The 230,686-nt window shown below is 69.4% G+C and carries 200 protein-coding genes and 8 pseudogenes (1 of these 208 only partly in view); 99 read left to right on the top strand and 109 right to left on the bottom strand.

The features are described 5' to 3' along the window. Together OG241_RS16425 and OG241_RS16420 are read left to right on the top strand one after the other, a co-directional pair. On the top strand, nt 1–729 hold the 3' portion of the coding sequence (locus tag OG241_RS16425; protein ID WP_319291129.1) for a hypothetical protein. Its footprint begins 375 nt before the window's first position; only the last 729 of its 1,104 coding nucleotides appear in the window; its start codon lies beyond the left edge, outside the window; its stop codon occupies nt 727–729. A gap of 16 nt (nt 730–745) precedes the next feature. Further along, nucleotides 746–1,291 carry an ester cyclase gene (locus OG241_RS16420; protein ID WP_405816139.1) on the top strand — a complete coding sequence of 182 codons (546 nt, stop codon included), beginning with the start codon at nt 746–748 and terminating at the stop codon, nt 1,289–1,291. A gap of 296 nt (nt 1,292–1,587) precedes the next feature. Here OG241_RS16420 and OG241_RS16415 read toward each other — a convergent pair whose 3' ends face one another. Further along, entirely contained in the window at nt 1,588–2,337 is a 750-nt protein-coding gene (locus OG241_RS16415) for an NADPH-dependent F420 reductase (RefSeq protein WP_405826254.1), read from the bottom strand. A gap of 133 nt (nt 2,338–2,470) precedes the next feature. Between OG241_RS16415 and OG241_RS16410 the strand changes: the two genes are divergently transcribed. The 7 genes from OG241_RS16410 (at nt 2,471) to OG241_RS16380 (ending at nt 8,511) form a co-directional block, all read left to right on the top strand. After that, on the top strand, nt 2,471–3,076 hold the full coding sequence (locus OG241_RS16410) for a TetR family transcriptional regulator (RefSeq protein ID WP_405816138.1): 606 nt from the start codon (nt 2,471–2,473) through the stop codon (nt 3,074–3,076). A 586-nt stretch (nt 3,077–3,662) separates the two neighbouring features. Beyond that, nucleotides 3,663–4,256, top strand: a complete 594-nt coding sequence (locus tag OG241_RS16405; protein ID WP_405816137.1) for a TetR/AcrR family transcriptional regulator — start codon at nt 3,663–3,665, stop codon at nt 4,254–4,256. A gap of 140 nt (nt 4,257–4,396) precedes the next feature. After that, nucleotides 4,397–4,954: an NADPH-dependent F420 reductase gene (locus OG241_RS16400; RefSeq protein ID WP_405816136.1), complete on the top strand. Its 558-nt coding sequence runs from the start codon at nt 4,397–4,399 to the stop codon at nt 4,952–4,954. A gap of 28 nt (nt 4,955–4,982) precedes the next feature. Next, complete coding sequence (locus OG241_RS16395; RefSeq protein ID WP_405816134.1) at nt 4,983–5,135, top strand: hypothetical protein; 153 nt, start codon at nt 4,983–4,985, stop codon at nt 5,133–5,135. Between the two features lie 337 nt (nt 5,136–5,472). Then, nucleotides 5,473–6,810, top strand: coding sequence for an NtaA/DmoA family FMN-dependent monooxygenase (locus OG241_RS16390; RefSeq protein ID WP_405816133.1), 1,338 nt, complete (start codon nt 5,473–5,475; stop codon nt 6,808–6,810). Next, nucleotides 6,810–7,325, top strand: coding sequence for a flavin reductase family protein (locus tag OG241_RS16385; RefSeq protein WP_361708750.1), 516 nt, complete (start codon nt 6,810–6,812; stop codon nt 7,323–7,325). Before OG241_RS16390 ends, OG241_RS16385 begins: the two co-directional genes overlap by 1 nt. 175 nt (nt 7,326–7,500) lie before the next feature. Continuing rightward, on the top strand, nt 7,501–8,511 hold the full coding sequence (locus tag OG241_RS16380; protein ID WP_405816132.1) for an LLM class flavin-dependent oxidoreductase: 1,011 nt from the start codon (nt 7,501–7,503) through the stop codon (nt 8,509–8,511). A gap of 195 nt (nt 8,512–8,706) precedes the next feature. On the opposite strand, the gene OG241_RS16375 is transcribed toward OG241_RS16380, so the two are convergent. Both OG241_RS16375 and OG241_RS16370 read right to left on the bottom strand, forming a co-directional pair. Continuing rightward, on the bottom strand, nt 8,707–9,021 hold the full coding sequence (locus tag OG241_RS16375; RefSeq protein WP_405816131.1) for a helix-turn-helix domain-containing protein: 315 nt from the start codon (nt 9,019–9,021) through the stop codon (nt 8,707–8,709). Then, nucleotides 8,928–9,794 carry an AraC family transcriptional regulator ligand-binding domain-containing protein gene (locus OG241_RS16370; RefSeq protein ID WP_405816129.1) on the bottom strand — a complete coding sequence of 289 codons (867 nt, stop codon included), beginning with the start codon at nt 9,792–9,794 and terminating at the stop codon, nt 8,928–8,930. The genes OG241_RS16375 and OG241_RS16370 overlap by 94 nt, the downstream gene beginning before the upstream one ends. Before the next feature lie 587 nt (nt 9,795–10,381). On the opposite strand from OG241_RS16370, the gene OG241_RS16365 reads away from it, so the two are divergent. From OG241_RS16365 to OG241_RS16325, 9 genes are all read left to right on the top strand, one after another. Next, complete coding sequence (locus OG241_RS16365; protein ID WP_405816128.1) at nt 10,382–11,017, top strand: riboflavin kinase; 636 nt, start codon at nt 10,382–10,384, stop codon at nt 11,015–11,017. Between the two features lie 136 nt (nt 11,018–11,153). Further along, on the top strand, nt 11,154–11,441 hold the full coding sequence (locus OG241_RS16360) for a hypothetical protein (RefSeq protein ID WP_319291102.1): 288 nt from the start codon (nt 11,154–11,156) through the stop codon (nt 11,439–11,441). Between the two features lie 371 nt (nt 11,442–11,812). Beyond that, entirely contained in the window at nt 11,813–12,997 is a 1,185-nt protein-coding gene (locus OG241_RS16355; protein WP_405816127.1) for an LLM class flavin-dependent oxidoreductase, read from the top strand. A gap of 77 nt (nt 12,998–13,074) precedes the next feature. Beyond that, nucleotides 13,075–13,602 carry a cupin domain-containing protein gene (locus OG241_RS16350; protein ID WP_405816125.1) on the top strand — a complete coding sequence of 176 codons (528 nt, stop codon included), beginning with the start codon at nt 13,075–13,077 and terminating at the stop codon, nt 13,600–13,602. After that, nucleotides 13,599–14,558, top strand: coding sequence for an oxaloacetate decarboxylase (locus tag OG241_RS16345; RefSeq protein ID WP_405816124.1), 960 nt, complete (start codon nt 13,599–13,601; stop codon nt 14,556–14,558). Before OG241_RS16350 ends, OG241_RS16345 begins: the two co-directional genes overlap by 4 nt. 143 nt (nt 14,559–14,701) lie before the next feature. Further along, nucleotides 14,702–15,472 carry an SDR family NAD(P)-dependent oxidoreductase gene (locus OG241_RS16340; protein ID WP_405816122.1) on the top strand — a complete coding sequence of 257 codons (771 nt, stop codon included), beginning with the start codon at nt 14,702–14,704 and terminating at the stop codon, nt 15,470–15,472. Nucleotides 15,473–15,542: 70 nt separating this feature from the next. After that, on the top strand, nt 15,543–16,475 hold the full coding sequence (locus tag OG241_RS16335) for an SDR family NAD(P)-dependent oxidoreductase (protein WP_405816121.1): 933 nt from the start codon (nt 15,543–15,545) through the stop codon (nt 16,473–16,475). Between the two features lie 5 nt (nt 16,476–16,480). Then, nucleotides 16,481–17,023: a flavin reductase family protein gene (locus tag OG241_RS16330; protein ID WP_361708725.1), complete on the top strand. Its 543-nt coding sequence runs from the start codon at nt 16,481–16,483 to the stop codon at nt 17,021–17,023. Between the two features lie 80 nt (nt 17,024–17,103). Then, nucleotides 17,104–17,430, top strand: coding sequence for an SDR family NAD(P)-dependent oxidoreductase (locus OG241_RS16325; RefSeq protein ID WP_319291084.1), 327 nt, complete (start codon nt 17,104–17,106; stop codon nt 17,428–17,430). Between the two features lie 203 nt (nt 17,431–17,633). Here the strand turns inward: OG241_RS16325 and OG241_RS16320 are convergent, their stop codons facing one another. Both OG241_RS16320 and OG241_RS16315 read right to left on the bottom strand, forming a co-directional pair. Next, on the bottom strand, nt 17,634–18,350 hold the full coding sequence (locus tag OG241_RS16320) for an NAD(P)-binding domain-containing protein (RefSeq protein WP_319291082.1): 717 nt from the start codon (nt 18,348–18,350) through the stop codon (nt 17,634–17,636). Nucleotides 18,351–19,076: 726 nt separating this feature from the next. Continuing rightward, on the bottom strand, nt 19,077–19,730 hold the full coding sequence (locus OG241_RS16315) for a helix-turn-helix domain-containing protein (RefSeq protein WP_361708720.1): 654 nt from the start codon (nt 19,728–19,730) through the stop codon (nt 19,077–19,079). A gap of 133 nt (nt 19,731–19,863) precedes the next feature. Here OG241_RS16315 and OG241_RS16310 point away from each other — a divergent pair, with 133 nt between their 5' ends. After that, nucleotides 19,864–20,616, top strand: coding sequence for an NADPH-dependent F420 reductase (locus tag OG241_RS16310; protein WP_405816119.1), 753 nt, complete (start codon nt 19,864–19,866; stop codon nt 20,614–20,616). Between the two features lie 309 nt (nt 20,617–20,925). Next, nucleotides 20,926–21,864: an alpha/beta fold hydrolase gene (locus OG241_RS16305; protein WP_405816118.1), complete on the top strand. Its 939-nt coding sequence runs from the start codon at nt 20,926–20,928 to the stop codon at nt 21,862–21,864. A gap of 546 nt (nt 21,865–22,410) precedes the next feature. Here the strand turns inward: OG241_RS16305 and OG241_RS16300 are convergent. The 5 genes from OG241_RS16300 to OG241_RS16280 form a co-directional block, all read right to left on the bottom strand. Further along, a complete protein-coding gene (locus OG241_RS16300; RefSeq protein WP_405816117.1) occupies nt 22,411–23,481 on the bottom strand; it encodes a Gfo/Idh/MocA family protein in 1,071 nt (356 codons plus the stop codon). Between the two features lie 65 nt (nt 23,482–23,546). Continuing rightward, nucleotides 23,547–24,278 carry an NADPH-dependent F420 reductase gene (locus OG241_RS16295; RefSeq protein ID WP_405826252.1) on the bottom strand — a complete coding sequence of 244 codons (732 nt, stop codon included), beginning with the start codon at nt 24,276–24,278 and terminating at the stop codon, nt 23,547–23,549. A gap of 240 nt (nt 24,279–24,518) precedes the next feature. Further along, nucleotides 24,519–25,256: an NAD(P)-binding domain-containing protein gene (locus OG241_RS16290; RefSeq protein ID WP_319291072.1), complete on the bottom strand. Its 738-nt coding sequence runs from the start codon at nt 25,254–25,256 to the stop codon at nt 24,519–24,521. A 106-nt stretch (nt 25,257–25,362) separates the two neighbouring features. Beyond that, a complete protein-coding gene (locus OG241_RS16285; RefSeq protein ID WP_319291070.1) occupies nt 25,363–25,956 on the bottom strand; it encodes a helix-turn-helix domain-containing protein in 594 nt (197 codons plus the stop codon). 244 nt (nt 25,957–26,200) lie between these two features. After that, nucleotides 26,201–27,037, bottom strand: a complete 837-nt coding sequence (locus tag OG241_RS16280) for a helix-turn-helix transcriptional regulator (protein ID WP_319291067.1) — start codon at nt 27,035–27,037, stop codon at nt 26,201–26,203. Between the two features lie 144 nt (nt 27,038–27,181). Between OG241_RS16280 and OG241_RS16275 the strand changes: the two genes are divergently transcribed. Beyond that, nucleotides 27,182–27,340: a hypothetical protein gene (locus OG241_RS16275; protein ID WP_319291065.1), complete on the top strand. Its 159-nt coding sequence runs from the start codon at nt 27,182–27,184 to the stop codon at nt 27,338–27,340. 201 nt (nt 27,341–27,541) lie between these two features. Here OG241_RS16275 and OG241_RS16270 read toward each other — a convergent pair whose 3' ends face one another. Continuing rightward, nucleotides 27,542–28,291, bottom strand: a complete 750-nt coding sequence (locus OG241_RS16270; RefSeq protein ID WP_405816116.1) for an SDR family oxidoreductase — start codon at nt 28,289–28,291, stop codon at nt 27,542–27,544. Nucleotides 28,292–28,414: 123 nt separating this feature from the next. Between OG241_RS16270 and OG241_RS16265 the strand changes: the two are divergent. The 3 genes and pseudogenes from OG241_RS16265 to OG241_RS16255 all read left to right on the top strand — a co-directional run. After that, nucleotides 28,415–28,663 (top strand): annotated as a pseudogene (locus OG241_RS16265) (DUF6233 domain-containing protein); the annotation flags it as partial. A gap of 3 nt (nt 28,664–28,666) precedes the next feature. Then, nucleotides 28,667–28,800, top strand: a pseudogene (locus OG241_RS16260) (IS5/IS1182 family transposase); the annotation flags it as partial. Nucleotides 28,801–29,010: 210 nt separating this feature from the next. Then, nucleotides 29,011–29,403 carry a nuclear transport factor 2 family protein gene (locus OG241_RS16255; protein WP_405816114.1) on the top strand — a complete coding sequence of 131 codons (393 nt, stop codon included), beginning with the start codon at nt 29,011–29,013 and terminating at the stop codon, nt 29,401–29,403. A gap of 338 nt (nt 29,404–29,741) precedes the next feature. Here OG241_RS16255 and OG241_RS16250 read toward each other — a convergent pair whose 3' ends face one another. The 7 genes from OG241_RS16250 to OG241_RS16220 form a co-directional block, all read right to left on the bottom strand. Continuing rightward, nucleotides 29,742–31,316 carry an ISL3 family transposase gene (locus tag OG241_RS16250; protein ID WP_405816113.1) on the bottom strand — a complete coding sequence of 525 codons (1,575 nt, stop codon included), beginning with the start codon at nt 31,314–31,316 and terminating at the stop codon, nt 29,742–29,744. Nucleotides 31,317–31,451: 135 nt separating this feature from the next. Further along, a complete protein-coding gene (locus OG241_RS16245; RefSeq protein WP_405826250.1) occupies nt 31,452–32,180 on the bottom strand; it encodes an NADPH-dependent F420 reductase in 729 nt (242 codons plus the stop codon). Between the two features lie 858 nt (nt 32,181–33,038). Beyond that, a complete protein-coding gene (locus OG241_RS16240) occupies nt 33,039–33,878 on the bottom strand; it encodes a helix-turn-helix transcriptional regulator (protein WP_405816111.1) in 840 nt (279 codons plus the stop codon). A gap of 346 nt (nt 33,879–34,224) precedes the next feature. Then, nucleotides 34,225–34,974, bottom strand: coding sequence for an SDR family oxidoreductase (locus OG241_RS16235; RefSeq protein WP_405816110.1), 750 nt, complete (start codon nt 34,972–34,974; stop codon nt 34,225–34,227). A gap of 510 nt (nt 34,975–35,484) precedes the next feature. Then, nucleotides 35,485–36,459, bottom strand: a complete 975-nt coding sequence (locus OG241_RS16230; RefSeq protein WP_405816108.1) for an Lrp/AsnC family transcriptional regulator — start codon at nt 36,457–36,459, stop codon at nt 35,485–35,487. A gap of 201 nt (nt 36,460–36,660) precedes the next feature. Next, on the bottom strand, nt 36,661–38,298 hold the full coding sequence (locus tag OG241_RS16225) for an MFS transporter (RefSeq protein ID WP_405816106.1): 1,638 nt from the start codon (nt 38,296–38,298) through the stop codon (nt 36,661–36,663). A 383-nt stretch (nt 38,299–38,681) separates the two neighbouring features. Next, nucleotides 38,682–39,842, bottom strand: coding sequence for an XdhC/CoxI family protein (locus tag OG241_RS16220; RefSeq protein ID WP_319291044.1), 1,161 nt, complete (start codon nt 39,840–39,842; stop codon nt 38,682–38,684). A 166-nt stretch (nt 39,843–40,008) separates the two neighbouring features. Here OG241_RS16220 and OG241_RS16215 point away from each other — a divergent pair, with 166 nt between their 5' ends. Then, on the top strand, nt 40,009–40,362 hold the full coding sequence (locus OG241_RS16215) for a hypothetical protein (protein WP_319291042.1): 354 nt from the start codon (nt 40,009–40,011) through the stop codon (nt 40,360–40,362). Between the two features lie 41 nt (nt 40,363–40,403). On the opposite strand, the gene OG241_RS16210 is transcribed toward OG241_RS16215, so the two are convergent. The 9 genes from OG241_RS16210 to OG241_RS16170 all read right to left on the bottom strand — a co-directional run bounded on the left by OG241_RS16210 (nt 40,404) and on the right by OG241_RS16170 (nt 51,374). Next, complete coding sequence (locus OG241_RS16210; protein ID WP_319291039.1) at nt 40,404–41,417, bottom strand: amidohydrolase family protein; 1,014 nt, start codon at nt 41,415–41,417, stop codon at nt 40,404–40,406. 46 nt (nt 41,418–41,463) lie between these two features. After that, nucleotides 41,464–43,638, bottom strand: coding sequence for a xanthine dehydrogenase family protein molybdopterin-binding subunit (locus OG241_RS16205; RefSeq protein WP_405816104.1), 2,175 nt, complete (start codon nt 43,636–43,638; stop codon nt 41,464–41,466). Beyond that, on the bottom strand, nt 43,635–44,636 hold the full coding sequence (locus OG241_RS16200; protein WP_405816102.1) for an FAD binding domain-containing protein: 1,002 nt from the start codon (nt 44,634–44,636) through the stop codon (nt 43,635–43,637). The genes OG241_RS16205 and OG241_RS16200 overlap by 4 nt, the downstream gene beginning before the upstream one ends. A 3-nt stretch (nt 44,637–44,639) precedes the next feature. Continuing rightward, nucleotides 44,640–45,158, bottom strand: coding sequence for a (2Fe-2S)-binding protein (locus tag OG241_RS16195; protein ID WP_319291033.1), 519 nt, complete (start codon nt 45,156–45,158; stop codon nt 44,640–44,642). A gap of 445 nt (nt 45,159–45,603) precedes the next feature. Then, nucleotides 45,604–46,293 (bottom strand): TetR/AcrR family transcriptional regulator, encoded by a 690-nt coding sequence (locus OG241_RS16190; RefSeq protein ID WP_319291031.1) that lies wholly within the window; start codon nt 46,291–46,293, stop codon nt 45,604–45,606. Between the two features lie 143 nt (nt 46,294–46,436). Beyond that, on the bottom strand, nt 46,437–47,195 hold the full coding sequence (locus OG241_RS16185) for an SDR family oxidoreductase (RefSeq protein ID WP_405816101.1): 759 nt from the start codon (nt 47,193–47,195) through the stop codon (nt 46,437–46,439). Further along, nucleotides 47,192–47,980, bottom strand: coding sequence for an enoyl-CoA hydratase/isomerase family protein (locus OG241_RS16180; protein ID WP_405816100.1), 789 nt, complete (start codon nt 47,978–47,980; stop codon nt 47,192–47,194). The genes OG241_RS16185 and OG241_RS16180 overlap by 4 nt, the downstream gene beginning before the upstream one ends. Beyond that, nucleotides 47,977–49,620, bottom strand: coding sequence for an AMP-binding protein (locus tag OG241_RS16175; protein WP_405816099.1), 1,644 nt, complete (start codon nt 49,618–49,620; stop codon nt 47,977–47,979). The genes OG241_RS16180 and OG241_RS16175 overlap by 4 nt, the downstream gene beginning before the upstream one ends. Beyond that, on the bottom strand, nt 49,617–51,374 hold the full coding sequence (locus tag OG241_RS16170; protein ID WP_405816097.1) for a CocE/NonD family hydrolase: 1,758 nt from the start codon (nt 51,372–51,374) through the stop codon (nt 49,617–49,619). The genes OG241_RS16175 and OG241_RS16170 overlap by 4 nt, the downstream gene beginning before the upstream one ends. Nucleotides 51,375–52,462: 1,088 nt before the next feature. On the opposite strand from OG241_RS16170, the gene OG241_RS16165 reads away from it, so the two are divergent. After that, nucleotides 52,463–54,028 carry a long-chain-fatty-acid--CoA ligase gene (locus tag OG241_RS16165; RefSeq protein WP_405816095.1) on the top strand — a complete coding sequence of 522 codons (1,566 nt, stop codon included), beginning with the start codon at nt 52,463–52,465 and terminating at the stop codon, nt 54,026–54,028. A 642-nt stretch (nt 54,029–54,670) separates the two neighbouring features. Here the strand turns inward: OG241_RS16165 and OG241_RS16160 are convergent. The 6 genes from OG241_RS16160 to OG241_RS16135 all read right to left on the bottom strand — a co-directional run bounded on the left by OG241_RS16160 (nt 54,671) and on the right by OG241_RS16135 (nt 60,952). Further along, entirely contained in the window at nt 54,671–55,021 is a 351-nt protein-coding gene (locus OG241_RS16160; RefSeq protein ID WP_405816093.1) for a DoxX family protein, read from the bottom strand. Nucleotides 55,022–55,315: 294 nt separating this feature from the next. After that, nucleotides 55,316–56,833 carry a carboxylesterase/lipase family protein gene (locus tag OG241_RS16155; protein WP_405816091.1) on the bottom strand — a complete coding sequence of 506 codons (1,518 nt, stop codon included), beginning with the start codon at nt 56,831–56,833 and terminating at the stop codon, nt 55,316–55,318. Between the two features lie 193 nt (nt 56,834–57,026). After that, the gene (locus OG241_RS16150; protein WP_405826248.1) at nt 57,027–57,617 is read right to left on the bottom strand and encodes a TetR/AcrR family transcriptional regulator; all 591 of its coding nucleotides are present in this window, start codon (nt 57,615–57,617) and stop codon (nt 57,027–57,029) included. Between the two features lie 52 nt (nt 57,618–57,669). Next, nucleotides 57,670–58,758, bottom strand: coding sequence for an SMP-30/gluconolactonase/LRE family protein (locus OG241_RS16145; RefSeq protein WP_405816090.1), 1,089 nt, complete (start codon nt 58,756–58,758; stop codon nt 57,670–57,672). Nucleotides 58,759–58,899: 141 nt separating this feature from the next. Continuing rightward, nucleotides 58,900–59,715: an oxidoreductase gene (locus tag OG241_RS16140; protein WP_405816089.1), complete on the bottom strand. Its 816-nt coding sequence runs from the start codon at nt 59,713–59,715 to the stop codon at nt 58,900–58,902. A gap of 403 nt (nt 59,716–60,118) precedes the next feature. After that, nucleotides 60,119–60,952, bottom strand: a complete 834-nt coding sequence (locus OG241_RS16135) for an enoyl-CoA hydratase/isomerase family protein (RefSeq protein ID WP_405816088.1) — start codon at nt 60,950–60,952, stop codon at nt 60,119–60,121. A gap of 551 nt (nt 60,953–61,503) precedes the next feature. On the opposite strand from OG241_RS16135, the gene OG241_RS16130 reads away from it, so the two are divergent. From OG241_RS16130 to OG241_RS16060, 15 genes and pseudogenes are all read left to right on the top strand, one after another. Further along, the gene (locus OG241_RS16130; protein ID WP_405816087.1) at nt 61,504–64,266 is read left to right on the top strand and encodes an AAA family ATPase; all 2,763 of its coding nucleotides are present in this window, start codon (nt 61,504–61,506) and stop codon (nt 64,264–64,266) included. A 315-nt stretch (nt 64,267–64,581) separates the two neighbouring features. Continuing rightward, entirely contained in the window at nt 64,582–65,538 is a 957-nt protein-coding gene (locus tag OG241_RS16125; protein WP_405826246.1) for an NADP-dependent oxidoreductase, read from the top strand. A 386-nt stretch (nt 65,539–65,924) separates the two neighbouring features. Further along, on the top strand, nt 65,925–66,515 hold the full coding sequence (locus OG241_RS16120) for a TetR/AcrR family transcriptional regulator (protein WP_405816086.1): 591 nt from the start codon (nt 65,925–65,927) through the stop codon (nt 66,513–66,515). Between the two features lie 640 nt (nt 66,516–67,155). Then, nucleotides 67,156–67,437, top strand: coding sequence for a hypothetical protein (locus OG241_RS16115; protein ID WP_405816085.1), 282 nt, complete (start codon nt 67,156–67,158; stop codon nt 67,435–67,437). Nucleotides 67,438–67,635: 198 nt separating this feature from the next. Then, nucleotides 67,636–68,220, top strand: coding sequence for a hypothetical protein (locus OG241_RS16110; RefSeq protein WP_405816083.1), 585 nt, complete (start codon nt 67,636–67,638; stop codon nt 68,218–68,220). Between the two features lie 748 nt (nt 68,221–68,968). Then, entirely contained in the window at nt 68,969–69,928 is a 960-nt protein-coding gene (locus OG241_RS16105) for a GlxA family transcriptional regulator (protein ID WP_405816082.1), read from the top strand. A gap of 471 nt (nt 69,929–70,399) precedes the next feature. After that, the gene (locus OG241_RS16100) at nt 70,400–71,218 is read left to right on the top strand and encodes an oxidoreductase (protein ID WP_405816081.1); all 819 of its coding nucleotides are present in this window, start codon (nt 70,400–70,402) and stop codon (nt 71,216–71,218) included. Between the two features lie 104 nt (nt 71,219–71,322). Further along, nucleotides 71,323–71,635: pseudogene (locus OG241_RS16095) on the top strand (TetR/AcrR family transcriptional regulator); the annotation flags it as partial. Nucleotides 71,636–71,803: 168 nt separating this feature from the next. Next, on the top strand, nt 71,804–73,336 hold the full coding sequence (locus OG241_RS16090) for an MFS transporter (protein ID WP_405816080.1): 1,533 nt from the start codon (nt 71,804–71,806) through the stop codon (nt 73,334–73,336). A 215-nt stretch (nt 73,337–73,551) separates the two neighbouring features. Further along, a pseudogene (locus OG241_RS16085) lies at nt 73,552–74,032 on the top strand (ADP-ribosylglycohydrolase family protein); the annotation flags it as partial. Nucleotides 74,033–74,370: 338 nt separating this feature from the next. After that, entirely contained in the window at nt 74,371–75,186 is an 816-nt protein-coding gene (locus tag OG241_RS16080; RefSeq protein ID WP_405816079.1) for an oxidoreductase, read from the top strand. A gap of 246 nt (nt 75,187–75,432) precedes the next feature. Continuing rightward, complete coding sequence (locus tag OG241_RS16075) at nt 75,433–76,350, top strand: alpha/beta hydrolase (protein ID WP_405816078.1); 918 nt, start codon at nt 75,433–75,435, stop codon at nt 76,348–76,350. A gap of 558 nt (nt 76,351–76,908) precedes the next feature. Then, complete coding sequence (locus OG241_RS16070; protein ID WP_405816077.1) at nt 76,909–77,742, top strand: alpha/beta hydrolase fold domain-containing protein; 834 nt, start codon at nt 76,909–76,911, stop codon at nt 77,740–77,742. Nucleotides 77,743–77,979: 237 nt separating this feature from the next. Next, nucleotides 77,980–78,957, top strand: coding sequence for an NADPH:quinone reductase (locus tag OG241_RS16065; RefSeq protein ID WP_405826244.1), 978 nt, complete (start codon nt 77,980–77,982; stop codon nt 78,955–78,957). 89 nt (nt 78,958–79,046) lie between these two features. Then, nucleotides 79,047–80,003, top strand: coding sequence for an alpha/beta hydrolase (locus OG241_RS16060; protein ID WP_405816075.1), 957 nt, complete (start codon nt 79,047–79,049; stop codon nt 80,001–80,003). Nucleotides 80,004–80,674: 671 nt separating this feature from the next. Here OG241_RS16060 and OG241_RS16055 read toward each other — a convergent pair. The 12 genes from OG241_RS16055 to OG241_RS16000 all read right to left on the bottom strand — a co-directional run bounded on the left by OG241_RS16055 (nt 80,675) and on the right by OG241_RS16000 (nt 91,902). Continuing rightward, complete coding sequence (locus OG241_RS16055; RefSeq protein WP_405816073.1) at nt 80,675–82,126, bottom strand: DHA2 family efflux MFS transporter permease subunit; 1,452 nt, start codon at nt 82,124–82,126, stop codon at nt 80,675–80,677. A 136-nt stretch (nt 82,127–82,262) separates the two neighbouring features. After that, nucleotides 82,263–82,961 carry an SDR family oxidoreductase gene (locus tag OG241_RS16050; RefSeq protein ID WP_405816072.1) on the bottom strand — a complete coding sequence of 233 codons (699 nt, stop codon included), beginning with the start codon at nt 82,959–82,961 and terminating at the stop codon, nt 82,263–82,265. 254 nt (nt 82,962–83,215) lie between these two features. Beyond that, complete coding sequence (locus OG241_RS16045; RefSeq protein ID WP_405816070.1) at nt 83,216–84,232, bottom strand: NADP-dependent oxidoreductase; 1,017 nt, start codon at nt 84,230–84,232, stop codon at nt 83,216–83,218. 138 nt (nt 84,233–84,370) lie between these two features. Further along, the gene (locus OG241_RS16040) at nt 84,371–84,781 is read right to left on the bottom strand and encodes a hypothetical protein (protein WP_405816069.1); all 411 of its coding nucleotides are present in this window, start codon (nt 84,779–84,781) and stop codon (nt 84,371–84,373) included. Between the two features lie 403 nt (nt 84,782–85,184). Then, on the bottom strand, nt 85,185–86,015 hold the full coding sequence (locus tag OG241_RS16035) for an enoyl-CoA hydratase/isomerase family protein (RefSeq protein ID WP_405816068.1): 831 nt from the start codon (nt 86,013–86,015) through the stop codon (nt 85,185–85,187). A gap of 116 nt (nt 86,016–86,131) precedes the next feature. Further along, nucleotides 86,132–86,287: a hypothetical protein gene (locus tag OG241_RS16030; RefSeq protein WP_405816066.1), complete on the bottom strand. Its 156-nt coding sequence runs from the start codon at nt 86,285–86,287 to the stop codon at nt 86,132–86,134. Nucleotides 86,288–87,335: 1,048 nt separating this feature from the next. Further along, entirely contained in the window at nt 87,336–87,764 is a 429-nt protein-coding gene (locus tag OG241_RS16025; protein WP_405826243.1) for an ester cyclase, read from the bottom strand. A 563-nt stretch (nt 87,765–88,327) separates the two neighbouring features. Beyond that, nucleotides 88,328–89,302 carry an enoyl-CoA hydratase/isomerase family protein gene (locus OG241_RS16020; RefSeq protein ID WP_405816067.1) on the bottom strand — a complete coding sequence of 325 codons (975 nt, stop codon included), beginning with the start codon at nt 89,300–89,302 and terminating at the stop codon, nt 88,328–88,330. A gap of 161 nt (nt 89,303–89,463) precedes the next feature. Beyond that, a complete protein-coding gene (locus OG241_RS16015) occupies nt 89,464–89,619 on the bottom strand; it encodes a hypothetical protein (RefSeq protein ID WP_405816066.1) in 156 nt (51 codons plus the stop codon). Between the two features lie 85 nt (nt 89,620–89,704). Continuing rightward, nucleotides 89,705–89,851 carry a hypothetical protein gene (locus tag OG241_RS16010; protein WP_405816065.1) on the bottom strand — a complete coding sequence of 49 codons (147 nt, stop codon included), beginning with the start codon at nt 89,849–89,851 and terminating at the stop codon, nt 89,705–89,707. Continuing rightward, a complete protein-coding gene (locus OG241_RS16005) occupies nt 89,848–90,303 on the bottom strand; it encodes a GNAT family N-acetyltransferase (protein WP_405816064.1) in 456 nt (151 codons plus the stop codon). Before OG241_RS16005 ends, OG241_RS16010 begins: the two co-directional genes overlap by 4 nt. Nucleotides 90,304–90,636: 333 nt before the next feature. Beyond that, nucleotides 90,637–91,902: a tyrosine-type recombinase/integrase gene (locus OG241_RS16000; RefSeq protein WP_405816063.1), complete on the bottom strand. Its 1,266-nt coding sequence runs from the start codon at nt 91,900–91,902 to the stop codon at nt 90,637–90,639. A 251-nt stretch (nt 91,903–92,153) separates the two neighbouring features. Between OG241_RS16000 and OG241_RS15995 the strand changes: the two genes are divergently transcribed. Beyond that, entirely contained in the window at nt 92,154–92,363 is a 210-nt protein-coding gene (locus OG241_RS15995) for a helix-turn-helix domain-containing protein (RefSeq protein ID WP_405816062.1), read from the top strand. Between the two features lie 917 nt (nt 92,364–93,280). On the opposite strand, the gene OG241_RS15990 is transcribed toward OG241_RS15995, so the two are convergent. Further along, nucleotides 93,281–93,811 (bottom strand): PadR family transcriptional regulator, encoded by a 531-nt coding sequence (locus tag OG241_RS15990; protein ID WP_405816061.1) that lies wholly within the window; start codon nt 93,809–93,811, stop codon nt 93,281–93,283. A gap of 170 nt (nt 93,812–93,981) precedes the next feature. On the opposite strand from OG241_RS15990, the gene OG241_RS15985 reads away from it, so the two are divergent. Further along, complete coding sequence (locus tag OG241_RS15985) at nt 93,982–95,466, top strand: FAD-dependent monooxygenase (protein ID WP_405816059.1); 1,485 nt, start codon at nt 93,982–93,984, stop codon at nt 95,464–95,466. A gap of 157 nt (nt 95,467–95,623) precedes the next feature. Here the strand turns inward: OG241_RS15985 and OG241_RS15980 are convergent, their stop codons facing one another. Then, nucleotides 95,624–97,267, bottom strand: a complete 1,644-nt coding sequence (locus tag OG241_RS15980) for an FAD-dependent monooxygenase (RefSeq protein WP_405816058.1) — start codon at nt 97,265–97,267, stop codon at nt 95,624–95,626. A gap of 166 nt (nt 97,268–97,433) precedes the next feature. Here OG241_RS15980 and OG241_RS15975 point away from each other — a divergent pair, with 166 nt between their 5' ends. Next, nucleotides 97,434–98,492, top strand: coding sequence for a methyltransferase (locus OG241_RS15975; RefSeq protein WP_405816057.1), 1,059 nt, complete (start codon nt 97,434–97,436; stop codon nt 98,490–98,492). Nucleotides 98,493–98,678: 186 nt separating this feature from the next. Here OG241_RS15975 and OG241_RS15970 read toward each other — a convergent pair whose 3' ends face one another. The 6 genes and pseudogenes from OG241_RS15970 to OG241_RS15945 form a co-directional block, all read right to left on the bottom strand. After that, entirely contained in the window at nt 98,679–99,179 is a 501-nt protein-coding gene (locus tag OG241_RS15970; protein WP_405816056.1) for an FkbM family methyltransferase, read from the bottom strand. Between the two features lie 13 nt (nt 99,180–99,192). Beyond that, nucleotides 99,193–99,483: pseudogene (locus OG241_RS15965) on the bottom strand (FkbM family methyltransferase); the annotation flags it as partial. Between the two features lie 89 nt (nt 99,484–99,572). Further along, nucleotides 99,573–100,148, bottom strand: coding sequence for an NAD-dependent epimerase/dehydratase family protein (locus OG241_RS15960; RefSeq protein WP_405816055.1), 576 nt, complete (start codon nt 100,146–100,148; stop codon nt 99,573–99,575). Nucleotides 100,149–100,487: 339 nt separating this feature from the next. Beyond that, nucleotides 100,488–101,591: a Gfo/Idh/MocA family protein gene (locus tag OG241_RS15955; RefSeq protein ID WP_405816053.1), complete on the bottom strand. Its 1,104-nt coding sequence runs from the start codon at nt 101,589–101,591 to the stop codon at nt 100,488–100,490. Between the two features lie 44 nt (nt 101,592–101,635). After that, complete coding sequence (locus OG241_RS15950) at nt 101,636–102,916, bottom strand: DUF6365 family protein (protein ID WP_405816052.1); 1,281 nt, start codon at nt 102,914–102,916, stop codon at nt 101,636–101,638. Nucleotides 102,917–103,031: 115 nt separating this feature from the next. After that, nucleotides 103,032–104,591: an MFS transporter gene (locus tag OG241_RS15945; protein ID WP_405816051.1), complete on the bottom strand. Its 1,560-nt coding sequence runs from the start codon at nt 104,589–104,591 to the stop codon at nt 103,032–103,034. Between the two features lie 55 nt (nt 104,592–104,646). Between OG241_RS15945 and OG241_RS15940 the strand changes: the two genes are divergently transcribed. Beyond that, on the top strand, nt 104,647–105,084 hold the full coding sequence (locus OG241_RS15940) for an ATP-binding protein (protein WP_405816050.1): 438 nt from the start codon (nt 104,647–104,649) through the stop codon (nt 105,082–105,084). Between the two features lie 55 nt (nt 105,085–105,139). Here the strand turns inward: OG241_RS15940 and OG241_RS15935 are convergent, their stop codons facing one another. Then, a complete protein-coding gene (locus OG241_RS15935; RefSeq protein WP_405816049.1) occupies nt 105,140–106,606 on the bottom strand; it encodes a BTAD domain-containing putative transcriptional regulator in 1,467 nt (488 codons plus the stop codon). Nucleotides 106,607–107,058: 452 nt separating this feature from the next. Here OG241_RS15935 and OG241_RS15930 point away from each other — a divergent pair, with 452 nt between their 5' ends. Both OG241_RS15930 and OG241_RS15925 read left to right on the top strand, forming a co-directional pair. After that, nucleotides 107,059–108,153 (top strand): glycoside hydrolase family 19 protein, encoded by a 1,095-nt coding sequence (locus OG241_RS15930; protein ID WP_405826241.1) that lies wholly within the window; start codon nt 107,059–107,061, stop codon nt 108,151–108,153. 202 nt (nt 108,154–108,355) lie between these two features. Then, nucleotides 108,356–109,768, top strand: coding sequence for a ricin-type beta-trefoil lectin domain protein (locus OG241_RS15925; RefSeq protein ID WP_405816047.1), 1,413 nt, complete (start codon nt 108,356–108,358; stop codon nt 109,766–109,768). Nucleotides 109,769–110,017: 249 nt separating this feature from the next. On the opposite strand, the gene OG241_RS15920 is transcribed toward OG241_RS15925, so the two are convergent. Next, complete coding sequence (locus OG241_RS15920) at nt 110,018–110,956, bottom strand: helix-turn-helix transcriptional regulator (protein WP_405816046.1); 939 nt, start codon at nt 110,954–110,956, stop codon at nt 110,018–110,020. Nucleotides 110,957–111,197: 241 nt separating this feature from the next. On the opposite strand from OG241_RS15920, the gene OG241_RS15915 reads away from it, so the two are divergent. From OG241_RS15915 to OG241_RS15895, 5 genes are all read left to right on the top strand, one after another. After that, nucleotides 111,198–112,241 carry a zinc-binding dehydrogenase gene (locus tag OG241_RS15915; RefSeq protein WP_405816045.1) on the top strand — a complete coding sequence of 348 codons (1,044 nt, stop codon included), beginning with the start codon at nt 111,198–111,200 and terminating at the stop codon, nt 112,239–112,241. A gap of 74 nt (nt 112,242–112,315) precedes the next feature. Continuing rightward, nucleotides 112,316–112,957, top strand: a complete 642-nt coding sequence (locus OG241_RS15910; RefSeq protein ID WP_405816044.1) for a (2Fe-2S)-binding protein — start codon at nt 112,316–112,318, stop codon at nt 112,955–112,957. A gap of 3 nt (nt 112,958–112,960) precedes the next feature. After that, nucleotides 112,961–113,941, top strand: a complete 981-nt coding sequence (locus OG241_RS15905; protein WP_405816043.1) for an FAD binding domain-containing protein — start codon at nt 112,961–112,963, stop codon at nt 113,939–113,941. Next, complete coding sequence (locus OG241_RS15900) at nt 113,938–116,133, top strand: xanthine dehydrogenase family protein molybdopterin-binding subunit (protein ID WP_405816042.1); 2,196 nt, start codon at nt 113,938–113,940, stop codon at nt 116,131–116,133. Before OG241_RS15905 ends, OG241_RS15900 begins: the two co-directional genes overlap by 4 nt. Nucleotides 116,134–116,304: 171 nt before the next feature. Further along, a complete protein-coding gene (locus OG241_RS15895) occupies nt 116,305–117,477 on the top strand; it encodes an XdhC family protein (RefSeq protein ID WP_405816041.1) in 1,173 nt (390 codons plus the stop codon). Between the two features lie 43 nt (nt 117,478–117,520). Here the strand turns inward: OG241_RS15895 and OG241_RS15890 are convergent, their stop codons facing one another. The 3 genes from OG241_RS15890 to OG241_RS15880 all read right to left on the bottom strand — a co-directional run bounded on the left by OG241_RS15890 (nt 117,521) and on the right by OG241_RS15880 (nt 119,216). Then, on the bottom strand, nt 117,521–118,090 hold the full coding sequence (locus tag OG241_RS15890) for a Fic/DOC family protein (protein ID WP_405816040.1): 570 nt from the start codon (nt 118,088–118,090) through the stop codon (nt 117,521–117,523). Continuing rightward, nucleotides 118,087–118,437, bottom strand: coding sequence for a type II toxin-antitoxin system Phd/YefM family antitoxin (locus OG241_RS15885; protein WP_405816039.1), 351 nt, complete (start codon nt 118,435–118,437; stop codon nt 118,087–118,089). Before OG241_RS15885 ends, OG241_RS15890 begins: the two co-directional genes overlap by 4 nt. Before the next feature lie 104 nt (nt 118,438–118,541). Continuing rightward, entirely contained in the window at nt 118,542–119,216 is a 675-nt protein-coding gene (locus OG241_RS15880; protein ID WP_405816037.1) for an SDR family oxidoreductase, read from the bottom strand. A gap of 111 nt (nt 119,217–119,327) precedes the next feature. Here OG241_RS15880 and OG241_RS15875 point away from each other — a divergent pair, with 111 nt between their 5' ends. After that, nucleotides 119,328–119,900, top strand: a complete 573-nt coding sequence (locus OG241_RS15875; RefSeq protein ID WP_405816036.1) for a TetR/AcrR family transcriptional regulator — start codon at nt 119,328–119,330, stop codon at nt 119,898–119,900. Nucleotides 119,901–119,925: 25 nt separating this feature from the next. On the opposite strand, the gene OG241_RS15870 is transcribed toward OG241_RS15875, so the two are convergent. Continuing rightward, nucleotides 119,926–120,393: a winged helix-turn-helix transcriptional regulator gene (locus tag OG241_RS15870; RefSeq protein WP_405816035.1), complete on the bottom strand. Its 468-nt coding sequence runs from the start codon at nt 120,391–120,393 to the stop codon at nt 119,926–119,928. Between the two features lie 97 nt (nt 120,394–120,490). Here OG241_RS15870 and OG241_RS15865 point away from each other — a divergent pair, with 97 nt between their 5' ends. Beyond that, nucleotides 120,491–120,985 carry a PaaI family thioesterase gene (locus OG241_RS15865; protein ID WP_405816034.1) on the top strand — a complete coding sequence of 165 codons (495 nt, stop codon included), beginning with the start codon at nt 120,491–120,493 and terminating at the stop codon, nt 120,983–120,985. 205 nt (nt 120,986–121,190) lie between these two features. Here OG241_RS15865 and OG241_RS15860 read toward each other — a convergent pair whose 3' ends face one another. From OG241_RS15860 to OG241_RS15850, 3 genes are read right to left on the bottom strand one after another with little or no spacing between them, the layout of a single operon-like run. Further along, nucleotides 121,191–122,354, bottom strand: coding sequence for an oxygenase MpaB family protein (locus OG241_RS15860; RefSeq protein WP_405816033.1), 1,164 nt, complete (start codon nt 122,352–122,354; stop codon nt 121,191–121,193). A 57-nt stretch (nt 122,355–122,411) separates the two neighbouring features. Then, a complete protein-coding gene (locus OG241_RS15855) occupies nt 122,412–123,467 on the bottom strand; it encodes a polyprenyl synthetase family protein (protein ID WP_405816032.1) in 1,056 nt (351 codons plus the stop codon). Beyond that, nucleotides 123,457–123,753, bottom strand: coding sequence for a polyprenyl synthetase (locus OG241_RS15850; protein ID WP_405816031.1), 297 nt, complete (start codon nt 123,751–123,753; stop codon nt 123,457–123,459). Before OG241_RS15850 ends, OG241_RS15855 begins: the two co-directional genes overlap by 11 nt. 519 nt (nt 123,754–124,272) lie before the next feature. Here OG241_RS15850 and OG241_RS15845 point away from each other — a divergent pair. Together OG241_RS15845 and OG241_RS15840 are read left to right on the top strand one after the other, a co-directional pair. Further along, nucleotides 124,273–125,844: a PfkB family carbohydrate kinase gene (locus OG241_RS15845; RefSeq protein WP_405816030.1), complete on the top strand. Its 1,572-nt coding sequence runs from the start codon at nt 124,273–124,275 to the stop codon at nt 125,842–125,844. Further along, nucleotides 125,834–127,420 (top strand): PfkB family carbohydrate kinase, encoded by a 1,587-nt coding sequence (locus OG241_RS15840; protein WP_405816028.1) that lies wholly within the window; start codon nt 125,834–125,836, stop codon nt 127,418–127,420. Before OG241_RS15845 ends, OG241_RS15840 begins: the two co-directional genes overlap by 11 nt. Nucleotides 127,421–127,612: 192 nt before the next feature. On the opposite strand, the gene OG241_RS15835 is transcribed toward OG241_RS15840, so the two are convergent. The 3 genes from OG241_RS15835 to OG241_RS15825 form a co-directional block, all read right to left on the bottom strand. Beyond that, the gene (locus OG241_RS15835; RefSeq protein WP_405816027.1) at nt 127,613–129,553 is read right to left on the bottom strand and encodes a DNA/RNA helicase domain-containing protein; all 1,941 of its coding nucleotides are present in this window, start codon (nt 129,551–129,553) and stop codon (nt 127,613–127,615) included. Nucleotides 129,554–129,811: 258 nt separating this feature from the next. Beyond that, entirely contained in the window at nt 129,812–130,036 is a 225-nt protein-coding gene (locus OG241_RS15830) for a DUF397 domain-containing protein (RefSeq protein WP_405816026.1), read from the bottom strand. Further along, entirely contained in the window at nt 130,033–130,902 is an 870-nt protein-coding gene (locus OG241_RS15825) for a helix-turn-helix domain-containing protein (protein ID WP_405816025.1), read from the bottom strand. Before OG241_RS15825 ends, OG241_RS15830 begins: the two co-directional genes overlap by 4 nt. Nucleotides 130,903–131,231: 329 nt before the next feature. Between OG241_RS15825 and OG241_RS15820 the strand changes: the two genes are divergently transcribed. Both OG241_RS15820 and OG241_RS15815 read left to right on the top strand, forming a co-directional pair. After that, the gene (locus tag OG241_RS15820; RefSeq protein ID WP_405816023.1) at nt 131,232–131,585 is read left to right on the top strand and encodes an ATP-binding protein; all 354 of its coding nucleotides are present in this window, start codon (nt 131,232–131,234) and stop codon (nt 131,583–131,585) included. Between the two features lie 260 nt (nt 131,586–131,845). Next, nucleotides 131,846–132,148 carry an NIPSNAP family protein gene (locus OG241_RS15815; RefSeq protein ID WP_405816022.1) on the top strand — a complete coding sequence of 101 codons (303 nt, stop codon included), beginning with the start codon at nt 131,846–131,848 and terminating at the stop codon, nt 132,146–132,148. On the opposite strand, the gene OG241_RS15810 is transcribed toward OG241_RS15815, so the two are convergent. From OG241_RS15810 to OG241_RS15780, 7 genes and pseudogenes are all read right to left on the bottom strand, one after another. After that, nucleotides 132,149–135,655, bottom strand: a complete 3,507-nt coding sequence (locus tag OG241_RS15810; protein ID WP_405816021.1) for an eIF2A-related protein — start codon at nt 135,653–135,655, stop codon at nt 132,149–132,151. Between the two features lie 281 nt (nt 135,656–135,936). Then, a complete protein-coding gene (locus tag OG241_RS15805) occupies nt 135,937–136,200 on the bottom strand; it encodes a Txe/YoeB family addiction module toxin (protein WP_405816020.1) in 264 nt (87 codons plus the stop codon). After that, nucleotides 136,197–136,469 (bottom strand): type II toxin-antitoxin system Phd/YefM family antitoxin, encoded by a 273-nt coding sequence (locus OG241_RS15800; RefSeq protein ID WP_405816019.1) that lies wholly within the window; start codon nt 136,467–136,469, stop codon nt 136,197–136,199. The genes OG241_RS15805 and OG241_RS15800 overlap by 4 nt, the downstream gene beginning before the upstream one ends. A gap of 27 nt (nt 136,470–136,496) precedes the next feature. Then, a complete protein-coding gene (locus tag OG241_RS15795; RefSeq protein WP_405816018.1) occupies nt 136,497–136,655 on the bottom strand; it encodes a hypothetical protein in 159 nt (52 codons plus the stop codon). Next, on the bottom strand, nt 136,652–136,822 hold the full coding sequence (locus OG241_RS15790) for a hypothetical protein (RefSeq protein WP_405816017.1): 171 nt from the start codon (nt 136,820–136,822) through the stop codon (nt 136,652–136,654). Before OG241_RS15790 ends, OG241_RS15795 begins: the two co-directional genes overlap by 4 nt. 231 nt (nt 136,823–137,053) lie before the next feature. Continuing rightward, a pseudogene (locus OG241_RS15785) lies at nt 137,054–137,732 on the bottom strand (MFS transporter); the annotation flags it as partial. Nucleotides 137,733–137,745: 13 nt separating this feature from the next. Continuing rightward, the gene (locus OG241_RS15780) at nt 137,746–140,760 is read right to left on the bottom strand and encodes an AAA family ATPase (protein ID WP_405816016.1); all 3,015 of its coding nucleotides are present in this window, start codon (nt 140,758–140,760) and stop codon (nt 137,746–137,748) included. Between the two features lie 284 nt (nt 140,761–141,044). Between OG241_RS15780 and OG241_RS15775 the strand changes: the two genes are divergently transcribed. The 3 genes from OG241_RS15775 (at nt 141,045) to OG241_RS15765 (ending at nt 144,693) form a co-directional block, all read left to right on the top strand. Next, a complete protein-coding gene (locus OG241_RS15775; RefSeq protein WP_006375242.1) occupies nt 141,045–141,647 on the top strand; it encodes a response regulator transcription factor in 603 nt (200 codons plus the stop codon). Between the two features lie 239 nt (nt 141,648–141,886). Continuing rightward, nucleotides 141,887–142,582, top strand: coding sequence for a DUF4255 domain-containing protein (locus tag OG241_RS15770; protein ID WP_405816014.1), 696 nt, complete (start codon nt 141,887–141,889; stop codon nt 142,580–142,582). Further along, nucleotides 142,579–144,693, top strand: a complete 2,115-nt coding sequence (locus OG241_RS15765) for an ATP-binding protein (RefSeq protein ID WP_405816013.1) — start codon at nt 142,579–142,581, stop codon at nt 144,691–144,693. The genes OG241_RS15770 and OG241_RS15765 overlap by 4 nt, the downstream gene beginning before the upstream one ends. 75 nt (nt 144,694–144,768) lie before the next feature. Here the strand turns inward: OG241_RS15765 and OG241_RS15760 are convergent, their stop codons facing one another. Next, a complete protein-coding gene (locus tag OG241_RS15760) occupies nt 144,769–146,211 on the bottom strand; it encodes a hydrolase (RefSeq protein WP_405816012.1) in 1,443 nt (480 codons plus the stop codon). A 339-nt stretch (nt 146,212–146,550) separates the two neighbouring features. Between OG241_RS15760 and OG241_RS15755 the strand changes: the two genes are divergently transcribed. The 4 genes from OG241_RS15755 (at nt 146,551) to OG241_RS15740 (ending at nt 149,299) form a co-directional block, all read left to right on the top strand. After that, a complete protein-coding gene (locus OG241_RS15755; RefSeq protein WP_405816011.1) occupies nt 146,551–148,137 on the top strand; it encodes a phage tail sheath subtilisin-like domain-containing protein in 1,587 nt (528 codons plus the stop codon). Between the two features lie 75 nt (nt 148,138–148,212). Then, nucleotides 148,213–148,656 (top strand): phage tail protein, encoded by a 444-nt coding sequence (locus OG241_RS15750; RefSeq protein WP_405816010.1) that lies wholly within the window; start codon nt 148,213–148,215, stop codon nt 148,654–148,656. After that, nucleotides 148,656–149,144 carry a hypothetical protein gene (locus tag OG241_RS15745; protein WP_405816009.1) on the top strand — a complete coding sequence of 163 codons (489 nt, stop codon included), beginning with the start codon at nt 148,656–148,658 and terminating at the stop codon, nt 149,142–149,144. Before OG241_RS15750 ends, OG241_RS15745 begins: the two co-directional genes overlap by 1 nt. After that, nucleotides 149,141–149,299, top strand: coding sequence for a DUF6760 family protein (locus OG241_RS15740; RefSeq protein WP_319096300.1), 159 nt, complete (start codon nt 149,141–149,143; stop codon nt 149,297–149,299). The genes OG241_RS15745 and OG241_RS15740 overlap by 4 nt, the downstream gene beginning before the upstream one ends. Before the next feature lie 462 nt (nt 149,300–149,761). Here OG241_RS15740 and OG241_RS15735 read toward each other — a convergent pair whose 3' ends face one another. After that, complete coding sequence (locus OG241_RS15735; protein WP_405816007.1) at nt 149,762–150,541, bottom strand: hypothetical protein; 780 nt, start codon at nt 150,539–150,541, stop codon at nt 149,762–149,764. A gap of 1,009 nt (nt 150,542–151,550) precedes the next feature. Here OG241_RS15735 and OG241_RS15730 point away from each other — a divergent pair. The 8 genes from OG241_RS15730 (at nt 151,551) to OG241_RS15695 (ending at nt 160,674) form a co-directional block, all read left to right on the top strand. Further along, nucleotides 151,551–152,972, top strand: coding sequence for a hypothetical protein (locus OG241_RS15730; protein WP_405816006.1), 1,422 nt, complete (start codon nt 151,551–151,553; stop codon nt 152,970–152,972). A gap of 47 nt (nt 152,973–153,019) precedes the next feature. Further along, entirely contained in the window at nt 153,020–153,448 is a 429-nt protein-coding gene (locus OG241_RS15725; RefSeq protein ID WP_405816005.1) for a phage tail protein, read from the top strand. A 31-nt stretch (nt 153,449–153,479) separates the two neighbouring features. Further along, nucleotides 153,480–154,214, top strand: coding sequence for a LysM peptidoglycan-binding domain-containing protein (locus OG241_RS15720; protein ID WP_405816004.1), 735 nt, complete (start codon nt 153,480–153,482; stop codon nt 154,212–154,214). Beyond that, nucleotides 154,214–156,118, top strand: coding sequence for a VgrG-related protein (locus OG241_RS15715; RefSeq protein ID WP_405816003.1), 1,905 nt, complete (start codon nt 154,214–154,216; stop codon nt 156,116–156,118). The genes OG241_RS15720 and OG241_RS15715 overlap by 1 nt, the downstream gene beginning before the upstream one ends. A 59-nt stretch (nt 156,119–156,177) precedes the next feature. After that, complete coding sequence (locus OG241_RS15710; RefSeq protein ID WP_334592957.1) at nt 156,178–156,621, top strand: GPW/gp25 family protein; 444 nt, start codon at nt 156,178–156,180, stop codon at nt 156,619–156,621. Between the two features lie 6 nt (nt 156,622–156,627). Next, nucleotides 156,628–158,589: a putative baseplate assembly protein gene (locus OG241_RS15705; protein ID WP_405816002.1), complete on the top strand. Its 1,962-nt coding sequence runs from the start codon at nt 156,628–156,630 to the stop codon at nt 158,587–158,589. A 76-nt stretch (nt 158,590–158,665) separates the two neighbouring features. Continuing rightward, nucleotides 158,666–159,223 (top strand): phage tail protein, encoded by a 558-nt coding sequence (locus OG241_RS15700; protein ID WP_405816000.1) that lies wholly within the window; start codon nt 158,666–158,668, stop codon nt 159,221–159,223. Further along, nucleotides 159,220–160,674, top strand: a complete 1,455-nt coding sequence (locus tag OG241_RS15695) for an NADase-type glycan-binding domain-containing protein (protein WP_405815998.1) — start codon at nt 159,220–159,222, stop codon at nt 160,672–160,674. The genes OG241_RS15700 and OG241_RS15695 overlap by 4 nt, the downstream gene beginning before the upstream one ends. Before the next feature lie 38 nt (nt 160,675–160,712). On the opposite strand, the gene OG241_RS15690 is transcribed toward OG241_RS15695, so the two are convergent. Further along, nucleotides 160,713–161,051, bottom strand: coding sequence for a MazG-like family protein (locus tag OG241_RS15690; protein WP_405815997.1), 339 nt, complete (start codon nt 161,049–161,051; stop codon nt 160,713–160,715). 36 nt (nt 161,052–161,087) lie between these two features. Beyond that, nucleotides 161,088–161,642, bottom strand: coding sequence for a DoxX family membrane protein (locus OG241_RS15685; protein WP_405815995.1), 555 nt, complete (start codon nt 161,640–161,642; stop codon nt 161,088–161,090). 101 nt (nt 161,643–161,743) lie between these two features. Here OG241_RS15685 and OG241_RS15680 point away from each other — a divergent pair, with 101 nt between their 5' ends. Both OG241_RS15680 and OG241_RS15675 read left to right on the top strand, forming a co-directional pair. Continuing rightward, nucleotides 161,744–162,067, top strand: coding sequence for a nuclear transport factor 2 family protein (locus OG241_RS15680; protein ID WP_405815993.1), 324 nt, complete (start codon nt 161,744–161,746; stop codon nt 162,065–162,067). A gap of 64 nt (nt 162,068–162,131) precedes the next feature. Further along, nucleotides 162,132–163,175, top strand: a complete 1,044-nt coding sequence (locus tag OG241_RS15675; RefSeq protein ID WP_405815992.1) for an aldo/keto reductase — start codon at nt 162,132–162,134, stop codon at nt 163,173–163,175. A 39-nt stretch (nt 163,176–163,214) separates the two neighbouring features. On the opposite strand, the gene OG241_RS15670 is transcribed toward OG241_RS15675, so the two are convergent. The 4 genes from OG241_RS15670 to OG241_RS15655 form a co-directional block, all read right to left on the bottom strand. Next, complete coding sequence (locus OG241_RS15670) at nt 163,215–163,904, bottom strand: ABC transporter ATP-binding protein (protein WP_405815990.1); 690 nt, start codon at nt 163,902–163,904, stop codon at nt 163,215–163,217. Nucleotides 163,905–163,996: 92 nt separating this feature from the next. Then, nucleotides 163,997–165,502 carry an ABC transporter permease gene (locus OG241_RS15665; protein ID WP_405815988.1) on the bottom strand — a complete coding sequence of 502 codons (1,506 nt, stop codon included), beginning with the start codon at nt 165,500–165,502 and terminating at the stop codon, nt 163,997–163,999. 476 nt (nt 165,503–165,978) lie between these two features. Beyond that, nucleotides 165,979–166,755: an SDR family oxidoreductase gene (locus OG241_RS15660; protein ID WP_405815987.1), complete on the bottom strand. Its 777-nt coding sequence runs from the start codon at nt 166,753–166,755 to the stop codon at nt 165,979–165,981. Then, nucleotides 166,755–167,756 carry a Gfo/Idh/MocA family protein gene (locus OG241_RS15655; protein ID WP_405815986.1) on the bottom strand — a complete coding sequence of 334 codons (1,002 nt, stop codon included), beginning with the start codon at nt 167,754–167,756 and terminating at the stop codon, nt 166,755–166,757. Before OG241_RS15655 ends, OG241_RS15660 begins: the two co-directional genes overlap by 1 nt. A gap of 177 nt (nt 167,757–167,933) precedes the next feature. On the opposite strand from OG241_RS15655, the gene OG241_RS15650 reads away from it, so the two are divergent. After that, on the top strand, nt 167,934–169,217 hold the full coding sequence (locus tag OG241_RS15650) for a multidrug effflux MFS transporter (RefSeq protein WP_405815985.1): 1,284 nt from the start codon (nt 167,934–167,936) through the stop codon (nt 169,215–169,217). Between the two features lie 54 nt (nt 169,218–169,271). Here OG241_RS15650 and OG241_RS15645 read toward each other — a convergent pair whose 3' ends face one another. Genes OG241_RS15645 through OG241_RS15630 form a run of 4 tightly spaced genes read right to left on the bottom strand, consistent with a single transcriptional unit; the run spans nt 169,272 to nt 173,177 of the window. Then, nucleotides 169,272–170,009, bottom strand: a complete 738-nt coding sequence (locus tag OG241_RS15645; RefSeq protein WP_405815984.1) for a class I SAM-dependent methyltransferase — start codon at nt 170,007–170,009, stop codon at nt 169,272–169,274. 45 nt (nt 170,010–170,054) lie between these two features. Further along, on the bottom strand, nt 170,055–170,909 hold the full coding sequence (locus tag OG241_RS15640) for a hypothetical protein (protein ID WP_405815982.1): 855 nt from the start codon (nt 170,907–170,909) through the stop codon (nt 170,055–170,057). A 19-nt stretch (nt 170,910–170,928) separates the two neighbouring features. Next, nucleotides 170,929–172,764 carry a GMC family oxidoreductase gene (locus tag OG241_RS15635; protein WP_405815981.1) on the bottom strand — a complete coding sequence of 612 codons (1,836 nt, stop codon included), beginning with the start codon at nt 172,762–172,764 and terminating at the stop codon, nt 170,929–170,931. 8 nt (nt 172,765–172,772) lie between these two features. Continuing rightward, entirely contained in the window at nt 172,773–173,177 is a 405-nt protein-coding gene (locus OG241_RS15630; RefSeq protein ID WP_405815980.1) for a hypothetical protein, read from the bottom strand. Between the two features lie 216 nt (nt 173,178–173,393). On the opposite strand from OG241_RS15630, the gene OG241_RS15625 reads away from it, so the two are divergent. Together OG241_RS15625 and OG241_RS15620 are read left to right on the top strand one after the other, a co-directional pair. After that, nucleotides 173,394–174,395, top strand: a complete 1,002-nt coding sequence (locus OG241_RS15625) for a small ribosomal subunit Rsm22 family protein (protein WP_405815979.1) — start codon at nt 173,394–173,396, stop codon at nt 174,393–174,395. Between the two features lie 186 nt (nt 174,396–174,581). Then, nucleotides 174,582–175,799: a GNAT family N-acetyltransferase gene (locus tag OG241_RS15620; protein ID WP_405826239.1), complete on the top strand. Its 1,218-nt coding sequence runs from the start codon at nt 174,582–174,584 to the stop codon at nt 175,797–175,799. A gap of 137 nt (nt 175,800–175,936) precedes the next feature. Here OG241_RS15620 and OG241_RS15615 read toward each other — a convergent pair whose 3' ends face one another. From OG241_RS15615 to OG241_RS15605, 3 genes are all read right to left on the bottom strand, one after another. After that, nucleotides 175,937–177,460 (bottom strand): WD40 repeat domain-containing protein, encoded by a 1,524-nt coding sequence (locus tag OG241_RS15615; protein WP_405815978.1) that lies wholly within the window; start codon nt 177,458–177,460, stop codon nt 175,937–175,939. A gap of 106 nt (nt 177,461–177,566) precedes the next feature. Then, on the bottom strand, nt 177,567–177,989 hold the full coding sequence (locus OG241_RS15610; RefSeq protein WP_405815977.1) for a cytidine deaminase: 423 nt from the start codon (nt 177,987–177,989) through the stop codon (nt 177,567–177,569). A 110-nt stretch (nt 177,990–178,099) separates the two neighbouring features. After that, nucleotides 178,100–178,336, bottom strand: coding sequence for a DUF6243 family protein (locus OG241_RS15605; RefSeq protein ID WP_405815976.1), 237 nt, complete (start codon nt 178,334–178,336; stop codon nt 178,100–178,102). Nucleotides 178,337–178,456: 120 nt separating this feature from the next. Between OG241_RS15605 and OG241_RS15600 the strand changes: the two genes are divergently transcribed. Further along, the gene (locus OG241_RS15600) at nt 178,457–179,098 is read left to right on the top strand and encodes a TetR/AcrR family transcriptional regulator (protein ID WP_405815975.1); all 642 of its coding nucleotides are present in this window, start codon (nt 178,457–178,459) and stop codon (nt 179,096–179,098) included. Nucleotides 179,099–179,263: 165 nt separating this feature from the next. Beyond that, a complete protein-coding gene (locus OG241_RS15595) occupies nt 179,264–180,013 on the top strand; it encodes a bifunctional DNA primase/polymerase (RefSeq protein WP_405815974.1) in 750 nt (249 codons plus the stop codon). Nucleotides 180,014–180,046: 33 nt separating this feature from the next. Here the strand turns inward: OG241_RS15595 and OG241_RS15590 are convergent, their stop codons facing one another. The 4 genes from OG241_RS15590 to efeO all read right to left on the bottom strand — a co-directional run bounded on the left by OG241_RS15590 (nt 180,047) and on the right by efeO (nt 184,402). Continuing rightward, nucleotides 180,047–180,985: a hypothetical protein gene (locus tag OG241_RS15590; RefSeq protein ID WP_405826237.1), complete on the bottom strand. Its 939-nt coding sequence runs from the start codon at nt 180,983–180,985 to the stop codon at nt 180,047–180,049. Nucleotides 180,986–181,055: 70 nt separating this feature from the next. Continuing rightward, nucleotides 181,056–181,940, bottom strand: a complete 885-nt coding sequence (efeU, locus tag OG241_RS15585) for an iron uptake transporter permease EfeU (protein ID WP_405815973.1) — start codon at nt 181,938–181,940, stop codon at nt 181,056–181,058. A gap of 6 nt (nt 181,941–181,946) precedes the next feature. Next, nucleotides 181,947–183,248 carry an iron uptake transporter deferrochelatase/peroxidase subunit gene (gene efeB / locus OG241_RS15580; RefSeq protein ID WP_405815972.1) on the bottom strand — a complete coding sequence of 434 codons (1,302 nt, stop codon included), beginning with the start codon at nt 183,246–183,248 and terminating at the stop codon, nt 181,947–181,949. Nucleotides 183,249–183,262: 14 nt separating this feature from the next. Continuing rightward, nucleotides 183,263–184,402, bottom strand: a complete 1,140-nt coding sequence (efeO, locus tag OG241_RS15575) for an iron uptake system protein EfeO (protein WP_405815971.1) — start codon at nt 184,400–184,402, stop codon at nt 183,263–183,265. Nucleotides 184,403–184,750: 348 nt separating this feature from the next. Here efeO and OG241_RS15570 point away from each other — a divergent pair, with 348 nt between their 5' ends. Next, nucleotides 184,751–185,395, top strand: a complete 645-nt coding sequence (locus OG241_RS15570) for a PhzF family phenazine biosynthesis protein (protein ID WP_405815970.1) — start codon at nt 184,751–184,753, stop codon at nt 185,393–185,395. 83 nt (nt 185,396–185,478) lie between these two features. Here OG241_RS15570 and map read toward each other — a convergent pair whose 3' ends face one another. Further along, the gene (map, locus tag OG241_RS15565) at nt 185,479–186,336 is read right to left on the bottom strand and encodes a type I methionyl aminopeptidase (RefSeq protein ID WP_405815968.1); all 858 of its coding nucleotides are present in this window, start codon (nt 186,334–186,336) and stop codon (nt 185,479–185,481) included. A 60-nt stretch (nt 186,337–186,396) separates the two neighbouring features. Between map and OG241_RS15560 the strand changes: the two genes are divergently transcribed. Next, entirely contained in the window at nt 186,397–186,627 is a 231-nt protein-coding gene (locus OG241_RS15560; RefSeq protein WP_405826235.1) for a hypothetical protein, read from the top strand. A 69-nt stretch (nt 186,628–186,696) separates the two neighbouring features. On the opposite strand, the gene OG241_RS15555 is transcribed toward OG241_RS15560, so the two are convergent. Together OG241_RS15555 and OG241_RS15550 are read right to left on the bottom strand one after the other, a co-directional pair. Next, the gene (locus OG241_RS15555; RefSeq protein WP_405815967.1) at nt 186,697–187,974 is read right to left on the bottom strand and encodes an MFS transporter; all 1,278 of its coding nucleotides are present in this window, start codon (nt 187,972–187,974) and stop codon (nt 186,697–186,699) included. Between the two features lie 217 nt (nt 187,975–188,191). After that, on the bottom strand, nt 188,192–188,794 hold the full coding sequence (locus OG241_RS15550; protein WP_405815966.1) for a hypothetical protein: 603 nt from the start codon (nt 188,792–188,794) through the stop codon (nt 188,192–188,194). A gap of 130 nt (nt 188,795–188,924) precedes the next feature. Between OG241_RS15550 and OG241_RS15545 the strand changes: the two genes are divergently transcribed. The 3 genes from OG241_RS15545 to OG241_RS15535 are packed head-to-tail and all read left to right on the top strand — an operon-like array spanning nt 188,925 to nt 191,021. Beyond that, nucleotides 188,925–190,004, top strand: coding sequence for an exo-alpha-sialidase (locus OG241_RS15545; protein WP_405815965.1), 1,080 nt, complete (start codon nt 188,925–188,927; stop codon nt 190,002–190,004). Nucleotides 190,005–190,042: 38 nt separating this feature from the next. Beyond that, nucleotides 190,043–190,780, top strand: coding sequence for an NADPH-dependent F420 reductase (gene npdG / locus OG241_RS15540; RefSeq protein WP_405815964.1), 738 nt, complete (start codon nt 190,043–190,045; stop codon nt 190,778–190,780). A 4-nt stretch (nt 190,781–190,784) separates the two neighbouring features. Next, nucleotides 190,785–191,021: a hypothetical protein gene (locus OG241_RS15535; RefSeq protein ID WP_405815962.1), complete on the top strand. Its 237-nt coding sequence runs from the start codon at nt 190,785–190,787 to the stop codon at nt 191,019–191,021. Here the strand turns inward: OG241_RS15535 and OG241_RS15530 are convergent. Further along, nucleotides 191,014–191,808, bottom strand: coding sequence for a site-2 protease family protein (locus OG241_RS15530; RefSeq protein WP_405815960.1), 795 nt, complete (start codon nt 191,806–191,808; stop codon nt 191,014–191,016). The two genes, OG241_RS15535 and OG241_RS15530, sit on opposite strands and share 8 nt — an antisense overlap. A gap of 230 nt (nt 191,809–192,038) precedes the next feature. Here OG241_RS15530 and OG241_RS15525 point away from each other — a divergent pair, with 230 nt between their 5' ends. Beyond that, the gene (locus OG241_RS15525; RefSeq protein ID WP_405815959.1) at nt 192,039–195,464 is read left to right on the top strand and encodes an AfsR/SARP family transcriptional regulator; all 3,426 of its coding nucleotides are present in this window, start codon (nt 192,039–192,041) and stop codon (nt 195,462–195,464) included. 16 nt (nt 195,465–195,480) lie between these two features. On the opposite strand, the gene OG241_RS15520 is transcribed toward OG241_RS15525, so the two are convergent. Together OG241_RS15520 and OG241_RS15515 are read right to left on the bottom strand one after the other, a co-directional pair. Next, nucleotides 195,481–196,308, bottom strand: a complete 828-nt coding sequence (locus OG241_RS15520; protein WP_405815957.1) for an ABC transporter permease — start codon at nt 196,306–196,308, stop codon at nt 195,481–195,483. Further along, nucleotides 196,305–197,339: an ATP-binding cassette domain-containing protein gene (locus tag OG241_RS15515; protein WP_405815956.1), complete on the bottom strand. Its 1,035-nt coding sequence runs from the start codon at nt 197,337–197,339 to the stop codon at nt 196,305–196,307. Before OG241_RS15515 ends, OG241_RS15520 begins: the two co-directional genes overlap by 4 nt. 154 nt (nt 197,340–197,493) lie before the next feature. Here OG241_RS15515 and OG241_RS15510 point away from each other — a divergent pair, with 154 nt between their 5' ends. Beyond that, nucleotides 197,494–201,180 (top strand): LamG-like jellyroll fold domain-containing protein, encoded by a 3,687-nt coding sequence (locus tag OG241_RS15510; protein ID WP_405815954.1) that lies wholly within the window; start codon nt 197,494–197,496, stop codon nt 201,178–201,180. A gap of 144 nt (nt 201,181–201,324) precedes the next feature. Here the strand turns inward: OG241_RS15510 and panB are convergent, their stop codons facing one another. Further along, nucleotides 201,325–202,212, bottom strand: a complete 888-nt coding sequence (gene panB, locus OG241_RS15505; RefSeq protein ID WP_405815952.1) for a 3-methyl-2-oxobutanoate hydroxymethyltransferase — start codon at nt 202,210–202,212, stop codon at nt 201,325–201,327. A gap of 245 nt (nt 202,213–202,457) precedes the next feature. Here panB and OG241_RS15500 point away from each other — a divergent pair, with 245 nt between their 5' ends. The 4 genes from OG241_RS15500 to OG241_RS15485 all read left to right on the top strand — a co-directional run bounded on the left by OG241_RS15500 (nt 202,458) and on the right by OG241_RS15485 (nt 207,521). After that, nucleotides 202,458–204,056, top strand: a complete 1,599-nt coding sequence (locus OG241_RS15500; protein WP_405815951.1) for an MFS transporter — start codon at nt 202,458–202,460, stop codon at nt 204,054–204,056. A gap of 115 nt (nt 204,057–204,171) precedes the next feature. Next, nucleotides 204,172–204,864, top strand: coding sequence for a TetR/AcrR family transcriptional regulator (locus tag OG241_RS15495; RefSeq protein WP_405815949.1), 693 nt, complete (start codon nt 204,172–204,174; stop codon nt 204,862–204,864). 299 nt (nt 204,865–205,163) lie between these two features. Further along, nucleotides 205,164–206,132, top strand: coding sequence for an endonuclease/exonuclease/phosphatase family protein (locus tag OG241_RS15490; RefSeq protein WP_405826233.1), 969 nt, complete (start codon nt 205,164–205,166; stop codon nt 206,130–206,132). 120 nt (nt 206,133–206,252) lie between these two features. Further along, nucleotides 206,253–207,521 carry an MFS transporter gene (locus OG241_RS15485; RefSeq protein WP_405815948.1) on the top strand — a complete coding sequence of 423 codons (1,269 nt, stop codon included), beginning with the start codon at nt 206,253–206,255 and terminating at the stop codon, nt 207,519–207,521. 78 nt (nt 207,522–207,599) lie between these two features. Here OG241_RS15485 and OG241_RS15480 read toward each other — a convergent pair whose 3' ends face one another. Next, nucleotides 207,600–208,250, bottom strand: a complete 651-nt coding sequence (locus OG241_RS15480) for a tetratricopeptide repeat protein (RefSeq protein WP_405815947.1) — start codon at nt 208,248–208,250, stop codon at nt 207,600–207,602. Nucleotides 208,251–208,373: 123 nt separating this feature from the next. Next, nucleotides 208,374–209,873, bottom strand: coding sequence for an arabinofuranosidase catalytic domain-containing protein (locus OG241_RS15475; protein WP_405815946.1), 1,500 nt, complete (start codon nt 209,871–209,873; stop codon nt 208,374–208,376). Nucleotides 209,874–210,446: 573 nt separating this feature from the next. Between OG241_RS15475 and OG241_RS15470 the strand changes: the two genes are divergently transcribed. Further along, nucleotides 210,447–210,779 carry an ankyrin repeat domain-containing protein gene (locus OG241_RS15470; protein WP_405815944.1) on the top strand — a complete coding sequence of 111 codons (333 nt, stop codon included), beginning with the start codon at nt 210,447–210,449 and terminating at the stop codon, nt 210,777–210,779. A 1,262-nt stretch (nt 210,780–212,041) separates the two neighbouring features. Here the strand turns inward: OG241_RS15470 and OG241_RS15465 are convergent. After that, a pseudogene (locus OG241_RS15465) lies at nt 212,042–212,284 on the bottom strand (transcriptional regulator); the annotation flags it as partial. Nucleotides 212,285–212,557: 273 nt separating this feature from the next. Between OG241_RS15465 and OG241_RS15460 the strand changes: the two are divergent. From OG241_RS15460 to OG241_RS15450, 3 genes and pseudogenes are all read left to right on the top strand, one after another. Continuing rightward, nucleotides 212,558–212,791: pseudogene (locus tag OG241_RS15460) on the top strand (transposase family protein); the annotation flags it as partial. A gap of 70 nt (nt 212,792–212,861) precedes the next feature. Further along, on the top strand, nt 212,862–213,887 hold the full coding sequence (locus OG241_RS15455; protein WP_405815943.1) for a transposase: 1,026 nt from the start codon (nt 212,862–212,864) through the stop codon (nt 213,885–213,887). A gap of 41 nt (nt 213,888–213,928) precedes the next feature. Beyond that, nucleotides 213,929–214,432 carry a hypothetical protein gene (locus tag OG241_RS15450; protein ID WP_405815941.1) on the top strand — a complete coding sequence of 168 codons (504 nt, stop codon included), beginning with the start codon at nt 213,929–213,931 and terminating at the stop codon, nt 214,430–214,432. On the opposite strand, the gene OG241_RS15445 is transcribed toward OG241_RS15450, so the two are convergent. Beyond that, a protein-coding gene (locus tag OG241_RS15445) for an IS3 family transposase (protein WP_405812709.1) occupies nt 214,375–215,555 on the bottom strand; the annotation gives its coding sequence in 2 pieces (ribosomal slippage) (nt 214,375–215,291 and nt 215,291–215,555; 1,182 coding nt in all). The two genes, OG241_RS15450 and OG241_RS15445, sit on opposite strands and share 58 nt — an antisense overlap. Nucleotides 215,556–216,057: 502 nt before the next feature. On the opposite strand from OG241_RS15445, the gene OG241_RS15440 reads away from it, so the two are divergent. Beyond that, nucleotides 216,058–216,864: a hypothetical protein gene (locus OG241_RS15440; protein WP_405815940.1), complete on the top strand. Its 807-nt coding sequence runs from the start codon at nt 216,058–216,060 to the stop codon at nt 216,862–216,864. A 305-nt stretch (nt 216,865–217,169) separates the two neighbouring features. Here the strand turns inward: OG241_RS15440 and OG241_RS15435 are convergent, their stop codons facing one another. Then, nucleotides 217,170–218,924, bottom strand: coding sequence for an NAD+ synthase (locus OG241_RS15435; protein WP_405815939.1), 1,755 nt, complete (start codon nt 218,922–218,924; stop codon nt 217,170–217,172). 233 nt (nt 218,925–219,157) lie between these two features. Between OG241_RS15435 and OG241_RS15430 the strand changes: the two genes are divergently transcribed. Continuing rightward, entirely contained in the window at nt 219,158–219,553 is a 396-nt protein-coding gene (locus OG241_RS15430; RefSeq protein ID WP_405815937.1) for a hypothetical protein, read from the top strand. 96 nt (nt 219,554–219,649) lie between these two features. On the opposite strand, the gene OG241_RS15425 is transcribed toward OG241_RS15430, so the two are convergent. The 3 genes from OG241_RS15425 to OG241_RS15415 form a co-directional block, all read right to left on the bottom strand. Then, on the bottom strand, nt 219,650–221,596 hold the full coding sequence (locus OG241_RS15425) for a protease pro-enzyme activation domain-containing protein (RefSeq protein WP_405815935.1): 1,947 nt from the start codon (nt 221,594–221,596) through the stop codon (nt 219,650–219,652). 182 nt (nt 221,597–221,778) lie between these two features. Then, entirely contained in the window at nt 221,779–222,399 is a 621-nt protein-coding gene (locus OG241_RS15420) for a DUF305 domain-containing protein (protein ID WP_405815933.1), read from the bottom strand. Next, nucleotides 222,396–223,073: a DUF3105 domain-containing protein gene (locus tag OG241_RS15415; protein ID WP_405815931.1), complete on the bottom strand. Its 678-nt coding sequence runs from the start codon at nt 223,071–223,073 to the stop codon at nt 222,396–222,398. Before OG241_RS15415 ends, OG241_RS15420 begins: the two co-directional genes overlap by 4 nt. A 328-nt stretch (nt 223,074–223,401) precedes the next feature. Here OG241_RS15415 and OG241_RS15410 point away from each other — a divergent pair, with 328 nt between their 5' ends. Beyond that, entirely contained in the window at nt 223,402–224,763 is a 1,362-nt protein-coding gene (locus OG241_RS15410) for a glutamine synthetase family protein (RefSeq protein WP_006382314.1), read from the top strand. An 87-nt stretch (nt 224,764–224,850) separates the two neighbouring features. Here OG241_RS15410 and OG241_RS15405 read toward each other — a convergent pair whose 3' ends face one another. Beyond that, complete coding sequence (locus tag OG241_RS15405) at nt 224,851–225,294, bottom strand: VOC family protein (RefSeq protein WP_405815929.1); 444 nt, start codon at nt 225,292–225,294, stop codon at nt 224,851–224,853. Between the two features lie 189 nt (nt 225,295–225,483). On the opposite strand from OG241_RS15405, the gene OG241_RS15400 reads away from it, so the two are divergent. Then, entirely contained in the window at nt 225,484–228,486 is a 3,003-nt protein-coding gene (locus OG241_RS15400) for a bifunctional [glutamine synthetase] adenylyltransferase/[glutamine synthetase]-adenylyl-L-tyrosine phosphorylase (protein ID WP_405815928.1), read from the top strand. 58 nt (nt 228,487–228,544) lie between these two features. Here OG241_RS15400 and OG241_RS15395 read toward each other — a convergent pair whose 3' ends face one another. Further along, on the bottom strand, nt 228,545–229,426 hold the full coding sequence (locus OG241_RS15395; RefSeq protein WP_405815926.1) for a phosphatase PAP2 family protein: 882 nt from the start codon (nt 229,424–229,426) through the stop codon (nt 228,545–228,547). Between the two features lie 182 nt (nt 229,427–229,608). After that, nucleotides 229,609–230,643: a LacI family DNA-binding transcriptional regulator gene (locus OG241_RS15390; protein WP_405815925.1), complete on the bottom strand. Its 1,035-nt coding sequence runs from the start codon at nt 230,641–230,643 to the stop codon at nt 229,609–229,611. Nucleotides 230,644–230,686 lie beyond the last annotated feature (43 nt).

The following is a 230,686-nucleotide window of genomic DNA, read 5'->3' as shown; positions in this document are numbered from 1 at the left end:
GCCCTCATCCGTCGCACCCCCGCCCTACTGCGCAGCCTGCTGACCACGGAGCACGGCACCGTCCTGGGTCACCTCGCCCGGCTCGGCATCGAGCCGGAAGACGTGGACTACCTGATGTTCGACCACCTGCACACCCAGGACCTGCGACGCTGGGTCGGCACCACCGGCCCCCAGCCGGACCTCGGCGGCACGGTGAAACCGGCATTCCCGAACGCCAAGGTCATCGTGCAGCGCCGCGAACTGCTCGCCATGTCCCAGCTGCACCCGCTCCAACAGCCCTGGTACCAGCCGGAGACCTACCGAGACGTCCGCCCCGACGCCTTCCTCGCCGTCGACGGCAGCCTCGTGCTCGGTCCCGGCGTCGCCGTGGTCGACACCCCCGGCCACGTCCTCGGCAACCAGACCCTCGTACTGAACACCTCCACCGGCATCTGGGCCAGCAGCGAGAACGCCATCGCCGCCGAGTGCCTGACCCCCGAGCACTCCCGGATGCCGGGCATCGCCCGCTGGGCCCGCGCCTGGCAGCAGGAGATCGTGCTCAACGCCAACACCATCGAGACCACCGCCGACCAGTACAACTCCCTGGTCATCGAGAAGACCCTGGTCGACCGCTCCCAGAACGACCCCCGGTTCCTGCAGTTCTTCCCCTCCAGCGAACTGACCCCCTCCTGGGCCAACCCCGGCACCACACCGACCTTCACCCACAAGGCCATTCACCACACGGCCTGACCGACCAGGAAGCCGCATGCTCACTGACGAGATCCGCAAGGCCCGCCACAAGCTCGTTCTCGACCACTTCCAGGACGAGGTCCGTCAAGACTGGGACGACGTCCTGTCGACGTTCCCGCACCCGCACTACGAGCTGATCCCGACCATGCAGGTCCACGACGGCGACACGGCCGTGTGCGGCTACTACCGCGACAGCCGGGTCGCCTTTCCCGACCAGGACCACGAGATCATCGCCTTCCGCCACAGCGACGACGCCGTGATCGCCGAGTTCTGGCTGCTGGGCACCCACCGGGGCCCACTCGGCGCCATACCGCCCACCGGCAGCCGCTTCCGGGTGCGCATGACCGCGTACTTCCTCTTCGACACCGACGAGAACCTGGTCTGCGAGCGCATCTACTTCGACAGCCTGACCATGCTCAAGCAACTCATCGGCGGCTTGAACATGAGGAACCCCAAGAACTGGCTCCTGGCAGCACGGTGCCTCAAGGGCCTCCTCGCCATGTCAGGCCACAAGCCCCACCCCACGCTCGTCAACACCACACCTCCTGCCTTCGCCGACTGACGACGTCGAGCAACGAACGTCGAACAACGGGCAGCAACCCGCCACACCAAGGACCCGCCCGGGGGCTTCGGCAAGACCACGCTCGCGGAGATGTCTGGGCCGAAGAGGACCCCGGCCGTGTGACGGCCGGGGTCCTCTGCCTCGTGCAGGTGTCGGCTCAGCCGCAGTAGTCGCGGTCGGGGCGGCGGCCGCAGGCGTCTGTCTCCCCGCCGGCGGAACGGAACCACCGCGGTGGGTCGGTGTGCGGACCCGGTCAGGAGTTCCGGTTCCACCTCCTCTTCCGCGATGCTCTCCACTCACCTCCAGTCGGCGATCGAGAAGCTGTCGCCCGCGGGTCGGACAACCGTGGCGGTCAGTTCCCTCACGCGGTCGGCAGGTACCGGAACGCCCGGGGCCTGGAAGACCCATTCCATCGTCTTGTCCAGGCTCACGTCCTTGGGTACTTCCCCGAAGTAGGGCTTGCAGTAGACGGGTGTGCCTGGTTCGCTGCGCCAGCTGTCGGCGAGCGTGCCGATGTCCACCGCGTCGTAGCCGAGGAGGTCGAGCAACTCCACGACCTCCGCCTTGGCGGCGGCATCGTCGCCGGCGATCGGCATGGCACTGCGGTCCGGCGCACCCGAGGGGCGGGCCAGGCTGAGCAGCTGGCTGACGACGATGTTGCTGGCCGCCTTGACCACACGGGAGTCGGCCAGGTGGCGCTGCACCAGCTCGCTGCTCGTCAGCTCGTTCGCGTCCAGCTCGGCGATGCGGCCGTCGCGCACCGGGTAATAGTTCAGCGTGTCGATCACGATCTTGCCCGCCAGCGGCTGGGCCGGGATCTGCTCGTAGGCGCTCAGTGGGATGGACACCACTACCAGGTCCCCGGCCTCGGCGGCCTCGGTGGGAGTGGCCGCCCGGGCGCGGGGGCCGAGTTCGGCGACGAGACCGGCGAGGGACTCGGGGCCGCGGGAGTTGCTCAGGACGACGTCCAGGCCTGCGGCGACAGCGAGGCGGGCCAAGGTGCCGCCGGCGTTGCCACTGCCGATGAAGGCGAGTGTCTTGTTCATGGTGCTCTGTTCTCCCATGGGATGAGGAAATGCCGGAGTGGCCACAGCCACGAACCGTAACCGGACCGGCTGGTCATGTTGACTACCGTACCACCTAACCGGACCGTCCGGTCATGTTGCATAGGGTGGACCCATGAGCACTGAAGAAGAAGCCGTTGCGGCGCCGCCCGCGCGACGGATGAGAGCCGACGCGGTGCGGACGCGCAAGGCGCTGTTGAAGGCTGCCGCGGAGGTGTTCGCCGAGCACGGCGCGGAAGCGTCCATTGCGCAGATCGCGGCACGGGCGGGGATCGGAAAGGGAACCGTCTTCCGGCATTTCCCCACCAAGGAGGACCTGTTCGCCGCGATCATCAGCGCCACGGTCCCGCAAGTGATGACCGTGCTGGCCAACCCCGGCAAGGGCAGCCTCTGTTCCTCCCTGGCCGGCCAGATACGAGGCAGGCCGCCCGTCATCCAGGCTCGCACGGACGCGGCTGGCGATATCGACTGGCTGGCGCAGATCGACTCCACGATCGCCCGCGCCCGCCAGCACGCCGCTGCGGCGGGGCGAAAAGGGGAGACCCACAGGCTGGACGAACCGGACGATCGCACCCTCGGCCGATCCAGCGGAGGACTGACCACCAAAATCCCCCTGGCCGGCGACGGCCGTGGCCAGCCCCTCGCGATCCTGCCTCCACCTGACCAACGCCACGACACTGTGCATGCGCGTCAGCATGCAATCACGGGACAGCACACCTAGAGCTCCTCCGCGAGCGGCCGGAAGGCCCCGTCTCCGCGAACCTTGCCGTCCTCCGTCCTTGCCGTGCCCCGTTGCGGCCGCGATCCGCCTGTATGACGGCCAGTTCGCGATCGAGTTGCCGCTGCCGATGTAGACCTTGCAGACCACCCCGCCGGTGCACTAGCCGGCCGCGAACGGTCCCTGCACCGGCTGCTCCGCAAGAGGGGAGTCACGGGCCGCCTCATCGCCCTGTACGAGGAATGAAGTGGGCGTTCTTCGTGTGCTCGCCGCGATGGGTGGAGTGACCTGTCACTGTCGGGGCCGTTCGCCGCCATGAACGGCGGCCCTCACGCCCGGCGGGCCGCGTCGCGCCTGCGCACGCGCACGCCGGCGTCCGTCCGGCCAGGCAATGCGGTGCATCCCGGGACGCTCTGGCCTGCTCCCGGCCGGGCCTTTCCGGCGGATAGCGCTTCGGTCATGCCGTGCGGCACTGGCGGAGTCGTAGCGCCGGATTTGACCGGATGCTGCCTCCGTTTTACAGTAGAATCCACTCGGAGATGACCTCCGTTTTTCCGGGCCGAGGCTCGCGAGAGATCAAGGAGGACGCATGAGCGCCAGTGGACAGCAGGGCCGCAAGCCCCGCGTGGACGTCCAGCGCAATCGTGCGGCCCTCCTGGAAGCGGCCCAGCGCCACTTCTTGAGGTACGGGGTCGACACGTCTCTCGAGGCGGTGGCCAAGGAGGCGGGCGTCGGGCCAGGAACGCTGTACCGGCACTTTCCCACCCGTGCGGCACTGCTCGCGGCCGTGCTGCAGACGCGCTCTGAGGAGCTGGTGTCCCGCCAGGCGGACATCGCCCGGCTCGGCGACGCCGGCAAGGCCCTGGAGCAGTGGCTGCGGGCGATGGAGGAGTATTTCAGCGCCTTCAGCGGATTGCCGGAACCGCTCATGGCTGCGGCCAGGGCCCAGGAGCCGGACAACCCGCTCACTCACCCCTGCAGCACTCTCATCGCCGCCACCGAGGGGTACGCGAAGTCCGCGCAGGCCGCAGGTTACGTGCGGCCGTCGGTGCAGGGGTTCGACCTGTTCCTCGCGGCCTGCTCGGTCGCCTGGATCAAGGGCACCGGCGCCACCGAGGAATCGCTCGACCGGTTGCAGGCGCTCGTCGCCGACGGATACCGCGAGCCGAACGACCGCAGATAGCGGTCGGCACCGCGCGCCGGGCCTGCCGGAACACCCTGCCCCGGCACCCCGCTGGTTTCCGGCGGGAGCCGGCCATCCGACCATGCCGCCAGCACATCACGCCGCCTTCAGGGGTGACGCAACCTGTCAAAGAATAAATCATGAAAATTACCGTTTTCGGCGATGAAGCCATCGGCGGAAATCTGGCCCGCAAGCTGAGCCTGGCCGGTCATCACGTCCAGGTGGCCGATGCTCGCGGCCCCGAGGCTGTCGCGGCCGAGGTCCTGGAGGCAGGCACCCGCGCGGTGGCCCTGGACGAGTCGGTCCAGGGCAGGGACGCGATCCTCCTGTCGATCCCGTTCGAGGTGGCGGGGAAGCCGGCGGACCTGTTCGTGAACGTCCCCGCCGAGACCGTGGTCATCGACACCTCGAACCACTACCCACACCTCAACGAGCGGATCGAGGCGGTGGAGGACGGCGGCAAGGTGGAGAGCGTGTGCACCTCCGAGCTGCTTGGTCGACCCGTCGGCAAGGCGTGGAACGCCGCGCTGGCCGAGACCCAGCGCACCCGTGGTGTCCCTGCGGGCACTCCGGGCCGCATCGCCATCCCGGTGGCCGGCGACTTCGAGGAGGCGAGGAAGGTGGCCATGAGCCTGGTCGACGACGCCGGCTTCGACCCCTACGACGCCGGCGTCGTGGCCGACTCGTGGCGTCTGTAGCCGATGGGCCCCGCCTACTGTGCCGAGCTTGACCCTAGACCAGTTTCCCGCCGCTCTGGCCGCGGCCGACCGCGTGAAGGACGCCGCCGTCCGCGATAGCGTGAATGGGCCTTCGCCGACCTTCCGGCCAACCCCCACCCTTGACGACGTCGTCGAGATGAACCGCGCCGCCCACCGCTGACACCTCGCCCCACCACACGGCGGCACTCGCAAGGGGCCGCGGCATCGCAGACACGACAGGGACGTGAACAACTCCCGCGCGTGAACCGGTGTCGCGACCCCGCGCAGTTGCACCTGTGAGGCCGCCCGCCGGTCGCACAGGCGCAGCCGCCCGGAAGTGCGGACCGCACTCGGCACGTACACCGGCCTCTCGGCACACGGAATATACCGCCCCTCGCGCCCATACTCCGGCGCCTCCCGCGCCGCCCTTTTGCAATTCGGAGACAGCCTCCGTATCATCGGGAGGGTAATCGGAGGTACCCTCCGTTTTCTCTTGCCTGTTTGTTGGAGGCGTTCCCATGACCCGCTCGCAGATGCTTTTGGCCATGCAGTTCACCAGCGGCTACGGATCCGAGCCCGGGGCGTGGCGGCTGCCCGGGGCCAACCTGTCCAGTTACACGGACATGGACCAGTTCGTGCGCTACGCGCAGGCCGCCGAGCGCGGCAAGATCCAGCTGCTGTTCATCGCGGACACCCCGGTCCTGGACGTGGACCTTGAGCGGGAGAACCCGCACCACCCCATCGACGCTGTCCTCGTTCTGACCGCCATTGCGCGGGAGACGGAGCGGATCGGTCTGGTCGCCACCGGCTCCACCACCTTCAACGAGCCCTATAACCTCGCCCGCCAGTTCAAGTCTCTCGACGTGATCAGCCACGGCCGGGCCGGCTGGAACGTGGTCACCACCTCGCACCCGGAGGCTGCGGCGAACTTCGGCTCCCCGGTCCCGCCTCGTACGGAGAAGTACGAGCGCGCCCACGAGTTCGTCCAGATCGTGCAGGCGCTGTGGGGCAGCTGGGAGCGGGACGCCTGGGTCCTCGACGTCGAGGGCAAGCGGTTCGCCGACATGGGCAAGATCCAGCCGGTCAACCTGCAGGGCCGCCACGTCGCCTCCCGCGGCCCGCTGCCCATCCCGCCGTCCGAGCAGGGCCAGCCGGTCATCTTCCAGGCGGGCGGCGGCGGTTACGGCCTGGAGTTGGCGGGCCGGTACGCCGACGGCGTCTACGCCAACCCGATGACGATCAGCGACGCCATCGCCCAGCGAGGTGCCCTGCGGGACGCCGCCAAGCGTGCCGGGCGCGACCCGGACGAGGTGAAGATGTTCGCCGGCTTCATGCCGACCATCGCCGCCTCCCGCGAGGCCGCCCTTCAGCGGCGCCGCTTCCTGGACGAGTCCGTCGACCTGCGCCAACGCGTCGGCTACCTGGGCGCGATGATCGGCGTGCCGCTCAGTCACGAGCAGCTCGACCAGCCGCTGACCGCGCGCCAGTTGGCTGATGCCGTACCGAGTCCGCATGATGCGCGCTCCGCCCGTGCCCTTGAGGTGGCGCGGGAGGGCTGGAGTCTGCGGGACGTCCTGGCGCATGGCGTCATTGACTACCACCCGGTCGTCGCCGGCACCGCCACGGACGTGGCTGCTCACATGCAGGAGTGGTTCGAAGCGGGCGCCTGCGATGGCTTCTCCCTGGCCATCGACGGCTACCACGACGGCGTCGACGCCTTCGTCGATCAGGTCGTCCCCCTCCTGCAGGAACGCGGCCTGTTCCACGACGACTACGAAGGCGCCACCCTGCGTGACCACCTCGGAGCCCGCGACCAGTACGGCCTGGACCCCCGCATCACGGAAACGGCCCGGTAATGCCCATCAACACCCAGCGCCCCCACACCGGCAGCGTGAGTGCGCAGGCGTTCCGCAACGCGATGGCCACCATCGCCTCCCCCGTCTCCGTGGTCACCGCGATGGACGGGCAGCGCCCGCACGGCACCACAGTCAGCGCCTTCGCCTCCTTGTCCCTGACACCCCCGATGGTCCTTGTGTCCCTGGACAACCACTCCCAACTCCTGGCGATCATCCGCCGCACCGGACGCCTCGGCCTCAACATCCTCGGCACCCACCAGACCGGACTCGCCGCCACCTTCGCTCGCTCGGACCAGGGCAAGTTCGACGACGTCATCTGGTCGCCCAGCGAGAACCTGCCCCGCCTGCCCGACGCGGCGGCGTGGATCGCCGCCGAGGTCGACGAGTACGTCACGGCCGGCGACCACACCGTCCTGCTCGCCCACGTCCACGCCGCGGAATCCGGCGAGGAAGGCCCACAGCCCCTCACCTACCACCAGCGTTCCTTCGGCACGCACACACCACTGGCCGCCTGACGCCCAGTTCGGCCGGTCACAAATACGTGAACACCGTGCGGGTCGTTCCCCAAACGCCGAGGCGCATCGACCGGCACGTCCACGCACTTCCCTCTCGAGGCGGACTGCGCTCTCCGGGTCCAAGGGCAGATCCGCCCGACCCTGCAACCGAACCGGCAGCAAGGACCGAAAGACCATGAAACTCTCCCTCATCGAGCTCGCCACCATCGCCCCCGGCAGCGACAAGACCCAGGCCCTCAAGGACTCGGTCGACGCCGCGAAGCAGGCGGAGGACCTCGGCTACCACCGCATCTGGTACGCCGAGCACCACGACTCCGCCAGCACCGCCTCCTCGGCGCCGGAGATCCTCATCGCCCTGGCGGCGGGCGCCACCTCCCGCATCCGGGTCGGCTCCGGCGCGGTGCTGCTCAACCACTACAGCCCCTACAAGGTCGCCGAATCCTTCCTGCAGCTCGAAGCCCTCACGCCAGGCCGCATCGACCTCGGCCTCGGCCGCGCCACCGCAGGCCCCGTGGTCGACCTCGCCCTGCGCCGCGACCGTGACGTACCGCCCGCCGACGACTTCACACAGCAGGTCCAGGAAGTACTCGCCCACTTCGACGGCCGCTTCCCCGCCGGCCACCCCTTCGCGCGCCTGAACACGGCCACCGGCGTCGCCTCCCGGCCCGAGGTGTGGATCCTCGGCTCCTCGGGCAACAGCGCCCGCATGGCCGGAGAGCTCGGTCTCGGCTACGCCTTCGCGGGCTTCATCAACCCCGACGGCGCGGGCCGCGCCCTGCTCCGCCACGCAGCGTTCGCCCAGTCCGCAGCCCGCAGGTCGGCCGGAGGCCGCGGCATCCTGTCCGTCGGCGCCGTGGTCGCCGACACCGACGCCGAAGCGCAACGGCTGAACTGGTCCAGGACCGCCTTGATGGCCCGCCTGGGCCGCCAGGGCGCCGCGGCCCAGATCCCCACGGTCGAGGAGGCCGAACGGGAACTCAGCCAGGTACAGAAGGACACCCCCACCGTCATCACGGACGGCCGCTGGCCCCGCGAACTCGCCGGCAGCCCGGAGACCGTACGCGATCAGCTCGAGCAGATGACCAAGGCCGCCGGCGTCGACGAGGTGATGGTCCAGGACATCATCGCCGACCCCGCGGCCCGGGCCCACTCCCGCGCTCTGCTGGCCCAGGCCATGGGTATCTGAGGCGTCATCCACTCTGCGAGAGGCGTCCTTGTCGCCGAGCTCGATGACTGGAACGAGGCGCTTGCCGTCAGTACTACGGGGATGGCTCGAACGAAGTCAGCGCGCGAGCCGCGTGGAGTGCTGATGTGACGTCGTCGGGCAGCCAGGAGCCCGGCCCTACCAGCGGCTTACCGCTTTTGTCAGAGTGCACAACGCTTACCCGGACGCGTCGCCGCGCGGCAATCCAAGAACCTGCTCCGAGGAAAGACTGTAGTTCTTGCCTCCGTAGCGAGAAGCCTCTCTGAACGCCGTCGGAGGCATGCCCCTCCACCGTTTGAAGGCCATCGTGAAGCTCGCCGGATCTGTGTAGCCCAGCTTGCGAGATATTTCTGATACAGAGTGATCTGTATTCGATAGCAGATCGCAGGCCAGTTCACTCAAAGTCTCGTCTCGTACTCGGGCGAAGTCCTTGCCCGTGAGTTCAAGCTTGCGTTGCAAGGTACGTGGGGAGACTCGCAGCGTCGCGGCCACATTTGCCAATGTGCGGTTAATATTGGGGCGGCCCTTATGGCTTTGGTGACGGTGTGGGGCCAGTCTCCAGTCGCCCTGAACGTGTCGATGATCTGCGTATCCGCTCTGACCCATGCCTCGTGCTGGAAGGCGTTGCCGAAGGGGAGCTCGTCTGTTGATATCGCAGGGTCCCACCGCAGCCGCAACGCCGGGGCGCCGCAGTCGATGTTGCAGGAGACGTACGTCGAGACCTCAGGCGAGACTTCTGCCAGAGGGACTTCGACCTGGGTGTAAGGGAAAGTGTCGCCGTACAGCCACGCGAGAGATCGAGTGGCGGCGTAGAGATCGCGGTAGACGCTGAACGGGATCAACTCTTCAGGGGCGTCTGGATAGGTGAACTCGATTCCCGCCACCGCCCCTTCTGGCGCCCGGAGAGGCGTAATCTCCAGGAGCCCAGGCGCGTTATCGGTTGCGCTGGCTGCTGCCGCCCACGCGGCAACTGTCGGCGCGGTCGCCAGAGCCATTCCACGCACGCTGTATGTGCTCGTCGTGTACGCGCGCGCGGCTCGCACCCAAAGGTCGACGCGATCTCTGGTGAGAGCGACGAACTGAAGCTGGAAGGTCAGCTCCTTCCTTGCAGGAATAGTGCTTCCTGGCCGGTTCAGCGCGTTGGGGGCGATCTCCGCATTCGCGAGCGCAGTTCGCCAGTCGAGATTCGCTTCCTCGAGCAGCTGGCGCAGTATGTGAACACTGAAGTTCGGCACGCGCAAGTTCTGATACGAGCTCAGCTTCATCGCTGCACCCTTTCGCCGCCGACGTACGGAGGCGGTCCGGCGTGTGCAGGAACCCCCCGAGGAAGCCGCGTCCAACCGCCGCGGCGGGCAACCGGCCGGCCAAGGGGTCGCGGAGAAGCAGCCACGGATGTCGTTCCGGCACAGGGCGTGCTCGATCGGCAGTCGCGAGGAACGGTCGCAGAACGCATCTCTCTCCTCGTCATTGAGGCGATGGGGTGCCGCTCCGGAAGCGCTGCGGCGGCTGGAGCGCCGCCAGGCATCTGAAGTAACGCCAGCAGCCTCGCATCTCGCGCCACCGACCGGCAAGGAGAGGCACTTTGGCGCGTTTTCCCGGGGCAATGACATCTCTTGCCGTGATGGCCCGGCGCTGCCCCCTCTTAGCGTCATACGTCCACGGAGGTCAGCGGAGAAGCCGTTGCCTCAGATCAAAGGGGAACCCGGTGAGCACTCCCAACCCGCGAAGTCGTCCTCAGCAGATGACCCCCCTGACCCCAAGCAGTATCGACTCGTCGTCGCAGGGCCGACCGAGTCCGGCGGAGACGACTTCCTCGACTTTCGACGCGGGCCCGACTGGGGATCTACCTGCGATGGCGGTCGCCGGCCCCGTACCCGCGCAGGTCGGACGCTCGCGAGGGGACCGGCTCTGTGAGTTCAACCGCAGTACCGCCGAGTTCGACGTCCCCGGCGGGTCCGCAGGCGCGTTCCACCGGGCCGTCGAAGGCAGCCACGGCAAAGAGAACTTCGGTGCCCCGCCGCCCAAGGTCGCCTGGGCAGGGTGCAAGGGATCCGTCTTCGGTGTGAGCAGCTTCCCCGTTAAGCCACAGCACCAGGTTGTCACCGGCGTCGTCCAACGCGGTGATGCCCGCGGACGACTGCTGGGTTTCCCCACCGCCAACCTCCCCATGACGACCAGCGCTCGCCTCGACGGCGTCTGGTCCGCCGTAGTTGTCACGGAGGATGACAGCCGACACTGGCCCGCTGCGGTCTCTATCGGACGGAGAACCACCTTCTACGGCCGCCATGGCCAACTACTCCTCGAAGCCCATCTTCTCGACGTGGAGATCGAGCTGTACGACCGGGAAATCTCGGTCCATCTCGTGGGCCGCCTCCGCTCGCAACGCCGGTTTCATGACGTCGAGGACCTGGTGGGGCAGTTGGCGAGAGACATTGAGGATGTCCGCAACTGGGCGGCATCAGTCTCGCTGGAAGCGGGCGCACAATGACCCGGCGGCCGCCGCCTCGGTGGGCCATTCTGCGCGTAGCGGCCGCTGTGGAGGCGCAGCGTCGCGCCGGGCGCGCACGGATCGACGTCGGTGTGCTCGCACGGCGAGTCGGACTCAGCCGAAGCATGACGTCGGCTTGCCTCTTCGCGGCATCCTCAGGGCGCTCCACGCCAGCCTCCCCACGCCGTGCGGTCGGCGTGCCGAAGCCGAGCTGACGACGCTTTTCGGGTCGGGAACGGGGCTCGGGGACGGCCGACAGACGAGCCAGGGCAAGGCCGCGCTCATCACGGGAGTCGAGCATGCCCGCCTGTTCATCGACGAAGGCGCGAAGGCGATCCTCATGAGCCTCGCCGAGGAGGCGGGCCCGGCACGCGCGAAGGAGCTGGGCGAAACACTTCCTTCCTCGCCCCACCAACGCTGCTGACGCCGCGTCACGAGTGTCGGCCGTCGAGGGCGGGACGGCAATTTTCGGTCCAATCACCGTACTGGTGAACAACGCCGCGCTCTCCGTGTCGAACGCCTCGCACCAGGCCGATGGCCGCCCGCGCCGCTCCACCGCCGCTACGCGGACCTGTCGACCACGACACCGAGATGATCTCCAGCGCCGCACATCCTGTCCGAGCCACTCAGAGACGAGTACGCACACAGGTGGCGCGATTTCCCGCTCTGATGGCGCACTTGACCGTGACGATGTGCCCCCGGACCAGACCTACCGTCGTGCCACGAGAGGTGCCAGGCGTGGCCGTCGGCCCCGTCTTCCCTGCCAGGACGCACCACGACGAAGTGGAGATAACCATGACTGCTGTCGCACCCCCGGAGACGAAGCTCGACCACACCGTCGAGCGCAACAAGCGCCCCATCCTCGACGGCCCGAACAAGTTCAAGGTCGCGATCTTCGGCGCGAACGTCTCCACCGGTCAGGGTGGTCTGAGCTTCGCCGACGACATGATCAAGCTCGGTGGCTGGGACGAGATCAAGGGCCTCGCGCAGAAGGCCGACCGCTACGGCGTCGACGCGTTCGTTCCGATCGCCCGCTGGCAGGGCCTGTCCGGCCCGGACCGCCCCTGGGGCCGCCAGTTCGAGACGTTCACCTGGGCGGCCGGCCTGGCCGAGGCCACGGAGAACATCGGCATCTTCACCACCTGCCACGTCCCGTTCTTCCACCCGCTGATGGCCGCCAAGATGGCCGCCACGGTCGACCACATCAGCGGTGGCCGCTTCGGCCTGAACGCGACCGCCGGGTACTTCGAGCCTGAGTTCCGGATGTTCGGCGTGGACTTGCCCCCGCACGACGAGCGCTACGAGGTCGCCGAGGAGTGGATGACCGTCGTCGAGCGCCTGTGGAAGACCGAGGGCGACGACTACGAGTTCGACTTCCAGGGCAAGTACTACAACCTGGGGGGCGCGCAGTCCTACCCCCAGCCGGTCCAGACCCCCGGCCCCCTGGTGATGAGCGCGGGCGCCAGCCCTGCCGGCCAGCGGTTCGCGTTCAACCACGCCAACATCCTCTTCGCACAGATCCCCAGCGTGGACGCCGCGAAGCCGATCGTGAGCAAGCTGCGCGCCAACGCCGACGCGGCCTACCGCGATGACCTGGCGCTGTGGGCGGGCGTCCACATCGTGTGCAAGGACACCGAGAAGGAAGCCTGGGACTACGTCCGCTACGTCGAGGACAAGGGTGACTGGGAGAGCGCCGTGCGCTACCAGCAGATCTGCATGACGGGCGACGCCCGCAGCATGGACTGGGATGTCTACAAGCAGAACAACGACCCCCGCCAGGACGAGTCCGTCCGCATCTTCCTGCGCGCCGGCCTGACCCCGCTGGTCGGCACCCCCGAGATGATCGCCGACGGTCTGCAAAAGCTCTACGCCGCCGGCATCACGGGCATCTGCACCGGGATGGTCGATTACGACGAGGGCCTGGACCGCATGGACCAGCAGATCTTCCCCCTGATGCGGGAGATCGGCCTACGCGCCTGACAGCCCACCCCTGGCCTGGCGCCGAGGCGCCAGGCCGCGGCCCCCCTTCCCTGTCCTTCGCAAAGGAGCGCAGAGACATGAGCACGTTCCCCGACCCCAAGAAGTTCCGCCTGGTCGTCGCCGGCCGGAACGAGGCGGGCGAGGCAGACTTCCTCACCCCGGGCCCTGCCGCCGAGTTCGACTTCCCCGGCGTGTCCGCCGGCGCCTTCTACTGGACCGTCGAAGGTGGCCACAGCAAGACCTCCTTCGGGGCGCCACCCACCAAGGTCTCCCTGGCCGGGCCGAACGGGTCCACGTTCGGCGTCAGCAGCTTCCCGGCGCACTCGTCGGGCGAGGTCGACGCCTCGATCCTCGACGAGAGCATGTCCGCGACCGAGGACGACGGCGACGCCGGGATGCACGCCAGCGACACCATCGACTACGAGGTCGTCATCTCCGGCAAGGTCGACCTGGTGCTCCCGGGCGGCAAGAAGCGCACCCTCGTGCCCGGCGACCTGCTCGTCATGGCCGGCGTGCCCCACGCCTGGAAGAACCCCTACGACGAGGACTGCGTGTACATCGTCGTCACCATCGGCTTCAACACCGCCGAGGGGGCCGCAGCATGAGCCTGACCTCTCCCGGAAAGGCGCTGCGCGCGGTCTTCGAGAGCGAGAAGACCGAGCTGCTGCCGCTCGGCTCGGTCCCGTTCCACGCCCAGATGGCGCAGCACGCGGGCTTCGGCGCGTTCCAGCTCTCCGGCGGCGCGTCGGCCTGGTGGCAGGGCGTCTCCGACGTCGGCTGGCTCACCATGACCGAGGTCGTCGACCTCGCGCGCCGCACGGTACGCGCTGCCGACATCCCGATCTACTGCGACGGCGACACCGGCTACGGTGCGCCCCTCAACGTGCAGCGCACGGTGCTCGAGTTCATCGACGCCGGTGTCGCGGGCATCCACATCGAGGACCAGCGCGAGCCGAAGAAGTCGGGCGGTGTCGCCGGCGTCGAGCTCGTCTCCGACGCCGAGGCGATCGGCCGGCTGAACGCCGCGTGCGACGCGCGTGACAAGCGCGACGAGGACTTCGTCATCGTCGCGCGCACCGACGGGTACGGGTCGGCCGGCGGCGGCCTCGAGGAGGCGATCCGCCGCGCCCAGCTCTACAAGGCCGAGACCGGCGCCGACGTCATCTTCTACGAGGGTTTCCACACGTGGGAGCAGGCTGAGATCGCCCTCAAGGAGACGCCTGGCCCCGCGTACGTCGTCGGTGTCCCGCTGATCGGGACCAGGACGGTCGCCGAGATGACGGCGATGAGGCAGGCGGTGCAGTCGCTGCCCGTCTTCCTGCCCGGGGTCCGTGAGGTCTACCACTTCATGGTCGACGCCATCGAGAGCGGCGAGGCGACGGGCTTCCCCGAGTACTTCCGGAAGGTGACCGGCGACGCCGGGACGAAGTACGACATCGGCTGGGGTGCCATGTTCGGCCGCCCCTCCTCCGAGGAGGTGCGTCGCGTCGAGGAGAAATACCTCCCGAAGGACGCGCAGCGCGACTACGAGAGCAGCGCGCACGCAGGAGAGACGTACTGACGATCCACCCCCGTGGGCTGCCGGGGCCGCACCGGCTCCTCGCAACCCACGGATCGCGCGACCGGGACCCCTGTCTCCGGTTGGGCGGACCCTGGCGGCGCCCACCGCGTCGCCGCAGCCGATCTGACAAAGGAGTCTGATTCATGGCGAGCTCGATGAAGGGCAAGGCCGGTCTGGTGACCGCCGCGGGATCTGGGATCGGGCAGGCAGCCGCGGTCGCCCTGGCGCAGGCCGGCGCCTGCGTGATGGTCTCGGACATCGATGAGACGGCCGGTGCCGAGACGGTCGCGAAGATCGAGAAGGAGGGCGGCACCGCGGCGTTCCTGCGCTGCGACGTCAGCGACGAGGCGCAGGTCGAGGCACTCGTCGGCGCGACGGTGTCCGCCTTCGGGAATCTGGACTTCGCGTTCAACAACGCGGGCACCAACGGTGTCTTCGCGCCGATCGGCGACATGGACAGCGCGGTCTGGGACCGCGTGATGAAGGTCAGCCTCTACAGCCTCTTCTACTGCCTGAAGCACGAGGTACGCGCGATGGAGAAGAGCGGGGGCGGGGCGATCGTCAACACCGCCTCCGGCGCCGGGCTGATCGGCATCGCCCACAACGCGCCCTACACCGCGGCCAAGTTCGGTGTGGTCGGCATGACCCGGAACGTCGCCATGGACTACGCGCCCAAGGGCATCCGGGTCAACGCACTGGCCCCCGGTTCCACCGCCACCCCGATGATGATGAACGCCTTTGAGCAGAACCCCGGCGAGGAGTTCAGGAACAGCATCCTGGCGGGCATCCCGATGGGGGTGCTGGCCGAGCCGGAGGACCAAGCCGACGCCGTCGTGTGGCTCTGCTCCGACCGGGCGCGGATGGTCACGGGCGTGACGCTGCCGGTCGACGGCGGCTACCTCGCGGGCAAGTAGACGGCCCGCTGCGGGGCCGCAGGAGCGGCCCCGCCCAGACACAGCAGAACTCCTCAGGAGCAGCAGGGACATGACTGCACAAAACCTCGACTTCGGCGGCCGAGTCGCGCTCGTCACCGGCGCCGGCCAGGGCATGGGTCGCGCGCACGCCAAGATGCTCGCCTCGCGCGGCGCGCGCGTCGTCGTGAACGACCTCAACGCGGACAACGCAACATCGGCCGTCGCCGAGATCACCGCTGACGGCGGAACCGCCGTGGTCGACACCAACAACGTCGTCACCGGCGCGGAGGCCATCGTGCAGACCGCGATCGGCGCCTACGGCCGGCTCGACATCGTCGTGAACAACGCGGGCATCAACGTGTTCGGCGCGTTCTGGGAGATGGACCGCGACACGTGGTGGCGCGTCTTCGACGTCACGGTCAAGGGCGTCGTCGAGGTGTCGCGCACCGCGATGCCGCACCTCATCGCCTCGGGCACGGGGCGCCTGATCAACATCTCCTCCAACGGCCTCATGGGTGTGCCGCTCGACTCGGCCTACTCCGCGGCCAAGGCCGCGGTGTGGGGCCTGAGTATCGGTCTCGCGGCCGAGGCGCGCGAGGTCGGTGTGCAGGTCACGACGCTCATGCCCGTGGCCTGGACACCGATGACGCAGGACGCGTTTCCCAACCCCGTGGTGCAGGCGGCCATGAAGGAGAACGTGCCGCCGGAGGCGGTGTCGGCCTTCGTGACCTACATCGCCCACCAGGACACCACGACGTACGCCGACACGTTCGAGATCGCGGGTGTCACGGCGGGCCGTGTGGCCATCGCGGGCATGGAGCGCGTCGATGCTGCGGCGGCCACGCCTGAGGCGTGGGTCGAGCAGGCCGAGGCCCTGACGAAGGACGGCGAGATGCGCGTGTTCCACAACGCGAGCGAGTCGTTCCGCGACCAGATGGTGCACCTCGCTCCCGAGCTGGACTCGGTGCTGCCCCAGGACGCCGCGAACGTGGAGAGGGTGTGAGCCCGGTGACCGTCATAGATCAGGAGGCCGGATCGGTGAGCAAGGTCCGCGAGATCGTTGGGGACCCCCGAGCCGTGCGCGACGCGTTCGCGCAGTTCCCGTCGGGCGTGGCCGTGCTCGCGGCCGACGTCGGCGGCGAGAAGCACGCGCTCGTGGCGTCCTCGTTCATGGTCGGCGTTTCCCTGGAGCCGTGCCTGGGCGCGGTCGCGGTGCAGAAGTCGTCCGAGACCTGGGACCGGATCAAGCAGGCGGGCACGCTCGGCGTCTCCGTCTTCGGCAAGGGGCAGGGTCACCTGACCCGCAAGCTGGCCGGCAGGGACCGTGCGGCGCGCTTCGACGAGGTCCCGATAGAGGTCGGGGCCGGAGGTGCCGTCTTCCTCGAGGACGCGGCGCTGTGGCTCGAGTGCTCGATCCACGACGTCACCGAGGCCGGTGACCACTGGATGGCGCTGCTCGAGGTCAACAAGCTCGGGGTCGGCGAGACCGAGCCCCTGGTGTGGCACGGCGCGCGGTTCCGCGAGCTCGTCGCGCTCGAGCAGGCGTTGTGACGCCCACATCCTGACGGCGCGGGGACCGGCAGCACGACCCGGCGACCGTGCGAGGACGCACGGCAGACACGAGGAGAGCCATGGGCATCCGGGACGGCAAGGTCGCCATCATCACCGGCGGTGCGAAGGGAATGGGGGAGGCCCACGTCAGGAGGTTCGTCGAGGAGGGCGCGAAGGTTGTCGTCGCCGACCTGGACGTCGCGAGTGGCGAGAAGCTCGCGATCGGGCTGGGCGAAGGCGGCGTTGGCCACCGTCGACGTCCTGGTCAACAACGCCGGGCGGGTGAGCAGTTGCTGGCGCTGCTCGACGGGAAGGGCCTCGGTGACATCACGGTGGAGGGCGAGGCGTCATTGCTGGACACACTGTTGTCGGTGGTCGAGAGGCTGATCCCAGGTTTGCGATCGTGATTCCGTAGGTGGCACAGGCGCGCAGTGGGGGCCGCGCCAGTCGACTCCGGATGCGGCCCCGTCAGCATGTGGAGCAGGGGGTGTTGAGCGACAGGTGACACGGCCTGACGGCGACGGTCATGATGCGCCCGGACATCTCGGTCCAACCTCAGCGTTCCGCATCAAGTGCCTCAATGCTCCCTGGGTGGACTACCCAGACTCTCTTAGAACTTACGTTCGGCAACCTTCGCCCGGTGGGCTGTCTCCAGTACGGCGCGCAGCTGGTCGGCCGGGAGCGGCGCTGCGGAGGCCTGGAGTATGCGGTCGTCCGGCACACCGGGGTCGGCGCAATAGATGCGGGTGTAGGCGCCGGCCTCGGGCTCGAAGCGCCAGCTCTCGTCGAGCGTTCCGGCGTCGACGGTGTCGAAGCCAAGTCGGCCGATCAGTTCGGTTGCCCGGGCCTTCGCGTCGAGGTCCTTGCCGGCGATGGGCAGCGCGCTGCGGTCCGGGGCTCCGGCGGGCCGGGCGAGCAGCGGGATGTGGTGGGCGAGGATGTTGTTGAAGGCTTTGACCAGCAGGGCGTCCGGCAGGAGCCGCTGGGCCCATTCGGTCGTGGTTACCTCTTCGGCGTCGAGTTCGGCGATGCGGCCGTCGCGATGGGGGTAGTAGTTGCCGGTGTCCAGTACGGTTCGGCCCCGCAGGAGGCCATCAGGCAGCGAGCTGTACGCGGCCAGCGGGATGGTGAGCAGGACCATCTCCCCGGCGCCGGCGGCCTGCTCGACGGTGCCTGCGTCGGCTCGTGGCCCCAGCTCCGCGACAAGGTCCGTCAGGCTCTGCGGGCCGCGCGAGTTGGCGATCACGACGTCGATATCCGCCGCCACCGCCAGTCGCGCGACCGCGGCCCCGATGTTTCCGCTGCCGATGATTCCCAGAGTTGGCATCGCTTCTCCATAGTTGTAGTGGGGCATGATGAGGGAAAACGGAGGATGCATCCGCATCCCTGTCGACAATACGGAGGCGGTATCCGTATTGTCAAAGAGGTGTGACCGGGCGGGCTGGAGGGGGCACCGACCGGTCACTCGCGTCCGCTCACCCTTCTCTACGATGACCGCTTCTTCCAGTCCCCGCCGCTTCGAAGGGGCCGATTCGTCGGCGTCCCAATGATCAACGCCCCTTCGATGGAGGGCTCGGTGAGGCCGAGCCGCGGGTTAGGCGCGTGACCAATGGGACACTGTCTCCGCCGCGTTGCACGACTGCGTCTGGCCGCTGGAGATGATCGCCCAGCTCTTCGAGTACAACGCGACCCGCCCGGGACTCGTCCAGGTCTTCGCGGTACTGGCCGGCGACAGCGTCACTGAGGACCACCCGGGCGCTGCACACCATCATGCTCATCCGGATGCGGTTGGGCCCGGCGAGGAAGACGTACGTCTCCCGCCGAGTCGCCGAAGGCAGACCTCACGCGACGCACCACGCTGCCTCAAGCGAGCCATCTGCCGACAGCTCTTCAAAATCCTCGAACGCTCCGACCGAAACACCGGAACGAAACCCAAGGATCTCCCTCAAGCGGCTTAAAGCTATGCAGCAGCCCCGAGGGAGCCGACTGATCACCGACTCAGACCATAAAGACGCCGTGTGAGGATCGGCCTCGGGGAGCATCGTCGTCGCCCCTACCGGATCGTCGGCAGCAAGGAGTTGTGGACGAGTGCCGGGGGTAGAGGCCCGGTGCCGGTGGCGCACATGCCGTCGAAGGTGAGCCGCAGGTAGCGCTGCCAGGCCGTCGGATCGGCAGCCAGCAAGGGTGCGGCGGTGTAGTACACGCCGCAGATCAGCAGCATCACGTCCTGTCCGTTCAGGTCCGCGCGGAGTGAGCCGTCGCGTTGCGCCCGCCGCGCCAGTGACCCGGCTGTGGCGATCAGCTGCTCCTGTCCGGCCTGGATCTCCGGGTGCCGGACATCCGACACCATGCGTAGGGCCTCCGCGAGCGCCCGGTTGTTTGCGTAGATATCGACGCCCGCGCTCATGAACTGCAGCAGGGCGGTGTCGGCGTCGGCCTGCTCGGCCTGCTGGCGGCCCACTGTCACCAGCCCGTCGATTTCCTCGCTGATGATCGCGGCGAACAGGTCCTCCTTGGTGGGGAAATGCCGGAAGACGGTTCCCTTTCCGATACCGGCCCGTGCCGCGATCTGCGCAGTGGACGCTTCCGCGCCGTGCTCGGCGAACACCTCCGCGGCAGCCTTCAGCAGCGCCTTGCGCGTCCGTACCGCGTCGGCTCTCATCCGTCGCGCGGGCGGCGCTGCAACGGCTTCTTCTTCAGTGTTCATGGGTCCACTCTACGCAACATGACCGGACGGTCCGGTTGGGTGGTACGGTAGTTAAAGTGACCAGCCGGTCCGGTTACGGTTCGTGGCTGTGGCCACTCCGGCATTTCCGCATCCCATAGGAGAACAGAGCACCATGAGCAAGACACTCGGCTTCATCGGCAGTGGCACCATCGGCGGCATCTTGGCCCGCCTTGCTGTCGCCGCAGGCCTGGACGTCGTCCTGAGCAACTCCCGCGGCCCCGAGTCCCTCGCCGGTCTCGTCGCCGAACTCGGCCCCCGCGCCCGGGCGGCCACTCCCACCGAGGCCGCCGAGGCCGGGGACCTGGTGGTGGTGTCCATCCCGCTGGGCGCCTACGAGAAGATCCCGGCCCAGCCGCTGGCGGGCAAGATCGTGATCGACACGCTGAACTATTACCCGGAGCGCGACGGCCGCATCGCCGAGCTGGACGCGAACGAGCTCACGAGCAGCGAGCTGGTACAGCGCCACCTGGCCGACTCCCGTGTGGTCAAGGCGGCCAGCAACATCGTCTCCAGCCAGCTGCTCAGCCTGGCCCGCCCCTCGGGTGCGCCGGACCGCAGTGCCATGCCCATCGCCGGCGACGATGCCGCCGCCAAGGCGGAGGTCGTGGAGTTGCTCGACCTCCTCGGCTACGACGCGGTGGACATCGGCACGCTCGCCGACAGCTGGCGCAGCGAACCACTCACGCCCGTCTACGGCAAGCCCTACTACGGCGAAGTGCCCAAGGACGTGAGCTTGGACAAGACGATGGAATGGATCTTCCAGACCCCGGGCATTCCGACACCTGCCGACCGCGTCAGGGAACTGACCGCCACGGTTGATCGGGGCCCTGCGGGCGGCAGCTCCTCGGTCGACGCCTGGACCTGAGTGCAGAGCATCGCGGAAGGAGAGGTGGAACCGGAACTCCTGACCGGGTCCGCACACCGACCCACCGTGGTGGTTCCGGCCGCCGGCGGGGAGACAGACGCCTGCGGCCGCCGCCCCGGCTCCAACTGCTGCGGCTGAGCCGGCACCTGCACGAGGCAGAGGGACCCCGGCCCGCAACCCGTCACCGACCTCCCACGGCTTCCGCCGCGGCTGGTCACACCCCCCAGAAAACACGGGATTACGTACATCTCCACCGTGCCACAACACGATCTTCCTGCAAGGACCCCTAAAAAAGGACGTAACACCGCCATGAACGCTTTCACCACCGCCGCAGCCGTCGGGTCGGAGGAGCCGCTCAGCCCCGGCTACGACACGGCGACCAAGGACGACGCCGAGTTCAACAAGCTCTTCCGGCACGGCTTCACCACCATCGACGACGTGCAAATGCACTACGTCATCGGCGGCGACGGCCCGCAGGTCATGGTGCTGCTGCACGGCTGGCCGCAGAGCTGGTACGAGTACCGCCCGATCATGCCCTCACTGCTGCCCGGCCGCACCGTCATCGCCATCGACCTGCCGGGCCTGGGCGACTCGACCGGAAACCCGCCCTCCATGACCAAGACGGTCCTGGCCACCTACGTCCACAAGCTCCTCAACCACCTCGGCCACCACGAGAACGTACAGGTCGTCGCCCACGACCACGGCCTCAACGTCGCCTACTCACTGGCCGCCCAGTACCGCGACCAGGTGGCGGGCCTGTTCCTCATGGACGCCGCCCTCGTCGGCAAGAACCTGAAGTTCGCCACCCTCGAATCGATGTTCTGGCACTTCTCCTTCTTCCTGCAGAATCCGCTCGCCGAGGAACTGGTCACCGGCCGGGTCGGAACCTTCCTCACCTACTTCTTCCAGAGTGTGAAGACCGCCGGCGAGAACGTCTCCGACGACGAACTCGCCGAGTTCGTCCGGGTGTACTCCCGCCCCCAGGTCCTGCACGCCGGCTTCGGGCTCTACCGGACCCTGACCCAGGACGAGGCCGACAACACCAAACTCCAGGACACCCCGCTGACCATCCCGGTCCACCTGATCACCCAGGCCGGCCTCGCCGACGCGTTCCTGCCGCCCCTCCAGGACGCCGCCCCCCACGCCACCTCCGCCGTCGTCCCCGGGGCCGGACACTTCCTCCTCCACGAAGCACCCGACCGCGTCCTGGCCGAGATCAACGCCTTCTACCCCACCTCCACCCCCTGACCAAAAAGCACCACACGACCACATGACGTCCAAACCATCCAACGCCAGAACTCGCGCGGTCCCTGAACGGCGACCTCGAAAGCCAGCACACCGAGGCCAACGTCAACGGCGCCTGACGACGTCTCAGCCGGATCACACCTGCCGGCATCCGCGTACGAGTGGATCCGCACCCCGGTCGGGGAACACGTCGAGGTGCAGTCCGCGAGCGGTGGAACGGGCGTGGCGACCGCGCTCGTCGGCGGCGCACGATCCTGCCGGTCCGGCACGGTGAGCTGTCCGGTCCGTCCCTGGGTGTCACGCTGGAGGCGTGGGGTCCGGCGGGCGGGCCGGTCCGTGGGCAGACCGCCGAGCTGGTGATCACGCGACCGATGCCGTCCATGCCGCTGCACTTCTGGAACGACGCAGGTGGCAGCCGTCACCACGACGCCTACTTCCCGCCTACCCGGGAGTGCGGCGGCACGGGCGCTTGCCCGCACATAGTCCACGCCGGGAGCGACGCTGCCGCGAGTGCCCGCCGCGTGGCAAAGCCCCTTCCGAGGACTCCGGTCAGGCGTGCTCCGCCGTGCGCTCGATCCGGTCGAGGAGTCGGTGGTGTCGGGCTGCGTGGGCGAAGTCGGGCACCTCGGAGCCGCCCTCCGTCAGGTCGCGCTGGATCTGGGCGTAGGCGGCGCCGACGTTGTATGCGGGGGTACCGCGCAGCCCTTGGAGCGCGGGGTCGAAGTACCGCTCGGGTACGGTGAGGCGGCTGAGCTCGGCGTCGGATCCGTGCGCCCCGGCGATGCTGAACTCGCCGACCTGGAGGTGTCCGGTGTCGCCGGTGATGACCAGGTCACCGTCCGTTCCGTTGATCTCCCAGTGGAAGTTGGTGCCCCGGGACTGGCCGCCCCGGTAGTGCACGGAGGCCACCGCGCCGGAGGCGAGCACGCCGCCGAACACCACCTGGTCGGCGACGTTCGGCCGGAAGACCCGGCTGGTCTGCGGGTCCCTGACTTCTCGGTGGCGAGTGGCGGTGACAGTGGTGACCTTCCCGACATCGCCGAGCACCATGGTCAGTGCGTCCAGGGTGTGCCCGAACGGGATGGTCAGCATGGTGGCGCCGTTGGCGCGGTCCAGTAGGTAGGCACCGTCCTCGGAGAAGACAGCTCCCCAACTCCCGCCGGACGCTACCAGGCTGGTCGAGAGCACCTCGCCGACATATCCGTCGGCGACCAGGTCGCGCAGATAGCGCACAACGGGGGCGGACCGTGCCTGCAGCCCGGTGAAGGTGCGCAGTTTGCGTTCGGCAGCGGCGGTCGCCAGCTCCTCGGCCTCCGCGGTGCCGTTGCCCAGTGGCCACTCGGAGAGCACCATCTTCCCTGCGGCCAGGGCGGATTGGGTGATCTCCCGATGGTGCGGCACCTTCACGGTGACCACCACCAGGTCGACCCCGTCGGCCGCCGCCAGCTCTCCGGCCGTCCCGAAAAACTGCGCGACTCCGTACTTCTCCGAAGCCTGCCACGCGGACTCGGCGCTGCTCGCCGAAAGTGCGCGCAGTTCGAAGCCGTCCAGCTGTTGCAGCGCGGGAAGGTGGGCCTGAGAAGCCCAGCCGCGCCTGGCGGAAAGACCAACGATACCCACGCCAATGGGCGTCTGGTGGGGGGATGACAAGGTGAGACTCCTACACAGAGCGGCCCCGTCCCTGCTCACATGCAGATTGCGCGGTTCAGGCGGACAAGGTATTCCGCGTCTGGTTGCACGCCGGCCCCGAAGCGTTCCTGGACCACGGCGAACCCGAGGTCGCGCCGCTTCGGTGATCGCGCCGGGTCCGCCGTCGCCAGTGCGTCCGGCAGCTCCTGACGGGTGAGATCCGTGCAGTAGGCGGGCGTGCCGGGCTGCTGCCGCCAGGATTCCGCGAGCGGCCCCGCGTCAAAGGCGTCGAACCCGGTGTCCTCGACGAGTGCCATGGCCAGGTCACGCTCTCGCGGACTGTCGGCCGCGACGGGGAGCGCGATGCGGTCCCCGCTTCCGGCCGGCTTGTTCCTGTACGCGAACGACTCGGCTCCGATCGAGTTCCACGCCTTGACGATGGGCCGGCCCAGCTGCTTCGCGGCCCACACGCTCTCCGCCTGGCCGGCCTCGATCGCCGCGATTGGGTTGTCCCGATGCGGGATGTAGTTCGACGTGTCGATGACCACCGTGTCAGCCGGCACCTTGGCGATCAGCGGTGCTACCTGCGGAATGCGGTCGAAGGGAATGGAGAGGATCACGGCGTCGACGTCCACTACGGCTTCCGCCGCGGTCACCGCGCGTCCGCCCGAGGCCAGCACGTCCGCCTCGATCGTCTCCGGGCCGCGCGAATTGGCCGCCTTTACCTCGTGCCCGGCCGCGCTCAACCGCCTAGTCAACGTCTTGCCGATGTTCCCGGTGCCGAGAATGCCGATCTTAATAATGAAACTCCTTGTCCGAACGGAACCCCGGTGTCGGTGATCGAGGTTCCGGGGCTTGGTCCCTGCGGCGCGACCGGGACTGCGGCCGACCGCGGACACGCTGGTGTAGGTGAGTGATGGCGGCCGTGCCGAAGTGAGCCCCGCTCTTCGTGTTCGTCTTGTGTTTTCGCGGGCTGTCGGCGCTGCCGCTCTCGTGCCGTTGCGTGTACGAGAGCCGCGTGGGGTGTCTTAGCGGTGGGCGGCGCGGTTCATCTCGACGACGTCGTCGACGGTGGGGTTGGCGCCGAGGGTGGCGATGCGTTCCGGGAGGCTGTCGCGGATGGCCGCGTCCTTGGTGCGGTCGGCTGCGGCCAGGGCCGCCGGCAGTTCGTCGAGGGTCAGTTCGGTGCAGTAGGCGGGGCCGTTGGGCTGCTGGCGCCAGGAGTCGGCCAGGGTGCCGGCGTCGTAGGGGTCGAAGCCGGTGTCGTCCACGAGCTGCATGGCCACGCGCCGCGCCTCCTCGCTGTCACCGGCGACGGGGATGGCGAGGCGGCCGGGGGTTCCGGCCGGAACACCCTTGGTCCGCTGGGTCTCTGCCAGGGCGGCGTTCCACGCCTTGATGACGGGGCGGCCGAGCAGCTCGGCGGTGTACGCGCTCTCCACCTGGCCGTTGTCCACCGCCTCGATCGGCTCGCTGAGCATGCCGGGGTAGTAGTTCGCGGTGTCGATGACCACCGTCTCGGCAGGCACCGATGCGAACAGGTCCGCCAGCTGGCCCGCCACCCCGAACGGGATCGACAGGACGATGACGTCCCGGCCCTGGACGGCGTCGGCGAGATCCGCCGCGCGGGCCCCGGACTCCAGCACCTCCGCACGGACGGCCTCGGGGCCGCGGGCGTCGGCCACCTGGACGTCGTGACCGGCCGTGCTGAGCTTGGCAGCGAGGTTCCCGCCGATGGCACCGGCGCCTATGACAGTAATTTTCATGATTTGTTCCTTCGGGGGTTGTGCCGCCCCTGAGGGCAGCGCGAGGTGATGGCCGTGCGGTGGTGCCGCCTGGCGTTGCAGGGGCCGGGGCGGGGTGGCCGGCGGTTTACGCCTGGGTGTCCCGCTGGCGGTAGCCGCTCGCGATGAGCGTGCGGAGCCGGTCGAGCCACTCCTCCTCGGTGCCGGTGCCCTTGATCCAGGCAACGGAACAGGCCGCGAGGAACAGGTCGTGCCCCCGCACCGAGGCGCGCACGCGCCCCGCGAGCTGCGCGGCTCGCACGTACTGATCGGTTGCGGAGATGAGGATGTCGCAGGGAATCGTGAGCGGGTTGTCCGGCTCCTGCGCCCGGGCCGCGGCCATGAGCGGGTCCGGCAGGCCGCTGAAGGCGCTGAAGTACTCCTCCATCGCCCGCAGCCACTGCTCCAGCGCCTCGGCGGGGTCGCCGAGCTGCTCGATGTCCGCCTGGCGGGCCACCAGTTCCTCGGAGCGTGTCTGCAGCACGGCCGCCAGCAGCGCCTCCCGGGTGGGGAAGTGCCGGTACAGCGTGCCGGGCCCCACCCCCGCCTCCTTGGCCACCGCCTCGAGCGAGGTGCCGACCCCGTGCTGCAGGAAGTGACGCTGCGCGGTCTCCAGAAGGGCCGCGCGGTTGCGCTGAACGTCCGCGCGGGGCTTGCGTCCCCGCTGTTCGACGGCACTCATACGCCCTCCTGCCTGCCGTGATCTGGCGGCCGCATCAAAGCGGATGCCGCCTCCGTATGCACTCGAGCGTAAAGCGGAGGCAGCGTCCGGTCAAATGGGCGGCCTGAGCGCGGAGCCCGGACACCGCAGGGGGCCGACATATCTGGCCGTGGAGAGCGGGGCAGAAGCCGTGCGGCTGCATTCCCAAGGTGCCCTTGTCCGGCCCCTCCCGCGCCGAGCCCGGCCCGGTCCCCGGTCCAGGGCGTCAGGGGGTGAGCTGTTGGTGTCCGATGACGGAGAGCAGTTCGAGTTTGCTGTGGCTCTCCGTGCCGGGGCGGGTGGTCAGGACCACCAGGGTCTGGGCGCGGTTTTCGGTGTACAGGAGCTGGGCGTCGACGTCGATGCGGCCGAGTTCGGGATGGAGGATGGTCTTGCAGTCGCCGTAGCGGGCGACCTCCTGGAGTTCCCACATGCGGACGAACTCGGGGCTGTGTTCCTGGAGTTCGGCGAGGATCCGGGCGGCTCGGGGGGTGTCGCTGCCGGCTGTGAGCGCGGCCCGCAGGCGTGCTGCCTGGGCGCGGCCGTGCTGTTCGTGGGTCTCCTCGGGATACACCAGTCGTTCGGCCGGGTCCATGAACCAGCGGTAGTAGCCGCTACTGGCCAGACCGGTGTGGCGGGTCTGGTCGCCGAGCAGTGCGACGGCCAAGGGGTTCATCGCGAGGGTGTCGACCAGGTCGGTCGTTACCAGGGCCGGGGAGTCGTCCAGGCGGTCCAGGACCCGCAGCAGCGTGGGGCTGACGTGTTCGGAGCGGTGGAAGCGGGCCGGGGCGTTGTGGCCGATGAGGACGAAGAGGTGATCGCTTTCGTCCAGGGTCAGCCGCAATGCCCGGGCGAGGGCGGTGGTGATCTGGACGGAGGGCTGCGGCGAGCGCTGCTGTTCCAGGCGGGCGTAGTAGTCGGTGGACATGCCGGCGAGCTGCGCGACCTCCTCGCGGCGCAGCCCCTGCGTACGCCTGCGCGGCCCCTCGACCAGCCCGACGTCGCGGGGCCGTAGCGTCTCGCGCCGGTGACGCAGGAATGCCGCCAGTTCCTTCTTGTCCATGCCGCCATCCTCGCCGGATCCCGCCCGGCTATCCAGAGACCGCCGATCCATGGCTGAGCCCTCCTCTTCTGCCCGCGCGAAGCCGCTCGTACGGCCGACGCGAGGGCGCTCGCGGCGAGACGACCCGCTGGTCACCTGACCTGCGTGACCCGCTGGGAAATTCGCCGGCTGTCGGCGGTGCGCCGCAGGCCGTTGGCCTGGAAGCCGGCCCGCGGCGCCGGTCCTCCGTCGAGGACGCCCGACGCTTCGGACCGGCGGGCCTCGCCGCTCGCCCTGGCCGACACGGCGATGTCCGTCGTGTGAGGGGCGCTCGACGTGCCGTCGGCACTCAGGACGGAGCCGGTCGCCTCCCGTGCGACGACCGGGGCGAAGCCGAAGTCACTTCCTTACCGTTCCGCGTCTTCGGTGAGGGCCTCCCCGAGGCGGGTCCAGCTCGCGTTCGCCCATGATGTAGCCCACCAGGACCCGCCCGCGTGCTGTTGTTCCGCGTCTGCCACAGGTCGGTCAGCTGCCGCTGATCATGGCGAGGACATCGTCGTAGGTGCCGGTGGCCACCGCGTCGCGGATGAACCTGGCGCGCTCGACGACGATCTCCTTCGCGTCGGGCTTCTCGCGCAGCAGGTCGAGGGCCTCGGTGAGGAAGTCGTCCAACGGCATGGATTGCTCGTTGTCCTGCTGGCCCATCAGGGGCGTGCGCACGGCGGGCGGGACCACCTCGATCACCTGGACGCCGGCATCAGCACCGGCGAGCTGGATGCGCAGGCTCTCGGAGAACGAATGCAGCGCGGCCTTCGTCGCACTGTAGGTCGGGGTGAACGGGAGCGGTACGAACGCCAGCGCCGAGGTGACGTTCACGACGACCGCGTCGGGCTTGCCCATCAGCTGCGGCAGGAAGGCGTACGTCATCCGGATCGGGCCGAGCAGATTGGTCGCGACGTGATCCTCGGCGACCTGGAGTCCGGCCGGGTCGAGGACGCTCTCCAGCACCTGAATGCCGGCGTTGTTGACCAGGACGTTCAGCCCCGGGTGGCTCGCCGCCACGGTCTTGCGGGCATGGGCGATCGAGTCGGGGTCCGCGACATCGAGGACGAGCCCGTCGATACCCGGGTGCTCGGCCGTGATCTCGTCCAGCAGCTCCTTGCGGCGGCCGGCGACGATCACCTTGTTGCCGGCCTCGTGCAGCCGCAGAGCCAGGCCGAGGCCGATGCCCGAGGTGCCGCCGGTGATCAGGATCGTGTTGCCGGTCAGTTTCATGAGGGTCCCGCTCCTTCGGTACGGCGGGCCGGTGAGCGCCCGCAGCCTCGACCGTAGGGGCGCCCGCGCAGGGGCGGGAGAGGACGGTTTATCCATGGATCGGTGGTCTCTGCCTCGTGAAGCGAACGCCGGCCGTCGGGCTGGGTCCTGCAGAAGCTGGACGGCGGTCGCGGCCCCGGCCGCGGCGTCGTCCGCGCCGTCGACTGCGAGGAAGCACCCGCCGGGGCGCCGCTGCTGCCCCTGGACCAGGCACTGGACGCCGCAGAGCACCCCGGTACCCGGCTGTGCCCCCTGTGCAGCCCATGCTCGACGTCCCATACGAGCTGGTTAAGCACGTCTCGTAGCTCATCCACGCCCGGCCGCGCCTACTGAAGCGCCGGCGCCACCGTCCGTACCCCTTACTACGGCCACCGTGAACTTCGGGAGCACTACCAGCAGTACAACCGCGATCACGCCCGTCTCCGCGCTCCAGCCCACGCGCCTTCGCCCACCTCGAGTCCTGGCGACTCGATGGTGGCCGGCCGGGGAGGATCGTCGGTCCATGGATATGTGATCCTCTCCCGCCCCCGCCGATACACCCCCATAGTCGAGACTGCCGGGCGCGCCCGGCCCCTGCGAAGGAGAGCATCGCAGATGCCAACGGCGCCGACGACCCGGTGCCGGCCATGCTGAGCGGCGCCAATGCCTGATCCAGCAACGCACAAAATGGAGAGCCGAACGTGAAACCCACGAATGAAGACACCGTCGAAATCAGCAGGGCCGTGGCGCTGTGGGCGCACATCATGGACGACCACGAACTGGACCGTCTCGGCGAATGCCTCACCGACGACGCGGTGTGGGACGGCAGCGTCTTCGGCGGTGACCCGGTCGTCGGGCTGGACGCGATCGCGGCCTTCATGAACGCCCCCGGACATGCGAAAGCGCACCACACGACGAACATCGTCGTGTCGGAAGGCCCGGGCGACGAGGTGCGGGCCCGATCCAAGGGTCTGAGCCTGCTGGAGGGTGGCGGTGTCGCCAGCGTCGTCTACGCCGACGACCTGCGACGCACCGATGACGGCTGGCGCATTTCCCGGCGGGTCATCCATCTCACGTGGCCACATCGCTTCTAGGAGGCCGCGGAGTATCGCCGTTTCCGGGGCTGGGCTTGAGGCCGTCGGCGCGGTGGCCGTCACTGGTGGGACTGGTGAGGCGCCTGTTGCCCAGCGTCACACCTGTGGCAGTTGACTGTCTTTCAGGAGATCAGAAGGCGGGTACCAAGCGCTGGGTCTCATAACCGGCCGCCGGGGGTGGCGGCGTTTGTCGCGGAGCAGCTGGAGACGGGGGCGGGACACGAGGGTCTCTCACGGGTCACCGCGTCGGCCCCCGTCCTGTCGGGGGACGGGGTTTTCTGGCCCTGGCAAGATTTTCGTGAAGCGGGGCCGTGCCACCGTGCGCCGGTGACGCTCCGTCACGGGTAGCGGCGTCGGAGGTGGGCCATCAGGACGACGCGGTGGCGCAGGAGCGGAACGCCGGCGCGGCCGGCCATGATCCGTTTCTGGAGCTTCAGGTCCGTGATCCGGCCTTCGTTGACGCCGGAGTTGAACGGGGTGGTGATCCCCTGCACGACTGCCGGCTGGTCTTCGCGGATGGCGTTGGCCAGGCTCGACAGGGCAGACAGGCCAGTGGCCGTGAGTTGGTCGAGCCAGGCCGGCAGCGGGGCGGCGTCGCGGGCGTCGAGCATGGCCGCGAACTGCCGTACTAGAGTGTGGGTTTGGTCGAGCTCCGGGCAGTGTTCAAGCAGCCGACGGAGTGCCTCGGTGGCGTCCAGGCCGCGTCGGGGGGGTGTGGTGGTGATCCAGCGGGTGACCTGGCGGGGCGAGGGTGGCCGCTCGCGCGGTGTGTCGATCGGCAGGCCGCGGCGTAGCGGCGCGATGGCCATCTTGACCCGCTGGTAGTGACCGCGGTAGCCCTTGGCGGCAATCTCCTGGTGCAGCACGGTCGCGGTGTGCTCGCCTTCCTCCCACCGCTGCCTCAGATACTCCAGATACGGATCGAGGCTTGTGGAGGGGCGGGGCGGAGTGCGCCGTACGCATTCCTGCCAGCAGGCAGCGCGTGCATACTTGGCCACAGTGCGGCGGTTCAGGCCGAGCTCGCGGGCTATCGCGCTGAGACTGCGGGCCGTGCCGCTGTATCCCTGGACGGTCTCGAACAGTCGCTTCGCGTGACGGCGGGCGGGAGTATCGGCCGCCTCACACGGTTCGTCCGGCGGCGGTGGGACCGGTTCGGCTTCAGGTACTGCGGCGGCCAGGCAGCCGCGGTGGGCCGCGGCGATGTCCGAGACCCGCCTCGACAGCCCCTGCCACAGATGAAAACGGTCGCTGACCTGCACCGCGTCCGGGGCTCCCTCGGTGATGCCCTGCCGGTAGACCAGCGAACCGTCCCGGCACACCACCTCGACGCCGGGATGCACACGCAGCCAGGAGGCCAGCTGCTCGGCATCACGCCCGGCCCACAACTCGATCGGCAGCCGCGTATCCGCGTCCACGAGCAGCGTGCCGTAGACGTCCGCGTACAACGCGAAGTCATCCACACCCAGCACCCGCGGTGTCGCGACCGACGGAAGTCCCATACGCATCAACTGGAACAGCACACTCGTCCGCGACAACGGCACCTTCAGGATGCGCAGGAGCCGGGCGCCGCCACGGCCGGCAAGCAGCACCCCAGCCATCTCCACCAGATGCTGCAGCAGCGGACTACGACGCCGATAGCGCACCGTCAGCCCCTCCACCTGCTCGGCAAACGTCCGCCGACCGCAGTCCGCACCGTCGCAGAACAACCGCCGCACCGACAGTCCGATCAGCACCGGGCGGCCACCGACAGCGACGTCGGCCAAGGTGCGGACATATCGGCTGTGCACCCGCGCCGACGCGCGACTGCAGTCCGGACACGCCACGGCCAACTCGCGGGTACGGGCGACGATGCGGACCACGCCGTCCTCCGACCACACCCGTTCCACCAATACCGCATCCAGATGCGGAGCCACGGTTCGTACGAGGTCATCACACTCGCTGACACTGCCGCTACCCGTGACGGAGCGTCACCGGCGCACGGTGGCACGGCCCCGCTTCACGAAAATCTTGCCAGGGCCACGTTCAGGTGTACGCCGACACGTCCCTCCTCACATGGAAATTGCGCGGTTCAGGCGGACAAGGTATTCCGCGTCTGGTTGCACGCCGGGTCCGAAGCGTTCTCGGATGACGGCGAGTTCTAGGTCGCGCCACTTCGGTGATCGCGCCGCGTCGGCCGCCGCCAGTGCGTCCGGCAGCTCCTGACGGGTGAGATCCGTGCAGTAGGCGGGTGTGCCGGGCTGCTGCCGCCACGATTGTGCGAGCGGCCCCGCGTCAAAGGCGTCGAACCCGGTGTCCTCGACGAGTGCCATGGCCAGGTCACGCTCTCGAGGACTGTCGGCCGCGACGGGGAGCGAGATGCGGTCCGCACTTCCCGTCGGCTTGTTCCTGTGCGCGAACGACTCGGCTCCGATCGAGTTCCACGCCTTGACGATGGGCCGGCCCAGCTGCTTCGCGGCCCACACGCTCTCGGCCTGGCCGGCCTCGATCGCCGCGATTCCGTTGTCCCGACGCGGGAAGTAGTTCGAGGTATCGATGACCACCGTGTCAGCCGGCACCTTGGCGATCAGTGGTGCGACTTGCGGAATGCGGTCGAAGGGAATGGAGAGGATTACGGCGTCGACGTCCACTACGGCTTGCGCCGCGGTCACCGCGCGTCCGCCCGAGGCCAGCACGTCCGCCTCGATCGTCTCCGGGCCGCGCGAGTTGGCCGCCTTTACCTCGTGCCCGGCCGCGCTCAACCGCCTGGTCAACGTCTTGCCGATGTTCCCGGTGCCGATAATGCCGATCTTAATAATGAAACTCCTTGTCCGAACGGAACCCCGGTGTCGGTGATCGAGGTTCCGGGGCTTGGTCCCAGCGGTGCGACCGGGACTGCGGCCGACCGCGGGCGCGGTAGTGTAAGTGGGTGATGGCGACCTTGCCGAAGTGAGCGCACCTCGTCGTGTGTATTCGTGGGGTGCCGGCGTTGCCGCTTTCGTGCCGTCGCGTGCGCGAGAGTCGCGTCGGGTGACTCAGCGGTGGGCGGTGCGGTTCATCCCGACGACGTCCTCCAGGGTGGCCGTGGCCGGGAGGGCGGCGAGGCGTTCCGGGACGCTGTCGCGCATGCCCGCGGCCTTGACGCGGTCGGCCGCGGGTAGCTCGGTGAGGGTCAGTTGGGCGTAGTAGGCGGGGCTATTCGGCTGCCGGCGTCAGAGGTCGGCCAGTGTGCGGGTGTCGAAGGGGCCGAAGCCGGTGTCGTCCACGAGCCGCGCGGCCGGACGTTCCAGCCAGAATCTGGGTGCGCTCAGAAGGGCCGCGCGGTTGCGCTAGACGTCCGCGCAGGGCTTGCGTCCCCGCTGTTCACCGGCGCTCATGCACCCTCCTGCCTGCCGTGATCCAGCGGTCGCATCCGGTCAAACCGGCGGCGCGACCACGGAGTTCGGACAGCCCAGGGGGCCTCTGTCTGGCAGCAGCGCGCAGGACAAGAGCCGTGCGGAAGTGGGTGCGCGGGGTGCCGCGCCGCCGGTCCCGACGACTTCCGGTGGCCTGGACCGTGACCCACGTGCATCACCAGTGCCCCTGACCGGATTCGGCACACAGGTCTCCACTTTGGTGGCCCCCAGCGCCGAGCCCGGCCCGTCCCCCGGCCCAGGACGTCAGGAAGTGAGCTGCTGGTGCCCTATGACGGAGAGCAGTTCGAGTTTGCTGTGGCTCTCCGTGCCGGGGCGAGTGGTCAGCACCACCAGAGTCTGGGCGCGGTTCTCGGTGAACAGGAGCTGGGCATCGACGTCGATGCGGCCGAGTTCGGGATGGAGGATGGTCTTGCAATCCTCGTAGCTCTGCGCGACCTCCTGAAGTTCCCACATGCGGACGAACTCGGGGCTGCGTTCCTGGAGTTCGGCGAGGATCCGGGCGGCCCGGGGAGTGTCGCTGCCGGCGGTCAGCGCGGCCCGCAGGCGAGCCACATGGGCGCGGCCGTGGTGTTCGTGGACCTCCTCGGGATACACCAGACGTTCGGCCGGGTCCATGAACCAGCGGTAGTAGCCGCTACTGGCCAGACCGGTGTGGCGCATCTGGTCGCCGAGCAGGGCGATGGCCAAGGGGTTCATCGCGAGGGTGTCGAGCAGGTCGGTCTGCACCAGGGTTGGGGAGTCGTCAAGGCGGTCCAGGACCCGCAGCAGCGTCGGGCTGACATGCTCCGAGCGATGGAAACGGGCTGGTGCATTGTGGCCGATGAGGACGAAGAGGTGGTCGCGCTCGTCCAGGGTCAGCCGCAGCGCCCGGGCCAGGGCGGTGGTGATCTGAACGGAGGGCTGCGGGGCCCGCTGCTGTTCCAGGCGGGCGTAGTAGTCGGTGGACATGCCGGCGAGCTGGGCGACCTCCTCGCGCCGCAGGCCCCGGGTACGCCTGCGCGGCCCCTCCACCAGCCCGACGTCACCCGGGCGCAGTGCCTCACGCCGGTGGCGCAGGAATTCCGCCAGTTCCTTCTTGTCCATGCCCACCATCCTCGCCGCATCCCGCCCGGCTATCCAGAGACCGCCGATCCATGGCTGAGCCCTCCCCTGCCCTCCCATCCGCGCGAAGCCGCCCACACGGCCGATGCGAGGGCGCGTGCAGCGAGACGACCCGATGGTCACCTGCCCCTGCGTGACCCGCTGGGAAATTCGCCGGCTGTCGGCGGTACGCCGCAGGCCGTCGGCATGGAAGACGGCCTGCGGCGACGGTCTCCGTCGAGAACACCTGACGCTTTGCCCGGGCCTCGTCGCCCGGCCTGGCCGATACGACGAGGTTCCTCGTGTGACGGCGCTCGCGTGCTGTTGTTCCGCGGCTGCCGCAGGTCGGTCAGCTGCCGCTGATCATGGCGAGGACGTCGTCGTAGGTGCCGGTGGCCACCGCGTCGCGGATGAACCTGGCGGGCTCGACGACGATCTCCTTCGCGTCGGGCGTCTCGCGCAGCAGGTCGAGGGCCTGGGTGAGGAAGTCGTCCAACGGCATGGAATGTTCGTTGTCCTGCTGGCCCATCAGGGTCGTGCGCACGCCCGGCGGGACCACCTCGATCACCTGGACGCCGGCGTCGGCACCGGCGAGCTGGATGCGCAGGCTCTCGGAGAAGGAGTGCAGCGCGGCCTTGGTCGCGCTGTAGGTCGGGGTGCTCGGGAACGGAACGAACGCCAGCGCCGAGGTGACATTCACGACGACCGCGTCGTCCTTGCCCGCGAGCAGGGGCAGGAAGGCGTACGTCATCCGGATCGTGCCGAGCAGATTGGTCGCGACGTGATCCTCGGCGACCGTGAGTCCTGCCGGGTCGAGGAGGTTCTCCCGCAGCATGATGCCCGCGTTGTTGACCAGGACGTTCAACCCCGGGTGGCTCGCCGCCACGGTCTCACGGGCCCGGGCGATCGAGTCGGGATCGGCGACGTCGAGGACGAGCGCGTCGATGCCCGGGTGCTCGGCGGTGATCTCGTCGAGGAGTTCCTTGCGGCGGCCGGCGACGATCACCTTGTTGCCGGCCTCGTGCAGGCGCAGGGCCAGACCGAGGCCGATGCCCGAGGTGCCGCCGGTGATCAGGATCGTGTTGCCAGTCATCTTCATGGGGGTCTTGCTCCTTCGGTACGGCGAGCCGCTGAGCGCCCGCAGCCTCGACCGTAGGGGCGCCCGCGCAGGGGCGGGAGAGGACGGTTTATCCATGGATCGGCGGTCTCTGGCTGGGCCGGAGAAGACGCCAGAGCCGGTCAGCGCCTCCAGACCGGGCGCAGGGAGCCGCCGGTAGGAAACCCCGGTGGCCGGGATCACAGCCTGTGCGGTAACGGCGGATCCGTCGTTGAACCGCAGCACCCGCGCGGGACCCGGACGGGTGCAGCGCCCGCGAGCTTCTGCGGCAGCGCTGCGCCCGCTTGACGCTGGTGGTCGCCGATGAGAATGCGGTCGTGAGTCTTCTGGACAGCAACGCGCGCTGCCGGGCCGGCTGCCCTGTACCCCGACTCGGCGAGACGAAGAGTTAACGAGCGCGTCCGTCGACGGTGCAGCACCAGCCACGGGTCGCTCCGTCGGTCCGTACGCAAGGGTCCATGCGATCTCAGTCGCCTGGTGGCCGTTCGGCGGTCAGCGGCTCGGCTCGTAGGTGAGTTGCTTGACATGCCGCAGGGTCAGGGCTGTTTCCACGGCTTGCACGCCGTCGAGGCCGCCGATCTTCTCGCTCAGGTATGTGTAGAGCTCGCTCGTGCTTGAGGTGGCGACGGTGGCGAGGAGGTTGGCCTGGCCGGTGGTGGCGCCGGCGAAGCGGACCTCGTGGTGTTCTGCCAGTTTCCGTCCGGCGGCGTCGAGTGCGGAGGGGGCGACGCTGAGCCAGAGCATCGCGCTGATGCCGTGTCCGAGGGATTCGCGGTCATGCTGCACTTTGAAGTAGAGGATGCCCGTGGAGCGCAGACGCTCCAGGCGTCGCTTGACAGCGGACTCCGACTGGCCGGTGCTGGTCTGCAGCTCGCTGAAGGTCGCCCGGCCGTCGCGCCGCAGCACGGCGAGCAGCGCCTCGTCCGCTCCTTCGAGAGCGATGGGGGCGGCTATCGGCTCGCTGTACGGGAGACGCAGTGCCGCCTCCTGGCCGGGTTCGAGTGCTTGAGTCTTGTCGAGCCAGCCGAGGGGACCGCCGTAGAAGGTGTGCAGCAGGCAGTGGGCGCTGACCGAAATGACCTGAGGCGTGCGTTGCAGGCGGTCGAAGAGCAGTTCGTCGCGGGCCTGTCGGCTGCGGGGTTCCATGGCACACAGCACTTCGGTGCCGCCGGAGATGAGATCGACGTGCGAGGTGTCGGGGCGCCGGGCCAGCGCGTTGGCGAGTTGTTCGGCCACGTCGGGAGTGCAGCGCAGCCGGACGATCCAGCTCTGGCGGCCCAGCAGGCTCTCGTCGGTCATGCCGACGATCCTGAGTCCGGCGGTGGTGCGCAGTTTGCGGAAGCGGCGGGCGACGGTCTGGTCGGACACTCCGAGGATCTCGGCGATACGGCTGAACGGTGCCCGCCCGTCCACCTGGAGCGCGTGCAGCAGCTTCAGATCGAGCGCGTCGGGCGAAGGGGACTGCATCGATGGCTCCTGTTTCGAGCGGGTGATGTTCACGTCATGTCGTACGACAGCGCTGTGTGGCCTGGGACCGGGAGGGTCCGGTCCCAGGCCACTGAGCGGCGCCGTGCCCGTCCCCACGGACGGCGCCTGTACCGGCTCGGCGGCTGTCCGCTCCTGAGCCGTGCCGGTACGTCTGGTGTCACCTCGGTGCGGGGCCGACGCTCAGGAGGGGCGGCTGCCGGTGGCCGGCAGCGTCCCAGCGTCGGCGGTGGGCAGGTCGGGGCTGCGAGGCCCTTGGACGGAGGCCGCCGGGCTTGCGGCCGGTGGGGCCGACTGCTGCGGCCTGCGCAGCAGGACGAATCCCACGGCGGCTGCCAGCAGGGTCAGGACGGCCGCGACGACCAGACAGAGATGAAGACCGTCGATGAACGCCTGCGACAGGGCGCCGAGGACACGCGGGGTGTCCGCGCCCAGGGGAAGCCGGCCGACCGCACTCAGTCCGTCGGCGTCCGCGGCCTCGGTGACGCGCCGGACCGTCGCCCCGCCCAGCCCCGCGTCGGTGAGGTGTCCGGGCAGCGCGTCCACGGCCCGAGAGGACAGCAGCGCGCCAAGGACAGCGGGGCCGAGGGCGGCGCCGAGCTGACGGAAGGCGTTGTTGGCGGCAGCGGCCATACCGGCCTGGTGGAACGGCACTGAACTGACGGCGGTGGCGGTCATCGGGGTCAGGACGAAGGACACGCCCAGGCCGAGCAGGGCCAGCCGCCAGGCCAGTGAACCGAACGAGGTGTCGGCGCCGATCGTGGTCAGCGACAGCAGCGCGACCGCCGCGACCAGCAGGCCGCCGGGAATCAGCACCCGAGGAGACACGCGGTGCACCAGGCGCCCCATGGGGACACCGAGGACCAGCGGAACTATGCACACCATCAGCAGCCGCCAGGCCGATTCGAGGGTGCTGAGCTGCTGGACCATGCCGAAGTAGAGGCTGAGGGCGAAGAAGAACCCGATGAGCCCGAGGAAGCTGATCATGGCGATCAGCGCGGTAGCGGTGAAGGAGGGGCTGCGGAACAGTGTCAGGTCCAGCATCGGGCTGGAGCTGTGCCGCTCCACCAGCACGAAAGCGACCGATGCGACAACGGCAATGAACAGGGCAAGCATCACCTTGGTGTCGGTGAAGGAGTTGGCGCCGCCCTCGATGATCCCGTAGACCAGAGCGGTGATCGCCAGCGCGGAGGTGAGCTGGCCGGGCCAGTCCAGTCGGCGCGTGCCTGGGGCACGGGAGTCGGTGAGCAGCTTCGTCGAGACGACCAGCGCGAGCAGCGAGGCGGGGACGGGCAGCGCGTAGAGCCAGCGCCACGCGAAGTGGTCGAGGATCACGCCCGCGATGACGGGGCCGAATGCGAGGGCGGCTATCAGGGAGGTCGCCCACACGCCGATGAACCTCCCGCGCTCGCGCGGGTCGGGAACGGCGTGGCTGATCAGGGCCAGGGTCGTGGGCAACAACGCGGCCGCACCCAGACCGGCGAAGACCTGCCCGGCCCAGACGACCTCGACCGACTGGGCGCACAGCGCGATCAGGGCACCCAGACCGCTGAAGGCCAGGCCCGCCTGGAACACCTTCTTACGGCCATGTACGTCACCGAAGACGCCCGCGGTGAGGATGAGCGCGGCCATGGGCAGCACGAACGCGACGCTCACCCAGGACAGCTGCGAGGTCGATGTGTCCAGTGCCCGCTGAATGGCGGGCAGGCTCGCCGAGACGGTGGTCACCGGCAGATAGGCGACGAACACGCCGACGCAGGCCATGACGAGTGTGGGCACCCGCCGGTCCTGCGGCGCGTTCGCCGTGGTCGTGACGTTCACGAAAGACTCTCTCCCTCAAGCGCCGGGCGCTGTGATCGGCCGGCTTCCGCCGCAACGTTCCGGCTTGCCGGGGAGCCGAGGCCAGCCACGGCCGCCGGATCCCGGAAATCCGACATCCGGGCCTTCGGTCCGGAGGAAGTCCGACCCTGCAACGAACCTCCGGACAACAGCTCCCTCCGCTGCACTGCGAAGACGGCGCCGACCAGCGGTGCCCGACGGGAGTGAGCAGTCGCATCACCCGGCCTGCCCCAAGGTCTGACGGAGTGGCGGGTGCAGTCGTCCCGGCCGCGCTGGCATTCGGGCCCGGGGACGGCGCCGGCAAAGGCAAAGGTCGTCATGATCACTCCTAATGGGGGAGGGGCCGTCCCGGAGGGCGCGCCAGGTCACGGCGTCAGTAGCGGGTTGAGTGCACGACGCTCGTCGACTGCCTGGTGACCCGGCCGATGGATCGGGCCCGTGCCCAGGGTCAGGGACAGGCCAGTGCCCTGGTTGGCGTGGGCGATGATCTCCGCGGTGATGGAGATCGCCGTCTCCTCAGGCGTGCGCGCGCTGAGGTCGAGGCCGATCGGGGAGCGCAGCCGAGCCAGTCGGTCCTGCGCGACGCCCGCCTCGCGCAGGAGACGCAAGCGTTCGTCGTGCGTCCGACGGGATCCCATCGCGCCCACGTAGGCGACGGGCAGATCGAGTGCCTGCCGCAGCAGGGGGATGTCGAACTTGGCGTCGTGGGTGAGGACGCAGACGGCGGTCCTCTCGTCCACCTCGGTGCGTTCCAGATAGCGGTGGGGCCAGTCGACGACGACTTCGTCCGCGTGCGGGAAGCGGGCGGGGGTGGCGAAGACGGGGCGGGCGTCGCACACGGTGACCCGGTATCCGAGGAAGCGGCCGGCCTGGCTGAGTGCGCTGGCGAAGTCGACCGCGCCGAAGATCAGCATGCGGGGGCGGGTCGCGGCCACGTGGACGAGGACGGACAGCCGGTCGGGGCAGGTGTCCGCGTCCCCGCCGAGCGAGACGAGCGCGGTGCGTCCCGCCCGCAGCTGGGCTGTGGCCCGGTCCGCCACCGCCTGACCCGTCGGCCCTGCGGCCAGCGACCCGTCGGCGGTCCAGTTGTCACCGAGAACGCTCAGGGTGGCGCCGATGAGTGCGTCGGGCCCGTCGACGACCTGGGCCACGGCGGCGGGTCGGCCCCCGGCAACCTCGGCGAGGGCCGCGCCGAGATGCGGCCGGGTCGCGGGGTCGAAGCGCTGGACGAGGACGTCGAGTTCGCCGCCGCAGGTCAGGCCGACGGCGAAGGCATCGTCGTCGGAGTAGCCGAACCAGGCGCGCCGGGGTGGACCCTGGTCGTGGAGGACCTGTCGGCACAGTTCGTAGACGGATCCCTCGACGCAGCCACCGGAGATGCTGCCGACCGCGTTGCCGTCCTCATCCACCGCGACCGACGTACCGACGGGCAGGGGCGCGCTGCCGGTGACGTCGACGACGGTGGCCAGGGCGAAGGGGCGTGCCTCGCGGCACCAGCGGTGCAGTGTGTCCGCGATGTTCAGCATGGGTCGTTCTCCGGGTTCGCCGTGGGGAGGGAGGGGAGGGTTGCCGCCACGCGGGGACGCTGAGCGCATACGCGGGGCGAACCTGGTAGGTCCGGCGGTCGGACGGGGACCGACGACTGGCAAGGCCGGTGGCATTGAAGACCGCCTGGGGGACGCGGCCTGCGCCGTGCAGAACCACACCCGTTCAAGCCCCGGATGCGCATTTCTGGTGATCCCGGTCGGCCTACATCACGTGCTCGATCCGGATGGGCAGCTGGTTCTGTCGCTGTCCGGTGGCGTGGAAGACCCCGTTCGCGACAGCGGCTGCCGCGCCGATCATCGTGACTTCGCCGAGGCCCTTCACCCCGATGTCGTTGAGGAGCAGGTCGGGCTCGTCGATGAAGTCGAAGTCGATCTCCTGGATGTCGGCGTTGACCGCGACGGGATACTCCTGCAGCGTGGTGTTGAGGAATCCGCCGAAGCGCCCGTCGACCTCGCTCGACTCCCGGAGCGCCTGGCTGATGCCCCGAGAGCAGGCTAGTGCCCTCCAAAGTCCTTGAGAGTGTGAGAGAGCGCGAATGATCAGGCTCCTGACAAGCCAAGGAGCGCGTCGGCGTTGCCATGGGCGATCCGCGCCCGATCGGCGGGAGAAACCGGCAAGCTGTTGAGGAACGCCGTGGCCTCGTCATTGGGGCTGTACGGATAATCGACCGAGAAAAGGATGCGATCCGCACCGAAAGCGGTCAGGGCGGCAAGGAACGCGGATTGGTCGAAGAAACCACTGGTCGTGATCCATACCTGATCCAAGATGGTCTGCGATACGTCCCGCTTCAGCCCGATCGCCGTTCCCGGTCCGAACATCGCATCGACGCGCTGGAGCATCATCGGCAGCAGCTCGCCCATATGGCCGATGATCAGCTTCAGATCCGGATTTCGGTCGAGTGCACCCGACACGGCCAGGCGCAGAATGTGAAGCCCCGTTTCCGCATGCCAGCCGAAACCGGCATTGGACAAGATGAACGCGGTAAAGTCCGGCAGTCCCTGGAAATAGATGTCGCGCACCACACGTGGCGCGGGTCCGGGATGAATATAGAGGGGGGCGCCGATGGCCTCGGCACGCGACAGGATCGGAGCGAAGCGCGGGTGGTCGAGGAACAGTCCGTCGGTGGTCCCGTTGATCGAGGCGCCACGGAAGCCCAATCGGGTCACGCACCGTTCCAGTTCGTCCGCGGCCGCCTCGGGATCCTTCATGGGGAGGTGCGCGAACGCCGCGAACCGATCCGGTTGCCGTTCGGCGACCTGGGCCAGTCGGTCGTTATAGTCGCGCGCAAGGCTCACACCCTCCTCGCCGGCCAGCATCTCGGCGCCCGGGCCCACGGCCGACAGCACCTGCATGGTAATTCCGGCTTCGTCCATCGAGCCGATGCGTTCCTGCTGCGTATCGTCCAGGGCCCGGTCGAGCGCACTCGCCGCCTCGTCTGCATCAGAGGGCGCCCATCCGGCCGGGACCCATCCGGATGCAGCAACGTCCGCAGCGGAAATCCTCTGCGTCAGATCAGTGAAAAGGACATGTTCCTCTAGAGCAACGATGCGCATGATCTTGTTCTCCGTCCAATTGGAATGTGAGTGCGTCCCGGTCGGCCTACATCACGTGCTCGATCCGGATGGGCAGCTGGTTCTGTCGCTGTCCGGTGGCGTGGAAGACCGCGTTCGCGACAGCGGCTGCCGCGCCGATCATCGTGACTTCGCCGAGGCCCTTCACCCCGATGTCGTTGAGGAGCAGGTCGGGCTCGTCGATGAAGTCGAAGTCGATCTCCTGTATGTCGGCGTTGACCGCGACGGGGTACTCCTCCAGCGTGGTGTTGAGGAATCCGCCGAAGCGCCCGTCGACCTCGCTCGACTCCCGGAGCGCCTGGCTGATGCCCCAGACCACGCCTCCGCGGACCTGACTGGCCGCGGTGACCGGGCTGGCGACCCGGCCGCAGTCGGCCACGCAGAGCGCTCTGGGCACGCTGATGCGCCGTGTCGTGGCCTCGATGCGGACCTCGACGAAGTGAGCGGTCCAGCTGAAGGCGGTGAAGTCGGGGAAGACCGGACCCGCGGCGGAGAACAGGCCGGCCCGTGAACGGTCGAGCATCTCGGGGGGCTGGCCCGGTCCCACGGAGGTCACCTCCACCTCCGGCGACCCGCCTCCGGTGGCTCGAACCGCGGCTGCCACATCCACGGTCCCGGTGTCGCCCGTGCCGAGGTGCCTGCGCAGCTCGCGCAGTGCCTTGTGCACCGCGGGCAACGCGGTCGCGGTGCCCCACGCACCGGCGGTGAGATGCTGCGGCGCGAAGCGCGTGTCACCGACTTGTACGACGACGTCCTGCACGGGGACACCGAGGTCCTCCGCGACCAGGAGAGCGATGGCCGAGCGGATGCCCTGCCCCATCTCGTGGCCGTCGACACTGACGGTCACCCGGCCGTCGGCCGCCGCGGACATACGGGCCACGGCCGGAGCGACCAGCACCGGGTGGGCGCCGACAGCGACGCCCAGGCCCACGAACGATCCATCGGCGGCACGCATCGACCCCGGCCGCGGATCGCGTTTGCCCCATCCGAACCGTTCCGCACCCCGCGTCAGACACTGCGCCAGGTGGCGGGAGGAGAAGGGTAGACCGGTGACCGGGTCCGTGGCGGTGTCGTTGGCCAGCCGCAGCTCGACGGGGTCCTGGCCGGTGGCGTAGGCCAGTGCGTCGATGGCCGATTCGAACGCGAAGCTGGCCGGGCCCTCCATCGGAGCCCTCATGAATCCCGGCGTCTGGACATCAGTTTGAACCAGGCGCTGATGTCCCCCGAAGTGGGGTACGGCGTACAGCCTCGACGTCATCTCCGTGAACATGGCGGGGTACAGGTCGTGGCGGGACGTCTGGTGCTCCGCGTCGTGGAGGGCGGCCAGGAGCCGTCCCGACGGGTCGGCGCCGAGCCGGATGCGATGACGGCTGACCGGCCGGAAGCTGCCGGCGTGGAACGTCTGCGGGCGCGGAACGACCAGCTTGACCGGACGCATCAGCCGGCGTGCGGCGAGCGCCAGTGGTCCGATGTGCGGCTGCAGTGCGTTGCGGGATCCGAAGCCGCCCCCGATGTAGGGCGAGATGACTTCGACGTCGGCCGGATCGAGGTTCAGCTGCGTGGCGACTCCGTGGCGCAGTGCGCCGGCGTTCTGGGTGCCCTCGTGCACCACGAGCCTGTCGCCCTGCCATTCCACGACTGAGCTGATCAGTTCCATCGGGACCTGGTGCTGAGCGGGGTGCAGGTAGGTCTCGTCGATCTGTACCGGGCTCGCAGCGTACGCGCTCTCGGCGTCGCCCACCTTGACGTCGGGAAACCAGGGCAGGGCTTCTTCCTGGAGGACGGAGGTGGCGCCTTCGTCATCGAGTCCGACGGCGAACGGCTCGGTCTCGTAGCGTGCCCGGACGAGTTCCGCCGCCTCGGTGGCGGCGACCAGGGTGTCGGCGACGACCAACGCGATCGGCTGTCCCCGGTAGGCGACAACATCGCTGAGCAGCGGCTGCAGGCTCTGGAAGGCGAAGCCTCCGCCCATCAGGAATCCGGGGCCACGCAGTTCGTCCTCGTCGAACCGGGTCAGGACCAGACGGACACCGGGGACCGCCTCGGCCGCGGCGGTGTCGATGGCCACGGTGCGGCCCCTGCCGATCGTGGCCACGGCGAACATGGCGTACGCCAGGTCGGCCGGGACGCGGTCGGCACCGTAGCGTGCGCTGCCGGTGACCTTTTCGTGGGCGTCGACGCGGCGCAGGTCTGGGGTCTTCATCGGGCGGCTCGCTTCCCGGCGGTGAGCAGTGCGTCGGTGACGGTGCGGATGCCCAGCTCCACTCGGAACGCGCCGGTGCGAGGAGGGCGGGCCGCGGCGAAGGCGACTTCCCCCGCGCGGCGGGCGGTTTCCCTGGTGAGGTGTTCGCCGGTCAGTGAGCGTTCCGCTGCCGTCGCCCGCCAGGGGCGCGTGGCGACGCCTCCCAGACCGATCCGGCAGTCCGTGACCATTCCCTGTGCGTCCAGCGTCACGGCGGTGGCGGCCGAGGTGAGGGCGAAGGCGTAGGACTCCCGGTCACGGATCTTGTGATACGTGGAGCCACGACCGGCGTGTGTCGCGGGAACGCGGATCCGCAGGATCAACTCATCGGGAGCCAGGGTGTGTTCGAGCAGGGGGTTGTCTCCCGGTTCGACGTGCAGTTCGGCGAGGGGCAGCGTCCGCTCGCCTGCCGGGCCGACCACGTCGAGTTCGGCGTCGAACGCGATCAGGGCTACGGCCCAGTCGCCCGGGTAGGTGGCGATGCAGGTGTCGCTGGTGCCCAGCAGCGCGTGGGTACGGTCGAGTCCGTCGAGAGCCGCACAGCCGCTGCCGGGGTTCCTCTTGTTGCAGGGGAACTCCGCTCCGCCGCGGAAGTAGCCGCATCGCGTGCGTTGCAGCAGGTTCCCGCCGACCGTCGCCATGTTGCGCAGTTGCTGGGACGCCGCCCGCCACAGGGATTCCGACAGCGCCGGATAGTCGCGGCGTACGACGGGATGGTCAGCGACCTCGGCCATTTTCACTCCCGCACCGAACGACAGTTCGTCCTCACCCGTACTGATCTCGGTCAGCTCGGCGAGACGGTGAATGTCGATGACGGCCGGCGGCGCCTCGATGCCGAGCTTCATCAGGTCGTACAGGGTCGTGCCACCAGCCAGGATCCTCGTGCCCGGCTCGGCGGCGGCCAGGGCATCGACGGCCCCGGCGACGCTGTCGGGCACCACATAGGCGAAGGAGCGCACCGTCTACACCTCGCTCTGCTGGGCCTGGTCGGCCACCCGGCGGATGGCGGCGGTGATCCCGACATACGCGCCGCACCGGCACAGGTTGCCACTCATGTACTCACGGATGTCGCCGTCGGTCCCGGTGTGGCCTTCGGCCAGGCAAGCCAGGCCGGACATCACCTGCCCAGGTGTGCAGTAGCCGCACTGCAGGGCGTCGCAGTCGACGAACGCCTGCTGCAACGGGTGCAGCGTGCCGTCGGGAGCCGCGACGCCCTCGATGGTCATCACGTCCCGTCCCGCGACCTGGACCGCCGGAGTCAGACAGGAGACGACGCGACGGCCGTCGATGTGCACCGTGCAAGCGCCGCACTGCCCCTGATCGCACCCCTTCTTGGTTCCGGTCAGCACGAGACGCTCGCGCAGCACGTCAAGCAGAGACTCACGAGGATCCAGAGCGAGGCACACCTCCTCGCCGTTGACGGTGAAGGCCGTCTCGACAAGGCCAGTCGGCGGCCTCGTGGTCGTCGATGTCTTCTCCATAGGGGGCTCGCTCCTTCGTTGCGGCGGGCGGGTGAGCGCCTGCGGCCTCGACCGTAGAAGCGCCCGCGCAGGAGCGGGAGGGGAAGGTTTATCCATGGATCGGCGGTCTCTGCCTGGCGGAGAGGTCCCACTCAGCGGATCCGGTGTCGCTCGGCGTCGCGACATCCAAGGCCGGCCCTGGACGCGCCCACGCGGGCTTTCCCTCCTGAATCAGGGAACTGAACGGTCCAGCCGCTCTGGGGCCGAAGCCCGTCGGACAACCCGCACAGACGCACATCCGCCAGGCCGTTCCTGGTCGGCGTCGGTGAAGAGTCCCTCCACGGTCGACCGCCGCATGCCGGGCCGTCCGCGACGTGACAGCGCAACGTGCCGGCGATGCGCGTTCTGGATATGGGGGTGGTGCCTGGTCAGAGACGATTCGCGAGGTGCGCCCTTTGCCCGGGCCTTACCTCGGCGCCTGGACCGGGTCCTTGGGCGAGCGCACCGCTGTGGAAGGAGACTCGGATGTGCCCTGCTCCGAGCTGAGCCCGTCCAACAGGAGGTCACCGAGCTCGGAGAAGGCGTCGCCAGCGGTCAGGCCGGTCCTCTCCAGGAGGATCCCCGACTGGACCGCGTCGATGGTGACCGCTACGACCTGGGCGGCGAAATGGCCGTTGAGCGCGCGGAAAACGCCGGACTGCACGCCATCCTCGATCAGTTCGTGGACCCGGTGCGCCGCGGCGGCGGAGTTCTTGCGGTAGATCTGCGCCGTCGGCTCGTAGCCGACCATGTCGTCGTAGAAGGCGTGGGAATGCCGGCGCATGGCTGTGCCGACGCCGGTGAGGTAGACGCGGATGCGCTGCCTGGGGTCGGGCTCGGCCTGGACGGCCTGTTCGATCTCGGCTGTCGCATCCCGGAAGAAGGCGCGGGTGACCGCCAGGACCAACTGTTCCTTCGTGGAGGCGAGGCTGTACAGCGTCGCCTTCGAGCACTCCAGTCGCTGGGCGAGTTCATCCATGGTCACCGCGGTGAAGCCTTCGGTCAGGATGATCGCCTCGGCCTGGCGCAGCAGTTCGTCCCGCCGGCCTGTGTCGACGACCCGCCTGCGCGCCGTTCGGCGCGGGCGTCGGTCACGCGAGTCAGTTTGGGCCGTCACCGCAGCAGTCTCCCATGAGCATCTCCGCCTGGAGCGGCGGATGGCCGACCGGGCAGGAAGACTGACCTTAGCAAACGGGTACTGGCGTACCATCTAACGTACCGGCGTTGAGCCCTCTTGAGCCTCCAGCTCCGGGTTGGCCGTTACCGGATCGAGGATCCGATGGAGATGCCGCCGTCAACGTCGAGGACGATGCCGGTGATGTAGCCGGCGGCTTCGCTGGCGAGGAAGGCCGCGGCTTCGGCGATGTCCTCGGGCCTGCCGGTGTGGCGCATCGGGACCTTGCTCGTGAGCTTGTCTCGCGCCGGGCCGTTCATCGAGGCGAGCATCGGTGTCTCGATGAGGCCGGGAGCGATGGCGTTGGCGGTGATGCCGTGGCGGGCGCCCTCGAGTGCGAGAGTGCGGGTCATGCCGACGATGCCGGCCTTGGCGGCCACGTAGTTGGTCTGACCGAAGTTCCCGCGCCATGACATGGACGAGAAGCTGACGATACGTCCGTAACCCTGGCGTTTCATGGGGCCGAACGCGGCGCGGGCGCAGTGGAAGCCGCCGGTGAGGCTGACGCCGATGACCGCGTGCCAGTCGTCGTCGGTGATGTCCTCGACGCGGTTGTCACGGATGATGCCGGCGTTGTTGACCAGCACGTCGAGGCGGCCGAGAGCGTCGGTGACGCCGGTGATCCAGGCGTTGACCTGGGCGGAGTCGGTCACGTCCACCACGTCGGTGCGAAGGTTCGCGTGGTGGGCGTCGGTGATGGTCTCGGCGGCCTCGGTGAGCGCCTGTTCGTTGACGTCGGCCAGCGCGACGGCGGCGCCCTCGGCGGCGAACCGGGTCGCCATCGCGAGGCCGAGACCTTGTGCGGCGCCGGTGATGGCGACGACCCGTCCCTGGTAGCGATTCACTTGTTATCTGCTTTCGTTGTGTGGGGAGCGAGGAAGGCCCGCAGGGCGTCGGCCACGGAGCTGGCCTGCCAGTTGTCGGCGAAGGTGGCCAGTTCCTCGCGCAGTGCCTGCTCGGGGGCGAGGCCGTCGATCCGGTGCAGCAGCGTCTTGAACCGTTGCTGGGCTGGGCTGTGGCGGTCGGCCAACTGGTGGCAGACGCGGGTGGCGGTGGCGTCGAGGTCGGCCTCGGGCACGATCGCGTGGATCCAGCCGGTGCCGGCGAAGGCGGTCGCGGGCAGCAGTTCGCCGGTGAGCAGGAGCCAGCGCGACAGTCCGCGTCCGACCGCACCGGGCAGCCGGACGCTGGAACCGCCGGCCGGTACCAGGCGCCGGTTGAGGTGGCCGTCACCGATGAGCGTGGTGTCGGCGGCGACGACGACATCGCAGGCAAGCGCGAGTTCGAGGCCCCCGGCGACGGCGTGACCGTGCAGCACGGCGACCCATGGTTTCGAGCTGGCCGCGATACGGCTGAAGCAGGCCGACACGTCGGTCAGGAAGCCGACCGGGTTCTGGCCCTGCTCGTGCAGCTGGAGGAACTGGTGGAAGTCCCCGCCGGCGCAGAAGCTCGGCCCGTTGCCCGCCACGGCGATGACCGCAGTGTCGGGGTCGGCCTCGGCGCTGGTGATCTGCTTGTCCAGGGCCTCGATCAGGGTGATGTCGAGGGCGTTGCGCCGTTCGGGGCGGTTGAGCCGCAGCCACCTGACGGTGCCGCGTTGCTCGACGATGAGGGGGTCTGTGTCGGTCACTGTGCCTCTCGGCTGGAAAGTTCGGTGCGGCGGCGGTTGCGCAGCTGGTAGCGCTGGGTCTTGCCGCTGGGTGTCTTGGGCAGGGCGTCGATGAAGTGGATGGTGCGCGGGTAGGCGTGGGCGGCGTAGCGGGTCTTGACCAGCAGCTGGAGTTCGGTGGCCAGTTCCGGCGAGGCGTCGCTTCCGTCACGCAGGACGACGTAGGCCTCGATGACCTCGCCGCGGACGTCGTCCGGTGCGCCGATGACACTGCACTCGGCGACGGCGGGGTGCTGGGCGAGGACGCTCTCGATCTCGAACGGGCCGATCCGGTAGCCGGCCATGATGATGACGTCGTCGTCGCGGGAGGAGAAGAAGAAGTCGCCGTCGGCGTCGATGCGCCCGGCGTCGCCCGTGAGGTACCAGCGGCCGTCGGCGGTGAACTTGGCATCGCTCTGCCCGGGGATCTGGTAGCCGCTGAAGGTCATCAGGGGGCTTTCGGCGACGTCGATCGCGACCCGGCCGAGCACGCCCGGTTCGACGGGCTCGTCCTTCTCGTCGGCCAGAACGGTGAGGCTCCAGCCGGGCACCGGCCGGCCCATCGATCCCGCCTTGAGGGGACGGGCGAGTTCGGGATGGTGGTGGTTGGCCAGGGGCATGCCGACCTCGGTCTGGCCGAAGTGGTCGTGCACGGCCAGGCCGAGCGTGGCGCCCGCCCACTCGTTGACCTCGGGAGTCAGGGGCTCACCCGCGCTGGACATCCGCTCAAGGCGCAGGCGCTGAGGCACCGGCACCGACGAGGAGCGCAGTCCGCGGTACACGGTGGGGGCGGCGCTGAAGTCGGTGACCTGGTGGTCGACCAGGGTGCGCCAGGTCGCCTCCGGGGAGAACCCGCCGGACAGCAGCAGACTGGGGATCCCGGCGGCCAGGGGAGCGACGACGGCCGCGTACAGCCCGTAGGCCCAGCCGGGGTCGGCGGCGCACCAGTACCTGCTGTCCCGGGTGACGCCCAGGCCGTACTCCAGGTAGACCTGCCATCCGGCGATGTAGGAGACGGGGTGGACGACCCCCTTGGGCTTGCCGGTGGTGCCGGAGGTGAACATGTGCACCAGGGGTCCGTCCCCGCTGGTGGTGACGGCGGGCACCGGCTCGGGTGAGGCGGCCGCGATGAGGGCGGCGAGCGAGACGTCACCGCGCTGCGTGCCGGTTCCGGTGACGACGACACGGCGTTGAGGGTCGTCCGGCATGTCGGGACCCGGGTCGAGCTTGTGGCGCTGGTCCGGGTCGACGACCACGACGTGCGCTCCCGCACCCTCCAGACGCAGGGCGATGGCCTGAGGCGCGAACGCGGTGAACAGCGGGACATAGACCGCGCCCAGCCGCCAGATCGCCAGGATGACGGTGACCAGGTCGGTGCTCTTGCCCATCAGGGTCGCCACCCGGTCACCCGGCCCGACGCCGAGTTCCTGCAGCGCCCGCGCACAGCGGTGCGAGTCCGCGGCGAGAGCACCGAAGGTCAACGTCGAAGCCCTGCCGTCGCAGTCGACCACGGTGAACGCGACGTTCTCCGGGGCGTGCCGGTCGCACAGCAGCCAGGCCACGTTCAGGGAGGGAGCCGTGAAGGTCGCGGTGAGTTCGGCGACCCGGTCGGTGGCGCTCACTGCTGGTCCTCGCGGTCGGGCCGGTCGATGACGGGCAGAACCAGGCGGCTGGGGTGCTGCGGCCCGTGGTGGATGTGGTTGACCGCGGGAATCATCTGCCCCTCGCTCTCGCGGGCGATGACGCCGCCGGTGTTGGTGTTGCGGTCGTAGCGGGGGAAGTTGCTGCTGGAGACGTCCAGGCGGATGCGGTGACCGGCAAGGAACACGTTGGAGGTGGCGGTCATGTCCACGGTGATCTCGTAGACCGTGCCGGGCTCCATCAGTTCTTCCGTGGCGAGGCCGTCCCGGTAGCGGGTGCGCAGGATCCCGTCGCACAGGTTGATCGCCTTGCCGTCGGGGAAGACGTCGACGAGCTTGGCGGTGAAGTCGGTGTCCACCGCGGACGAGGACACGAAGAGCTTCACGCTGACGGGACCGGTGACCTCGACGGGCTCCTCGAGCACCGGGCCTGTGAAGCACAGGACGTCTTCGCGGTCGGCGACGGTCCGCTGGTCGACCGGGCCGCCGAAACCGGGCGTCATCGGGAGGCACGCTCCGCCGGCTGTGGGGACCGGGCGGCGCGGGTCGTAGAGGTAGGTCTCGTGGCCGGCGTCGGCCGGGGGCTCGGTCGTCAGCGCGCCGTCGCCGTCGGCTGTGTTGGCGTGGCCGGTGCTGGTGAGGTGGAGGTCGGTCCACCTCGTGTCGGGCAGCGGCCACTCCTGCTCGTCGCGCCACTGGTCGATGCCCATGACGAAGATCTTCACCGGGGCCACGTCGTCCAGAGCGGTGGTGTCGCCGCGGAGCCAGCGGTCGAAGAACTTCACATGCAGGCCGGTCAGGCCCAGCATCTGGGCACTGGCCAGCGGACCGAAGGAGCGGTCGGGGTAGATGCCAGTCGTGGAGATGTGGTCCCACGGACCGATGATCAGCCGTTGCCCCTCACGGGCTTGCTCACTGCCTGCCTTCTGGCGGGCGGTGGTGTAGGTGCGCACGGTCTGCCCGATGTACAGGTCGTACCAGCCGCCGATGTTCAGCGCCGGAACGGTGACGTTCTTGAGTTCGGGCGTGAGCTCCATGGCGTCCCAGTACCCGTCGTGAGAGGGGTGGGCCATCCAGTCGTCCCACCACTTGCCGTACGCCGCGAGGACCGGAACCTCCGCCGTCGGCAGCACCTCGTTGAGAGGCTCCGGGAACAGGAACGCCTGGCCGAGCTGCTGCACCTGGGACACGGAGCCCTCGCCGGCCGCCAGGGACCGCTGTGCGTCGGCCGCGTACATCATGGCGTTCCACCACGTGACCAGGCTCAGTGAGAGCGCACCGCCCGGGCCGTACCAGGGCGCCTCGTAGTTGTCGATCGAGGTGAAGGCCGGGGCGATCGCCTTGAGTCCGGGGGCGCCGGTGACGGCGGTCTCCCACTGGACCATGCCCAGGTAGGAGGCCCCGTACATGCCCACCGTGCCGTCCGACCACGGCTGGTCGGTGATCCAGGCGACGGTGTCCTCGCCGTCGTTCCGGTCGGCCATGTGAGGAACGAACTCGCCTTCCGAGCGGTGGGTGCCGCGGCAGTCCTGCACCACCACCGCGTAGCCCGCCTCCAGCAAGGCCATGAGGTCGGGCATGACCCCGCCCAGGGTGATGCCGAGCCCGTCTTTGCCGTACGGCATGCGCACCAGCAGCGTCGGAGCCTCCCCCTGGGCCGGATGCCACACGTTGGCGGCGAGAGCTACGCCGTCACGCATCGGAACCTGAACATCTATGTCGTATAGGTGCTGCATCGGCGCTCCTCATTGAGCTGGTTACGGCGACTCGGGTGGTGGGTACGTTAGGAGGTACGTTCGTACCCTGTCAATTACCGGAGGGAGCCTCTTGGTGTCTCTCCCGCCTGCGCTGGCGGACAGTTCGCCCACGACGGGAACCCGTCGACGGCCCCAAGGTCCGCGAGGCGCGTCGATGCATAGCGCCTTGCGCGAGCTCCTCATTACGCTGCGGTCAAAGGGCGGCTTCCGAATGGCAGGTGAGGTGGCATCTGGCGCAAGCCGAGGCCCCTGGAGGCGACGTCCCGGGTGGGTGTCGATCTCCTTGTCCGCTGGACCTCCGCGAGCCTGACCTCACTCTTCGGGTGGTGAAGCCAGATGGTGAAACGCGGCGACGACACGGGGTGTCGTTCGCCGCGCTTGTGCGCTCGTCGTGAGGGCGGTGCGCGAAACCGTCCACGGCGACCACCCCCCGAGGAGTCTCCGTCCGACTCTGATCGGCCGCCGACCCTGTAGCCCCGTGTGCACGTCGAGCAGTCTCCGGCCGTGGGCGTTGACAGGCGGCGCGGGGACGTTGACTGGAACGCTTTGGATGTCTATCGTAATGTAAAGCGAGGTCGACGCTCGGCCCCTGCTCAGCCGCCAGACCAAAAGTGAGATCCACGCATGACCACGCAGAACAAGGGCGCCGTGGTCACTGACGCGTCCGTCGGCTTGGATACCGCCTACGCGCAGCGGCTTGCCGGCCGGGCTACGACCTGACCCAGCCGGACGGGAACACTGCGTTGCTGCCCCTGTTCTGCGGTGCGTTCAGCTTCGACCGCATCGCCCCTGCTTCTGGTTTCCACGCAGCCGTGCTGGCCTGGTTCGTCCAGCCTCCCCCGGCGACGCAGGTCCCGCCCTGCGGGGAACCTTCCGTCCGGTGATGGTCATCCCGGTGCGCAGAGGAGGAGCGGACTGCCCATCGGTCTGCAGGCATGGGCACGAGCGGGGGTGATCTCACCACCATCGACTTCGCCGCGCTGCCGGGCCGGGAAGCCGACGGCTTCGTGCCGCCTCCGGGCTTCGTCCAGACGTGACCTACCACCTCGAGAAGCAGGAGAACGACGATGCACAGCCCGACCCGCAACTTGTCCCGCGTACTGGCGGATTCCGCGTCCCGGTACCCGGAGCGCACCGCGATCGTCTTCGGTGACGACCGCATCACGTACAGAGCTCTCGACGCCGCGGCCAACCGGGTCGCGAACCTGCTCGTCTCGCGCGGCATCCAGCCGGGTGACAAGGTCGCACTGTCCTGCCCCAACCTGCCTCACTTCACGACCGTCTACTTCGGCATCCTCAAGGCCGGGGCCGCGGTCGTGCCGCTGAACGTGCTGTTGAAGGCCCGCGAGGTCGCCTACCACCTCACCGACTCCGATGCGAAGGCGTACTTCGCCTTCGAGGGCACGGCGGAACTGCCGATCGGGCAGACCGCGTGGGAGGGATTCCAGGCCACCGAGGGCTGCAGCGAGTTCTTCCTGATCGAGGGCGGCGGCGCGTCGTGGGCCGGGAACGGCACGCCGCAGTCGTACGCCTCGGTCGTCACCGAACAGCCGGTGACGTTCCGGACGGTCGAGCGCGACGAGGACGACACCGCGGTGGTCCTCTACACCTCCGGCACGACCGGCCGGCCCAAGGGCGCGGAGCTGCGTCACCGCAACGTGTACGACAACGCACTCGCCGGCGTCGACCTGTTCGCCGCGGATCCCGAGCGTCCCGACACGTACCTGTGCGCGTTGCCGCTGTTCCACGCCTTCGGCCAGACGGTGATCCAGAACGGCGCCCTCGCCTTCGGCGGCACGATCGTGATGCAGCCGAGGTTCGAGGCGCCGACGGCCCTGCGGCTCATGCTCGCTCACGACGTGACCTTCTTCGCGGGGGTCCCGACGATGTACTGGGGCCTTCTCGCCGCCCTCGACGAGACGGTTGACGTCGCCCGGCTGGCGGCGACCCTTCGCGTGGCGGTGGCCGGTGGCGCAGCCCTGCCCGCCGAGATCCACAAGCAGGTCAAGGACCGCTTCGGCGTCACGATCCTCGAGGGCTACGGGCTGTCCGAGACCTCGCCGATCGCCTCCTTCTCCCGGTTCGGGGAGGAGCCCCGCGTCGGGTCGATCGGCGTGCCGATCCCGGGTGTGGAGATGAAGCTGATCCGCGACGACTGGTCCGAGGTCGCGGGCGGCCCCGAGGAGATCGGGGAGATCGTGATCAAGGGGCACAACGTCATGAAGGGCTACTACAAGCGGTCCGAGGAGACGGCCGAGGCGATTCAGGAGGGCTGGTTCCGCTCCGGCGACCTCGCCCGCAGGGACGAGGACGGCTTCTACTACATCGTCGACCGGTCCAAGGACATGATCATCCGGGGTGGCTTCAACGTCTACCCGCGCGAGGTCGAGGACGTGCTCATGGAGCACCCCGCCGTCTCGCTGGTCGCCGTCATCGGCGTGCCGCACGCATCCCACGGCCAGGAGATCAAGGCCGTCGTGGTGAAGAAGGCCGGGAGTGCCACGACCGAGGATGAGCTCGCCGCCTGGGCGAAGGAGCAGCTCGCCGCGTACAAGTACCCGCGTGTCGTCCAGTTCGTCGACGAGCTGCCCCTGACGCCCACCGGCAAGATCCTCAAACGCGGACTCGCCTGACTCCCTGGACGTTGTCGCATCCGGGCCGATGATCCGACCCCGGCCAACGGTCACGTGCTGCCGAAGCTGATCATGAAGTCCGCGTTGAGCGAGGCACTCGCCGGCAAGCGCAATGCCGCGGACCGCAGTCGGGAAGCAACACCGTCGGGACAGGTCTCGACCCGGCCCCGGATCATGTCCGGTCCCGCGCGGCCTGAGCGATCTGAGAGCGGCGGAGTACGCGGCACTCAGGTCGGTGGTATCAGCGCGATCCTTCAGCAGGCACTGTCGACGATGCCGATCCTGAAGGGTCAAACAGTCCAGCGGTCTTGAAGCGACCGGGAGCACAACTGGAGGAGATCGGCCAGAGAGTGTCAGAGCGCGCCAGGTTTTCGGCCAGGCCGCCGACGCTTGTGCCGATCAGCTCCCCGAAGTTGATGGTCGGCCACCTGATCGGCACTGCTGGTGCCCCTACCCGGACTGCACGCTGTAGCCGCCCGCACGTCCGAGGCTGTCCGGGGCGGCTGGCGTGGGCGGGTCCGAGACATTGCCGACGCCAGCCGTCCCGGAGCGACTTGCCTCCAGCCCGGGCGCTGGAGGCAAGAGTCCGGCAGTTCCTGCGCCGAGTGATGGTGAGCTGGTCTGATCGCGATAGTGGAGCACTCAGGCCGTCGCGAAACCCAGCACCAGCGGCGCAACGGCAACGAGCATGATGGTGGCCGGGATGCCGATTCCCTTAGTGTCGCCTCCACGGATGTGCGTGATCACGGCGCCCAGGAAGTACAGGACGACACCGATCGCCGCCGCGATGCCCAACGGTCGGTAGACGATGCCGGCGAGCAGTCCCAGAGCTCCCGCGATCTTGACCAGGCCAAGGGGCAGGAACCAGCTGTCGGGCACCCCGATCGCCTTGAGCCCCTCTGTGATCTTCGGGTCGCGGGTGATGTCGGGAACGGCAGAGAGGACCAGCACCAGGGACAGCACGACAGCGGCGACGACATAGGCGATGTACACGGAGAACTCCGGAGGGATTAGGGGGACCGTCGTTCGGTCCAGGAGTACAGGGCGGCGAGTGATGAGCCGCGGTCATGTGACTGCCTCGCGTCCGCGGCACTGTTGTGGGCATCGCCGAGGTGATACTGGTGATGCCGAGTGGGAGCAGCCGCAGCCGTTCCCACCGGTTCAGAAACGGGCGTTGCGGCGGCGGTATCACCGGCAAGGCGAAAGGCCCCCGCGCCGGAACCTTGGCGGAGCGTCGCCGGCGGAAGGGCGGAGCTGACCCGGCTTCGACCTCGCGTCGGCGGATGGTCAGGCCGGGCGCAGCGGAAGGGCGTTGAAGGCGTGGTCTGCCCAGATGCGGCGGGTGGTTTCGGCCGGGTAGGGCGTGACGCGGGGTTCGGTGTCGATGAGCTGGGTGAGGCGCTGTTCGGTGTCGTGCACGGGCCAACCGGGGGTGCCGGTGGTGGCGAAGGCCGTCCACGCGGAGCGCATCCACTGGGACAGGGCCACTGCGTCGGCGGGTGGCTGCTCACCGATCAAGAGGGCGCTGAGGCCTGCGCTCAGGTTGCCGAAGACCAGCCCGACGTCCAGCCCGTGGCAGGCGCCGAACCCGCCGCCCATGGCCGGGGCCGGCCAGTTCAGCCGGTAGAGGTAGGGCCGGCCGCCGGCGGTGGCGTGCGCTTCGGCCAGGTGCAGGCTGGGCATGTCGAACAGCCAGTCGGAGTAGATCCGCTCGAACAGCTCACCGGCCGCGTAGCCGCGTGCCGGGTACGCCGCCTCCACCTCGGGTGACGGCGCGAGTCCGCGCAGGACGGTGGTCGCCTGCTCGTCGGTGATCTGTCCGAGCTGTCCGGCCTGGGCGATGAACAGCCGGTACTCCTCGCGGTTGTGACCGACGACCAGGTCGATGTCGCGCGCCGAGCCGGCGGCGATCGCCTGCCATGGGTCGGTCGGCAGGATCTCCCCGTCGAAGACCGGCGAGAAGGGAGTCACGGTGTGCGCCACCGGCCCCCACCGGTCCTCGTACTGGGCCATCTTCGCGGCCACCGCATCGCCCGCCGCGGCCAACGCGGTCGGCTCGATGGAGGAGAGGTCGGCCAGTGTCGGACGTAGCCCGAGTTCGGCGGCGCACGCGACGGCGATGTCGTCGGCCAGTTCCGGGGAGAAGAAGGTGCCCGGCACGCTCTGCGCGATCGCCCGCCTGAACAGTCCGGCAGCCCGGGGCATTGCCATCAGCGCCGCGATCGAGCCGGCCCCGGCGGACTCGCCGAAGACCGTCACCCGGCCCGGATCGCCGCCGAATGAGGCGATGTTGTCGCGTACCCACTCCAGCGCGGCGACCTGGTCGAGCAGCCCCCGGTTGGCCGGCGCACCCTTGATCTGCGCGAAACCCTCCATACCCACGCGGTAGTTGAGTGTCACGACCACCACGTCCTGCGCGGCCAGCGCGGCCCCGTCGTAGTCGGGCTGACCCGTGTGGCCGGCCATATAGGCACCGCCGTAGATCCACACCATGACCGGCAGGGCCGCTGTGGGTCCATCGCCGTAGGCGGGGGACCAGACGTTGACCGTCAGCCACTCGTTCTCCCCTCCGCCCTCCCAGGGCGGGATGGGCCCGAATGCCGAGGACTGCGGGGGCGGAGGCCCGTAGGCAGCGGCCTCGCGCACCCCGTCCCACGTCAGCGCGGGCTGGGGCGCCGCGAAACGATGTTCGCCGACTGGTGGCTGGGCGAAGGGTATGCCGCGGAAGACGGCGAGCCCCTCCTCGCTGCAGCCACGCACGGTCCCGCCGCTGACGTGGACCTCGGGGCGGCTGGTGATGCTCATGGAAGGCTCCTCTGGAGGCGGTGGGCTGGCGGTACTGCCGGGAGCGTGGTGATCCGCCGCCGTCGGCGTTGTGCGGGTAGCAGCCGTGTACTGCTCCGGTTGCTGCAGGCCACTGCATTGGCAGCGCTTGAGCAGGCCTGGCTCCCCTGTGGGTGGGGGGAGAGGAGCCCCGGCCGGTCACCGACTGCAGCGATCAGGCGCCCTGCTCGGCGTCTATCAGTGCGAGGGCGTTGCGGATGCCCTGTTCGAGGAGTTGGTCGGCGAGTTGCCGGTCGGTCAGGGCGCGGGAGAGCTGCAGGGTGCCGGCCATCATGCCGAGGAGGCTGAGCGCCTTCAGGCGTGCCGAGGGCGGGTCGTGGGGTGCCAGGCGGGTGGCGAAGCCGTCGATGAGGGTCAGCGCGCCGTCGGTGTAGGCCTGCCGGGTGGGTTCCGTGGAGCGTGCGATCTCGTCGAGGAGGGCGGCGTTGGGGCAGCCGTCCTCGATGGTGTCGCGCTGTTCGGGGGAGAAGTACCAGCGGATGATCTGTTCGAGTCCGGCGCGGCCGGGTGCCGCCTGCGCGACGATGTTCGCGTGCTGGGCGCGCAGTTGGTCGGCGACCGCGGTGGTGACGAGGTCGTCCTTGGATTCGAAGTAGGCGTAGAAGGTGCCGTTGGTCAGTCCGGCGTCCTTCATGAGCGTGGCGACGCCGGAGCCGTCGATGCCGTTGCGCTTGAGTCGGCGGCCGGCCGTCGCGATGATCCGCTGCCTGGTCTCCTGCTTGTGTTCTTTCGTGTACCGCACGATGTGTTCCTCCCGAGCAGCCGGGGCGGGTGCCCCGGCTGCCGTCCTGGTCGGGTCAGTGGGTCGCGCCTGCGAGGAGCGCCGGGAAGTTGATCCTGGCGGTCTGCAGTTTCGGGTCGTGGGGGTCGGGGACCCCGCCGTCGGTGATGTACAGGCGGTCGCCGCGAACCGCGGTCGCTGAGGGCGAGGCGAGGCCGTCTGCGCTGGTCAGGACGGGCTTGTAGGTGCCGTTGGGGTAGATGACCACGACCCTGTCCGGGCCGTTGTTCGAGGAGGAGCCGTTCTGCGCGGCGAACACCACGTCGGACCAGGGGGTCAGGAAGCTGAGGTCGTCGATGTTGGGCAGGCCGCCCGCGACCTGGCGGATCGGGCCAGGCACCCCCGCGGGGGTGATGGGTACGCGCAGCAGTGTTCCCTTGTTGAAGTTGCTGATCCACAGGGCGCCGTTGTGGAAGCGGAGCCCGTTGGCGCCGATCGGCAGGGCTTCGGTGGGCACCGGCGCGAGGGCGGTGTCGGTCAGCCACGGGGTCGGCGTTCCGCCCGCGGCCGGGACGGACCAGATGACGCCCTTGAGGCTGTCCGCGATGTAGAGGGTGCCTGTGGCTGAGTCGACGGCCAGCCCGTTGGGGCCCGAGTCGGCGGGCAGAGCGGCGACGCGCTGCGGGCTGCCGTCCGCAAGCAGCTTGTACACGCCGTTGCGGTCCGCGTTGCCCGGGGCCCACAGCGCGTAGTAGACGGTGCCGTCGCTGCCACGGGCGTTGCCGCTGATCGCCTCGCCCACCTGCCCGGTGGCGAGCACCGTGCGCTCTCCGGACGCGTCTATACGCATCAGCTCCGGACCGTGGGTGCGCTGGCACACCGCGCAGCTGCCGAGCATGGACAAGGTCACCGAGCCGTCGGGGTTGGCGGTGATGTTCTCGGGGATCTCGCCGGCCGCGAAGTCAAACTTCGCCGCCGTCCGTACGTCGGTGACCGCGGACCCGCTGTACGAGGAGTGTCCCGTCCAGGCGGATGCGGACGGCGCCGAGGCCAGGACGGCCGCCGCCGCGGTGACCGCCAGCGCGATGCCGACCTTCTTCTTGTTCAGAAAGCGCCGTGCGCTCGATGCACTGCGCCGGGCCGGGTGCTGGTGTTGCTGCTGCATGACTCTCCTTGGCAAATCAACGAGGGACTGATCAATGGACTTTGGGGAACATCAGGGACGCCGGCGATATCAGGTACATCGCAGGCATTCGGTTGGAATTGGCACCCTTGGGTCGGACCGGGATGTCACCCAACCGGGGCGTCAGGCGGGCAGCCGGTTGTTCTTGCGGATCTGCTTGTCGAACACTCCGGCGGGGACGAGGCGGCGCGCGGTGGTGACGCGTGAGGCCAGCGGACCGGCGGTGTAGCGCAACTTCGGCTTCTTGTCGGTTGCCGCAGTGACGATCACTTTGGCGACGACGGCGGGGGCGTCACCCTTCTCCATCGCCTCCGCGACCATCTCGTCGAAGTCGCGCCGGCGCTCCGCGTACAGCGGCAGCGGAGTGTCGGGCTGTGCGGCGTTGGTTTCGAAGCTGGTCCTGGTGTAGGCGGGCTGGACGAGCAGAACCCTCAGGCCGTGCTCGCGGACCTCGTGGTCCAGCGACTCGGAGTAGCCCTCGAGGGCGTGCTTCGAAGCGACGTAGAGGGCCATGAAGGGCTGGGGAGCGACGCCCAGGACGGACGAGATGTTGATGACGCGTCCGGCACCCTGGGCGCGCATGTGCGGCAGGACGGCCTTCGTCATGCGGATGACACCCAGGACGTTGATGTTCAGCACGTTCTGGGCCTGGGCGAGGGAGTTCTCCTCGACGGCGCCGGACGCGCCGATGCCGGCGTTGTTGACCAGGACGTCGATGCGTCCGAACCGGTCGATCACCTCGGCGACCGCGGTGGTGGCCGAGTCGTCATCGCCCACGTCGAGATCGAGGTACGTCACACCGGCGGGCGGGGTGAGCCCGGAGGTCTTGCGGCCGGTTCCGATCACCTCGAACCCCGCCGCGACGAAGGCGCGGGCCGTCTCCTTGCCGATCCCTGATGAGGCACCTGTCACGAGCGCCACCGGCCGAGTTGCCACCATCACGAACTCCCTTGTTTTGAATTACGCTCGTATGTCTTACGTTCATACGACCATACGGGGATCGTCGACCGATGGCAAGCGGTCACGTCCGGCGATCCAAGAAAGAATCCGGAAACGAAGGGTGCGGTACGGGAAAGACCACGAGCGGACTACGGGCAGGTGACCGCGCCAGTCCCCTCATCGCGCGCCGCACTCGTAGACGGCGGCCTCGGTGTCGTCCTCACGCGGCACTTCGGACGTGGACACACGGAGCGGCAGGCCGACCGGGCCCAGTCGACGAGCCTGGGCCCGGCCGCCTGCCGGTCGTCGGTGTCGAACAGGTGGAGGCCGTCGTGATCGTGGCGCTGGAGGTGACCCCTAGGGTGTCATCCGCTGGTCGCGAGCGGGTCTTCGCATGCGGTGTTCACCGGCTCTCCTGACGTGCGATGCCGAGGTAGTGGCCCAGGCGGAGTTCCAGCTCTTCGGGGCCCGTTTCGGCAGCGAGCTTCTCGAATCGGGGCAGGAATGCCTGGACCCCTGGCCAGGTCAGGGAGGTCAGGAATTGCGTGTAGGCCGCTCGCAGGTCGGCATCGGGCGGGAGCGTCGCCCGGTTGACCTGAGCCTTGGCGGCTGCCAGCGCTGCCTTGTCGAATGACGCCAGCCGGGTTGCCATACCGTCCACGAAGCTGTCCAGCTCGGCGTCAGGGAGGGTGCGGGTCACCCATCCGTAAGCTTCGGCTGTGTCGGCGTCGTAGTCATCGCTGCTGAGGATGGCTTCGAGTGCCCGATCCCGTCCGATGAGTCGGGGCAGGTGTTCTGTGCCCCCGCCGCCGGGGAGAATCCCGCCGCCGACCTCGGGCTGGCCGAACACCGCGTGCTCGCGGCTGGCGTAGCGCAGATCGCAGGCCAGGGCCAGTTCGTCCCCACCACCACGGGTCCGTCCGCGGATGGCCGCGATACTGATGAACGGAGCTGTGGACAGCCGTACGACGAGATCGATCCACGGCGGCGTCGCCTCCGGATCGGAGGGCATGAAGTCGGCGACCCGGTCGAGATCAAAGTGGTTGAAGAAGTAGCCGGGTGTGCAGCTGGTGAAGACGACAACGTGAACCTGCGGGTCCTCGCTCAGCTCCGTGACGACCTCGACCAGTCGGGACACGGTCTCCCCGACGATGAGGTTTACCGGTGGATTCGAGAATGCGATCTTGCGGATCCCTGGTGTCAGCCGTTCCACGCTGATCGTGCTGGATTGCGTCATCGTTCTGCTCCGAGAGGTGATCCTGGCGGTTCGCCAGGGGGGTGTTGTTCGTCGGGCCGTCCCGAACCGGCAGGGGCGACGCCCAGAACCAGGTCTGGCACACCCGTGGTCATGCCGGGCTTTCCTTGCTGTGCTGCGAGGCCCCGATCGGCTTGACGGATGAGCGGGTCAGTCGCCGCCGGCTGGGTGTGCAGCGCTGATTGCCGAGGGCGGGGCGACGCGGCATAGCGTGCTGACGCGGCCGGCGGCAGGGACGGCGGTGTACTGCAGCCTCGGTTTCGGATCCGTGGCCGCCGCGGCGATCGCGGCGAGCGTCACGACGGGCTGAGCCACTGTCCTGCCGACGCTCCCGCCCCGGATCGCCGTCACCATGTCTTCCCCCTGCGGTCGGGCGCGCGTGCACTGATCGCGCCCGACGCTACGAAGAAAGCGGGGAAACCGGATCCGTCACCGTGTCCGTCACTGTGTCCGTCAAGATTCGGCCTGGTGTAGTTGAAGTCGGGTTGTCGGCGTGGGTCCGGGCGGTCGCAGCCCATTAAGCTTTCAAGCAAATGGACCTGTATGGACGGCGCCAGGAGCAGGCAGCCCTCGACCGGATCCTTGACGGCGCTCGTCAGGGACGCGGAGCGACCATGATGTTGCGGGGTGACCCCGGCATCGGTAAGACCGCCCTGCTCGAATACGTGGCTGAGTCGGCCGCCGCGGACTTCACCATCCTGAGATGTCGCGGTACTCGTCTGGAGTCGGAGCTGGCCTTCGCCGCGCTGCACGAGTTGCTGTGGCCGGTGACGGAGCGGATCAGTACGCTCCCGGAGCCGCAGGCCAAGGCCCTGAACGGGGCGCTCGGTACCAGCAACGATGCGGCGGACCGGTTTCTGATCGGTGTGGCCGTGGTGACGCTTGTCGGCAAGCTGGCCAAGGAACGGCCGGTGCTCCTCGTCGCCGACGACGCCCAGTGGCTCGACGAGCCGTCCGCACAGTGTCTGGCCTTCGCCGCGCGCCGACTGCGCAACGAGCCCGTGGTCATGCTCCTCACCGGACACGACGACCCCGTCGACAGCTCCTGGGAGAATTTGACGGCCATGGAGGTCCGGGAGCTGGGCGACGAGGACGCCCGACTACTCGCCCGTGCCGTCGCTCCGCACGCGGACGAATCAGTGATCCGCCGCACGGTCCGCGCGGCAGCCGGAAATCCCCTCGCACTCCAGGAGCTGCCCACATCCGTGGCGGCCGGCGACATCTCGGCGCACCCTCTTGCCGACGAGCAGATCGCCGTCGGGCCACGCCTGCGCCGTGCCTTCCGCACCCGGATCGAGAGGCTGTCCGCACCTGCCCGCACCGCGCTCCTTCTCGTCGCCGCCGATGATCATAGCGATCGAAACACCATGAGCCAGGCCGGACTTGTGCTCGGCCTCGACATGGGCGTGTGGGACGAGGCGATGCACTCGGGTCTGCTCGCCACGCGCTCGGACGGTCGCATCCACTTCCGTCACCAGTTGATGGGGGCGGTGGTCTACGAGGAGGCGTCGGCTGCGGACCGGCAGACGGTTCATCGCGCGCTCGCCTCCGTGCTGACCGGTGAGAACGCCGAGGAGCTGCGCCCCTGGCACCTTGCCGCGGCCGTGGAAGCGGCGGGCCGACCCGACGAGGAGGTGGCCCGGCTGCTGGAGGAATCGGCCCAGCGGTCCTGGGCGCGCGGCGGCTGTGCCACGGCGGCTCGTGCCCTGCGGCGTGCGGCGCGGCTGTCCCCCTCCAGGGACGACGCGGCCAGACGACTGGCCAAGGGAGCGAGGGCGGCCTGGGAGGCCGGCCACGTCGACGTGGCGCGGAGAATGCTGGACCAGGCCGAAGAAGCCTCCTCCGCATCGACGGTCGCGGATCTCAGCGAAGGGTTGCGCGGACTGATCGAGTTCGCGAACGGCGACCTGGAAACCGCCTGCCGTCAACTGACCCGGGACATGGAACGCGTGGCCGATCCCGGGCAGGCGTTCAGGCTCGGCAGCATGGCGCTGCGGGCCGCTTGGGCGGCCGGCCGGGGCGCCCTTCAGCGCGAGGCGCTCCAGCGGCTCGAGCGGCGGCTCCCGCAGGGGAACTTCCCGAACGCCGATCTGCTGCCGTTGCTGCGCCAATGGTGGACGCAGGAACCGGACGGCGCCGATGACCGCGACCAGTCCATGGCCCCCGTCGCTGACATCCTCACCCGGCTCAGCGGCAGCTCCTGGCTCCTGATGCCACCGGCGCCACTGGCGGTGGCCTGGGGCATCGAGTCAGCCCTGCAGGAGGCGCTCCGCCGCGAAATCGACACGCTGCGGCACACCGACCAGGTCACCGCCCTGACCCAGGCGCTGGCCCAGACCGTGGCGCCCGACATCGCGCAGGGCTCCTGGACCTCGGCCGAGGCGAACGCCCTTGAGGGGCTCCAGGTGGCCGAGGGGACCGGTGACGACCATTTGGCGGCGCAGTGCAGCGCCGGTCTCGGATGGCTGGCGGCCGCGCGGGGCGATGAGCAGACCGTCGCGGATTTCGCCGCCCGGTTCATCGAGGAATGGGTGCCGCGTGGGGTGCGCGTCTTCAGCGCCGGTGCGGAGTGGAACCTCGGTATGACGGCGCTCTTCGCCGGCCGGGCCGAAGAGGCGCTGGACTGCCTGGTCCGGCTCAGCGAGCACGGGCACCACTCTGCGCACCCCACCATCGCGGTGCTCGCCGCGCCGGACACCGCCGAGGCCGCCCTCCAGGCAGGGCAGCGGGCGACGGCCGAGGAACAGGCGCGGCTGCTGCGGCGGTGGACCGAACAGACCGGGGCGGCGTGGGCGATCTCCGCAGCGCACCTTGTCCATGCACTGCTGGCCTCCGGAGCGGACGCGGAGAAGCAGTTCCGGCTTGCGCTGGATGTCCCCGGAGCCGCGTCGCGGCCCTTCAACTATGCCCGCACGCGCCTGCTGTACGGCGAGTGGCTGCGGCGGGCCCGCCGCCGTACCGAAGCCCGGACCCAGCTCGCCGAAGCCGCGGAGATTTTCCGGCGCCTGGACGCGGCGCCCCTGCTCGCCCGCACCCGGGCAGAACAGGAACTGACCGGGCAGCACCCGCGCCGCGACTCCGCGCCGGCCCGGGACACCATCCTCACGGCGCAGGAGCTGAGAGTCGCACGGCTGGCTGCGCAGGGGCTCACCAACCGGGAGATCGGTGCACAGCTGCTGATCAGTCCCCGCACGGTGGGTCATCACCTGGCCAACGTGTTCCCCAAGCTCGGTATTCTCTCGCGCGCCGACCTCGCGCGCATCGACTTCGGGGACGGGCTACATCTGATGGGCTGACCGGCCGCCTTCGGGGATGGACCGGGCGGCCCGTTGACGCCCAGCCCTGGGTATAACTCGTCGTCATGCAGGCCCGGTTTGCCCCACGATGCGGTGATGCCCCGGCCGGTGGTGGCGGCACCGAGCGGCGAAGGCCCTGTTGGGCACTGAGCAGCACACCTGAGGCTCGCCGCCTCGTCAGTCGGTGACTCCTAGATCTCCTGCTTCCATCCTGACGGCGTGGCGTGATCCCGTCGAAAGTTGGCATTCATGCCATGGCGCCGAGGGGTGGCAGGCAGCGACGCTGCATGCATGACGAATCCCAATACCGCCACCATGCGCGCCATCCGCCAGGACACCCACGGTTCCCCCGAGGTGCTCAAGGAAGTCGAACTGCCCCGTCCCGAACCGCAGTTGAGTGAGATCCTGATCGCCGTCCGTGCGGCCGGCGTCAACCCGACGGACTGGTGGAACCGTGCCCAGCCCATGAGCGTCCAGGGCCTGCCCCTGATCCTGGGCTGGGACGTCTCCGGAGTCGTCGAGGCCGTCGGCACCGGCGTCACCCTGTTCAAGCCGGGCGACGAGGTCTTCGGCATGCTGCCCTACCCCCACGGCGTCGGCTCCCACGCCGAGTACGTGACCGGCCCCGCACGCGCCTTCGTCCACAAGCCCGCCGGTATCGACCACGTCCAGGCCGGTGCCCTGCCGCTCGCCGCCCTGACCGCCTACCAGGCCCTCGTCGACACCGCCGACATCCAGCCCGGGCAGCGCGTCCTCATCCACGCGGCGGCCGGCGGCGTCGGCCATCTCGCCGTCCAGATCGCCAAGTCCCGCGGCGCCTACGTCATCGGCACCGCCAGCGCCGCCAAGCACGACTTCCTGCGATCCCTGGGAGTGGACGAAGCCATCGACTACCACACGGTCGACTTCACCGAGGCCGCCAAGGACATCGACGTGGTCCTCGACCCGATCTCCCTGGACACCGCAGCCCGCGCCCGCTCCCTCGCCGTGCTGCGCCCGGGCGGCACCCTCGTGTCGATCCTGCCGGTACCCATCGACCCCGACGAGCTGGCCGGTATCGCCGAGCGGGGCATCCGCTACGAGGCCCTCCTCGTCGAGGCCGACCGCGCCGGCATGCAGGCCATCGCCGACCTCGTCGAAAGCGGCGCCCTGCGCGCCCACATCGAGGCCACCTTCCCGCTCGCCGAGGCCGCCAAGGCCCACGCCCTGGGTGAGACCGGCCGCACCACCGGCAAGATCGTGCTGACCGTGGAGGGGACGGGGAAGGCATAGAGGAGGCTCGGCGACGTCCCACCGACCTCTGCTGGGCGACGATTTGGTCTCCGGACAGGTGCGGCCCCGGAGGCCGCAACCCGGCCGGAGTCCAGGGCAAATCGGCCAGGAAGCGCAGGTTGCACATGTCCGCGCCGCAGACGTGCACGCGCCGGATCTCGGCGGGCAGGAGCAGATCGACGGTGCCCTGGTTGATCAGCGCCGGCGTGGCTTCCCTCACTTCTGAGAGCCCGACGCCCGCCCGTCGTCCTTGCCGCAGAGGGCACTGGCGGCGAGGCGGCGGGCCGTCGTCGCTGCCGACTCTTTGGATTACGTTTGCAATACCATAGAATGGCTGAGTCGGTGAAGGGCAACCGGTCCTTCCGGCCGGCGAAGGAGCGTGTGGCGTGGTGCGGTACGGAAAAGAGCACAAGTCGGAGACCCGTCGGCGGATCATCGAGACGGCGGGCCGCCGGTTCAAGCAGGACGGCATCGACGGCTCCGGCGTCTCGACGCTCATGAAGGACGCGGGCCTGACCAATGGTGCCTTCTACGCTCACTTCGCATCCAAGGACGACCTCGTCACCACGGCGATCGCCGACCAGTTGAAGGCGCAGGCCGAGAACGTGGTCGCACAGGCCGCGCCCGGCCGTGCCGGACTTGAGCAGATCGTGCGGGGTTACCTCTCGCCCCAGCACCGTGAAATGCTGGGCGACGGCTGCCCCAACGCCGCCCTGCTCGACGAGATCGGGCGCTGCACCGAGACGACCAGGCAGGCGTACACCGACGGCGTGCTGATCCTCGTCGAGGGCATTGCCGAACGCATGGCACCCGAGGACCCGACCTCCGCCCGCGTGAAGGCGCTCAGCCTCCTCGGCCTGATGGCCGGGACACTGCAACTGTCCCGCGCCCTGACCGACACTCAACTCGCCAACGAGCTCCTCGACCAGGGGGTAGACAACGCCCTCGCCCTGCTGGACGCTGGGCAGCGCGTCTGACGCACCGCATCCCAGCCTCCAGACTGTGGCTTTCGGGGGCCACGACCGGATGCCGGCCGGTTCTCTCCAGCTCGGACTCAGGCGGCGCCACCGGGGTGGCAGGTCCTCTGCCGCCGAGCTGCTGGAGGACCCGCATGCGGTTCTTCGCCGGACCCGAGGTCCCGACCATGGACGAGCTCGGTTGCCCCTCGCTGCCGAGAACGGCCTCCGTCCTTTCCAAGTGATCAACCGGCGGCACCTGGGCCTGGCCAACTTTCTCGCGGACCGGCCGCTGCACCGGCACCAGGCCCAGCGCCGTGTCGACGTCGAATTCGGCAATCCAGCCCACAGTCGAACCGGACGGGCAGGTCCGGGCGGCTCAGCGACATCGGATCGGTGTCGCTGCCGGGCTGCGTGAGGCGGCGCTTGGCCGATGGGGGCGGTGGAGTTGGTTGCCGGCGTCGAGCAGTTCGGCAGCGTCATCCCCGGCTCGCGCAGGGCAGCGCTCCCGACTGCGACCCCGGCTGACCGCCGTATCACCGCACGTACGCATCAATTCGCTCCTGCCGAATGTGGGGAGCCGTGTTCCGTACGCTGCCGCAGTCTTCCGGGTAAGAGCCGTACCCGCCGTCCCTGGCGCAATTCGAAGGACCCCGAACCCATGAGCGCCGGTATCGGGCAGTGCCCCCGGCCACGACTCCGCCCCGGCGGGCGGCACAGGAACGAGAAGGCCATCGTCCTGGCGCAGGGCCTCGCCGCCGTGATCGTGTCGATGTTGCTGACTCTGGTGGTGCCGACCCTCAGCCTGATCCAGAACAGGTGCCGGAACCGTTGGCCGACATGGCGGGTGTTCGCCCACTGGCCGGTGTGCCACGGGCAGGGATGCGATGCCACCCGGGCCAGTCGCCCCGCAGTAGCGGAGCGGTCGTTGCACCGGGCGTGAGCGCCGTGGTGAATCTGCTCCCGCGCGTGTGAGCACGGTCATAATCCCAAATTTGGTCAGCCCCTTGTTCGCGCGTCGACTACCGGCTTATTGTCGTACGGTCGTAATGCAAAGGTTCAGCGAGCGCGCTGGCGCAGCGGCCCGCGAACTCGCCAGCCAAAGAGGCCAGGCAACACTCTCACTCGAAGGGGACTGCCCATGAAGGCGCTGGTCTTGCCGAAGACGACGCCGGGGGCAGCGGACGAGGCGCGGGATGCGGAGCGGACGTACGCCGAAACGGCCGCGGCGCGAGGGAACCCGGGCACCCCCGGAGCAGTTGCCTCCTTCGCCCGGTTCGTCCTGTTCGGCGGCGGTGTCGGGGTCGCGTCCAGCACTGCCGTTGCCGGGCTCGCCGGACTGATGCCCTGGGCTGTGGCGAATGCTCTGATCACCGTCGCCTCGACTCTTCTCGGTACGGAGCTCCACGCACGCTTCACCTTCGGGGCAGGTCATGCCGGATGGCGCCAGCACTGGCAGTCCGCGGGGTCGGCCACGGTCGCCTACGTGGTGACCTCCGCCGCGGTGCTCGTCCTTCACCTGGTGCAGCCGTCGGCCGGAGTGCTCTACGAACAGGTCGTCTACCTCACCGCCGCCGGGCTCGTCGGTATCGGGCGTTTCCTGGTGCTGCGGCTGTTCGTCTTCGCCACTGGCCGGACCCGGAGCACGGAGTGGGCCATGCGCCCGGTGCCGGCACGGGAAGCGGGCGCCACGGTGTCCCTGTCCTTCCCGGTACCGGCACTGTGAGCAAGCCATCCGACAGTGCGTCCCGCGCCGATGACCGTCGACTCCGGGGCCCTGGAGGTCCCGACCGTCGAACGTTCTCAGCCGGTAAGGCCAGGGAGCACTGAGTCGGGAAGCCAGGGCGTCAACGACCTGCGCACTGCGGTGTCGGTCGGGCGCGACGGATGGGCGCAGGGCGGAAGGCCGCCAGGCCGATCGGGTCAGTCGCAGCCGCTGGTCCGGACTGCTGCCGGGCATGCTGCCGGTAACGGCAGTCTTCGCGTAGGCGTCCGGGTGTAGAGCGGATCTCTGGGGTGCCCTTTGCCTGGTGCGCCATGGCTTCTGCTCCTGTGCGAGTTCGTACGGAGGGGGAGCTGGAAGATGTCGGCACGAAGGTGCCGGCGCACCGGTCAGCAGCGGGTCGGGGATTGCGTCGGTCAGCGCTCGGAGTCGCGGGCCACGCTGTGAGCGGGAGGGCGACTGTCGCCGGCGGATGATCCACACGACAAGGTGCCTGTCCGGCATGGCCGTGTCCGCCGGCGACGGTCTGAAGGCCCTCGATGATGCTGACGGCGGGGACGGTGCCGTCAACGGTGACAGTGGCGGCGGACGGGTGCGGCGGTGTTCACGACCCTGTCCATTCCGGACCGGGTAGGAGCGTGGGGCCCTGACTTGCAGCGCGGAAGGTGAAGCGGCGCGCCGATGCGTCCAGAGGGTTGCTGTCACCGTCCGATATCGTGGCATGAATTCCAACTCTCGACGGGATCACGCCATGGCACCCACTCACCGAGTCGCCGTTCTCGCTGTCGACGGTGTGTACCCCTTCGAACTGGGCATCCCCAGCCGGGTCTTCGAGGCGGCGGACGGCCTCTACAAGGTTTTCACCTGCAGCGTCGACGGCCGCCCGGTACGCACCAACTCCGACTTCTCGATCACCGTCGAGCACGGTCCGGAGGCGCTGCGCACCGCCGACACCGTCGTCATCCCGCCCTTCACCACCACCGCCGTGCCTCCGGAAGTGCCGCAAACCGTGGTCCAGACGCTCGCGTCCATGACTCCCGGCACCCGCCTCATCTCGATCTGCACCGGCGCCTTCGTCCTCGCCGCAGCCGGTCTCCTCGACGGTCGGCCGGCCACCACCCACTGGATGGTCGCGGACCTCTTCCGCACACGCTTCCCGCAGGTCGCACTCGATCCGGACGCCCTGTTCATCGATGACGGGGACATCCTGACCTCAGCGGGCGCCGCCTCCGGGCTCGATGTCTGTCTGCACATCATCCGCAAGGACCACGGCAGCGAAGTCGCCAACCAGGTGGCCCGCGTGTGCGTTGCCCCTCCGTGGCGCGACGGAGGGCAGGCGCAGTACATCCAGCACCCGGTACCCGAGCCCACGGCCAGCGAAACGGCCACCGTCCGCCGGTGGGCGCTGGAGAACCTCCACGAGCCGATGACTCTGACGGACCTCGCCGAGCACTCCCACATGAGCCTGCGCACTTTCGTCCGCCGCTTCACCGAAGAGGTGGGCATGAGCCCGGGACGCTGGCTGATCCAGCAACGCGTCGACCGCGCACGACACCTCCTGGAAACCACCGACCTGCCGGTGGACGAGATCGCCGGCCAAGTCGGCTTTGCCGGCGGCACATCGCTGCGAGAACACCTGCATGCCGCTATTGGCGTCTCGCCGCTCGCCTACCGGCGTACCTTCCGCGGCGCCCTGTCCGCCACGCGCTGAGCCACCACATACACCGCTCTGCCTATGCGGTGATGAAACGGCGCACCGCCACGGCCGGGGGAGCGGCCTTCGCCACACAGCACGCGCCCGTCCTACGGGCGACGCGGCCTCTTCAGCCGCGTGGGAGTTGTTCCACCTGCCCGACTGCAAGGCCTCAAGGCGACCCGCGACGATCAAGTCGAGTTCGGTCCCCGACGAAGCATTCCCGCGAGGTTTCCCGCGCCTGGTGCCGGTGGCGGGATGGGCAGCATCGGCACGTAGGACACCACGGTGCCGTCTGGCCCTGCCTGTGCCCCGCCGTCTGGGCTCTGCTCACCGCCCCCAGCTTCGAACCGGTGATACGCGCGGGGATTCGTCTCGAATCACTGGACGCGACCACTTGCCATCGACCGACGATCCCCGTATGGTCGTACGAACGTAAGACATAGGACCGTACGACATACGGTCATACTTCAAATCAAGGAGCTCGTGATGACTGCAACAAACCGCCCGGTGGCACTTGTGACAGGCGCGTCCACCGGCATCGGCAAGGAGGCCGCCCTGGCGCTCGCCGCAGCAGGTTTCGAGACGGTGGGAACGAGCCGGAAGACGTCGGGAGCCGATCGTCGCGACGGCGTGACGTTCCTCGCCCTCGACGTGGGCAACGACGATTCTGTCGCCGCCGCGGTCGAGCAGGTGATCGAGCGGTTCGGGCGGATCGACGTTCTCGTCAACAACGCGGGCATCGGCTCCTCGGGCGCGTGGGAGGAAAACTCTCTCGCGCAGGCCGAGCGCCTCTTCAACACCAATGTCTTCGGTGTGATGCGCATGACCAAGGCCGTTCTCCCGCACATGCGCGCCCAGGGAAGTGGGCGCATCATCAACATCTCGTCCGTCCTTGGGTTTCTCCCCGCGCCCTACATGGCCAACTACTCGGCGTCCAAGCACGCGCTCGAGGGGTTCACCGAATCCCTGGACCATGAGATCCGCGAACACGGGGTACGGGCCCTCATCGTCCAGCCGGGCGGTACCAAATCCGCATTCGAGGCGAACACCGTCGCGCCCGACATGCCCCTGCAGATCTATGCGGAGCAGCGACGCATCGCCGACAAGGTGGCGTTGGCGGTCAACGAGGAGGGTGACGACCCCGCCGTCGTCGCGAAGGCGATCGTCGCGGCCGCCACCGACTCCAAGCCGAAGGTGCGGTACACCGCCGGCCGGCAAGCCCGGCTCGTCAGCGCGGCGCACCGAATCCTTCCCGCCGGCGTCTTCGACGGACAGATCCGCAAGAGCAACAAGCTTCCCGGCTGAGATCTGCAGACAGCGAACCGCTCTGATACCGGTGGAGACCGCGGACTGTCCCGAGTTGGGTGGAGCCGAGTAGCCGTGGACGTCGCCGGGGACGGCGTGGTCGGGCACTGAGCGGCTTTGCGCACATGGCCGCGGACGAGCGGATCGACTCCCTGTGTCCGATGCTCTCGAAGAACTACGACCAGGACCACCCCAATCTGTTCCTCGCACGCGAGCGGCTGATGGAACTGGTCGGGCAAATGATCAGCGCGCCCGACAGGCCGGGCAGTTGCGCCCCGATGTGGAGTCCGGCGATCTGATACTCGCCGTCAGCCAGCGCACCGTCATCGGCAGTTGTTCCTGGACGGTCTGCGGGCACCCGCCCGCTCCGTACTGCCCGGATCGGCCGTGACCGTGGAGGACATGCGACGAGCGTGACTGATCCGGTCGGTCGGTCAGATCGATATCGATCAGTTCGGCGCTCGGTGCCCGCCAGTAGTCGTCACCAGTATTCACCTCGTACAACGCTTTCGGCCGTCAACGATGACGAGCCGTCCCAGTCCCTGTCTCGATGTCTCGCCACGAAGTTCCGAAGTGGGTATCCCCATGTCCGAAACAGCTCAGGCCACCGCCAAGGCGGCAGCCGACTCACATTCCAACCGCTGGAAAGCGCTCACCTTCATCGCGCTCGCTCAGCTTATGGTCGTGCTGGACGCGACCATCGTGAACATCGCGTTGCCGTCCGCCCAGCAGGACCTGGGCATATCCGACGGCAACCGCCAGTGGGTCATCACGGCGTACGCCCTGGCCTTCGGTGGTCTGCTGCTCTTCGGCGGCCGTATCGCGGATCTCTGGGGCCGCAAGCGCACCTTCGTCGCCGGTCTGATCGGCTTCGCCGCCGCGTCCGCTCTTGGCGGCGCGGCCACGAATGAGGCGACGATGCTCGGCGCCCGTGCTCTGCAGGGTGCCTTCGGCGCGCTGCTCGCGCCCGCCGCGCTCTCCCTGCTCGCCGTGACGTTCACGGAGCCCAAGGAGCGCGCCAAGGCCTTCGGCATCTACGGCGCGATCGCCGGTGGCGGCGGCGCCGTCGGCTTCATCCTGGGTGGCGTCCTCACCGAGTACATGGACTGGCGCTGGACGTTCTTCGTGAACATCCCGTTCGCGGTCATCGCGGCCGCGGGCGCGTACTTCGTCATCCGTGAGCCGTCCGGCAGCCGCAACCGCTCGCCGCTCGACATCCCGGGCGTCGTCCTGTCCATCCTCGGTCTGGTCACGCTGGTCTACGCCTTCACCCGCGCCGAGTCCGACGGCTGGGGCGACTCCACGACGGTCGGCCTGTTCGTCGCCGCGGCGGTGCTGCTCGCCGCGTTCGTCTTCACCGAGTCCAGGGTCAGGGCGCCGCTGCTGCCGCTGCGCGTCATCACCGAGCGCAACCGCGGAGGCGTCTACCTCTCCCTCGGCCTCGCGATCATCGCGTTGTTCGGCCTGTTCCTTTTCCTGACCTACTACATGCAGCTCGTGAAGGGCTACTCGCCGGTCAAGACCGGCCTCGCCTTCCTGCCGTTGATCGGCGGCCTGATGGTGGGCTCCACCCAGATCGGCACCCGCCTGATAACCCGGATTCCCCCGCGCCTGCTGATGGCTCCGGGCTTCCTGCTCGCCGGGACCGGCATGTTCTTCCTCACCGGGCTGGAGATCGACACCTCGTACGCCGGTGTCATCCTGCCGGGGCTGGTGCTGCTCGGCCTCGGCATGGGTACGGCGTTCATGCCCGCCCTCTCCCTGTCCACGCACGGTGTCGAGCCGCGTGACTCCGGTGTCGCCTCCGCGATGGTCAACACCTCGCAGCAGGTGGGCGGCGCGATCGGTACGGCCCTGCTGAACACGATCGCCGCCTCGGCGACGACCGCGTACATCAAGGACCACATCGCCGGCGCCGGCTCCAGGACCCAGCAGCAGCTGGTCCAGCTGGAGGGCCAGGTGCACGGGTACACCAACGCGATCTGGTTCGCCGTCGGCATCCTCGTGCTCGCCGCGACGATCGCCGCGACCTTCATCAACACCGGCAAGCCGGAAGTCGGTCCGGCCTCCGGCGAGGGTGCCGAGGACGAGATGAAGATCCCGGTGATCGCCCACTGACGGCCCGGACACCGGGTACGCCCGGTACTTCGGGCACTGCGATCACTTCCCGTACTTCGTGTACGGCGCGGGTGGGTACGCCTCGCCGTACGCGATGCAGGGTCAGCCTCGGCTCCGAGTCGGAACGGAGCCGGGGCTGACCCACGTTCGGGCCCAGGGCTGGCCATGACAGGCCCTGGATGCAGACAACCTGCGTGAATCCGACGGCAGCTCAAGCGGCCGAACCGAAGGACGTTGGCCTGCAGACCGAAGGCGTCCTGCCCAACGGCATGCCCCAAGGCTTCGCCGCAGCAGTCCATTTCCAGGTCGACCAACGACGAGCCGGAAGCAGCTCCTTGATGCCGGCATCAACCTCCGCGGTCCACTTCGTGGCCGCCGGTCAAGAAGCCACCATGGACGCGACAACCGTATCGCTGCCCTCACCCACGGTGACCGCGCAGCTTGGGAAGGTGCCGCGATCTTCCACGAACTCATCCGCATCACACGTTCAACGACAGCGCCCCCCTTACAGCTCACCCGGACATCCTGGCTCTCGTCCACTCCGACGACCGCGGTCGTCACGCCACCGTCCTCGTGCCCGACTGGCACCTCGATCAGGCGAACGAGTCCAACGGTGCGGTGCTGTCTGGCCCTGTCTGGCCTCCGCCGTCTGGACCGCTGCGCAACACCACCAGCTTGGAAGTTGCGATACGCGCGCTTGGCCGCCCTTGCTTCCTGGCGGTAGGGGCCGGGCCTCTTGCCGTGCATGCAGGACCGGAGGGCGCAGTTCGCCGGCGCGGTAGCCAGGCAGGCGTACCAGTAGAAAAATTGACAAAGTGGAGCAAAAGAGACTACGCAGGGAAGATCAGCCGACGAATCCGGCTCGTCGTCCGCTCCTGGTCTCTCCCGTGGCGCGCCCCACGTTTCCCAAATCCTTCTCGGATCGGTGGGCGTAACCACTTGCCATTGACTGATGACCATCATATAGTCGTATGAACGTAAGACATACGAACGTAAGAAGATGCGGGAGTACGTCAAAACCAAGGGAGCTCGTGATGGCGGCAACTCGACCGGTAGTGCTCGTGACAGGTGCCTCATCGGGGGTGGGCAAGGAGACGGCTCGTGCCTTCGCCGCGGCGGGCTTCGAGGTGATCGGAACCGCTCGCAACACCGCGCGGGTCAGCGCGCCCGCCGGGGTGACCTACCTCGATCTCGACGTGACCAGCGACGAGTCGGTCGCCTCCGTGGTCAAGCAAGTGATCGACCGGTTCGGGCGCATCGACGTCCTGGTCAACAATGCCGGCGTCGGCGCCAACGGTGCCGCCGAGGAGTTCTCCGTCGCCCGGACACAGGAAGTCTTCGACGTCAACGTCTACGGCATCATGCGGATGACCAAGGCGGTCCTGCCGCACATGCGCGCCCAACGGCGCGGACGCGTCATCAACGTCTCCTCCCTCAGCGGGTTCGTCCCCAGCCCGTTCATGGCCATCTACACCTCGACCAAGCACGCGGTCGAGGGCTACTCCGGCTCGCTGGACCACGAGGTCCGCGAGCACGGCGTGCGGATCCTGCTCGTGGAGCCCGGCCCGATCAACACCCCGTTCGGGGACCACAGCGTGCAGGGCGACACTCCGATGCCGCTCTACGCGTCGGGACGGCGCACGTTCGACGAGGTGCTGGCGAAGAACACCAGCGGCGGCGACGATCCCGAAACTGTCGCCAAGGTGATCGTCGCGGCGGCCACCGACCGCAACCCGAAACTGCGGCGCACCGCCGGCTCGACCGCCGCCGGCATCAGCGTGTTCCACCGCGTCCTGCCGGCCCGGATCTTCGACCGCATCGTCCGCCGATTCAACCGGATGCCGAACTGACGCCCCCCTTCGCGTACCGAACCCGTTCCCAAAACGACGGCGCGCCGTCGACGGGTGACAGCGGATGCGGTGGTCGAACAAGTTCGGCGGCTACTGCGAAATCGCATCCGCCCTGCCGTCGAAGGCGCCACCGCCGTGGCAGACGAGATCGGCCACACCGACTACCCCACCCACACCGCCTGACAAACCCCGGCGATACCGGTCCGGGCGGACCGATATGCCAAATGGCCCCCATGGAGGTACCACATGTCTGAGCACACCTCAGTCGAACTGAGCCCGGAAGCAGTCCACTTCGCGGAATGGCTGGCCACAGGGGCGAATCCCCCGTCCGAGTTGGAGGCGGCGCGCATCCAGGCTGAGCAAGTCCATCTCGCGGCCAGGGAGCCGGAAGGCGTCACCTATCGGGAGGTGGACGCGGGCGGTGTGCCGGGAATCTGGTGCGAACCGGTCGACGCCAACACCGACCACGTCCTGCTGCACAGTCACGCCGGGGGTTCCGTACTGGCCTCGGCACCCGTCGACCGGAAGCTCGCCGGCCACATTGCGAAGGCCGCAGGCGCCCCCGTACTGGTCCTGGACTTCCGGCGGGCACCGGAACACAAGTACCCGGCACAGGTCGACGACGCGGAGGCGGCCTTCAACTGGCTGCTCTCGGAAGGGTATGAGCCGGGAAACATCATCACGATCGGCCACTCGATCGGCGGGTTCATCGCCGTCGCCCTGGCGCTTCGCCTCCGCGACAAAAAGCAGCCGCTGCCCGGCGCCATCGTGTCGATCTCCCCCTGGTGCGACCTCGAGATCGCCAACGAGACCATCGAGACCAACGCCGCGACGGACAAGATCCTCAGCAAGGGCCTGCTGGAGTTCTTCCGGGATGCATGGATCGGCGGCACCGGCATCGAGGTCACGGACACCCGAATCAACCTGAACAGGGCGGACCTGAGCGGCCTGCCCCCGACCCTCGTCTCCTGGGGCACGTACGAGGTCCTGGCCGGCGAGGACGAGGAGTTCGCCGCCCGCGTCAAGGACGCCGGAATCGACACCACGACCGTGGTGGTCCCCGGAGGCCAGCACTCGTACGTCTACGGTGCCGGCCGGATTCCGGAGACCGACGCCGCCATCGCCCAGATCGGCGCCTGGGTCCGCGAGAAGACCAAGATCTGACGGGCGCGGCAGTCACAGGATTCGCGCGCATGCCGGACCGGGACGGGGGGAACGGACGTGAGCATGGCCTGCGGTGGCGCGCAGGTCCGCAACGTACGCGACCTCGTCCCGGTCCCGCAGGCGACGGCCGGGATGGCTGACCACGACGGCCGCTTCAGCTACGTGCACCGCCGCGCGACCAAGCCCGCTGCGGTGGGTCGGAGATCGGCCGGCGAAGTCGCCCGGAGGTTCGGGACCGGCCTCGCCGACCACATCACGGTCGGAAGGCGACGCCAGAGTTCGGCGCGTGCCGCGGCAACTCACCGAACTCGTCGCCGAGCGCACCGACGCCGAACGTGACACGGCCCAGCGTCTGACAGCCCACGTGGCATCCGCCGCGCTACGGACGCCCACCGAACGGTCCCCCCTCTCGACGCCCAACACCCGCCACCGGGTGGCCAGACGATTCCATACCCCCTCGATGAGGACCCGATGAGTACCTTCCACCCCGATCTCAGAAGAGGTCGCTTCATCCCCAATGTGTCCTACGGTCGTCTGTCGTCGCGCATCGTGCGGCGCGTGAAGTGGCGCGCGACCGATCCAGGACCGGACGTCACGGTTCAGGAGATCGTCGTGCCCGGGCCGAAGAACGCACCGTCCGTCTCGCTGCGCGTCTTCCAACCGACCGGCCTGAAGGCAGCGGCTCCGGCACTGCTCTGGATCCACGGAGGCGGGCTGATCTTCGGCGCACCCGAGCAGGACGACCGTACGAACATCGCGTTCGCCCGCGAACTCGGCATCACCGTCGCCGCGATCCGTTACCGACTGGGTCCTGACCATCCCGCGCCCGCCGCGGTCGAGGACGCTTACGCCGCGCTGCGCGGGCTGGCCGGGCGTGCGGACGACCTGCACATCGACATCGACCGCATCGCGATCGGCGGTGCCAGCGCGGGCGGCGGAATCGCCGCGGCCCTCGCACTGCTCGCCCACGACCGGGCCGAGATCCACCCGGCGTTCCAGCTGCTCCTCTACCCCATGCTGGACGACCGCACGACGACGAGAACCGACCTGGACACCCTCAAGGTGCGCGTCTGGACGCCCAAGAGCAACCGGTACGGCTGGTCGTCCTATCTCGGCGACGCCGTCGCGGGCCCCCACGTCTCCCCGTACGCGGCCGCCGCCCGCCGCGAGGATCTCACCGGCCTTCCCCCGGCCTGGATCGGCGTCGGCACCCTCGACCTCTTCCACGACGAAGACGTCGAGTACGCGCGTCGGCTCAGCGACAGCGGCGTCCCCTGCGACCTCGACGTCATCCCCGGCGCTTTCCACGGCTTCGACCTCGTGTTTCCCAAGGCCGAAATCTCGCGGGAGTTCTGGCGCCGACAGGCACGCGCGCTGAAGAGCGCACTGTGAGACCGACCGAATGCCGGCGGTCTCTGAACGGTTCACGGAATCGGCGACACCGAACTGAAGGCAGAGGACATGCAGATTCCGGAGAAGGGTTCCGTGGACGCGCTTCGATTCATCTGGGGGGCAAGCACACATCCTTTCTCCGCCTCCCGATCGTCCCGGCAACAAGGACTTAGAAAAGGAGTGATGAAGATCAGAGCCGCAGGTTACGCAACCACAGGAGGTCGCGATGTGCTTCGCATGGTCGACCTCCCCGTACGAGATCCGGGCCCGGGTGAGGTTCGGGTGAGGATCCACTACTCAGGCGTCAACCCGACCGACTGGAAGACCCGCATCGGCGGCATTCACATGCCGATCCCCGACGGGCAGGTTCAGGTTCCGCACCTCGACGGCTCGGGGATCGTGGACGCCGTCGGCCCGGGGGTCGAGGACCTCGTGCCGGGGGACAGGGTGTGGTTGTGGCTCGTCGCCTTCAAGCGCTTGGAGGGGACCGCGCAGGAGTACGCCACGGTTCCGGCCCGACTGGTCCGCCCGCTGCCCGACACGGCCTCTCTGGAGCTGGGCGCCGGCCTCGGGGTCCCTTTCATCACCGCTCATCACGCGCTGACACTCCGTCCTCAAGGCCCGACTCAGCTCGGACCGGGGGTGCTCGCAGGGGTGACCGTGCTGGTCGCGGGAGGAGCCGGCGCCGTCGGCAATGCTGCGATCCAGCTGGCGACGTGGGCCGGTGCGAGCGTGATCACGACCGTCAGCAGCGAAGCCAAGGCCCGCCTTGCGCGGGCCGCCGGCGCCCGGATGGTGGTGAACTACCGCACGCAGGACGCCGCCGCCGAGATACGGCGACTCGCGCCGGGCGGGGTGGACATCGTCGTCGAGGTCTCGCCGTCCGCCAACGTGGGCCTGGACCTCGCGGTCCTCGCGCCGCACGGGCTGATCGTGGTCTACGCCAACAACGGCGGCGACGACTTCCTCATGCCGGTCCGAGCCCAGATGACTCTGAGCGTCACCTGGCACTTCGTACTGCTGTACAAGATGACCGACGCCGTTCTCGACAGCGCCGTCGCATCCATCGACAGGGCGCTGGCAGCCGGGGTGATCGGCGGGGGTGAAGCCTACGGGCTGCCCGTCCACCTCTATCCGCTGGAGCGCATCGCGGATGCCCACAGGGCAGTCGAGTCCGGAATCGTCGGAAAAGTTCTCCTTGACCTGTCCGCATGACGTCCTGCCCGAACCGGCCGGGACTGCCCGCCCCACACACCGGCGCTCGCCCGAGCAGCCGTCAACCGTCATACCGGAGGTATGAAGAAATGAGCCTTAAGAACCAGGATGTGGCTGCGGCCGCGTCGGTGAAGGAAGACATCGAGTTTCGCGCCGACAACGGGGTCATCCTGCGCGGCTGGGTGATAACCCCGGACTCCGAGGGTCCGCATCCCGCCATCGTGATGACCCCGGGATTCTCTTCGTCGATCACCCGCCTCGAAACCGTCGCTGACGCCTTCGTCGCCCGGGGGTTCGGAGTCCTGCTGTACGACCAGCAGACGTGCGGCAGCAGCGACGGGGAGCCGCGCCAGGACATCGATCCTGTCGCGCAGGAGCGGGACTTGCAGATGGCCCTGTCCTTCGTCGAGCAGCATCCAGCGCTCGACAGCGACCGCATCGGCCTGTGGGGCTCCAGCTACAGCGGGGCAATGGTGCTCGTCGTGGCCGCCATGGACCGCCGGGTGAAAGCTGTCGTCAGCCAGGTGCCCTTCATCTCCGGTTACGACCAGTTCGTACTGGGAAACGGCGAAGGCGCGCTCGCTGCGATCAACGACAACATGGACCAGGACAGGCAGGGAAGGCTCGCGGGTGAGGAGCCCGGCCGTATCCAGTTGGTCCGGATGCCGACCGATCCGGCTGACCACCCGGTCCTCTTCGAGGACGCGGCGGACTACGAGTACCTCGTGGGTGGTCCCCAAGGCCCCGCCGAGGGATGGATCAACAGCGTGACCATCCGATCGACCGGACGGGCGCTGGCGTACGACGTGCGCCCGTTCATGCGCCGGATCAGTCCCACGCCCTTGCTGATGGTCGTCGCCGGCGACGACCGGACCACTCCGCCTTCGCTCGCACTGGAAGCCTATGACGCGGCGCTTGAGCCCAAGGAGCTCATGATGATCTCCGGGGGACATTACGGGGTGTACTGGCCTCACCTTTCCCGGGATGTCGTCACCGACGCCGCTGGCCGTTGGTTCGAGACCCACCTGGGCAAGGCCACGAGCTGAGCGGCGGTGGGGCGGAGACCGGCCGGCGAAGTCGCCCGGAGATTCGGGGTCGGCCTCGCCGGCGACCTCGCGGTCGGAGGGCGACACCAGAGTTCGGCGCGTGATTCGGCAGCTCACCGAGCTCGTCGCCGAGCGCACAGCCGCCGAACGCGACACGCTTCCGCGTCTGATGGCCAACGCGGTATGCGCCCCGCTGCGTTCTGTACGTCACTGACCGCCCGGCAGCCGAGATGCTGCCCGGCGGGGTCGCGAGGACTCCTCCGTCAGCGTTCCGTAAGCCGCCGCTCTGTCGTGTCGCCGCCGCCTCACCATGCTGATGCTGGCGCTGTGGGGTTCCACGGGACTGCCTGCCCGCCTACCGACACTGGAGATCTGGCAGGCCTATGCGGAGTGACCGGGGCCGAGATCCCGCAGTGCGGCCACTTCATCCCCGAGGAGCGGCCGGAGGCCGTGCCGGCGCATCTGCGGTCCTTCCTGGCCGGCTAGGCGGGCCGGTGAGCCTCCACGGTGAGGGAGGCGGTGCCTCTGCCCGGTCTAGCGCCGACCCGAGGGGGCGCACTGTCCGACCTCGGCCACGGTGTGATGCTTTGTGCGGGGAAGGAGCTTGGGGAGCAGGACAGGCTGAGGGGTGGTCCCGCCGAAACCCGGCGGGGCCACCCCTCAAACGGGCTTCAGGTCGCGACCGGGGCGCCGGCCGGGGCACTCCCTGCAGCAAGGCCGGCGGCCGGGCCGCCGGCCTTGCGCTGCCGGGGCATCAGCAGCGCCACAGCCGCTGCCAGGGCGACCGCACCGGCCCCGACCCAGAGTGCCGGGATCAGCCCGTCCACGAACAGTGAGGCGGATCCGTAGCCGCCCTGGGCGGAGAAGACCGCGGCCAGTGTGGCGACGCCGATGGCGCCGCCGACCTCGCGGATGGCGTTGTTGGCGCCGGAGGCGATGCCCTGTTCTTCCGGGCGGACGGTGCTCAGGACGAGGTTGGCGCTGGGGGCGAAGAACATGCCCAGGCCGATACCGCAGACGATCAGTGCGGGCAGCATGTGGCTGTAGGCCTCGTGCGGCTCGACGGTGATGGCCCAGAGCCCGAGGCCGACGGCGTTCAGGGTCATGCCCGCCGTGACGACGGGTGCGCCGCCGATGCGGTCGGACAGGGCCCCGGCCAGCGGTCCGGCGATCATGGGCATGGCCGTCCAGGGCAGCATCCGCACGCCGGCCTGCATCGGCGAGTAGCCGCCGACGGTCTGCAGGTACTGGCTGAGCAAGAAGATCGACCCGAACATGCCCAGCAGCATCAGCAGACTGGCGGCGTTGATGGCGCTGAAGGAGCGGGAGCGGAACAGGCGCATGGGCAGCATCGGGTGCTTGGCACGCAGTTCGTAGAAGACGAAGCCCACCAGCAGGGCGCCACCGGCGAAGAAGCCGCCCAGCACCGGCGTGCTGGCCCAGCCGTCGGCGTTGCCGCGCACCAGGGCGTAGACGATGCCGAACAGACCGCCGCTGGCCAGAACGGTGCCGACGAGGTCGAGGGTGGGGTTGGGGCCGCGGCTCTCGTCCAGCCGCAGCAGGGCGAGCGGGATCAGCGCCAGGCCCAGGGGGACGTTCACCCAGAAGATCCACTGCCAGGACAGGTTCTCGGTCAGGGCGCCACCGATGAGCGGTCCGGTGGCCACCGCGATGCCACTGGCCGCGCCCCACACCCCTAGGGCCGCGCCACGCCGTGCGGCGGGGACGGCGGCCGACAGCAGGGTGAGCGTCAGCGGCGTGACGATCGCGGACCCGACGCCCTGCGCCGCCCGCGCGGCGATCAGTTCACCCATCCCCGGGGCGAGTGCGGCGGCGGCCGAGGCCGTGGTGAAGATCCCGAGCCCGATGGCGAACAGCCTCCGCCGCCCGAACCGGTCACCCAGGGAGGCGCCGAACATGAGCAGGACCGCGAAGGTGAGGGTGTAGGCGCTGACCGTCCATTCGAGGTCTTCGAGGCCGCCGCCGAGGTCCTTGCGGATGGAGGGGAGGGCGGTGGTGACGATCAGGTTGTCGAGCGCGGTGATGAATCCGGCCGCGCTGGTGATGGCCACGGCCCAGACGGCGCTGCCGCCCCGAACCGGTTGCTTGCGTTGCTGTTTCATGGCGTTCCCTGCATTCCCTGGGCAGACGTACGTGGCGATGGATCAATGGACGTGGACGCCGGCGGGCGACGGCATGGCGTGCGACAGCGAGCAACGGCATCGAGCCGGCTCGGTGCGGATTCCTGGGTGACTGTCCTCAGGGGAGCTGCGGGTAGAGCGCGGAGACGCCTCCGGACAGGGCGGCCTGCGCCTGGCGCGAGGCGTCGTCCGCGACGATCTCGTAGGCGCCGTTGGCGATGCCGTCGACGGCGATCCGGGCGATGTCGGCGGGATCCGATTTGGCCGCGTCGACGGCTCGGACCATGTCGGTGTCCATGTAGCCGACGTGCAGGCCGGCCACGCGGATGTGCTGGTCGGCGAGTTGCAGGCGCAGGGCGTTGGTGAGCGACCACTCGGCGGACTTGGCGGCGCAGTAGGCGCCGAAGTCCGGGAAGCTGACCCAGGACAGGCCGGACAGGACGTTCAGGATCGCTCCGCCGCCGTTGGCCGCGATCTGGGGTGCGAAGGCGCGGACCACGGAGAGGGTGCCGATGTAGTGGGTGTCCATCTCCAGGCGTATGTCGTCCAGGTCGGCGGTCAGCAGGTTGGCGCCGGTGGAGGACCCAGCGTTGTTGACCAGGATGGTCACGTCGCCGGTGGCCTCGGCCGCGGCCGCGATGGAGCCGGGGTCGGTGATGTCGAGCGCGATCGGCTGGGCGCCGGGCAGGTCGACCTGGTCGGGGTTGCGGGCGCCGGCGTAGACGGTGGCTCCGCGGCTGAGCAGTTCGGCGGCGAGGGCGCGGCCGAATCCCCGGTTGGCTCCGGTGACGAGGGCGGTGCTGGTGGAGAGATCCATGGAGAGTCCCTGGTGAAGTGGAGCGGAGGGGAGTCAGAGCGCCCATGGCGTGGCCGAGAGGGTCAGCTCAATACATTACGATCATAATATCAAGTAGGACGGGTCGGTGATCGCAACCGATCCATGCTTTTGTGATGCCGTCGGGGTCGGGGTCTGCGCGAGGCCAGGGTGTTTCGGGCTTGCGCTGCGACCGACGCGCGAGGGCCCCGCCGCGAGCGCGGCAGGCCCATCGTCAGGGCGTGACGGAGGCGGACTCAGAGCTTGACGATCATCTTTCCGATGTTCTCGCCCCGCATCATGGCGAGGAAGGCGTCCAGGGTGTTCTCCAGACCCTCCCGCACAGTCTCGCGGTAGCGGAGCCTGCCCTCGGCCAGCCAGCCGCCGACCTCGCGGACGAAGTCCGGCTGGAGGTCCAGCTCTTCACTGACCATGAACGCCAGGATGTCCGAACGCGTCACGGACAGGTTCCACAGGTTGCGCGGGCCGACGACCTTCTCGTCGTTGTACTGGGAGACCACCTCGCACACGACGATCCGTGCGTGCAGCTTGAGGGCGCCGATCGCCGCCTCCAGGTGCTCGCCGCCGACGTTGTCGAAGAAGACGTCGATGCCCTCCGGGGCTGCCATGGCCAGCTGCTCGGCGACCGGCCCGTTCTTGTAGTTGAACGCGACGTCGTAGTCGTACTCCTCGATGAGCAGCTTGACCTTCTCGTCCGAGCCCGCGCTGCCGATCACCAGTCCGGCGCCCTTCAACTTTGCGATCTGACCGGCCTGGGTGCCGACGGCGCCTGCCGCGCCGGAGACGAAGACCGTGTCGCCCTCCTTGATCTTCGCGAACCGCTCCAGACCGATGTATGCGGTGAGGCCGGGGACGCCGAGTACGCCGAGGTATGCAGTGAGCGGCGCGAGGTTCGGGTCCACCTTCTGGGCGGTCGCAGCGTCAAGGATCGCGTAGTCGCGCCAGCCGAGGACGTGCACCACATAGTCACCGGGAGCGAAACCCTGCGCGTTGGACACCAGGACACGGCCGACCGCCGGGCCGTCCATCGGAGCGTCCACGTCGTAGGGCTCGATGTAGGACTTCTTGTCGCTCATCCGGCCACGCATGTAGGGGTCGACCGAGAGGTATTCGTTGGCGATCAGGAGTTGCCCGGCGTCGGGCGTGGGGAGAGCCACCTCGCGCAGCGAAAAGTTGGAAGCGGTCGGCCGGCCCTCCGGGCGGGAGTCCAGGTGCCACGCGCGGGCGGTGGTGGGCAGGGTCTGCTCGGACATGTTGATCGGGTCCCTTCGGTGGAGCGGTTCCGATTGGCCAAAGGTGGTTGAGGAGCTATCGGGGGCAGACCGCGTCGAGCAGGTCGCGCGCCGCCCGCCTGAACGCTTCGGCGCCGGCGTTTTCGACGCGTGTCGCCGTCAGCGTGCCGTCGATGAGGAGTGTGAGCTGGAACGAGAGAGTGTCGGAGTCCAGGGCACGGGCCGCGGCGGCCGGTCGCGCACCCCGGCCCGTACGGCACGCTTGTGTTCGGCGGTGATGGCGTGCGCATCGGCGCCAGGGGCGTACTCCGCCACCGTGTTGATGAACGCGCAGCCGCGTACGCCCTCTCGCGCCGCGTTCTCCTGCGCGGCGAAACGCCGGTGGGAGCGGCCTCCGCTGCCAGGACCGGGACACCGGCCCGGTCCTGGAGGTCCCCACCGGGCCGCCATCTGATCACGCAGTATCGGAACTTCGATCAGCTGGGTGGTGACGTTCAGGCCGTCGTCCGGAGCCATGTAGCTGTGCACCCGCACGCTGCCCACGTCGATGATGGTGACTGTGCCCCTCATCGGTTGACTCCTTGCAGAGTTCGTGAATTGAGGATCCGAGGAATCCCAGAACTCGTCGACACACTCTTCTCGGTGCTGGAACGTGTCGCCGTGTCCAGCGCTGGGACAGCTTGTGAGTTGGGCGTCCGGGAAACACCGTGGTCGACGAGTTCAGGAGTTCCGTGCACCCGCTCGAAGATCGGTGCCGCCGCAGGCGCTACCGCACCCTGCGTCGCAGGAACGGGTGAAACGATCAGCCGTTGCCGATACTGCGCATGTCACAGTCCCGGCCGACCAGGCATTCCACGTGGCCTGACTCCGTCGCGACGGTTGTCCAACCGTTCATGGAATTTGCCGATGTGGCAGAACGCCACTGGTGAGTCGGCCTCGTCGAGCATCGCGGCAGGCTCTCCCCGGCGAGAGATCAGGAGGTCTGGTTGGCCAGGCCGACGTACTCGCCCAAGTGGTATTCGACCTCGAGACCCTTGTCGGCGATAAGCGTGCCGAGCGCCACGGCACGAGCCAGGAATCCCGGATTTGTCAGCGAGTCCACGAACCCGCCGTAGCTGTCGATCAGGTCGGCGTCCGGCGGCAGTGTCGCTCGGTTGACCATCGACTTCGCGGTCGTCAATGCCTGCCGGTCGAAGGCGGCGAGGCGGGCGACCGTCGCATCGACGAAGGCGTCGAGTTCCGCGTCGGGCAGGGCTCGTGTGACCCACCCCCAGCGCTCGGCCACGTCGGCGTCGTAGTCGACGCTGCTGAGAATGGCCTCCAGCGCCCGGTCGCGGCCGATGGATCGCGGGAGTCGCTCGGTTCCGCCTCCGCCGGGAACGATTCCGATGCCGACCTCGGGCTGCCCGAAGACCGCCTTTTCGCGACTGGCGTACCGCACGTCGCAGGCGAGTGCCAGCTCGTTGCCGGCGCCGCGGGTGCGACCACGGATGGCCGCGATGCTGACGTACGAGGCCTTGCTCAAGCGCAGGACCATGTCGGTCCAGACCGGCGGGTCGTCCTCGTGCTGGGGTACGGGCAGGTCGCCCGCCGCGGCGCCGTCGAAATGGTTGATGAAGAAGTCGGGGACCTCGCTGGAGAAGACGACGACCTGGATATCTGGGTCCTCATCGAACCCGCAGACGATTTCGTGCAGCCTCACCACGGCCTCGGGAACCATGAGGTTCACCGGAGGATTCGCGAACGTGATCCTGGCGGTCTGAGGCGTGGTGCGCTCGAGGTGGATCGTGCTGGGCTGACTCATGAGAGGGCTCCGTTTCCTAGCGGTCAGTGGTTTTGGGCGGCAGACAAGAAGCAGTAGGAAAAAGGTGGCTGAAATGCGGTCACCGGGCTGCCAGGACGCCGGGTGCTCGGGCGGGCTCAGCGCTGATCGAAGGTCGACGCCTGCTCGTTCACGGAGGCCTTGGACCGGTCGCGGAGATGGGTGATCCTGAAGAACGGTGCTTTTGGCCCTCGCACCACCAGATCCGCCAACGTCCTGTCCTTGCTTCCGGTTTCGCTGATCGCGGTCGCCATGTCGTCTCCCGCGGTGCGCGCGAGTGCGCTGACCACGCCTGACGGTACTTACAGCGAGCTGAAAGCGGATCTGTCACCGTATCGGTCACGAGGCGGCGAAGATTCGGAACACAGGTAGCACGAGCGCTCCGGCGACAGCGTCCATGAAACTATCAAGCAAGGGACCTGTACGGACGGCGCCAGGAGCAGGCCGCCCTTGACCGAATCCTTGACGATGCCGTCAGGAATGCGGAGCAACCATGATGGTGTGGGGTGACCCCGGGGCCGGCCAAACGCTTTGCTCAAGCGCGTGGCCGGATCCGTCGTGGCAGACTTTTCCGTCCTGAGATGTCACGGCACTCGTCTCAAGTCGGAGCTGGACTTCGCCGCGCTGCAGGAACTGCTGTGGCCGGTGACGGAGCGGATCAGCAGGCTCCCGCAGCCGCAGGCCAAGGCCCTGAACGAGGCTCGGCATGAGCGGCGATGTGGAGGACCGGTTCCTGATCGGCGTGGCCGTACTGACGCTCGTCGGAGCTGGCCGAGGAACGGCCGGTGCTCATCATCGCCGACGACGCCCAGTGGCTCGACGAGGCATCCGCAGTGAACATCCGGCCCCCGCTCGATGCCCTGGACCTGCAGGAAGACGCCGCCCGGGCCCTGGCCGACGACCTCCGCGCACAGATCGACGGCCTGCAGACCCGGTTGCGGGAGGCCGAGACGCACCTGGAGCACCTCACGATCACCCGCAAGACCGTCACCGGCCTCGCCGACCGGCTCCCGGCCGTCGCGCCGGACCTGCCCGAGCACCCGGACTACCCCCGCGTCCTCGCCGCCTTCAACCACGCGACCGCCGCGGCGGGCCAAGGACGTCTGCGAAGCCCTCGGCCACGAACTGCTGCCGAAGAACGTCGAAGGCACCCGCGCCAAGCTGAAACGCCTGGTCGAACTCGGGGTCCTCACCGAGGCCGACACCGGCAACTTCGCCAGGGAGCAATAGCCGACACCACCTCCACCAGCGGCCTTGCTCCCACCTCAGCCAGAAAAGGACATCACCCTATGAACCGCCCACTCAGGACTGCAACTGGGCGAAGAGCGACGCCAGGTCGATGAGGCCCCAGGCCTCGGTGATCTTCCCGTCGACCACCTTGAACATACGAAACTCCAGCACCTTGAAGGATCGGCCGGTGGCGGGAATGCCGTTGAAGGGCCGGGTGCTCGTGCCTGCCCAGATGAACCCGATCGCGAACCAATCGTCCTCGGCGACGACACGGACCGGTGTGAAGGTGATGTCGGGGAACGCGTCGAAGACCGACGCCAGCACCGCGCGGTTGTCCTCGACGCCGGTGGTGGTGCCGTCGGCGGCGTACAAGCGGGCGTCCGGCGCGAACGGGGCCAACGCGCTGTCGGCGTCCCGCAGGTTGAGTTGCCTCATCAACTCATCGGCAAACTGGTGCAAGTCAGTGGTGGACGTTTGGGTTTCGACGTTCGAGGAAGACACGTGCTTCTCCAATGTGGATGGCCGGAGCTGCTCCGCCCCGGTGATGGACTACCCAATTGTCTTATGATCGTAATGCTATTTAGGTGATCAAGAGGCCGCAAGCGAGTTGCGAGGCGAGTGGGAGATCGTGTGGCGGCTTACCAGTCGAACACCGGCGCACGCCGTCACGGCGGACAACGGGGTGCAGCGTGCGCGGCAGTGAGTGCGCCGCGTCGGCGATGATGAACACCTGGCGATCACCCGGATGACCATCACTGCTCTCGCTGACCGTCTCCCGGCCCACGCCACCTCGCCGTCTTCGACGAGGCCACCGACCCCTCCGGGCCCGTGAGGTCTGCGAAGGCCTCGACCACGAACCACTGCCGAAGCACCTCGAAGGCACCCGCGCCAAGCACACCAGGAAGCAGTAGCCGACCGAGCCCCCGCGACCAGCTGCACTGCACCAACCTCACCGGGCAACGGACATCACTCCACGAACCGCCCTCTGACAGCCTCAACCGAGGTTGTCAGAGAGGGGGGGCAATGAACCGTCGATCAAGGCGGGGTCACCACATCGACCCGTTCTACTCGCTTGGGCTGCCTCCGATCCGCCCGGCGGCGAGCGCTCGCGCGTACGTCTCACGATTCAGCAGAGGGAGCTCGCCAGTGGCGTCCGTGGCGGCGATGTATTCAAGCATCCGCCTCTGAGCTTCCTTCGATTGATCTCTGACCAGGAACTCGGCGTGCTCGAGCTGCAAGCCGTCCTCGAGCGACAGGGAGCTGCCGAAGTAGATGGATCGCTTGATGGCTCCGAGAGACTTCTTCGAGCGCAGGCTCAGATACTCCGCGCGCTCGATCGACCGAGCGAGGACCTTTTCCTGGGGCACCACTTCGTCGACCGCACCGAGCGAGAGAGCCTCCGCAGGCGTGAACGGCCTGCCTTCGAGAACGGCGACCAACGTCTGCTGCCTGCCGATCAGACGAGGCAGTCGCTGAGAGCCGCCGCCACCCGGTGTCAGTGCGAGCAGGACTTCTGTCAGGCCGATGACATGGTCCCCGTCTGCCATGATGCGCAGATCACAGGCAAAGGCCAGTTCTGCGCCGACGGCGAGTGCCGAACCGTTGAGTGCCGCGACGAAGATGGTGCCGCTTGCGTTCATCTTCAGGAAGGTGGCATGGAAGCTGTCGAGCTGCAGAAGCGTCTTGAGCCGGGTCTTCCCCGCGAGCGTTCTGACGACCGGCACTCTGTTGATGAGTCTCGCCGTGCGCGCTACGAGCTTGGCGATGCGCGTGTTGATCGGCGGGAATCCGGTGCCACCTTCTTGTAGCCAGCGCACATCGGAATGGCTCAAGAAGCGGTCAGGATGCGTACCGGTGAAGACGACCGCGCGGATGTCCGGATCGCGGTCAGCTCGATCGACCAGCTCTTTCAGCTGTTTGGTGATCTCGGGATCGAACAACGCGTGCGGGCCTCCGTCGATACGAGCGACAAGCACTCCGGCGTGGCCCTCGACGGCGATGTGTCCTGCGGGCTGCGAGCTGCTTCGCGACGTGCCCATGTGGTCCTCCGATGAGTTGGCTGTGGTTTCCGGCGCTCGCGCATGTCACGCTCCTCCTGAGACGGCGACGCATTCCGTGTGCACGGGGCGTGCCGACCCGGCGACCGGGGTGGCAGATCGGGCGCGGTCATGTCACGCAGACGCCGGGTGCTCGGGCGGGCTCAGCGCTGATCGAAGGTCGACGCCTGCTCGTTCACGGAGGCCTTGGACCGGTCGCGGAGATGGGTGATCCTGAAGAACGGTGCTTTTGGCCCTCGCACCACCAGATCCGCCAACGTCCTGTCCTTGCTTCCGGTTTCGCTGATCGCGGTCGCCATGTCGTCTCCCGCGGTGCGCGCGAGTGCGCTGACCACGCCTGACGGTACTTACAGCGAGCGGAAAGCGGATCTGTCACCGTATCGGTCACGGAGATGGGCGAAGATTCGGAACGCGCTCCGGCGACAGTTCACGGCGCAGCTGGGAGGTCGTGACCTCGATGACGACCCAGGTGCCGGGGTAGTCGATCGCGGCGTCGGCGATGCGCTGGCGGCCTTCGCTGGTCGCGTTCAATCGAGGATGTTTGAGATTGGGCAGCCCCATGCCGCACCCGGTCTGTCGGGTCCGTACAGCGTGAGACCGCACGCCTGGAAGAACCCCTGTCGGCTGGCCGCGTTGTCGCCGTCCTGGGGGACCAGGCCCAGGAAGGTGTGGCCTGCTTCCTGGGCCCGGTGGGCGATCTCGGTGAGAAGCGCCCGGCCGACCCTGCTGCGACGATCCGTATCAGCGACGGCCATGGTCAAGACGAACGTCTGCTCGCCGGGGTGCGCCTCCCGGCCTTCGTCGTGTCCGAAGTCGCAGTGGAGCTGGAACTCGGCGACCCCGACGACGGTTCCGTGGAGCTCGGCCACGATGACGTCCAAGCCCTCGGGGTCGTAGAACCTGCCGTTTCCCAGATGGTTCGAGTACAGCAGGTCCTCCACCACCGAGTAGTCGACGTGGGTGATGTCACGGATGAGCGGCATGGACCGAGTATCCCCGGGCAGCAGCGTGTGCCCGCTCTCATGGCAGGAAGTTGGCGGGCATTGCCCGCCACTGGATGTCGTGTGGTCTCGTTGGAGGAGGGCGTCGGCCACCGGTTCGCGGTTCGGGAGCGACACGACGTAGCGCGGCGGAGGCGAAGGTTCCATCCCTGCACCAGCGCAGCACCCGCGGATGGCAGCGGCGACCGGAGTTGTTGCCGCGACTGAGTGAGGGCGCCACTCGTAGCGGGGCGGGTGCGCCTTGTAGAGCCGGATGTGCCTCAGGAGCTGGAAATCCGGGTTTCTCTCCCGGAGGCACGGCGACCGTGCTGCAACTCACCCCCGGTTCTGCTGTATTGAACGGAAGGCATCGCCGAACGCGGTTACGCGCAGGCCTTCTACCGCCCTCGGTGGGCGCGCATAGGTGTCCCATGTTTCGGTGAAGCGGGCGTGCCGTGAGAGCGCTTGGACGGTCTTCGGGTCGTGCTGGCCTGGTCCGCCGAGTGTGGTGGTGTAAAACACCTTGAGATCGTGGAAACGGGTGCCTTCCGGTAGGCCGGCCAGGGCGACAACCCGTTGCCACTTTTCGTTGAAATCACTGCTCTGAACTGGCCTTCCGTATCGGTTCGTCACGATGAGGTCTTCGTCGATTGGCCCGACGTGCCGCCGAGCCCGACGCTTGCGCGCGGCGGATTGGGTGACGGGTTCCGGCTCGCTGAAGTGAGCCACATGGGTCGCCAAGCGTTCGATCAGGAAATGATCCACAGGCAGCGTCGCGTAACTGGCTTTGGTTTTGAGCGGTGCAGCTTTGCCGCGCTGACGCTGCTCTTGAACGTACAGGAGATCCTCCTGCCAACCGACGCGTGTCCGTGTCAGCCCCAGAGCCTCGCCGGCACGCAGTCCTGCGCACGCGCCGAGCCACACCAGGATTTCGTAGCGCGGCTCGATCGTCCGCATGGCAAGGGCTGCTGCGGCCACCTGTTTGGGGATGAGGGCGTCTCCACCGTCGTCGCTGATCTCGGGAAGCTCGATGCGGGACACGATGTTTGCGGGCAGCGGAATGTCTTCGTCCATCATGTAGTGGATGAGAATGCGCCAGGTCTTAAAAATCTGGACAATCGTGCGAGGGGATCTGAGGTTGGGTTTTTCTAGCAGATGATCCACGAAGGCCATGGAGTCGCTACGCCGTAGCGATTTCGGTATGCGATTGCCTGCGAACGGCAAGATGTGATTGCGAAGGTGACTCTCGTACGTATTGATCGTATTCGCTCTCTTTTTCTTCTTCCGCTTTCGGTCGATCATCTGCGCGCCGAAGAAGGCTACTCGCGCACTGTGTGCTGATTGGCTGCCTCTCGTCGTGGCCGCAGCCTCGGCGGTCAACTCGCCGAGCCGGTCGAGAGCTTCCTGCCATGTGTCGAACGACTCTCTGCGCTCTTTTCCGAGGTGATCGACATGGCGAGCCTGCCAGCGGAGCCCCCGTCCGTGATCTGCTGATGGGTAAAGGGGGAGGTTTCTGGTCCCGCACTTGCATGGGCCGTCGCCCCGGTCCGGTTTCGGATATGACTTGTGCCATCGGTCGAATGGCAGGATCGGCCTGGCCATATGTTCTCGTTCGTTGCTTGTGGGCTAGCGACCTCGCTGCCGCGCCGTGGTCTATCCGTTTGTGCCGAGCAGGTCGTACGAGTGATTGGGTCTCGTAGCCGCCGGGCTGTTCCCGTGTGCTCACGTGCAGGATTTCCAGCCCCGAGCCCGATTATGCACAGCTGTTCATGGCCTGAGGGAAGTCGTACCGGTCGAGTCGCTGTGTGCCAGCACGCGAACCATCACCAGATCCCCGACTCCTGTCCCTCGGTATGCAGATCCGGCGACTCCGTGAAGAGCGGGGCTACAGCTTGGAAGAACTCGCAGAGCGCAGTGGGTTGAGCTTTCGCGGCCTCATCTACATCGAGCACGGGCAGCGCAGCCCCAGTGTGCTCACGCTCTTGGACATTGCAGCGGGGCTCGACGTGGAGCCGGGGGAACTCGTTAATCACATCACACGGGAAGAATTCGGAAAATCATAGCCCCGGTAATGCGGATCGGCGATCAAACGACCGTGTTTCTTCCAAGGCTGCGATGAGTCCGTAGGATCTGCTGATCGGTCCCCGCGCAGGAGGTGCGCACGAACCCGGAGAGGCGTTCACTCCGCGCGGTGTCGACGCGCCCTGTGCGTAGGAGGCGCCCTGCTGTGGCACCTCCCGGTCGTGAGGGTCCGTCTCCCCCTGCCGCTGTGCCGCGATGACGGTGGCGCACTGCTGTCTGGTGTTGGTGACCTGACGTGTCCATTTCCAGCCATGGGGAGGGATTCGTCTATCGAGGCACCAGTGTCGCGATGAATCGTATGATGCGTCAGAACCGCATGCGGGTGGGGCACTTGAGGGGGACCGCAGGGCCTGCTCCGCGCGGGCATCGTCGTGCGCGTAGGTGAGCCGGACATCGACGCCGGACGTGCACAGGCGGCGCGCCACGGCGAGTCCGACCCCATGGGTGGCGCCGGTCACCACCGCGGTGCGGCCCTCCAAACCGGCCAGGTGGGAGCGTGGTGTGGTCATGGGCGGGTCCCTTCGTCCATCGGCTGCTGATCCGTGTTCGGAACCCACGCTGCGCCCGGCCGCTCAAACCACACTGGACGCCCGGTGGGGTCGAGGGCGTCCGGGGCGGTGGGTAACGGCAGGTACCAGCCCTGCCAATCGGGGGAGGGCATGGAACACATGGTCATGCCGAGCGCTGTCAGCGCCTGCCACAGCCCACGCAGACAACGCAGCCCCACCCCTACGCACAGGCTCCCGACGCTCATCCCGTCCTCCTCACCGGTTGCGCAACACTCCTGTCCGGCACAGGGTTCGCGGTATCGCTGGGGAACGGTTGGGGTACGGATCGAGGGACGTCGAAGGACCTCGAGGGACCGTGCTCCGCCGCCTCCGGGCGGCGGACAGCGGGCTCAGGGCCCGGCGCGGTGCTCGCGGATGCGACTGATGGTGTCGTGCGCCCAGTCGAGCATCGCCTCGTTGAGCCGCACGCCCATCGTCGTGGCCAGCACATAGGGGTCGTCGGGCGGCACGCTCCCCTCGGCCTTGTCGAGCCCTTCCTGGAGCGCCGCGCGGTTCGCCTCCCACACCCCCATTTCGCGGTCGAGGACCGTCAGCGCGTCATCCCGGCCCAGTACCGTGGCGAGGAGGAACGCCCGCAGGTAGGTCTCGCTGCGGGTCGAGCGGTCCGGCTCCACCTCGACCAGCCAGCGACGCAGCTCCGTGCGCCCGAGGTCGGTGATGCTGTAGGTCCGGCGACCGCGCGGACCCTCCTCGACGACCTCGACGAAACCGTCCTCGGCCAAGCGGCCCAGCTCCGGGTACAGCTGGTGGTTGCGCGCGTACCAGACGCCGGTCAGCGTCGACTTGAAGTGCTTGGCCAGCTCGTAACCGCTCGCCGGATGGTGGCTCAGCAGACCGAGCACCGCGTGCCGAAGTGACATCTGACTCCTCCCATGGAACACCCCATCATGCGGTACAGCCCCGCCCGTTCAGGGGCCCGGGGCTTCCCGGACCCCCTGGCGCGTCCCGCTCTCAAGTCCTCGTCGACCGGCATTCCAGCAGGGGCTTGAAGGCTGACCGTCATCTGTCACGAACAACGCGAGGAGCCAGGGTGAACACCAGCGTGGTGATCGTCGGCGGGGGACCGGTCGGGCTCATGACGGCCTGCGAGCTCGGTCTTGCCGGCGTACGGACGACGGTGCTGGAACAGGCGGAGCGGCGGCCGGAGCAGTCTCGTGCCTGGGGGTTGCATCCGCGCACGGTGGAGACACTCGACCGGCGAGGACTGCTCGACGGCATCCTGCACGAGCGCGCGCTGTGGCCGAAGCTGCCGCTGGCCGGACTGTGGCCGCTGCTCGATCTGCAGGCGATGGACAGCGACCACCCCTACCTCGTCAACGTTCCGCAGACCCGGATCGAGGACATGCTGGAAGAACGCGCCCGCGCTCTGGGCGTGACCGTGCTGCGCGGCCACGAGGTGCATGCTCTGGCGCAGGACGACGACGGGGTGACCGTCACGGCGAGCGGCCCGTCGGGCGAGGTCCGGTTGCGTGCCGCCTACGCCGTCGGCTGCGACGGGGGCCGCAGCGTGGTGCGTCGTCTGGCGGGCATCGACTTCGCCGGTACGCCGGCGACCGTGGCGTCCCTGCTGTGCGACTGCACCGTGGTGGACATGGGCACGGAGCGCCGGGGCATGACCCGCACCGAACGCGGCACCGTCAACATCAATCTGCGGCCCACCGGCAGCGCGCGGATCGTCACCACCGAGTTCGGCGCCGCACACGAGGACCGCGACGCCCCCGTCGGCTTCGACGAGTTCCGGGCGGCGGTCCGGCGCATCCTGGGCCGGGACGTCGACATCGCCGAGCCGACCTGGCTCGCCCGCTTCGGAGACTCCACGCGGCAGGCGGACCGCTACCGCGAGGGCCGGGTGCTCCTGGCCGGCGACGCCGCCCACATCCACTTCCCCTACGGCGGCCTCGGGCTCAACCTGGGTCTCCAGGACGCTGTCAACCTCGGCTGGAAACTGGCCGGCACGGTGCGGGGCTGGGCCCCGGACGACCTCCTGGACACCTACCAGCGCGAGCGGTTCGGGGTGGCGCAGTGGGTGCTCGACTACAGCCGGGCCCAGTTGGCGCTGCTGCGCCCCGGCCGGGACGTGAGCGCGCTGCGGTCTCTGCTCGCCGGTGTGCTGGAGGGGCCGGAGGCCAACAAGTACCTCGCTGAACTCGTCACCGGGACCAGCATTCGCTACTCCCTCGAGGCGGACGGCACGGACGCCCCAGAGGTCGTCGGCACGCTGCTGGGCGACCTCACCGTGAAGGACGGCGCGGGTGAGACCACCCTGACCCAGGCGCTGCACCCGGGCAAGGGAGTCCTGCTCGACCTGACGCCCACCGCCAATGCGACGAGGCTGGCACAGCCGTGGGCGGAACGGGTCCGGACGCTGTCCGGCGCCGGTGCGGAGGCGTCCGGTGCGGAGGTGCTGCTGGTACGCCCCGACGGCTACGTCGCCTGGGCGGGCTCGGCCGCGCAGGCCGTAGGCGCCGGCGAAGCATCGCTGCGGCACGCCCTGCGCCGCTGGTTCGGCGGCTGACCGCTCCCTTCGATCCGCGACGCTTGGCCGGGCTCCACCCGGCCAAGCGTCGTCGTTTAAGCAGCGAGGCAGGCCCGGCAGGCCGGTGTGCGTGATGGCCGGGAACGACGACGGGCCCGGGCGCCGGTACGGCGCCCGGGCCCGATGGGGCGTCCGGTCAGTTCATCCGCCAGGGACGGTCGAGCACCCGGCCGAGGACGTCCGTGAGAACGTCGACCGGCTGCTTCCGGCGGCCGGGGGAGCGCCAGGCCACGAACATGTCCGGCCGCACCAGCAGGGCACCGCCGTCGGCCACCCCGGCCGAGGCCGCCCAGGTGCCCTCGGGGTCCGCCACCTCGCAGTCCGGCCCGACCCGGTAGGCGCGCAAGTGCAGCCCGGTCCGCGCGGCCACCTCCTCGGCCGCCGTCACCCATTCCTGCCCGTCCGGGCCGGTGAGGAGTGCGAAGCCGCCGTCGGGCAGGTCCAGGACGGAGATTCGCTTGCCCTTGTGCTCGACCCAGGCATGCGGAACACGAGCGCCCGGCGAACCGTCCAGGTTCTCGTCGGGGCGGGTCAGCGAACGCAGCGAGTCCGGCGGGTCGACCAGCGCGCCCTCGTAGTACTGGTAGGCGGCCGCCGTCACCAGCGGGTCCGCCATCTCGACTGCGGACCGCTCACCGTCCTTCTCCTCGTCCCAGTGCAGATCGAGGTGTTTGAAGCGCAGGAGTGCCTGGTCCCGGGTGAAGCGCATGATCGGCAGTCGCTCCGACTCGTAGCTGCGCAGCAGCCCCGGACCGGCCTGCTTCTTGACTGTGTACGCCAGCTTCCAGGCGAGGTTGCAGGCGTCGGCGACACCACTGCTCATGCCGAAGGCGCCGATCGGCGGGATGGTGTGCGCCGAGTCGCCGGCCAGGATCACCCGGCCCTCGACGACCCGCTCCGCCACCCGCGCCGACATCCGCCAGGGGATGGTGCTGATGATCTTGACCGGGATGTCGTAGCGGCCTATGGCGGCCTTGATCAGCTCGATGCAGCGCTCCTCCGGGTAGTCCTGGAGGGTCTCCTCGCCCTCCTTGTAGCTGATGTGGTAGATCCACCGGTCCCGGTTGTCGACCGTCAGCAGGATCCCCTCCGAGTCCGCGTTGGTGATCTGCGCGAACGCGAATTCGTTCCCCTTGACCAGGTCTGCCAGATCGGCCTTGAACAACACGTTGATCATCGGGTTGCCCAGACCGGTCGGCCCCTGCATCGGGATGCCCACGCTCCGGCGTACGGAGCTGGAGGAGCCGTCGGCCGCCACGACGTAGTCGGCCCGCACCTCGCTCCGGGAGCCGTCGGCGATGTCGACCAGGGTCGCGGTGACTCCTGACTCGTCCTGGAGCAGCGACTCCAGCCGGATGCCGAACCGGATGACCGCTCCCTTCTCCTGGGCGGCCTGCAACAGCACCCGGTCGATCTGGTCCTGGGCGCACGGGCCCAGCGGGGTGGGGCTGATCTTCGCGGTCAGCTCGGCCACCTCGCTCGGCGGTGTGGGAATGCGTGGGGCGGTGGCCAGGTCCGTGCCCGCGAGCGTCTCGAGGTCGACCTTGCCGTTGCTGGCCAGCAGGTCGGCGCTGGCCGCACGGATCCGCTCGTCCAGTCCCAGGCTCCGGAAGAACTCCTTGACGGGGGGTTGGACGCCGGTGGCGCGCGGATGCTCGGTGGTGCCGGCGTGGCGTTCCACCAGCAGGACGGGCACTCCGTAGTGGGCCAGGGCGGTGGCCGTGGAGAGGCCGACCGTCCCCGCGCCCACGACGAGAACCGGGTAGTGTTCCTGGGTCATCTTCAGCCTTTCGTGCTGGCGTTGGGGAACGAGGCCACTGTCGTGGTGTCGTCTCGACCCCTTCTTGAACCCTGCTCGAAGCGGGGTCCTCCAGACGGTTTCAAGCTCGTGTCGAGCCCTCCGCGCTTGAGTCGCCGCTGTCCCCTTCCAGCGAGAAAGAGCGACTATGACGACTGCGGATGCATCCCCTCCCGAGGCGCCGGCCACGGCGGCCGCCGTGTTCCAGATGATCACCGGGCACTATGTCTCGACAGCGATCAACTCCGCCGCCCGCATCGAACTCGCCGACGCCATCGGCGACGACACGGTCGATCACGCGGTGCTGGCGCAGCGGACCGGCACTCACCCCGAGTCGCTGCTCCGGCTGCTGTACCTGCTGGCCTCGGCCGGCCTGGTTCACGACGCGGGTGACGGCCGGTTCGCGCTCACCGACTCCGGCCGGCTGCTGCGCAAGGACGGCGCGGACTCGCTGCATGCGGTGGCCCTGCTGCACGCGGGGCCCGGGCACATCCAGCGCTGGTTCGCGCTGCACGACGTGCTGAAGTCGGCCCCCAAGATCGTGGACTCCGAACCGGGCGGTAACCCGTTCGCGGCGATGCCACCCCATGTCGCAGCTGTCTTCAACCGGGCCATGACGTTCTTCACCCGGCACACGGCGCAGGCTGTGCTCGAGGCGTACGACTTCACGAGGTTCGGGACGCTCGCCGACGTCGGCGGCGGCGAGGGCTCCCTGCTGGCGGCGATCCTGCGCGCCACACCGGGCCTGCGCGGAATCCTCTTCGACCTGCCGTCCGTCGTCGAGGACGCAGCGGAGCGCACGCTCGCCGAGGCGGGCGTGCTGGACCGCTGTGAGATCGTCGGCGGTGACTTCTTCGCGAAGGTGCCGCCCGGCGCGGATGCCTACCTGCTCAAGAACGTGATCCACGACTGGGACGACACTCGCAGCCGCGAACTGCTGGCGAACGTCCGAGAGGCGATGGCTCCCGGCAGCCGCGTGCTGTTGGTGGAGAGCGTCCGGCCTGAACGCTTCGGGACGTCGCTCACCGACCGCCTCGCCGCCTATGGGCATCTGGGCATGCTGCTCAACGGCGGGGCCGAGCGCAGCCGCCAGGAGTACGAGGCACTGTTCGCCTCCGCGCGCCTGACCCTCTCCCAGGTGGTACCCGTGCGGCCGGCCTGGACGGGTGTGACGTCCGCCCATGTGATCGAGGCTGTGCCGGCCTGACCTCCCGCGGGCCGCTCACGACGTGGCGCCGCCTTCCCGACACGCGTCGTGTCGGGAAGGCGGCGCCGTTTTTCTCGATGCTGCCGCGGTTCGTTCCTGCCCGCGACCCCGCTCCCGTTCTCGCGGTCCACGGCGCCGACGAGCGCTCCCCGCCCCCGGTGCGCGGGACGGGGAGCGTGGCTCGTCTCAGTCGCGGGTGGCCAGAACCATGTGCACGGCGGTCCCCGCCAGCACCTCTTCCTGCCCGACGCGGACCCGGAGCCCCTTGGCCGTCAGCAGCTGCTTGACCTGCTCCAGCCGGCCGTCATTGTCGTGGACCTCGACACAGACCCGCCGGATCCTCGGCCACAGCGACCTGGGGACGCCGTCGAGGACGTCGGTCTCGGCCCGTTCCACGTCGATCTTCAGCAGGGCGATCTCCTCGACACCGTGCCGCTCGGCCAGTTCACCGACCGTCACGACGTCGACGGGGGTGACGACGACCTTCTCGAAAGTGCTCACCAGGGACTCGTGGTGGAGCTGGATGAACTCCTCTCGCATCCCGGTGGTTCGCATGTAGGCCTTGTGGTTGCCGATGGTCTCCTCGATGTCCGCGTACAGGGTCGAGTTGACCGGCGACTCGGGGTAGTAGGTCAGTTCCCATGGTGCCCGGCGCCTTGCCCACGGCCGCCTGGACGGCCGTGCCACCGGGAACGTGCCGTGCGATGTTCTCCCGCACCGCCTCGTAGCACGGCGGAGCCGGTTCCACGGAGACGACCCGGACGCCGGGCGCCCGGTCGGCGAACAACAGGGCGGTGAAGCCGATGTTGGCCCCGATGTCGAAGACGACGTCGCCCTCGGCCAGTCCCTCGATCGCCTCCAGGTAGAAGGCGTCTTCGTTCACCACCTTCCACAGCACCACCGCCTGATCCACGTTCGGGGCGACGACCTCCCTGCCGTCGGGCAGCTTGAGTGTGCCCAACTCGACGTCGGCCGACTGCTGTTCCGCCATTGTGCGTCCTCTCGCTCATGATGGTTGCCGCGGCCGGATGGCGCCGGACGGCCCGGTGCCGTCCGGCCGGCGCGTGGGGTCCCCGGCGGTCACGACTGCAGGTAGGAGTCGATCGCCCGGCGGAAGTAGTTCTCGTCGAATCCGAGGTCGTGCAGGTCCGGCACCAGCCGCCGGAGCTTCGCGGTGGACGGGTGGCAGCCGGCCGGTGGGCCGACCACCTCCGTCCGGTCCGCCCGCAGACCGAGGCGCTGTTCTATGTGGTCGAGGATGTTCTCGACGGACGTGGCGTGGCCGGAGACGATGTTCACGGTCTCGTCCGCCACTCCCAGTCCCAACAGCCGGTCCGTGAGGGTGACGACGTCCTCGACCGCGATGAGGTCTCTGGTGGCGCCCTTGTGCACCAGCGCCGAGCCCGACCGCACCGCACGCACGAGAGCGGGGACGAACTGGTGCTCGCGCTGGCGGGGGCCGACCACATGCCCCAGGCGCAGGACGAGATGCTGCACCCCGGAGGAGCGGATGACCGCCTCCAGCGCCAGCTTGTGCCTGCCGTACGGCGAGGGGGGAACACGGGGCCGTCCTCGCGTCCATGGCCGTCCGGTCCGCCGTACATGCTCGCGGACGCGGTGGACAGGAACACCAGGGTGCGCCCGGCGGTACGGCATCGGCGGACCGTCTCGTAGCACAGTTCGGCGTCACGGTCGAAGTCGTGCGCGGCGTCGGCCACCGTGCTGGACACGCCGGCCGCCAGCAGCAGCGCGTGCGGGTGCCAGGGGCGCAGACGCTCCATGTGGCTCGCGAGGAACCCTCTGCCGGTGATCTCCACGCCCATGCCTCCTCCGCGGGGACGATGCCCTTGCGCCGAGCCGGTCGGCGCGGGCGGACGCGCTCAGCATCCGCCGCCCGGCTTGAACGCGGCTCGAGACGGGCTGAACAGAGCGGACGTGGGGAGGCAGGGCACGCGCCGGCGGCGCGAGACTTGCCGGGTCGTCCGGGATCGGAACTCAGGACCGGACACGGACCTCGGCGTGGGTGCGGGCGGACACGGCGGCGGCATCGAGGACCTGTTGGCCGATATGCCCGTCGGTCAGGGTGGGCACCTCCTGCACGGGGCGCCCGGCGAAGGCGTCCAGCATGTCCGCGGCCTGGCGGCGGGCGCCCTCGTTCATGACGGCCATGATCTCCTCGAAGCTGCCCGCAGCCGCCTCTTCCAGACCTGGTACGGACGGTCGCAGGGCCTTGGGTTCACCGCCCGTCTCGGCGACGATCACCTCGGCCGGGCGGTCCGAGGTGTAGGTCAGGGTTCCGCGGGTGCCGACAACGTCGAGTTCGTGGTGGAAACGGCGGTACGTGCTGCGTGGCATCGTCCGCGTCATGGTGACCGAGGCCGCCGGACCGTTCTCGGACTCGAACTCCATCGTGGCGTCGTCCCAGTTGCCCACGGGGCGCAGGGCGCCGTGGGCGTCCTGCCGGTCGGAGAACACGGTGTGCGCCGTCGCCTGTACAGAGGCGATCTCGCCGCCGATCCAGCGGACCAGGTCCACCGCATGCGGTCCCAGGTCGCTGAGCACTCCGTAGGAGTACTCGTCCGCGTCGTGCCGCCAGTCCCACGGCGCCCTGGGGTCGGCGGCCAGGGTGGCCCGCGTGGTGTAGCGGATGTGCAGCACCTCGCCGATCGCCCCGTCGACGGCCATCGTCTTCAGCAGGCGCACGGCGGGGTGCCAGCGCTGCGTGAAACCGGCCACCGTGCGCACGCGTTCACAGGCCCGCACCATCGCCGCGGTCTCCGTCGCGGAGCGCGCCAGCGGCTTCTCGCAGAACACGTGCAGTCCCCGGGCCGCGCCCGCGGTCACGGCGGGCAGGTGCGAGGAAGGCGGCGACGCCACGATGAGAGCGTCGAGTCCGACGTCCTCGATCATGTCCTCGACCGACACGTACGCGTGGGGGATCCCGGCGGCTTCGGCTGCCGCGCGGACCCGGCCCGCATCGCGGCCGCACAGGGCCCGGACCTCGGCCGAGGGGTGATCCAGCAGCGGCGGCAGCAGATACCTGGCCGCCCACCAACCGGGTCCGACCACGCCGATTCTGATGGGGCTTTCACTGGGCATGGGGTGTCCTTGTCAGTGTTCCGGTGGGTTCGGGGCGGTGACCGTCAGGGCATCGACAGACCGACCCGGCGGGCTGCCTCGGCGAAGACTTCCAGGGTCGGAGGCAGTGCGGCGAGCCGGTCGAGATAGGCGCTGCGGGCACCGGCCAGTCGCTGCTGCGCCGACGGGTCGTAGAGGAGTTCCGTCAGCCGGGCCACGGTGTTCTCCTCGTCCATCAGCTCGCCGTGGCCGAGGGTGTCCAGGTAGTCGTTGCCGTCGAACAGCCGCTGTACGAAGTCGTACAGACCCTTGGGCCACTGCCGGAACGGGGCGATGGGCGCCGTCTCCGTCAGCCAGGAGCGCGCGGTGTCCGTCAGGCCGCCCAGTTCGGCCGACACCTTCTCGATGTCGGCGGGACCGGCGACCCGGAAGCGGTTGGTGATCACCAACGAGGGGATGTCCATCAGCACGGCACGCACCATGGTGAGCGCGGTAAGGCTCAGGGACAGCACCAGGTCCGAGACGGCGAGCAGGTCCCGGTACTCGTCGGGCGGGCACAGCGGGAGGACGCGCACCTGCTCCGGCGGGAGCTTCCGGAAAGCCGGCGGGACGTGGCCGACGAACACGAAGCGGGTCGTGGCCGGCAGTCGGCCGAGATAGTGGACGAGCAGGTCCGGGACCCTGTCGGCCAGCCGGCGCATCATGTCCGTTGCGCCGGGGGTGTTCTCGTCGGGCTGCTGCCAGGCCGACACGGGGATCATGACAAGCCGATCCCCGCTCGCCAGGCCCAGGTCCGCGCGCAGGCGGAGGCGCTTGGCGACGTCCGGGAGCGGTTCGGGATCCATGATCCGGTAGGGCAGGCCCCGGCCGCTGGGGCCGGGCGTGAGATGGCCGACCGGGACGGGCCGCAGATGGGCCTCCATGCCGAGGATCCGTTTGCTGATCTCCCGCTCGTAGTCCCGGCCGCACACGTCGAACCGGAACGGAGTGTTCTCCCACTCCCAGATGTCGATCGGCAGCAGCGGCAGCCCGTAGCGGTCGATGAACCACGGGTCGGTGTCGTACTGCCGGATCAGCGTGCCCCAGTAGTTGAGGTAGTCGGCCAGCACCATTGCGTCGGGCCGGAACCGCCGAATGCAGTCGTCGATCTGCTTCTCGGCCGACCGGGTTCCGTGGGCCTTGAGGACGGTGTAGTCGTAGCCCCTGGAACTGACCAGGGGGACGGCCGCCTCGCTGACGACGAAGTGCTGTTCGATGCCGGGCTGGCGGATCTGGTCGGTGAACGACAGGCCGATCAGTGTGTCGCCGTAAGCCGCGGTCGACAGCGCGAAGTTGAGCAACCTCATGTGGCGCTCCTGGCGTGGGTCGGTGGGACGGTCGCCCCAGGGTCCGCCCATGCGCTCGAGCCTCGGCCGAGCCCCGGTGAACGGGACTCGGCCGCGTCCGGACGCCGCGTCCGGGTCAGGTGGAGCTGTTCTGCTCCTCGGCGCTCTTGGCGGGTGCCGGGGGCCCGCCGGGGACGCGCAGTTCGATCTTCCCCACCAGAAGGCTCGACACGAGGGCCCCGGCGCCGCAGGCCACGCCCACCACGGCCATCGTCAGGCCGACCGCGTTCGCCGTGTCCTCGGCGGTGGTGCCGGAGGAGGCGGCCAGCAGGCGGGAGCTGAGCAGCGTCTGGCCGACGGCCAGGCCGACGGACTGCCCCAGCTGTTTGAGCAGGACGATGCTGGACGACGCGGTGCCCATGTCCTGCGGCGGCACGGAGCTTTGCACCATGAGCCCGATGGGGGCCATGGAAGGGCCCAGGCCCAGGCCGATGACGGTCATGATGGCGATGATCAGCCACAGTGGCGTATCGACGCCGAGCAGGAAGAAGACGGCACAGCCGAGAGTCAGCAGCACCGCACCGGCCGGCAGCAGCAGGCGGGCCGTGCGCTCCACCCAGATGAGATTCGCGGCGGCCCGGTTGCTGAGCACCATGGCGAGCAGCAGCGGGCTCAGCATCAGACCGGCGGTGCTTGGGCTGAAGCCCCTGACGTCGTGGAAGTACAGCGGCAGGAAGACGGAGCACGGCAACGAGGCCGCGGAGAAGAAGAAGCCGGCCGACAGCAGCGACGGAAAGTCGCGTCCGCGGAACAGGCGCAGGGGCAGGATGGGGACGGCCGTCCGCTGTTCGACCTTGACGAAGACGCCGAGAGCGACGACTCCGGCCACCATGCACGCGGTCACGGCTCCCGGTGACGAGAGTGCCCCCGCGTCGGCGCCCCCGTTGCCCGCCTCGGTGAGACCCACCAGCAGCAGGGACACGCCGGACGCAAGCAGCAGCATTCCCCACACGTCGGGTCGGCCCTGCCGGCCGCCGTCCCGGTGGGCGGGAAGGAGCAGCGCGATGGCGAGTGCGATGGGAGCGCCGAGGACGAGGTTGATCCAGAACAGCGAGCGCCAGCCCAGCGTGTCGGTGAGCACGCCTCCCAGGTACGGCCCGCCGATCAGGGTGACGGCCAGCATCCCGCCCATGAAACTCTGCAGGCGGGCCATGGTCTTCCACTCCACGGTCTCCCGGATGAGCACCATGCCCAGGGGGAACAGGGCGCCCGCTCCGGCGCCCTGGAGCACCCGGTAGAGGATCAGCTGGGTGAAGGTGCCGGCCGTCGAACAGAGTCCGGAGCCGATCAGGAAGAGCCCGAGACCAGCCAGCAGCAGGGGCTTTCGGCCGTACAGGTCGGAGTACCGGCCGTAGAGCGGGCCGGTGACGGTGGACGAGAGGAGATAGCCCGTAACGACCCAGGTGTAGACCGACTCGTCGCCGTTGAGGTCGGCGCCCATGCGGGGCAGAGCAGTGACGACCAACGTGCTGTCCAAGGTCCCCAGAAACACCGCGGCGAGGGTGGCGTAGAGGAGCAGCCGTTGGCTACCCGGGCTCAGGATCTGAACCTTGGTTCGTAACGTGGGGCCACTGGCCCCCCCCCGTGGATGGCGGGCATGTGAGGACTCCCAGGTGTAGCGACGATCCGATGACATGTAACATTAGACATGTCGAGTTAGACATGTCAAAGCTGCGGTGGCCGGGTCCGACATGGGTGGCGCGCCTCCGACTGCCAATGGGCGAGCAACCGGGTTCAGCTCCACGCCGCTGGGCGCCCGGCTCGCCCGGCACCTCGCGCTGCACCGGCTGGACGACTGGGGCATCCCGTACGGTTCCGGGCCCTCGGACACCGCCGCGCTCCTCGTCGCGGAGTTGGCGGCCAACGCCGTGACCGATGGGCGCGTGCCGGGGCGGGACTTCGAGCTGCGGCTCAGCCTCGACCCGTACACGCGCACCCTGTGCGTCGATGTCTCGGACGCGCGGGGTGAGCGTCGGACTCCGGCGCCCGGTGAGGTCGCCGTGCCGCAGGGTGTCGCCGAGGGCGGGCGGGGGCTCTTCCTCGTCGAGTCGCTGGCCGACCGGTGGGCGGTGCTGGAGCGCGGGCAGGTCGGCAAGACCGTACGCGCCGAGCTGGACCTGCCGCGCTGACGGGCGCGTACGCCGTCTGCGGCGTGACCGGCAGCCGTCCGATGGATCCGATGGATCAGCTGACCGCGGTCCACTTCTGGTTCTGGGCGCCTGTGCAGGTCCAGAGCCGGAGTGGTGTGCGGTTGCTCCCGCGCGGGTCCGTGGCCTCCACGCATTTGTGGGCCTGAAGGTTGACCAGGTCGTGGGCGGGGTTGAGCCGGAACCTCTGGGAGCCGCTGCCGTTGCAGGCGGCCAACTGAACGGCCGCGCCGTTGTCTGTCGAACCGCCCGCGATGTCCAGGCACTTGCCCGAGATCCGGATGAGCCGGTCCTCCGACACGATCTGCCAGTACTGTCTGTCGCTGCTTGAGCAGTCCCGGAGCTGCAGCGGCGCGTCCCCAAGGGTGCCGCCGTCAATGCACCTGTCGGAGGCGTGACTTTGGATTGCCATGCCTGACGCGGGCTTGGAGGGGGAAGGGCCCGCTGTTGAATGCCTCGCTGTAGAAGAACCCGTTGTCGAACCGCCCTTGTCCGAGTCCGAGCCCGCTACGAGGAAGGGGGTGGACGAGAGCAGGGCCATCACCAGGCCGGAGCCGGCCAGCAGCATCCAGCGGAGCCGACGGGTACGGGTATCCGGACCTCCGGTCTCCTTTCCCGAGGCGTCCCGGCCAACCAATACCACGGGACCGGCGGGCAGTTGAGCCGGAACGGCCGGGACTGAGGCAGTCACCGGGGCGGGCACGACCGGGACCGAGGCGGGCGCGGACGGAACCGGTGGCGCGAGGAGCCCGGCGTCGGCCTGCAGAACCCGCCGGTACGTCGACTGAAGGGCAGGCCCGGGATCTACGCCCAGCTCGCTCGCGAGCAGCGTCTGCACCTCGCGGTAGGTGGCGAGGGCCGCCGCCTGCCGCCCCGAGCGGTACAGGGCGAGCATCAACATCTCCCGGAACCGCTCGTCCAGCGGATGCTCGGCGACCAGAGCGGTCAGCTCCGAGGCCGCCTGCTCGTGGCCCCCCAGTTCGAGTTCGACCGCCAGCCGTGCCGCCTCCGCCGACAGGCGCAGTTCGTCCAGCCGCTGCCGCTGGTTGTCCGCGTACTCGCCCCGGACGCCGGCCAACGCCGTTCCCTGCCACAGACCGAGCGCGTCACCCAGGCACTTCGCCGCGCCTTGGGCGTCTCCCGCACCTCGCAACCGCTCGGCCTGGGCCAACAGTTCCCGGAAGACGCTCAGATCCAGCTCGCCCGGCGAGGTGAGTTGATAGCCGTCCCCCGCGGCACGGATCACGGACGACGCGGTGTCCCCGGCGGGCTCCAACACCTTACGAAGCCGATGAACGTACGTACGCAGAATGCCACGCGCGGAGGCCGGTGCCTCGGTCCCCCACACCGCGTCGACGAGCCTGTCCACCGACACCTGCGAGCCTTCGGCGAGCAACAGCACGGCCAGCAACGCCCGTTGCTGCGGTGGGCCGAGCGCGATCTCGTCCCGGCCTCGCCATGCCCTGACCGGTCCCAGCAGCGAGAACCGTAATCGCTCTTTCAACCAGCGCCCTCCTTCAGGGATGCACGTCCGAAGCCGGCAGACGAGGCCGGGCTTCCGGGGCAACCGTGCGGATCACGCCCGAAGTCTAACCGTGACCCTGTCGCGGATCTTGGTGTTCGGATGCCGGTGATCATGGTGGTGCGCCTCCGTCAACTCGGCGCGTGGAACGTCCTGTACACGGCGCGCGAGACCCGGTGAGCGGAAGTCAACGGTCCGTGGAGTGACCGTCAACAAGCTGTAGACACCCTGGCGTTTGTCTTGGTCAGGCGGCGTTTCGCGCCGTCTCACCCAGGAGTGGCACGGACTCACGCCTGTGAGCACCGACGCCCCGGGGATGATCCCCCGTCTCTCACACATTCGCGGCCTTGAGCCGACCAAGGAGTGGTATTCGCATGCCCGCATCCCTCGTCCATCGGTTACCCGAAAGACGCGCTTCCTCCGGCACCTCCACGGTGCTGACCGCACTCACGCTGCTTGTCGCACTGATCGCCGCGCTGTTCCTGGTGGCGCCGACCGCCACGGCAGCGGACGGCCAGATCAAGGGGCTGGCCGGCAAGTGCGTCGACGTCGCGTCGGCGAGCAGTGCGAACGGGGCGGCCGTGCAGCTCTATGACTGCAACGGGACCAACGCTCAGATCTGGTCCAATCCAGGAGACGGCACCCTGCGTGCGCTGGGCAAGTGCCTCGACGTCGTCGAGCAGAGCACGGCGGACGGTGCGTCCGTCCAGCTGTGGGACTGCACGGGCGGCGCCAACCAGCAGTGGGTGGTCACCGCGGCTCGCGACATCGTCAACCCCGCCGCCGACAAGTGCCTGGACGTCCGCGAGAACAACTCCGCCAACGGCACCCGGCTGCAGATCTGGACCTGCAGCGGTACGTCGAACCAGAAGTGGACGGCGCCTGCGAGCGGGGGCGGTACGACCCCTTCCGGCTTCGTGGTCAGCGAGGCCCAGTTCAAGCAGATGTTCCCGAACCGGAACGCCTTCTACACGTACAACGGGCTGGTGCAGGCGCTGAGTTCCTACCCGGCGTTCGCGAAGACCGGCAGTGACACGGTCAGGAAGCAAGAGGCCGCCGCCTTCCTCGCCAACGTCAATCACGAGACCGGCGGCCTGGTCTACGTGGTGGAGCAGAACACCGCCAACTACCCGCACTACTGCGACCTCAGCCAGTCGTACGGCTGCCCGGCCGGTCAGGCCGCCTACTACGGGCGCGGTCCCATCCAGCTCAGCTGGAACTTCAACTACAAGGCGGCGGGCGACGCGCTCGGGATCGACCTGCTCCACAACCCCCGGCTGGTCGAGACCGACGCCGCCGTGGCCTGGCGCACCGGTCTGTGGTTCTGGAACACGTCGACCGGCGCCGGCACGATGACCCCGCACAACGCGATGGTGAACCAGGCGGGCTTCGGCCAGACCGTCCGTGCCATCAACGGCTCTCTCGAATGCGACGGGAAGAACCCCGGGCAGGTGCAGAGCAGGGTGAGCGCCTACCAGAACTTCACCGCGATCCTCGGGGTCGCCCCGGGCGGCAATCTCTACTGCTGAACCTCACCCCCTCGTCTTGCCAAGGAACAGGAAACCCACTCCCATGAATTCGACGCAGAAGCGCTTCGCGCTAGCGACAGCGTGTGGATTTCTGATGCTCTCAGGGGCGTCAATGAGTGCCGCCGAGGCTTCAACTCAAGTTGCGGCTCCGCAGAGTTTCGCGCACCCGGGAGTCAACATAACCTCGACGCAACTCGAGTTCGTGCGGACCAAGGTCCAGCAGAGCGCGGCCCCCTGGAAGGGGGCGTACGACGACATGATCAGCGATCCTCTGGCCTCGCTCTCGCGCGTCGCGACCCCTCGCCCGGTCGTCAACTGCGGTGTCAGCAGCAATCCGGACAACGGGTGCACGAACGAACGTCAGGACGCGATCGCCGCCTACACTGACGCGCTCGCGTGGGCCATCAACGGTGACGAGCGGTACGCCAAGAAGTCGATCCAGATCATGGATGCCTGGTCGTCCACGATCACGGGCCACACGGGCGCGAACACCGGCATTCAGACGGCGTGGTCGGCCGCGTCGTGGGTGAAGGCCGCCGAGCTCATGAAGTACCAGTATCACAACTGGCCGAATGCCGACCGCTTCGCGAGCATGCTGCGTTCCGTCTATCTTCCCGTCGTGGTGAACGGCGATGACAGAACCAGCAACTGGGACCTCGTCGAGGCCGAGGCCTCGATGGGGATCTCCGTCTTCACCAATGACGGGGTCACCTTCGACAAGGCCGTCGACCAGTACCTCGCACGCGTTCCCGCTTTCGTCTATCTCGAGTCGGACGGGCCCACACCCCGTCGGAGCCCGGACGGCGGGTTCAACTGGGAGACCGCGAACCGGTACATCACCGGAATGACACAGGAGACGTGCCGGGACTTCGTGCACACCGGCTACAGCATCGCCTCGATGTCCCATATCGCCGAAACGGCTCTCATGCAGAACGTGGATCTCTACCCTCAGGTCGGAGAGCGCCTGCGGCAGGCTCTGGGATGGCAGTCCACGCAGGAACTGCGCGCGGCTCCGGAACCGGCGAATCTGTGCGGCAAGGGACCCCTCGAGCGTGGCCTGGGCCCGGTCACGGAGACCGGGTTCAACGCCCTGCACACGAGACAGGGAATCGCCATGGCGAACACCCAGGCACTGACCGAACGCGGTCGCCCCTGGGGAACGAACTACCTGTTCGTGGCCTGGGAGACGCTGACCAACGCGAACAACCCGGTGATGCCCAACACCCAGCTGCCCACCGGGCCGATCACCGGCCTCGGCGGCAAGTGCGTGGACATCGCCTCGGCCGGCAGCGCCAACAGCACCGCCGTCCAGATGTACGACTGCAACGGCACTGATGCGCAGCAGTGGACCGTGGGCGGCGACGGTACCCTCCGAGCGCTCGGCAAGTGCATGGACGTCGCCGCCGCCGGCACGGCGGACGGTACCAAGGTGCAGTTGTACGACTGCAACGGCGCCGGCGCCCAGGTCTGGCAGCGCGGCACCGGGGACACCCTGGTGAACCCGGCCTCGGGCAAGTGCCTGGACGTCACCGAGATGTCCACTGCCAACAACGCCCGGCTGCAGATCTGGTCCTGCACAGGCACCACCAACCAGCAGTTCCACCTGCCGACCTGACCCCGGGTTTCACAGCGGCAAGACGTCGGGACTCGTCCCGCACGACTCGTCCGCCGCCACCGGTGGCTTTGCTGGGAAGGGCCTCTGACCTGTGTCGGAGGCCCTTTCCGGGCCTGCTCCAGCACACGATGTCCGCGGCCGGCGCCGTGCCCGGCCGCGTCCTGGCGATCTACACCTCCACGCCCCAGATGGGCCGTCCCAGGCGGATGTCCGTGCTGCTGCTCGACTGAGATTGAGTGACTGCCCTGATCAATCGTGGCCGGAGCTGCCGGGCGTGCCCTCCCGGTGAGGGGAGCCGGCGGGGTCCGTTGCCGGGGCCTGGGTCGCGGCCAGGCTGGTGAGGAGCTTGAGGCGCTCCTCGCTGGGGGTGCCCGGTTCGGCTGTGTAGATGTTCAGGTCGTGTACCGCCCGGTGCGACAGGGGCAGCGGCAGGGCTTGATACGTCAGTTCCAGGGGGCCGACCTCAGGGTGCCGTAGCCGCTTGACGCCGTAGTGCTGGATGCGGACGTCGTGGGCGGCCCACAGCGCGCGGAACTCGGGGCTGAGCGTGGACAGGTCGCCGATGAGGTCACGCAGCGTTCGGTCGTAGGGCTCGCGTCCGGCTTCCGCGCGCAGCAGCGCTGCGGTGGTGGCGGCGGCTTTGTCCCAGTCGACGAAGAAGTGCTGGGAGCCCTGGTCGAGGAAGATGTAACGGGCGAAGCTGGCGCGGCCGCGCTTGTCGGCAGTACTGCTTTCGAACATCGGCGCGAACAAGGAGCGGGCCAGCGCGTTGTTGGCGACGACCTCCTGGCGGCCGTTCTGCACAGATGCCGAGGACATCGTCATGGAGTCGAGCATCCACTGGATGCGGGGCGGGGCCGGGACGTCCTTTCGGCGGGTGGGGGCGCGGTGGGCCGGTCTGGCGGCCCGGGCGAGGTCGAACAGGTAGGTGCGTTCGTCCTCGTCGAGTCGCAGTGCTCTGGCGACCGCCTCGACGACGTCCTCGGACACCCCGCTGATGTGGCCCTTCTCCAGCCGGGTGTACCACTCGGTACTCACCCCGGCGAGTACGGCGACCTCCTCGCGCCGCAGTCCCGGGACGCGGCGCCGGCCACTGGTGGGCAGCCCGACTTCCTCCGGGGTGATCCTGGCGCGGCGGCTGGCGAGGAAGTCCCGGATCTCGGTGCGGTTGTCGGGTCGCTGGTCCATTTCGTCCACGGTAGCCACCGGCCGTCGTTTAGGGAGGTTGAAGTTATACCCCCCATAAACACGACCTTCCTCCGACGCGACGAGGCCGGTTGGGTAGGACGGACGAAGATCGCAGACGTCGGCGGCGCTCGGGACTGAGGACGACTGAGGAAGCAGGCTCCGAGCGACGGGGCCACTCCGGTACCCGGCTCCGACTCCACATCGGCGGACACGCGATCAAGTACGCCCATCGGAGATTGTTATGCGCGCAACCCTCATGTACGGCGCCGGCGACGTCCGTGTCGAGACCGTCCCGGACTCCGTCGTCAAGCACCCCACCGACGCGCTCGTGCGCGTCACCGCGTCCTGTGTCTGCGGCAGCGACCTGTGGCCGTACGCCTCGATGAAGCCGGAAGGCGGCCCGGCCCGGATGGGGCACGAGTTCATCGGCGTCGTCGAGGACACCGGCTCCGAGGTCACCACCGTCAAGCGGGGCGACCTGGTCGTCGCACCCTTCGCCATCTCGGACAACACCTGCGCGTTCTGCCGTGAGGGCCTGCACACCTCCTGCGCCCACGCCCAGGCCAACTTCTGGGACGAAGTGCCGGACGAGGGCGGCCAGGCCGAAGCGGTCCGCGTCCCGCTCGCCGACGGCACCCTCGTCAAGCTCCCCGTCGCCGCGGACTCCGCACTGATCCCGTCCCTGCTGACGCTCTCGGACGTCTTCGGCACCGGCTACCACGCGGCCGTGGCGGGCGGTGTCAACGAGCGCACCAGCGTCACCGTGATCGGCGACGGGGCCGTCGGCCTGCTCGGCGTGCTCTCGGCCAAGCGCCTGGGCGCCGAGCAGATCATCCTGATGGGCCGTCACCAGGCGCGCACCGACCTCGGCCGGGAGTTCGGCGCCACCGACGTGATCTCCGCACGGGGCGACGAAGGCATCGCCCAGGTACGGCAGTTGACCGGCGGGCACGGCACGCACGTGGTCCTGGAGTGCGTCGGCAACCTGCCCGCCTACGAGCAGTCCGTCGGCGTCGTCCGCCCGGGCGGCGTCATCAGCCGGGTCGGCGTACCGCAGTACGAGGAGGCCCCGATCGGCTTCGGGAGCCTCTTCCGCCACAACATCCGCCTGGCCGGCGGACCGGCTCCGGTCCGCGCCTACATCGAGGAACTGCTGCCCGACATCCTCAGCGGCGCCATCGAGTCCGGCAGGGTCTTCGACGTCACCACCGCCCTCGACGGCGTCCCGGCCGGCTACCAGGACATGGCCGACCGCAAGACCCTCAAGGTCCTGGTCAACAGCTGACGACGCCTCCCCTCCCCTCCTCCCGCCCTGCCGCCGTAGCGGCCGAATCCCCCCAGTGACGCGAAGGAGTACCCATGTCCACCGAAGCCGTCTCTCCCGCCCCACCCCCCACGGAACCGGACGAGTCCCCCTCGGCGCCCACCCGTAGAACCTTCATCGCCACCACGACCGCGGTCGGCGGTGTGGCCGTCGCCGGCGGTGTGATCGGGGGGTCCGTCCTTGTCGGCTCGGAGGAAGCGGCGGCCGCCGCGGCGCCTGCCAGCCGGGTGTCGCTGACGGTCAACGGCACCCGCCGGACGATGACGGTGGACAACCGCACCTCACTCCTCGACCTGCTGCGCGAGCACCTCGACCTGACCGGTGCCAAGAAGGGCTGCAACGCCGGGGCCTGCGGCGCGTGCACGGTGTTGGTCGACGGGCAGCGTCACAACGCCTGCCTGACCCTCGCGGTGCGCCTGGAGGGCGCCGAGGTCACCACGATCGAGGGCCTGGCCGACGGCGAGCAACTGCACCCGCTGCAGCAGGCGTTCATCGACGAGGACGCCTTCCAGTGCGGCTACTGCACCCCCGGACAGATCCTGTCCGGCGTCGGCTGCATCAAGGAGGGCCACACCGGCTCGCCGGAGGAGATCCGGGAGTGGATGAGCGGGAACATCTGCCGCTGCGGCTGTTACGTCAAGATCGTGCGCGCGGTCGAGCAGACCGCGGGGAAGTGAGCCATGCATCCCTTCACCTACACCCGCGCCTCCGACACGCGCGAGGCACTCAACGCCGGTCGCCGCGGCGGCCGTTACATCGCCGGGGGCACCACCCTCGTCGACCTGATGCGCGAGACCGTGGAACGCCCCGACAGCCTGGTCGACATCAGCGATCTGCCGCTGCGCGAGGTCAGAGCCACCGAGGGCGGTGGACTGCGGATCGGCGCGCTGGTGACGATGGCCGAGACCGCCGCACATCCCAAGGTGCGCGCGCTGTATCCCGTCGTCTCCGAGTCGCTGGAACTGAGCGCGTCGGCCCAGCTGCGGAACATGGCCACCATCGGTGGCAACATCATGCAGCGCACCCGCTGCACCTACTTCCGTGACGTGACCGCCGCCTGCAACAAGCGTGAGCCGGGCTCGGGTTGCGCCGCGCTCAAGGGCCACAACCGCACCCACGCGATCCTCGGCACCTCCGACGCCTGCGTGGCCACCCACCCCTCCGACGCCGCCGTGGCGTTCGCCGCCCTGGAGGCGACCGTGCACCTGCTGGGCCCGAACGGAGAACGCCGTATCGCTTTCGCCGACTTCCTGCTGCGGCCCGGCAGCACTCCCAACCGTGAACAGGCCCTACGGCAGGGCGAGTTGATCACGGCGGTCGAGATCCCGGCGCTCCCGCGTCCGCTGAGGTCCGGCTACCTGAAGGTACGCGACCGCCAGTCCTACGAGTTCGCCCTCACGTCGGCGGCCGTCGCCCTGCACATACGCGGCGGGGTCGTCCGCGAGGCCAGGGTCGCCGCCGGGGGAGTGGGCACGGTGCCCTGGAAACTGCCCGCCGTGGAGCGGCACTTGGTCGGCGAACGCCCCTCGGCAGCCCTCTGGACAGCCGCGGCGGAGAAGGCGGCCGCCGGGGCGCGGACCCTTCAACACAACGGGTTCAAGCCCGAGTTGCTCAAGCGGACCGTCGAGCGCCAACTGCGTGTCGTGGGAGGTACGAAGTGAGTCCCCAGCCCCAGGCCGCCGTCGGCGCCCCGCTGTCCCGGGTGGACGGACGGCTGAAGGTCACGGGTCAGGCGACGTACGCCGCCGAGCACGACGTCGACGGCGTCCTGCATGCCGTCATCGTCGACAGCAGTGTCGGCGCCGGCCGCATCACGTCCATCGACACGGCCGCAGCCCTGGCCCACCCCGGCGTCCTGCGGGTGATCCATCACCGCAACGCGCCGAAGCTGCCGTACCTCGACAACCCCGGGTCCAACAACCCGGAGGGCAGGCGGCTGCGGGTCTTCCAGGACGACAAGGTCCTCTTCCACGGCCAGCCCGTCGCCGTCGTCGTCGCCACCACTCTGGAGGCCGCACAGCACGGGGCGAGTCTGGTGAAGATCGGCTACGACGCGAAGAACCCGTCGACCGACATGGCGGAGGCGAAGCCGGACGAGCCCACCACGTACGCGCGCGGTGACGCCGCCGCCGGGCTGCGCGACGCGGCGGTGCGCATGGACCTCGACTACCGCATGGCCCGCAACCACCACAACCCGATGGAACCGCACGCCACCATCGCCCGCTGGAACGGCGACAAGCTCACCGTGTGGGACAAGACCCAGTGGGTGGTGGGCACCCAGACCGAACTCTCCACGGTGTTCGACCTGCCCATGAAATCCGTGCGGGTCATCTCGCCGTTCGTCGGCGGCGGCTTCGGCAGCGGGCTGCGCTGCTGGCCGCACACGGTGGTCGCAGCCCTCGCCGCCCGCGAGCTGAAGCGTCCCGTCAAGCTCGTTCTGAGCCGCCGTCAGCTGTACTTCGGCACCGGCTTCCGGCCCTCGTACGACTACCGGGTGCGCCTCGGCAGCGACCGGCGGGGCCGACTGGCCGCCATGGTGCACGAGATGGACGCGGAGACCTCGTCGTACGAGAAGTTCGACGAGGCCATCATGCGCGCCGGCCAGATGTTCTACAGCACCCCCAACGTCAGCCAGGAGTACCGCAAGGTCCCCCTGGACGTGAACACCCCGCTGTGGATGCGCGGTCCGGGCTTCGCCAACGCGTCCTTCGCCATCGAGTCGGCCATGGACGAACTCGCGAACCGGCTCGGCGTCGACCCGATCGAGCTGCGCCTGCGCAACGAGCCGGCCGAGGACGAGTCGAACGGACTGCCCTGGTCCACCCGCAAGCTGCGCGAGTGCTACACCGTGGGCGCCCGGGAGTTCGGCTGGGACCGGCGCAACCCCAAGCCACGCTCGACGCGTGACGGCGACTGGCTGATCGGGCTCGGCATGGCCGCGGCCGTGTACGACCCCGGGCGTTTCCCCGCGCAGGCCCGGGTCCGTCTGGACGCCGACGGCACCGCGGTGGCCGAGGCCGCCACCAGCGACATGGGCCCGGGCACCTACACCTCCCAGACCCAGGTCGCCGCGGACGCCCTCGGCCTGACCATGCGAGCGGTGACCTTCCGGCTCGGCGACTCCCTCTACCCGCCGACCCCGCCGCACGGCGGCTCGCAGACCATGACGGTCGTCGGCTCCGCCGTTCTCGACGGCTGCAACAAGGTCCGCGGCCAGGCGATCAAGCTGGCCGTCGAGGACGAGCAGTCGCCGCTGTACGGCGTGCCGGCCGAGGACATCGTCGTACGCGCCGGCCGGCTGCACGTGCACGACAACCCCACCCGCGGCGAGACCTACCAGCGACTGCTGACCCGCAACAAGCTCACCCACCTCGAAGCCGACGGCGCCTACGCCGGGCCGCCGGAGCCCGCGCGCCACTCGTACTTCTCCTACGGCGCGGTCTTCACCGAGGTCGGCGTCGACGCCACCCTCGGCCTGGTACGGGTGCGGCGGATGCTCGGGGTGTACGACGTGGGCCGCATCGTCAGCCCCAAGCTGGCGGACAGCCAGGCGCTGGGTGGCATGGTGGGCGGCATCGGCCAGGCCCTCCTGGAGCACACGGTCACCGACCACCGCGACGGCCGGATCGTCAACGCCGACCTCGCCAACTACCTCGTCCCCGTGAACGCCGACATCCGCGACCTCAAGGCGATCTACCTGGAGGGCGAGGACCCCGACGCCGACCCGCTCGGCGTCAAGGGGATCGGAGAGATCGTCCAGGTCGGGGTGGCGGCGGCCATCGCCAACGCGGTCTACAACGCCACCGGCCGCCGTGTCCGCGAACTGCCCATCACCGCCGAGGCGTTGATCTGATCCGGGTGCCCCGGGCCACGGAGGAGAAGCCCAGTGCCCGGGGCACCCCATGCCTGTCCGGCAGTCGGCCTCCCCCGTCCGGCTGCCGGACCTCCCAGGGTCGTCGCCGCGCTCCCGCCCCCGTGGAGCGCGGCGACGGCCCTTCCCCACCCCCCCCACCGAGGCAGGCCCATGTTGAACATCGCGGACACACTGCACCTCTGGTGCCGCGAGGCACGCCCCTTCGCCCTGGCCACCGTCGTCGGCGTCCACGGCAGCGCACCCCTGCCGGTCGGCACGTCGGTCGCGGTGGACATGGACGGCAACGCGGTCGGCAGCATCTCCGGCGGCTGCGTCGAGGGCGCCGTCTACGAGTTGTGCCGACAGGTGCTCATGGACGGGGGCGAGGCTCAGCGCGCCTGGTTCGGCTACTCCGACGACGACGCCTTCGCCGTCGGACTGACCTGCGGCGGCGAACTCGACGTCCTGGTCCGGCGGATCGACCCCGCAGCCCAGCCCCACCTGGCCGCTGCCCTGGCGGGGGTCGTGTCGGGCCGGCCCACTGCCGTGGCACAGGTCGTCGACGGTCCGGAGAAACTCCTCGGTCGTACGTTGTCCGTCCTCGGTGACGTCGACGCGGCCCAAGGAGCCCTGGACGGCGGCGAGTTGGACCGGTTGGTTACTGCGCAGGCCCGTGCCCTCCTACGGGCGGGACGTACGGCCCGAGTCGAGGTCGGCGGCGACGCGGACACCTGCCCCGACCGGCTGTCCGTCCTCGTCCATGCCCACGCGTCCCGGCCACGCATGCTGATCTTCGGCGCGGTCGACTTCGCCGCCGCGCTCAGCCAGGCCGGCCGCTTCCTCGGCTACCGGGTCACCGTGTGCGACGCGCGTCCCGTCTTCGCCACCGAGGCCCGCTTCCCTTACGCGGACGAGGTGGTGGTCGACTGGCCGCACCGCTACCTGGAACGGACCGAGGTGGACGGCCGTACCGCCGTCTGTGTCCTCACGCACGAGGCCAAGTTCGACATCCCGCTGCTGCGGCTGGCGCTCGACCTGCCCGTCGGTTACGTCGGCGCGATGGGATCCCGGCGCACCCACGACGAACGGCTGCACCGCCTGCGCGCGGCCGGTGCGTCCGAGCAGCAACTGGCCGGACTGCGCTCGCCGATCGGGCTCGACCTCGGTGCCCGCACACCCGAGGAGACAGCCGTCTCCATCGCCGCGGAGATCATCTCCCACGCCAACCACGCCACCGGCCTGCCCCTGTCCCACGGCACGGGCCCGATTCACGAACCGCTCGCCCGGAGACAGGGTGACGACCGCGTCCACGAGATGGCTGTACACGCCGCCGTTGGCCGCTGAGGGGGCCCACGTACGCCGAGCCTCGGGCGGCGGTGAGTGTGAGTCAGTTCGGGGTGACCAGTTCGTCGAGCAGCTGCTCCAACAGGCTGTTGTCGCCGAGGTAGCTCTTCACCGAGGCGTCCTCGTTGCGCTGGGGGTCTGTGCCCGACCAGTTCAGGGCGTATCCCGCGTCGGCGCTGAGCTGGGTCAGGAACGCCCGCTGGGCGCGGCCGTTGCCCTCGCGGAAGGGGTGGAGGACGTTCATGTCGCCGTACAGCTCGGCCAGTTGGACGACGAACTCCTGCCGGGGGAGATAGCGCAGTCGGCCGGAGGAGGCGAGACGGCTGAAGATGTCGTCGGCGTAGGGCACCAGGGTCCGCGCCGGGCAGAACGGGGTGCGCTTGGCGATGTTCACGGTACGTAACTCGCCTGCCCAGGAGTAGATGTCGCCGAATATCGCGGCGTGGAACGCCTGGAGATGGCCGAGGTCGTACGCGCCGGGCAGTGGTCGTTCGGCGAGCATGACCAGGCGGGCCCGGGTGATGTCCGCCTCCGCCGCCGCGAGCAGCTGATGGTCGGTGATGCCGAGATTGTTGCGCAGCACGCCGTTGGGCATGGCGTACGGATCGTTCACCCCGCCCGCCGCTCCGCGGTCTGTCGGTGGCGGGCGATCGCGCGGGCGACCAGGGTGTCCGCATCGAGGTCGCCCTTCACGTACGCCTCGGTGTCACGGTCGGAGGCCGCGGAGGCGTGGAGCCCCTCGGCTTCGACGGAGCCGGTGGCCGAGGCGACGGCCGCACGCCGTTCCGCTCGGCCGCTCAACGCCTCGAAGGCCTCGACGGACAGGAGGACTCCCTGAGGTTTGCGATGGGCGCCGATCAGGACCGGGTCGGCAGCCGCGCCGGACTCCGACAGGTCGGTCAGGATCCTCGACAGTTGCGCACGCGCGTCGCTGACGGTCACGACCTCAGGGATCTCCATGCTGTCTCCGCATCCGTCCCGTATAGAGTCTTGATTCTGTACAGATTCTAGTACGGATTTCGGATTCTGGGCGTAGTTCGCCGCGCTCGTGCGGAGCGGAGTACTTACTTCCCCGACAGACCCTGCTTGATGTAACGGGTGGTGTCGTCGGCGAGGATCTCGTCCTGTCCCTTCTCCAGGCCCGCGAGTGCCTGCGCGGCGACATCGGCGGGGTCGGCCTTCTGGTCGGCGGGGATGACGGCGGCCATGTCGGTGTCCATGTAGCCGACGTGCAGCGCCGACACGGAGATGCCGCGAGGCGCGAGCTCCTCCCGGGTCGCGTTGGTCAGCGCCCATGCGGCGGCCTTGGCGGCGGCGTAGGACCCGAGGTCGGCGGGGTGCAGCCAGGAGAGCACCGACAGGACGTTGAGTACGGCGCCGCCGCCGTTGCCCTCGATGACCGGGGCGAACTCCCGGGTCACGGCGAGCGGCCCGAAGAAGTTCGTCTCCATCTCCAGTCGCACCGCGTCCTTGCCGCCGGCGATCAGCGGGGTGGCGGTGGAGATGCCGGCGTTGTTCACCAGCAGCGTCGCGTCGGCCGCGACGAGCGCAGCCGAGCGGATCGAGTCCTCGTCCGTTATGTCCAGGCGGAGCGGGATCACACCCTCCAGGTCGACGGTCTCGGGTCGCCGCGCCGCGCCGTACACCTTCGCGCCGCGCTCCACGAGCTGGGCGGCCAGGTGGCGCCCCAGCCCCCGGTTGGCACCGGTGACGACCACGACAGCGTTCTTCAGGTCCATGTCTGCTCCTGGTGATGTGGAGCCCAGGGGAGGGCTCCTATTTAAATTACGATCCAAATCTAAAATGAGCATAGATTAGATGTCGACCAACATTCAACTGAGGAGGTACCGATGGGTCGTGTGTCACAGGCGCAGGCTCGGGAGAACCGTGAGCGGGTCGTGCGGACCGCCTCCCGGCTGTTCCGTGAACAGGGGACGCACATCAGCGTCGCCGACCTGATGAAGGCGGCCGGTCTGACCCACGGGGGCTTCTACAAGCAGTTCGCCTCCAAGGAGGCACTGATCGACGAGGCCACGGCGCACGCCTTCGGTGAACTCGCCGACCGCCACACGGCCGCACTCGACGGGCAGCGTGTCGACCGGCGACGTGAGGGCGCCCAGCAGGCGCTGATCGAGGAGTACCTCTCCGTCAAGCACCGCGACAACCCGGCGGACGGCTGCCCCGTGGCCGCGCTCGCCCACGACATGGCCCGCGAGCAGGGCAGCCGCGAGGCGAACCGCGTCTACACCGAGGGCGTGGGCGACTTCGCCGAGTTCCTCGCGACCGAGGACCAGGACGGCGTCACCCGGCTGTGCACCATGCTCGGCGCACTCGTCCTGGCCCGGGCCACCAAGGACTCCCCGCTCTCCGAGGAGATCCTGGCGGCGGCGCGAGCAACTCTGACGGCCCCCCTTGGTCCGTAGTCCCGGCGGCCTCTGAGGCGGAGGGTCACGGCTGCGGGCGGGCCGCCGGGCCGGGCCGGACGGTGACCTCGGCGGGGGTCAGCGCGGCGTGCTCTCCGGCGCACTCGACCACCACCCGCACCGGGGCCCCGCACTCGCTGTGCCGAATGTCCATGACCGGCCCTTCCGGGTCGCCCTCGTACGCCTCGCCCCACTGCCGAAGGGCCACGAGGACGGGCCACAGGTCCCAGCCCTTGCGGGTCATCCGGTATTCGTGGCGAACACGGCTGCCCGGCTCCTGATACGGGACGGACTTCAGGATTCCGGCCGCCGTCAGCTTGCGCAGCCGGTCGCTGAGCACAGCCTCCGACAGGCCGATATGACGCCGGAACTCCTCGAAGCGGCGCACTCCGACGCTGGCGTCCCGCAGGATCAGCAGCGTCCACTTCTCACCGACCACGTCGAGCGTGCGCTGGACCGTGCAGTTCTCCGTGCTCACCTCAAGCCACGTCATGACGCCATCGTAGGCCGCCTGACTTCACGATTGACAGTCAGCAGGACGCGCGACTAGCTTCGCTTGACGAAGCCAGCCGAGCGAGAGGCACGGGACTGTGGGACGGACGCGTACGTTCGAGTGGGAGGACCCCTCGATCTCGGGAGCCGCCGCCGGCCGCACCTCGGGGCTCCAGATGCTGCGCGACCTGCTTGAGCGCCGCCTGCCCGCGCCGCCCATCACGGCTGCTCTGGACTTCACCCTTGAGGAGGTGGAGGAAGGGCGCGTGGTCTTCTCGCTGGTGCCTGGCGAGGAGCACTACAACCCCATCGGCAGTGTGCACGGCGGTGTCTTCGCCACCCTGCTCGACTCGGCGGCGGGCGGGGCCGTCCACTCGACGCTGCCCCAGGGCATGGCCTACACCTCGCTCGACCTGACCGTGAAGTTCCTCCGGCGGATCACCGTGGACACCGGCAAGGTCCGCGCCATCGGCACGGTCGTCAGTAGAAGCCGCCAGACGGCTCTCGCCGAGGCCCGCCTGGTCGACGGCACGGACCGCCTGCTCGCTCACGCGATCAGCAGCTGCATGATCTTTCCGGTGCCTGCGGCCTGAACGGTGACGAAGGGGTGGCTGGTCGCGCGGGCTCGGATCCCCGTCTGCGGCGGGCCCGAGCGCGGGGGTGGGTCCGGCCGGGGCGCCATTGATCATCTGGGCCGCGATCACCTCCGCCCCCGCATGACCAGGTGAATCACCCTCCGAATATCTCGCGGAAGCGGACAGCCGGCCTCCCGCGAAAGCGCGGATTTGCGGGGCGGGGTCAGTGGGAGACCGTCGCGCCGGGCGGGGTCCATCGGCGGGTGCGGGGCACCGTGTCGGAGACGCCGAAGTCCTTCTTCAGGTGTTCCGGGATGGCGTAGTGCATGACGCGTCCGCGGGTGAGGGAGGACAGCTGAAGGACGGTCGTGAGGTGGCCGAGGCGGTCCAGGGCCCAGGCGCCGAGGGGGGAGCGGTCCTCGACGGTCTCCAGTACGCCGAGAAGGTGGGGGACCGCCTTGACGACGGTGTCCCAGCTGGTGCGGGGCACCTGGAGCCAGTCGGCGCAGGTGTCGCCGACGAGGTGGCGGATGAGCGCGGAGACGATCGGGTCGAAGAAGGTGCCGGGTACGACTTCCTCGTAGAGGTCGATGAGCTGTCGGGTCAGGTGCGCGCCCTCGGCGGAAGGGCCCATGTGCCGGATCATGTACAGGTCGAGGAACTGGCGTGCCTCCTCAAGGGACTTGGGGACGGCGTCCTGGTCGACGCCGAGCATCGCTCCGACGACCCGCCAGGCGTAGAAATACGCGTCGGCGCCCTCGGTTGACATGTGGATGCCGAGGCGGTGCAGGGAGTCCAGTACGAGCAGGGAGAAGAACATCTGCCCGCCGATCATGTCCTCCTGACAGATGGGCGTTCCCAGCGTTCCGGTGTCCCAGCGGTTCTCGCGTACGAGGTGGTGGCGGATGGCGGCGTGCAGGAGGCGGACCTTCTGGGCGGCGGGGATGAAGCGGCCGCCGGCCTCGAAGGCGTCGGGCCGCATCAGGTACACGGTGAACTGGCCGGTCTCCGCCATCCGTTTGGAGGGGTACTCCAGCCCATGGGTGGCCGACAGGAGCTTCGCCACGTGCGGGACGACGTAGCAGGCGGGCATCGAGGCGAAGGAGAGGGCGGTGGAGATGTGCATGTTGTTGTCGATGAAGAAGAGCCGGGCCTTCTCCATCTCCCCCCAGTCGACCCAGGCCGGCGGGACGCTCGTGGCCCGGAGGTACTCCCGGGCGACATCGGGCAGCCCGTCCGGCAGGGGAGCGCCGGCGGTGGAGACGTAGCGCATGAGGGTGTTGAACTTGCCCACCTCCCCGCGTTCGAAGAGTGCGGCCACGGTGGCGTCGGCGAGTTCGTCACCGGCCAGACGCAGGGTGTCCATGGATGCCTCGGTGCAGGTCACGGCAGGGTCCTTGTCTTCAACGGGGCGTCCACGACGTAGGAGCTGGGGGCGACGGGGTCAGGACTGGCGGACGGTCGCCGAGTGCGCCAACGCGGACAGGGCAGCGGCGGCTTGTGGTGGCACGTCCAGCTCGTGGAGAGCGCCGAGGGCTTCCTCGACGCGCGCGGTGATCATGTCCTCGACACGGTCGGGCGTCCTCAGCCGGCCCATCACCTCGCGTACGGCGTCGAGCCCTTCCCCGTCCGGGTCGCGTCGGCCCAGGAGGGCGCGGAGCTGCTCCCGGTCGCCGTCACCGGCGATACGCCAGGTCTCGGCCAGCAGGGCGGTGGGCCGATGGCCGCGTACGTCATCGGAGTTGGCCTTGCCGGTGAGTTCCGGGTCGCCGAACAGGCCGATCAGGTCGTCCCGCAGCTGGAACGCCTCGCCCAGTGGCAGACCGTAGGCGGAGTAGCCCTCACGCAGCCGCTCACCCGCCCCGGCGAGGGCGCCGCCGATCAACAGGGGGTGCTCGACGGTGTACTTGGCGGTCTTGTAGCGGATCACCTTCAGCGACGCCTCGACGTCCGGCTCGGCGCCGGTACGGAGGATCTCCAGACACTCGCCCGCGATCAGCTCCCGGGTCAGCACCGCCCACAACGGGCGGGCCCGGGCCAGATACGCGGCGGGCAGACCACTGCCGGCGAACAACTGCCCGGCCAGGCCCATCAGCAGATCCCCGACCAGCATCGCCAGCGACCTCGCGGCGGCGACGGCACGCGGGCGGCGGCGCACGGCATCGCGCAGAGCGACATGGGGGGTGGGCCGGCCGTGCCGTAACGCGCTGTCGTCGATGAGGTCGTCGTGCACGACAGCCGCGGCATGCACCAGCTCCATGGAGGCCGCCGCCCGAACCAGCGCGTCACTGTCCGGCTGCCCCACCGCGCGCCAGCCCCAGTAACAGAACGCCGCCCGCATCCGTTTGCCGTCCGCGACAACGGACTCCAACTGCTCGGCCACCGGGCCCAGTAACGGGTCGATCGCCGCGAACCGATCGGCCTCCTGGGCGACGAACGGCTGTAACACCTCGTCGACGCGGGCCTTGAAAGCGGTCGGCTCCCATCGGTCATACGTCATCGGCGGCCCGCCGAGCCAGCGCGTGCCGGGCGAGGATCTCCAGGTGGGCCGGGGGCACGGCCGCGTACCGGTCCAGCACCAGACGCCCGCGCGCCATCAGATCCTGCTCGGCGTCCGCAGCCAACTCCGCTGTGTCGGACCGCCGTAACAACCCCCGGAACGTCCCGAGGGCCGAACCCAGGGCCGAACCCAGGGTGCTCACCGTGAGATCGGCCAGCCCGGCGACAAGGAGCACCGCCCGCCCGTCCAGTCCCGGGCCTCCGTGTGGTCCTGCTTCGTGCGTCATGCCGGTCCCCGTCCCTCTGTCCACATCGCATCCGGGCGGCGCCGGTCATACGCCGTTCCCTCCAGCATCACGACACGGCGGGTGGGGGAGGGGGGAAAGTCACGATCGAGTGATCACCTCGCTTGGCCGTACGGATCGTGGCGACTGCGACAACTGCGGGGCTGCGATCCCGGTTTCAAAGCCGCTGGGATCGGGTTCGTGGTTCAGGTTCAGTCCCGGTCGCCGAGGATCAGGCTGTAGTCGCCGGGTGATGTGTCGAAAAGTCTCAGCGGGGCGAGGTCCGCGTGGTCGATTGCGGTGATCGGCCTTCAGGTCCGTACGGGTGAGTCGCCGGGCGCAGCACGGCGCGCGGGCGCTCACCCTGTTGCCGTACGGCTATGAGGGGGCGCGACTCCGCGACGTTCGCGACAGCGAGCCCCCTGGACGCGGCCGGCGCTGGGCCGCAGGACGGTGGAGGGGTCGGGGAGCGGGTATGCCTGCTGTGTACGTCATATCGGGGCGGACTTCGGGGGAGATGCCGTGGATGACAACAGCCGGTTAGCCGACGGGCAGCAGCCTGTTGAGATCGTCGGTTTCGGCGCGTTGAACGTGGACTACATCGCGGGCGCGTCGCGGTTGTCGCGGCGTCTGGCGGAGCAGGTGTCGGAGTCGACGGCCCGGTTCGAATGGAACACGGAAGGGGCGGTGGACGAGGTCACGATCTCCAAGGCGGTCGAGCGGCTGGGGACGGCCTCGTTGGACGCTTCGCTGGGCGGTTCGGCGTGGATCACGATCTTCGCTCTGGCGCAGATGCGGGTCAACGTCCGGCTGGGGTACGTAGGGGTGGTCGGGCGGATCGAGACGCCCGGCCTGTCGTTCGTGCGGCAGATGGATCTGCTGGGCATCGACCGGCGCTGGGTGGCGCGTAGGCCGGACCTGCTGTGCGGGACGTGTCTGTCGTGTCTGGAGGAGGCCGAGCGCGTGATGCTGACCCATCCGGGCGCGAACTTCGCCATGGCCGACCATTTACGTCGGCACGGTGACCGGATCGCGGGCTATCTGGCGCGGGCCCGGATCGTGCACGTCACCTCGTTCCTGGACGAGGCGACACCCCCGCTCATGCTGGAGGTCCTCACCGAGGCACGGCGACGTAATCCGGCGTTGCGGATCAGTTTCGACCCCGGCTTCGACTGGGCGGAACACCGCAGCCCGGCCGTGGAGGGGATCCTGGCGCTGGCGGATCTACTGTTCGTCAACCACCGCGAGTTCAAGGCTCTGGGGGACTACGAGGTCGGTGAGTCGGACGAGGTGCTTGCCGCGCGGGTCCTGGCCGGTTGCGCGGCGGGGTGCACCGTGTTCGTCGCCAAGCGCTACGACTTCATCGAAGTGTTCCGGGACTCCCCGGCCGGGGTACTGGCGCAGCGGTTCCAGCTGAGGCGGCCCACGCGGGAGACGGCACTGGAGGACGCGACCGGTGCGGGCGACGTGTTCGCCGCCGCGGTGCTCGCCTCACAGACCTCCCGGCGACTGCAGATCGAGCTGGGAACGTTCCTGGGCCTGAGTCTGGCCCGGCACCGCACCCTCCACGGCCAGTTGCGGACCTCTGTTCCCCCGCGCCTGGGCGGTGGATTCCTGCAGTCGGCCGAGAAGCTGTCCGGTCCGGGCACCCGGCCGCCGGCGGTGCTGCTCGCCCATGACAGCGGGGCTCAGTGGGAGATGCTGCGACAGTTCCTGCGAGAGGACTGCGGTCTGCCGGTCCACACGCTCGGCCAGGACGAACCGCACCGGGGCGAGATGCCACGGCTCCTGGCGGACCGGCTGGCCCGCTGTGGCTTCGCCGTGTGCGTGCTGTCCGCGACCCGAGTGATGTCGGGCGGGGAGCGCAGGGCCGGCGAGGACGTAATTCACCAGGTGGGTGTCTTCCAAGGCCACTACGGGTTCGGGCGGGTGGCCCTGCTGACGGAGGAAGGCTGCGCGTCGTTCTCGAACATCGCGGGCCTGATCCGGTTGGACTTCGCTCCCGGACGCATCGACAGCACCTTCTGGGAGTTGGAGAGAACGCTGGTGAGGGAAGGATTTCTACCCCCAGGAGGAAGCCGACATGACCGCTGATTCACAGAGCGGGCGCCAGGCGCCCGCCCGGCCCGGATTCACCATGGACGTTGTCGGTATCGGCGCACTCAACCTGGACTACATCACCCGCTCCCCAGCCGCCGGATCAGCGGGGACGCCGCTGAGCGCTCGGATCGCGCAGATCATGGACGAGGGCCGACCGGTACCCGAGTGGGGCACCGAGACCGCCGTCGACGAACACACGGTCTACGCGGCGCTGGAAGCCGTCGACTCCACCGCGCTGGAGACGTCCCTGGGCGGATCGGCGTTCAACGCCATCCACACCCTCGCGCAGCTCCAGCTCGACCTGCGCCTGGGCTACGTCGGCGTCGCCGGCCACGTACCAGGACCGGGCATCTCCAGCACCGCGCAGTTACGCGCCCTGGGAGTCGACCACAGCTTCGTCTTCCAGGACGACGACCACCTGTGCGGCGTCTGCTTCTCCTTCACCGAGGACGGCGAACGCACCCTGCTCACCCACGCGGGCGCCAACTCGGCCATGGCCGACCACCTGGAGCGAGCCTTCGACGATGTTGTCGCCTACCTGGCGGGCGCGCGGGTCGTCCATGTGACCTCCTTCCTCGACGACCGCACCCCGGACCGGCTGCTGGCCCTGCTCCAAGCCGTGAAACGCACCAACCCGGCGACGCTCATCAGTTTCGACCCCGGCCACGTCTGGAGCACCAACCCCACCCCCGCGGTGACCGGCATCGTCGCCCTGGCCGACTATCTGCTGCTCAACCACCGCGAATTCCGCGAACTCGGCCGCCTCAGCGGTGATGACTCCGACGAGGACATCGCGGCCCGGCTCCTGAACCAGGGCGCGGCGGACCGCGGCGTCATCGTGGTGAAGCGGCGGGCCGGCACCCACACCTGGCGCCAGGAGAACGGGAAAGCCGTGGACGCCTTCTACCCCCAGCTCCTGCTGGCCGACGACCAGGTGGAAGACGCCACCGGCGCCGGTGACGTGTTCGCCGCAGGACTGCTGGCCGTCCTGACCGGCGACCGACTGCAGATCGAACTCGGGGCGCTGCTCGGGATGACTCTGGCCCGCCACAAGCTGCGCTACGTCGGCAGCCACGGCCACGCACAACTCGCCGAAGTCACACGGGACTTCATCGGATCCGTGGAGAGCACCCGGCGCACCGCCGCTCTGCCCGACGGCGTGTTCGTGGCTCACGGCCACAGCCCCGAGTGGCTGGCGGTGAAAGCCTTCGTCGAGCAGCGGTTCGGCCTACCGGTCTACTCCTTCGAATCCGACGCCTGGGGCAGCCGACAGGTCACCGACGCCCTGTCCGACTACCTGCAGCGTTGTGGGTTCGCCATCTGCGTGCTCACCGCCGAGGACTCCACCGGGGACGGCCACCTGGTCGCCCGCCAGAACGTCATCCACGAGATCGGTCTCTTTCAGGGACACTGCGGCTTCGACCGTGTCCTGATCCTGGCCGAGGAAGGCTGCCAGTCCGTCCCCGCAGCCGTCGCCCCGTACACCATCACCTTCCCACGCAACGCCATCGACAAGACGTTCTGGCACCTGGACCGCGCGATCCGCACGCATGGCTTCGCTCACCCGTAGAGACACCTGGGCGCCGCCGGATTGGGGCCGTGATGGGTTTCATCACGGCCCCGGACGAGCCTGGCGGATTGACTTGACGTGCGGAGGTTTTCCACGGGGACCGGGTCGGCGGGGGCGACCTCGGGCGAGCGTCCGTCAGGCCGCAGGCCGGCGCGCGTGGGCCGTCCGCCGGCGCGGCGCGCCTGCGCCCGGCTATACGCCGACGAGTGCCATCACCCCGGAGGCCGGAGACACAAGTGACCGCAGCTTCTCGCGCGTCTCAGGGTCCGTCGAGTAGATGATCGTGCCGACCATGCCCCGGGTCAGCAGGACCTTGTACGTGTTGCGGATCAGCCGGTCGATGTCGCTGTCCGGCGTCGCCTTCGTGAAAATCGGGTCCTTCGACGCCGTGCGGTCCACGATCCAGCGGTCCGTACGCCACACCAGGTCGGGTCCGATGATCACGCCCGACCAGTCGTACTCGAAGCCCTGTGCGGTGTAGACGCAGCCGACTTGGCCGAAGCCGGCCGGGTCAGTGGCCCACAGGGGCGAGGGCGGCGCGCCGAGGACAGACCGTTCGCCGAACACGTTCCAAGGCCGCGCCCAGTCGCCGATGACGACGTCGACGGGAAGCGCCGTCATGTCCGGGGTGACCTTGGTGGTCCACTTCCAGCAGTAACCGGCAGACATACGAGCGCTGTAGTCCTCCTTACGGCGAGCGACGAGGAAGTCCTCCAGTTCCTGAGGGCTTTCGGCGGTCCGCAGTTCCAACTTGCCGTCGGGTTCCCACTGGCTGGGCGTGCCGCCCTCCAGCCCGAGCAGGTCGACGACCCACTTCTCGTACGCGTCGCTGCCGCCGCACCGGAACTGGCCGTCCAACTCGACAACCGTGCACTCGAGGCCCTGTGCGGCGGCGGCCCGTTTGATCTCCTCCTTCGTTCCCATCTCGCCGGGCCGCACCACCTGGTGCTGGTCGAGCAGGAACACCGGTACCCGGGCGGCGTCGATCAGCTCCGCCACCTGGGGGCGGCCCGTGCGCAGTTCGGCCTTGGTGTAGCGGTTGGCGGAGGTCTTGCGGAGGCGGTGGGCCTCGTCGCAGATCAGTACGTCGAGGTCGTTCGGCTCGGCGTCCATGAAGCTGTTGAAGTACTTGAACAACTGCTGCACGGCGGGTTTTCGCGCCCCCGCGACCTTGCGCATGGTCTTGGTGAACGACGCTGACCCGGTCGCGTGCAGAGCGGTCACCCCGCGTCGGTACAGCTCACCCAGCAACGACAGCGCGACCACGCTCTTGCCGGAGCCGGGACCGCCCGTCACCACGACGACCTGCTTGTGGTTGGACCGCTTGGCCTTGCGCACGGCGGACATGACCTGCTCGTAGGCGACCCGCTGCTCGGCGATGAGCACGAACTGCTCGCGGTCGCGGATCTCGGCCGCCGCGACGGCCATCAACTGCTTGGACGGCCGGACCTTGCCGCTGAGCAGTACGTCCGCAGCCTCCGCGCCGGGCTTCGCGGCGAGCCTGGAGCGCAGGAAGTCAAGGAAGGCGCCGCGCTGTTCGCCGGTGTACATCCGGCCGCGCTGGTCCTCCTTGACGCTGCGCAGTCCCGCGACACCGAACTCGGTCGCGTTGTGCAGAAACGCCACCCCTGCCAGAGACTTCGGCATCCGCTCCAGCGCCCCGTTGAACGACAACAGGTACTCGCAGTAGCCCCGGACCTGCTCGATCGGGTTGAGCACGGGCTGCGGGTACGCGTCGATCCGGCACAGCAGAGGTTCGTCCTCTTCCGGGTAGGCCGCGCTCCACTGCTTGAGTTCGACCACGACGTACGACGGTTCGCCCGTGGTCGGGTGTACGCCGGCGAGTACGGCGTCCGCGCGCTTGCTTGTGAGGGGCAGGCTGTACTCGATGAGTACCTCGATGTTGTCGAGTCCGGCCTCCATGAGTGCGTTGACCAGTGCCGGGAGGCTGCGTTCCCAGGACCGTATCTCCGCCTGTCCGGCGTTCCGGCCGTGCTGGTGACGGAAATTCTCGGTCAGATGCAGCGCCAACGACCCTTCGAGGATGCGGGTGGCCACGGACGCCGCAGACTCACGGAACAGCAAGGAAATGCCCCCAGGCAGCACGAAGAAGACTCGTGCGGGTGGGGGCATGTCCTCCGATGTCCGCCGTGCGCTTTCGCGAGGCGGATCAGGAAGCCCGTCGGGCCGCTGAGATGGTTCTCGTCATCCTAGGTCAGCAGATGGATCACCAGGAGGGGGTACGCAGAGTTCGGGGGTGCACGCGATGTGCAGGGCTGAGTGGAGCGGCGACTTCACCTGCAGGCAACACTGGCGGCGGGTCACTCCGGGAGTACGCGGCGCTGTGTCGCAGACGTCGGGGTTGGACGCGAGCTGGACCGGCGCCATTGCTCACAGTTGTCCGGCGACGACGCCTTCCCGGAAAGCCGCCCACTCCGTGGCCGTCAAGCGGAGGGGGCCGCGGCCGGGGTTCTTGGAGTCACGAACGGCCCTTGCACCGCCGGGGAGTTCGGCTATTTCGACGCAGTTGCCCTCTCCGCCGCTGGTTGACGCCTTGCGCCACACGGCCGTGGTCAGGTCGGTGGCATACAGGTCCGACGTGCGGTTGTTGCTCACTTGCGCTGCTTCTCCTCGATGCCGGCGATCAGGGCCAACGAGTCATCGGTCGGGAGCGCTGCCGCGACGATGCGTTCGAAGGCGTCGGCGAAGGTTCGAACGTCGCCGATGCCCTCAACGTAGGACGAGCCGATGAGATTCTCCAGTAGTACTACGTCAGGCATCGGCGAGGGGAAGCTGACCAGGCTGAAACCGCCGACGTTCCCGGGGTGAGGCGTCGCCTCCAAGGGCATCACCTGGAGGGTCACGTGAGGCATCTCCGCGACGTCGAGCAGCCGCCGTAGCTGCTCGCGCATGGTCGTGGGGCGAAGAGCGAACCGCTGGTGGAGAGCTGCCTCGTGGATCACGGCCCATAGCTTCAGCGGGCCGTCGGGACGTGTAAGCACGGACTGGCGGGCCTGACGTACCTCGGCCAGCGCCGCCACCTCTTCCGGTGTGCGCGTGATGGCGTTGGCCGCGATGCTCTCGCGTGCGTACGCGGCGGTCTGCAGCAACCCCGGGATGAGCAGCGGGGCGAATTCGCGGATGCTGCTGGCGTCCGATTCGAGGGAGATGTAGTCGGCGTAGGAGGGGGAGACGATGCCGCTGTACGTCTGCCACCAGCCCTGCTTGCGCGCGTCCTTGGCCAGGGACTCCAGGGCGGAGACGACTTCTGGGTCGACCACTCCGTACGCCTTGAGCAGTGGGGCGACCTCGCCGGGGCGGATGTAGCCGTTGGCTGTCTCGATGCGCGAGAGCTTCGGGCCGATCCAGCCCATCGTCTGTGCCGCGACGTCGAGGCTCAGGCCGGCCGAATTGCGGTACTGCCGCAGGGACTGGCCGAGGCGTCGGCGGCGAACGGTGGGAACTGGGCGCACATTTGGCATGGCGACAGCATGGCATCGGTCATGAGACCGAAGCGACGAGAACAAAGAGTCGAGTATGCATTTTGGGTGACAAGGTTGCGAGTAGAGGCGTTAAACCGTCACGCTGAAGTCAAGTCGGTGTGCGCGGACTGCAATTGCTGGGTCTGGCATGCCCGTTGCCGCAAGGAGGCGCTATGTACCCCGCCGCACCCCTCACCTCGCACCCCACGCTCCGCGACACCACCGTGCCCGCTACACAGGCCGTCCCTGGCTTCTACCTCCGTCCCCGCCCCCAGGGTTTCGCCGCACACCTCTGTGCCTCGCCTCGAAACCTGTGCGCCGTAAGGTAATTGGCAGGCGCCGAGCTGTTGGCGCAGGGCGTCGAAGCGGACGCCGTCGACTCCGCGCAGCTTGTCCTCTCCGAGCTCGTGGGCAACTCGGTGCGTGCGTACGGCGATTGCGTACCGCTCGTGGTCGAGGTGTACGTGACGTCGTTCGGTGTCGCGGTGAACGTCCACGACCCGGACCCGGGTGCCCTGCCCAGGCGTCGGGCGACGCCGCTCGACAGCGCGGAGGCCGAGACGGGGCGGGGGCTTGGGCTGGTCGACCTGCTCGCGCCGGGGTGGAGCGTACGGCGGTCGGCAATCGGGAAGCAGGTGTGTTGCCGGGTGCCTGCTGAAACGGCGTGGCCGTCCAGCTCGTGATCGACTGGGAGCGCGACTACGGTCGTAAGGGCATACCGGGCCCGTGGGGGACTCGTGGGTGCGCAGAGTGTCGAGACGCCGCACACTTCCCTGCCTCCGCTCGGGACTGTGGCCGACATCCGCACCCTTCGCGTACGGGACGAGGGGGCTTCCCAGGGGACGCCGAGAGGATGCGGCGAGATCTCGGTACCTACCACTGGCTGTTCGGCGGCACATACTCTGCGGTCCGAGAGCTACAACTCAGGAGGACTCGTATGCCCATGACCACCCAACTGCGCACCTACACCGTCCGGGACGGCATGCTTGATGAGTGGGTGGAGCGGTGGCGTGCGGAAATCGTCCCGCTGCGCCTGGAGTTGGGCTTCGCTATCGGTGGAGCCTGGGTGGACCGTGAGCGGAACCAGTTCGTGTGGCTTGTCTCCTACGACGGCCCGGAAACCTTCGCCGAACGTAACGCGCTCTACTGGGCCTCGCCGGAGCGGAAGGCGATGAACCTCGACCCGGATGAGTATCTGGTGCACACGGATGACCGCACGGTCGAGCCGGTCGATCCGCAGTTGTGATCACGAACCCAGCGGCAGCATGTGGTGTCGGCGCTCGTCGTCGTTGAGAACGCGGAAGACCCGGCCGCGGGCGCCCGCTTCCAAGCGGTCGAAGTCGGGCTCGGCGAGCCATACTCGGGCGGTGCCGTCGAAGGATGCGGTAAGCAGGCGTGTGCCGTCCCGGGACCAGGCGACCGAGGTCACCTTGTCCTGGTGCACTCCGACAAGCGCGATCTCCTCGAAGGTCGTGGACGACCAGATGCGCACCGTGCGGTCGTCGGAGCCGGTGGCGATGAGCCGGCCGTCCGGGGACCAGGCGACGGCGCGGACGCGCCCTTCGTGGCCCTTGAGGATCTCGATACGGCGGCCCGTGGCGGTGTCCCACACGGCGGCCGTCCAGTCGCCGGACGCCGTGGCGATGCGCTCTTCGTCGGGCGACCATGTGACGTCGTCAACGTAGTTGTCGTGACCACGCAGCACCGTGAGCTGTCGGCATTCGGCAACGTCCCAGAGCCGGCACGTACGGTCGTCCGAAGCGCTGGCCAGGAAACGGCCACTGGAGGACCAGGCGATGCGGCTGATCCAGTCCTGATGTCCCGTCAGGGAGGCCAGGACCACCCGGGCTCGGGCCGCCCAGATCTTCACGGTGCCGTCGTGGTCTCCAGTGGCGATGCGGCTGCCGTCAGGGGACCAGGCGACGGACTCGACGACGGCTTCCTGATCGTTGAAGGTGTCGTTCTGGTCTTGGTGGACGACGCGGAGGACACCGTCGTTGGTGCTGATGGCCAGCCCGTCGTCGAGTGGTGACCAAGCGGTGCTCCACACGCGATCCGATTGTTCGATCACGTGGTTGGAGGGCGCGCCGGTAATGGCGTCCCAGACTCGGACCGTTCCGTCGTCCGACGCGGTGGCGATGCGGGCGTCGTCGTGAGACCAGGCTGCCTGGTTAACGGGCCCGCGGTGCCCGTTGAGAAGCAGACTTTCCGCGCCGCGTGGACGTAGATCCCATACACGTCCGGTGCCGTCGGTGGAACTGGTGGCGAGCCGGTCGCCCGATGGGGACCATGTCACTCCCCACACCGTGTCGGTGTGTCCTTGCAGGACGGCGACGACTTTCGCGTCCTGGGCGGAGACGATCCGTACAGTTCGGTCGGAGGAAGCCGAGGCGAGCATCTGTCCGTCGGGCGACCATGCGACGTTCCAGACGTAGTCCGTGTGGCCACGCAGCAGGAGTCGCAATTCGCCGTTCTCGGCGTCGGAGATGCGCACCGTGTGATCACCGGAGCCGGTCGCGATGAGGCGTCCGTCCGGGGACCAGGCGATGCCCTCCGCGAAGTCGGAATGGCCGGACAGTGTCGTCACCGATGTGCCGGTAGCCAGGTCCCACACGAGGGCAGTCTGATCGTGTGAGGCCGAGGCCAGACGTGTGCTGTCCGGCGCCCATGCGAGGCCCCACACGTCGTCGCGGTGTCCCCGCAGTTCGTGGACGAGGTCTCCCGTCTCGACGTCCCACACGCGCACTGTCCGGTCGCGCGAAGTAGCGGAAACCCAGCGCCCGTTGGGCGACCAAGCGGTCTGCCGCCCGATGTCGGTGGCACCGGTGAGCAACCGCAGGGGCTCTCCGGACGCGGCGTCCCAGATCCGTACGACGCAGTCGCGGCCCACCGTTGCGATCCGGGTCGAGTCCGGAGACCAGGCCACGCCCTCGACCATGACACCGTCGGAAGGGAGGACCCACAGCGAGCGCCCCGACTGTGCGTCGAAGACTCGAGCGGTTCCGTCTCTCGACGCCGTGGCCAGTAGGAGGCCGTTCGGTGACCAGGTGATGTGCCGGACGGTGTCGGTGTGTCCGTCGAGTTGGGTGCGAAGGTGGCTTGTTGCGAGAGCCGTCATCAGGCCCCGTCGGGCGGCCGGGGTTGGCGTGCATTCGCCCAGCGCGGCCAGAGTCAGGAGAAGCGACTGCTCCGGCTGCTGTTGCGCGGCGCCGAGCGCATATTGCCCGATGCTGTCCGAAACGCGACGTAGGAACGCGAGATCACGCCGCTGTGAGGACTCTACGAGTAACTGCGCTGCCTCCGAGGCCTGCCCAGCCTCCTGCAGGGCAAGGAGCCATCGCTGGGCCAGGGTCAGTCTCTCGCCGGTGAGAAGGTAGTCGGCGCTGCGCCCGGAGCGCTCCCAGTCCTCTGCCCACCGTTCGAGTTCCGCACGTTGACGTAGCTGCTCGGAGTGCGCCTCGACCTCTTGTCGCAAGGGAGCCCACTGGCGGAACAGCGCTTCGTGCGTCACCTGGGCATGGGGTTCTTGACCTGCGCGCACGTCGGACATCAGCAGACGCGCGTCGACGAAGGCGTCCACGACGCGTCGTTCCTGAGCCGTCAGCCCGGCGAGCGGTACAGCGCGCCGGGCCACCTCCTGGCCCTGAACGGTGACGAATCTCAGTAGCACCCGTAGTACGAAGTCGATGCCCTCGTCTCCGCAGCCGAGCTCCGCCACAGTGTGGTCGGCCTGCCGTGCGAGGGCGCCGGCCACACCGCCGAGGCTCCGATAGAGCTCCTCGGTGACGGTCTCTCCAGGGCCAGATGCGAAGTACAACTCCTGCAACAAATAGGCAAGCAGTGGCAGTGCGTCGTCCGTGCCCGCATCGTTGACGATGGCTTCCACGACGCCTGGCGCGAAGGACAGGCCCACAAGGACGCCCGGTCGCTCCACAGCCTGTCCGAGCTGGCTCCTGCTGAGGGCGCCGATTGCGACCGGATGCTGGAAGAGTTCGGCGTGGCCTGTTCCCAGGAGCTGTCCCAGGAAGTCCACACGCAGGGTGGTGAGCACCCGGATTCTCGTATCCTGCGTCACGCAGGCATGGAGGGCATCAAGGAACTGGGTGCGTTCCCGTTCGCCGGCGAGGGTGACGATCTCTTCGAACTGATCGACGACAATGAGCATGCGGCGGAACCTGCTCCCACGGAGCCGGGACAACTCCGCCAGCAGTGAAGTGGGGTCCTGCCGGAGGCGCCGCAACACCGCGCTCGCCGGTTCGCGCTCTCCATCTGCCGTGGCGATGACGGCAGCCAAGGCCGCGAGGGGGTTGGTGCCAGGGGAGAAGGCAGGAAGGACGGACCACCGCCGACCACGCAGCCGCGGGATTACTCCTGCTCTCACCAACGACGACTTGCCACTTCCCGAGGCCCCGACGAGCACGAGAAACCTGTCGGCGGACTGATCCTGCGCTTCGTGCAGCCGACGTGTCAGATCCTCACTTTGGGCGTCTCTTCCGAAGAAGACCGCAGCCTCGTCCTCCACGAAGGCGTCCAGCCCAGGGTACGGAACCCGGTCGCGGGACCAGTCCGTCGGCGGAGGCGCGGGGTTCTCCAGCCGATGGACGACGACCTGCATCACCACCATCGTGACGATCAGCAGCCCGATGGCCGGTATCGCGACCCGCTGGAGCAGGTGCAGGAGCCATGGCGCGTTGTTCTCGTTGGTGGCGTAGTTGGTGACGATTCCCAGCATGCTCGCGACGAGCACCAACATGGCCTGAAGCAACAGCTGTAGACGGTTCCTCATGAGACACCAGTCGGTACACCGCTACGCCGTCGCAGCACTCCACGCCCCCGCTCAGCCGCTACCGACCGCCAGGCATCGGATCAATCTCCGACGCTCGTAGACATCATCTGCGGCGTGGGAGGCGATCTCAACCGTGCCCGAGGAAACCAGTCACCGAATCGTCGCGACGGGCTTACGTTGAGCACAAGGCGACGCTGGTGATTGCAGTCCTCAACGCGCGGCTGTGACCAGCATTTTCGCAGCCGACGTCAGTCCGTGTAGTGGTATCGAGCCTTGAGGATCTTGACCTGTTTGTCGTCGGCCCGGTAGACGAGGCGGTGTTCGTCGTCGATGCGTCGGGACCAGTAGCCGGACAGGTCTCCCTTGAGCGGTTCGGGCTTGCCGATGCCGTTGAACGGGTCGCGCTGGATCTCGGCGATGAGGCGGACGACGCGGCGCACCATCTTGCGGTCGGTCTCCAGCCAGTGCTGGAAGTCGTCCCAGGCGGCTGGGTCGAAGTTGACGTCCCTCACGCGTCACCGGCCAGGTCCTGGAGCTCGTCCAGGGTCTTCGTGATCCCTGCCTGACCCGCACGGTCGCGGGCGACGGCTTCCATGAGGCGGCGGGCGTTGGCCGGGGAGCGTAGGAGGTAGATGGTCTCCTGCCAGGCGTCGTAGTCCTCTGCGGACATGAGGATGGCGTCGCCGTTCTTGGAGTGGATGCGTACGGGCGCGTGGTCGTCGTTGACCTTCTTGATCAGGGGGAATAGGTCTCTGCGTGCCTCGCTTGCGGTGAGGGCCATGGCGCACATCCTCTCTCAGAGTGGTACTTAGTACCGTACCGGACTGGTACGGAAATCCGTACCGGAAGCATGGCGAGACGCGCCCAGGGTGATGTCAGCCTCTGTTGCTGCGGGCAACTGGTGATCGGCGATGACGGCGAGCTTGTCGCGCAGGACGCCGTCGGGCATGGCGTACGGATCGTTCACCCGGCCCGCCGCTCCGAAATCTGTCGGGGGCGGGTGATCGCGAGGGCGACAAAGGTGTCCGCGCCGAGGTCACCCCTTACGTATGCCTCGGTGTCGCAGTCGAAGGCGGACAGAAGGACGCTCTGGGGCTTGCGGTGGGCGCTGATCAGTACCGGGCCGGAATCCACCCCGGACTCCGGCAGGTCGGTCAGGATCCGTGACGGTCTGGCACGTGCGTTGCTGACGGTAATGGCCTTGGGGAGCTCTTCCAGACAGCATCCTTCTCAGATTTTGTAAGGGGGCCGCACGCTTCGGCAATCGGGGCGCTGACCGCCAGGCGTTGATGAACACCATCGGGTCTCCCGGCGTTCAACAAACGCCGGGCACCCCTATGCCGATCCCGTTCAGGCCCCCGTCCCTCACATGTGCACCACAGGTGCCGCATCCGGATCCGCAACCGGCACTCCCCGCCGACAAAGCACCGCGCTGATCACCAGCCCCACCACGAAGAACGCCGCCGACCACCAGTGAGCCGTGGAGTACGCCTCAAGGCCGGCCTGGGCGAGCACCGCGGGGTCCTTGGGATTCCTGCCGTCGATGTAGTTCGTGACCGCGCTGGTGGACAGGGTGTTCAGCAGCGCCGTACCCAGCGAGCCCCCGATCTGCTGCATCGTGTTCACGACCGCCGAGGCGACCCCCCGCGTCCTCTGCCCGCACTTCTTCCGTGGCCAGAGCCATCGCCGGAGCCTTGACCAGCCCGAGGCCCAGGCCCGCCACGATCGGTGGCGGCATGATGTCGCCGGCGTAGCTGCTGGTCGGGCCGAGCCCTGTCAGCCAGACCATGCCTGCCGCAGGCAGGCCCATGCCCAGCGGGACGATCGGCTTCGGGCCGAGGCGGGGGATGAGCACCGTGGTGGCCATCGTCGAGGCGAGCATCAGGCCGGCGATCATCGGGAGGAAGGCCAGGCCCGTTTCGATGGGCGTGTAGCCCAGGGACTGCTGGAGGTAGTACGTCAGGAAGAGGAAGACGCCGAACATGCCCGCGCCGAGCAGCAGGATCGAGATGAACGACGCGCCGCGGTTGCGGTCGAGCAGCACGTCCTTACCGCTCCTACTGGGCGCGGCCCAGCGCCCCCGCTAGTTCGCCCCTCCTCCGGATGCCCAACTTCCGGTAGGTGCTGGTCAGATGGGTTTCCACAGTGCGGCGGGCCACGTGGAGGGACTCCGCTATCTCCGTGTTCGTGCGGCCCTCCGCCGCGAGTTCCGCGATCCGGCGTTCGCTCGCCGTCAGTGTCGTCGCCGTACGGCGGGCGCCGCCCTCGCGTAGGGCCTCGTCGGCGGCCGAGCGCAGGCGTACGGCGCCCAGGCGTTCGGCGCGTTCGGCCGCCTCGCGCAGGGACTTGCGGGCGCGGGCGCGTTCGCCGGCGGCGATGAGCTGGCGGCCCCGGGCGATCAGGGCCGGGATCAGTTCCGTCTCGACGGAGGCGTCCCGCAGGATCCGTACGGACTCGTCGGACAGGTCGAGGCCGTGGCGCCCGCCCGTCGCCGTGCCGAGTACGCGCAGTGAACGCCCGATCAGGCGCGGGGTGTTCCAGACCCGGGCCAGCCGCAGTTCCTCCTCGGCCAGCGCGAGCGCCTCCCGGGGGTGGCCGAGGGTCAGTTGGCACTGGGCGGCGGCGGCTCGCCAGGGTGTGACCACCGGGCTCAGCACCTCGCGTGCGGACTGGCGGCGCCCGCACTCCAGGAAGTCACCGAGGGCGCCGGCCACGTCACCGGTGGCGGCGCGCACCACGCCTCGCGCGTACAGGAAACGGTTCAACTCCCAGGAGTCGTGCGCCTCCCGCAGGTCGAAGGCGTCGGCGAGCCGCCAGGCCTCGTCCAGGCGGCTGGTCTCGACGAGCGCGAGCAGTACGTGCGCCTCCGCGTTCGTCGGACCGTTCCCGCTTCCGCCTCCGTTCCCTGGTCCGTTTCCGTTCCCGGGGCCTGGTGCTGTCGCGGGCTTTCTCTCGTCGCCTGCCTCGCCCCATGGCTCCGTCTCGGCCCCGGCCGCCCACTCCCACCCGTGGCCGTACCCGAATCCGAACCCGAATCCCTCGTCCTCGTCCTCTGTCGTCCCGTCCCTCCGCCACGACTCCGGCTCGCGCAGCAGCCGGCCGTAGTCACCGCGGGCGGCGGCTATGTCCGCGCGTACGTTCAGCAGGGCCTCGTGCATCGGGTGGAGCAGGGTGGGGCGCTGGCCGGTCAGGCCACGGTCCGTCAGGCGTTCGGCCTCGTCGAGTTCGTCGGCCCACTGGGCCACCGCCGCCGCCGTGCCGAGCAGGAAGGGCTCCGCCAGCGGGCCCGCCGGCTCCGTGAGCAGGGCTCGTACGCGCTTCATGGCGGCGTCCGCCGAGGTCAGGCCCGCGGTCGCCTCGTACCGTACGAGAAGGGCGCGGCCGGCGGGGCCGAGCGCCTGGGGGGAGTGTTCGGCGGTCTCGCGCAGCCGGCGGTACGTCTCCTCGCGGATCGTCTGGTCGTGGTCGGAAAGCAGGGCCGAGGCCGTCTGGACCGTGCGGAGCAGGTCCGGGTGGTCCGTCAACTGGCCGTCCAGGTTGTGCAGCAGGGTCACCGCCGCGCGTGCCTCGCCGCGTCTGGCCAGCGCCGTGCCCAGCGCCACCGCCGCCTGTACGCGGTACCGGGGCTGACCCGGCAGCCGCATCGCCTCCGTGAGCCGGGGGATGCCCGCCGAGGAACGTACGGCGGCGAACTCCAGCGAGCCCAGCTCCGTCAGCACCTCGGCCCGGCGGCCCGCCGACATCGGCTCGGTCAGCGCCCGGCGCAGCAGGATCACCGCGTCGTCGGTGCGGTCGTCGCGGACCGCGCCCGTGGCCGCGTCCAGGAGGGCGTCCGTCGCCCACACCTCGGCCACTGTGCCCGACCGCAGGAGCTGCCCGGCCACCGACTCGGTCGCGTCGCCGCGCCGCAGCATCGCCTCGGCCGCCGCCCGGTGCGCCGCCTGCCGGTCGGCGGCGGGCCAGCCGGCGAGAACCGCGTCCCGCAGCAGCGGATGGGCGTAGCGGGGACGGCCGTCGACGTCGAGGCGCAGCAGACCCAGCCGGGTCATGGCGGTCAGCCAACCTCGAACGCGCGCCGGGTCCGACCCCGGGACTGACCCCGACACCGGCCCTGACTCTGCCCCTGATGATCCCGACGCGGTCACTGCACCCGATGCGCCCAACACCCCCATGGCCCCGACGGTTTCGATGAACAGTTCGACGTCGGCACCCTCCGGCAGCTCGTCCAGTGCGGCGAACACGCGTGCCGCGTCGGCCGTTGCGGCCCCGGCGCAGTCCAGCCACCAGGCCACCGCCGCCGGGTAAGCCCCCGGGTACAGCGCGGCGCACGTCTCGGGGAGCGCGGCCGGTGCGCCGGTGGTGGCGTTCAGGTCCTCCAAAAGGGCGCGCAGGAGCAGCGGGTTGCCCCCGCTTGCCCGTACGTAGTCCGCCACCCACCTCTTCGGCGCGTCGCCGACGGCCGACCGCACCAGCTCCGCCGCCGCGTCACGGCTCAGCGGGGCGAGGGTGTGGGTGCGTACGAGAGCGGGGGAGAGGGTGTGCACCAGCCCGGCGGACGGCGGGTCGACGTCGTACTGACTGCGCTCCGTCACCAGCAGGAGTACAGGTAATCGGTCCACCCTGCGCGCCGCCTCGATCAGCCAGCACCGGGAGTCCTCGTCCGCGAGGTGTACGTCGTCCACGGCGACCAGCACCGGGCCCTCGGCCGCGTACGCGTGCAGCGAGCGCCAGAGCCGGGCGGCCGGGTGAGGGGCCTGGACGGGTAACTCCGGTATCGGAGAGAGCAGTTGCTCTATGACGGGGAGGTGGACGCCGGTCGCGCTGCCCCCGGTGGAGCAGCGGACGCGCAGGACGCGCATGCCGTGCGTCTCCGCGTGCTCGGTGGCGGCCTCCAGGAGGGCGGTACGGCCGGTGCCGGTCGCGCCGCGCAGCAGGACCAGGCGGCCCGTTCCCTCGCGGGCGCGTGCCGCCTCGTCGGCAACCAGCGCCAGGGCCTCCCGGCGCTCATACAGCGATGAGGACGACGAGAACGACGAGTGCAACGAGTGCGATGAGGACGATGGTGAGGGCATGCCTGCCTCCTGTCTTGGGTAGGTAGCGGCCGGTCTCGTGGTCGAACTGGTGGCCGATCTCGTGGTGTCTCTCGTGGTGGTCCACGATTGTGCGTGCCCCATCAGCCACAGAAGTGTGGGCTGTGCACGTCTGCCACCGGACCCTCGAAGGTGGCGGCACCTGACCCTGGGGGCAGTTCTTGCGCACCACACTCCGCACCACAGGCCCTGGCACGGGGGCCGGGGCCGGCACGAGGGCCACTACCGCACCGTCGTCGGAACCCGGACGCCGCGTACCCGTCGCCGTGCACGCGGGCGACCCGATCTCGCGCGCCGGCGCGGTCAGCCAGCTGCGACAGCACCCGGTGGTCGAGCTCCGGGAGGAGGCCGACAGCGGACCCGGCGTCGTGGCCCTGCTGGTCAGCGAGACCCTCGACGACACGACGCTGTCCCGGCTGCGCCGACTCGTCCGCAGCGAGGGCGCCAAGGCCGTCCTCGTGGTGGGCATGCTGCGTGAGAACGAACTCCTCGACGTCATCGAGTGCGGTGTCGGAGCCATCGTCTGGCGCCACGAGGCCACCGGACACCGGCTGGCGCAGGCCGTACTCGCCGCCGCCCGGGGCGACGGAGACCTGCCCTCCGACCTGCTCGGCCGGCTCATCAGCCAGGTGGGCACACTGCACCGCACGGCGGCCGGCCAGCCCGGTGCCCCCACCTCGGGCCTCGCGCCGCGCGAGGTCGATGTCCTGCGCCTGGTCGCCGAGGGGCTCGACACCGGGGAGATCGCCAGCAAGCTGTCCTACTCCGAGCGCACGGTCAAGAACGTGATGCATGGACTCACCACACGGCTGCATCTGCGCAACCGGGCGCATGCCGTGGCCTATGCCTTGCGCGAAGGCTACATCTGATCGAACGGGCAATCGGAAGCGGCGCGCGGACACCAACATATGCCCGTCACCCGTCCCTTGCGTGCCTGCGCGGCCGGGCGCCCTTGACTGCACGATGGCCGTGGGTACGGGAACGCGCGTCGCCGGGGACCGGAATCGGCACGCGCCCGTACGGCAACAAGCCCAACTAGCCAGGGTGGTACGGCGAGCGGGGCGTACGGCAGGGCACGGCGGTACGGCAGGGCGGCGGGAGCGCGACAGTGATCCACGAGGTGGACGAGGTCCTCAAGAGGCTGCTCGGTGGCGGCGCCCTCGCCGGATCCGGCATCGACGTCTTCTTCGACGCCCCGACCCGCGACTGGGCCGCCCGACGCAACGGCCCCGCGATCAACGCCTACTTGTACGACATCCGTGAGGACACCGCCCGCCGCCAGCGCGGCACCGTCTCCATCCGCGACGAGCGTGACGTGATCGTCCGGCGCCGACAGCCGCCCCGCTGGTTCAGGCTGTCCTACCTCGTCACCGCCTGGACCAAGCAGCCCCAGGACGAACACCGCATCCTGTCCGCCGCGTTGGTCACCCTGCTGCCGCGCGAGCTGCTCCCGCCTGATGAACTCCCGGCTCCACTGCGCGAGTTGGGCCTCTCCGTCCCGCTGTCCGTGTCCGGCACCCACACGGAGTCCCGCTCCCTGGCCGAGATCTGGTCCGCTCTCGGCGGTGAACTCAAGCCGTCCCTCGACCTCGTGGTCACGGCCCCCTTCCCGGCCTTCCCCGAGTACGACGCCGGACCCCCGGTCACGGAGGGCGCCGCCGTCCGCGTCCGCGCGATCGACGGCTCGCTGGAGGACTCCCCTGAACGGGCCCATAAGCCACGGCACTTGGAGAACGGGCGGACAGGGAAGCAAGCAGGGCGGGCGGGGCAGCCGGCGGAGCAGACGGGGACGCGTACTTCGTGACCTCTGACACCTCTGTGCCCCTTCGGGCCTCCGTGACCTCCGGGCTTCTCGGCCGTCTCTCCCAACTGCGTGCCCAGGCCGCGCGGTTGGTCGAGTCGCGCAGCGCCGACGACCCGACGGCCGACGATCCGCTGCGCGGGCTGTATCTGTCCGAGGAGGCGGTACGGCACCTGCTCCTGCGGCCCGGAAGCCAGGAGCCGCAGGACCCCTCCGAGGAGCTGCCCGGCCCCTCGCCGGTGGTCGACGGCGACGACCCGATGGCGCGTCTCGCCGGCCGCCTCGGCCTCGTCGCCCTGGACGTCCACATCCTCCTCACCGCCCTCGCCCCCGACCTCGACCGTTCCTTCGAGCCCCTCTACGGCTATCTCAACGACGACGTCGGCCGCCGCCGGGCCACCACCGGCCTCGCCCTCGACCTGTGCGGACTCCCGGTGCACGAGCCGGCGGCCAGGGCCCGATTCCACCCCTCGGCGCCCCTGACCGCGCTCGGCCTCCTGACCATTGAGGAACCCGAACGCCCCTTTCCCAGCCGCCAGTTGAGCGTCCCCGACCGGGTCGTCGCCCACCTCCTCGGCGACGACACCCTGGACGCGGCCCTCGCCGGCCACATACGCCCCCTGGCGCCCAGCACCCCGTACGCCTCATCTCCGTCCTCGTCTCCATCTCTGCCCTCGTCTCCGTCTCCGTCTACGTCCTATGCGACGGAGTTCGTTGACAGACTGGCCGCGCTGCTCACCGGCAAGGCTCCCGGCGATCCGCGACCGCCCACTGTCTACCTGCGCGAACATCGCGAGGGCGACGGCCTGGCCTGCGTCACGGCGGCTCTGCACACCGCCGGACTCGACGCGCTGCACTTCTCCGGGCCCGAGGACCGGGTCCCCGACCTGCTGCGTGAGGCGCGGCTCAGCGGCCGGGTCGTCGTCGTGTCGCCCCTGCCCGAGCAACCAGAAGCCCTCGTAAGGGCGTTGACCGGGCCGAACGTGTCGGACGTACCCGTGCTGCTCACCGGGTCCGGCCCGTACGACCCGCACTGGTCCGAAGACGATCCGCTGGTGCTGGAGGCACCCCGGCAGGGGGCGGGACAGCTGGACGTCTGGGGGGACGCCCTGCGTCGGAGCCCGGACCATCCCCATGACCCGGGCCTGGACCTGGGATTCGAGCTGGCGGCCACCGTCGCCCCGTACCGTCTCGGCGCCGACCGTATCGCGCGGGCCGCCCGCGCCGCCCAGCGCCTCGCCGGCTTCGACGGGACCCCGCTCACCGCCGACCATCTGCGGCTGGCCGCCCGCCAGCAGTCGGCGTCCGGGCTCGAACGGCATGCCCGGCGTATCCGGCCCGACGTCGGCTGGGAGGACCTAGTCCTCCCCGGCAAGCCGCTCGCCCAGCTGCGCGAACTCGCCCTGCGCGCCCGCCACCGCGGTCAGGTCCTCGGTGACTGGCGGCTCAGCGCGGGTGGCGGCCGGGGCCGGGGAGTGCTCGGACTGTTCGCGGGGGAGTCCGGTACCGGCAAGACGCTGTCCGCCGAGGTCGTCGCCGCCGAACTGGGCCTGGATCTCTATGTGGTTCAGCTGTCGTCCGTCGTCGACAAGTACGTGGGTGAGACGGCGAAGAACCTCGAACGGATCTTCAGCGAGGCCGACCGTACCGACGCCGTGCTCCTCTTCGACGAGGCCGACGCCGTCTTCGGGAAGCGTTCCGAGGTCAAGGACGCGCACGACAAGTACGCCAACATGGAGAGCGCGTATCTGCTCCAGCGGCTGGAGTCCTTCGACGGGATCGCGCTGCTCACCACCAACCTGCGCGCCAACATCGACGAGGCGTTCACGCGCCGGCTGGACCTGGTGGTCGACTTCCCGTTCCCGGACGCCGGTCAGCGCCTCGCCCTGTGGCAGCACAGCCTGGCCCGGGTGCCTCGCGCCCCCGACACCGACCCGGCGCGGGTCGCCGACGCCTTCGAACTGGCCGGCGGCTCGATCCGCAGCGCCGTCGTCACGGCCGCCTACTCCGCCGCCGGACGCGGGGAACCGGTCACGACGGCGGACCTGCTGGAGGGCGCCGAACGGGAGTACAGGAAGGCCGGGCGACTGGTGCCGGGCGAGGGCGCCTGGTAGGCGGGCCCTCGCCCGGACACCGACATCGACACTAAAGCCGTCGATGTCGATGTCGGTGTCGCGGGGCTGCCGGGCTCACACGGTGAAGCGGACCGCCTCCAGCTGCTTGTGGTCCTCCACACGGCTCCCGATGTACTTCCAGTTGCCGGGGTCGGTGCAGACCACGCCCAGCCAACCGGCGTCCGCAACATGGGGGTTACCGCAGACGCTGCCGTCGAAGACCTGGATGGTGAAGCCCTGCAGAGGCTCGTCCGACTCCTTGGTGCTGCCGAGGTAGTTGTCCACCCCGTCCACGACCTGCGTCCACTTGGTGTCCTTCCAGATCTTGAACTGGAAGGCACCGCTGCCCTTGTTCCCCTTGGTGCCGGACGTCGCGATGTTGAGCGCCTTGATCGGCAGCCCCTTGCCCACCGTGCCCGCCTCGGCGCCGTCGCACACCGGCTCCTGCCAGCCCTGGTCGGCCACGTAGGCGCGGTAGCAAATGTGCCGGCCGCTGCTGCGCGCCGCCAGCCGCGTCACCGCCACGGCGGCGGTCACCACCTGCGGCTTCGGCGGCTTCGTCTCCTTCTTCGGTGCGCCACCGCCCCCACCACTGCCGCTACCGCCCCCGCCGCCGCCCGCTGCCGGGGTCGCCGCCGCCGGGGGCGGGACCACGACGGGTTCCTGGGCGGGCTCCTGGCTGGGCACCACGGGCGGGGCGCTGGGCGGCGCGGGTGTGGGGCTCGGCGGCGGAAGGGTGCTGACGGCGCCGGCCTCCGTGAACTCCTTGGCCCGCGTGCTGACTTGGGGCCGGTAGGAGATCCAGAGCATGACGAAGGTGATGGCGAGGGCCAGGAAGACACCGAGGAAGGTGGCGAGCCAGCGGGGCAGGAAGCCGCGTTGTACGTAGGTGCCGTCGACGTCGATCGGTACGGCGCCGGAGCGTTGCACGGCGAGCTTGAACGGGCGCTCTTCCTTGCTGCCGAACCAGATGATCTGGCGCGGCTTGAGGCGGGCGTCGACGAACACCGCACGTCCCGGTGCGACTTGGATGCTGCCGGGGTGGATGTCGTAGGAGAGGTTGTCGCCGTTGTCGCTGCCGCTGATGGACGCGGTCAGCTTGGTGTTTCCCAGGTTGTCGACGGCCAGCTTGGGGCGCCCCCGGAAACGGCCCTTCACGGTCGGCGGGACGAGTTCGGCCCGTACCTCCGAGAAGGGGGTGATCGTCAGGTTGCCCTCGGGGACGGTGGTCGCCTCCGGGTGCTCGGTGGGCGTGATGCGGATGGCGTACGGGTTCGGGCCGGCCGTCGCGTCCGGGGTGCGGGGCGGGGCGAAGGTGAGGTCCACCGTGCCCGTCGTACCCGGGTAGAGGCGGACCGTCTGCGGCTCCACCTGGGTCCAGGGGGCGATGGGGCCGACCGCCTCGAAGCGGTACTCGTCGACGACGTCGCCGGTGTTGCGCAGGCGCAGTCGGACGGTCGTACTGCCGCCGGGGTCGACGGTCGCGGAGGCAGGCTCCAGGGAAGTCCAAAGGCTCACTGGGTTGTTCACTTCCCGGGTGTGTAGGTGAGATCTGGGCCGCGACGTCCGCGCTCCCCGAGCGGTCCGATTCCGGTCCGGTTCGGGCCGGTTGGGGCGGGTCCCGCCGGGCCCGGTTCGGTCGGCCCCCCAGCCTTACCGGTGCGGGCGGGTTGCGGGGAGAGCCGAAGGGGCAGACGTACGGGCAGGGCGGACGGGGCCCGGGGCCGCAGGCCCTCCTGGACTGCCCTTGTGGGCACGGGAGTTGCCCCTCACCAGGTACTGCAGGCCGTTCCGGTGGACGGGACGCGCGCGTGAGGGTGAGAGGTGTCCTGTCTCGTACCCCGAGGAGATCAGAGCATGCCGTCCTACCTGTCGCCCGGCGTATACGTCGAGGAGGTGGCCAGCGGCTCACGTCCGATCGAGGGAGTGGGCACCTCGGTCGCGGCCTTTGTCGGCCTCGCGCCGACCGGCCCGCTGAACGAGCCGACACTGGTGACCAACTGGACGCAGTACGTGGCTGCCTTCGGTGACTTCACCGATGGTTACTACCTCGCGCACAGCGTCTACGGCTTCTTCAACAACGGCGGCTCGGCCGCGTACGTCGTCCGGGTCGGGGGTGCGTCCGGCGGTGTCGCGGGAGGCTCCACGCCGACCAGGGCCGTCGCGGGTGCCGGCGACCGGGCGGCGCTGCCGGCCGGAGAGCCGAAGCAGCTCGGCACCTTCAGCGTGACCGCGATAGCGGGCGGCTCGCTGAGCGTCGAGGTCGCCGACCCGGAGGGCGAGGGCCCGGCCGAGCGGTTCAAGCTGATCGTCAAGGACGGCGACAAGGCCGTCGAGACGTTCGACGTGACCGCCAAGAAGGGCGGCCGCAACTACGTCGTCACGCAGGTGAAGGAGCGCTCCAAGCTCATCACCGTGCAGGAGACGGCGCCTGCCGCGCAGCTCGCCCGCCCCGACAACCAGACCGTGGCGCTCGCCGCCCCGGCCGCCCCCGCCCCGGTCGCTCCGGCGGCTGCGGAGAACGAGGGCGAGCACGCCGGCGCGGCCGAGTACCTCGGCGACTCCGCCGACCGCACCGGGTTCGGTGGCCTGGAGGCCGTCGACGAGGTGTCGATGGTCGCCGTGCCCGACCTGATGGCGGCGTACCAGCGCGGCGCGATCGACCTGGAGCAGGTGAAGGCGGTCCAGCTCGGTCTGATCGCGCACTGCGAGCTGATGGGCGACCGCGTCGCCGTCATCGACCCGCCGCCCGGCCTGAACGCCCGTCAGATCCGTGTCTGGCGCCAGGAGACGGCCGGTTACGACTCCAAGTACGCGGCCCTGTACTACCCGTGGATCAAGGCGTTCGACCCGGCCACCGGCCATGCCCGCATGATCCCGCCGAGCGGCCACATCGCCGGTATCTGGGCCCGCAACGACTCCGAGCGCGGTGTGCACAAGGCGCCCGCCAACGAGGTCGTACGCGGCGCGGTGGACCTGGAGATGCAGATCACCCGGGGTGAGCAGGACCTGCTCAACCCGATCGGCGTCAACTGCATCCGGGCCTTCCCGGGCCGGGGCATCCGCGTCTGGGGCGCCCGCACGATGTCCTCCGACCCGGCCTGGCGCTACCTGAACGTGCGCCGCTACTTCAACTACCTGGAGGAGTCGATCCTGATCGGCACCCAGTGGGTGGTCTTCGAGCCGAACGACCACCAGCTGTGGGCCCGCATCCGGCGCAACGTCTCCGCGTTCCTCGTCAACGAGTGGCGCAGCGGTGCCCTGTTCGGCCAGCGGCCGGAGGAGGCGTACTACGTCAAGTGCGACGAGGAGACCAACCCGCCGGAGTCGGTCGACCTCGGCCGCGTCGTCTGCGAGATCGGCATCGCACCGGTCAAGCCCGCCGAGTTCGTGATCTTCCGGCTGGCCCAGTTCTCGGGCGGCAGCGGCGAGTTGGAGGAGTAGGCCCACCTTCCGGCTTCGCGCGTGATCGTCAAGTCCTCCTGAAACAGCCAGAGTCAAGAGAGTTAAGAGAGCCAGATGAGTCTCCAGCCGGGTGACGCCCTCACCTCACACAATTTCGGCCTGCAGATCGACGGCGTGATGGTCGAGTACCTCGCTGAGGTCAGCGGCCTCAGCATCGAGCAGGACGTCATCGAGTACCAGCAGGTCTCCGCGCAGGGCAAGCCCGTCACGAAGAAGCTGCCGGGCGTGAAGAAGGCGGGCACCTGCACGGTCGTCCGCGGGATGACCCAGTCCGCGGCCTTCAACCAGTGGATCACCGAGTCGGTCGCCGGTCAGATGTCCACGGCCCGCAAGAACGCCACGATCATGGTCATGGACTACATGAACAACCCGGTCAAGCGTTACAACATGCGCAACGCCTGGTGCAGCAAGATCGACACCAGCACGGTGAAGGCCGGCGAGGCGTCCGCGCTGCAGGAGACGGTCACGATCACGTTCGAAGAACTGGTCATCGAGTAATGCGTCGTACCGCTCCCAGGCCGGCCGGGGCCGCCATCGCCGACCCCGGTCCGGCCTTCCCCGGGGCGGAGGCGGCCCCGGCGACGGAACAGGTCGCCGCCGCCTCGGCTCCCCAACGGCTGCGCACCGAGTTCGAGTTCGAGCTGCCGCGCGGGTACGTCGACGAGACCGGCACGGTGCATCGTGACGGTGTGATGCGGCTGGCCACGGCCCGGGACGAGCTGATCCCCCTGCGGGACATGCGCGTCCAGGAGAACCCGGCGTACCTGTCGGTGGTCCTGCTCGGCCGGGTCATCACCCGCCTCGGCTCGCTGCCGCTCGTGCACGACGGCGTGGTGGAGAACATGTTCGCCTCCGACCTCGCCTTCCTCCAGGACTTCTACCGGCAGATCAACGCCGAGGGACACACCCGAGCCGGTGTGACCTGCCCGCACTGCGAGCAGCCGTTCGAAGTCGAACTCGGCGGGAGCCGCCTGGGGGAATCGTGACGTACGCGAGCGACCGGCTGTACGAGGAGATCGCGTACGTGGCCTACCACTTCCACTGGAGCATGGACGACATCCTCGACCTCGAACACCGCGACCGGCGCCGTTACACGGACCGGATCGCGGCCCTTGTCACGCGCGGCGCGGGAGAGGGGTGAGGTCGTGGGGATCGTCGACCGGTTGAGGGCACGTCGCCGTGGGGCCGAGGGGGCTCCGGGCGCGGCAAGTGCCGTCTCCAGTAGGGGAGTTGAGGTCGGAGGCGAGACCGGAGGAGGGGACACGTCCCCTCCCGGGTCGCGTGTCCCGGCGGCCGGGTGGTCCGCGTTGCCGCCGATACAGCGTGCGACCGCCGTCGGCCGTACGGGAGTCGCCGACGCCGGTTTCGCCGCCCGACTCACGACCTGGCAGAACCCGTCCTTCACCGGCACGCTCTCCCACGCCGTCCTCGACGACGCGCCGAGCGGCCTGGTACGGGGAGCGCTCGTCGAGTCGCGGGGGCCGGGGCCTGGGCTTGAACTGCCCTCGGTGTCAATGCCGTTGGCCGTGACGGGGGAGGCGGCGCCTGGAGCTGCGGGAGGTGCCGCTGCCTCTGGTGCGGTGGCGTCCGGCGCGGCTTCCGTTCAGCGTGTGGCGTTCCCGGGGGCGGTCGCTCGGCCGGCGGGACCTCGGGTGGTGGCGGTGGGCGGGGCGTCTTCGTCTGCTCCGGGTCCGGGGCCGGGCTCCGGTTCGGCTTCGGGTGTGGCGCCTGTTGCCTCCGGTGGAACTGCGAGTGCCGGGGGCTCGGCCGCTGCCGTGGCTTCGCCTGTGGCCGGGGGCGTGCCGCTGACCAGGGTCTCCGGTGCGGCGGTCGTGCAGCGGCGCACCTTGCCGGTGGCGAGGAAGTCAGCGGCGGCGCACCCAGGGAGTTCCGGGGGCGCCGGGGGCACGGTTGCTCCGGGGGTTCCATCCGCTGTCGCGCCTGTTGCTGCGGGTGTGGTCCCGGGAGCCCCCGCCGAGGCGTCGGACGCGTCGGCGCAATCCCTGGCTTCCTTCACTTCCCCGACTGCCTCGGCTTCTCCTTCTCCTTCTCCTTCTCCTTCTTCTTCGGTGGAAGTGGACGCTGCCTCGGTGGGCTCGACCGAGTCCGCCACTCCTCCCGTACGGCCGACTGCGGCCTCCTCGGGGCCGGGTGCCGCGTCCGTCCAGTTGACCCCCCGGGCGCCGGGGCCGGCGACGGATACGGCTGCCGTGCAGAGGTCTGCCGCGACGGCGAGGTCAACTCCCGTGCCGGTCGGGCGTGTTACCGCGCCGTCCGGTGAGAGCCCCGCAACTGCGGGCTCGCCGACCACCCCTGCGGTGTCCGGCGTCGACTCGACAGTGCCGGTTGCCGCCGCGTCCGGGGATTCTGTTCCGGCATCCACTGTGCCCACGGTGTCCCCGGCGTCGGGCTCTGCCGTTGTACCCGTTGTACAGAGGTCGGCGGTCTCGAACACGCCAACTGGTGTGTCGGTGAGGCAGATTGAGTCGTCCGGGGCTTCCGGGGCGCCGTCCACGCCCGTGGTTCAGCGGACCGCTGCTCCGACGGGGTCAACTGCCGCCCCAGCGACAGCCCAGGTTGGTCCGACGGCGGGAGGGAACCCGCCGGTCCAGCGAGCGGTCACCTCTGGGGGGCCGGCGGGCACGCCTGCGGCGACGGTCACTCCTTCCACGAGTCCGGCGACCCCCTCCGCCGCTCCGGTCGCAGCCTCTGGGAGCCCGGCTCCGGCGGCCACCCCCGTGGAAGCGACTGCCGCGCCGGCGAGCCCGGTCGCCCGTTCCGTGAGTCCGGTGTCGGTGCAGCGAGTTGCCGCTCCGACAGGTCCGGCGGCCAGTTCTGCGGGTTCTGCCGCCGTCCCCGCGAATCCGGATTCCGTGCAGCGAGTCGGCACGTCGGCGGGATCAACGGCCACCCCTGCGGGACCGACGCCCACCTCTGCGCGACTCACGCCCACCTCCGTGGGACCGAATTCCACGCCCGTGGGACCGAACCCCACCCCCGTGGGCCCGGCGTCCACCGCCGCGGCCCCGGTCGCTGCCTCCGCCGACCCGGCGTCGGTGCGACAAGAGGCCACCTCGACGGGTCGGACCGGTCGGACCGCTACACCTGTGGCACCGGCGACTACCGCCGGGAGCCCGACCGCTGCTTCCGCGAGCCCGGTTTCCGCCGTGCAGCGACTGGCAGCTCCGGCGACCCCCGGTACAACCCCGCTCACCGCTTCCACGACCCCGCCCCCGGCGTCCGGCGCCCCAGTTCGACAGTCGGCGTCCGCCGCCACAGGACCCGCCAACTCGACGCCCCCGACGCGTACTTCCGCGCCCGGGGAATCCGGACCTGCGGCGCCCGGCGCCCCACGCGCTGTCACCCCCGTCCCCGTCCCCGTCAGTCGAAGCGTGCCGCCGGCTTCCACCCAGGCGCCACCGCACGCCGGCACAGCCCGACCGTCGGACACCGCGTCCGCCACCGCGACGCCCGCCACCCCGCAGGCGCCCTCCCACCGTGACGTGAACCCGGCCGCCTCCTCCGCCCCGAGGCCCGCCTCTTCCCAGGCGCCCTCGCACCCCACCGCCACCCCGAGCCCGGTCACCCCCGCCGCGCCCCCCGCCCAGCACAAGCCCCTGGCCGGACTGGCCGCCCCGATCCAGCGGACCGCCGCCACAGCACCCCGGCGCACAGCAGGGCCGACTCCCACGCCCACCTCCACCCCCACTCCCACGTCGGCCGCCCCGACACCGAGTACGCCCCGTCGGCGTAGCGCCCTGGGAGCCCCGCTCTCCGCACCGCCCGCAGGCGCGGCCCCCTTGAGCCGCCCCGCCGCGCCAACGCCCCCGGGCGTCACCGGAGTCAGCCCCGCACCGAGCGCGGGCACCCCTGTCGCGCCGATGCCCATCCCCGCACCCGGCGTGCCGATCCAGCGTGCCGTCGCGACACCCGGGGCGCCCGCAATTTCCGTACCCAACACCCCAGTTGCCGCATCGGAGGCCAAGCCGCTCGCGCCGACGCCGGCCCCGACCCCGTTCGCGACCCCGGTAGCCTCCTCGCCGACCCACCCGGCGCCGAACGTGCCGATCGACGCCCCCGTACCTCACGCGTCCCACGTACCACCCGCACCCCCAACCCGCCTGGCACCCCCCGTGGATTCCGCACCCCCCGCCCGCCCCGCCGCCGTACAACTCGCCCGCCCTGCCCTGCCGCAGATACAGCGAGTGCTCTCCTCCGCCCACCCCCTGACCACCTCCCTCCCCGCCCCACCCCCCGCCGCACGCCCCGCCCAGGCGCTCCCCGTCGCGCCCAAGGCCGCTCCCCTGAGGCGTTCCGCGCCGCCCGTCGTGGGGCAGGCGGTCGCGACCCCCGTTCGTCACGCGCCCGCCTCCGCTCCACCGCCGGCGCCGGGGTCGCACAGCCCCGGCGCCGGCACCCCCGTACAGCGCACGCACTCCACCTCGCCGACTCCGTCGCGTCCGGCGATGACCGGCGCTGCCCCCGCGCAGCCCGCACCGCCCGTCCTCCCCGCTGTACCCACCGCCGTCCGTATCCAGCGGAGGGCCGCACCCGCACCCCAGACGGCACGGCCCACGACCCAAGCCATGTCACGACAGACCAAGCAGACAAAGCAGAACCAGCAGGCCGAGCAGACGCAGCAGGCGGAGGGGATGGAGTGTGCACCCCCTCCTCCCTTCGAAGTCAGTGAGCTGAACGACCACCAGCTCGACCAACTCACCCACCGTCTGATCGACAGGGTCACCCGCAAGGTCCGTACCGAACTACGTCTCGACCGTGAGCGCATCGGAAAACTCCGCGACCCCCGTCGCTGACCCGCACGAACAACTCCGCACCTCCAGACGTCAGTTGAAAGGCCCCGATGTCCTCCACCGATACCGACCCGGGCTCCACGATCTTCTTCACCCTCACCATCGACGGCGAGAGCCTCGGGTACTTCAACGGGTGCGAGGGCCTGTCGTCCGCGGTGGAGATCGAGCACCACCAGGAGGGCGGCAACAACGGGTTCGTGTGGGCGCTGCCGTCGCGGGTGACGTTCTCGAACATCCGGCTGACCCGGCCGCTGACACCGGACACCTCCAAGGTCGCCGCCTGGATCTCGAGTGTGACCACGGGAGTCACCCGCCCCACCGCCCAGATCGCGGCGCTGCGCGCCGACGGTTCGGAGGTGGCGCGCTGGGGGCTCATCGACGTACTGCCCGTGAGCTGGCAGGGCCCCTCCCTGGACCCGGCGAACCCGGGTGTCGCCACGGAGGTCCTGGAGATCACCCACCACGGCTTCACGGACTGAGCGAGCGGACGGGAAGAGGCAGGAACCACACATGGCCAGAGGAAGCAAGGGCGGCAAGGGCGGTGCCGGGAAGAGCCTGGTACGGGCCACGCTCGCCATTCACGAGCCGCCGATCGGCTACAGCACCACACCCGGCGCGCTCATCAAGAACTTCAGCTTCGACTTCAACCCCTCCCAGCTCTCGCTCAGCCGCCGCGCCCAGTGGAAGACCACTCCCACGGCGGCTGTCCGGGACGGCTCGCTGCCGGAGTTCCAGGGGCCGCTGCCGCGCGAGATGACCGTGGAGATCTTCCTCGACTCGTCCGACGACCCGAGCAGCACCAGCGTGCTGAAGAAGGTCGAGGCGCTCTTCTCCTGCTGCGAGACGACCGCCAAGAGCATCGCCGCCAATCAGTCGTCGACGCCCTGGGTCGTGTTCGAGTGGGGGTCGTTCTCCACCGCGCGGTTCACGGCGTACGTCAGTTCCGTGGACGCGACCTACAGCCTCTTCGGGACGACGGGTGTGCCCATCCGGGCCACCTGCCAGGTGCATCTGCACGAGATTCCCAGCAAGACCAAGGGACAGAACCCGACGTCGGGCGCGCTCACCGCGCAGCGCGTGCACCGGGTCGTCGCCGGGGACTCGCTGCAGTCGCTCGCCTGGCGGGAGTACGGGGACGCGACCGCCTGGCGGGCCATCGCCGAGCGCAACGGCATCGACGACCCGGGCAGGCTGCCGACCGGGCTCCAACTCATCCTGCCGGCGGCGGAGGAGGCGAGCCACTGATGGTCGGGATCACCTTCTCCAGCGCGATCAGCGTCAAGATCCGGAACGACAAACTGCCCCGCGACATCGCCCCACTGCTCGTCGGTGCCTGGATCGACCTGGGGGCCGGGGTGCCCGGGGCCTTCCGGCTCACCTTCCTCGACCCGAAACACCTGGTCCTCGACAAGCTCAATATCGAATTCGGAACTCCCGTGATCCTGGCGCCCGTTGCCGGCGGCGAGGGCGAGGCCGACCCGTTGATCACCGGCGAGGTCACAGGCATGGAGGCCGACTACGACGGCGTCGGCACCCTCACCGTCATCCGTGGCTACGACGCGGGCCACCGGCTGATGCGGCAGAGCCGGGTGGCCGCCTACCGTAACCAGACGGCCTCGGACATCGTCCGAAAGGTCGTCGCCACGGCGGGAGTTCCGGTCGGAAAGATCCAGGCCACCAAGACCGTCTACGACTTCATCAGCCAGGCCAACGTGACCGACTGGGACTTTCTCGCGCGGCTCGCCGACGAGAACGAGATGGTCATGTCCCTGGACGCCAAGGGGAAGTTCCAGTTCCTCAAGCCCGACCCCGCGTCCGGGGCGCCGCCGGTCAGTACCCCGGGTGACAAGAATCCCTTCGTGCTGGAGGCCGGTACCGAAATCCTGCGCTGCCGGGCCGCCGTCACCTCCGCCGACCAGATCGCCAAGGTCGAGGCCCGGGGCTGGGACGTCACGACCAAGAGGAAGCTCACCGCCACCGCACCGGCCGCGTCCACCTCGCTCATCGGCATCGGCACGACGCCGAAGGAGGCCTACACGCCTTTCAAGGCGGGCGTGCTCGTCGAGACCGACACGCCGTACGACCGTCAGTCCGAGGTCAAGTTCGCGGCCGGCGCCCTCGCCGAGGACGTCACCTCCTCCTTCGCCGAACTGGAGGTCACCGTGCGGGGTAATCCGAAGCTGCGCCCCGGGCTGCCGGTGACCCTGGCGAAAGTCGGCAAACCCTTCGAGGGCAAGTACACCTGCACGTCCGTACGGCACGTCTTCGGCGAGGGCAACCACTACGAGACCTTCGTGACGGTCAGCGGACGCCAGTGGCGCTCCCTGTTCGGCCTCACCTCCGGCGGCGCCGCGACCACCGCGCCCCGGCTGCCCGGCGTAGCGAACGCGCTGGTCACGGACGTGGAGGACCCCCTGAAGCAGGGGCGGGTGAAGCTTCAGTTCCCCTGGCTGGACGACGCGTACGTGAGTGACTGGACGCGGGTCGTGCAGCTCGGTGGGAAGGGCGGGGGCGGGATCTTCCCGCTCGACGTGGGGGACGAGGTGCTCGTCTCCTTCGACCGGGGGGCACTCGACCATCCGTTCGTCGTGGGCGGGCTCTACAACGGGCGGGACAAGCCGACCGTCGTCAAGGACGTGTGGCTGCACGACCCGCTGAAGAAGAAGGCGATCCGGCACACCCTGTCCGACCGGGAGGGCAACCGGGTCGACCTGCTCAGCCAGCAGACCGGCCTCCGTAAACAGGGTGTGCGGATCGCCAGCGGCAACGACAAGCTGACCATCAACCTGGACCGCACCAAGACCGAGATCACCGTGGACAGCAAGGGTTCCGTCAGCATCAAGGGCGGCACCTCGGTGTCCGTGGAGGCCGGCACCGATCTGACGTTGAGCGCCCGCCGGGCCATCAACATCAGGAGCGGCGGCATCCTCAACCTCCAGGGCCGGGGCATCGTCAGCCTCAAGTCGCTCGGCGGCGCGGTCAACGTGGACGCGGTCGGCGCCCTCAGCCTCAAGGCGGCCGGGATCGCCTCCCTCACCGGGGCCGGCTCCGTCCAGGTCAACTCCGTCGCCAACGTGGGCATTCGAGGCTTCAACGTCATGTTGAACGGCATCGTGACGGTCAACACCAAGCCGTATCCGCTCCCGTGACGGCCGAGAAGATCCTGGTGCGCACAAGCGTGCGGAGAAGAAGGCAGGTGGGCCCGAAGATGGCCGAACAGTTCGTCGGTTCCGGGTGGGCGTTCCCGCTGCGCATCGGGCCCACCGGGGGCATCGCCCTCGTCAGCGGGGAACGGGAGGTCGAGGAGGCCATCCGGCTCGTCCTCGCCACCGCGCCCGGGGAACGCCCGATGCGGCCCGAATTCGGCTGCGCCATCCACGACCTGGTGTTCGCGCCGGTCAACGAGGCCACCGCCGGGCGTATCCAGCACGAGGTGTACTCCAGCCTCGACCGCTGGGAGCCGCGTATCGAGGTCGACGACGTCGAGGTCACCGCCGGTGCCGAGCAGGGCGTCCTGTTCATCGACGTCCGCTACTCGATCCGCGGCACCAACAACCCGCGCAGTCTCGTCTTCCCCTTCTACGTCATCCCCTCCCACGAGGGGCCCGACGCGTCCGGCGACACGGGCAACTCCCCTGAAAGCGACCGCTGATCACCGATGGCCCTGCCCTCACCCAACCTTGACGACCGCCGCTTCCAGCAGTTCGTCGACGACGCCAAGCGCTATATCCAGCAGCGCGCCCCGGAGTGGACCGACCACAACGTCTCCGACCCCGGCGTCACCCTCGTGGAGACGGTCGCGCACATGGCGGACCAGATCGTCTACCGCCTCAACCGCGTTCCGGAGAAGAACCACCTCGCCTTCCTCGACCTCGTCGGCATCACCCTCTTCCCGCCCTCGGCCGCCCGCACGGACGTGACGTTCTGGCTGTCGGCGCCCCAGGAGGAGACGGTGCTGCTGCCGTCGGGAACCGAGGCCGCCACGCTCCGCACCGAGAGCGAGGAAGCCGTCGTCTTCGCCACGGAACGCGAACTCGCCGTCGTTCCCTGCGAGTTGCAGCACCTCGTCGTACAGAACGAGGGCGCGCCCGTCGCCGACCGGACCGCCGACCTCACCGAGGGCAAGGACGTGCTCTGCTTCGCCGAGGCCCCCCGCCCCGGTGACTGCATGCTGTTCGGGCTGAGCGCTGCCATACCGCACTGCGCGGTCGCCCTCGACCTCGACAGCCGCGTCGACGGCGTCGGCGTCGACCCGCGCCAGCCGCCGCTGCTGTGGGAGGCGTGGACCGAGGACGGCTGGGCAGCCTGCGAGGTCCACCGGGACGGCACCGGCGGCCTCAACCGGCCCGGCGACGTCGTCCTGCACGTCCCCGGCGGCCACACCCTCTCCCGCACCGGCGGCCGGGAGGCCGGCTGGCTGCGCTGCCGGGTCACCGAGCCCCTCAACAACCAGCCCTTCTACACCACTTCACCCACCATCCGGTCCGCCGAGGCCTTCACCATGGGCGGCACCACGCGTGCGGTCCACGCGGACACCGTGTACGACGAGGCCCTCGGCGAGTCCAACGGCCTGCCCGGACAGCGGCTGCGACTGGCCAACTCGCCCGTCGTCGGCGACGACCCGCCCGTACTCGTCCAGTCCGCCGCCGGCCCCGAGGGGTGGACGGACTGGCAGGTCGTCCCGCACTTCTCCGCCTCCGCCCCCGACGACCGCCACCTCACCCTCGACGCCGCGACCGGCGAGATCGCCTTCGGCCCCGCCGTCCGCGAACCCGACGGCACCCTGCGCCAGTACGGAGCCGTCCCGCCCAAGGGCGCGGTCCTGCGCGCCCGCCGCTACCGCACCGGCGGCGGCAAAGGGGGCAACGTCGCCCGAGGTGCCGTACAGGTGCTGCGCAGCTCGATCCCGTACGTCTCCGAAGTCGTCAACCGGGAGGCCGCGCGCGGCGGGGTCGACGGCGAGACCGTCGCGGAGGCCAAGGTCAGGGCGCCGATCACGCTGCGCGCCCAGGAACGTGCCGTCACCCTGCGGGACTACGAGGAACTCGCCCGCCGCGCCGCCCCCGAGACCGCCCGCATCACCTGCCTGGAGGGCGACGAGGGCGAGCACGGGGCCTACGCCGTACGGGTGTTGGTCGTACCGCAGGCCGTACCCGACCCCGGCGGACGGCTGCGCTTCGAGCAACTCGTCCCCGGCGACGCCCTGTTGCAGCGCATCACCCGCTATCTCGACGAACGGCGCCTGATCGGGACGCGGTTGGCGGTCGGGCCGCCCTTCTACCAGGGGGTCACCGTCGTCGCGACGGTGCACGCCTTCCGGGGCGTCGACACGGACCGGGTACGCCGGAAGGCGCACGACGCCCTCTACCGCCACCTCGATCCGCTCACCGGCGGCGCCGACGGCAAGGGTTGGCCCTTCGGACGTCCCGTGCAGTCCGGCGAGGTCTTCGCGGTCCTGCAACGCGTACCCGGTGTCGAACTGGTCGACGAGGTGCAGCTGCATCCCGCCGACCCGCTCACCGGCAAGCGCGGCGAGGCGACGAACCGCATCGACCTCGCCCCGCCCTCCCTCGTCTTCTCCTTCGACCACCGGGTGCGGGTCATCGGGGACAGCGCATGAGGAAGCGCGACCGCCAGACGCAACAGATGCAACAGACGCAACAGACCCGGCAGGCCGAGCGGACAGGGAGGACCCGTTGAGAGGCTCCATCGACGGACTCGGCTCCTCCGCGCCCATCGGCGCGATGCTCCCGGCGGTCTTCGCCGACGACGACCTGGCCCAGCGGTTCGTCGGCGGTCTCGACGACGTCGTGGCGCCCATCCTCAGCGCCCTCGACTGCCTGGACTCCTACTTCACCCCGTCCCTGGCCCCCCTCGACTTCACGCGCTGGCTCGGCAGCTGGGTCGGCGCCGAGATCGACGGCACCGAACCGGAGGACCGGCTGCGCGCCGCCGTCGCCGCGGCCGCGTATCTGCACCGGGTACGAGGCACCCGGCGAGGCCTGTCCGAGGCCGTACGGCTCGCCTTCGGGGTGGTCCCGGAGATCACCGAGAGCGGCGGCGCCGACTGGCACGCCCGGCCCCTCGGGCCCGTCCCCGGCGATCCCCGCCCCCATCTGCACGTCGCCCTGCGGCTGCCCGACCCGACACCCGCGGACGAACACCGGCTGGACAGCCTCGTGGCCGCGGCCCGTCCCGCCCACATGCCCTACACGGTCAAGGTGACCGTCGCCGAAAGGACCCCGGAGAGATGACCAGCCAGAGCTGCGCCGAATGCGGAACACGGGCGGAGCCCGGCCAATCCTTCTGCGACTCCTGCGGGGCGGTGCTGAGCTGGTCCGACCGTGAGGAGCGGCCGGACCGCGAGGACCGCGAACGGCGGGAAGTGGGCGCGGGAAGGGCCGACCAGGAGAGCCGGGCGGCCTCCGCCAGGGGTGCCGGTGCCGGCGAGCCCGTGTCCGTTCCGGCGGGGGAGCCCGCCGTGGCGGCGGGCGTGCGCGAGGAGACCAGGTCCGGCGGCGGACCGTCCGGCAGCGCCGACGCTCCCGCTCCCGGCTGGGACGCGTTCGCCCGCTCGGGCCCCGGCGGCACCGGGGTGCCCCGCACCGCCCTGGCCCGGCTGGACGAATCCGCGCCCGCACCCCGGTCGGCGGACCCCGCCACCCCCGAACCGCCCCAGGGCGCCGACGCGGACACCCTGCCCCAGCCCGCCGTACCCACCGGGGCGACCACCCCCGCGCCCACTTCCACTCCAACTCCCGCTCTCGCTCCGGCTCCCGCCCCCGAGCCGGAGCCGGACGACACCGCGGCCCGTGTCCGGTCCCTCCTCGTGCCGGTCTCGGACCCCGAGCCCCGGACCGCCCCGGAGCCCTCCGTCGCACCCGTGCTGCCCGGCCTCCCGGTCGCCGACCGCCCGCAGGTCCGCACCCCGGGCCGGGACCCCGGCGTACAGGGCGGCCTGCCGTGCCCTTGGTGCGCGACCCCGAACATGCCCGACCGGCACTTCTGCGGACGCTGCGCCATGCCGATGCAGGGCCAGGACGGAGGCGAGCCCGGCCGGCGGCTTCCGTGGTGGCGCCGGCTGCTGGACCTGCGGGGTGGCGAGACCCCTTGGGCGGGGGACCGACCGCGACTGCGCCGGGGCTTCGGCCGCGTCTGGAACTGGGTGGTCGGCGCGCTGGTGCTGACCCTCCTTGTCGCGGCCGTCATGAACGTCGGCGATGCCGTGAACGGCGTACGCGACCACTTCGCCAAGCGCGCCCCGGCCGACCCGGACAAGGTCATCGCGTCCCGCTCCTACCCCGGCCACAAGCCCGAACTGGCCTTCGACAAGCGGAGCAACACCTGGTGGGGCCCCGGCGTCACCCAGTCCGGCGAGGGCCAGTGGATCGAGGCCCGCTTCGCCGAGCCCACCCGGCTGCTGGACGTCCTCATCACGCCCGGCGTCTCCGCCCGCGCCGAGACGCTGTCCGAGTCGGCGCTCCCGAAGCGCGTCGAGGCACAGATCACCACCGCCGACGGAAAGAAGACGACCCGCATCCTCAACCTCGACCAGGGCGCGGGCGCCCAGACCCGGGCCTTCCGCGTCGGCTCCGTCACCTCCGTACGCTTCGTGATCCTCTCGGCGCACGCGGCGTCCGGCGACAAGCAGGTGGCCATCGCCGAAATCGAGTTCTTCGGACGGTCGAACGGGGACGGTTCCTGACGAGCGGTTCCTGACGGACGGGTCCGGGTGAACGAGTCCTAACCGGCCGTCGCCGGGGGCGGGTTCAGGGAGCGTTCCCTGACCCGCTCCAGGTGGGCCGCGAAGACCTCGCGGGTGTCGGGAGTGAGGGTCCGCAGGGCCACCATCGCCGTGATGACGACGTCGCACAGTTCCGACCGGACGTCGTCCCACGTGTGACTGTCGCCCTTCCGCGGGTTCTGGCCGGTCGCCCCGATCACCGCCTGGGCGACCTCGCCGACCTCCTCGGTCAGTTTCAGCATGCGCAGGAGCAGGGCCTCACGGTCGGGATGGACCTGGTTGGCGTCGAGCCAGGTACAGAGGTCGTCGATCACTGCCCAGACGTCGTCATCAGCCATGGGGGAACCCTCCCACGATCACGATGACCTCGACGCCTACTCCTCGAACAGCGCGTCCTGCGTGCCCTGTTGACGTTCCCGCACGCGCCGGTTGCGCGCCCCCACGACCACCGCCGTGACCGCAGCCGTTCCGGCGAGGGCCGCCGGGACCATCCAGCCGCGATCCAGTACGTGGCCCAGCGCGTGGTCCAGGGAGAGCCGGCCCGGGCCCGTCACCGCGAGGCCCGCCGCGGCGAGGCCCAGGGTGGCCGCGTACTCGTAGCCGCCGCCCGTGTTGAAGAACCCGTTGGGCGCGTGGACGGCGGTGGCACCCACCATCGCGCCCGCCGCGGCCGCTCCGGCCGCCGGAGTCGCGAGGCCCAGCGCGAGCAGCGCGCCGCCGCCCGTCTCCGCGAGGCCCGACGCCGTGGCGCTGGCCTTCCCGGGCGAGTAGCCGACGGACTCCATGAAGGCGCCGGTGCCTTCGAGGCCGTGCCCGCCGAACCAGCCGAACAGCTTCTGCGCGCCGTGCGCCGCCAGCACCCCGCCCGTACCCAGACGGAGCAGCAGCAGGCCCAGGTCACGCCGGTCGTATCGGTCGTCACAGGTCATGCCTCCACCGTCGCACCGATCACGCCCACCGCACCCGAGGGGGCCGTTCGTGCCTGCCGTTCGGGTGGCGGGTGCCCGGGGGCGGTGCCAGTGTGACCGGCATGACGATTCAGACCGCCAAGCTCAGCGACCCGGCCGTCCGGGCCTTCGTCAACGCCGTGAACGCGCACGACCGCGAGGCCTTCGAGGCCGTACTGGCACCCGGCGCGACCATGTCCGACGACGGCTCCGACCGTGACCTCGCCGACTGGACCGAGCGCGAGATCTTCTCCTCCCACGGGCACATGGACGTCGCGAACGAGTCAAGGGAGGGCCGCGTCCTCGTCGCCAACTACAGCAACGACACCTGGGGCGAGATGCGCACGAAGTGGAGTTTCACCGTCGACGACGGCCGCATCCTCCGCTTCGAGACGGGCCAGGCCTGACCGGACGTCCCCCTGCCCAACCCCCTTGCGCTGAAGTGGGCTCCAACTCCTACTGTCCTGACCCATGGAGACCACTCACAGCACAGGAAGCACGGACAGCGACAGCACAGGCACCACCCAGGCCTTCGCGAACCGGACCCTGGGCCGCAGCGGCATCGAGGTCAGCGCTCTCGGCTTCGGATGCTGGGCCATCGGGGGAGAGTGGGGCGCCCCGGACGGACAGCCCCTCGGCTGGGGCAAGGTCGACGACGACGAGTCCGTACGGGCAGTGCGGCGCGCCCTCGACCTGGGTGTGACCTTCTTCGACACGGCCGACGTGTACGGCACCGGACACAGCGAGCGCGTCCTCGGCAGGGCTCTGGGCAAGCGCCGTTCGGAGGTGGTGATCGCCACCAAGTGGGGCAACCTCTTCGACGAGCGGGCACGGATCGCGGACGGTCAGGACGACAGCCCCGGGTACGTTCGCCGCGCCCTCACCGCCTCCCTCGCCCGGCTCGGCACCGACCATGTCGACCTGTACCAACTGCACCTGTCCGAGGGCGACTTGGACGCCGCTGCCCAACTGCGGGACGTGTGCGAGGAGTTGGTCACGGAAGGGCTCATCCGTGCCTACGCCTGGAGCACCGACGACCCGGCCCGCGCCGCCCTCTTCGCCGAGGGGCCGCACTGCGCGGCCGTACAGCACTGCCTCAACGTCGTGCAGGACGCGCCCGAAATGCTTGCCCTCTGCGATGAGTTGGGGCTCGCCAGCATCAACCGGAGCCCGCTCGCCATGGGGCTCCTGACGGGGAAGCGGACCGCCGGGCAGGTGCTCGAAGCGGGGGACATCCGTAACGCGCCGCCCGCCTGGCTGCCGGGCTTCACCGCCGGGGCGGGCGCCGACCCGGACTGGCTGGCACACGTCGACGCGCTCCGCTCCGTCCTCACCAGCGGCGGCCGTACGCTCGCCCAGGGCGCCCTCGGCTGGCTGTGGGCGCGCAGCCCCCGTACCGTCCCCATCCCCGGTTTCCGGTCCGTCGCGCAGGCCGAGGAGAACGCCGGCGCCATCGCGAAAGGGCCGCTCACCGCGGCGCAGTTGGCCGAGATCGACCAGCTGCTGGGGCGATGAGCGGCCCAACGGACCTGCGCGGGTCGGACGGTCAGGTGCTCAACCGACGTACTGGGCCTGGTCGGTGACCGTGAGCTGACCCGCCTTGATGGTCGCGACCCGGGGGGCCCTGCGGGCGATCGACGAGTCGTGGGTGACCAGGACGAAGGTCAGCCCGTGCTCGCGCCACAGCCCTTCGAGCAGCGCCATGATGTCGTCGCGCGTGCCCTCGTCGAGGTTGCCGGTGGGTTCGTCCGCGAGCAGCACCTTCGGCTTCTTCACCAGGGCGCGGGCGATGGCCACCCGCTGCTGCTGACCGCCGGACAGCTCGGTCGGGACGTGCGACAGCCGCTCGCCGAGACCGACCGAACGCAGCGCCTCGGCCGCCCGCTCACGCCGCTCGGCGGGCTTCACCCCGAGCGGTACGAGGGCCGTCTCGACGTTTTCCTGCGCGGTCAGCGTCGGGATGAGGTTGAACGCCTGGAAGATGATGCCGATCTTCTCGGCGCGCAGCCGCGTCAGCTTCGCCTCGCTGATGGCGCCGAGATCGACACCGTCCAGCTCGACGCTGCCCTCGGTCGGCCGGTCCAGGCCGCCGATCATCTGCAGGAGGGTGGACTTGCCGCCGCCGGTGGGACCCTGGATGACGAGCTGGTCGCCGTCCTCGATGACGAGGTCGATGCCGCGCAGCGCCTCCACCGTCTCCTTGCCCCGCGTGTATCTCTTGGTGACACCGGTGAGCTTGTACATGAACGACTCCATGACGACGTACGGGAATTGGGTCAGGGGAATGGGGGAGGGGGAATGGGGGCCAAGGGGGTTGGGGGGCAAGCGGGTTGGGGCTACGACACGCTGCGCAGAGCGTCCGCCGGGCGCATCCGCGAGGCTCGCCAGCCGCCCATCGCCCCGGCGATCAGACCGCCGGTGATGGCGAGGCCCGCCGCGAGCGCGATGGTGGTGAGGGAGACGGGCGCCGACAGGGCGATCTCCATCGTGCTGGCCGCGGACTGACGACCCGGTCCGCCGCCACCGGGGCCGCCGCCCATACCGCCGCCGCCACCGGTGTTGCCGAGCTGAGCGGTCAGCTTGGGGCTGTACGTGGTCACCGCGTACGCCGCCGCCAGGCCGAGGCCGATGCCGAGCGCGCCGCCGAGCAGACCGTTCACGATGGACTCGCCGACGACCTGCCGGGTCACCCTGCGCGAGGGCCAGCCCAGCGCCTTCAGGGTGCCGAACTCACGCACCCGCCGGGACACGGCCGAGGAGGTGAGCAGCGCGGCCACCAGGAACGCCGCCGCGAGCACCGCGATGGACAGCCACTTGCCGACGCTGGTCGCGAGGTTCGAGGCAGTGGAGAGGGACCCGGAGACGGTCTCCGCGAGGTCGGCGGAGGTCGTGACGGTCGTACCCGAGATGTTCTTCTGGATCGTCGACTTGACGGTGTCGATCTGCTTCGAGTCGGTTGCCTGGACGTAGATCGTGGAGACCAGGTTCGCGGAGTCACCGAGGGTCTGAGCCTGCTTGAGCGGCAGGTAGACGTCGGTCGTGGACTCGCTGCTCTCGGGCGTCGCGATGCCGATGACCTTGTACTTCGTCCCGGAGATCGTGAGGGTCTTGCCGACCGTGTACTTGTTCTCCTTGGCGTACGACGTGCTGAGCACCGCGACCTTCGCGTTGGCCTGGGTCGTCGTGAACGTCTTGCCGCTGGTGATCGTCGTGGTGGCCAGCGGGCCGAGCTCCTGGTTCGTCACGTCGACGCCCGTGACGGAGTAGGAGTTGACGTCGAACGAGGCGCCGCCGCCCTGGATCTGGGGTGGGGCGGTGCTGCCGGAGCTGCCGCCCTGGCCGCCGCCGGGCCCGCCCTGCTGACCGGCGGTCGAAGAGGACGAGGACGACGACGATGACGACGACGAGGTGTCGGTCTTCGCCTTGCCCTGGGTGAAGGAGCCGTCGACCTTGGTGACGTTGAGGCTCAGCGCGCCCACCGCCGTGGCCACGCCCTTCTGCGCTGCGACCTTGGTGACCAGCGCCGACTTCAGCGTCTGCCCGCCCTGGGTCGTCACCCGGTCACTGCTCTGCGTCTCGGTCGAGTCGTTCGAACTGGCGTCGAAGTCGAAGCTCGGCCGGCCCGACTGGTTGCCGGTCGGAGCCGATCTGGCCTTGGTGACGGTCATGTCGGTGCCGAGGCCGTACAGCGACTGCAGGACCTTGTCCTGTGCCTGCTGCATGCCGGCCGACACCGAGCTGACGGTGATGACCAGCGCGATACCGAGCGCCAGACCCATGGCGATGACCAGAGCCGCCTTCTTGCGCCGGCTCAGCTCACGCTTGAGATAGATGCCAAACATCCGGTTCCCCAAAGGTTCTTGGCGCCCGCTCGCGGACGACGCCCACTGTGGGCGCTGCCACAAGCTAGGGAGGAACCTTTGTGGGGAACTGGGTAAACGATGTGCGGGGGCTGAGAAAGCGACCCCGAAACAATCACGAACAATTAAGCCGCGCCACGGCGGACGGTCAAGGCGCGCCGAGCGGCCCGTGGAGATCGTGGCGCTCGTGTGCCGGAGCACACGACAGCCGCTCCATGACCCGGTGCGTACCTCGCGGTCCCACGCGAAGTCCACCCCCACCCGGTTGCGCCGTGGAGCGGCTGTCGCCTTCCCCCCTCGGTGTGGTCCGTTTCGTACTACCGGAACCCCAGAGCCCCAAGTGTGAATCTCTGGTGGAGAAGGCGTGTTGAGCATAAGCCTGCGACCGGCCCGAACGCTACGGAGCAATCAATTCCGTTTGTGCAGGTTGAGTCTTCGAATACGTGCGCGAGGCACCGTCAGCCGCGTCCCACGTAGGGCATCGCGGTCGCCAGAACCGTCGCGAACTGCACATTTGCCTCAAGTGGCAGCTCCGCCATGTGCCGCACGGTACGGGCCACGTCCGCCACGTCCATGACGGGCTCCGGAGCCGTCTCCCCGTTCGCCTGCAGGGCCCCGGTTTGCATTCGCGCGGTCATGTCCGTCGCCGCGTTCCCGATGTCGATCTGGGACACCGCGATGCGATACGGCCGTCCGTCCAGCGCCAACGCCTTGGTCAGGCCCGTGAGCGCGTGCTTGGTCGCCGTGTACGGCGCCGAGTGCGGCCGGGGCGTGTGCGCGGAGATCGACCCGTTGTTGATGATCCGGCCGCCCTGCGGATCCTGCTCCTTCAGTTGCCGGTACGCCGCCTGCGCGCACAGGAACGCCCCGTTGAGGTTGGTGTCCACGACGTGCCGCCACGCCTCGTACGCCAGATCCTCGACCGCCACCCCGCCCGGCCCGAACGTCCCCGCGTTGTTGAACAGCAGGTCGAGCCGCCCGAACCGCTCCCGCACGGCCGCGAACAGGGCGGCCACGTCGTCGGGCCGGGCCACATCGGCGCGTACGACGAGCGAGGCACCCTCGGGCGCGAGCGCGGCCGTCTCCTCCAGCCGCTCGGTACGGCGGCCCGTGAGCGCCACCGACCAGCCCGCGCCGAGCAGTTCGAGGGCGACCGCCCGCCCGATACCGGAGCCGGCACCGGTCACGACCGCGATCTTGCCGTGCCCGGCGGTGATCGGCTGCCCCTCGCTCATCAGCGGGCCTCGCCGGGGTAGCGGACGCCGATCTGCTCCCGGATGGTGTCCATCGTCCGCATCACGGCGAGAGTGCCGTCGAGCGGGACGAGCGGCGACTCGGTCTCGCCGGCCCGCAGGGCGCGCATCACCTCGGTCGCCTCGTGCCGGAAGCTGTTGCGGGCGCCGTGGTCGGGGGCGGCGACGAACTCCTCGGGGTCGCGGCCGTCACGGTGCAGCACGAACCGGTCCGCGAAGAAGAAACCGCCGGGGACGTCGATCCGGCCCTTCGAGCCGGTCACCGACGCGCTGGTGGACGTACCGCCGACGATGGAGCAATGCACTGAAGCAAGAGCACCGCTCTCCCAGGAGAGCAGCGCACCCGTCTGGAGATCGACGTTCTCGTCGGAGAGCACCGCTCTCGCCGAGATGCCGTCGGGCTCCCCGAGCAGCAAATGCGCGAACGACACCGGGTACACACCCAGGTCGAGCAGCGCCCCACCGCCCTGCGCCGGGTCACGCAGCCGGTGCGAGGGCGGGAAGGGCCCCTCCAGCCCGAAGTCGGCCTGAACGGTCCGCACCTCACCGATCGCGCCGTCCTCGACCAGCGCCTTCAGCCGCCGGATGACCGGGTTGCAGTAGGTCCACATACCCTCCATCAGGAAGGCGCCGCGCTCCTTCGCCAGCGCGACCAGTTCCTCCGCCTCCCGCACGTTCAGCGTGAACGCCTTCTCGCACAGCACGTTCCGCCCGGCCTCCAGACACAGGCCGGCGGCGGCCCGGTGCGCCGAGTGCGGAGTGGCGACGTACACCACGTCGACATCGGCGTCCTCGGCCAGCGACGCCCAGTCGCCGTAGGCCCGGGGGATACCGAACCGTTCGGCGAACGCCTTCGCCGAGGCATCGCTCCGCGAGGCGACGGCGACGAGTTCCGCGTCCGGCAGATCCACCAGATCCGCGGCCATCGCCGCCGCGATCCCTCCGGTAGCCAGAATTCCCCACCGCACGCGCTCAACCGACATGCCAGCCCCTAGTCCCGTGTAGCCCCGTGACCTCTGTTACCTCGAACACTCTGTACGAACGGAACGTACGAACCGCCGGTACGAGCTGAGAGCATAGGTGGCGGATTACTCGAAAAGGGAGGGCGTATGCCCGAGCGTGGCAGAACCACGCGGGACGCGGAGAGTCCCCAGGGAGACATGACGAGTCCCCGAATACAGCCGGAGACACCGAAAGACCTTCCTCGCCCCGCCCGCTCCCTCCGCCGCACCGGCCTCCTGGTCACCTTCATCCTCGGCGGGCTGACGGCGACGCCCCCCCTGGCGATGGACATGTACCTCCCGTCCCTCCCGGAGGTCACGACCTCCCTGCACGCCCCCGCCGCGAGCGTCCAACTGACCCTCACCGCCTGTCTGGCCGGCATGGCCCTCGGGCAGCTCCTGATCGGCCCGATGAGCGACCGATGGGGCCGCCGGCGCCCCCTGCTCGCGGGCCTCGCGGTGTACGTCGTGGCCACCGTCCTTTGCGGGCTCGCGCCCAACCTGGAGCTCCTGGTCGCTTTCCGGCTGGTCCAGGGACTGGCGGGCTCGGCCGGGATAGTCATCGCCCGGGCGGTCGTCAGGGACCTCTACGACGGCGTGGCCATGGCCCGCTTCTTCTCCACCCTCATGCTGATCTCGGGGGTCGCCCCGATCATCGCGCCGCTCATCGGCGGCCAGATCCTGCGGGTGACGGACTGGCGGGGCGTCTTCGTCGTCCTCACGGTGGTCGGGACCGCCCTGGCGGTACTGGTCTGGTTCCGCCTCCCCGAAACCCTCGACCCGGCCGACCGGCACGCCGGCGGCGTCGGCGAGGCGCTCCACTCCATGCGTGTCCTGCTCGCCGACCGGGTCTTCACCGGCTACGTCCTGGCGGGCGGCTTCGCCTTCGCGGCCCTTTTCGCGTACATCGCCGCGTCCCCCTTCGTGATCCAGGAGATCTACGGCGCCTCCCCGCAGACCTTCAGCCTGCTGTTCGGCGTCAACTCGGTCGGGCTGGTGATCGTCGGGCAGATCAACGGCAAGGTGCTCGTCGGCCGGGTGTCGATGGACAAGGTGCTGGCGGTGGGCCTCGCGGTCATCACCGTCTCGGCGGTGGCACTGCTGGTGATGGCGACGGGAGTGTTCGGCAAGGCGGGTCTGTTCCCGGTGGCCGCCGCGCTCTTCGTCCTGATGTCGGCGATGGGCCTGGCGATGCCCAACACCCAGACCCTCGCCCTGATGCGTACCCGCCACTCCGCGGGCGCCGCGTCCGCCCTGCTGGGCACCACCTCCTTCCTGATCGGCGCGGTCGCCTCCCCGCTGGTGGGCATCGCCGGCGAGAACACGGCCGTCCCCATGGCGGTCGTCCAACTGACGGCGGCACTGGTTGCGGTCGGCTGCTTCGTGGGAATGTGCCGACCCTGGCAGCACCGCGCCACGCCCCTGGAGCGAGCGGAGACCTGAGCACCGGGTGAGCACCGCACCGGGCCGGCCCACGGAGCCGAGGGCGGGGGCACCTCACCCCGGCGGTGCGGCCCTCCTGGCGAGGAACACGAACTCCCGGCCAGGGCGGTCGGGCGCGTCACGCACCTCCCGCACCTCGTAGCCCTGGGCGAGCAACTCCGCCTCGATCTCCTCCCGTTCACGGAAGCGCAGCGTGGAGTCCGAGGTCAGCACGGCACCGTCGGCGGCGAACACGAAGGTCCAACGGAACGTCACCAGGGGGCCGTTGACCGCCGTCACGTCGACCCAGCTCTCGACCGCACCGACCTCGGGGATCTCCGTCACCCGGTACGAGGAGTCCCGGTTCCATTCCTCCCAGGCCCGCTTCGACGGGTCCCGGGTCTCGAAGACGAGGTGGCCCCCGGGCCGAAGGGCGGTATGGACGCCCCGCAGGGTCCGCTGCCAGGCGAGTGGATCGGTGATCTCCTGGGCGGCGTTCGCGGTCATCGTCGCGAGGTCGACCTGGAGTGGCGGGAGGTCTGTCGCGTCGCCGTGGATCCAGCGAACACGTTCGGCACCGGGCTTGGCACGGGCGACATCGAGGGACGCCAGGGCCGGGTCGACGCCGATCACCTCGATCCCCCGGCGCGCGAGCGACAGCGCGAACACACCGGTGCCGCAGCCGACGTCGAGGACCCGGCGAGCGCCGAACTCGGCCGCGACGGCGACATACGCGTCCAGGTCGCCGCGATCCGGGTCGAGCGGGTCGTAGATCGCGGCCAGGCGGGGGTGCTGGAAGCATTCGTCGGACATGGGGGCGACGCTATCGGGGCCGGGGTGCGCCGGCCGGGTATGCCATCAACTCCGGGAGCCCAGGTAGTAGGGCCGGTTGTGGGCCGCCACCGGGGGTGACTGGTAGGTCCAGGCGCCGGCGGCGGGGGTGTCGCCGAGCAGTTGGCGGATGTCGCAGCCGAGGTCGCTGTCGGGGGCGTGGACGGTCAGGCGTACGCGGTCGGTGTGGTCCGGGGCGCCCAGGTCGTACCAGCGGTAGGGCTGGTAGACGTTCATGGGGCCCGCCAGCGCCCGGCCGTCGGCGTCGGTGCCGTAGCCGGTGATGGGGGTGTTGTTGGCCGGAGCGGCCGTCAGGCCGTCCAACTCGGCGGTCAGAGAGACCAGTTGCGTGTCCCTGCGCACCAGGGTGCCGTCCTCCGCCACCTCGCCCGCCTTGCAGTGCACGGTCCAGGTCTCGCCCGCCGGACCGTTCAGGGACGGCAGATCGACCTCGAACCAGCCCGGGAACTTCGGCTCGGCGTACAGCTCGCGTCCGGCCGTGATGGCGTACGGGTTGTCGCACACGACGTGGATACGGGCGATTCCGAGGAGTTTCGTCTGGTCCCAGCCCTGCGCGTACTGCGCGTAGGTCAGCTCGGGGATCCGGTCCGCCTGGTCCGTGGGGAAGGCGATGATGTTGTACTCGATCTCCTCGGTGACACCCCCGCCGAACGCGTACTGCGCGAAGTACAGCTGGTAGTTGAACGAGACCAGGGCCCGGCCGTCGAAGGTGGCGGCGGTCAGGGCCGGGTGGTGCTTGGCGAGCAGGTCCCGGACCGGTTCCGCCTCGGTGAGCCAGTCGACACCGATGTGGTGCAACGCGCCGTAGTGGAACGGGAGTTGAAAGGGCTCGGCGACGGGAGGCAGGGGCAGCGGGCTCATACGGGCACTCCTGGGGTACTCAGGCGGGAACGTCTGGGGTGAGGGCGGCGGGGCGGTCCCGTTCGGCGAGGTCGGCCTCGATGCGCCGGACGCTGCGCAGGGCGAGGGCGGCCATGGTCAGAGTCGGGTTGGAGGTGGCGACGGAGGGCATGCTGCCGCAGCCCACGGCGTACAGGCCGGGGTGGTCCCAGCACCGCTGCCACGAGTCGACCACCGAGGTGCCGGGGGAGTCGCCCATGATGTGGGTGCCGGCGGCGTGACCGGCACCGCGATAGCCGTAAAGGCGGCCCTTGTGCTCGAAGCGGCCGGGCCATGCCGCCGCGGGCGCGTAGTCGGTGTGGTCCTCGGCGCCGAGCAGGGCGAAGATCTGGTCGGACGCGCGCTTGGCGGCGGCCATGCCTTCCTTGACGTGGTCCGACAGGTCGTAGGTGACCTGGGGTTGGGGCAGGCCGAGCCGGTCGCGGGCGTCCGGGTGGAGGGTGACGCGGTTGGCGGGGTCGGCGCTCTGCTCCATCTCGAACTGCAGGGTGAACTGCCGGCGCACCCGGTCCCCGACGGCGCGTCGCAACTCGGCCCCGAACAGACCCTTCTCATGGAGGAGTTGGGCGACATCGCCGTCGACCGACCCCTTGGACCACACCCACCCCCAGTTGCCGACCTCGATACGGAAGGGCGCCCGTGCGCGCCGCTGCGGCCCGGCGCGGAAACCCTCGAAGCCCGAGGTCGACCCGGGCCCGCGGTAGGGGCCGACTGCTTCCGGCATGAGGCCCCAGGTGAGCAGCACCGGGTGGTCCATCAGGTTGCGGCCGACCTGACCGCTGCGGTTGGCCAGCCGGGACAGCAGGAGCAGTCGGGCGTTCTCGATGGCGTGCGCGGCGAGCACGACGACATCGGCGTGCGCCCGGGTGGCCTGCCCTTCGTACGACAGGTACTCCACGCCCGTGGCGCGCCCGTTCCCGTCGACGAGCACCCGGCTGACCACGGCCCGGTCCACGAGTCTGACCGAACTCCCCCATAACCCTTGCGTCTTGAGCGGGGTGTACTTCGCGTACGAGGGGCAGTGCGGGATGCACGTCGCGTTGCCCACGCACCGGCTGGCCGGGTCGGGCCGCCCCTGGGCGCCGCGCGGGACGTAGCCGCGCCCGCTGTCGTAGTCCGGGTCCGGCACGCTGTTACGGGCCTGCGGGGTGCCGACCAACCGCAGTTCGACCTCGTCCAGGGTCACCGGGTCCTTGACGCGCCGTCCGTCGAGACCCGCCGCGAGGAGACGGTCCAGGTGGCTGGCGGGCAGGGCGCGCATGGGGAAGGTGTAGCCCTCGGGGAAGCCGAGCCCGACGTGCGCGCGCTGCTCGTCGGCGTCGGCGGCAACCCCCAACTCCCGTTCCGCCGCCCGGTATTGAGGTTCCAGGTCGTCGTAGGTGAGCGGCCAGCGGCGCCCGTACCCGAAGGCTTCGGTGTCGAAGTCCTCCGGCAGCATGCGCGGGGCGAGGCCGGTCCAGACGTTGCCGGTGCCGCCGTTGGCCCGGACGTAGCCGCTGCCGTACGGGAGCGGGCCGTCCTGCAGCAGATGGCCGGCCGCCCGGAATCCCGGGACACCGTCTGTGCCCGTCAGGTCGGTCACGTCGGGCCAGCCGACGGCGGGGTGGGGCCGGTGGGTGGAGCCCGGCACCTTCGCGGCTGCCGTGGCGTACCGGTCGAGGGCCTCACGGTGTCCCCGCTCGGAGTCGGTGATGCGCTCCCCGGCCTCCAGGACCAGGACGCGGCGCCCCCGGCCGCCCAGTTCCTTCGCCACGAGCGAGCCCGCGATGCCGGCGCCCACGACGATCACGTCGTAGTGACTCACCGAGTCGCTCACCGAGGGGCTCACAGCGAGCCCGCCGGGGAGGGAAGTCGGGAGGGCGACGGGGCAGCGGCCCAACTCCCGTATCCGCCGGGCGCGGTGGCGGGGGCGGCGAGTCCCGCCGCTTTCCAGACCAGCCCCTCGGCGTACGCGCGCGCCGACACCACGAAAGGTGACGGTTCCGGCCAACTGCCCGTGTACCAGAGGAGGGTGAGGGCGCGGGCGGCCCCGCTCAGGTCGTCGTCCAGCTCGCCGAGCGGGCCGCCGCGCGCCTCCAGCAGCCGCGCTAATCGGTCCCGGCCCAGTTGCTCGGTGGCCACGGCCAGGTATGTCTCGGTGAGTCCGGTGCCCCGCAGCGTCGCCGCGTCGAACCCGGTCAACTCCTGCGACAGCACAGTGAAGTCGGCCGTCTCGTCTGTTGTCTGCACGAGGGCACTGGTGCCCCTGTGGCGCGTCGACCATGCTGTGCCGCTCGCGTATGGCCGGAAACGGAGGTGGGCAGCCGTAGGCGGGCAGACATAGGCGGGTACGAGCGCTGACGCCTTACGCGCGGCTACAGCGATGCCGGGGCTCACAGCGACGCCGCCGCTCACAGCCATGTCGAGGGAAGCTCGTCACCCTCACCCCACCTCTAGAATCACCCCGTGAACACCCCTGTTTCCCCCGCCGGCGCCCTGCGCGCCGCCCTCGCCGGTCTGCTCGACGGGCTGCCGCCCAAGGTGGCCGCACAGGCGGTCGAGCGGCTGATCGCCAACTACCGGGGGCGGACGCCGACCGATGCGCCCGTGCTGCGGGACCGTTCCGACGTGGCCGCGTACGCCGCCTACCGGATGCCCGCCACGTTCGAGGCGGTGTGCTCGGCGCTGGAGGCCCTCGCCGAGGCCGCGCCCGGCTGGGCACCCGGCAGCCATGTCGACGTCGGGGGCGGGACAGGGGCCGCGACCTGGGCGGTCAACGCCGTCTGGGAGGGCGCGCGGCCCGTCACCGTGCTCGACTGGGCCGAGCCCGCACTCGCCCTCGGGCGCGAGATCGCCGCCGCCAACCCGGAGCTGAAGGGTGCAGAGTGGCAGCGCTCTCGGATCGGAGCGGCGCTCAGAATCGAGAGCACTGATCTCGTCACGATCTCCTACGTCCTGGGCGAACTGACCGAGGCCGACCGCACCTCCGTGGTCGACGCGGCGGCCGGCGCCGCCCAGACGGTCGTCGTCGTCGAACCCGGCACCCCCGACGGCTACCTCCGCGTCATCGAGGCCCGCGACCGGCTCGTCCGCGCCGGCTTCCACATCGCCGCCCCCTGCCCCCACAGCGCGGCCTGCCCGATCGTCCCCGGCGAGGACTGGTGCCACTTCGCCACCCGGGTCAGCCGCTCCTCCCTCCACCGCAAGGTGAAGGGCGGCTCCCTCCCGTACGAGGACGAGAAGTTCAGCTACGTCGCGGCCACCCGCTTCCCGGTGACCCCGGTGCCCGCCCGGATCGTACGCAGGCCGCAGATCCGTAAGGGCCAGGTACTCCTCGACCTGTGCGAGACGGAGCCCTCGCTGCGCCGGGACACGGTCACGAAGCGGCACGGGCCGCTCTACCGGGCCGCGCGGGACGCGGACTGGGGGGATGCGTGGCCGCCACCGGTGGAGGAGGGCGGGCGGTAGCGGTTGCCCTCCGGGGCCCGCCGCCTGCCCGGGTGACGGTCGTTCGCCGCCGTGGCTCGTAATTCGCTTGCCGTGCCCACGGGTCGACGCTGCACTGTGGCCAGGCATCACGCGTTGTGGTGCCGGTATTTCGAGGAGGCGGCGGCAGCGATGACAGTGACGGCGGCGATGGCGGCGACGGCAGCGATGGAGATCAGTTCCACCACCGATGAGGATCTCGACGTCTTCGTCGACACCGTCCATGCCGCGTTCGGGCTCTTCCCGGGAACCCCGGTCGACGGTGGCGGGCTGTGGTGGTCGGCGCTGGAAACGGACCGCTGCCTGCTCGTCCGCACGGCGGAAGGCCGGCCCGTCGGCACCGCCGCCACCTACCCCTTCGAGCTGACCCTGCCCGGCGAGACCCTTGTCCCGGCCCCCGGAGTGACCGCCGTCGGCGTCCTGCCCTCGCACCGGCGACAGGGCGTGCTCAGCGCGATGATGCGGCATCAGCTCGCCGAACTGCGGGCCGGCGGCAACTTCCTCTCCGTGCTGCTGGCCTCCGAGGCCACGATCTACGGCAGGTTCGGCTACGGACCGGCAACCAGTACGCGGCAACTGACGATGGAACGCCACCGGGCCGCCCTCGCCGTCCCCCGGGCACGCGGAGCGGCCGGCACCCCGAACACCGGCTCGGTCGAGGTGCTGCGGAGTGCCGAGTGCGCCGAGATCCTGGAAGAGGTCTACGACCGTTACCGCCGCGCCCAGCCCGGCGCGCTGTCCCGGCCGCACCGCTGGTGGGCCCTGCGCGCGGGACAGCCCCCGATAGCGCCGGCGCCGCGCTACATCGCCCTCCACCGGGACACCGACGGAGTCCCGGACGGCTACGCCAGCTACTCGATCGACTCCGGCACGCTCACGGTCGACGAGACCATCACCGCCGACGACGCCGTCTTCACGGCCCTGGCCCGGTTCGTACTCGAACACGACCTGGTCTCCAAGGTCGTCTTCAAGCACGTCCCGACCGGACACCCGCTGCGCCGACAACTCGTGGACTTCCGCGCCGCCGAGGTGAGCGGCCACATGGACTGGCTCTGGGTACGGCTCCTGGACGTCCCCGGCGCGCTGACCGCGCGCGGCTGGTTCACGGACGGCGAGCTGGTCCTCGACGTGGAGGACCCGTTCCTGGACGAGCGGAACCGCTACCTGCTGACGGTCCAGAACGGCAAGGCCGACTGCGTCCCCACGGACCGGGCTCCCGACCTGTCCCTGGACATACGCGACCTTGGCTCCGTCTACCTCGGCGGCACAACCCCGAGCACGCTCGTACGCGCCGGCCACATCCAGGCCCACAGCCCGACCGCGCCCGTCCTCGCCGACACCCTCTTCCGCACGGACCGTGCCCCGCACTGCCTGCACTGGTTCTGACGGGGCGCTCGCACGTCGCCCGGACGCCGAGCAGGCGCGGGCGCGGACGGTCGGTGCCGAGCACGAGGAAGAGCAGTTGGGGTGATCAGCTCGCGATGCCACCGCTCCCGCTCGGCTTCTGTCTGACGGTGTCCCTTCTAGGCAAGGTGAGGAAAACGGCGTCCGAGTTCGCCTGGTGGGACGATGCGAGGGATACGGCGCCGGAGATCTTCCATTATCTGGGCGGTACTGCCCGGCCAGATGCGGATCACTCCGTCCTCGCAGGCGGTGAGGATCTCTGCGCCGTCCGGGCACCACACGGCAGCCAGGAACGAGTGCGGGTGCTGGTAGGTGACGAGCAGATCGGCGCCGTTGGTGATGTCCCAGATCCGTACACCGCCGTCCCGGCTGCCCGTCACGACCTGCTGGCGTTGCGGGTTGAAGGCCGCCGTGTGCGCCTCCCCTGTGCCCAAGCGCCGGATCTGTCCGCAGGTTGCCGGGTCCCAGACGCGAGCGGTGCCGTCACCGCTGGAGGTGAGCACGAACCTGCCGCTGCTGCTCCAGTCGGCGGAGTGCAGGCTTGCGGTGTGGCCCTTGAGCGACCTGAACGCCAAGTCCTCGTCAGGTTCGCCGATCCGCCAGATCACCGCATCGTTCTGCCGGGTCGCGAACAGCAGTTCCGTGCCGTCTGGGCTCCAGGCCAGGTCGACCATCCACTGGCCGGACTGGATACCGCCTTCGGACTGCCAGGTTCGGGTGTTCCACAGTGTCGCCGTCTGGTCGTAGCCGGAGGTGGCCAGCAGTGTTTCGTCCGGCGCCCAGGCCGGCGCGGTGATGCGGTCGGAGTGCGCCTGTCTGTCGGCGAAAACGATCTGCCAAGTGTGGGCGTCCCAGACCGACATCTCTCCGGATGCGCTCCCGGCTGCGACGAATCCTCCCCGGGGACTCCACGCGACTGCCGTGAGGGGGTCTCCGGCGACCAGGTTCGTCAGTTCGGTGGCCGACTCGGTGTCCCAGATCCGGACAAGGCCGTCCGCGCCCGAGGTGGCTGCCATGCGTCCGGACGGGTGCCAGGCCGCACCGGACACCCAGCTGGTATGACGCCCGATCTCGCGGCTGGCAGGGCCTGAGCGGGAGGACGCAATCCGGGCGGTAGCGTCTTCGCTTCCCGAGATCAGCGAGGTTCCGTCCGGACTCCAGGCCACGCTGGAGACCCAGCCCTGGTGGCCTGGCAGCGTTTCCAGGAGGGCACCGGATTCGACGTCGAAGACGCGGACACGACCGTCTTCGCTCCCGACCGCGGCCCGCCTGTCGGTTGGCGACCAGGACACGCAGTAGACCGGGCTCGTGTGCACGGCTAACCGACGGAGCATTGTCCTTGTTGTCATGTCCCAGAGGCTGAACGTGCCGTCTTCGCTGCATGCCAGGGCCTGGGTGCCGTCCTGGCTCCAGGCGACCGCAGGGACGGGGCCGTCGTGACCGGTCAACGTGGCCAGTTCCCTGCCGGACGATACTTCCCAGAGTTTGGCGACGTTGTCGTATCCGCCGGTCAGAATGAGTCCTTCGTCGTGGTGCCACTCGGCCGACCGGACCCATTCGCTGTGGCCGGTCAGTTCACAGACGGTCCGGCCATTATCGGCTGCTGGTTGCCCGCGGTGACGTCTCCCGTCGTTTCCCGGCATCCGACCGAGCGCCCGGCGGGCAGCAGTCACCATCTTGGTCGGCAGGTGACATTTCCCCGCTTCTCTTCTTCTCGTGGCCCGGGCCGCCCTGGGACACGGTCTCTGCCTACACAAGGTCCTCGGCGTCGAGCTGATGATCCGCCCAGACGTACGTCTCGGGGAGCAACTCCGTGACGGGGACCGCCCGTAGCCGGTCGGCGGTGCCCACGATGACCTCGAGCGCCGGGAAGTAGTCGAGCAGGACCTGACGGCACCGGCCGCACGGCGGGACCACCCCACGGTCGCGGTCGCCCACCGCGACGATCGTGTCCAGCTCGTACGCGCCCTGGGCCGCCGCCGTGCCGATGAGGACCAGTTCGGCGCAGGGGCCGCCGGTGAAGTGGTAGGCGTTCAACGCCGTGACGATCCGGCCGTCCCGGGCGCGGGCCGCCGCCGCCATCGTGTGGTTGTCGCCCCGGCAGCGGGTGCGGGCCACATGGGCCGCCGCCTGGACGAGTTCGTGGTCGACGGGACGGGGCTGCGTGGTCATGTTCTCTGCCTTCGTCAGGTGCATGGTGCAAGCGGTGGAAACGGTGCAGGCAGTGCAGGTGGTGCGGCTGCCGTGCCCCCAATCTGCCCCATCTGACGACCCCGCTTCGCTCAGGAGTCCGCTTCGGAGATCCGCCGGTCGTCGGCCTCGTCCGGCGCGCGCCCCTCCCGGGCGCTCTCTTCCTCCGTCCGCTTCTCCCGCAGCTTGCGCAGCAGTTCCCGTTTCTGGGCCTGCGGGTCGATCCCGCCGCCCACCTTCTTGCCCCGGCCGCCGCCCCGCAGGGCGTTCCTGCCCAGGTTGCTGCGGGTGCCGCCGACTCCGAGCATGTCTCCGCCGCCTCGTGACATGGCGTGTCTCCTTCTGATCGAGCCGATCAAACTGATGGACGATACGTATCGTCTCGCTTGATGGAACTCCCTCACCTTCCGGCGAGACGCTCCGTCTTGTCAACCTGATAAATTGCCGACATGGTCCAGAAGTCCACTCCCGACGCCACCCGCCGCAGCGAGAAGTCCCGCCGCGCCATCTACGACGCCGCCCTCGCCCTCATCGGTGAGGTCGGGTACCAGAAGACGACCATCGAGGGCATCGCCGCCCGCGCCGGCGTCGGGAAGCAGACCATCTACCGGTGGTGGTCCTCCAAGGGGGACGTGCTCATGGAGGCCTTCGTCGATCTGAGCGAGCAGGCCGCCGAGGCCGCCGCGCCCGGTCAGGCGTACGCCATCCCCGACACCGGCGACCTCGCCGCCGACCTCAAGGCCGTTCTGCGTCTCACCGTCGACCAGCTGCTCGACCCGGTCTTCGCGGTCCCCTCCCGAGGTCTCGCCGCCGAAGGTCTCGTCAACGAGGAACTCGGCCGCAGATACGTCGCCAAGCTGCTCGAACCCTCCCTCCAGCTCTACGTCCAGCGACTGCGCGCCGCCCAGGACGCGGGGGAGGTGCGGGCCGGCGTCGACCCCCGTATCGCCCTCGAACTCTTCGTCTCGCCGCTCGCCCAGCGCTGGCTCCAGTACACCGGCCCGATCTCGTACGAGTACACGGACACCCTCGTCGACTACGCCCTCAACGGGATCGGCTCCACCGGCGGCAACAAGCGCGAAGATGGCTGAAAGTAGTGGGTAGTAAATGCTGCTAATCAGCAGGAAAAGGGTTGATCCCACCTCTCGTACATCTCGTCCCCCCTACCCCGGATGGCGGCTCCGTCCCCCCACGGCGCAGGATGGTGGGAGCATGGAGCAGGCTGTCCGCACAACAGCAGCGAGGCGAGGCGATACATGAGCGCGGAGTTCGGCGGTAGTACGACGGGCCGGCAGGGCAGGATTTCCCAGTGGCTGCGCGGACGCCGTACGAGCGCGCGGGAGGATGCCGCCACCGCCGCCGAGAGCGGGCGCCGCGAGGAACTGCTGCTCGCCGCCGCCCGTGCCGGACTGCCCCTCGCGCCCGCCGCGCACCCTTCCGGCTACGGCTGTTCCTGCGACCGCGTGGGCTGTCCCACGCCCGCCCGGCACCCGGTCTCCTTCGCCTGGCACACGCAGTCCACCACCGACCGGGCCCAGATCGAGCGGTGGGCCAAGCACCAGCCGCAGGCCAACTTCATCACCGCGACGGGCATAGTCCACGACGTCCTCGACGTGCCCCTCGACGCGGGGCGCGAGGCGCTGGAGCGGCTGCTCGGGGCCGGGATCGAGGTCGGACCCGTCGCCGAGAGCGACGACGGACGGCTCCTGTTCTTCACCCTCACCCGCGGCACCCCGGACGACGAGGACGAGTGGTGGCCCTGCGAACTGGACTGCCACCCCGAGACAGCTGACGAGCATCCGGGCCTGCGTTGGCACTGCCGGGGTTCCTACGTCCTCGTACCGCCAGCCCGGTTGCCCAACGACCAGGGCGTGTACTGGGTACGCGGGCCGGAGTTCGCCCTCCCCGACCCGCTCAGTCTGCTCGAAGTACTCACCGACGCCTGCGCCCGGTACGCCGGCGAGGAACCCGACCACGCCACCGCGGCCTGGCCCCACCGGGGCTGAGGGCGAACAGCCCCCGGGTGAGCGGGAGTCGAGTTACTCGCCCTGCGCCGCCGTCAGGCCCTGGATGCGGCTCAGGAACCTCACACCCTGGTTCGCGGCGCCCCTGCCCGGGTCCAGCACGGCCTGGTTCGACACGAACTCCAGGGTCAGCGACTGCTTGATCTCGCCCGTCGTCAGCGCCAGCACACTGTCGCTCTGCGCCGGGATCGACGTGCCCTGCGCGGCCGTGTCCTTCTCGTAGTGGTGCGTCGCGAAGAAGACCAGCGCGCCGCCGTCCGCCGTCCGCAGGCCCAGCGGGGCGAAGTCGTCCTTGGCGAGCGGCTCGTCGATGTACTGGGTGACGAGCCCGGGCTTGATGGCGCTCTTCTTGCGCTGCTCCAGCCAACCGCTCGTGTGCACACCCGGCGTGAAGACGTCGCCGCCGCCGTCCTTCAGATACGTCGCGTAGTCGGAGCTCAAGTCCTTGGGAGCGACGGCCAGTTCGGCCGAGTCCGCCGTCACCGGCTCCGCGAGGCCGTCCTTGTCCGTCCTGAACGCCGGTACGTCGTCCGGGTCGAGAAGCGTCAGATACGCCACCGCCCACGGCTCGGCCGCGTTGCTGCGCGTGAACACCATCAGCCAGCGCGCCTCGTCACCCTTGTTGGCGTCGGCGTTCGCGACGAACCAGCGCGGCCAGCCCGCCTTCTTCGGGATCGTGAACCGGGTGTCCGTGAACTCCAGCGGTACGTACGACGGGTTGCCGGCCGGGCTCACCTCGTGCCCCGCGTCCAGCCGGGCCGCGTCGATCGCGCCCAGGGCGCCGGTGACGTAGTCGGCGTCCAGGGCACGGTCGTACGCCTTGTCCGCCTTGTTGTAGGCGGCCGTGAAGTCCTTCAGCGCCTCGGCGGCCTCCGTCGGGCTCGCCGCCGGGAGAACCTCTCGCTCGCCGTGCACGACGACACAGCCGCTCGCGGCCAGCGCCAGCACGGTCATGGAGGCCACCGCGAGGACGCTCCGGCCAAGAAGACCTCGTGACGTCCGTGACGTTCGTAGCGTTCGCGGCCTACGAGGCGTTTGTGGACTTCGAGGGCTGCGACCCCTGCTCACGCTGCTCATCCGCTGGCTTCACCTTCCGCTTCCCGGAGGCGAACCCTACCGGGGCCAGGAAGAGCGCGAGCGTCGGGACCAGGTACAGCGCCCACACCGTGACCTGGAGGACGGTCGGGTCGGGCTGGAAGTTGAGGACGCCCTTGAGGAGCGTGCCGTACCAGCTGTCCGGCGGGATCGTCCCGCTGATGTCGAAGGCCTTGTTCGTCAGGCCGGGCACCCAGTCGGCCTCCTGGAGGTCGTGGAAACCGTAGGCGAGGACGCCCGCCGCGACCACGACCAGCATGCCGCCGGTCCAGGTGAAGAACTTGGACAGGTTGATGCGCAGGGCGCCCCGGTAGAAGAGGTAGCCGAGCAGGATCGCCGTCGCGATACCCAACAGCACGCCGATCAGGGGCCCTTCGGTGCCGTCGCTCGACGCCCGCACCGACGCCCACACGAACAGCGCGGTCTCCAGACCCTCCCGGCCCACCGCCAGGAACGCGGTCGCGACCAGGGCGCCCGTGCCCATCTGGAGGGCGGCGTCCAGCTTGCCGTGCAGCTCCGACTTCAGATGCCGGGCGGTACGCCGCATCCAGAAGACCATCCATGTCACCAGCCCCACGGCGACGATCGACAGCGAGCCGCCGAGCGCCTCCTGCGCCTCGAACGTCAGCTCCTGGGAGCCGAACTCGAGCGCGCAGCCGAAGCCGAGGGCCAGCGTGACGGCGACCCCGATGCCGATCCAGATCGGCTTCAGGGCGTCCCGGCGGTCCGTCTTCACCAGGTAGGCGATGAGGATGCAGACGACGAGACTGGCTTCCAGGCCCTCGCGCAGACCGATCAGATAGTTCGCGAACACGGTGCCCTACGCCTCCTTGGAAAACAGTGCTCGGCCCCACCAGTCGTCCTTGTCCCGGACGCCCGGAGGGATCGCGAAGACCGCCGAACCCACGTGCTGGATGTACTCGTTGAGCGCGTCGGTCGCGAGGTTGCGCTGCACGGGGATGAACCCCTTGCGGACGTCCCGCATGTAGGCGAGGAAGAACAGGCCCGCCTCCAGACGGCCGAGGCCGTCCGTGCCGTCCGTGAAGGAGTAGCCGCGGCGCAGCAGCGTCGCCCCGTGGTTGGAGTCGGGGTGCGCGAGACGGACGTGCGCGTCGGGCTTCATCGCCTTGAGGAACGGCTCGTCCCGCTCCTTCGCCTTGCCGACCGGGGCGCCCTCGCCCTTGTCGCGGCCGAAGATGTCCTCCTGCTCCTGCAGCGAGGTGCGGTCCCAGGGCTCGATGTGCATCCGGATGCGCCGGGCGACGAGATACGAACCCCCGTCCATCCAGGCCGAGTTGTCGTCGGTGTCCGCGCCGTCCACCCACACGAACTTCTTCAGCCGGTCCGTCTCGGTGCCGGCGATGTTGCGGGTGCCGTCCTTGAATCCCAGCAGGTTGCGCGGGGTCTGCTCCTCGGGGGTCGTCGAGGACGTCTTGCCGAAGCCGAGCTGCGACCAGCGCACCGAGACCTTGCCGAAGCCGATCCGGGCCAGGTTACGGATGGCGTGCACCGCGACCTGCGGATCGTCCGAGCACGCCTGGACGCACACGTCGCCGCCGCTGCGGTTCTTGTCGAGGTTGTCGCCGGAGAACTGCGGCAGATCGACGAGCGCCTCAGGGCGTCGGTCCGCCATCCCGAGCTTCTCGAACAGGCCGGGCCCGAACCCGACCGTCAGCGTCAGCCGCGAGGGCTTCAGCCCCAGGGCCTCGCCGGTGTCGTCCGGGGGAGCCTCCGCCAGCCCCCCGTAGGCGCCCTCGCCGACCGCCAGCCCGGCGGTCATCCGCCGGGCCGCCGCCGTCCAGTCCTTGAGCATCTGGACGAACTCGGCGCGGTCGTCCGTCTCCAGGTCGAACGCGGCGAAGTGCAGCCTGTCCTGCACCGGCGTCGAGATCCCCGACTGGTGGCCGCCGTGGAAGTCGACGGCCCCGCCGGCGTCGGCGGCGACCGTCTGTACGTCGTCGCCGCCACGGGTCATCGCCACGCCGCCCCCGGCCACGGCGGCCCCGAGCGCGAGCCCGGCCCCGCCCCAGCCGATCAGCGCCCGCCGCGAGGTGCCGCCCTCGGTACCGGCCGTGTTGCTGGCCGCGGTACCGCCTTCGTTCTTCTCCGGTGTCTCCGTCATGACGTCGGTCCCCTCTACTTCACGACGGCGGCGGCGAGCTTGGACAGCGGCTCGGCGAGCGCGTTCACCGCGTCCGAGAGCTGCTTGCGATCGGCGTCGCCGACCTTGTCGTACGAGGTGAAGTCGTACGAGTTCTTGTCCGCGCGGTACTTGTCGAGCAGCGTGTTCAGGGCGCCGAACTGCTTGTCCAGCTCGGTGACCAGCGCCGCGTCGTTCTCCTTCGCGACCGGCTTCAGCAGCTCGTACGCGTCCTCGGCGCCCTCGACGTTGGCCTTGAAGTCGACGAGGTCGGTGTGCGAGTAGCGCTCCTCCTCGCCGGTGACCTTGCCGGTGGCGACCTCGTCGAGGAGTTCCTTGGCGCCGTTGGCCATCGAGGTCGGGGTGATGATCGCCTTGCCGACCCGCTTCTGCCAGTCCTTCAGGTCGGTGATCAGCTTGTCGGCGAGGCTCTTGTCCTCGGCGGTGATCTTCTTGTCCTCCCAGAGGGACTTCTCCAGGCGGTGCCAGCCGGTGAACTTCTGGCCGGCCTCCAGACCGTCCGCGCGGACGTCGACCTCAGGGTCGATGTCACCGAAGGACTCGGCGATCGGCTCGGTGCGCTCCCAGCCGATACGGGAGGGCGCGTACGCCTTCTTCGCGGCCTCCAGGTCGCCGTCCTTGACCGCCTTGGCGAAGGTCTCGGCGAGCGGCAGCGTGGCGTCGGCCTGTTCCTGCGCGTACTTGCGGTAGGCGGCGACGGCCGCGTCCAGGCGCGGGTCACGCTTGGCGGCCTTGCCGCCGGTGGCCTTGACGGCCTGCCGGATGCCGTCGCCCTTCATGCCGGGCTTGCAGGCGATCGTGTAGTCGCCGGCCTTCACCTCGGCGGTGACCTTCTGCTTGGTGCCCGGGCCGATGTTCTCGCGCTCGGTGACGATCCGGTCGTCCGGGAAGAGGACGTAGACCTCGGTGACCTTGGAGCCCTTGTTCTGGATGTCGAGCTCGACGTGCCCGGCCGGGAACTCCTTCTTCGAGACCTCGCACTTGTCGTCCGTCGCGGTGACGCTGATGACCCGGTCGCCGCTCCCGGAACTGCCCTTCTCCGTGCAGCCGGTGACGGCGGTCAGAGCCGCCGCGGTGGCGGCGGCGGTGACGACGGAGAGTCTGACGGCTCGCATGCGGGCTCCTGAGAATCGCGAGTGGCGAAAAAACGACGTGGCCGGGCTCACACAGGTTTGGTGAGGCGGCCCTAACTTACCTAAGGCTTGCCTCAGTGATACCCGGACAATCGGTGATTCACCTCTCATGGATGGCCCATGAGCACGCTCCGATCACGGCCCCTTAATGTCGATCTAAAGGCAAGCTAAAGAGAATGCCACGCACAGGCAATGCATAGGTCAAGTGTCCCGAACCGATGAGATCAGGACAGCTCCGGTCCTCGGGGCACGGCGTCGCCGTACGGACGCGTGGCGGCGTGCAGGGACGCGGAGTTGGTGGCGGCTGCCACCTGGGTGTTTGATGCGCGCGTGACTGATTACGACGTACTCCGCGTCTTCTGCGCGCCCAACGGGGGCTACGGCAACGAACTGGGCGTGGTCCGCGAGGGCTCCGTCATGCCGGAGCGGAGCGAGCGGCAGGCGTTCGCGGCGAAACTCGGCTTCAGCGAGACCGTGTTCGTCGACGATCCCGAGCGCGGGATCATCGACATCTACACCCCCACGCTGCGCCTGCCCTTCGCGGGCCACCCCTGCGTCGGTACGGCCTGGCTGCTCGACGTGCCCGAACTGGTCACCCCGGCCGGGCTGGTGGGGGCCCGCCTGGACGGCGAGTTCAGCTGGATCGAGGCACGGGCGGAGTGGGTACCGGACCGGACGCTGCGGCGGCACGGCTCCGCCGCGGAGGTCGACGCGCTGCCCGTGCCCCCGCCGGGGGAGTGGATCTACGCGTGGGCGTGGGAGGACGAGGCCGCGGGACGGGTCCGGGCACGCGCCTTCCCCGGCCGCGACGACGGCATCGAGGAGGACGAGGCCACGGGGGCGGCGGCGTTGCTGCTGACCCACCAGCTGGGCCGGGCGCTCAACATCACGCAGGGCAAGGGGTCGCAGATCCTCACGGCGCCGCAGCCGATGGGGTGGGTGGAGGTCGGGGGCCGGGTGTTCCTGGAACGCTAGGGCAACAGCCCGCCCTCGGAAGAGGGGCGGGCTGTGCTGTGCGGCTTGGCAGGCCGGGCGAGCTGAGCCGGTGAGCCGGCCGGCTACGGCAGAGTCAGGATCTCGGCGCCCGTGTCCGTCACCACGAGCGTGTGCTCGAACTGGGCCGTGCGCTTGCGGTCCTTCGTGACGACGGTCCACCCGTCGTCCCACATGTCGTAGTCGTACGAACCCAGCGTCAGCATCGGCTCGATGGTGAAGGTCATGCCCGGCTGGATGAGCGTCGTGGCGTGCGGACTGTCGTAGTGCGGGACGATCAGCCCGGAGTGGAACGACGAGTTGATCCCGTGCCCGGTGAAGTCCCGGACGACGCCGTAGCCGAAGCGCTTGGCGTAGGACTCGATGACCCGGCCGATGATGTTGATCTGCCGTCCCGGCCGGACGGCCTTGATGGCCCGGTCGAGCGACTCCCGGGTCCGCTCCACCAGCAGCCGCGACTCCTCGTCGACGTCCCCGACCAGGTACGTCGCGTTGTTGTCACCGTGCACCCCGCCGATGTACGCCGTCACGTCGAGGTTGACGATGTCGCCGTCCCGCAGCACCGTGGAGTCCGGGATGCCGTGGCAGATGACCTCGTTGACGGACGTGCACAGCGACTTGGGGAAGCCGCGGTAGCCGAGGGTGGACGGATAGGCGCCGTGGTCGACCATGTAGTCGTGCGCCACCCGGTCCAGCTCGTCGGTGGTCACCCCCGGCGCGATGAGTTTCGCGGCCTCCGCCATCGCCCGCGCGGCGATCCGCCCGGCGATCCGCATGGCCTCGATGGTCTCGGGCGTCTGCACCTCTGCCCCGGTGTACGGGGTCGGTGCGGGCTTGCCGACGTACTCGGGGCGACGGATGTTCCCGGGTACGGAGCGGATGGGAGAGAGCTCCCCTGGTACGAGCAGTGACTGGCCAGACATGCCAGCGAGTTTAACGAGCTGTGGTGGGGGACGATGACCCTGGTGAAAGGAGTCCTGACCATGGCCCTGTTCAAGAAGCGCACGGTCGGCAAACCGGGCGAGTGGTACTACTGCCTGGAGCACAAGAAGGTCGAGGAGGGCCCGGACTGCCCGGGCAAGGACCGCTTCGGCCCGTACAGCACCCGAGCGGAGGCCGAACACGCGATGGAGACGGCCCGCGAGCGCAACCTTCAGTGGGAGAACGATCCCAAGTGGCACGATGCGCGTGCGCGCGGCGAGGGTGAGGACTGAGGGGCGGGGTGGTTGAGGCGGTTTTTGGGTGCGGGTGCGCTGTGGCTGGTCGCGCAGTTCCCCGCGCCCCTAGGGGGTTGCCTCCTCCCGCTGCTTTCGTAGGCGTAGCGCGTGTTCGTTCGTTCGTACGTCGTAGCGCATCAGGCCTGGTAGGCACAGGGCCAGCAGTCCCACGCCGGCCGCGCAGGCGAAGCCGCCCGACCATACGGATGCCCGTACCCCGCGCCACGCGGCCACGCCACCCGCCCTGACCTGGCCGAGTTGTGGGCCGACGGAGTAGGAGAGCAGCTCGATACCGGCGAGGCGTCCGCGCAGCTCGTCCGGGATGGTCTGGTTCCACATCGCGCCCCGGAAGATCCCGCTGACCATGTCGAAGCAGCCGCCGAGGAGCAGGAACAGCAGCACCAGCCACACGTTGCCGACGATCCCGGACGCGGCTATCGCCAGCCCCCACCCCGCCGCCCCGAGCACGACCATCCGCCCGTGCCGGTGCACCCGTGAGGTCCAGCCACTGGTGAGGCTCACCAGCAGCGAACCGGCCGGGATCGCCGCGTACATCAGGCCCAGCGACCACTCGGCGTCCAGTTCGTCGGCGAGGAACGGCAGGACGGCCAGCGGCATCGCGAGGAACATCGCGGCGAGGTCGATGGCGTACGTCCCGAGCAGCTCCTTGCGGTTCCACGCGTACCGGGCACCCTCCGCGATGGACCGCAGCGACGGCTTCGCGGCCTCGTGCGAGGCGGGGGAGGAGGCGAGCCCCACGACGAGGGCCACGGACACGGCGAAGGTCAGCAGATCGACGGCGTACGCCCAGCCGAGCCCGGCATAGGCCACGACGACCCCGGCGAGAGCCGGTCCGGCGACTCCGCCGACCGTCCAGCGCAGGGAGTTCAGCGAGGCGGCGGCCGGCAGGTGTTCATGGGCGACGATCCGAGGCATCAGCGAATCGAGCGCGGGCCGCTGCACCGACCCGAGGGCCGAGGTGAGCGCGGCGACGACGTACAGCGGCCAGATCAGCGGGTCGGGCAGCACCGCGTTGACGAGGAGTACGGCGCACAGCACCCCCTGCCCCGCCTCCGTCCACAGGATCAGCTTCCGCTTGTCCGCCGCGTCGGCCAGCGCCCCGCCGTACAGCCCGAACACGATCAGCGGGATCAACTCCACGGCCCCGATCGCCCCGACCGCGGCGGCGGACCCGGTCAGCTCCTTCATCTGCACCGGCAGCGCGACAAAGGTCAGAAAACTCCCGAAGTTGGTGATCAGCCCCGACATCCAGAGCTTCCGAAAATCGACGGAGGCCCGCCAGGGGGACAGATCGGGAAGGAGCGCACGGAGGGGGGACGTCACGTGGGGTCATGCTGAGCGGTGGGAGGAGCCGGGGCAACAGGTTTTCGGCGGTGGGGGAGCGGGTGGCTGCGGGTTCCCACTCGGGTGGGGGAGGCGGGTGGTTACGGGTTCGCACCCGGGCGGGCGGGGCGGCTGCGGTTCGCCGCCCCGGGGAGCGGGTGGGTTGGTTCCGCCGAAGGCGGGTGACGTGGCGAGACGGGTGGGTGGGAAATGTTCTTTACCAGCGGGACGGCGGCGGCGCCGTCAGGACGTCCGCCAGCCGGGCCAGACGGTCACGGAAACGCCGGCGCCCCCGGGCGACAGGAACCCCGTTCTCCCCGGCCGCCGCACTCACCAGGTGCTGCACGGTGTCCAGGTCCAACTCCAACCCCTCCGGCACCGCCAACGACTCATGCGCCATCGACACCAACTCCCCCTCACCCGACCCCAGCACCAGCACCTTCGCCCCACCCCGCCGAGCGTCATGCACCCGCTCCAGCAGGGCGCCGCCCACCCCCTCCGGCGCCACCACCAGCAACGTCTCACCCCGGCGCGCCGCCTCGATCCGCCCGAGCCCGACCGACAGCCGCCCGGGACCGGACGCCGGGGGGTCATGCCGTACGAGGGTCGGCGCCAGCTCAGGCGTCCCGGACCAGGCCGCCTCGTCCACGAGATGTGCCGCCAGGTGCCACGGCTCGTACTCCGGCGTCCCCACCAACAGCAACCCGCCTCCGTACGACACCACGGAACCCCGTAACGTCGCCGCGAACCTCCGTGTGGCCCCCAACCACTCGGTTCCAGCGAGCACTTCGCGCAGCAACGCGACCCGTACGGCGTCCATGACCGCGCATCCTGCCGCAACCGGCAACCCGGGGCGCTCCCTTCACCATGTTTTCGCCCAACCTGGGTAAGAACCGGGTCCACCATCCGTACGGACAGTCACCGGCACCACTCATGGCAAGGAGCCGCACATGACAGTGGAGACAAGCATTCCCTTCCGGTCCGGCCAGGAGGGCTACGCCAGTTACCGCATCCCGGCCGTCGTCGTCACGCACGCCGGCACCGTGCTGGCCTTCTGCGAGGGCCGGGTCGACTCCGCCTCGGACCACGGGCACATCGACATCGTCCTGAAGCGGTCCACGGACGGCGGCCGTACCTGGGGCCCGATCATCGTCGCCGCCAAGAACGGCGACAAGAACCTCGCCGGCAACCCCGCCCCCGTCGTCCTCGACAGCGGCCGCATCCTCCTCGTGTACATCCGGGCCTCGGGCACGGTGACCGAGAAGGACATCCTGCTCGGCAACGTGTCGGCGGCCGACGGACGCCGGATCTGGGTACGCCACAGCGACGACGACGGCGTCACCTGGTCCTCCTCCGTGGAGATCACCGCCCAGGTGAAGCACGCGAACTGGCGCTGGTACGCCACCACCCCCGGCCACGCCATCCAGCTGAGCACCGGCCGGATCGTCGTCTCCGCCAACCACACGATCCCGCCCACCGGGACGGACCTGGGCAACGAGGCCCGCTACAACAGCGGCCACTGTCTGCTCAGCGACGACCGGGGCAAGACCTGGCGCATCGGATACCTCGACGAGAACACCAACGGCTACATCAACGTCAACGAGACCACCGCCGCCGAACTCCCGGACGGCCGCGTCTACTTCAACACCCGTAACGACTCGCCGTCCCCCGGCAACCGCGCCGACGCACACTCCACGGACGGCGGCCAGACCCTCGTCAAGCCCTTCCGCCCACAGGCCGGACTGCCGGCCCCCGTCTGCCAGGGCAGCGTGCTCCAGTTCCGCGACCCCGACCTGCTCCTCTTCTCCGGCCCCGCCGATCCCGCCGCCCGCGCCCTGATGACCATCCGCGTCTCCACCGACGACGGCACCACCTGGCGCCCGGCGGACACGGTGAACGGGCTGCCCGCCGCCTACTCCGACCTCGTCCGGGTCGACGCCCACACCGTCGGACTGCTCTTCGAGACGGGTGACTTCGGCCCGTACGAGAGGATCCCCTTCCGGCGGGTCCCCGTGACCCGGCTCACCTGAGCCCGTGGGCGCGCGGACACGGACGTAAGGTCGGGCCCATGACCTCTACCGACAGTGCACAGACCCCTGCCGAGAGCCCCGCCGCGCCCCCCGCGAAGGCTCCCGCGAAGGACCCCTGGGACCTTCCCGACGTCTCCGGACTCGTCGTCGGCGTGCTCGGTGGGACCGGGCCGCAGGGCAAGGGCCTCGCCTACCGGCTCGCCAGGGCCGGACAGAAGGTGATCATCGGGTCGCGCGCCGCCGACCGCGCCCAGGCCGCCGCCGACGAACTCGGCCACGGTGTCGAGGGCGCCGACAACGCCGAGACCGCGCGCCGCAGCGACATCGTGATCGTCGCCGTCCCCTGGGACGGACACGGCAAGACCCTCGAATCCCTGCGCGAGGAGCTGGCCGGCAAGCTCGTCGTCGACTGCGTGAACCCGCTCGGCTTCGACAAGAAGGGCGCGTACGCGCTGAAGCCGGAGGAGGGCAGCGCCGCCGAGCAGGCCGCCGTCCTGCTGCCGGACTCCCGGGTCACGGCCGCCTTCCACCACCTGTCGGCCGTACTGCTCCAGGACCCGGAGATCGAGGAGATCGACACGGACGTGATGGTCCTCGGCGAGGAGCGTGCCGACGTGGAGATCGTGCAGGCCCTGGCCGGCCGTATCCCGGGCATGCGCGGGGTGTTCTCCGGCCGGCTGCGCAACGCCCACCAGGTCGAGTCGCTGGTCGCCAACCTGATCTCCGTGAACCGCCGCTACAAGGCCCACGCGGGCCTGCGCGTCACCGACATCTGAGGGGTTGGGGGACACTGGACGCCGAAAGCCGGTGTCCCCCGACAGGAGAGCAGCTCAGATGCCCCGCCTCGCCCTCTATGCCCTGATCGTCTGCCTGCTCGCCGTGGCAGCCGCCGTCGTGTCCTTCGTCCAGGGCAACTGGCTGGGGATCGTGTGGGTGCTGCTGGCCGGGCTGTCGTCCAACATGTGCTGGTACTACGCCCGGCGCGGCAGGCCCGCCGCCCGCCGCTCGGTCAGTTGACCGTGCAGAGGTCGTTCGTCTGCCAGAAGCGGAACAGGTCCTGACCGCAGTACGTCTCGAACTCCGCGATGCCCAGACCGCGCAGCACCGTGTGGATCACGTCGAAGAACGCGCTGTTCACGGGCCCGAGCCACAGCACCGCGAACACGAACAGCAGCCCGAACGGCGCGAACGGCTCCACCTGGCGCTTGATGTTGTACGACAGCCAGGGCTCGATGACCCCGTAGCCGTCCAGCCCGGGCACCGGCAGGAAGTTCAGGATCGCCGCCGTCACCTGGAGCAGGGCCAGGAAGGCGAGCGCGAACCGGAACTCGGTGGGCACGCCGTCCAGCGAGTTCAGCCAGAACGGCGCCGTGCACACCGCGGCGAACAGCACGTTCGTCAGCGGACCGGCGGCCGAGATCAGACTGTGCTTCCAGCGGCCGTGGATGCGCCCCCGCTCGATGAAGACGGCACCGCCCGGCAGCCCGATCCCGCCCATGATCACGAAGATCACCGGCAGCACGATGCTGAGCAGGGCGTGCGTGTACTTGAGGGGATTGAGGGTGAGATAACCCTTCTCGCCGACCGAGATGTCACCGCTGTGCAGCGCGGTGCGCGCGTGCGCGTACTCGTGCAGACACAGCGACACGATCCACGCGGCCGTCACGAACAGGAACACGGCGACACCGGGCTGTTCGGCGAACCCGGTCCAGGTGGCCCAGCCCGTGACCGCCGTGACGGCCAGGATCCCGACGAAGACCGGGCTGATCCGCCGGTCGCTGTTGCGGGTGGTGGCGGTGGTCATGGGGCGGGACTCCTGAGGACTCGGCGGACAGTGCCGTACGCGACTGCGCGGGCGGGTCGACGGTACCTGTGCTCTGGAAGGAACGTCCCACCGAGGTCCGGAGGTTCCTGGATGTTCCCGGAGATCCTGGACTTCTCCCTGATCACACGCGTCCCTCATTACACGCGTCCCTGATCAGGCGCGTGTAAACCCGCGCGCGCCACTCACCCGTCCCCGGAGAGAATGGGCCCGTGCGCTACCGCATCCTCGGCACCACCCAGGCACTCCGTCCCGACGGCACCTCCCTCCCGGTCGGCGGTGCGCGGCTGCGTGCCCTGCTGACCGTGTTCGCCCTGCGGCCCGGCCGGACCGTGCCGGCGGGCGTCCTGGTGGAGGAGGTGTGGAACGGTGACGTGCCCGCCGACGCGCCGGCCGCCCTGCAGGCGCTGGTCGGCCGGCTGCGCCGTGCGCTCGGCCCGGACACCATCGCCTCCGCCGAGGGCGGCTACCGGCTGTGCGCCGTGCCGGACGACGTCGACCTGCACCGCTTCGCACGGCTCGCGGAGGAGGGCAAGCGCGCACTGGCCGACGACGACCCGGCCAAGGCCGCCCTGGTCCTCGACGACGCCCTCGCCCTGTGGCACGGACCGGCCCTCGCCGACCTCCCCGACCGCACCGCCGAGGCCGCCCGCTGGGAGACCCGCCGACTGGACACGCGCCGCGCCCGTCTCGCCGCCGCGCTGGCGCTGGGCGCCGCCGAGCAGTCGCTGCCGGAACTGACCGCCCTGTGCGACAGCCATCCCCTGGACGAGTCCCTTCAGGCGCTCCGGCTGCGCGCCCTGCGGGACGCGGGCCGCCCCGCCCAGGCACTGGCCGCGTACGAGGACGTACGCCGGCTGCTGGCCGACCGTCTCGGCGCGGACCCCGGCCCCGAACTGCGGTCCCTGCATGCGGAGTTGCTGAGGCCGGGCGGCTCGGGAGACGAAGCGCGGGACACCCCCGCCGCTGCGAACCCTGCGGGAGCGGCTCCCGTACCCGGCGGCGCCCCGACCGGCCGTACACCCCGGCCCACGGCCTTCACCGGCGCCTCCCGCTCCCCATCCCCGCTCCCACCCCAGGTTTCGCCCGCGCCCCTGCATTCGCCGTCACCCCCGCTGCCCGGCAACCTCCGGGCCCGTCTCACCTCCTTCGTCGGCCGGGAGGCGGACATCGAGGCCATCCGGGGCGACCTCGCCACCGCCCGGCTCGTGACGCTGCTCGGGCCCGGCGGCGCCGGCAAGACACGGCTGTCGCAGGAGGCCGCCGAAGCCGTACGGGACGCTACGGCGGACACGGCGCCCGACGGGGTGTGGCTGGCCGAACTCGCGCCCGTCGTCGACCCGGACGCCGTACCGGAGGCCGTCCTCACCGCCCTCGGCGCACGCGAGACGGTGCTGCGCGGGGCCGGCGCCGAGGAGTTGCGCGTCGCCTCCGCGGACCGCCACGACGACCCCCTCGTACGCCTCACCGAACACTGCGCCAACCGGCGGATGCTGATCCTCCTCGACAACTGCGAGCACGTCGTCGACGCCGCCGCGCACCTCGTCGCGGAGCTGCTGGAGCGCTGCCCGGGGATCACCGTGCTTGCCACCAGCCGCGAACCCCTGGGTGTACCGGGGGAGTTGGTGCGTCCGGTCGAACCGCTCCCCGAGCCTGTCGCGCTCCGGCTGCTTGCCGACCGAGGGGCGGCCGCCCGGCCCGGGTTCCGGGTCGAGGACGATCCGGAGGCCGCGGCCGAGATCTGCGGCCGGCTCGACGGACTGCCGCTCGCCATCGAACTGGCCGCCGCCCGGCTGCGGTTGCTGTCGCTGCGGCAGATCGCCGACCGGCTCGACGACCGGTTCCGGCTGCTCACCTCCGGCAGCCGTACGGTGCTGCCCCGCCAGCAGACCCTGCGGGCCGTCGTCGACTGGTCCTGGGACCTGCTCGACGGGGACGAACGGGACGTCCTGCGGCGGCTGTCCGTCTTCGCGGGCGGCTGCGACCTCGCCGCCGCCGAGGCGGTGTGCGGGCCCGTCGCGTTCGAAACGCTCGCCTCACTCGTCGACAAGTCCCTTGTCGTGGCCGCCCCTTCGGACGACAGCGACGTCATGCGCTACCGGCTCCTGGAGACCGTCGCCGAGTACGCCGGTGAGCGACTCGACGAGTCGGGCGCCCGATCCGAGGCCGAGCGCGCACACCTCACGCACTACCGTGAACTGGCCCGCACCACCGACCCGTTGCTGCGCGGCCCCGGTCAGCTCGCCGCCCTCGACGTGTTCCAGCGGGAGAGCGAGAACATCCGCGCCGCCCTCCGCCACGCCGTCACCACACGTGACGAACAGGAGGCGCTCTGCCTCGTCCTGTCGATCTCCTGGTACTGGCAGATGCGCGATCTGCGGCTCGCCGGCCGCAACTGGGCCCGCGAGGTCATGAACCTCGGCCCCGACCCCTTCGGCCTCCCGGTCCGCCCGGCCCAGCCCGTGTGGGAGCGCGTCACGGACACCCCGCTGCCCTGGCACGGCGAGCTGCTCGAAGAGGCCCGGCGCGGCGTCCACCTCATCCATCTCGCCTCCATGGACCTGGAGCTGGGGGCCTGGCAGACACCGGAGGCCCGGCAGAAGCTGCGCGCCATCACAGAGGTCTACGAACCCGGCGCCCCGCAGACCTGCCGCTACCCCGGCCTCCTCTGGTTCTACGCCGTCATGCTCACCCGCGACATGGAGCGGCTCAGCGTCATCGTCGGAGAGTCCGTGCGCACCTGCCGCGAGGCGCAACCCGCCTACGAGTGGGAGCTCGCCGCCTGTCTGCAGATGCGCGCCAACGTCCTCGCCAACCGCAGCGACTGGGCCGGCGACGCGACCCGCGACGCCGACGAGTCGCTGGAGATCTTCCGCCGCCTCGGGGACGCCTGGGGCGCCGCCGAGGCGCTCTCCGCACGCGGTGAGGCCCGCGAACGCAGGGCCGAGTACGCCGCAGCCGCGACCGACTTCCGGGACGCGATGGAACTGGCCGAACAACTCGGCGCCCGCGCCCAGAAGGCCATCCTCGCCGCCCGCCTCGGCAACGTTTTCCTGGAGGCGGGCCGGACCGAGGAAGGCGAACGGCTGCTGCGCGACGTGATCGAGAAGTCGGCGGGCATGGTCAACGAGGCCATGCCCGCAGCCCGGCTCTTCCTCGCGGCCTGGCTCGGCATCACCGACCGCGTCCCCGAGGCGCGTGAGCAACTCCGGCTGCTGCGGGTCGAGTTCAGAGCCGCTGCGTTCGTCGTCTTCGACGCGTTCATCCTCGGTGCGGAGTCCTGGCTGGACGTCGCGGAAGGACGCCACGAGGAGGCCCTCGACAAGGCGAGGCAGGCGGTGGCCCGCGCGGACGACGAGCTGTCCCGCGCCATCGCCCCCCACCTGCGTTCCACCCTGCTGTCCACCGGCGCCGCCGCCCTCGTCGGCTTCGACCCCGCTCGCGCCCACGACGCCGCCCGCTGCCTGGGCGCCGCCGACGCCCTGCTGCCGCCCGGCCATGTCTCCGGACTCGCGGAACGCGAGATCCACAGCCGCGCCGTCAGCGCGGTCCGCGACGCGCTCGGCGACGAGGCGTACGAGGCCGCGTACGCGGAGGGCGGTCGCCTCTCCGCCGGGGAGGCGACCGCCCTCATCTGACGTCGGACACGCGATGTCAGCTCTTCGTACGGAACTTGTGGATGGCGACCGGCGCCATCACCGCCGTGATGGCCACCGACCAGCCGACGGTCACCCACAGGTCGTGCGCCACCGGACCGCCCACCATCAGTCCACGCGCCGCGTCCGCGAGCGTGGACAGCGGGTTGTAGTCGGTGAACGTCTGGAGCCAGCCCGGCATCGACTGGGTCGGAGCGAAGATCGACGAACCGAACTGGAGCGGGAACAGCACCAGGAAGCCCATCGCCTGCACGGACTGCGCGCTCTTCATGATCACGCCCAGGGTGAGGAACACCCACATGATCGACGAGGCGAACAGCGTGGACAGGCCCACGGCCGCGAACAGTCCGACCCAGTTGTTGATGTCGAAGCCGACCAGGACGGCGACGATCATCAGCACGGTGGTCGCGAACAGCATCCGGATCAGCTCGACCGAGATCTTCGCGAACAGCACCGAGCCGCGCCCGATCGGCAGGGACCGGAAACGGTCCATGACACCGGAGTTGAAGTCCTGGCTGAAGCCGGTGCCGACGCCCTGGGACAGCGTCATGCTCATCATCGCGATCATGCCGGGGATCACGTACTGCACATAGCCGTCCTGCCCGCCGCCGGTGGCCTGCCCGATCGAGCCGCCGAAGACGAACACGAACAACAGGGTGAAGATGATCGGCATCAGCAGCGCGTCGGCCATCGACTCCGGGTCCTGCCGGATCCACAGCAGATTGCGCCGGACGAGGGCGCCGGTGTGGCGCAGATGGCCGCGCAGCGGGATACGGCCGTCGCCCTTGATGTCCTGCACGGGTGCGGTCACGGTCGCGGTACTCATACGGCGACCTCCTCTCGGATGTCGGCGGGGCCCTGCACGTCGTCCTGCGGGGCACCGGCACGATGGCCGGTGAGGGACAGGAACACCTCGTCCAGGCTGGGCAGTTCGGTGGAGATCGAGGCGATCGTGATGCCGCGCGCGACGACCGCGCCGGTCACGGCGGTGAGCTGCTCGTCGCTCAGGATCGGCACCAGCACACTGCCGGTCTCCGTGTCCACGGCCGTGGTGGCGAGACCGGTGATGCCGAGATCGTCCAGGTCGCGGGCGAGCGGGCGCAGTTGCAGCGGATCGGCGGGCCGGATCCGCAGGGTACGGCCGCCGACCCTCGCCTTCAGCTCGTCGATCGCGCCACCGGCGACGACCTTCCCCCGGTCGATGACGACCAGCTCGGAGGCGAGCTGTTCGGCCTCCTCCATGTACTGGGTGGTGAGCAGCACGGTCACCCCGTCGCCGACCATCCGCTTGACCTCGCTCCAGACCTCCTGGCGGGTGCGGGGGTCGAGTCCGGTGGTGGGTTCGTCGAGGAAGAGGACGACGGGCCGGCCGATCATCGAGGCGGCCAGGTCGAGGCGCCGCCGCATACCGCCGGAGTACGTGCTCGCCGGCCGCTTGGCCGCGTCGGTGAGGGAGAAACGCTCCAGCAGCTCGTCGGCGCGAGCGCGGGCGTCCTTGCGGGGCAGGTCGAGGAGCCGCCCGATCATGTACAGGTTCTCCCAGCCCGGGAGCTTCTCGTCCACGGAGGCGTACTGACCGGTGAGCCCGATCACCCGCCGCAGCTGCCGGGGCTGGCGCAGCACGTCGTACCCGGCGACGGTCGCCTGCCCGGCGGTGGGCTGCAGCAGTGTGGAGAGGATGCGTACGAGGGTGGTCTTGCCGGCGCCGTTGGGTCCGAGCACACCGAGCACGGTGCCTTCCCGGACGTCCAGGTCGACGCCGTCCAGCGCCTTGGTCTCGCCGTAGTGCTTGACCAGCCCCCGCACGGAAACGGCACTCTTGGCCCCGCTGGCGGGGTGGTTGTCGATTCGCGTCATGAACCGAACCTGTCACCCCCCACCGACAAACCACCTACAGACCACCGACAGCCGATATCGGGTGGGGATCCCACCGCCGAACCGGTGCGTTCCCGTCGGCAGACGGACAAGAACTCACAAGCGGCAAGGGCCTGTTGATCCGTACGCTTGTTCGGTGAAACCGATCTCAGGAAGCTCAGCGGATCCGCCCGCCCGCCCGGCCCCCGCCCCTCGCCGGGGCCGGCCACGGTGGCGGCCCACTCTTCTCTCCTTCGGCCTCGCTCTCGGCCTGGCGGGAGGTCTCGGTGCGGCACCCCAGGCAGTGGCAGCCGGCGTCGCCAACTCCACGAAAGCCCAGTCCATCGGCAACACGCCGCAGCAGATCCTCTTCCAGGCCGGAACGGGCGGCTACGGCTGCTACCGAGTACCAGCGCTGGTCCGTACGGGAGACGGCTCGCTCCTCGCCTTCGCCGAGGGCCGCAAGACGCAGTCCTGCGGCGACCGCGGCGACAACGACATCGTCGTGCGGCGGTCGACCAACGACGGCCGCACCTGGGGGCCGATCAAGGTCGTCGCGGTCGGCGACACCGCGCTCGGGGCCTATGGAACCGGCACGGTCCCGGCCGGCACCGAGGCCGGATCGCCGGTCACCCGCAGCAATCCCGCGCCGGTGGTCGACGCGGTCAACCACCGCGTCTACCTGCTCTCCACCTCCAACCCGGTCAACAACAGCTATCCCCGGATCCCCTGGGTGCAGGAAAGCGCGGACGACGGGCTCACCTGGAGCGCTCCCACCGCGCTCAACGTCAGCCTCACCACCTCTCCCATCGGAGGGGGCTGGTTCGCGACCGGCCCCGGTCACGGTGTGCAGCTCACCCAGGGGACGCACAAAGACCGACTCGTCGTGGGTGCCCACCAGCAATCCGGGAGCAGCGTCCACGCCGGCTACCTCTACCTCGACCCGAATGCCGACAACACTGCGCAGTGGAAAGCCTCGTCGACCGTGGGCTCGACCTCGGCCAGTGTGAAGCCCGCCGAGGTGAGCGCGACCGAGGTGGCAGGCGGCAAGGTCCTTCTGGCGGCCCGCAATGAAGACGTCGCCGGTAACCACAGGCTCACCAACACCAGCGACACCCCGACGGGCAACACGGTCCCGGCGGTCGGAACTTTTGGGGAAGAGTCCATACCGGCGCCCGCCGATATCCAGGGTTCCGTCCTGACGGTGCAGCAGACAGACGCCTCCAAGAACCTCAAGGAGGAAGTCCTGCTGTCCGCCCCGGCCAACGTGCCGGCGAAGACCGCGATGACCATCTGGTCGCGCTGCGCAGGCGTCTGGAACTCCACGGGGAAGGTGGTCAGCACCGCCCCCGACAAGGCGGGCTACTCCGACCTGACCCTGATGGCGGACAACGAGATCGGCCTGCTCTACGAGGCCGGGGCGAACTACTCCGCCAACGAGATCCGCTTCACCCGCTTCTCCCAGGGGCAGCTGGGCACCGGTTGCAACGCGTCACCGCCTGCGAGTACGTCGAATCAGGCGTCCCCCGCCCTCGCTCCCACCACTCCGGACGCCTCCCCGCAGGCGAACGACGGCTACCTCAGCTCCACCGGGGCGACGCTGAGCAGCACCGACCCGCTCCGCAACGCGGGCGACTCCACTCGGAACAACAGCAACCTGGCCCTCTCTGCGGGCGGTTACGCCGAGGTTCCCTACGCCCGGTCGCTGCGCACGGGGACAGGTGACTTCACGTACTCGATGTGGTTCAAGTACCAGGCGCAGACGGACCCCGCCACCGAGCCCGACCACATCCTGTTCTGGTCCGGCGCCACCGGAACCACAGAACCGCAGGTCTGGCTCAGAACCCAGCGGAAGAACAGCCTGAACCAGTTGTACGCCTGGGCACAGAGCAGTGACACCGACCTGGCCCGCGCGACTCTCAAGGACACTTCGGGCTGCGCCTGCGCCTTCGGCGACAACAACTGGCACTTCGTCACGGTCACCCGGGCCGGAAGCCGGCTCAATATCCAGGTCGGCAGCGGTCCCGTCGGAGTGCCGACCGGTGCCATCACCGGTGACGTCTCCAGCGACTCCACCGGCAGCCCCCTCGGCATCCGGATCGGCGCCAGGCCCGTCGACGCCTCCAGCCCCTTCACCGGGAAGATCGACGAGTTCCGCCTGTACCGCAGCGCGCTGACCTCCGCCCAGCGGGCCACGCTCGCCACCCCCGACACCAGCCGCGACAAGGTGAGCGGGTCCACCGACCAGGCGGCGGACACCGCCGCCAACGCCGGCCTCGCGGTGCGCCTGCCCTTCCAGGCCCTGGACCGGACCACCGCGGTGAGCACCACGAACATCGCGGGTACCGACGACGAGTCCGGCAACTGCACCGACGGCACCCTCCTGGGCGCCAAAGCCGTAGCGAGTGGCAGGTTCAGCGATGCGCTGCCGGTGAGTTCCGCACTTCCCGGCGCCACCTCGGAGCTCACACCGGCGCTGGACGTCGCCGATCGCGATTTCACCTACGCGATGTGGTTCAGGTTCTCCGGCTCCGCCTCGGGCACCAGCCCGCGCGCCCTTCTGTGGGCCTACGGGCCAGGCGTGGCGACCTCGGCACAACTCTGGGTCCAGGCAATGCACAAGGACAACGGGACAACGACGCTGCTGGCCGCCGTCCAGTCGGACACGGGCCCCGCTGTGACAGTGGAGACCAATGCCAACGGGCAGGACTTCGGCGACGGAAAGTGGCACATGTTCACGCTGCAACGCCACGGCAGTGCCGTTCAGCTCGACGTCTGGGGCGGCGACACGCCCGTCCTCCAGGAGTCGGCGACCGCTTCCGCCGCCCTGAGCGGTTCGCTCACCGGCGCCAAGGCAAGCGGTGTCACCGGCGTCAGGGTGGGGTCCAAGCCCGACGGAACCAAGATCCTCGACGGAGACCTCGACGACTTCCGCCTTTACGACCACGCTCTCAACGCCGACGAAAGCAAGGCTGTCGCCGGAGGCGGAGGGCTTTTCCCGACGTCCGGTCTGTCGGTGCGCTGGAGCTTCGACAACAAGTACATGTACTCGGGCCCGGCAAACCGGGCCGCACCCGAGACCACTCCCGCGACCCCCGATCACTCCGGCTGGTGCAACAACGCCTATGTGCTGAACGGCGGGAGCATCAACACCGCGGGCAAGCTCGGCACCGGGCTGAGCCTGAACGGCAGTACGACCGGAAACGCCGCCCTGGTGCCGTACAGCCCCAGCCTCGCGCTGGCACCCGAGGCGGTGGCCCCCTCGGCGCAACCGCGCCGACAGGGCGAGACCTCCGACTTCACCCTCTCGCTGTGGTTCAAGTACGCCGCGACGGAGTCCACACCGGATCAGGTACTCCTGTGGGCCTACGGCGCCGGCAGCGCGGAGCGTCAGCTCTGGCTCCGCGCCAGCCCGCTGAACCACGGCATCTACGCCGACATCGAAACCGGTGCCTCCGGAGCCCGCATCCTGGCCCGGGATCCCGATGTGACCCGGGCCGCCTTCGGGGACGACATGTGGCACCACGTGACCCTGGTCCGCTCCGGTGACTCCCTGACGATCGCGGTGGACAACCTGGCCGCCCAGACTGCTGCCGCCAACCTCGGCGACGGCGCCCTGACCGCCACCGACACCTTCGCGGTCGACGGTTTCCGTCTGGGCAGCAAGCCCGACGGCAGCCAGCCCCTGACCGGTTCTCTCGACGAGGTCCGTATCTACCGGCAGGCCCTCGGCGCCACGGACCTGGGCACCCTCCAGGACACACCTGCCGGTCCGCCGGCCCCGACCCCCGTGCTCTGGCTCCCCTTCGACACGATCACCGCCCGGAGCTACTCCCGGATGTGACGCCACCCCACCCACCACGACCGGGTGGGGGCGAAGGAGGGGAACAAAAGCCGCAGCCCGCCGATGGGGGAAGTCGGCGGGCTGCTCTCGTACCGCAGTGGCTCTATGGCATCCAGGTCGGTCGGACCAGGTCAGCCGGAACAATCAGTGGACGGAGTGCTCCTCCAGCGGGAACGTTCCGCCCGTCACATCCTCCGCGAACGCCTTCGCCGCGTTCCCCATGACCTCACGCAGGTTCGCGTACTGCTTGACGAACTTCGGCACCCGCCCGCCGGTCAGCCCCAGCATGTCCGTCCACACCAGCACCTGCGCGTCCGTCTCCGCCCCCGCCCCGATCCCCACCGTGGGGATGTGCAGCGTCCGCGTGACCTCCGCCGCCAGCTCGGCCGGCACCAGCTCCAGGACCACCGCGAACGCCCCCGCGTCCTGCACGGACTTCGCGTCCCGCAGCAGTTGCTGCGCGGCCTCCTCGCCACGCCCCTGGACGCGGTAGCCCATGGAGTTCACGGACTGGGGGGTCAGACCGATGTGGGCCATCACCGGGATACCGGACTCGACCAGCAGTTCGATCTGGCGGTGCGAGCGCTCGCCGCCCTCCAGCTTGACGGCCCCGACCCCCGCCTCCTTCACCAGCCGCGTCGCCGAGCGCAGCGCCTGCACAGGGCCCTCCTGGTAGGAACCGAAGGGCAGGTCGCCGACGATCAGCGCCCGGCTCGTACCCCGGACGACCGCCGCCGAGAGCATGGTCATCTCGTCGAGGGTGACGGGTACGGTCGACTCGTAGCCCAGGTGACAGTTGCCGGCCGAGTCGCCGACCAGCATGACGGGGATACCGGCCTCGTCGAAGACGGACGCGGTCATCGCGTCGTAGGCGGTGAGCATGGGCCACTTCTCGCCGCGCTCCTTGGCGGCGGTGATGTCCCGGACCGTGATGCGGCGGGTGCCCTTGCCTCCGTACAGCGCGTTCGTCGCGGTCGTCGTCGCGGGGGTGCTGCCGGCGGAGGCCTGGTGGGCAGACTGAAGCTGCGTCATGGCAACGGCTCCTTCATTCATCTCGAGGCGCCCTGACGGCGTCCCCGGATCCCTCCCATGGTGGCACCTCTCGTCCGGGGACGGCTAGTGGTCGCCCACGGAGGGCCGCCGGTGTGCTGAACGTCTCGCGCCGACGCCCGGACGCCCCGGCGACCCCGGCGACCCCGGCGACGCGGAGTAAGAGCTGGGTAAAGCTATTCCGATACGAGACGGTCTCGTATCGGAATAGGCCTAAGCTTGCCGTCATGACTACTCCTGCCGGCCCACCCGCCACCGGCCCCCGGATCCCGGAGGCCGTGCACCGGCGGCGCTGGGCGATTCTCGGCGTGCTCATGCTCAGCCTGCTGATCGTGGTGCTCGACAACTCCATTCTCAACGTCGCCATCAAGACCATCTCCACCCCCGCCCCGACCGGCCTGGGCGCCACCCAGAGCGAGCTGGAGTGGGCGATCAACGCCTACACCCTCGTCTTCGCCGGGCTGCTGTTCACCGCCGGGATCCTCGGCGACCGGCTCGGCCGCAAGAAGGTGCTGCTCGGCGGCCTCGCCGTGTTCGGCATCGGCTCCGCCTTCGCCGCCTTCGCGGGCTCGCCCACCGAGCTGATCGTCTTCCGGGCCGTGATGGGCCTGGGGTCCGCCTTCGTGATGCCCGCCACCCTCGCCGTCCTCATGAACGTCTTCGAGCGCGAGGAGCAGCCCAAGGCCATCGGCATCTGGGCCGGCGGTGTCGGGCTCGCCATCGCCATCGGGCCGATCACCGGAGGCGTCCTCCTCGACCACTTCTGGTGGGGTTCCGTCTTCCTCATCAACGTGCCGATCGTGATCATCGCCCTCGTCCTGATGACGGTCCTGGTGCCCGACTCCCGCGACCCGAAGCCCGGCCGCATCGACCCCGTAGGGGTTGTGCTGTCCGTCGTCGGCCTCGTGCTGCTCGTCTACGGCATCATCAAGGGCGGCCAGCTCGCCGACTTCACCGACCCGCAGGTGCTGGCGACCATCGGCGCCGGTCTCGCCGTACTCGTCGGCTTCGTGCTGTTCGAGAAGCGCAGCGACCACCCGTCCATCGACGTGACGTACTTCCGCAACAAGACCTTCTCGGCGGCGATGTCCGTCATCGCGCTCGTCTTCTTCGCTCTCATGGGCGTGACCTTCTTCTCGGTCTTCTACACCCAGAGCGTCCGTGGCTACTCGCCCCTCCAGACCGGCCTGCTGATGCTGCCGCTGGCCGCCGCCCAGCTGATCTTCGCGCCGCGCGCCCGGCTGGCCGTCGACCGCTTCGGCAACCGGGCCACGACCACCGCGGCCATGCTGCTGATCGCCGCGACCCTGGCCGCGTTCGCCTCGTTCGAGCGGGACACCCCGATCTGGGTGCTGGAAGTCGTCTTCTTCCTCATGGGCACCGGTATGGCGCACATCATGACGCCGACCAGCGTCGTCATCATGCAGGCCCTGCCCCGCGAGAAGGCCGGTTCCGCCTCCGCGCTCAGCAACACCTTCCGCCAGGTCGGCGGCGCGCTCGGCATCGCCGTGCTGGGCTCCGTCCTCTCGGCGGCCTACCGCAGCGACATCGAGGACAAGCTCGGCGCGCTGCCCGCCGACGTACGGCACACCGCGGGCGAGTCCATCGAGGCCACCCTCGGAGTCGCCGCCAGGCTCGGCCCCCGCGGCGACGCCCTGGTCGGCCCCGCCAACGACGCGTTCCTGCACGCGATGCACATCACCGCGCTGTGCGGCGCGGGCGTCGCCCTCCTGGGCGCCCTGGTCGTCGTCCTGTGCCTGCCGGGCCGCCCGGCCGCACCCCGGGAGGGCGAGGAGAAGCCGCAGTTGGCGTCGGCGGACCACTGAGCGGCGGACGTACGGCATGAAGGGCGCCCAAGGGGTGCCATGAGGGGGGACGGGGGCAACGGGGAGAATCGGCGCACCGGCGCATCCGCGCCGGAGAAGGAAAGGAGCAGGTCGCGTGAACCTCGCGGACGGCCCGGCCGACGCAGCCACCACCGCTCGGACCCCGGCCGACGGGACCCCGGCTGATCGGTCCACGGCTGATCGGAGCCCGGCCGATCGGAGCAGCGCCCGTGGCCGCCCCCGGAGCGAAGCCGTGGAGCGCGCCATCATCGAGGGCGTGCTGCGACTCCTGGAGGAAGGCGTGCCGCTCGCGGACATCTCCATCGAGCGGGTGGCACGCACCGCCGGTGTCGGCAAGGCCACCATCTACCGCCGCTGGTCCGGCAAGGAGGAACTGTTCGTCGACGTCATGCGGGTCATGGAACCCGCCGACCCGGAGCTTCCCGGCACGTCGACGCGCGACGACCTGGTCGTCCTGCTGGAGGCGCTGCGCCGCCGGGGACTTGCCAACCAGTCCTCGGCGTTCATGCACAACGTCCAGGCCCAGGTGAAGAGCAGCCCCAAGCTCTGGGCCGCCTACCAGGCCACCGTCATCGAGCCGCGCCGTCTGCTCGGCGCCGAACTCCTGCGCCGCGGCCAGCTGACCGGCGAGGTGCGCCCCGACGTCGACGTCACGATGATGTACGACCTCTTCGTCGGCCCCATGCTGCTGCGCGCCGTACTGCGTACCGACGCGGACCTGCCGGAGGGTCTCGCGGAGCAGATCGTCGACACGCTGCTGGAAGGTCTGCGGCCGGTGGCTCCGTAACCAGCAATTCGTACGCCCCAGGGGCCGGTGGGCGCCCGACTGTGCGTGTTTCGTCACAGACGGCCCTTGACCGGACCGTTACCGGAACTGCTCGCGCCGACTTGTTCGTCATCGTCCCCGTACGGCCGTCATGAGACGGCGAGATCGGAACCGATCATCCCCTAGGGTCTTAGACGCGGGGGACGGACGGTATGCACGGCAGGTTGTGAGGCGACGGTATGGCCCAGCAGGCGTACATGACGGAGACGGACAACGGAGGCTCGGGACCCGAGCGTCGGGGACCCCGGCTTCGGCGCCTGATGACCCGTCTGACGGCCGGCTGGCGGGGCGATCCGAGAATCTGGCGCCGGGGCCTGATCACGGCGGCGCTGGCACTGCTGCTCGCCCTGGTCATGGTCATGCACGCGCAGATCCCCAACCGGATCGGCAACCTCGGCAGCCTCAGTGAGACGTTCCTGCCCTGGTTCGGCATCGTCTCCGTACCGGTGCTGCTCGTCGTCGCGCTGGTCCGGCGCTCCGCGACCGCGCTGATCGCGATCGCGGTGACCACGGCGGTCTGGTTCAACCTCTTCGGCGGGCTGCTCGGCAGCAACGCCGGCACCGGCGGCAATCTGACGGTGGCGACCCACAACGTCAACGCGGAGAACCCGGACCCGGCCGGCACGGCCCGCGAGGTGGCGGCCTCCGGCGCCGACCTCCTCGCCCTGGAGGAACTGACGGACACGGCGGTCCCGACGTACGAGAAGGCCCTCGCGGCGACGTACAAGTACCACTCGGTGCAGGGCACGGTCGGCCTGTGGAGCAGGTATCCGATCAGCGCCTCCCGGCCGGTGGACATCAAGCTGGGCTGGACCCGCGCGATGCGCGCCACCGTCGCGACACCGGAGGGGCCGGTCGCCGTGTACGTCGCCCACCTCCCGTCGGTACGCGTGAAGATGAAGGCCGGGTTCACGGCCCGCCAGCGCGACAAGAGCGCGAACGCGCTGGGCGAGGCGCTCTACGACGAGAAGCTGACCCGCAAGATCCTGCTCGGCGACCTGAACGGCACGATGAACGACCGCGCGCTGAACGCCGTCACCGCCCAGATGCGCTCCACGCAGGGCGCGTCGGGCAGTGGGTTCGGGTTCAGCTGGCCGGCGTCGTTCCCCCTGGCGCGGATCGACCAGATCATGGTGCAGGGCGTGGAACCGGTCAGCTCCTGGTCGCTGCCGCGCACGGCGAGCGACCACCTGCCGATCGCGGCCCGGGTGAAGATTCCGGCCGCGTAGGGGCAACGGCAACGGGCTCGTAACCCGGCGGAATACCGGGCGTGGCAGTCTTTGTTCCGTACTTGAACATAAACTGTACGGACCTGTGCCCGTCGCACCCTTCGAAAGGCCGCTGTTCTGATGTCCCGGCCCACGCCGACCTCCCTGTCCGCCCCCGCCCGCAGGACCACACCCCTGGCCCTGCTCGCCCTCGCCGTGGGTGCTTTCGGCATCGGCACGACCGAGTTCGTGATGATGGGCCTGCTGCCCGAAGTCGCGGACGACCTGAACATCTCGATCCCGACCGCCGGACACCTCGTCTCGGCGTACGCGCTGGGCGTCGTCATCGGCGCCCCGCTGCTCGCGGCGCTCACGGCCCGGATGTCGCGCCGCAAGGTCCTGATCGGCCTGATGGCCCTGTTCGTGGCGGGCAACGCCCTGTCCGCGTTCGCACCGGACTACGACTACCTCCTGGCCGCCCGCTTCCTCAGCGGACTGCCGCACGGCGCCTTCTTCGGCGTCGGCGCGGTGGTGGCGACGACCATGGTGGCCCCGGAACGCAAGGCCCGCTCGGTCTCCCTGATGTTCCTGGGCCTGACGGTCGCGAACGTGCTCGGCGTCCCGGTGGCCACGGCGATGGGCCAGCAGCTCGGCTGGCGGGCGACCTTCCTCGGCGTGAGCGTCATCGGCGTGGCGGCGATAGTCGCGCTGGCGCTGCTGATCCCGCAGGCCCGGGTGGAGACCCCGGTCGCCGGCCTGCGCGGCGAACTGGCCGCCCTGCGGTCGCTGCCGGTCTGGCTGGCCCTCGGTACGACGGTGGCGGGCTTCGGCGCCCTGTTCGCGGCGTACAGCTACATCACCCCGATGCTCACGGACTCCGCCGGGTACGCCGACTCCAGCGTGACGCTGCTGCTGGCTCTGTTCGGCGTGGGTGCGACGATCGGCAACCTGCTGGGCGGACGCCTCGCGGACCACTCGATGCGGCGCACCCTGTTCGGCGGCCTGGTGTCGCTGATCGTGGTCCTGGGCGCGTTCCCGCTGCTGATGAGCGCGCCGTGGAGCGCGGCGCTGGCGGTCACGCTGCTCGGCATGGCGGCGTTCGTCACGGGCTCACCGCTCAACCTGATGGTGATGGAGAAGGCGTCGACGGCCCCGTCCCTGGCCTCCTCGGCCAACCAGGCGGCCTTCAACATGGCCAACGCCGGGGGAGCGTGGATCGGCGGCCTCGCCCTGGCGTCGGGCTTCGGCGTGACGTCCCCGGCGCTGGTGGGAGCGGGACTGGCTGTGCTGGGACTGGGCGTCGCGGGGGTCGCGTACGTGGTGGACCGACGAGCGGTGACTCCGTCGGCGGGACGGGAGCGCGTGGTGGCGACGCACGTGCCTGCGCGGGCGGAGAAGGTGCACCACTGAGGGGTGTTGCGCCGTCCGTCTGCGCAGTGCCCACGAACTCCCCGCTGCAGACCGGCGTTTCGGGCGACCGGCCGTACCTCAGGCCAGGCCGAGCTCCTCGCGGGCTCCGGCCACCCACCGCAGCACGCCGTGGGAGTCGGTGCTCGCGGCGAGCTCCGTCGCCTCCTTGAGCAGTGCCGCCGCGTCGTCCCGCCGTTCCTGCTGGGCGGCGACGTAGGCCAGCCCGATCAGGTTCGCCGCGACCCCCGGCAGGAATCCCAGCTCCCGGCGCAGACGGGTGGACTCCTCGAAGCGCGCCCGGGCCTCGTCCAGCCGGCGGGCCATGTGGTCGGCGAAGCCGAGGTGCCGCAGGACGTAGGACGTCGTCAGTTGGTCACCGGCCCGGGTGGCGAGGCCGAGGGCACGTTCGAAGAGGGGCACGGCGGTCCCGTTGTCGTCGCGGACCACCTGATGGAAGGTGCCTACCCAGAACACGGCTTCCCCTTCGCTCCGGACGTCCCCGAGCAGCCCGTACAGCTCCGCCGCACGTTCGAAGAGCTCCAACTCCCGTACGTCCTCGGCCCGTTCCTCCAGGAAGCGCGCGTGGATCACCTTGCCACGGGTCAGCGCGAGGTCCGCCTCGACCGCGTCGAGGTTCCGGCCGGCGGACACCAGCGCACCGCTGTCACCGCCGAACACGGCACGTTCGTAGAGGAGTTCGGCTTGCCCGATGCGCTCGTCGGCAGTCATGCCGTGATCGTACCGACCGCGTGCGTGTGCCCTCCGTACCGTGCCACGCCCGGCTGGGGGAAGACCGATGGCCTGCCGGAGGTGTGGGCACTCGGCAGGCCACCGGGGTGAGGGGGACCCTCGTCAGGGAGCGATGTCCCACTGCTGGCAGGTGTTGTCGAGCTGCTGCCACTGGCGGACGGCCGTGCCGTTGGCCGTCGCGCAGTTGGTCACGTCCAGGGTCATGCCGGTGTTGACGTTGCTGATCGTGTAGTGGCTGCCCACGTGGGTGACGTCCCACTGCTGGCAGTTGTTGCCGAGTGAGGCCCACAGCTGGACGGCCGTGCCGTTGGACTGGCCGCAGTTCTTGTCGTCCAGGACCGTGCCGCTGTTGACGTTGGTGATGGTGTAGTGGCCGTTGCCCGCACTGGCGAACTTCCACTGCTGGCAGGTGTTGCCGAGCGAGGCCCAGAGGTCGATCGAAGTCCCGTTGGCGGTACCGCAGTTCACCGCGTCCAGCACCTTGCCCGAGTTGGTGTTGGTCAGCCGGTAGGCGGTGCCGGCGACGGGGAAGGTGGCGGCCGGGGTGGTGTAGCCGACGGAGGTGATGTTGGCCTGTACGGCGTTGTCGGCGGCGTCGGTCGGGTAGCCGGCGGTCATGACGCCCTCGAAGAAGGAGCCGTCGGAGCCGTTGCTGTTGTCACCGCCGGTGCCGAGGACGATGGCGCCCTCCTTCTGCATCGGGGTGTAGCCGCCCAGGTTGGGCAGGGCCCCGTTGTACCAGGTGGTCAATGACCCCGATTGTGCGTTGCCGCCCTTGAGGGCGTAGGTCGTCGTGCCGTTGTTCTTCAGCAGAGCCGTGACGAACTCGCTGCTGTTGCCGGTGTTGCTCGGGTAGGAGCCGTTCGCTCCGAAGAAGAGCCCGTTCTCCAGGTCCGCCTCGACCCAGGGGCCCGATCCGGCGCCGGAGCACGAGAACCAGCACTCCGTACCGAAGTTGAGCGCGTCCATGTGGCCGTTGCCGGTGTCGTTGCCGGACGTCTCGGCGTTGCCGTAGTCGAAGCAGCAGCGGTTGTTCACATGGTGGCCGCTGGTCACCATGTACATGCCCTCGGGCTGGCTGCCGGTGGCGATGCCCGAGGTGCTGTTGTCGCGGTAGCCGACGCCGGCCGACACGAAGATCCCGTAGGCGGCGTGCCCGCCGACCGTCACCGGCAGCGCGTTGGCGATGGCGCCGACGTCCTGGCCGCCGTTGCCGCCGGGGCCTTCGACGGTGAGGTTGTTGTGCTGGGGGCTCTGGTCGTAGAGCTGCGTGATGACGCACGTCGTGCCGGAACAGAAGGTGTCCTGCGCGGCGGCGTTGGCGTAGCCGCCCGCGCTGAGGGTGTTGATGTTGGTCGTCGCCGAGTCCGAGGCCCGCTTGACCTGGTAGAGGGCGCCGCTGTACGAGGCGTAGAGCGCGCGGGTGGTGCTGTGCGCGGCGACGCAGGGAGTGCCGGCCGCGGCGTAGATGTCGCACGGGAGTGAGGTCGCGGCCTGGGACGGGCCGGCGGCGCCGACCAGCAGGCCGGCGACGACCGCGATGATCGCGCCGACCGAGAGGAGTATTCCTCTGAGGCGTTGGCGAGGTGAAAGAGAAATCACCGTTGATCTCCGTTCCTGTAGGGCACGACGAATACCCGAAGGTGCCGCTGCGCGGAGGGGGATAAATACAGCGGAGCTTCGTCGCGGGGGTGGAGGAAAACCCCTGTCCCTGGGGGCGGGACAGGATGTGAGCGCTAACAATGGTGACGCTTAAGTGAAGGCGCCTGCGCGGCACTTCGGACGGCGGGTGGGAATATACCTGGAGGTCAGGTGGCCGCCAGTATGGCTTCGGGGTGAAGTTGCGTCAATGTTTCCGGCATGAGTCACATGCGAGCGCTAACAAGTCGTCAAACGCTGGCCAATAAGTCGTCAAGTTTTCGTGCAGGAAAGGGGGGCTTTGGGAGAAGGTCGAAATGTCGAACGATTTTTGATCGAAATGCCGAACCAAATGAGTTGCTCGAAATTCCGAACCAGTAGCGGTGAACGACGCCACGGCTTCGGGGGAGGTCCGCCCCGCCCCCGCTGCTTCTTCAGTCCAGGCCCGCGCCCCGGCAACGTAGACGCCGGCTCAATAGTGACTGGTGGCGGGGACAGTCGCTGGCGGGCGGGCTGTGGTGGCGATTGAATGCCTCGGTGAGTGACTATTGGACGCCCGCCCATCGCGCGGTCGAGCACGAGGACGCGGAGACCCTGGCGCGGTTGCTGGGCGACGGGTCCGACCCCGACGAGGTCTTCGGCGACATGACGCTGCTGACACATGCGATTGACGCCGAGGGCGATGGTTGTCTGCAGAGCGGCCCACCGCCGACTGTGCACACCACTGCTGTGCTGCTGGCTTTCGGGGCTGCTCCGGAGCTCGCGGATCCAGCCGGTCGCAGTCCCATGGATATGGCCGAACACTACGGCCACGACCTGGCGGTGAAGCTGCTGCGGGCCCATATCGGCCGGGCCGCAGGCAACAGGTAGGGGAGGGCGGTACGGCTGATCGCCGCCGCGTTCGTCGGCGACGGCGATCAGCTACTGGGCCTCGTGCGTGTGCGGAATCAGCTCCGCTTGCCGACGCAGCAATTCACGAACTGACGCCGTTCGCAGGGAACGGCCCCGGACGGTGGCAACAGCACGTGCACACCAGGTAGCGCAGTCCGGGAAAGCCGCTCTCCCGGGGCTCCGCGTCCTGGCACACGCCATGGGTGCCGATGGAGCAGCGGCCGGAGACGTACGGGCGTTCTGGCGTCCAGGCCGGCTCGGGGGCGCGGGTCACTCGTCCGTCTCCCTGCCGAGGTTGGTCATCGGGTAGAGCGGGATCACATTCCAGGTGCCGCCCTTCGGGTCTCGGTGATCCCCGACGTGTCCAAGGGGGAGAACACAGGCCCCCACCTCGCTGAGGATCGGGGCGCGGTAGAACAGTGAGGCGCGAACTTTCTCGCACCGGTTCGTGTTCGCAGTCGTCGGAATCATCGCTCGCCTCCGGCGTATGCGAGGCGGTAGGCATTCCACAGTTCCCGTCCGCTTCCGCAACCGTGCTGCGCTTTGCGGACGCTCTTGCAGTCGGCGCACCTGCGAGTGTGCTCAAACCACTGGCGGTAGGTGCGCAGTATGGGCAACTCGACTTGCCGTACGGCCGAGTTGACCCTCCTGCCGGTCATCGGACGGCACCCCCGGTCAGGACTGGTTGCATGTTGCGAGTATCGAGGTCGAGCCGCAAGTGAGCCGCCAGCATCAGCACGCGCCGTCGCCGCCATCTCAACACGTGTTCGCCCGCTTTCCAGTACGGCCGTACACGGGCCGTACGCGGTGCGGTGACCTCGGATACCTGATCGGCGAGGTCGGGCAGGTACGGCCGTGAGAGGCGGGATGCGGAACCGTCCAGGGGTGCGTTGTCGGCGCTGTACGGGGACCGGCGCTGAGTACTCTCCCGAGTTGCCAGGCGCACGTGATCTCTTGCGTTCTTGTTCGTTACGACGGTTCGAATCGCCGTCGACGCCCTCCGCCGGGTGCCGGTTGGTGGAAACAGGCGGGTGAGGCCCCAGAACGCCAGGGACGCCAGAAGCCAGTGCAGCGCGGCAGCGCTACGCTCGGCCATGTTCATCACTCCCTTGAAGTGGTGGGCCATGCCCCCGGACCGGTCGCACGGTCGCGGGGGTCTTTGCACTTCCACATCATGGGGACAGTAGAAGGTCGGAACTATCAGACATCGCTGATAGCCCCGGCCTTTGCTTGACGCTATGTCACATACTGAGCCAAGAACCGAAGTTGTTGAAGGTATCCGGCATCCTGCGCCTGGCCGCTTCCAGCCCGGCATAGGTCTCGCGCACCGTGGGGTGATATCGAGTTTGCTGCGGCGCCAGTTTGCGTGCTCTCGTCAGGCTCCTGAACGCCGCGTCGGTGCGGCCCGTCCACATCTCCGCCCGCGCGACCTCGGCGTGGTGATGCGCCAGCCGGGACGGGGGCCACTCGGCGGGAATCGCGATCTCCTGCGCCGTGTGCTCGTCCATATGCGGGGGCATACCGGGCTCCGTTCTGACTCGACACCAGAACGGTACCCCTGGCGATGCCGGGGAACGATGCGATTAGTCCTCCAGCTGTAGATCGCGATCTTCATGTCTGGGATGCGGATTGTTGCCGTCGAGGGCGGGGCTGCGGGCGTGTTCGTCGGCACGGACTACCGCGAGTGTGGACGGTCACGTAATTCGGCTCTGTCGGAGATCTTGTGATGTCACCTGCCTGAGCGGGGCATCTACCGAGTGTGCAGTTCAGGGGTTTTGGGGCGGTTACTGCCGCATTTAGCTGGTGTGGTGGTCGAGTCGATCGAGCGTGCGACCGGAACGGTCACGTTCTGCGCTCACTCTGCAGTGCCTACGGCGAGGTGCCCAAGATGCGGGGTGGTGTCGTGGCGTGTGCACGGCCGGTACGCGCGCCGGCTTGCTGACGCGCCCATCGGCGGAGCCTCGGCCATGGTCGAACTCGTGGTGCGCCGGTTCAAGTGCCTCAATCCGCAGTGCCCGGCGGTGACGTTCGCCGAGCAGATCGAGGGTCTGACCAGCCCGCATGCCCGGTACACGCCGCTGCTGCGCCGGGACGCCGCAGGCCCGGCAGGTGGCGGACGCCTGGCACCTGCTGCGCAACCTCGCCGAAGCGGTGGAGAAGACGGTCGGTGCCCATCACCAGTGCATCCGCACGGCGTTCACGACACCCCCGGCCGTCACGGAGTCCGCCACGGCTCTCAAAAGGACGGCGGAGCCACCGTCGGAAGGGATGCCGTTCGTCCCGCCGGACGGCACCCGGGATGTCCTCGGGCACCCGAGGCGGCTCGTGGCCCGCACCACCGAGCGGTACACAGCGGTGCAGCATCTGATGTCCGAGGGCAAGTCCCTGACCGCGATCCGCCGCCAGCTACGGCTGGACCCCTCCACCGTCCGGCGCTTCGCCCGTGCCCGGAATCTCGACGAACTGCTCGTCAAGGCCATCAACCGGGCATCCATCCTCGACGAACACAAGCCCTACCTGCACATGCGCTGGTCGGAGGGCTGCCACGACATCCCACAGCTGCACCGCGAACTGCGCGCACGTGGCTTCACCGGCGACATCCAGTGCGTCCGCCGCTACTTCCGCCCCTTCAAAAAGCCGCACAGCCCCAAGCCGAAGAACCCGCCCGCGCCCGCTCCCGAGCTGCGGCCCGCACCGAAACCCCGGCGCGTCGTCCGCTGGATCATGACCAACCCCGAACACCTCGCCGAGACCGACGCGGCCGAGCTCAAAGAGATCCGGGCCTCCTGCCCCCACCTCGATGCCATGGCACGCCACGTGCGCGCCTTCGCCGACATGATGCGCGATCTGCGCGGCGACGACCTGCCCACGTGGATGGATCGCGTCCTCACCGATGACCTGCCCGCTCTGCACTCCCTGGTCAACGGCATGAAGCGAGACCTAGACGCAGTCACCGCCGGCCTGTCGACGCCCTGGAGCTCAGGCCAGGTCGAAGGCCACGTGACCAGGGCCAAACTCCTCAAGCGTATGGGCTATGGGCGCGCGAACCTCGACCTTCTTCGCCGACGCATACTCCTCGGCCCGTGAGATCACCCGACCATTCAGGTGCCACTGCTATCGTCCGCCGCGTGACTCGTGACGAGGAAATCCTGGACTCGATACGGCGGGACTCCGGTCTCGCCGAGCTGCTGTGGCACGTCTGCGAGTTTGATCTCTCGCGTGACGATCACGGGGAGTCTGTCCGGCTCTCGTCCGGGCTTGCTCTGCAGGGTGTTGCCGGTGATTTCACTGGCGGAACATTCTTCCTCTGTGGTGAAGGCAGCAAGGGCCGGCCCGTTCTCTATGCCAGCTCCGAAGGACAAGCCGGTTTGATCGGCCAGAGCCTGACCGAGGCGTTGGAGATCATTGTTGGGTTGCCGTCCTGGTGGGACTGCCTGAAGTTCTCTGGATCTGGTGATCTGACGACCATGCAGACTACTGCCGACCACCTTTGCCATGACGAGCTCAGGGACCAACCCGAGTTCGGCGCGGTGAGGGGTCTCGCGGTTTCCGGACAGGCTTCTGACCGTCTATTTCATGCGGCGATTCGCAACTTCTCGTACTCGGCGTGGACTTCGCGCGGAGGGCGGTAACCCACCGCCGAGTGGAGGCGCTTGCGATTGTACCAGAATTCGATGTAGCGAGTGATGTCCTGCCGGGCGGCCTCGCGGGTCAGGTAAGTCACCCTTGATACGCGCTCATTCTTCAGGGCGCCGAAAAATGATTCGGCCATGGCGTTGTCGAAACAGATTCCGGTGCGGCCAGATGATCTGCGGAGCCCGAACCGGTCGAGCGTCCTCCCGAACTCGGATGACATGTAGTTGCTGCCCCGGTCGGAGTGAAATATCGCGCCGGCCGAGAGCTTCCTGTTCCGTGCCGCGTTGCGGATCGCCCTGGATATCAACGGAGTTTGGTAGTGGTCGTCCATTGCGTAGCCGATCACTTCCTTCGTGCAACAGTCGATGACTGTCGCGAGGTACAGCCAGCCTTCCCCGGTCGCGATATAGGTAATGTCGCCGACGAGCTTTTCACCAGGCGCAGCCGCGGTGAAGTCGCGGCCGACGAGGTCTGGCACCAAGCCAGCCGCAGTCTGAGTGAGGTTGAACCTCTTCGGGCGTGGCTGGCAAGGCACCAGGTCCAGTTCACGCATGAGGCGGCGGACCAGCTCCACGCCCGCGGCGACGCCCCAGCGGTCCAGCTGGGCCTGGACGCGCCGGTGCCCGTAGGTGCTGTCGGACATGTCGAAGACCTTCTCGATGAGCAGTTTCAATTCTTCGCGCCGCTGGACTGTCGCGGATTCCGGGCGGGATCTCCAGTCGTAGTAGCCGGATCTGGATACGCCGAGCCGACCGCACATGAACTCGACGCTGTATGCGTACTCCTCGGTGTCGAGCCGCATCTCGTCGATGAACTCGTACTTGCCTGCTACCGGGGATCCTTCGCGAAGTACGCTGCGGCTTTTTTCAGGAAAGAATTTTCCATCTCCAGCTCACGGTTACGTCGTTCGAGTTCCCTCAGGCGTGCCCGCTCGTTCACCGTCAGTTCCGCGTCGGGAGCCGGTTCCTGCTGCTTCTGATGCTTCTTCACCCAGCCGCGTAGCGTCTCCGAGTTCAGCTCAAGCTCCCGGGCGACTTCGGAGATCGTCTTGCTCGACCTCAACGCGATCTGGACGGCTTCCTCACGGAACTCCGGCGAGTACTTACTGGGTGGCGCCACTTCTTCCTCGTTTCCTTGTCCAGGACAACCCTATTGGGTGCCTGTCCGGAAACTTCGGGGCCCCTCAGCGGATCGAGTACGCCTGGCTGCGGCACTGGGCTTGGAGCTCGAATCGGTCCCGTCCCTGTTGACTCGCCTCCATACTGCGGTCTCTGGCACGACGCCTGACTTCATCCTCACCGTCGAGACGGGAGAGGAGTACGAGTCGCTCTTCGGCCCCTGGCTGCCGAGCCGCAATCCATCCTGGCAGTGAAAGATGAAGTAGGGCTGCCCTTTGGAGCCGGTGCTCAAGGTGCAGCCGCGGATGTACACACACAAGCGGATCAGTTCGCAGACCGCCGACGGCAGTCACCACAAGATCTCCGACAGAGCCCGTAATTCCCCATCCTGGTGGTCCCGCAATTCCCCAGGTCCTCGCTTGATCGTGGAGGAGACCGCGTCGGCGGGCTGATCGGGCCGCGGGTCTTGATCACTGCCGATGCTGCTCGTTAGGTTGGCCGGCATGTCCTTGCCGCAGGAAGTTCAGCTGACGACGTCCACGTTCCTGGCCGCCATCGATGCTTCTGCGCCTGGCCTGGTCGAGGGGCTGTACTTGATCGGCTCTCTGGGTTTCGGTGAGTTCTTCCCCGAGCGCAGTGATGTCGACTTCGTGGCCGTGCTGGCGGAACGCCCGGATGCCGGAGCGGTTGCTGCTCTCGATGCTGCGCATGAGGTCGTGCGCCGTCAGCATCCTCGTCCGTTCTTCGATGGTGTCCACTTGGTTCGGGACGACCTGGCCAAGCCGCCGGGACAGTGTGCGGATCTGCCGTGCACCCAGAACGGGGCCTTCGACGCGGCTGGCCGGTCGGGGGTAAACCCGGTCGCCTGGCATGAGCTAGCCAGGCACGCTGTGACGGTCCGTGGCCCGGTCCTGACCGAGGCGGAGATGTGGACCGACGACGACGCGTTGCGCGCCTTCACCCATGGCAACCTGGTCGGTTACTGGGCTGGTGTCGTGGACGATCTGGTGAACAGCCCAGAGGACGCCGCCCAGGAGTGGGCCGCGGAATGGTGCGTCCTCGGTGTCAGTCGGCTGCATCACCTGCTGGCGACGGGAGCGTTGACGTCGAAGAGCGGAGGCGGCCGGTATGCCTTGAGCGCCTTCGAGCCGCGGTGGCACCCGATCGTCCACGAGGCGTTGCGGGTGCGCGAGGACACTGGTGCGCCGTCGTCCTATGACGCGGCCCCGGAACGCCGGGGCCGCGAGACGGCCGAGTTTACGGCCATGGTCGTCGAGGCTGGTCTGGCGATGGGGGCCTCTCGGGGCTGAGGATCGACTCCGCGGTCGGTGATCGCGTCGGTTTCCCCAGCCCTCGGGCAGAGTCAGCTACTTGATAGGGGGTTCGGTCGGGGCGCCAGCGCCATCGACATCCGGATCAACCGGCACAGCGACTGAGTCGACTTCGTTCCATTTGGTTCGTGACTGGTTGCGCTACTTTGCATGCAGTCAACGGAATGAACTTTAAGGCCCTGATGGCGTCTCGCGGTTGCGAGGTGATATCAGGGCCATTTTATATGCGGGCACCCCTCAGGTGGCGCTGCGTTTATAGAAGGTGGCCAGGGCGAATCATGTTCCTACACCGACTCCCGCCACCCGTTCGTGATGGGCAGCCGCCGGTCCTTGCCGAACCCCTTCGCCGAGATCTTCGTGCCCGGCGGGTACTGCCGCCGCTTGTACTCCGCCGTGTCGACCATCCGCAGCACCCGGGTCACCAGTTCCGCGTCGTATCCGGCCGCCACGATCGCGTCGGCGCCCGTGTCCCGGTCCACGTACAGCTCGAGAATCGCGTCGAGCACCGGATAGTCGGGGAGGGAGTCCGTGTCCACCTGATCAGGCCGCAACTCCGCGCTCGGCGGCTTGGTGATCGAGTTCTCCGGGATCGGCGGAGTCTCGCCCCGTTCCGCGGCAGCCCTGTTGCGCCACTCGGCCAGCCGGAAGACCGACGTCTTGTACACGTCCTTGATCGGGCCGTACGCGCCCACCGAGTCGCCGTACAACGTCGAGTACCCCACGGCCAGTTCACTCTTGTTGCCCGGCGCCAGCACGATGTGCCCCTCCTGGTTGGAGATCGCCATCAGCATCGTGCCCCGCAGCCGCGACTGGAGGTTCTCCTCCGCCAGGCCCGTCAGCCCCAGCGAGCCCATATACGCGTCGAACATCGGCTCGATCGGCACCGTACGGAAGTTGAGGCCCGTACGCCGGGCCAGTTCCGCCGCGTCGCCGATCGAGTGGTCGGACGAGTACTTCGACGGCATCGCCACGCCGTACACGTTCTCCGCGCCCACCGCGTCGCACGCGAGCGCCGCTACCAGCGCCGAGTCGATACCGCCGGACAGGCCGATCAGCACCGACCTGAAGCCGTTCTTCACCGCGTACGCCCGCAGGCCCACCACCAGCGCCGAGTACATCTCCTCGGCGTCGTCCAGGCGCTCCGCGTAGCTGCCCGTCAGCTCGGGCTCGTACGCCGGCAGCGGGTTCTCGGACAGGACCACGCGGTCGATCCGCAGACCGTCGTCCACCACGCCGGTCGGGGCGTCGGCCAGGGCGGCCGGCAGGTCGAGGTCGAGGACCACACAGCCCTCCGTGAACTGCGGGGCCCGTGCGATCACCTCGCCGTCCTTGTCGACGACGATCGAGTCGCCGTCGAACACCAGCTCGTCCTGGCCGCCGACCATCGCGAGGTACGCGGTCGTGCAGCCCGCCTCCTGGGCGCGCTTGCGGACCAGTTCCAGGCGGGTGTCGTCCTTGTCGCGCTCGAACGGGGACGCGTTGATCGAGAGCAGGAGACCAGCCCTCGCCGAGCGCGCCGCCGGGACCCGGCCGCCGTCCTGCCAGAGGTCCTCGCAGATGGCGAGCGCCACGTCGACGCCGTGCACGCGCAGTACGGGCATGGTGTCGCCCGGCACGAAGTAGCGGAACTCGTCGAAGACGCCGTAGTTCGGGAGGTGGTGCTTGGCGTAGGTCAGGAGCACCTCGCCCCGGTGCAGCACCGCGCCCGCGTTGCGCGGGGAGCCGGCCGGGCGGCCGAACTTCGGCAGGTCGGTCTCGGACCGGTCGAGGTAGCCGAGGACCACCGGCAGCTCGCCGAAGCCCTCGTCGGCGAGGCGCGTGGCGAGTGAGCGCAGGGCCGCGCGGGACGCCTCCACGAAGGAGGAGCGCAGGGCGAGGTCCTCGACGGGGTACCCGGTCAGCACCATCTCCGGGAACGCCACGAGGTGCGCTCCCTGCTCGGCGGAGTGCCGGGTCCAGCGGAGGACCGAGTCCGCGTTGGCGGCGATGTCGCCGACGCGCGAGTCGATCTGGTTCAGGGCGAGGCGTAGTTGAGGCACGCCGCCAAGTGTAATCGTCAATGCGACGCGATGGGGTGGTGCGGAGTGTGGGTCGCCCCACGCCCGGGCGGGGTCCCGCTCCTGGTTCGGCGGTCGGACGACGCATGTCGGGCCCGCGGCAAGGCGCTTCGGGTCATCTCTCCACGATGGCAGGGCAATGGGACAGTGAAGTGCATTGCCGGGATGTCATGACCGCGTCTTCAATAAGGGGTATGGCGTACAAAAGTGCACAGGTGGAACCTGCGGTTCGCAGGTCGGGCTGGGGTTGGTTCCTGGCGTGGTTCGCGGTGGGGGCGTGCTTGGCCACCGGGCTCGCCGCCATCCTGTCGGTGGGGCTGGTGTTCCTTGTCGTGGGCGCCGTGGCCGCGGGGCTGCTGCTGCGGAAGGGGCCGCAGAACGCCGCCGTCGGAGGTCTCGCGGGCCTGGCGCTGCCACTCTTCTACCTCGCGTACCTGAACCGAGGCGGCCCGGGGAACGTCTGCAGTTCCTCGTCGGGCGGGCAGACGTGTGTGGACGAGTACACCCCCGTTCCGTTCCTGATCGGCGGCGCACTCGTGCTGGCCGCGGGTTTCGTGATCTTCCTCCTGCTGGAGCGAGGCGGGCGAGGAGCCCGGCCGCCGCGCGCGTAGCGGGAGTCGGCAGAGCGGGACCCGGACAAAGACGAAAAGAGCCCGCCCCCGGACGGTGAACGCTCCGGGGGCGGGCTTCGGTCGTGCCGCCTGGTCTCAGCGGCGGCGGTACGACTCGACGTAGCCGCTCGCGGGCGAGCCCACGCCGGTCACGTCGTCGTAGCCGCGTACGGCCTGCAGCGAGCTGTCCTTGCCGAGGCTGCGGACGGAGGTGAGGATCCCGTCCGTGGAGTCGTAGCCGTTGGCGAAGTCGACGCGTGCCTCGGCGAGTCCGTACCCCGTGGGGTTGTCGGTCACGTCGTGGTAGACCTTCGCGTGCGCGGCGTACGTCGCGTAGATCGCCGGGTTGGCGAAGCCGATCGCCTTGCCGCCGCGCGCCTCCTGGGCCAGGGCCTGGACGGCCGCGATCACCGGTGCCGCCAGCGACGTACCGCCGATGCGGTACTCGTCGTAGGCGACGCCACCCGCCGGCAGGGTCTGGGTCTGGCCGACCTTGAAGCCGGTGTTCGGGTCGGCGATCGCCGCGATGTCCGGGACGACCCGGTTGCCCTTCGAGCTGTTGGCCTTGGCCAGGTAGTCCGGGACGAGGCCCTTCTGGTAGAAGGGCTCCGCGACGGTCGCGCTGGTGCCGCCGCCCGCGCCCGAGGTGTAGGCGCCCGGGAAGTTCGTCCAGCTCTTGCCGTCCGCCGACAGCGCGGCCTTCTCGGTGCCCCAGCCGGTCTCCCACTGGTACTTGTCGCCCCGGCCGACCGCCAGCGACGTACCGCCGACCGCCGTCACCCACGCCGAGTTGGCCGGGGTGTCGACCTGCTTCTGGCCGGTGTTGACGACCTCGTCGCCGTTGTCGCCGGAGGAGAAGTAGAAGCCGATGCCCTGGACCGCGCCGAGCTTGAACACCTGGTCGTAGGCGGCGGCCAGGTCCGGCGTCTGGTTGGCCTCGATGTCGCCCCACGAGTTGGAGACGATGTCGGCGAGGTGCTTGTCGACGATCTTGCCGAGCGAGTCGAGCAGATCGTCGTCGAAGCAGGACGCGGCGCCCACGTACGTGATGTCGGCGTCCGGCGCGACCGCGTGCACGGCCTCGACGTCGAGGGTCTCCTCGCCGTACCAGCCGGCGGCGCCGCAGTCCTCGGTGTACCGGTAGTTCGCCGGCAGGACCTGCTTGAGCTGGCCCTTCCGGTAGTCGGCGTCGCCGTGCTTGCCCGCGTAGGTGGCGGCGTCGCCGGCGATGTACGGCGAGGCGTAGGCGTCCGTGATGGCGACGCGCACCTTCTTGCCGGTCCAGCTGCCCGCGCCGTACGCGGCTCGCAGCTGCTTGCCCGTGTAGCCCTCGACGGCGTACGGGATCTGCGCGCCGTACGCCGTCGGCAGCGAGGCGGCGGTGTTCGAGCCGTAGTACGTGGAGAACGGACCCGAGTTGCGGAACACCGTCTCCGGCGCCGGCAGCGTGTCGTCGTGGGTCGCCGTGTGCGGGGCGTTGTCCAGACCCGTGACGGTCAGGACGGCGCCCTTCAGGCTCTCCGGCGCGGACGCGGCCTTCGCCGGGGCACGGTAGGTCTTCTTGCCCTTGGCGTAGTTGTGCAGCTGCGTACTGAAGGCCTTCTCGGCTGCCGCCACGTCACCGGTCACCGTGACGTAGTGGGCCGTGACACCGGTGACCTTGAGGCCCGACGCCGTCAGCCACGCCTTGACGGCGGCGACCTGGGCCGGGGAGGCCCCGAAGCGCTGCTGGACCTGCGCCGCGGTGAGGTACTTGCCGTACGAGGCGGACTTCGGGTCGGACACGGCCTTCGCGTACGCGGTCAGTCCGTTGGCGTCCCGGCCGGCGAGATACACCCGGGCGGACACCTTGGAGCTGTCGGGCGTGGCGCCCTTGTCCGCCTTGGCGGTGGCCCACGCGGGCCTGGTGCCGGCGAGCGTGTCCCGGCCCGGGGCGTCCGCGGCATGGGCCGCGGGAATGCCGAGCGCCAGCGCGCCGGCGAGCAGAGGCAGTGTCGCTGCCAGGCTCACACCGGCGCGCTTGATGGCGCGGTTGGATCTCATGGAACCCCCTGATGCGGTTCAACGCGAGCAAGACGAGTGATCACTCGCCGCTGGCCACTCTCGCGATGAACTGTTCATGCCAGGGGAATCCTTGGGGAATGGGTGTACCAAGAAGCACCCAAGGGAACGTATACGCAAGCGATTTGAGGCTTACGTCCCACGGCGAAACATCGACAAATCTATCAAGTCGCCGTCGCGCCGCGCTCCTTCAGCATCCCCGCCATCAGGGAGATCTCCGACTCCTGCGCGTTGACCATGCCCTGCGCGAGCCGCTTCTCAACCCCCACCTCGCACCGCTCCACACAGCCCTGCGCCATGTGGATACCGCCCTGGTGGTGCTTGGTCATCAGCTGGAGATAGAAGACCTCGGCCTGCTTGCCGTCGAGCTTGCCCAGCTTCGTCATCTCGGTGTTGGTCGCCATGCCCGGCATCAGCGCGCCGTCCTTGCCGTCGGCCATGCCCGCCATGTCCATCCAGGTCATCGGCGCGTCCGAGGACACCTTCGGCAGCTCCCACAGGTCGAGCCAGCCCAGCAGCATGCCGCGCTGGTTGGCCTGCGTCTGTGAGATGTCGTACGCGAGCCGCCGGATCTCCTCGTTGGTCGTCCGGTCGCGCACGATGTACGACATCTCGACGGCCTGCTGATGGTGGACCGCCATGTCACGGGCGAACCCGGCGTCCGCCGAGTCGGCGGCGGGCGCCGTCGTCCCGGCGTCGTCGCCGTCGGCGACCGCGTACGTGATCGCGCCGGCCGCGACGAGCGCCGTCACGGCGGCAGCGGCGATCAGGGGCGCCCGCTTCACTGCGACAGCCCGTTCGTGCAGGCGGCACCCGGCTCGGGCGTCTGCTTGCCCTGGACGAACTCCTCGAAGAACTTGTCCACGTTCGGGTCCTTGGCGCTGGTCACCGTGCGCTGCTTGCTCCAGGCGGAGAGCATGATCGGATCCGCCTGCTTGTCGTCCGGGCTCATCAGCGTGTACGGCGTCTTCTTCACCTTGGCCGCGAGCGCGTCGATGTCGCTCTTCGCCGCCTTGCTGTTGTACGTCACCCAGACGGCCCCGTGCTCCAGCGAGTGCACGGCGTTCATGTTGTTGAGCGCCTTGGTGTAGACGTCGCCGTTGCAGTTCATCCAGACCTGGTTGTGGTCACCGCCGACCGGGGGCTCCATCGGGTAGTTCACGGTCTTGGTGACGTGGTTCTGGGTGAGCTTCTTGTCCCAGGTCTTCACGCCGTCCGCGCCGGTGACGAACTTGCCCGTGCCCTTGGAGTCGCTCGCCGCGGTGTCACTGTCGTCGGACTGCGACTTCACGAGGACCGTCGCGCCGACGACCAGGCCGGCCACTATGACGACGCTCACACCGATCGTGAGGATCCGGTTCCGGCGCTCACGCGAGCGCTCGGCGCGCCGCATCTCCTCTATGCGCGCCTTGCGCGCCGCGCTGCCACTGTCTTTGGCGCTCTTCTTGGCGGAACCCATGGGATCGATCCTTCTGGGGAAAGGGGCGGTCGGTTGGCCGGTCGGCTGATCCGTCTCTGATCGTAATCCGTGGCCACTGATCGTAATCCGCGACCGCCCGCAACGGTTCCGGTCCGCGGTCACCCATTACGCATGTCGTCGCGACCAGGCAAGATGAGGGGCAGAGCGTGACACTTGCCGTACGCGAGGCGTTCACTCGGGCGTCGGCTGGACGATCAAGGTGCGCAACGCGCATGAAATGCTGTTGTGGTGTCATGCTCGGGTGCCCGACCGCCTTCCGTGGTGCGGGAGACAGGCGGCCTGACCAGCAAGGATGGGGAAGCGGAAGATGGACAAGCAGCAGGAGTTCGTGCTCCGGACGTTGGAGGAGCGTGACATCCGGTTCGTCCGGCTGTGGTTCACGGACGTGCTGGGCTTCCTCAAGTCCGTCGCCGTGGCCCCGGCCGAGCTGGAGCAGGCCTTCGACGAGGGCATCGGTTTCGACGGCTCCGCGATCGAGGGATTCGCTCGCGTATACGAGTCCGACATGATCGCCAAGCCCGACCCGTCGACGTTCCAGATCCTCCCCTGGCGCGCGGAGGCCCCCGGCACCGCCCGGATGTTCTGCGACATCCTCATGCCGGACGGCTCGCCGTCCTTCGCGGACCCGCGCTACGTCCTCAAGCGCGCCCTCACGCGCGGCTCCGACCTGGGCTTCACGTTCTACACCCACCCGGAGATCGAGTTCTTCCTCCTGAAGGACAAGCCGCTGGACGGCAGCCGCCCGACCCCGGCCGACAACTCCGGCTACTTCGACCACACCCCGACCCACGTCGGCCAGGACTTCCGCCGCCAGGCGATCACGATGCTGGAGTCCATGGGCATCTCGGTCGAGTTCTCCCACCATGAGGGCGCCCCCGGCCAGCAGGAGATCGACCTGCGGTACGCGGACGCGCTGTCCACGGCGGACAACATCATGACGTTCCGCCTGGTCATGAAGCAGGTGGCGCTGGAGCAGGGCGTCAACGCGACGTTCATGCCGAAGCCGTTCTCCGAGCACCCCGGCAGCGGCATGCACACGCACCTCTCGCTCTTCGAGGGCGACCGCAACGCGTTCTACGAGTCGGGTTCGGAGTACCAGCTCTCCAAGGTGGGCCGGTCCTTCATCGCGGGCCTGCTGAAGCACGCGGCGGAGATCGCGGCGGTCACCAACCAGTGGGTGAACTCGTACAAGCGCATCTGGGGCGGCTCGGAGCGCACCGCGGGTGCCGGCGGCGAGGCCCCCTCGTACATCTGCTGGGGCCACAACAACCGCTCGGCCCTGGTCCGCGTCCCGATGTACAAGCCCGGCAAGACGGGCTCCGCGCGCGTGGAGGTCCGCTCCCTGGACACGGGTGCGAACCCGTACCTGGCCTACGCCGTCCTGCTGGCCGCCGGCCTCAAGGGCATCGAGGAGGGCTACGAGCTGCCTCCGGGCGCCGACGACGACGTCTGGGCCCTCTCGGACGCGGAGCGCCGCGCGATGGGCATCGAGCCGCTTCCGCAGAACCTGGGCGAGGCGCTGTCCCTCATGGAGCGCAGCGAACTGGTCGCCGAGACGCTCGGCGAGCACGTGTTCGAGTTCTTCCTGCGTAACAAGCGCCAGGAGTGGGAGGAGTACCGCAGCGAGGTCACCGCGTTCGAGCTGCGGAAGAACCTGCCGGTGCTTTGACGCTCCGCTACGGGCCGTGACCACAGTCGCGGCCCGTGGGGGGCTTGTCGCGCAGTTCCCCGCGCCCCTAAGGGGGCTGCGCCTCCCTTAGGGGCGCGTTGCCGTTTCTGTCAGTAGGGCGTGCAGCGGCTTCGTTGCTCGTTGGCGGTATTCCTGGATTGCCCAGCCGTTGCCGTCGGGGTCCTTGAAGTACATGAATGTGGCGCCGTCGCCGGGTGAGTACTGCACCGGCTCCGACACCTCCAGGCCCCGTTCGAGCAGCTCGGCGTGGGCCGCCTTGATGTCGGGGACGCAGAGCTGGAGGCCCTGGTACGAGCCCGGTGCGGGCGTCGGGCCGTCCATCGTCTCCCAGATGGTGTCGCCCAGGGCGATCGAACAGCCCGAGCCCGGGGGCGTGAGCTGGACGATGCGCATCCCCGGCATGACCTCCTGGTCGATGTCCACGTGGAAGCCGGCCTTGTCACGGTAGAAGTCCCGGGCCCGGTCGATGTCACTCACGGGCAGCGGGACGACTTCGAGCGTGTACTGCATCGCTGGTCCTCCAGATCGCGTTCACGTCGGCTCCCCTCACCGAAGCCGAAAACCGGGCGGAGCGCCACCGAAACGACCAGGTCGGTGGCCCGAAGGTACGTTCCGGTCCGCCCGGCGCTTCCCGACGTCTCTCCGGTTACGCTCGTGGGCGTACGACCTTGATCCGATGGTCCGACGGGAAGGCCCAGGATGATGGCGCCGGGGCGCAGGAGCAGTACCTTCACGCGGCTGCTGCGGCACGGTTTCACCGATCCCTCCGCCGCCGAGCGGCTCCTCGACAGCGTCGAGCTCGCGCCGATGCGCGACGACCCGGTGCTGCTCGATGCGCTGGGCGCGACCGCCGACCCGGATCTCGCGCTGCTCGGGCTCGTCCGGCTCGCCGAGGCGCAGGACGGCCGGACCGCCCGGCACGAGCTGCTGGACACGGTGATAGCGGCCAAGCCGCTGCGCGACCGGCTGCTCGGGGTGCTCGGCGCCTCCGCCGCCCTCGCCGACCATCTGATCCGGCATCCCCACGACTGGCAGGCCCTCGTCATGTACGAGCCCCGGGATCTCCATCCCGGGGTGGAGGAGTTCGAGCGAGGGCTCGCCGAGGCCACCGACCCCGTGTCGCTGCGCGTCGCCTACCGGCGCTGCCTGCTGTCCATCGCCGCCCGAGACGTCTGCGGCACCACCGACGTCGCCGAGACCGCCGCCGAGCTGGCCGACCTCGCCACCGCGACCCTGCGCGCCGCCCTCACCATCGCCCGCACCGCCGCGCCCGACGACGCCGCGATCTGCCGGCTCGCCGTCGTCGCCATGGGCAAGTGCGGTGGCCACGAGCTCAATTACGTGTCCGACGTCGACGTCATCTTCGTCGGTGAGGCCGTCGAAGGCGCCGACGAGGGGAAGGCGCTGCAGGCCGCCACCCGGCTCGCCTCGCATCTCATGCGGATCTGCTCCGAGACCACCATCGAGGGGAGCATCTGGCCCGTCGACGCCAATCTGCGCCCCGAGGGCCGCAACGGTCCGCTGGTGCGTCCCCTCAGCAGCCATCTCGCCTACTACCAGCGCTGGGCCAAGACCTGGGAGTTCCAGGCCCTGTTGAAGGCCCGCCCGGTCGCCGGCGACCTGGAGCTGGGGGAGGCGTACGTCGCCGCGCTCGCCCCCCTCGTCTGGCACGCCGCCGAGCGCGACAACTTCGTCGTCGACGTGCAGAAGATGCGCCGCCGCGTCATCGAGAACATTCCCGTCGCCGAGGTGGACAGGGAGCTGAAGCTCGGGCCCGGCGGGTTGCGGGACGTCGAATTCGCCGTCCAGCTGCTCCAGTTGGTGCACGGTCGGGCCGACACCTCGCTGCGCAGCGGAACCACCCTGGACGCGCTGAACGCCCTCGCCGCCGGCGGGTACGTCGGACGCGCGGACGCCGTGCAGCTCGACGACGCCTATCGCTTCCTGCGGTCGATGGAGCACCGGATCCAGCTGTTCCGGCTGCGCCGCACCCACCTCGTGCCCGAGGACGAGGCCGATCTGCGGCGTATCGGGCGCTCGCTGGGGCTGCGCACCGACCCGGTGGCCGAGCTGAACCGGGAGTGGAAGCGGCACGCGTCCGTCGTACGGCGGTTGCACGAGAAGCTCTTCTACCGGCCACTGCTCGACGCGGTCGCCCAACTCGCCCCGGGTGAAACCAGGTTGAGCACCGGCGCGGCCCGGGAGCGACTGGTCGCGCTCGGGTACGCCGATCCGGCCGCCGCCCTCAGGCACCTTGAGGCGCTGGCCAGCGGGGTGAGCCGCAAGGCGGCCATCCAACGGACGCTACTGCCCGTCCTGTTGGGCTGGTTCGCCGACTCCGCCGACCCGGACGCCGGACTGCTCAACTTCCGCAAGGTGTCGGACGCGCTGGGCCGAACCCCCTGGTATCTACGGCTGTTGAGGGACGAGGGGGCCGCCGCCGAGAACCTGGCACGGGTCCTGTCCGCCGGACGCCTCGCCCCCGACCTGCTGATGCGGGCCCCGGAGGCCGTCGCGCTGCTCGGTGACGGCGACGCGGACGGGCTGGCGCCGCGCCAACGCGCCCACCTGGAGCAGGAGATACTGGCCGCTGTCGGGCGCTCCGAGACCGGCGAACAGGGCGTGTACGCGGCGCGCGGGGTCCGGCGGCGCGAGCTGTTCCGTACGGCCGCCACCGACATCGTCGGCTCCTACGGCACCGAGCAGTCGCCCGCCGAGGCCGACCAGGGTGCCCTGGTGGACCGGGTCGGCGGCGCGCTCTCCGACATCACGGCGGCGACCCTGGCCGGGACACTGCGGGCGGTCGTGCGGGACGGCTGGGGGGACACCCTGCCCACCCGGTTCGCGGTGATCGGCATGGGCCGCTTCGGCGGCCACGAGCTGGGCTACGGCTCAGACGCCGACGTCCTGTTCGTGCACGAACCCCGGGAGGGCGTCGACGAGCACGAGGCCGCCAAAGCGGCGAACGCCGTGGTCTCCGAGATGCGGCGCCTCCTCCAAGCCCCCAGCGCCGACCCGCCGTTGCTCATCGACGCGGATCTGCGCCCGGAGGGCAAGTCGGGGCCGCTGGTCCGGACCCTGACGTCGTACGAGGCGTACTACCGCCGCTGGTCCCTCGGTTGGGAGTCCCAGGCGCTGCTGCGGGCCGAAGTCGTCGCCGGGGACCTGGACCTGGGGCGCCGCTTCATCGAGCTGATCGATCCGCTGCGCTACCCGGCGGAGGGGCTCGGCGACGACGCGGTGCGCGAGATCAGGCGCCTGAAGGCACGTATGGAGTCGGAGCGGATGCCCCGGGGCGCCGATCCGACCCTGCACACCAAGCTCGGGCGGGGCGGTCTCTCGGACGTGGAGTGGACCGTCCAGTTGCTGCAGCTCCAGCACGGGTGGGTCGAACCGGGCCTGCGGACGACCCGTACCCGGGAGGCACTCGCCGCCGCCTGCGCCGCCGAACTGGTCTCCGGGGAGGACGCGGCCATACTGGACGAGGCGTGGGTCCTGGCCACCCGGGTGCGCAACGCCGTGATGCTGGTGCGCGGCAGGGCCGGGGACACCTTCCCCTCGGACGGGCGGGAACTGGGCGCGGTGGGCCGGTATCTGGGGTACGGGCCGGGTCATGTCGGCGACATGATCGACGCGTACCGGCGGACCACCCGGCGGGCACGCGGGGTCGTCGAGACGCTGTTCTACGGGGCGTCGATGTAGGGATTGCCGGCGTGGGGAACGTCGGCGTGGGAAACCGGGCCCGGCTCGCCCGGCGCGGTCACGGCTTGACCGGGAGCAGCGGGCCGCCCCGCCCCTGTACCGGGACCAGTTTCGGCAGGGCATAAGGAAGCCTGCCGTACCAGAGACGGGCCACCATGAAGCCGAAGGCCAGGCACATCAGGCCGCCCACCGCGTCCAGCCAGAAGTGGTTGGCCGTGGCGACGATCACCACCAGGGTGGCCACCGGGTAGAGCAGCCCCAGAACCCGCACCCACGGGACACTCGCCAGGGCGAAGATCGTCAGACCGCACCAGGTGGACCAGCCGATGTGCATCGACGGCATCGCCGCATACTGGTTCGACATGTGCTTGAGGTCGCCGGAGGCCATCGAACCCCAGGTGTGGTGGACCATCACCGTGTCGACGAAGTCGCCGCCGTTCATCAGCCGGGGCGGGGCCAGCGGATACAGGTAGTAACCGACCAGGGCCACCACCGTGGTCGCGAAGAGGGTCAGCCGTGTCGCCGCGTACCGGCCTGGGTGACTGCGGTACAGCCACACCAGAACACCGAGAGTGACGACGAAGTGCAGCGTCGCGTAGTAGTAGTTCATGCCCACGATCAGCCAAGTCACCGAGTTGATCGCGTGGTTGACCGACTCCTCGACGGCGATGCCCAGGGTGTGCTCGGTCTTCCAGAGCCAGTCCGCGTTGCGCAGCGCCTCGGCCTTCTGCTCCGGCACGGAGTTGCGGATCATCGAGTACGTCCAGTAACTGACCGCGATCAGAAGGATCTCGAACCAGAGCCGTGGCCGGCGCGGAGTGCGTACTCGACGCAGGAGTCCCCTGACCACGTGGCCGTTCCCCTCCGCCGTGTCGTCCGTGACGGAATGTGGAGCGGCCCGGTCGTGGCCTTCCCTGGTTGTCACGGTCGATTCGCCCATGGACACAGAGTCTGCCAGATACGGCCCCCTCCCAGATCATCCCCTGGTCCTGTCCGGCCCGCACGTTCTACGGCGCGGTGACGGGGTCCGAACTACTACCAGGGGACTGCCCGAAGCGGGGCATTCTCCACCCAGAGGACGACACCGAGGGACATGCCCCTGAGGGCGAGTGCGGGCGGGCCTCAGGGGCGAGTGCGGTCCCCGGGGGCCGAAGCCGTGGAGCCCCGGACCACCAGTTCCGGCATGAACACGAACTCGCTGTGCGGGGCCGGCGTACCGCCGATCTCCTCCAGCAGGGTGCGTACGGCGGCCTGGCCCATCGCCGGGACCGGCTTGCGGACCGTGGTGAGGGGCGGGTCGGTGAAGGCGATCAGGGGGGAGTCGTCGAACCCCACGACCGAGACGTCCCGGGGGACCTCCAGACCGCGCTGCCTGGCCGCCCGTATCGCGCCCAGCGCCATCATGTCGCTCGCGCACACCACCGCCGTGCAGTCGCGGTCGATGAGCGCCAGGGCCGCCGCCTGGCCACCCTCCAGGGTGTACAGCGAGTGCTGGACGAACCGCGTCTCGACGTCCTGCGCCGTCAGGCCCAGCAGATCCTGCATCGTCCGTACGAAACCCTCGATCTTGCGCTGGACCGGCACGAAACGCTTCGGGCCCAGGGCCAGCCCGATACGGGTGTGGCCGAGCGAGACGAGATGGGTGACCGCGAGGTTCATCGCCGCGCGGTCGTCAGGGGAGATGAACGGCGCCTGCACCTTGGGGGAGAAGCCGTCCACCAGCACGAACGGCACACCCTGGGCGCGCAGTTGCTCGTAGCGCTGCATGTCGGCGGAGGTGTCCGCGTGCAGTCCGGAGACGAAGATGATGCCCGCCACGCCCCGGTCGACGAGCATCTCCGTCAGCTCGTCCTCCGTGGAACCACCGGGGGTCTGGGTGGCCAGGACCGGGGTGTAACCCTGCCGGGTCAGGGCCTGGCCTATGACCTGCGCCAGGGCGGGGAAGATCGGGTTCTCCAGCTCCGGGGTGATGAGGCCCACCAGGCCCTCGCTGCGCTGACGCAGCCGGACGGGGCGCTCGTAGCCCAGTACGTCGAGGGCGGCGAGCACGGTCTGGCGGGTGGTGGCGGCGACGCCCGGCTTCCCGTTCAGGACCCGGCTGACAGTCGCTTCGCTCACCCCCGCCTGGGCGGCGATGTCGGCAAGCCGTGTGGTCACAGGGCTGGACTGTACCGGCCGGCCCTCGCCTTGCCCACCGAAC

Source organism: Streptomyces sp. NBC_01390 (assembly GCF_045040105.1).
In the GTDB taxonomy this organism is placed as follows: Bacteria; Actinomycetota; Actinomycetes; order Streptomycetales; family Streptomycetaceae; genus Streptomyces.
The sequence above is the reverse complement of the archived record's forward strand: the minus strand, read 5'-3'. Positions and strand labels throughout refer to the sequence as shown.

Coding starts and splice junctions, on each gene's coding strand:
- OG241_RS16420 (WP_405816139.1), top strand. CDS start 746: ATGCTCACTGACGAGATCCGCAAGGCCCGCCACAAGCTCGTTCTCGAC.
- OG241_RS16415 (WP_405826254.1), bottom strand. CDS start 2,337: ATGAACAAGACACTCGCCTTCATCGGCAGTGGCAACGCCGGCGGCACC.
- OG241_RS16410 (WP_405816138.1), top strand. CDS start 2,471: ATGAGCACTGAAGAAGAAGCCGTTGCGGCGCCGCCCGCGCGACGGATG.
- OG241_RS16405 (WP_405816137.1), top strand. CDS start 3,663: ATGAGCGCCAGTGGACAGCAGGGCCGCAAGCCCCGCGTGGACGTCCAG.
- OG241_RS16400 (WP_405816136.1), top strand. CDS start 4,397: ATGAAAATTACCGTTTTCGGCGATGAAGCCATCGGCGGAAATCTGGCC.
- OG241_RS16390 (WP_405816133.1), top strand. CDS start 5,473: ATGACCCGCTCGCAGATGCTTTTGGCCATGCAGTTCACCAGCGGCTAC.
- OG241_RS16385 (WP_361708750.1), top strand. CDS start 6,810: ATGCCCATCAACACCCAGCGCCCCCACACCGGCAGCGTGAGTGCGCAG.
- OG241_RS16380 (WP_405816132.1), top strand. CDS start 7,501: ATGAAACTCTCCCTCATCGAGCTCGCCACCATCGCCCCCGGCAGCGAC.
- OG241_RS16370 (WP_405816129.1), bottom strand. CDS start 9,794: ATGAAGCTGAGCTCGTATCAGAACTTGCGCGTGCCGAACTTCAGTGTT.
- OG241_RS16365 (WP_405816128.1), top strand. CDS start 10,382: ATGGCGGTCGCCGGCCCCGTACCCGCGCAGGTCGGACGCTCGCGAGGG.
- OG241_RS16355 (WP_405816127.1), top strand. CDS start 11,813: ATGACTGCTGTCGCACCCCCGGAGACGAAGCTCGACCACACCGTCGAG.
- OG241_RS16350 (WP_405816125.1), top strand. CDS start 13,075: ATGAGCACGTTCCCCGACCCCAAGAAGTTCCGCCTGGTCGTCGCCGGC.
- OG241_RS16345 (WP_405816124.1), top strand. CDS start 13,599: ATGAGCCTGACCTCTCCCGGAAAGGCGCTGCGCGCGGTCTTCGAGAGC.
- OG241_RS16340 (WP_405816122.1), top strand. CDS start 14,702: ATGGCGAGCTCGATGAAGGGCAAGGCCGGTCTGGTGACCGCCGCGGGA.
- OG241_RS16335 (WP_405816121.1), top strand. CDS start 15,543: ATGACTGCACAAAACCTCGACTTCGGCGGCCGAGTCGCGCTCGTCACC.
- OG241_RS16325 (WP_319291084.1), top strand. CDS start 17,104: ATGGGCATCCGGGACGGCAAGGTCGCCATCATCACCGGCGGTGCGAAG.
- OG241_RS16320 (WP_319291082.1), bottom strand. CDS start 18,350: ATGCCAACTCTGGGAATCATCGGCAGCGGAAACATCGGGGCCGCGGTC.
- OG241_RS16315 (WP_361708720.1), bottom strand. CDS start 19,730: ATGAACACTGAAGAAGAAGCCGTTGCAGCGCCGCCCGCGCGACGGATG.
- OG241_RS16310 (WP_405816119.1), top strand. CDS start 19,864: ATGAGCAAGACACTCGGCTTCATCGGCAGTGGCACCATCGGCGGCATC.
- OG241_RS16305 (WP_405816118.1), top strand. CDS start 20,926: ATGAACGCTTTCACCACCGCCGCAGCCGTCGGGTCGGAGGAGCCGCTC.
- OG241_RS16290 (WP_319291072.1), bottom strand. CDS start 25,256: ATGAAAATTACTGTCATAGGCGCCGGTGCCATCGGCGGGAACCTCGCT.
- OG241_RS16285 (WP_319291070.1), bottom strand. CDS start 25,956: ATGAGTGCCGTCGAACAGCGGGGACGCAAGCCCCGCGCGGACGTTCAG.
- OG241_RS16280 (WP_319291067.1), bottom strand. CDS start 27,037: ATGGACAAGAAGGAACTGGCGGCATTCCTGCGTCACCGGCGCGAGACG.
- OG241_RS16270 (WP_405816116.1), bottom strand. CDS start 28,291: ATGAAACTGACCGGCAACACGATCCTGATCACCGGCGGCACCTCGGGC.
- OG241_RS16240 (WP_405816111.1), bottom strand. CDS start 33,878: ATGGACAAGAAGGAACTGGCGGAATTCCTGCGCCACCGGCGTGAGGCA.
- OG241_RS16235 (WP_405816110.1), bottom strand. CDS start 34,974: ATGAAGATGACTGGCAACACGATCCTGATCACCGGCGGCACCTCGGGC.
- OG241_RS16230 (WP_405816108.1), bottom strand. CDS start 36,459: ATGCAGTCCCCTTCGCCCGACGCGCTCGATCTGAAGCTGCTGCACGCG.
- OG241_RS16220 (WP_319291044.1), bottom strand. CDS start 39,842: ATGCTGAACATCGCGGACACACTGCACCGCTGGTGCCGCGAGGCACGC.
- OG241_RS16210 (WP_319291039.1), bottom strand. CDS start 41,417: ATGCGCATCGTTGCTCTAGAGGAACATGTCCTTTTCACTGATCTGACG.
- OG241_RS16205 (WP_405816104.1), bottom strand. CDS start 43,638: ATGAAGACCCCAGACCTGCGCCGCGTCGACGCCCACGAAAAGGTCACC.
- OG241_RS16195 (WP_319291033.1), bottom strand. CDS start 45,158: ATGGAGAAGACATCGACGACCACGAGGCCGCCGACTGGCCTTGTCGAG.
- OG241_RS16170 (WP_405816097.1), bottom strand. CDS start 51,374: ATGCAGCACCTATACGACATAGATGTTCAGGTTCCGATGCGTGACGGC.
- OG241_RS16165 (WP_405816095.1), top strand. CDS start 52,463: ATGCACAGCCCGACCCGCAACTTGTCCCGCGTACTGGCGGATTCCGCG.
- OG241_RS16155 (WP_405816091.1), bottom strand. CDS start 56,833: ATGAGCATCACCAGCCGCCCCGAGGTCCACGTCAGCGGCGGGACCGTG.
- OG241_RS16145 (WP_405816090.1), bottom strand. CDS start 58,758: ATGCAGCAGCAACACCAGCACCCGGCCCGGCGCAGTGCATCGAGCGCA.
- OG241_RS16140 (WP_405816089.1), bottom strand. CDS start 59,715: ATGGTGGCAACTCGGCCGGTGGCGCTCGTGACAGGTGCCTCATCAGGG.
- OG241_RS16135 (WP_405816088.1), bottom strand. CDS start 60,952: ATGACGCAATCCAGCACGATCAGCGTGGAACGGCTGACACCAGGGATC.
- OG241_RS16130 (WP_405816087.1), top strand. CDS start 61,504: ATGGACCTGTATGGACGGCGCCAGGAGCAGGCAGCCCTCGACCGGATC.
- OG241_RS16125 (WP_405826246.1), top strand. CDS start 64,582: ATGCGCGCCATCCGCCAGGACACCCACGGTTCCCCCGAGGTGCTCAAG.
- OG241_RS16115 (WP_405816085.1), top strand. CDS start 67,156: ATGAGCGCCGGTATCGGGCAGTGCCCCCGGCCACGACTCCGCCCCGGC.
- OG241_RS16110 (WP_405816083.1), top strand. CDS start 67,636: ATGAAGGCGCTGGTCTTGCCGAAGACGACGCCGGGGGCAGCGGACGAG.
- OG241_RS16105 (WP_405816082.1), top strand. CDS start 68,969: ATGGCACCCACTCACCGAGTCGCCGTTCTCGCTGTCGACGGTGTGTAC.
- OG241_RS16100 (WP_405816081.1), top strand. CDS start 70,400: ATGACTGCAACAAACCGCCCGGTGGCACTTGTGACAGGCGCGTCCACC.
- OG241_RS16090 (WP_405816080.1), top strand. CDS start 71,804: ATGTCCGAAACAGCTCAGGCCACCGCCAAGGCGGCAGCCGACTCACAT.
- OG241_RS16080 (WP_405816079.1), top strand. CDS start 74,371: ATGGCGGCAACTCGACCGGTAGTGCTCGTGACAGGTGCCTCATCGGGG.
- OG241_RS16075 (WP_405816078.1), top strand. CDS start 75,433: ATGTCTGAGCACACCTCAGTCGAACTGAGCCCGGAAGCAGTCCACTTC.
- OG241_RS16065 (WP_405826244.1), top strand. CDS start 77,980: ATGGTCGACCTCCCCGTACGAGATCCGGGCCCGGGTGAGGTTCGGGTG.
- OG241_RS16060 (WP_405816075.1), top strand. CDS start 79,047: ATGAGCCTTAAGAACCAGGATGTGGCTGCGGCCGCGTCGGTGAAGGAA.
- OG241_RS16055 (WP_405816073.1), bottom strand. CDS start 82,126: ATGAAACAGCAACGCAAGCAACCGGTTCGGGGCGGCAGCGCCGTCTGG.
- OG241_RS16050 (WP_405816072.1), bottom strand. CDS start 82,961: ATGGATCTCTCCACCAGCACCGCCCTCGTCACCGGAGCCAACCGGGGA.
- OG241_RS16045 (WP_405816070.1), bottom strand. CDS start 84,232: ATGTCCGAGCAGACCCTGCCCACCACCGCCCGCGCGTGGCACCTGGAC.
- OG241_RS16040 (WP_405816069.1), bottom strand. CDS start 84,781: ATGAGGGGCACAGTCACCATCATCGACGTGGGCAGCGTGCGGGTGCAC.
- OG241_RS16035 (WP_405816068.1), bottom strand. CDS start 86,015: ATGAGTCAGCCCAGCACGATCCACCTCGAGCGCACCACGCCTCAGACC.
- OG241_RS16030 (WP_405816066.1), bottom strand. CDS start 86,287: ATGGCGACCGCGATCAGCGAAACCGGAAGCAAGGACAGGACGTTGGCG.
- OG241_RS16020 (WP_405816067.1), bottom strand. CDS start 89,302: ATGGGCACGTCGCGAAGCAGCTCGCAGCCCGCAGGACACATCGCCGTC.
- OG241_RS16015 (WP_405816066.1), bottom strand. CDS start 89,619: ATGGCGACCGCGATCAGCGAAACCGGAAGCAAGGACAGGACGTTGGCG.
- OG241_RS16005 (WP_405816064.1), bottom strand. CDS start 90,303: ATGCCGCTCATCCGTGACATCACCCACGTCGACTACTCGGTGGTGGAG.
- OG241_RS16000 (WP_405816063.1), bottom strand. CDS start 91,902: ATGGCCAGGCCGATCCTGCCATTCGACCGATGGCACAAGTCATATCCG.
- OG241_RS15995 (WP_405816062.1), top strand. CDS start 92,154: ATGCAGATCCGGCGACTCCGTGAAGAGCGGGGCTACAGCTTGGAAGAA.
- OG241_RS15990 (WP_405816061.1), bottom strand. CDS start 93,811: ATGTCACTTCGGCACGCGGTGCTCGGTCTGCTGAGCCACCATCCGGCG.
- OG241_RS15980 (WP_405816058.1), bottom strand. CDS start 97,267: ATGACCCAGGAACACTACCCGGTTCTCGTCGTGGGCGCGGGGACGGTC.
- OG241_RS15975 (WP_405816057.1), top strand. CDS start 97,434: ATGACGACTGCGGATGCATCCCCTCCCGAGGCGCCGGCCACGGCGGCC.
- OG241_RS15960 (WP_405816055.1), bottom strand. CDS start 100,148: ATGCCGTACCGCCGGGCGCACCCTGGTGTTCCTGTCCACCGCGTCCGC.
- OG241_RS15955 (WP_405816053.1), bottom strand. CDS start 101,591: ATGCCCAGTGAAAGCCCCATCAGAATCGGCGTGGTCGGACCCGGTTGG.
- OG241_RS15950 (WP_405816052.1), bottom strand. CDS start 102,916: ATGAGGTTGCTCAACTTCGCGCTGTCGACCGCGGCTTACGGCGACACA.
- OG241_RS15945 (WP_405816051.1), bottom strand. CDS start 104,591: ATGTCATCGGATCGTCGCTACACCTGGGAGTCCTCACATGCCCGCCAT.
- OG241_RS15940 (WP_405816050.1), top strand. CDS start 104,647: ATGGGTGGCGCGCCTCCGACTGCCAATGGGCGAGCAACCGGGTTCAGC.
- OG241_RS15920 (WP_405816046.1), bottom strand. CDS start 110,956: ATGGACCAGCGACCCGACAACCGCACCGAGATCCGGGACTTCCTCGCC.
- OG241_RS15915 (WP_405816045.1), top strand. CDS start 111,198: ATGCGCGCAACCCTCATGTACGGCGCCGGCGACGTCCGTGTCGAGACC.
- OG241_RS15910 (WP_405816044.1), top strand. CDS start 112,316: ATGTCCACCGAAGCCGTCTCTCCCGCCCCACCCCCCACGGAACCGGAC.
- OG241_RS15905 (WP_405816043.1), top strand. CDS start 112,961: ATGCATCCCTTCACCTACACCCGCGCCTCCGACACGCGCGAGGCACTC.
- OG241_RS15895 (WP_405816041.1), top strand. CDS start 116,305: ATGTTGAACATCGCGGACACACTGCACCTCTGGTGCCGCGAGGCACGC.
- OG241_RS15885 (WP_405816039.1), bottom strand. CDS start 118,437: ATGGAGATCCCTGAGGTCGTGACCGTCAGCGACGCGCGTGCGCAACTG.
- OG241_RS15880 (WP_405816037.1), bottom strand. CDS start 119,216: ATGGACCTGAAGAACGCTGTCGTGGTCGTCACCGGTGCCAACCGGGGG.
- OG241_RS15875 (WP_405816036.1), top strand. CDS start 119,328: ATGGGTCGTGTGTCACAGGCGCAGGCTCGGGAGAACCGTGAGCGGGTC.
- OG241_RS15870 (WP_405816035.1), bottom strand. CDS start 120,393: ATGACGTGGCTTGAGGTGAGCACGGAGAACTGCACGGTCCAGCGCACG.
- OG241_RS15855 (WP_405816032.1), bottom strand. CDS start 123,467: ATGACGTATGACCGATGGGAGCCGACCGCTTTCAAGGCCCGCGTCGAC.
- OG241_RS15850 (WP_405816031.1), bottom strand. CDS start 123,753: ATGACGCACGAAGCAGGACCACACGGAGGCCCGGGACTGGACGGGCGG.
- OG241_RS15840 (WP_405816028.1), top strand. CDS start 125,834: ATGACCGCTGATTCACAGAGCGGGCGCCAGGCGCCCGCCCGGCCCGGA.
- OG241_RS15835 (WP_405816027.1), bottom strand. CDS start 129,553: ATGCCCCCACCCGCACGAGTCTTCTTCGTGCTGCCTGGGGGCATTTCC.
- OG241_RS15825 (WP_405816025.1), bottom strand. CDS start 130,902: ATGCCAAATGTGCGCCCAGTTCCCACCGTTCGCCGCCGACGCCTCGGC.
- OG241_RS15815 (WP_405816022.1), top strand. CDS start 131,846: ATGACCACCCAACTGCGCACCTACACCGTCCGGGACGGCATGCTTGAT.
- OG241_RS15810 (WP_405816021.1), bottom strand. CDS start 135,655: ATGTTGGTGCTCGTCGCGAGCATGCTGGGAATCGTCACCAACTACGCC.
- OG241_RS15800 (WP_405816019.1), bottom strand. CDS start 136,469: ATGGCCCTCACCGCAAGCGAGGCACGCAGAGACCTATTCCCCCTGATC.
- OG241_RS15780 (WP_405816016.1), bottom strand. CDS start 140,760: ATGCCCTCACCATCGTCCTCATCGCACTCGTTGCACTCGTCGTTCTCG.
- OG241_RS15755 (WP_405816011.1), top strand. CDS start 146,551: ATGCCGTCCTACCTGTCGCCCGGCGTATACGTCGAGGAGGTGGCCAGC.
- OG241_RS15750 (WP_405816010.1), top strand. CDS start 148,213: ATGAGTCTCCAGCCGGGTGACGCCCTCACCTCACACAATTTCGGCCTG.
- OG241_RS15745 (WP_405816009.1), top strand. CDS start 148,656: ATGCGTCGTACCGCTCCCAGGCCGGCCGGGGCCGCCATCGCCGACCCC.
- OG241_RS15725 (WP_405816005.1), top strand. CDS start 153,020: ATGTCCTCCACCGATACCGACCCGGGCTCCACGATCTTCTTCACCCTC.
- OG241_RS15720 (WP_405816004.1), top strand. CDS start 153,480: ATGGCCAGAGGAAGCAAGGGCGGCAAGGGCGGTGCCGGGAAGAGCCTG.
- OG241_RS15715 (WP_405816003.1), top strand. CDS start 154,214: ATGGTCGGGATCACCTTCTCCAGCGCGATCAGCGTCAAGATCCGGAAC.
- OG241_RS15710 (WP_334592957.1), top strand. CDS start 156,178: ATGGCCGAACAGTTCGTCGGTTCCGGGTGGGCGTTCCCGCTGCGCATC.
- OG241_RS15705 (WP_405816002.1), top strand. CDS start 156,628: ATGGCCCTGCCCTCACCCAACCTTGACGACCGCCGCTTCCAGCAGTTC.
- OG241_RS15695 (WP_405815998.1), top strand. CDS start 159,220: ATGACCAGCCAGAGCTGCGCCGAATGCGGAACACGGGCGGAGCCCGGC.
- OG241_RS15690 (WP_405815997.1), bottom strand. CDS start 161,051: ATGGCTGATGACGACGTCTGGGCAGTGATCGACGACCTCTGTACCTGG.
- OG241_RS15685 (WP_405815995.1), bottom strand. CDS start 161,642: ATGACCTGTGACGACCGATACGACCGGCGTGACCTGGGCCTGCTGCTG.
- OG241_RS15680 (WP_405815993.1), top strand. CDS start 161,744: ATGACGATTCAGACCGCCAAGCTCAGCGACCCGGCCGTCCGGGCCTTC.
- OG241_RS15675 (WP_405815992.1), top strand. CDS start 162,132: ATGGAGACCACTCACAGCACAGGAAGCACGGACAGCGACAGCACAGGC.
- OG241_RS15670 (WP_405815990.1), bottom strand. CDS start 163,904: ATGTACAAGCTCACCGGTGTCACCAAGAGATACACGCGGGGCAAGGAG.
- OG241_RS15665 (WP_405815988.1), bottom strand. CDS start 165,502: ATGTTTGGCATCTATCTCAAGCGTGAGCTGAGCCGGCGCAAGAAGGCG.
- OG241_RS15660 (WP_405815987.1), bottom strand. CDS start 166,755: ATGAGCGAGGGGCAGCCGATCACCGCCGGGCACGGCAAGATCGCGGTC.
- OG241_RS15655 (WP_405815986.1), bottom strand. CDS start 167,756: ATGTCGGTTGAGCGCGTGCGGTGGGGAATTCTGGCTACCGGAGGGATC.
- OG241_RS15650 (WP_405815985.1), top strand. CDS start 167,934: ATGACGAGTCCCCGAATACAGCCGGAGACACCGAAAGACCTTCCTCGC.
- OG241_RS15645 (WP_405815984.1), bottom strand. CDS start 170,009: ATGTCCGACGAATGCTTCCAGCACCCCCGCCTGGCCGCGATCTACGAC.
- OG241_RS15640 (WP_405815982.1), bottom strand. CDS start 170,909: ATGAGCCCGCTGCCCCTGCCTCCCGTCGCCGAGCCCTTTCAACTCCCG.
- OG241_RS15620 (WP_405826239.1), top strand. CDS start 174,582: ATGGAGATCAGTTCCACCACCGATGAGGATCTCGACGTCTTCGTCGAC.
- OG241_RS15615 (WP_405815978.1), bottom strand. CDS start 177,460: ATGCCGGGAAACGACGGGAGACGTCACCGCGGGCAACCAGCAGCCGAT.
- OG241_RS15610 (WP_405815977.1), bottom strand. CDS start 177,989: ATGACCACGCAGCCCCGTCCCGTCGACCACGAACTCGTCCAGGCGGCG.
- OG241_RS15605 (WP_405815976.1), bottom strand. CDS start 178,336: ATGTCACGAGGCGGCGGAGACATGCTCGGAGTCGGCGGCACCCGCAGC.
- OG241_RS15600 (WP_405815975.1), top strand. CDS start 178,457: ATGGTCCAGAAGTCCACTCCCGACGCCACCCGCCGCAGCGAGAAGTCC.
- OG241_RS15595 (WP_405815974.1), top strand. CDS start 179,264: ATGAGCGCGGAGTTCGGCGGTAGTACGACGGGCCGGCAGGGCAGGATT.
- OG241_RS15590 (WP_405826237.1), bottom strand. CDS start 180,985: ATGACCGTGCTGGCGCTGGCCGCGAGCGGCTGTGTCGTCGTGCACGGC.
- efeB (WP_405815972.1), bottom strand. CDS start 183,248: ATGACGGAGACACCGGAGAAGAACGAAGGCGGTACCGCGGCCAGCAAC.
- efeO (WP_405815971.1), bottom strand. CDS start 184,402: ATGCGAGCCGTCAGACTCTCCGTCGTCACCGCCGCCGCCACCGCGGCG.
- map (WP_405815968.1), bottom strand. CDS start 186,336: ATGTCTGGCCAGTCACTGCTCGTACCAGGGGAGCTCTCTCCCATCCGC.
- OG241_RS15560 (WP_405826235.1), top strand. CDS start 186,397: ATGGCCCTGTTCAAGAAGCGCACGGTCGGCAAACCGGGCGAGTGGTAC.
- OG241_RS15550 (WP_405815966.1), bottom strand. CDS start 188,794: ATGGACGCCGTACGGGTCGCGTTGCTGCGCGAAGTGCTCGCTGGAACC.
- OG241_RS15545 (WP_405815965.1), top strand. CDS start 188,925: ATGACAGTGGAGACAAGCATTCCCTTCCGGTCCGGCCAGGAGGGCTAC.
- npdG (WP_405815964.1), top strand. CDS start 190,043: ATGACCTCTACCGACAGTGCACAGACCCCTGCCGAGAGCCCCGCCGCG.
- OG241_RS15530 (WP_405815960.1), bottom strand. CDS start 191,808: ATGACCACCGCCACCACCCGCAACAGCGACCGGCGGATCAGCCCGGTC.
- OG241_RS15520 (WP_405815957.1), bottom strand. CDS start 196,308: ATGAGTACCGCGACCGTGACCGCACCCGTGCAGGACATCAAGGGCGAC.
- OG241_RS15515 (WP_405815956.1), bottom strand. CDS start 197,339: ATGACGCGAATCGACAACCACCCCGCCAGCGGGGCCAAGAGTGCCGTT.
- panB (WP_405815952.1), bottom strand. CDS start 202,212: ATGACGCAGCTTCAGTCTGCCCACCAGGCCTCCGCCGGCAGCACCCCC.
- OG241_RS15500 (WP_405815951.1), top strand. CDS start 202,458: ATGACTACTCCTGCCGGCCCACCCGCCACCGGCCCCCGGATCCCGGAG.
- OG241_RS15490 (WP_405826233.1), top strand. CDS start 205,164: ATGACCCGTCTGACGGCCGGCTGGCGGGGCGATCCGAGAATCTGGCGC.
- OG241_RS15485 (WP_405815948.1), top strand. CDS start 206,253: ATGTCCCGGCCCACGCCGACCTCCCTGTCCGCCCCCGCCCGCAGGACC.
- OG241_RS15480 (WP_405815947.1), bottom strand. CDS start 208,250: ATGACTGCCGACGAGCGCATCGGGCAAGCCGAACTCCTCTACGAACGT.
- OG241_RS15455 (WP_405815943.1), top strand. CDS start 212,862: ATGCCCGGTACACGCCGCTGCTGCGCCGGGACGCCGCAGGCCCGGCAG.
- OG241_RS15440 (WP_405815940.1), top strand. CDS start 216,058: ATGTCCTTGCCGCAGGAAGTTCAGCTGACGACGTCCACGTTCCTGGCC.
- OG241_RS15425 (WP_405815935.1), bottom strand. CDS start 221,596: ATGAGATCCAACCGCGCCATCAAGCGCGCCGGTGTGAGCCTGGCAGCG.
- OG241_RS15415 (WP_405815931.1), bottom strand. CDS start 223,073: ATGGGTTCCGCCAAGAAGAGCGCCAAAGACAGTGGCAGCGCGGCGCGC.
- OG241_RS15410 (WP_006382314.1), top strand. CDS start 223,402: ATGGACAAGCAGCAGGAGTTCGTGCTCCGGACGTTGGAGGAGCGTGAC.
- OG241_RS15405 (WP_405815929.1), bottom strand. CDS start 225,294: ATGCAGTACACGCTCGAAGTCGTCCCGCTGCCCGTGAGTGACATCGAC.
- OG241_RS15400 (WP_405815928.1), top strand. CDS start 225,484: ATGATGGCGCCGGGGCGCAGGAGCAGTACCTTCACGCGGCTGCTGCGG.
- OG241_RS15395 (WP_405815926.1), bottom strand. CDS start 229,426: ATGGGCGAATCGACCGTGACAACCAGGGAAGGCCACGACCGGGCCGCT.